Source organism: Paraburkholderia sp. CI3 (assembly GCF_050436505.1).
GTDB lineage: Bacteria > Pseudomonadota > Gammaproteobacteria > Burkholderiales > Burkholderiaceae > Paraburkholderia > Paraburkholderia tuberum.
On the sequence record NZ_JBNDMI010000004.1, the window covers coordinates 3,219,333 to 3,450,018 of the forward strand.

General features: G+C 63.7%; 192 protein-coding genes, 1 tRNA gene and 7 pseudogenes (2 of these 200 only partly in view). 104 read left to right on the forward strand and 96 right to left on the reverse strand.

Annotated elements, in window-relative coordinates:
- Positions 1-1,103, forward strand: partial view of a cation diffusion facilitator family transporter gene (locus OKW29_RS36340; RefSeq protein WP_429294321.1) — the 3' portion only. It extends 181 nt beyond the left edge of the window; the window shows 1,103 of its 1,284 coding nt (coding positions 182-1,284); its start codon lies beyond the left edge, outside the window; it ends in the stop codon at positions 1,101-1,103.
- Between the two features lie 63 nt (positions 1,104-1,166).
- On the opposite strand, the gene OKW29_RS36345 is transcribed toward OKW29_RS36340, so the two are convergent.
- From OKW29_RS36345 to OKW29_RS36355, 3 genes are all read right to left on the reverse strand, one after another.
- Positions 1,167-1,625: an Lrp/AsnC family transcriptional regulator gene (locus tag OKW29_RS36345; protein ID WP_012431468.1), complete on the reverse strand. Its 459-nt coding sequence runs from the start codon at positions 1,623-1,625 to the stop codon at positions 1,167-1,169.
- Positions 1,626-1,715: 90 nt separating this feature from the next.
- On the reverse strand, positions 1,716-2,348 hold the full coding sequence (locus tag OKW29_RS36350; RefSeq protein WP_090802665.1) for an exonuclease: 633 nt from the start codon (positions 2,346-2,348) through the stop codon (positions 1,716-1,718).
- Positions 2,345-2,989 carry an MBL fold metallo-hydrolase gene (locus OKW29_RS36355; RefSeq protein WP_429294322.1) on the reverse strand — a complete coding sequence of 215 codons (645 nt, stop codon included), beginning with the start codon at positions 2,987-2,989 and terminating at the stop codon, positions 2,345-2,347. Before OKW29_RS36355 ends, OKW29_RS36350 begins: the two co-directional genes overlap by 4 nt.
- Before the next feature lie 649 nt (positions 2,990-3,638).
- Here OKW29_RS36355 and OKW29_RS36360 point away from each other — a divergent pair.
- Positions 3,639-4,244 carry a septal ring lytic transglycosylase RlpA family protein gene (locus OKW29_RS36360; protein ID WP_429294323.1) on the forward strand — a complete coding sequence of 202 codons (606 nt, stop codon included), beginning with the start codon at positions 3,639-3,641 and terminating at the stop codon, positions 4,242-4,244.
- A 120-nt stretch (positions 4,245-4,364) separates the two neighbouring features.
- On the opposite strand, the gene rsmI is transcribed toward OKW29_RS36360, so the two are convergent.
- Positions 4,365-5,249, reverse strand: coding sequence for a 16S rRNA (cytidine(1402)-2'-O)-methyltransferase (gene rsmI, locus OKW29_RS36365; protein ID WP_429294324.1), 885 nt, complete (start codon positions 5,247-5,249; stop codon positions 4,365-4,367).
- A gap of 88 nt (positions 5,250-5,337) precedes the next feature.
- Here rsmI and OKW29_RS36370 point away from each other — a divergent pair, with 88 nt between their 5' ends.
- From OKW29_RS36370 to OKW29_RS36405, 8 genes are all read left to right on the forward strand, one after another.
- On the forward strand, positions 5,338-5,760 hold the full coding sequence (locus tag OKW29_RS36370; protein WP_429294325.1) for a YraN family protein: 423 nt from the start codon (positions 5,338-5,340) through the stop codon (positions 5,758-5,760).
- A gap of 142 nt (positions 5,761-5,902) precedes the next feature.
- Positions 5,903-6,490, forward strand: coding sequence for a phosphoheptose isomerase (locus OKW29_RS36375; protein WP_184068788.1), 588 nt, complete (start codon positions 5,903-5,905; stop codon positions 6,488-6,490).
- Between the two features lie 26 nt (positions 6,491-6,516).
- Positions 6,517-7,308, forward strand: a complete 792-nt coding sequence (locus OKW29_RS36380) for a BON domain-containing protein (protein ID WP_187628372.1) — start codon at positions 6,517-6,519, stop codon at positions 7,306-7,308.
- Entirely contained in the window at positions 7,308-7,661 is a 354-nt protein-coding gene (locus OKW29_RS36385) for a c-type cytochrome (RefSeq protein WP_429294326.1), read from the forward strand. Before OKW29_RS36380 ends, OKW29_RS36385 begins: the two co-directional genes overlap by 1 nt.
- 64 nt (positions 7,662-7,725) lie before the next feature.
- Positions 7,726-7,801: transfer RNA gene (locus tag OKW29_RS36390), tRNA-Ala, on the forward strand.
- A gap of 208 nt (positions 7,802-8,009) precedes the next feature.
- Positions 8,010-9,230: a tyrosine-type recombinase/integrase gene (locus tag OKW29_RS36395; protein ID WP_429294327.1), complete on the forward strand. Its 1,221-nt coding sequence runs from the start codon at positions 8,010-8,012 to the stop codon at positions 9,228-9,230.
- 274 nt (positions 9,231-9,504) lie between these two features.
- Positions 9,505-10,770, forward strand: coding sequence for a tyrosine-type recombinase/integrase (locus tag OKW29_RS36400; protein ID WP_429294999.1), 1,266 nt, complete (start codon positions 9,505-9,507; stop codon positions 10,768-10,770).
- A gap of 145 nt (positions 10,771-10,915) precedes the next feature.
- Positions 10,916-11,110: a helix-turn-helix transcriptional regulator gene (locus tag OKW29_RS36405; protein WP_429294328.1), complete on the forward strand. Its 195-nt coding sequence runs from the start codon at positions 10,916-10,918 to the stop codon at positions 11,108-11,110.
- A 1,227-nt stretch (positions 11,111-12,337) separates the two neighbouring features.
- On the opposite strand, the gene OKW29_RS36410 is transcribed toward OKW29_RS36405, so the two are convergent.
- Together OKW29_RS36410 and OKW29_RS36415 are read right to left on the reverse strand one after the other, a co-directional pair.
- The gene (locus OKW29_RS36410; protein ID WP_429294329.1) at positions 12,338-13,162 is read right to left on the reverse strand and encodes a hypothetical protein; all 825 of its coding nucleotides are present in this window, start codon (positions 13,160-13,162) and stop codon (positions 12,338-12,340) included.
- Between the two features lie 28 nt (positions 13,163-13,190).
- The gene (locus tag OKW29_RS36415; RefSeq protein ID WP_429294330.1) at positions 13,191-17,552 is read right to left on the reverse strand and encodes a hypothetical protein; all 4,362 of its coding nucleotides are present in this window, start codon (positions 17,550-17,552) and stop codon (positions 13,191-13,193) included.
- Between the two features lie 436 nt (positions 17,553-17,988).
- Here OKW29_RS36415 and OKW29_RS36420 point away from each other — a divergent pair, with 436 nt between their 5' ends.
- Positions 17,989-18,507 carry a hypothetical protein gene (locus tag OKW29_RS36420; protein ID WP_429294331.1) on the forward strand — a complete coding sequence of 173 codons (519 nt, stop codon included), beginning with the start codon at positions 17,989-17,991 and terminating at the stop codon, positions 18,505-18,507.
- A gap of 231 nt (positions 18,508-18,738) precedes the next feature.
- Here OKW29_RS36420 and OKW29_RS36425 read toward each other — a convergent pair whose 3' ends face one another.
- Positions 18,739-22,488, reverse strand: a complete 3,750-nt coding sequence (locus OKW29_RS36425) for an AAA family ATPase (protein ID WP_429294332.1) — start codon at positions 22,486-22,488, stop codon at positions 18,739-18,741.
- 329 nt (positions 22,489-22,817) lie between these two features.
- Here OKW29_RS36425 and OKW29_RS36430 point away from each other — a divergent pair.
- Positions 22,818-23,099 (forward strand): annotated as a pseudogene (locus tag OKW29_RS36430) (hypothetical protein); the annotation flags it as partial.
- A 177-nt stretch (positions 23,100-23,276) separates the two neighbouring features.
- Here the strand turns inward: OKW29_RS36430 and OKW29_RS36435 are convergent.
- Entirely contained in the window at positions 23,277-23,657 is a 381-nt protein-coding gene (locus tag OKW29_RS36435; RefSeq protein ID WP_429295029.1) for a hypothetical protein, read from the reverse strand.
- A gap of 3 nt (positions 23,658-23,660) precedes the next feature.
- On the opposite strand from OKW29_RS36435, the gene OKW29_RS36440 reads away from it, so the two are divergent.
- The 3 genes and pseudogenes from OKW29_RS36440 to OKW29_RS36450 form a co-directional block, all read left to right on the forward strand.
- Positions 23,661-30,347, forward strand: coding sequence for a hypothetical protein (locus OKW29_RS36440; RefSeq protein WP_429295030.1), 6,687 nt, complete (start codon positions 23,661-23,663; stop codon positions 30,345-30,347).
- On the forward strand, positions 30,344-33,007 hold the full coding sequence (locus OKW29_RS36445) for a DEAD/DEAH box helicase (RefSeq protein WP_429294333.1): 2,664 nt from the start codon (positions 30,344-30,346) through the stop codon (positions 33,005-33,007). Before OKW29_RS36440 ends, OKW29_RS36445 begins: the two co-directional genes overlap by 4 nt.
- Positions 33,008-33,084: 77 nt before the next feature.
- A pseudogene (locus tag OKW29_RS36450) lies at positions 33,085-33,291 on the forward strand (transposase); the annotation flags it as partial.
- A 50-nt stretch (positions 33,292-33,341) separates the two neighbouring features.
- Here the strand turns inward: OKW29_RS36450 and OKW29_RS36455 are convergent.
- Both OKW29_RS36455 and OKW29_RS36460 read right to left on the reverse strand, forming a co-directional pair.
- Positions 33,342-34,664 (reverse strand): protein rep, encoded by a 1,323-nt coding sequence (locus OKW29_RS36455; RefSeq protein ID WP_429294334.1) that lies wholly within the window; start codon positions 34,662-34,664, stop codon positions 33,342-33,344.
- A gap of 982 nt (positions 34,665-35,646) precedes the next feature.
- A complete protein-coding gene (locus OKW29_RS36460; protein WP_429294335.1) occupies positions 35,647-37,533 on the reverse strand; it encodes a hypothetical protein in 1,887 nt (628 codons plus the stop codon).
- 598 nt (positions 37,534-38,131) lie between these two features.
- Between OKW29_RS36460 and OKW29_RS36465 the strand changes: the two genes are divergently transcribed.
- From OKW29_RS36465 to OKW29_RS36505, 9 genes are all read left to right on the forward strand, one after another.
- A complete protein-coding gene (locus OKW29_RS36465) occupies positions 38,132-38,353 on the forward strand; it encodes a helix-turn-helix domain-containing protein (RefSeq protein ID WP_429294336.1) in 222 nt (73 codons plus the stop codon).
- Complete coding sequence (gene pglW, locus OKW29_RS36470; protein WP_429294337.1) at positions 38,350-42,603, forward strand: BREX system serine/threonine kinase PglW; 4,254 nt, start codon at positions 38,350-38,352, stop codon at positions 42,601-42,603. The genes OKW29_RS36465 and pglW overlap by 4 nt, the downstream gene beginning before the upstream one ends.
- Positions 42,563-46,321 carry a BREX-2 system adenine-specific DNA-methyltransferase PglX gene (pglX, locus tag OKW29_RS36475; protein WP_429294338.1) on the forward strand — a complete coding sequence of 1,253 codons (3,759 nt, stop codon included), beginning with the start codon at positions 42,563-42,565 and terminating at the stop codon, positions 46,319-46,321. The genes pglW and pglX overlap by 41 nt, the downstream gene beginning before the upstream one ends.
- 34 nt (positions 46,322-46,355) lie before the next feature.
- Entirely contained in the window at positions 46,356-50,054 is a 3,699-nt protein-coding gene (locus OKW29_RS36480) for a phage resistance protein (RefSeq protein WP_429294339.1), read from the forward strand.
- Between the two features lie 11 nt (positions 50,055-50,065).
- A complete protein-coding gene (gene pglZ, locus OKW29_RS36485; RefSeq protein ID WP_429294340.1) occupies positions 50,066-52,765 on the forward strand; it encodes a BREX-2 system phosphatase PglZ in 2,700 nt (899 codons plus the stop codon).
- Positions 52,762-54,075 carry a BREX system ATP-binding protein BrxD gene (gene brxD / locus OKW29_RS36490; protein ID WP_429294341.1) on the forward strand — a complete coding sequence of 438 codons (1,314 nt, stop codon included), beginning with the start codon at positions 52,762-52,764 and terminating at the stop codon, positions 54,073-54,075. The genes pglZ and brxD overlap by 4 nt, the downstream gene beginning before the upstream one ends.
- Positions 54,072-56,105 carry a DEAD/DEAH box helicase gene (locus OKW29_RS36495; RefSeq protein ID WP_429294342.1) on the forward strand — a complete coding sequence of 678 codons (2,034 nt, stop codon included), beginning with the start codon at positions 54,072-54,074 and terminating at the stop codon, positions 56,103-56,105. The genes brxD and OKW29_RS36495 overlap by 4 nt, the downstream gene beginning before the upstream one ends.
- A 687-nt stretch (positions 56,106-56,792) precedes the next feature.
- Complete coding sequence (locus OKW29_RS36500; RefSeq protein ID WP_429294343.1) at positions 56,793-57,308, forward strand: transposase; 516 nt, start codon at positions 56,793-56,795, stop codon at positions 57,306-57,308.
- 205 nt (positions 57,309-57,513) lie between these two features.
- Complete coding sequence (locus tag OKW29_RS36505; RefSeq protein ID WP_429294344.1) at positions 57,514-57,636, forward strand: hypothetical protein; 123 nt, start codon at positions 57,514-57,516, stop codon at positions 57,634-57,636.
- Positions 57,637-57,664: 28 nt separating this feature from the next.
- On the opposite strand, the gene OKW29_RS36510 is transcribed toward OKW29_RS36505, so the two are convergent.
- The 7 genes from OKW29_RS36510 to OKW29_RS36540 all read right to left on the reverse strand — a co-directional run bounded on the left by OKW29_RS36510 (position 57,665) and on the right by OKW29_RS36540 (position 65,468).
- Positions 57,665-60,214 carry a hypothetical protein gene (locus OKW29_RS36510; protein ID WP_429294345.1) on the reverse strand — a complete coding sequence of 850 codons (2,550 nt, stop codon included), beginning with the start codon at positions 60,212-60,214 and terminating at the stop codon, positions 57,665-57,667.
- Positions 60,207-61,304, reverse strand: a complete 1,098-nt coding sequence (locus tag OKW29_RS36515) for a hypothetical protein (RefSeq protein ID WP_429294346.1) — start codon at positions 61,302-61,304, stop codon at positions 60,207-60,209. The genes OKW29_RS36510 and OKW29_RS36515 overlap by 8 nt, the downstream gene beginning before the upstream one ends.
- Positions 61,264-61,854, reverse strand: a complete 591-nt coding sequence (locus OKW29_RS36520; protein WP_429294347.1) for a hypothetical protein — start codon at positions 61,852-61,854, stop codon at positions 61,264-61,266. The genes OKW29_RS36515 and OKW29_RS36520 overlap by 41 nt, the downstream gene beginning before the upstream one ends.
- 847 nt (positions 61,855-62,701) lie before the next feature.
- On the reverse strand, positions 62,702-63,178 hold the full coding sequence (locus OKW29_RS36525) for a hypothetical protein (protein WP_429294348.1): 477 nt from the start codon (positions 63,176-63,178) through the stop codon (positions 62,702-62,704).
- A gap of 393 nt (positions 63,179-63,571) precedes the next feature.
- Positions 63,572-64,267 carry a hypothetical protein gene (locus OKW29_RS36530; RefSeq protein WP_429294349.1) on the reverse strand — a complete coding sequence of 232 codons (696 nt, stop codon included), beginning with the start codon at positions 64,265-64,267 and terminating at the stop codon, positions 63,572-63,574.
- A 17-nt stretch (positions 64,268-64,284) separates the two neighbouring features.
- Positions 64,285-64,443 (reverse strand): hypothetical protein, encoded by a 159-nt coding sequence (locus OKW29_RS36535; protein WP_429294350.1) that lies wholly within the window; start codon positions 64,441-64,443, stop codon positions 64,285-64,287.
- A gap of 116 nt (positions 64,444-64,559) precedes the next feature.
- Positions 64,560-65,468, reverse strand: coding sequence for an HNH endonuclease (locus tag OKW29_RS36540; RefSeq protein WP_429294351.1), 909 nt, complete (start codon positions 65,466-65,468; stop codon positions 64,560-64,562).
- Positions 65,469-65,831: 363 nt separating this feature from the next.
- Between OKW29_RS36540 and OKW29_RS36545 the strand changes: the two genes are divergently transcribed.
- Both OKW29_RS36545 and OKW29_RS36550 read left to right on the forward strand, forming a co-directional pair.
- Positions 65,832-66,194 carry a hypothetical protein gene (locus OKW29_RS36545; RefSeq protein WP_429294352.1) on the forward strand — a complete coding sequence of 121 codons (363 nt, stop codon included), beginning with the start codon at positions 65,832-65,834 and terminating at the stop codon, positions 66,192-66,194.
- Positions 66,195-66,258: 64 nt separating this feature from the next.
- Positions 66,259-66,615 carry a hypothetical protein gene (locus tag OKW29_RS36550; RefSeq protein WP_429294353.1) on the forward strand — a complete coding sequence of 119 codons (357 nt, stop codon included), beginning with the start codon at positions 66,259-66,261 and terminating at the stop codon, positions 66,613-66,615.
- A gap of 610 nt (positions 66,616-67,225) precedes the next feature.
- Here the strand turns inward: OKW29_RS36550 and OKW29_RS36555 are convergent.
- The 3 genes from OKW29_RS36555 to OKW29_RS36565 all read right to left on the reverse strand — a co-directional run bounded on the left by OKW29_RS36555 (position 67,226) and on the right by OKW29_RS36565 (position 70,014).
- Positions 67,226-68,026, reverse strand: coding sequence for a hypothetical protein (locus tag OKW29_RS36555; protein WP_429294354.1), 801 nt, complete (start codon positions 68,024-68,026; stop codon positions 67,226-67,228).
- Positions 68,027-68,217: 191 nt separating this feature from the next.
- A complete protein-coding gene (locus OKW29_RS36560) occupies positions 68,218-68,661 on the reverse strand; it encodes a hypothetical protein (protein WP_429294355.1) in 444 nt (147 codons plus the stop codon).
- A 360-nt stretch (positions 68,662-69,021) separates the two neighbouring features.
- Positions 69,022-70,014, reverse strand: coding sequence for an IS5 family transposase (locus OKW29_RS36565; RefSeq protein WP_429294356.1), 993 nt, complete (start codon positions 70,012-70,014; stop codon positions 69,022-69,024).
- Positions 70,015-70,347: 333 nt separating this feature from the next.
- On the opposite strand from OKW29_RS36565, the gene OKW29_RS36570 reads away from it, so the two are divergent.
- The 3 genes from OKW29_RS36570 (at position 70,348) to OKW29_RS36580 (ending at position 73,083) form a co-directional block, all read left to right on the forward strand.
- Positions 70,348-70,737 (forward strand): HIT family protein, encoded by a 390-nt coding sequence (locus OKW29_RS36570; protein ID WP_429295000.1) that lies wholly within the window; start codon positions 70,348-70,350, stop codon positions 70,735-70,737.
- Positions 70,734-71,747 (forward strand): HNH endonuclease, encoded by a 1,014-nt coding sequence (locus OKW29_RS36575; RefSeq protein WP_429294357.1) that lies wholly within the window; start codon positions 70,734-70,736, stop codon positions 71,745-71,747. Before OKW29_RS36570 ends, OKW29_RS36575 begins: the two co-directional genes overlap by 4 nt.
- A 70-nt stretch (positions 71,748-71,817) precedes the next feature.
- The gene (locus OKW29_RS36580) at positions 71,818-73,083 is read left to right on the forward strand and encodes an IS256 family transposase (RefSeq protein ID WP_429294358.1); all 1,266 of its coding nucleotides are present in this window, start codon (positions 71,818-71,820) and stop codon (positions 73,081-73,083) included.
- Between the two features lie 594 nt (positions 73,084-73,677).
- On the opposite strand, the gene OKW29_RS36585 is transcribed toward OKW29_RS36580, so the two are convergent.
- The 4 genes from OKW29_RS36585 to OKW29_RS36600 form a co-directional block, all read right to left on the reverse strand.
- Entirely contained in the window at positions 73,678-74,076 is a 399-nt protein-coding gene (locus OKW29_RS36585; protein ID WP_429294359.1) for a hypothetical protein, read from the reverse strand.
- Positions 74,077-74,300: 224 nt separating this feature from the next.
- Positions 74,301-74,990, reverse strand: a complete 690-nt coding sequence (locus OKW29_RS36590) for an antitoxin Xre/MbcA/ParS toxin-binding domain-containing protein (protein ID WP_429294360.1) — start codon at positions 74,988-74,990, stop codon at positions 74,301-74,303.
- 190 nt (positions 74,991-75,180) lie between these two features.
- On the reverse strand, positions 75,181-75,429 hold the full coding sequence (locus OKW29_RS36595) for a hypothetical protein (protein WP_429294361.1): 249 nt from the start codon (positions 75,427-75,429) through the stop codon (positions 75,181-75,183).
- Positions 75,430-75,525: 96 nt separating this feature from the next.
- Positions 75,526-75,921 carry a hypothetical protein gene (locus tag OKW29_RS36600; protein WP_429294362.1) on the reverse strand — a complete coding sequence of 132 codons (396 nt, stop codon included), beginning with the start codon at positions 75,919-75,921 and terminating at the stop codon, positions 75,526-75,528.
- Positions 75,922-76,161: 240 nt separating this feature from the next.
- Here OKW29_RS36600 and parS point away from each other — a divergent pair, with 240 nt between their 5' ends.
- Positions 76,162-76,677 carry a type II RES/Xre toxin-antitoxin system antitoxin gene (gene parS / locus OKW29_RS36605; protein WP_429294363.1) on the forward strand — a complete coding sequence of 172 codons (516 nt, stop codon included), beginning with the start codon at positions 76,162-76,164 and terminating at the stop codon, positions 76,675-76,677.
- Positions 76,678-77,705: 1,028 nt separating this feature from the next.
- Here parS and OKW29_RS36610 read toward each other — a convergent pair.
- A pseudogene (locus OKW29_RS36610) lies at positions 77,706-78,125 on the reverse strand (methyl-accepting chemotaxis protein); the annotation flags it as partial.
- Positions 78,126-78,427: 302 nt separating this feature from the next.
- Here OKW29_RS36610 and OKW29_RS36615 point away from each other — a divergent pair.
- On the forward strand, positions 78,428-79,351 hold the full coding sequence (locus OKW29_RS36615) for an AraC family transcriptional regulator (protein ID WP_429294364.1): 924 nt from the start codon (positions 78,428-78,430) through the stop codon (positions 79,349-79,351).
- Between the two features lie 6 nt (positions 79,352-79,357).
- On the opposite strand, the gene antC is transcribed toward OKW29_RS36615, so the two are convergent.
- Genes antC through antA form a run of 3 tightly spaced genes read right to left on the reverse strand, consistent with a single transcriptional unit; the run spans position 79,358 to position 82,278 of the window.
- On the reverse strand, positions 79,358-80,386 hold the full coding sequence (antC, locus tag OKW29_RS36620) for an anthranilate 1,2-dioxygenase electron transfer component AntC (protein WP_429294365.1): 1,029 nt from the start codon (positions 80,384-80,386) through the stop codon (positions 79,358-79,360).
- Between the two features lie 15 nt (positions 80,387-80,401).
- Entirely contained in the window at positions 80,402-80,890 is a 489-nt protein-coding gene (gene antB / locus OKW29_RS36625; protein WP_184026235.1) for an anthranilate 1,2-dioxygenase small subunit, read from the reverse strand.
- Positions 80,887-82,278 carry an anthranilate 1,2-dioxygenase large subunit gene (antA, locus tag OKW29_RS36630; RefSeq protein WP_429294366.1) on the reverse strand — a complete coding sequence of 464 codons (1,392 nt, stop codon included), beginning with the start codon at positions 82,276-82,278 and terminating at the stop codon, positions 80,887-80,889. Before antA ends, antB begins: the two co-directional genes overlap by 4 nt.
- A 334-nt stretch (positions 82,279-82,612) precedes the next feature.
- On the opposite strand from antA, the gene OKW29_RS36635 reads away from it, so the two are divergent.
- Both OKW29_RS36635 and OKW29_RS36640 read left to right on the forward strand, forming a co-directional pair.
- Entirely contained in the window at positions 82,613-84,145 is a 1,533-nt protein-coding gene (locus tag OKW29_RS36635; RefSeq protein WP_429294367.1) for a sensor domain-containing diguanylate cyclase, read from the forward strand.
- A 149-nt stretch (positions 84,146-84,294) separates the two neighbouring features.
- Positions 84,295-85,602 carry a solute carrier family 23 protein gene (locus OKW29_RS36640; protein WP_429294368.1) on the forward strand — a complete coding sequence of 436 codons (1,308 nt, stop codon included), beginning with the start codon at positions 84,295-84,297 and terminating at the stop codon, positions 85,600-85,602.
- Positions 85,603-85,664: 62 nt separating this feature from the next.
- Here OKW29_RS36640 and OKW29_RS36645 read toward each other — a convergent pair whose 3' ends face one another.
- On the reverse strand, positions 85,665-87,320 hold the full coding sequence (locus OKW29_RS36645; protein ID WP_429294369.1) for a Na+/H+ antiporter: 1,656 nt from the start codon (positions 87,318-87,320) through the stop codon (positions 85,665-85,667).
- 313 nt (positions 87,321-87,633) lie between these two features.
- Here OKW29_RS36645 and OKW29_RS36650 point away from each other — a divergent pair, with 313 nt between their 5' ends.
- Together OKW29_RS36650 and OKW29_RS36655 are read left to right on the forward strand one after the other, a co-directional pair.
- The gene (locus OKW29_RS36650; protein ID WP_429294370.1) at positions 87,634-88,920 is read left to right on the forward strand and encodes a sensor domain-containing phosphodiesterase; all 1,287 of its coding nucleotides are present in this window, start codon (positions 87,634-87,636) and stop codon (positions 88,918-88,920) included.
- 35 nt (positions 88,921-88,955) lie between these two features.
- On the forward strand, positions 88,956-89,672 hold the full coding sequence (locus OKW29_RS36655; RefSeq protein WP_429294371.1) for a copper homeostasis protein CutC: 717 nt from the start codon (positions 88,956-88,958) through the stop codon (positions 89,670-89,672).
- Positions 89,673-89,689: 17 nt separating this feature from the next.
- Here OKW29_RS36655 and OKW29_RS36660 read toward each other — a convergent pair whose 3' ends face one another.
- From OKW29_RS36660 to OKW29_RS36695, 8 genes are all read right to left on the reverse strand, one after another.
- Complete coding sequence (locus OKW29_RS36660; RefSeq protein WP_429294372.1) at positions 89,690-93,277, reverse strand: indolepyruvate ferredoxin oxidoreductase family protein; 3,588 nt, start codon at positions 93,275-93,277, stop codon at positions 89,690-89,692.
- Between the two features lie 242 nt (positions 93,278-93,519).
- Positions 93,520-94,497, reverse strand: coding sequence for an ion channel (locus tag OKW29_RS36665; protein WP_429294373.1), 978 nt, complete (start codon positions 94,495-94,497; stop codon positions 93,520-93,522).
- Between the two features lie 234 nt (positions 94,498-94,731).
- Complete coding sequence (locus tag OKW29_RS36670) at positions 94,732-94,977, reverse strand: hypothetical protein (RefSeq protein ID WP_090802738.1); 246 nt, start codon at positions 94,975-94,977, stop codon at positions 94,732-94,734.
- Between the two features lie 76 nt (positions 94,978-95,053).
- A complete protein-coding gene (locus OKW29_RS36675; RefSeq protein ID WP_018419210.1) occupies positions 95,054-95,284 on the reverse strand; it encodes a hypothetical protein in 231 nt (76 codons plus the stop codon).
- A 153-nt stretch (positions 95,285-95,437) separates the two neighbouring features.
- Positions 95,438-96,346 carry a carbohydrate kinase family protein gene (locus OKW29_RS36680; RefSeq protein ID WP_429294374.1) on the reverse strand — a complete coding sequence of 303 codons (909 nt, stop codon included), beginning with the start codon at positions 96,344-96,346 and terminating at the stop codon, positions 95,438-95,440.
- Positions 96,343-97,644, reverse strand: coding sequence for an AGE family epimerase/isomerase (locus OKW29_RS36685; RefSeq protein ID WP_429294375.1), 1,302 nt, complete (start codon positions 97,642-97,644; stop codon positions 96,343-96,345). The genes OKW29_RS36680 and OKW29_RS36685 overlap by 4 nt, the downstream gene beginning before the upstream one ends.
- A complete protein-coding gene (locus OKW29_RS36690; protein WP_429294376.1) occupies positions 97,641-98,627 on the reverse strand; it encodes a LacI family DNA-binding transcriptional regulator in 987 nt (328 codons plus the stop codon). Before OKW29_RS36690 ends, OKW29_RS36685 begins: the two co-directional genes overlap by 4 nt.
- Before the next feature lie 370 nt (positions 98,628-98,997).
- Positions 98,998-100,023 (reverse strand): bile acid:sodium symporter family protein, encoded by a 1,026-nt coding sequence (locus OKW29_RS36695; RefSeq protein WP_429294377.1) that lies wholly within the window; start codon positions 100,021-100,023, stop codon positions 98,998-99,000.
- 557 nt (positions 100,024-100,580) lie between these two features.
- Between OKW29_RS36695 and OKW29_RS36700 the strand changes: the two genes are divergently transcribed.
- From OKW29_RS36700 to icmF, 4 genes are all read left to right on the forward strand, one after another.
- Positions 100,581-101,099, forward strand: a complete 519-nt coding sequence (locus tag OKW29_RS36700) for a hypothetical protein (protein WP_429294378.1) — start codon at positions 100,581-100,583, stop codon at positions 101,097-101,099.
- A gap of 505 nt (positions 101,100-101,604) precedes the next feature.
- Complete coding sequence (locus OKW29_RS36705) at positions 101,605-102,690, forward strand: porin (protein ID WP_429294379.1); 1,086 nt, start codon at positions 101,605-101,607, stop codon at positions 102,688-102,690.
- 151 nt (positions 102,691-102,841) lie between these two features.
- Entirely contained in the window at positions 102,842-103,774 is a 933-nt protein-coding gene (locus tag OKW29_RS36710; protein WP_429294380.1) for a LysR family transcriptional regulator, read from the forward strand.
- A gap of 118 nt (positions 103,775-103,892) precedes the next feature.
- Positions 103,893-107,285, forward strand: a complete 3,393-nt coding sequence (gene icmF, locus OKW29_RS36715; protein ID WP_429294381.1) for a fused isobutyryl-CoA mutase/GTPase IcmF — start codon at positions 103,893-103,895, stop codon at positions 107,283-107,285.
- Between the two features lie 42 nt (positions 107,286-107,327).
- Here the strand turns inward: icmF and OKW29_RS36720 are convergent, their stop codons facing one another.
- Positions 107,328-108,287 (reverse strand): NAD(P)H-dependent flavin oxidoreductase, encoded by a 960-nt coding sequence (locus OKW29_RS36720; RefSeq protein ID WP_184051266.1) that lies wholly within the window; start codon positions 108,285-108,287, stop codon positions 107,328-107,330.
- A 313-nt stretch (positions 108,288-108,600) separates the two neighbouring features.
- Between OKW29_RS36720 and OKW29_RS36725 the strand changes: the two genes are divergently transcribed.
- Positions 108,601-109,491 carry an alpha/beta fold hydrolase gene (locus tag OKW29_RS36725; RefSeq protein WP_429294382.1) on the forward strand — a complete coding sequence of 297 codons (891 nt, stop codon included), beginning with the start codon at positions 108,601-108,603 and terminating at the stop codon, positions 109,489-109,491.
- Between the two features lie 49 nt (positions 109,492-109,540).
- Here OKW29_RS36725 and OKW29_RS36730 read toward each other — a convergent pair whose 3' ends face one another.
- Positions 109,541-110,011: an Lrp/AsnC family transcriptional regulator gene (locus tag OKW29_RS36730; protein WP_184062678.1), complete on the reverse strand. Its 471-nt coding sequence runs from the start codon at positions 110,009-110,011 to the stop codon at positions 109,541-109,543.
- 112 nt (positions 110,012-110,123) lie between these two features.
- Here OKW29_RS36730 and OKW29_RS36735 point away from each other — a divergent pair, with 112 nt between their 5' ends.
- The gene (locus tag OKW29_RS36735) at positions 110,124-111,062 is read left to right on the forward strand and encodes a DMT family transporter (RefSeq protein WP_429294383.1); all 939 of its coding nucleotides are present in this window, start codon (positions 110,124-110,126) and stop codon (positions 111,060-111,062) included.
- A gap of 299 nt (positions 111,063-111,361) precedes the next feature.
- Here the strand turns inward: OKW29_RS36735 and OKW29_RS36740 are convergent, their stop codons facing one another.
- The 6 genes from OKW29_RS36740 to OKW29_RS36765 form a co-directional block, all read right to left on the reverse strand.
- The gene (locus OKW29_RS36740) at positions 111,362-112,279 is read right to left on the reverse strand and encodes an MBL fold metallo-hydrolase (RefSeq protein ID WP_429294384.1); all 918 of its coding nucleotides are present in this window, start codon (positions 112,277-112,279) and stop codon (positions 111,362-111,364) included.
- Positions 112,276-112,749: a MaoC family dehydratase gene (locus tag OKW29_RS36745; protein WP_184068702.1), complete on the reverse strand. Its 474-nt coding sequence runs from the start codon at positions 112,747-112,749 to the stop codon at positions 112,276-112,278. Before OKW29_RS36745 ends, OKW29_RS36740 begins: the two co-directional genes overlap by 4 nt.
- The gene (locus OKW29_RS36750) at positions 112,746-112,991 is read right to left on the reverse strand and encodes a DUF1289 domain-containing protein (RefSeq protein WP_429294385.1); all 246 of its coding nucleotides are present in this window, start codon (positions 112,989-112,991) and stop codon (positions 112,746-112,748) included. The genes OKW29_RS36745 and OKW29_RS36750 overlap by 4 nt, the downstream gene beginning before the upstream one ends.
- 5 nt (positions 112,992-112,996) lie before the next feature.
- Positions 112,997-113,518 (reverse strand): YbaK/EbsC family protein, encoded by a 522-nt coding sequence (locus tag OKW29_RS36755; RefSeq protein ID WP_429294386.1) that lies wholly within the window; start codon positions 113,516-113,518, stop codon positions 112,997-112,999.
- Between the two features lie 34 nt (positions 113,519-113,552).
- Entirely contained in the window at positions 113,553-114,479 is a 927-nt protein-coding gene (locus OKW29_RS36760; RefSeq protein ID WP_429294387.1) for a hydroxymethylglutaryl-CoA lyase, read from the reverse strand.
- Positions 114,480-114,595: 116 nt separating this feature from the next.
- Positions 114,596-115,537 (reverse strand): 2-hydroxyacid dehydrogenase, encoded by a 942-nt coding sequence (locus tag OKW29_RS36765; RefSeq protein WP_429294388.1) that lies wholly within the window; start codon positions 115,535-115,537, stop codon positions 114,596-114,598.
- 313 nt (positions 115,538-115,850) lie between these two features.
- Between OKW29_RS36765 and OKW29_RS36770 the strand changes: the two are divergent.
- Both OKW29_RS36770 and OKW29_RS36775 read left to right on the forward strand, forming a co-directional pair.
- Positions 115,851-116,436: pseudogene (locus OKW29_RS36770) on the forward strand (RBBP9/YdeN family alpha/beta hydrolase).
- A gap of 21 nt (positions 116,437-116,457) precedes the next feature.
- Positions 116,458-116,724: pseudogene (locus tag OKW29_RS36775) on the forward strand (sulfate ABC transporter substrate-binding protein); the annotation flags it as partial.
- A gap of 325 nt (positions 116,725-117,049) precedes the next feature.
- Here OKW29_RS36775 and OKW29_RS36780 read toward each other — a convergent pair.
- The 13 genes from OKW29_RS36780 to OKW29_RS36840 all read right to left on the reverse strand — a co-directional run bounded on the left by OKW29_RS36780 (position 117,050) and on the right by OKW29_RS36840 (position 131,039).
- Complete coding sequence (locus OKW29_RS36780; protein WP_429294389.1) at positions 117,050-117,637, reverse strand: type VI secretion system amidase effector protein Tae4; 588 nt, start codon at positions 117,635-117,637, stop codon at positions 117,050-117,052.
- A 52-nt stretch (positions 117,638-117,689) separates the two neighbouring features.
- Entirely contained in the window at positions 117,690-118,190 is a 501-nt protein-coding gene (locus tag OKW29_RS36785) for a PAAR domain-containing protein (RefSeq protein ID WP_429294390.1), read from the reverse strand.
- A gap of 259 nt (positions 118,191-118,449) precedes the next feature.
- Positions 118,450-119,550 (reverse strand): biotin synthase BioB, encoded by a 1,101-nt coding sequence (gene bioB, locus OKW29_RS36790; RefSeq protein WP_429294391.1) that lies wholly within the window; start codon positions 119,548-119,550, stop codon positions 118,450-118,452.
- A gap of 52 nt (positions 119,551-119,602) precedes the next feature.
- Positions 119,603-120,343, reverse strand: a complete 741-nt coding sequence (gene bioD, locus OKW29_RS36795; protein WP_429294392.1) for a dethiobiotin synthase — start codon at positions 120,341-120,343, stop codon at positions 119,603-119,605.
- Complete coding sequence (gene bioF / locus OKW29_RS36800) at positions 120,340-121,524, reverse strand: 8-amino-7-oxononanoate synthase (RefSeq protein ID WP_429294393.1); 1,185 nt, start codon at positions 121,522-121,524, stop codon at positions 120,340-120,342. The genes bioD and bioF overlap by 4 nt, the downstream gene beginning before the upstream one ends.
- Positions 121,524-122,885, reverse strand: coding sequence for an adenosylmethionine--8-amino-7-oxononanoate transaminase (gene bioA / locus OKW29_RS36805; RefSeq protein ID WP_429294394.1), 1,362 nt, complete (start codon positions 122,883-122,885; stop codon positions 121,524-121,526). The genes bioF and bioA overlap by 1 nt, the downstream gene beginning before the upstream one ends.
- A gap of 352 nt (positions 122,886-123,237) precedes the next feature.
- Positions 123,238-124,545, reverse strand: a complete 1,308-nt coding sequence (locus tag OKW29_RS36810; protein WP_429294395.1) for a dienelactone hydrolase family protein — start codon at positions 124,543-124,545, stop codon at positions 123,238-123,240.
- 618 nt (positions 124,546-125,163) lie between these two features.
- Entirely contained in the window at positions 125,164-125,619 is a 456-nt protein-coding gene (locus OKW29_RS36815; RefSeq protein WP_429294396.1) for a YchJ family protein, read from the reverse strand.
- A gap of 7 nt (positions 125,620-125,626) precedes the next feature.
- Positions 125,627-126,757, reverse strand: a complete 1,131-nt coding sequence (locus OKW29_RS36820) for an acyl-CoA dehydrogenase family protein (RefSeq protein ID WP_429294397.1) — start codon at positions 126,755-126,757, stop codon at positions 125,627-125,629.
- A gap of 33 nt (positions 126,758-126,790) precedes the next feature.
- On the reverse strand, positions 126,791-127,468 hold the full coding sequence (locus tag OKW29_RS36825; protein WP_429294398.1) for an SDR family oxidoreductase: 678 nt from the start codon (positions 127,466-127,468) through the stop codon (positions 126,791-126,793).
- A gap of 28 nt (positions 127,469-127,496) precedes the next feature.
- Positions 127,497-128,705 carry an acetyl-CoA C-acetyltransferase gene (locus OKW29_RS36830; RefSeq protein ID WP_429294399.1) on the reverse strand — a complete coding sequence of 403 codons (1,209 nt, stop codon included), beginning with the start codon at positions 128,703-128,705 and terminating at the stop codon, positions 127,497-127,499.
- Between the two features lie 72 nt (positions 128,706-128,777).
- On the reverse strand, positions 128,778-130,595 hold the full coding sequence (aceK, locus tag OKW29_RS36835) for a bifunctional isocitrate dehydrogenase kinase/phosphatase (RefSeq protein ID WP_429294400.1): 1,818 nt from the start codon (positions 130,593-130,595) through the stop codon (positions 128,778-128,780).
- Between the two features lie 39 nt (positions 130,596-130,634).
- Positions 130,635-131,039 (reverse strand): MerR family transcriptional regulator, encoded by a 405-nt coding sequence (locus OKW29_RS36840; protein WP_184026376.1) that lies wholly within the window; start codon positions 131,037-131,039, stop codon positions 130,635-130,637.
- 153 nt (positions 131,040-131,192) lie between these two features.
- On the opposite strand from OKW29_RS36840, the gene OKW29_RS36845 reads away from it, so the two are divergent.
- On the forward strand, positions 131,193-132,266 hold the full coding sequence (locus tag OKW29_RS36845; protein ID WP_429294401.1) for an MBL fold metallo-hydrolase: 1,074 nt from the start codon (positions 131,193-131,195) through the stop codon (positions 132,264-132,266).
- A 68-nt stretch (positions 132,267-132,334) separates the two neighbouring features.
- Here OKW29_RS36845 and OKW29_RS36850 read toward each other — a convergent pair whose 3' ends face one another.
- The 8 genes from OKW29_RS36850 to argS form a co-directional block, all read right to left on the reverse strand.
- Positions 132,335-132,778 carry a lysozyme inhibitor LprI family protein gene (locus OKW29_RS36850; protein WP_429294402.1) on the reverse strand — a complete coding sequence of 148 codons (444 nt, stop codon included), beginning with the start codon at positions 132,776-132,778 and terminating at the stop codon, positions 132,335-132,337.
- Positions 132,779-132,869: 91 nt separating this feature from the next.
- A complete protein-coding gene (locus OKW29_RS36855; RefSeq protein ID WP_429294403.1) occupies positions 132,870-133,580 on the reverse strand; it encodes a LysM peptidoglycan-binding domain-containing protein in 711 nt (236 codons plus the stop codon).
- Positions 133,581-133,735: 155 nt separating this feature from the next.
- Positions 133,736-135,322, reverse strand: a complete 1,587-nt coding sequence (locus OKW29_RS36860; RefSeq protein WP_429294404.1) for an ABC transporter substrate-binding protein — start codon at positions 135,320-135,322, stop codon at positions 133,736-133,738.
- Positions 135,323-135,603: 281 nt separating this feature from the next.
- Positions 135,604-136,422, reverse strand: coding sequence for a helical backbone metal receptor (locus tag OKW29_RS36865; RefSeq protein ID WP_429294405.1), 819 nt, complete (start codon positions 136,420-136,422; stop codon positions 135,604-135,606).
- A 3-nt stretch (positions 136,423-136,425) separates the two neighbouring features.
- Positions 136,426-137,199 (reverse strand): SDR family oxidoreductase, encoded by a 774-nt coding sequence (locus OKW29_RS36870; RefSeq protein WP_429294406.1) that lies wholly within the window; start codon positions 137,197-137,199, stop codon positions 136,426-136,428.
- Positions 137,200-137,214: 15 nt separating this feature from the next.
- Entirely contained in the window at positions 137,215-137,853 is a 639-nt protein-coding gene (locus tag OKW29_RS36875) for a thiol:disulfide interchange protein DsbA/DsbL (RefSeq protein ID WP_187628331.1), read from the reverse strand.
- 176 nt (positions 137,854-138,029) lie between these two features.
- Positions 138,030-138,851 (reverse strand): SPOR domain-containing protein, encoded by an 822-nt coding sequence (locus OKW29_RS36880; RefSeq protein ID WP_429294407.1) that lies wholly within the window; start codon positions 138,849-138,851, stop codon positions 138,030-138,032.
- A gap of 61 nt (positions 138,852-138,912) precedes the next feature.
- Positions 138,913-140,703, reverse strand: a complete 1,791-nt coding sequence (gene argS, locus OKW29_RS36885; protein ID WP_429294408.1) for an arginine--tRNA ligase — start codon at positions 140,701-140,703, stop codon at positions 138,913-138,915.
- A gap of 459 nt (positions 140,704-141,162) precedes the next feature.
- Here argS and OKW29_RS36890 point away from each other — a divergent pair, with 459 nt between their 5' ends.
- Positions 141,163-141,489, forward strand: a complete 327-nt coding sequence (locus tag OKW29_RS36890) for a DUF1840 domain-containing protein (RefSeq protein ID WP_018419249.1) — start codon at positions 141,163-141,165, stop codon at positions 141,487-141,489.
- Between the two features lie 131 nt (positions 141,490-141,620).
- Here OKW29_RS36890 and OKW29_RS36895 read toward each other — a convergent pair whose 3' ends face one another.
- The 7 genes and pseudogenes from OKW29_RS36895 to OKW29_RS36925 all read right to left on the reverse strand — a co-directional run bounded on the left by OKW29_RS36895 (position 141,621) and on the right by OKW29_RS36925 (position 149,773).
- On the reverse strand, positions 141,621-141,818 hold the full coding sequence (locus OKW29_RS36895; protein ID WP_018419250.1) for a hypothetical protein: 198 nt from the start codon (positions 141,816-141,818) through the stop codon (positions 141,621-141,623).
- A gap of 189 nt (positions 141,819-142,007) precedes the next feature.
- Positions 142,008-144,737, reverse strand: a pseudogene (metH, locus tag OKW29_RS36900) (methionine synthase); the annotation flags it as partial.
- A 68-nt stretch (positions 144,738-144,805) separates the two neighbouring features.
- Entirely contained in the window at positions 144,806-145,876 is a 1,071-nt protein-coding gene (locus OKW29_RS36905) for a homocysteine S-methyltransferase family protein (RefSeq protein ID WP_429294409.1), read from the reverse strand.
- A gap of 293 nt (positions 145,877-146,169) precedes the next feature.
- A complete protein-coding gene (locus OKW29_RS36910; protein WP_062125693.1) occupies positions 146,170-146,427 on the reverse strand; it encodes a BTH_I0359 family protein in 258 nt (85 codons plus the stop codon).
- A gap of 118 nt (positions 146,428-146,545) precedes the next feature.
- Positions 146,546-147,334, reverse strand: coding sequence for an alpha/beta fold hydrolase (locus tag OKW29_RS36915; protein ID WP_429294410.1), 789 nt, complete (start codon positions 147,332-147,334; stop codon positions 146,546-146,548).
- Positions 147,335-147,484: 150 nt separating this feature from the next.
- Positions 147,485-148,804, reverse strand: coding sequence for a DUF3108 domain-containing protein (locus OKW29_RS36920; protein WP_429294411.1), 1,320 nt, complete (start codon positions 148,802-148,804; stop codon positions 147,485-147,487).
- 42 nt (positions 148,805-148,846) lie between these two features.
- Positions 148,847-149,773, reverse strand: a complete 927-nt coding sequence (locus OKW29_RS36925) for an IclR family transcriptional regulator (protein WP_184026476.1) — start codon at positions 149,771-149,773, stop codon at positions 148,847-148,849.
- 147 nt (positions 149,774-149,920) lie between these two features.
- Here OKW29_RS36925 and OKW29_RS36930 point away from each other — a divergent pair, with 147 nt between their 5' ends.
- From OKW29_RS36930 to rfaE2, 6 genes are all read left to right on the forward strand, one after another.
- Positions 149,921-150,904: a fumarylacetoacetate hydrolase family protein gene (locus tag OKW29_RS36930; protein WP_429294412.1), complete on the forward strand. Its 984-nt coding sequence runs from the start codon at positions 149,921-149,923 to the stop codon at positions 150,902-150,904.
- Between the two features lie 130 nt (positions 150,905-151,034).
- A complete protein-coding gene (locus tag OKW29_RS36935) occupies positions 151,035-152,288 on the forward strand; it encodes an ABC transporter substrate-binding protein (protein ID WP_429294413.1) in 1,254 nt (417 codons plus the stop codon).
- Between the two features lie 54 nt (positions 152,289-152,342).
- A complete protein-coding gene (locus tag OKW29_RS36940; RefSeq protein ID WP_429294414.1) occupies positions 152,343-153,200 on the forward strand; it encodes an enoyl-CoA hydratase/isomerase family protein in 858 nt (285 codons plus the stop codon).
- Between the two features lie 82 nt (positions 153,201-153,282).
- Complete coding sequence (locus OKW29_RS36945) at positions 153,283-154,074, forward strand: PhaM family polyhydroxyalkanoate granule multifunctional regulatory protein (protein WP_429294415.1); 792 nt, start codon at positions 153,283-153,285, stop codon at positions 154,072-154,074.
- 539 nt (positions 154,075-154,613) lie between these two features.
- Positions 154,614-155,492, forward strand: coding sequence for a ferritin-like domain-containing protein (locus OKW29_RS36950; protein ID WP_184026492.1), 879 nt, complete (start codon positions 154,614-154,616; stop codon positions 155,490-155,492).
- 160 nt (positions 155,493-155,652) lie between these two features.
- A complete protein-coding gene (gene rfaE2, locus OKW29_RS36955; protein ID WP_429294416.1) occupies positions 155,653-156,135 on the forward strand; it encodes a D-glycero-beta-D-manno-heptose 1-phosphate adenylyltransferase in 483 nt (160 codons plus the stop codon).
- A 67-nt stretch (positions 156,136-156,202) separates the two neighbouring features.
- Here the strand turns inward: rfaE2 and OKW29_RS36960 are convergent, their stop codons facing one another.
- From OKW29_RS36960 to OKW29_RS36970, 3 genes are all read right to left on the reverse strand, one after another.
- Positions 156,203-156,442: a hypothetical protein gene (locus OKW29_RS36960; RefSeq protein ID WP_090802818.1), complete on the reverse strand. Its 240-nt coding sequence runs from the start codon at positions 156,440-156,442 to the stop codon at positions 156,203-156,205.
- 159 nt (positions 156,443-156,601) lie between these two features.
- Positions 156,602-157,441, reverse strand: a complete 840-nt coding sequence (locus OKW29_RS36965) for a type III pantothenate kinase (RefSeq protein WP_429294417.1) — start codon at positions 157,439-157,441, stop codon at positions 156,602-156,604.
- On the reverse strand, positions 157,438-158,376 hold the full coding sequence (locus OKW29_RS36970) for a biotin--[acetyl-CoA-carboxylase] ligase (protein ID WP_090802821.1): 939 nt from the start codon (positions 158,374-158,376) through the stop codon (positions 157,438-157,440). The genes OKW29_RS36965 and OKW29_RS36970 overlap by 4 nt, the downstream gene beginning before the upstream one ends.
- A 146-nt stretch (positions 158,377-158,522) precedes the next feature.
- Between OKW29_RS36970 and OKW29_RS36975 the strand changes: the two genes are divergently transcribed.
- The 10 genes from OKW29_RS36975 (at position 158,523) to OKW29_RS37020 (ending at position 167,256) form a co-directional block, all read left to right on the forward strand.
- On the forward strand, positions 158,523-159,656 hold the full coding sequence (locus OKW29_RS36975; protein ID WP_429294418.1) for an MlaE family ABC transporter permease: 1,134 nt from the start codon (positions 158,523-158,525) through the stop codon (positions 159,654-159,656).
- Positions 159,653-160,531 (forward strand): ABC transporter ATP-binding protein, encoded by an 879-nt coding sequence (locus OKW29_RS36980; RefSeq protein WP_184002655.1) that lies wholly within the window; start codon positions 159,653-159,655, stop codon positions 160,529-160,531. Before OKW29_RS36975 ends, OKW29_RS36980 begins: the two co-directional genes overlap by 4 nt.
- A 46-nt stretch (positions 160,532-160,577) precedes the next feature.
- Complete coding sequence (locus tag OKW29_RS36985; protein ID WP_429294419.1) at positions 160,578-161,546, forward strand: MlaD family protein; 969 nt, start codon at positions 160,578-160,580, stop codon at positions 161,544-161,546.
- Between the two features lie 30 nt (positions 161,547-161,576).
- Positions 161,577-162,203 carry an ABC-type transport auxiliary lipoprotein family protein gene (locus OKW29_RS36990; protein ID WP_429294420.1) on the forward strand — a complete coding sequence of 209 codons (627 nt, stop codon included), beginning with the start codon at positions 161,577-161,579 and terminating at the stop codon, positions 162,201-162,203.
- A gap of 31 nt (positions 162,204-162,234) precedes the next feature.
- Positions 162,235-163,392: a VanZ family protein gene (locus tag OKW29_RS36995; RefSeq protein WP_429294421.1), complete on the forward strand. Its 1,158-nt coding sequence runs from the start codon at positions 162,235-162,237 to the stop codon at positions 163,390-163,392.
- A 104-nt stretch (positions 163,393-163,496) separates the two neighbouring features.
- Positions 163,497-163,820, forward strand: a complete 324-nt coding sequence (locus OKW29_RS37000; RefSeq protein WP_090802831.1) for a (2Fe-2S) ferredoxin domain-containing protein — start codon at positions 163,497-163,499, stop codon at positions 163,818-163,820.
- Between the two features lie 26 nt (positions 163,821-163,846).
- Positions 163,847-164,491: an alpha/beta hydrolase gene (locus OKW29_RS37005; protein ID WP_090802833.1), complete on the forward strand. Its 645-nt coding sequence runs from the start codon at positions 163,847-163,849 to the stop codon at positions 164,489-164,491.
- 321 nt (positions 164,492-164,812) lie between these two features.
- Positions 164,813-166,042 carry a D-alanyl-D-alanine carboxypeptidase family protein gene (locus OKW29_RS37010; protein ID WP_429294422.1) on the forward strand — a complete coding sequence of 410 codons (1,230 nt, stop codon included), beginning with the start codon at positions 164,813-164,815 and terminating at the stop codon, positions 166,040-166,042.
- A gap of 13 nt (positions 166,043-166,055) precedes the next feature.
- Positions 166,056-167,015, forward strand: a complete 960-nt coding sequence (locus OKW29_RS37015) for a D-amino acid aminotransferase (protein ID WP_429294423.1) — start codon at positions 166,056-166,058, stop codon at positions 167,013-167,015.
- A complete protein-coding gene (locus OKW29_RS37020; RefSeq protein ID WP_129960330.1) occupies positions 166,987-167,256 on the forward strand; it encodes a DUF493 family protein in 270 nt (89 codons plus the stop codon). The genes OKW29_RS37015 and OKW29_RS37020 overlap by 29 nt, the downstream gene beginning before the upstream one ends.
- 19 nt (positions 167,257-167,275) lie before the next feature.
- On the opposite strand, the gene OKW29_RS37025 is transcribed toward OKW29_RS37020, so the two are convergent.
- Positions 167,276-168,259, reverse strand: coding sequence for a transcriptional regulator GcvA (locus OKW29_RS37025; protein ID WP_184068593.1), 984 nt, complete (start codon positions 168,257-168,259; stop codon positions 167,276-167,278).
- A gap of 98 nt (positions 168,260-168,357) precedes the next feature.
- Here OKW29_RS37025 and OKW29_RS37030 point away from each other — a divergent pair, with 98 nt between their 5' ends.
- The 7 genes from OKW29_RS37030 to OKW29_RS37060 all read left to right on the forward strand — a co-directional run bounded on the left by OKW29_RS37030 (position 168,358) and on the right by OKW29_RS37060 (position 176,516).
- Positions 168,358-168,684 carry a DUF2917 domain-containing protein gene (locus OKW29_RS37030; protein WP_184002639.1) on the forward strand — a complete coding sequence of 109 codons (327 nt, stop codon included), beginning with the start codon at positions 168,358-168,360 and terminating at the stop codon, positions 168,682-168,684.
- A 119-nt stretch (positions 168,685-168,803) separates the two neighbouring features.
- The gene (gene lipB / locus OKW29_RS37035) at positions 168,804-169,529 is read left to right on the forward strand and encodes a lipoyl(octanoyl) transferase LipB (RefSeq protein ID WP_429294424.1); all 726 of its coding nucleotides are present in this window, start codon (positions 168,804-168,806) and stop codon (positions 169,527-169,529) included.
- Between the two features lie 13 nt (positions 169,530-169,542).
- Entirely contained in the window at positions 169,543-170,550 is a 1,008-nt protein-coding gene (gene lipA / locus OKW29_RS37040) for a lipoyl synthase (protein ID WP_429294425.1), read from the forward strand.
- Positions 170,551-170,661: 111 nt separating this feature from the next.
- Positions 170,662-171,414: a glycerophosphodiester phosphodiesterase gene (gene ugpQ, locus OKW29_RS37045; RefSeq protein WP_429294426.1), complete on the forward strand. Its 753-nt coding sequence runs from the start codon at positions 170,662-170,664 to the stop codon at positions 171,412-171,414.
- A gap of 376 nt (positions 171,415-171,790) precedes the next feature.
- The gene (locus tag OKW29_RS37050) at positions 171,791-173,071 is read left to right on the forward strand and encodes a dicarboxylate/amino acid:cation symporter (RefSeq protein WP_184068582.1); all 1,281 of its coding nucleotides are present in this window, start codon (positions 171,791-171,793) and stop codon (positions 173,069-173,071) included.
- 45 nt (positions 173,072-173,116) lie between these two features.
- Positions 173,117-175,135 carry a sensor histidine kinase gene (locus OKW29_RS37055; protein ID WP_429294427.1) on the forward strand — a complete coding sequence of 673 codons (2,019 nt, stop codon included), beginning with the start codon at positions 173,117-173,119 and terminating at the stop codon, positions 175,133-175,135.
- Positions 175,136-175,166: 31 nt separating this feature from the next.
- Positions 175,167-176,516, forward strand: a complete 1,350-nt coding sequence (locus tag OKW29_RS37060; protein WP_018419283.1) for a sigma-54-dependent transcriptional regulator — start codon at positions 175,167-175,169, stop codon at positions 176,514-176,516.
- Positions 176,517-176,575: 59 nt separating this feature from the next.
- Here the strand turns inward: OKW29_RS37060 and OKW29_RS37065 are convergent, their stop codons facing one another.
- The gene (locus tag OKW29_RS37065; protein ID WP_184026536.1) at positions 176,576-177,112 is read right to left on the reverse strand and encodes a TlpA disulfide reductase family protein; all 537 of its coding nucleotides are present in this window, start codon (positions 177,110-177,112) and stop codon (positions 176,576-176,578) included.
- A gap of 203 nt (positions 177,113-177,315) precedes the next feature.
- Between OKW29_RS37065 and OKW29_RS37070 the strand changes: the two genes are divergently transcribed.
- Positions 177,316-177,999, forward strand: coding sequence for a hypothetical protein (locus OKW29_RS37070; RefSeq protein WP_429294428.1), 684 nt, complete (start codon positions 177,316-177,318; stop codon positions 177,997-177,999).
- Between the two features lie 332 nt (positions 178,000-178,331).
- On the opposite strand, the gene OKW29_RS37075 is transcribed toward OKW29_RS37070, so the two are convergent.
- Complete coding sequence (locus OKW29_RS37075) at positions 178,332-179,942, reverse strand: YifB family Mg chelatase-like AAA ATPase (RefSeq protein WP_429294429.1); 1,611 nt, start codon at positions 179,940-179,942, stop codon at positions 178,332-178,334.
- A gap of 120 nt (positions 179,943-180,062) precedes the next feature.
- Positions 180,063-180,317 carry an accessory factor UbiK family protein gene (locus tag OKW29_RS37080; RefSeq protein ID WP_429294430.1) on the reverse strand — a complete coding sequence of 85 codons (255 nt, stop codon included), beginning with the start codon at positions 180,315-180,317 and terminating at the stop codon, positions 180,063-180,065.
- A 389-nt stretch (positions 180,318-180,706) separates the two neighbouring features.
- On the opposite strand from OKW29_RS37080, the gene OKW29_RS37085 reads away from it, so the two are divergent.
- The 7 genes from OKW29_RS37085 (at position 180,707) to ptsP (OKW29_RS37115) (ending at position 188,479) form a co-directional block, all read left to right on the forward strand.
- Complete coding sequence (locus OKW29_RS37085; RefSeq protein ID WP_013088261.1) at positions 180,707-181,045, forward strand: P-II family nitrogen regulator; 339 nt, start codon at positions 180,707-180,709, stop codon at positions 181,043-181,045.
- Positions 181,046-181,091: 46 nt separating this feature from the next.
- Positions 181,092-182,600, forward strand: a complete 1,509-nt coding sequence (locus tag OKW29_RS37090; protein ID WP_429294431.1) for an ammonium transporter — start codon at positions 181,092-181,094, stop codon at positions 182,598-182,600.
- Positions 182,601-182,851: 251 nt separating this feature from the next.
- Entirely contained in the window at positions 182,852-184,141 is a 1,290-nt protein-coding gene (gene gshA, locus OKW29_RS37095) for a glutamate--cysteine ligase (protein WP_429294432.1), read from the forward strand.
- 103 nt (positions 184,142-184,244) lie between these two features.
- Positions 184,245-185,201, forward strand: a complete 957-nt coding sequence (gene gshB, locus OKW29_RS37100) for a glutathione synthase (protein WP_187619174.1) — start codon at positions 184,245-184,247, stop codon at positions 185,199-185,201.
- A 243-nt stretch (positions 185,202-185,444) separates the two neighbouring features.
- Positions 185,445-185,972, forward strand: a complete 528-nt coding sequence (locus tag OKW29_RS37105; protein WP_429294433.1) for a PTS sugar transporter subunit IIA — start codon at positions 185,445-185,447, stop codon at positions 185,970-185,972.
- Positions 185,973-186,096: 124 nt separating this feature from the next.
- Positions 186,097-186,366: an HPr family phosphocarrier protein gene (locus OKW29_RS37110; RefSeq protein WP_018419292.1), complete on the forward strand. Its 270-nt coding sequence runs from the start codon at positions 186,097-186,099 to the stop codon at positions 186,364-186,366.
- 370 nt (positions 186,367-186,736) lie between these two features.
- Complete coding sequence (gene ptsP, locus OKW29_RS37115) at positions 186,737-188,479, forward strand: phosphoenolpyruvate--protein phosphotransferase (RefSeq protein WP_429294434.1); 1,743 nt, start codon at positions 186,737-186,739, stop codon at positions 188,477-188,479.
- A gap of 100 nt (positions 188,480-188,579) precedes the next feature.
- Here the strand turns inward: ptsP (OKW29_RS37115) and OKW29_RS37120 are convergent, their stop codons facing one another.
- The 3 genes from OKW29_RS37120 to gpmA all read right to left on the reverse strand — a co-directional run bounded on the left by OKW29_RS37120 (position 188,580) and on the right by gpmA (position 192,252).
- Positions 188,580-189,338, reverse strand: coding sequence for a HesA/MoeB/ThiF family protein (locus OKW29_RS37120; protein ID WP_184054036.1), 759 nt, complete (start codon positions 189,336-189,338; stop codon positions 188,580-188,582).
- Positions 189,339-189,573: 235 nt separating this feature from the next.
- On the reverse strand, positions 189,574-191,151 hold the full coding sequence (locus OKW29_RS37125; protein ID WP_187612635.1) for a S41 family peptidase: 1,578 nt from the start codon (positions 191,149-191,151) through the stop codon (positions 189,574-189,576).
- Between the two features lie 354 nt (positions 191,152-191,505).
- Complete coding sequence (gene gpmA, locus OKW29_RS37130; RefSeq protein WP_184066970.1) at positions 191,506-192,252, reverse strand: 2,3-diphosphoglycerate-dependent phosphoglycerate mutase; 747 nt, start codon at positions 192,250-192,252, stop codon at positions 191,506-191,508.
- Positions 192,253-192,389: 137 nt separating this feature from the next.
- Between gpmA and OKW29_RS37135 the strand changes: the two genes are divergently transcribed.
- The 5 genes from OKW29_RS37135 (at position 192,390) to OKW29_RS37155 (ending at position 195,389) form a co-directional block, all read left to right on the forward strand.
- The gene (locus tag OKW29_RS37135; RefSeq protein ID WP_013088271.1) at positions 192,390-192,815 is read left to right on the forward strand and encodes a rhodanese-like domain-containing protein; all 426 of its coding nucleotides are present in this window, start codon (positions 192,390-192,392) and stop codon (positions 192,813-192,815) included.
- Positions 192,812-193,072 carry a glutaredoxin 3 gene (gene grxC / locus OKW29_RS37140; RefSeq protein WP_090802871.1) on the forward strand — a complete coding sequence of 87 codons (261 nt, stop codon included), beginning with the start codon at positions 192,812-192,814 and terminating at the stop codon, positions 193,070-193,072. Before OKW29_RS37135 ends, grxC begins: the two co-directional genes overlap by 4 nt.
- A 147-nt stretch (positions 193,073-193,219) precedes the next feature.
- Positions 193,220-193,696, forward strand: a complete 477-nt coding sequence (secB, locus tag OKW29_RS37145; protein ID WP_018419299.1) for a protein-export chaperone SecB — start codon at positions 193,220-193,222, stop codon at positions 193,694-193,696.
- Between the two features lie 22 nt (positions 193,697-193,718).
- A complete protein-coding gene (locus OKW29_RS37150) occupies positions 193,719-194,717 on the forward strand; it encodes an NAD(P)H-dependent glycerol-3-phosphate dehydrogenase (protein WP_090802873.1) in 999 nt (332 codons plus the stop codon).
- Between the two features lie 111 nt (positions 194,718-194,828).
- Positions 194,829-195,389 carry an O-acetyl-ADP-ribose deacetylase gene (locus OKW29_RS37155; RefSeq protein WP_184062548.1) on the forward strand — a complete coding sequence of 187 codons (561 nt, stop codon included), beginning with the start codon at positions 194,829-194,831 and terminating at the stop codon, positions 195,387-195,389.
- Here the strand turns inward: OKW29_RS37155 and trmL are convergent.
- Positions 195,362-195,832: a tRNA (uridine(34)/cytosine(34)/5-carboxymethylaminomethyluridine(34)-2'-O)-methyltransferase TrmL gene (trmL, locus tag OKW29_RS37160; protein WP_090802877.1), complete on the reverse strand. Its 471-nt coding sequence runs from the start codon at positions 195,830-195,832 to the stop codon at positions 195,362-195,364. The genes OKW29_RS37155 and trmL overlap by 28 nt on opposite strands.
- Before the next feature lie 18 nt (positions 195,833-195,850).
- The gene (locus OKW29_RS37165) at positions 195,851-196,597 is read right to left on the reverse strand and encodes a phosphoribosyltransferase family protein (RefSeq protein WP_429294435.1); all 747 of its coding nucleotides are present in this window, start codon (positions 196,595-196,597) and stop codon (positions 195,851-195,853) included.
- 121 nt (positions 196,598-196,718) lie between these two features.
- Between OKW29_RS37165 and OKW29_RS37170 the strand changes: the two genes are divergently transcribed.
- From OKW29_RS37170 to OKW29_RS37205, 8 genes are all read left to right on the forward strand, one after another.
- Positions 196,719-197,684, forward strand: coding sequence for a methyltransferase domain-containing protein (locus OKW29_RS37170; protein WP_090802880.1), 966 nt, complete (start codon positions 196,719-196,721; stop codon positions 197,682-197,684).
- A gap of 395 nt (positions 197,685-198,079) precedes the next feature.
- A complete protein-coding gene (locus OKW29_RS37175) occupies positions 198,080-198,556 on the forward strand; it encodes a DUF2244 domain-containing protein (RefSeq protein ID WP_184026596.1) in 477 nt (158 codons plus the stop codon).
- A 64-nt stretch (positions 198,557-198,620) separates the two neighbouring features.
- Positions 198,621-200,273: a cytochrome c oxidase subunit II gene (gene coxB / locus OKW29_RS37180; RefSeq protein ID WP_429294436.1), complete on the forward strand. Its 1,653-nt coding sequence runs from the start codon at positions 198,621-198,623 to the stop codon at positions 200,271-200,273.
- Positions 200,274-200,317: 44 nt separating this feature from the next.
- Positions 200,318-201,931, forward strand: a complete 1,614-nt coding sequence (gene ctaD / locus OKW29_RS37185; RefSeq protein WP_184026602.1) for a cytochrome c oxidase subunit I — start codon at positions 200,318-200,320, stop codon at positions 201,929-201,931.
- A 109-nt stretch (positions 201,932-202,040) separates the two neighbouring features.
- Complete coding sequence (locus OKW29_RS37190; protein ID WP_429294437.1) at positions 202,041-202,175, forward strand: cytochrome oxidase small assembly protein; 135 nt, start codon at positions 202,041-202,043, stop codon at positions 202,173-202,175.
- Positions 202,176-202,217: 42 nt separating this feature from the next.
- On the forward strand, positions 202,218-202,856 hold the full coding sequence (locus OKW29_RS37195; RefSeq protein ID WP_429294438.1) for a cytochrome c oxidase assembly protein: 639 nt from the start codon (positions 202,218-202,220) through the stop codon (positions 202,854-202,856).
- Between the two features lie 50 nt (positions 202,857-202,906).
- Positions 202,907-203,116, forward strand: coding sequence for a DUF2970 domain-containing protein (locus tag OKW29_RS37200; protein ID WP_018419310.1), 210 nt, complete (start codon positions 202,907-202,909; stop codon positions 203,114-203,116).
- Positions 203,117-203,241: 125 nt separating this feature from the next.
- The gene (locus OKW29_RS37205) at positions 203,242-204,099 is read left to right on the forward strand and encodes a cytochrome c oxidase subunit 3 (protein WP_429294439.1); all 858 of its coding nucleotides are present in this window, start codon (positions 203,242-203,244) and stop codon (positions 204,097-204,099) included.
- A gap of 159 nt (positions 204,100-204,258) precedes the next feature.
- On the opposite strand, the gene OKW29_RS37210 is transcribed toward OKW29_RS37205, so the two are convergent.
- Positions 204,259-204,468: a twin transmembrane helix small protein gene (locus OKW29_RS37210; RefSeq protein ID WP_008921867.1), complete on the reverse strand. Its 210-nt coding sequence runs from the start codon at positions 204,466-204,468 to the stop codon at positions 204,259-204,261.
- 111 nt (positions 204,469-204,579) lie between these two features.
- Between OKW29_RS37210 and OKW29_RS37215 the strand changes: the two genes are divergently transcribed.
- From OKW29_RS37215 to OKW29_RS37235, 5 genes are read left to right on the forward strand one after another with little or no spacing between them, the layout of a single operon-like run.
- Positions 204,580-205,296, forward strand: a complete 717-nt coding sequence (locus OKW29_RS37215) for an SURF1 family protein (protein WP_429294440.1) — start codon at positions 204,580-204,582, stop codon at positions 205,294-205,296.
- A 50-nt stretch (positions 205,297-205,346) separates the two neighbouring features.
- Entirely contained in the window at positions 205,347-206,021 is a 675-nt protein-coding gene (locus tag OKW29_RS37220) for an SCO family protein (protein WP_429294441.1), read from the forward strand.
- A gap of 22 nt (positions 206,022-206,043) precedes the next feature.
- Positions 206,044-207,153 (forward strand): COX15/CtaA family protein, encoded by a 1,110-nt coding sequence (locus OKW29_RS37225; RefSeq protein WP_429294442.1) that lies wholly within the window; start codon positions 206,044-206,046, stop codon positions 207,151-207,153.
- Between the two features lie 5 nt (positions 207,154-207,158).
- Positions 207,159-208,064 (forward strand): heme o synthase, encoded by a 906-nt coding sequence (gene cyoE, locus OKW29_RS37230; RefSeq protein WP_184054007.1) that lies wholly within the window; start codon positions 207,159-207,161, stop codon positions 208,062-208,064.
- A gap of 4 nt (positions 208,065-208,068) precedes the next feature.
- On the forward strand, positions 208,069-208,686 hold the full coding sequence (locus tag OKW29_RS37235) for an SCO family protein (RefSeq protein WP_184066999.1): 618 nt from the start codon (positions 208,069-208,071) through the stop codon (positions 208,684-208,686).
- A 75-nt stretch (positions 208,687-208,761) separates the two neighbouring features.
- Here the strand turns inward: OKW29_RS37235 and OKW29_RS37240 are convergent, their stop codons facing one another.
- Positions 208,762-209,052: a YciI family protein gene (locus OKW29_RS37240; RefSeq protein ID WP_018419317.1), complete on the reverse strand. Its 291-nt coding sequence runs from the start codon at positions 209,050-209,052 to the stop codon at positions 208,762-208,764.
- A 270-nt stretch (positions 209,053-209,322) separates the two neighbouring features.
- Here OKW29_RS37240 and OKW29_RS37245 point away from each other — a divergent pair, with 270 nt between their 5' ends.
- Positions 209,323-210,135 carry a MetQ/NlpA family ABC transporter substrate-binding protein gene (locus OKW29_RS37245; protein WP_187628745.1) on the forward strand — a complete coding sequence of 271 codons (813 nt, stop codon included), beginning with the start codon at positions 209,323-209,325 and terminating at the stop codon, positions 210,133-210,135.
- Between the two features lie 76 nt (positions 210,136-210,211).
- On the opposite strand, the gene OKW29_RS37250 is transcribed toward OKW29_RS37245, so the two are convergent.
- A complete protein-coding gene (locus OKW29_RS37250; protein ID WP_429294443.1) occupies positions 210,212-211,138 on the reverse strand; it encodes a bifunctional helix-turn-helix transcriptional regulator/GNAT family N-acetyltransferase in 927 nt (308 codons plus the stop codon).
- 366 nt (positions 211,139-211,504) lie between these two features.
- On the opposite strand from OKW29_RS37250, the gene OKW29_RS37255 reads away from it, so the two are divergent.
- The 5 genes from OKW29_RS37255 (at position 211,505) to nagE (ending at position 218,982) form a co-directional block, all read left to right on the forward strand.
- Complete coding sequence (locus OKW29_RS37255) at positions 211,505-212,239, forward strand: GntR family transcriptional regulator (protein ID WP_184067009.1); 735 nt, start codon at positions 211,505-211,507, stop codon at positions 212,237-212,239.
- A gap of 74 nt (positions 212,240-212,313) precedes the next feature.
- Positions 212,314-213,417: an N-acetylglucosamine-6-phosphate deacetylase gene (gene nagA, locus OKW29_RS37260; RefSeq protein ID WP_090802908.1), complete on the forward strand. Its 1,104-nt coding sequence runs from the start codon at positions 212,314-212,316 to the stop codon at positions 213,415-213,417.
- Entirely contained in the window at positions 213,401-214,417 is a 1,017-nt protein-coding gene (locus OKW29_RS37265) for an SIS domain-containing protein (protein ID WP_429294444.1), read from the forward strand. The genes nagA and OKW29_RS37265 overlap by 17 nt, the downstream gene beginning before the upstream one ends.
- A gap of 38 nt (positions 214,418-214,455) precedes the next feature.
- The gene (ptsP, locus tag OKW29_RS37270; RefSeq protein ID WP_429295001.1) at positions 214,456-217,035 is read left to right on the forward strand and encodes a phosphoenolpyruvate--protein phosphotransferase; all 2,580 of its coding nucleotides are present in this window, start codon (positions 214,456-214,458) and stop codon (positions 217,033-217,035) included.
- A gap of 132 nt (positions 217,036-217,167) precedes the next feature.
- The gene (nagE, locus tag OKW29_RS37275; protein WP_429294445.1) at positions 217,168-218,982 is read left to right on the forward strand and encodes an N-acetylglucosamine-specific PTS transporter subunit IIBC; all 1,815 of its coding nucleotides are present in this window, start codon (positions 217,168-217,170) and stop codon (positions 218,980-218,982) included.
- Between the two features lie 469 nt (positions 218,983-219,451).
- On the opposite strand, the gene OKW29_RS37280 is transcribed toward nagE, so the two are convergent.
- The 6 genes from OKW29_RS37280 to rpoH form a co-directional block, all read right to left on the reverse strand.
- A complete protein-coding gene (locus tag OKW29_RS37280) occupies positions 219,452-220,603 on the reverse strand; it encodes an IS110 family transposase (protein WP_429290624.1) in 1,152 nt (383 codons plus the stop codon).
- A 180-nt stretch (positions 220,604-220,783) separates the two neighbouring features.
- Positions 220,784-220,900: a cytochrome bd-I oxidase subunit CydX gene (cydX, locus tag OKW29_RS37285; protein WP_429294446.1), complete on the reverse strand. Its 117-nt coding sequence runs from the start codon at positions 220,898-220,900 to the stop codon at positions 220,784-220,786.
- A gap of 36 nt (positions 220,901-220,936) precedes the next feature.
- Positions 220,937-222,073, reverse strand: coding sequence for a cytochrome d ubiquinol oxidase subunit II (gene cydB / locus OKW29_RS37290; RefSeq protein WP_187628740.1), 1,137 nt, complete (start codon positions 222,071-222,073; stop codon positions 220,937-220,939).
- A 34-nt stretch (positions 222,074-222,107) separates the two neighbouring features.
- Positions 222,108-223,700: a cytochrome ubiquinol oxidase subunit I gene (locus tag OKW29_RS37295; protein WP_429294447.1), complete on the reverse strand. Its 1,593-nt coding sequence runs from the start codon at positions 223,698-223,700 to the stop codon at positions 222,108-222,110.
- Positions 223,690-223,950, reverse strand: coding sequence for a cytochrome oxidase putative small subunit CydP (cydP, locus tag OKW29_RS37300; protein WP_018419327.1), 261 nt, complete (start codon positions 223,948-223,950; stop codon positions 223,690-223,692). The genes OKW29_RS37295 and cydP overlap by 11 nt, the downstream gene beginning before the upstream one ends.
- Before the next feature lie 417 nt (positions 223,951-224,367).
- Positions 224,368-225,303 (reverse strand): RNA polymerase sigma factor RpoH, encoded by a 936-nt coding sequence (gene rpoH / locus OKW29_RS37305; protein WP_090802918.1) that lies wholly within the window; start codon positions 225,301-225,303, stop codon positions 224,368-224,370.
- A gap of 355 nt (positions 225,304-225,658) precedes the next feature.
- On the opposite strand from rpoH, the gene OKW29_RS37310 reads away from it, so the two are divergent.
- A complete protein-coding gene (locus OKW29_RS37310; protein WP_429294448.1) occupies positions 225,659-226,231 on the forward strand; it encodes an acyloxyacyl hydrolase in 573 nt (190 codons plus the stop codon).
- Between the two features lie 41 nt (positions 226,232-226,272).
- A complete protein-coding gene (locus OKW29_RS37315; protein ID WP_008921685.1) occupies positions 226,273-226,656 on the forward strand; it encodes a nuclear transport factor 2 family protein in 384 nt (127 codons plus the stop codon).
- 197 nt (positions 226,657-226,853) lie between these two features.
- Here OKW29_RS37315 and OKW29_RS37320 read toward each other — a convergent pair.
- Positions 226,854-227,840: pseudogene (locus OKW29_RS37320) on the reverse strand (2-isopropylmalate synthase); the annotation flags it as partial.
- A gap of 381 nt (positions 227,841-228,221) precedes the next feature.
- Positions 228,222-229,193 carry a DNA-binding protein YbiB gene (gene ybiB / locus OKW29_RS37325; protein ID WP_429294449.1) on the reverse strand — a complete coding sequence of 324 codons (972 nt, stop codon included), beginning with the start codon at positions 229,191-229,193 and terminating at the stop codon, positions 228,222-228,224.
- Positions 229,194-229,415: 222 nt separating this feature from the next.
- Between ybiB and OKW29_RS37330 the strand changes: the two genes are divergently transcribed.
- Both OKW29_RS37330 and maiA read left to right on the forward strand, forming a co-directional pair.
- Positions 229,416-230,114, forward strand: a complete 699-nt coding sequence (locus tag OKW29_RS37330) for a fumarylacetoacetate hydrolase family protein (RefSeq protein WP_090802924.1) — start codon at positions 229,416-229,418, stop codon at positions 230,112-230,114.
- Positions 230,115-230,148: 34 nt separating this feature from the next.
- A protein-coding gene (maiA, locus tag OKW29_RS37335; RefSeq protein WP_429294450.1) for a maleylacetoacetate isomerase crosses the window boundary here: on the forward strand, positions 230,149-230,686 show its 5' portion. Its footprint extends 107 nt past the window's final position; the window shows 538 of its 645 coding nt (coding positions 1-538); it begins with the start codon at positions 230,149-230,151; its stop codon lies beyond the right edge, outside the window.

Here is a 230,686-nt window from a genome sequence, read left to right on the forward strand (position 1 = left end):
TTGTCGTGCTGATTGCCAATCGGCACAGCGGGGCCAAGCCCGACGCGGATCACAATTACGGGCATAGCCGTTATGAGACGGTGGCGTCGTTATTTCTCGGCGCGCTGCTGATCTCGGTCGGCGTTGGCATGTTGTGGCGCGCCGGTACGCGGCTCGCCGACCTGCAAAATATTCCCGCCGTGCACATGAGCGCGCTCGCGGTCGCGGCGCTCGTGCTGGTCTGCAAGGAAGCGCTGTTTCGCTACATGCTGCGCGAGGCGAAGCGCGTGCGTTCCGCGATGCTGATCGCGAACGCCTGGCACGCGCGCTCGGACGCGGCGTCGTCGCTGGTGGTTGGAATCGGCGTGATCGGCAGTCTCGCCGGCTTGCGGTTGCTCGACCCGATCGCAGCGGCCATCGTCGGTTTCATGGTCGCGCGCATGGGCTGGACCTTCGGTTGGGACGCGCTGCAGGATCTGTCGGACCGCGCGCTCGACGAAACCGCCGCGGCCGACATGCGGGCATTGCTGATGGCCACCCCCGGCGTGCGTGACGTGCACGAAATGCGTACGCGCAAGATGGGCGATTTCGCGCTCGTCGACGCGCACATTCTGGTCGATCCGATGATTTCGGTATCGGAAGGGCATTACATCGCGGAGTCGGCGCGTCTGCGCGTGCTGACCGACAAGCGCGTGCTCGACGCGCTGATCCACGTCGATCCGGAAAACGATGCGCTCGCGCATCCACCGGTCGATCTGCCGCCGCGGGAGCGCGTGACCGCCGAGGTCGACGCGGCGCTGGCGGCCTGGGGCTTGCAGGCCGCTGGGATAAATCTGCACTACCTGAGCACCGGGCTCGACGTGGAGGTGGTGTTACCGGCGGCGGCGTCCGTTGAAGGGCGCGCTGCGGACGGCCCAGAGGCCGCGCGTCTGCTGGAAAGCGAGGCGCAGTCGCTTGGGCGCGTCGATCTGGAGGCGCTCAAGCGTCGTCTCGGCGCGCGCAAGCTAGACGTGCTGCTGCAACGGGATATCTCGGCCGCGCAAGGCGGTCCGGCGGCGGAACTCAAGACTGGCGTCGCCCCCGGCGGTCGGTCAATCGCCGCGGAGCCTCACAACGCCGCCTGAGTCCGATGAGTTTCGGACACCCGATGCCACGAACCTTCATGCCGCCCGCAGCGGCGGCATCCGTCACAACGGCAACTGCGTATCGAACTTGATTTCGCGCAGCACGACGCTCGTCCGCACCTGGGCGACGGCTGGAATCTTGAAAATGCGTTCGTGCAGGAAGCTGTCGTACGCCTTGATGTCCGGCGCGACGATCTTCAGGATGTAATCGGATTCACCGGTCGTGCTGTAGCACTCGGTCACTTCGGGGCAGGTGGCGATTTCCCGCTCGAACTGCTCGACGCCGCCTTCGGTGTGGCGCGTCAGATGGATATGCGCGAGCGCGCACACATGCAAGCCGAGTTTTTCGCGATCGAGCAGCGCCGTGTAGCGCTGGATCACGCCCGACTGTTCCATGTCCTTGATGCGCCGCCAGCACGGCGTGCTCGACAGCCCGACCTGGTCGGAGATTTCCTGCACGGAACGACGTGCGTCGAGCTGCAGTAGGCGCAGGATCTTCTGTGAGAACGTATCGAGTGTCAACTGCGCCTCCGTTAGCGTCGCCGTATCAACGCATGGTAGAGGGCGCGAAAACGAAACGCAATGTAAAACGGCTCTCGCGAGCGAGATTGCCTAATTTACCGGGTCGGGAGCGGCGTTTTGCCCTGAGCCGTCCCCATCATCCTTGCCGTCCCCCGGCAACTCGGGCTGACGCGCGCGCAAGTCCTTCAGCATGTTGCAAAAGAGGGCACCCTGCTCGATCGCGTCGTCGAGCGCGACGTGCGTGTGCGGATGCTCGTCGAACCAGTGCTTCGGAAAGCGCGGCTTGATGTTCTTGCGGTACGGCAGGCCAGTCATCGCGAACGCGAGCGTCTTGATGTCGAGCGCCGACCACGAAAACGGGCAGCGGCCGACGAAGCGCATCATGTACCAGAACATATAGGTGAAGTCGAAGCCGGCCGGCATCGCGACGAACACCGGCTTGCCCGGCAGCGCCTCGACCCATTCGACATAGGCGGTCAGGGCGGCCTCGGGTTTCTGCAAGTCCTGGCGGCAGGCCGCCCATGCCTCCGGCTGCGTCTTCCACCACGCTTCCTGAACCGGATGCGGCGCTGCACCTTCGAGCAGTTCGAGATTCGCCGAGAACGTCGCGATCAGCTGCTTGTCTTCGGTGTATGCGGCGGATGCGAAGCTCAGCATCGAATGCGGGCCGGGGATCGGGCCGTCCGCTTCGACGTCGGTACTGACATAGATTTCGCTGCTCATACGCCCACTCCGTCGGCGACGTAGGGATTCGTGCGGCGCTCGGCGCCGAACGTCGAGGTCGGGCCGTGGCCAGGCACGAACGTGACGTCGTCGCCGAGCGGCCAGAGTTTGTCGCGGATCGAGCGGATCAGGTCCGCATGATTGCCACGCGGGAAATCCGTGCGGCCGATCGAGCCGGCGAACAGCACGTCGCCAACTAGTGCAAGCCGGTGCGCGCGGCTGAAGAAGACCACGTGGCCCGGCGTGTGGCCGGGGCAGTGGTAGACCTCGAGGGTTTCGTCGCCGAATTGCACGGTGTCGCCATCTTGTAGCCAGCGGTCCGGCTCGAAGGCGTCGGCGGCCGGGAAGCCGAAGCGCGTGCTCTGGTCCGGTAACTTGTCGAGCCAGAAGCGCTCGTCGGGATGCGGACCTTCAATCGGTACGCCGTGGTGGCTGGCGAGTGTCTTCGCGCCGGCGCAATGATCGATGTGGCCGTGGGTCAGCAAGACCTTGTCGACGGTCACGTTCTGCCGCGCGATCTCGCGCTGGATCGTGTCGAGGTCGCCGCCCGGATCGACGACGGCAGCGCGCCCGGTGGCCTCGCAAACGAGCAGCGAGCAGTTCTGCTGGAACGGCGTGACGGGGATCAGGGTGACTTTCATGGCTGGACGACGCGCTGGAAAAACGTTGATTGTACCGGGCCTCGCGACAGCCTCCGCCGCCCATGCGACGGGGCCGGCTCCCGGCCCGTCTCAGCCTTTCGTATGTCCATTTTTGCGATAAATGTGAAGATTGATCAAGTTTTTGAGCAGCCCGCCATCCCAAAAAAAAGTTTTGGGTATAATGGACTCCATGCACTAGGAATTGTGCTGCCACAAGGCGATGCGTTCCCACAAAAAGGGAATGCCGCTCGCCGTTCAAGTAAGGGCTGTCGGAATGCCGACGGCCATCCAGTATCGATGCGTTCGATGCACACGTCTTGCCCAGCCAGGCGCCGCGCGCCTGCTACGGAATTAATCTCCGTGACGCTGGGTGGGGCCTACGCCGCCGTTCCTGCGCGCTGAGTTGCGCGCGCAAGAACGTGTCATTGCCACGTTCAGTTGGCGGCATGTGGGGTCTGGTCAGGCTGCCGGGGACAGGTTGCGCCAGACGTGAAAATTAACCGTGCGGTAGCGGCTGAGTGAGCCGTATCCGGGCTTTGACGTACTGCGCATTTTCGCGCGGCGCGTTGTCGTCCCTACCGCCGGAGCCGCAAGCAACCTACCCAGCAGTTTGCGGGTGACGCGGCTCGACAATGTGATTGCACGTCTTATGAAAACTCGGCTAACCCGTGGTCTAGGGACTCTTTTTGCCTTTTTTGTACTGGCCGGCTGTGCCACGCCTCCGGGCGCGCGCGATACGGCCGCGAACGACACGCCGCCAAGTACAAAGAACACGCACCTGAGCTCTTTCGGACCGCAATCGTTCGGTAGCGCGCCGGCCTCGAGCCCGAGCGCGTCGAACGCGCCCGCGTCGCCGCTGGCTGACGCGCAGCCGCTCACCGACGACGGCGTCGACGTCGCGGACTTCCATCAGATCGGACGCGCGTCGTGGTACGGACGCTTCTTCCACGGCCGCCGCACTGCCAATGGCGAGCGTTACGACATGCATGCCCTGACGGCCGCGCATCGCACCTTGCCGCTCGGCTCGTACGTGCGCGTGACCAATCCGGCCAATTCGCGCTCGGTGATCGTACGGATCAACGACCGCGGCCCGTACGCCCGCGGCCGGGTGATCGACCTGTCGATGGCGGCCGCCGCCATGCTCGACATGCGCCACACCGGCACCGCGCGGGTCAAGATCGAAGGGCTCACGCAGCAGGAAGCGCGCGCCGAGCTGAACGAGACGCTCGCGTCGAACTCGGATTCGAACAAGTGATGTGACGTTACGTGGCGATGATGCCGCGTCGGCTGAACCAACCGTCTGTAGAAAATCGAAGGGCCGCGACATGCGGCCCGTTTCCTTTGCCTTCCGCCGTTTACCCGCCCCGCTTCGCTCTCAGGCGTCGGGCTTGTCTTCCTTCAGCGCCAGCGCGCGCGCGTACAACATGTTGCGCGATGCGCCCGTGAGCGCCGCCGCGACCTTCGCCGCGCTGCTCACCGTCAATTCTTCCAGCAGGATGCCGAGCAGCGCGTCGTGATCGTGCTCGCCGGCCGCTTCGGGCGCCGCGCCTTCGACCACCAGCACGAATTCGCCACGCTGCCGGTTCGCGTCGGCAGCGAGCCACGTTGGCCCTTCGGCCAGGGTGCCCTGGTGCAGGGCTTCGTGTAACTTCGTCAGTTCCCGCGCGATCAGCAGACGGCGTGTGCCGCCGAACGCATCGGCGAGCGCCTGCACCGTCTCGACGATCCGGTGCGGCGCTTCGTAGAACACCATCGCGTGAGGATGTTGCGCGAGCGCCTGCAAGGCGGCGGCGCGCGCCTTCGGCTTCGGCGGCAGGAAGCCGAGGAACGAGAACGTCGCGACCCAGTCGCCGGTTGCGCTGAGCGCGGTGGCGAGCGCAGTCGCGCCGGGCAGCGGGACCACCACGAAGCCGGCCTCGCGCACGGCATCGACGAGCTTGGCGCCGGGGTCCGAGATGCCCGGCGTGCCCGCGTCGGACACGTAGGCCACGCGCTCGCCGGCCTGCAGATACTCGATCACGCGCTGCGCGGCGGTGCGCTCGTTGTGCTGATGCACGGCGACGAGCGGCTTCGAGATGCCGTAGCGCGCGAGCAGCTGACCGGTGTTGCGGGTGTCCTCGGCGGCGATGCGATCCGCGAGTCCGAGCACGTGCAGCGCGCGCAGCGTGATGTCGGCGATGTTGCCGATCGGCGTGGCCACCACATACAGCGCGGCGGCGGGGTACTGCTGCCCTTGCGCGAGTTCGGAGAGAGGAGTCATGACACGGAAGACACAAACAGACGGAACGAGGCCGACATTGTGCCATGTGGGCTTGCGCGAGCAGGCCGCGCCGAACACTGCGCAAAAGATGCCCACAAACGCCGGTCCAAAAACCGCCCACAACTTTTCCTGCGCTCACCAGTCCAAATCCGTCGGCGCGGCTTTCGAAGCACGCGCGCGAGAATATTTGCAGCGCCAGCGTCTGCGCTTCGTGGCGCGCAACGTCACCTGTCGGGGCGGCGAGATCGATCTCGTGATGAGCGATCGTGACGGCGCGCTGGTGTTCGTCGAAGTTCGCGCGCGTGCGCAGCGGCATTATGGCGGTGCGGCTGCGAGCATCGGTTGGCAGAAGAGACAGCGCATCGTGCGAGCGGCGCGGCACTATCTCGCGACGCGCGCCACGACGAACCGCGGCGCGCGCGACGAACCCGCGTGCCGTTTCGACGTCGTCGCGTTCGAGAGCGGCAGGCTCGTGTGGTTGCGCGATGCGTTTCGCGCCGACGAAGTCTGACCGACAGCGCAGACAACGCGCGTGAGTGCGATAAACTTGCGCTCGCGTGCCGCGCGAACTGATCGGCGGCCACAGCCTGGCAGTATGACTTCACAACACGGCCGCGCAGTGCGGTCCATTCGCGGTACAAGATAGAGACTCGATGTCAGTCGAACGCATCCAACAACACTTCCGCGACAGCGCGGCAGTCAAACTCGAAGCCCTCGAAACCCTGTCGATGCCGATCGCCGCCGCGATCGACACGATGTTCGCCGCACTCGCCAACGGCAATCGCATCCTCGCGTGCGGCAACGGCGGTTCGGCCGCCGACGCGCAGCATTTCGCGGCCGAGCTGATCGGCCGCTTCGAGCGTGAGCGGCCAGGTCTGCCGGCCATTGCGCTCAGCACCGACACCTCCGTGCTCACCGCGATCGCCAATGACTATTCGTTCGAACAGATCTACGCGAAACAGGTCTGGGCGCTCGGTCAGCCCGGCGACGTGTTGCTCGCAATCACCACATCCGGCAATTCCGCGAACGTGCTGGCCGCGATCGAAGCCGCGCATGAGCGCGAAATGATCGTCGTTGCGCTGACCGGCAAGGGCGGCGGACGCGCGCAGCAGGTGCTGAGTGACACCGACATCCACGTATGCGTGCCGTCCGACCGCACGGCACGCATCCAGGAAGTGCACCTGCTGACCATCCATTGCCTGTGCGACGGCATCGATGCCATGTTGCTCGGCGAAGACTGAGACTGATTTCGAAGGAGAGCTAGTTGATGAGCGTTTTCCGCATCAAGAAGACACTGGTGAGAACCGTGCTCGTGGTCGGGTTCGCGGCGGGCCTGTCGGCCACGCTGCAAGGCTGCTTTCTCGCTGTCGGGGCCGCGGCGGGCGGCGGCGCGCTGATGGCGACCGACCGCCGCACGCTCGGCGCGCAGACCGAGGATCGCGAGATTCAGGTGAAGGCGCTGTCGCAGATCAGCCAGAATCTGCCGGACTCCGCGCACGTCAACGTCACGGTGTTCAACCGCCGCGTGCTGCTGACCGGCGAGGTCGCGGGCGAGGCGTCGAAGCAGCGTGCCGAGAGCATCGTGCGGAACATGAACAACGTGAATACGATCGTCAATGAACTGGCGATCGCGCCGGCGAGCTCGTTCTCGTCGCGCACCAACGACACCTACCTCGAAACGCGCGTGAAGACCGCTCTGATCGCCGAGAAGAACATTTCGGCGAACAATTTCAAGGTCGTCGCCGAGCGAGGCAACGTCTATCTGATGGGCCTCGTCACGATGAATGAGGGCAATATCGGCGCCGACGTCACGAGCCGCGTGCCGGGGGTCGTGCAGGTGGTCAAGGTGTTCCAGTACATCCAGCCGCAGGAAGCCGAAGCTGCTGCGGCCGCCGGTGCGACGGCGCCGGTGGCCGCCTCGCAGCCCGAGGTCAGCGAGCCGACGGTCGGCGCGATTCCCGATTCGTCGGTGAGCGCGCGGCCGCTCGATCAGCAGGCGCCTGCGCCGGTCAACTCGTCGACGTCGGTGCGGCCGGGTAATCCGAAGGCGGTGCCTTGATGCGCGGTATGACGCGTGGGGGTGTCGTGTTCGCGTTGGTGGTGGGCGCGCTCGCCGGCACGATGACGTCGGGTGCTCGCGCGGCCGAGGCGCCGCGCGGCCAGCAGGTCGCCGCCGCGAATGCGTGCATGGGCTGTCACGCGGTCGATCGCAAGCTGGTTGGTCCGTCGTTCCAGCAAATCGCCGCGAAGTACAAGGGCGACGCGCAGGCGCCGGCCAAACTCGCGCGCAAGGTGAAGGACGGCGGCTCCGGCGTATGGGGCATGATTCCGATGCCGGCCCATCAATCGATGAGCGATGCGGATATCCGCGCGGTGGTCGACTGGGTGCTCGCGGGCGCGCCGTCCAGATGAGGTTTTCCCGGGGCTGGAGGCTTGGCAAAAGGGAAAATGGCTGTGCTAGAATTATTTTCGTGTTGGGGGGGTAGCTCAGCTGGGAGAGCGTCGCGTTCGCAATGCGAAGGTCGGGAGTTCGATCCTCCTCCTCTCCACCAAACTCAAGTCTGGATGCGACCGCCGAAAGGTCTGACGTCGTCCAGCGAAAGCCGGGAAAGTCTTGTGGCACAAGGCTTCCGGCTTTTTTTACGTCCGGACTTCCTGCCCGTTTCGTCCAGGGTCGTCCAGCACCAGCTACTGGCATCCGGGCGTTCCTGGTAGCACCATTGGGGGCAATGGCCTCAGCCGCCGCTTCAGCGTGCCCCCATGTCCCTCACCGACCTTACCATCAGGCATGCCCGGCCGGGCGAACGGACCCAGCGCCTCTGGGACGGCGGCGGACTGTATCTGGAAATTACGCCCGCCGGGTCGAAGCTCTGGCGCCTGAAGTACCGCTACGACCGGAAAGAGAAGCGCCTCTCGTTTGGTCATTACCCGGAGGTCAGCCTCAGGGATGCGCGGGAGAAGCGTGATGAGGCGCGCAGACTGCTCGCCAACGACATCGACCCGAGCGCGCACCGGAAAGCGGCCAGGGCCGCGAGGCTCGAGCGGGCCGCCAACACCTTCGAGGACGTGGCGCGCGACTGGTTCGCGCGGATGATGTCCGACAAAGCAAAATCGCACAAAGACAAGGTCCTTGCCCGCGTGGAGAACGACCTGCTCCCCTGGCTCGGCAAGCGCCCGATCGCCGATATCACCGCACCCGAGATACTCGCCTGTCTGCGCCGCATTGAAGAGCGGGGCGCGCGCGATACCGCACACCGTGCGATGCAAAACTGCGCGGCGATCTTCCGGTACGCCGTCATCATCGGCAAGACCCAGAACAATCCTGCTGCCCACCTCCGGGGCGCGCTGCCCCCCGCCCGGCCGGGTCACTTTGCCGCCGTCACGGAGCCGGACAAGATCGGACCGCTGCTGCGCAAGATGCACGAGGTGAATGCCACCTTTGCGGTCAAATGCGCGCTCAGGCTCGCACCGTATCTGTTCTGTCGTCCTGTCGAACTCCGGACCATGCGATGGGATGAGGTGCATCTTGACGCGGCCGAGTGGCGCTATGTCGTCGGCAAGACACAAACGCCTCATCTGGTCCCGCTGGCGGCGCAAGCGGTCGCCATCCTGCGTGAGTTGCAGCCGGTGACGGGGCGGTGGGACTACGTGTTTCCCGGCAGGCACGACAAGAAGCAGCCGATGTCGGGCAACACGATCAACGTCGCATTGAGGCGTGCGGGCATCAGCACGCGTGACGAGCAGACCGGGCACGGCTTTCGCGCCATGGCTCGCACCATCCTGCACGAGCGGCTTGGCATCAAGCCGGAGATCATCGAGCATCAACTTGCGCATAGCGTCCCCGATCCCCTGGGCACCGCCTATAACCGGACCAGATTTCTCGAGGACCGGAGAAAAATGATGCAGGAATGGGCGGACTTTCTGGATGCGCTGCGCGAAAACTCGCTTCAAGTTGGTGATAAAAGCGAGAAAAATCTCTGAAAATCGCACAAAAACCACTTGACGGTGCGTAGGGTGGCCGGCAATACTTCTTCGGTCGTCATGAGACGACACGCTGTGGGTCAGCCCTGCACCGGCAGCGTCAAGGAAAATTTTTGGCAGTATCGGCACGGCCTGTCCGTGCATTAAGGACATATCTCCAAGGGTTTGTTTGGGAGACAGTCACATGCAGACACTGCATGACTCCATGGTGTGCACTCCTCATGAACTGGAGTTCCCCACGTCCGTACGTGAGTCGCGCGGTCGCCGGGCCTCCGTGCTGCTCACGGAGGTCGCGATCCGCAACGTCAAGCCTGCCGGGAAGACCCAGCGCGTGTGGGACTCCGGCGGTCTGTACCTCGAAGTGACCCCGGGCGGGTCGAAGCTCTGGCGACTGAAATACCGGTTTGACGGGAAGGAGAACCGCCTCTCGTTTGGCCGGTACCCCGAGGTCGGGCTGAAGGATGCGCGGGCCAGGCGGGACGAGGCGCGCAAACTGCTGGCCGACGACGTCGACCCGAGCGCGTACCGGAAAGCGGCCAAGGCCGCGCGGCTGGCGAATGCCGCGAACACCTTTGAGGCTGTCGCCCGCGAGTGGTTCGAGCGGATGATGTCCACGAAGGCGACGTCGCACCGCGAGCGGGTCATCGCGCGCCTGCAGAACGACATTTTCCCGTGGCTGGGCAAGCGGCCCATTGCGGACATCTCCGCACCCGAGGTGCTGGCGTGTCTGCGACGCATCGAGGACCGCGGCGCCAGGGACACCGCACACCGGGCGAAACAGAACTGCTCGCAGGTGTTCAACTATGCTGTCGCCTGCGGTCGTGCGCAAACCAACCCGACCACGTTCCTGAGCGGCGCGCTGGCACCGGCGACGCCGGGTCACTTTGCTGCCGTCACCAATCCGGCAGAGGTCGGGCCTTTGCTACGCGCAATGGATGCGGTCCGGGTGACCTTCCCGGTCCGATGCGCCCTGACGATTGCTCCATACGTCTTTTGTCGTCCGGGCGAACTGCGGACGATGCGCTGGCAGGACATCGACCTGAACAAGGGCGAGTGGAACTACATCCCGGAAAAACGGGAACGGGATTCGGTCACGTCCAGTAGTAGTCTTCACATGGTTCCTCTGGCGACGCAGGTCATCGCCATCCTGCGTGAACTGCAACCGCTCACCGGACGGTATGGGTACGTCTTCCCCGGGGTGGCTGACAAGACGAAGCCGATGTCTGGCGGTACGGTGAATGCCGCCCTACGCCGGGCGGGATACAGCACCCGTGCGCAACACACCGGGCATGGTTTCCGTGCCATGGCCCGGACCATACTGCACGAAGCGCTGGGGTTTGCACCTCATGTGATCGAGCATCAGCTGGCGCACCGCGTTCCGGACCCGCTGGGGGTCGCCTACAACCGCACCAGGTTTCTTCCAGACAGGCTGCGGATGATGCAGCAATGGGCGGACTATCTGGACCGGTTGCGCGACGGCGGCGAGATCGGGGCGTCGGTTTCGCCCGCGGTATTCGTGGGCTCTCGCGAAGGTCGGTAAACACCTCGCCCGACCGCCACCCGACGGCAGCCGCCGGCAAGCCCTGCCCGGCGGCCCACAGGATACTGTTCAGGCCGCATTGTCCATGAACCCTTCATGGATTCAGGCAATATCCACAAGGGCGTTTTTCTCCTGAGATTGCATCATGCAGATTCAGCAGGACTCTCTTTTGCGCCTTCCGGAAGTGCTGGCGCTGATCCCGGTTTCGCGCGCAACCTGGTATGCGGGAGTGAAGAATGGGCGGTTTCCGCGCCCCGTCTCTCTGGGGCCTCGCTGCGTTGCGTGGCGCGCCAGCGAGATTCAGCGCGTCGTCGCTGAAGGTGTGCCCGGTGTGCTCTGAAACGGCGAACCCGGAAGGTTCCGGATCCCAGCAGCCTGCTCGCAGCAATAGTTTCGCAGGCAGGCATGTTGACCTTTGACGGTATGGTGCCGAAGACCTTGGATGTGTGTCAGGCCACTGCTACCGCGGTGGCCCGCAGGCAATGTTCATGGAGGTGAACCATAGCTGGAGCACCGGCAGCAAAGGTGGGCAAGCAGCGGGCGGCCGGGTCGCGGGAAGCGGCTCGAAGGGGGGCGGTTCCGGCCGCGGCCAGCAGGCAATGGATTCGTCGGCGGAAACTGGCCGAGCACGACTGGCGCCAAGTCCGGAGGTAACAGGGGTAACGCGGCACCCTCCGGCGGAAAGAAGTGGACGTTCCGGCGAGGCTTAGCGCGAGACTATAAGGCTGCTCAAAACCAAGGACCTTCAGAAAATTAGCCTCGACCATGACCTCCGCGACGACGTGAGTTCTCAGCACGATCTTCACTGGCCCAAAGAGGCAAGAACCCGCTAGCGGACTGGCTTCGGCCAGGAAGCGACATACGATGTCGCCCCGACCGCGCCATTCAAACGACCGCTTCGCCCGGGAAACTGCCGTTGGAAAAGCGGCATGTTCGAGCGACCACAGTGGGTCGGGAAGAGCCTTAGTAGCTCCGGCAAACGCTTGGCTTTACGGACGCCAAGTAGGAGCCGGTGGCGAACTCCATGCGCATCACCACAACGCGACCGAGCCGGCCCACGCCTGGTCGGCGGCGCCCGAAGCATCGGTGCCCTTCACAGGCCGGCGAGGTCGGACTCTAGTGCTCGCAGGTTTGGGGAACCAGGAATGCGGTAGCGGTAGGCGGTCAGCGTCGGCTAACGCAGATGCAGCTATCCGCCGTTCGGCTACCGCTTCTCCGCCGGACCAGAGTCCCTCTTTTCAGAGCGCACAGGCGGCCCTGGCGGCGGTGGCGCGTCGGGTTGGCGAGCGTGTGCGTTCCTGCTGGTTCTCTTTCAGTTACTTCGACTTGCTAGGCTTCGCAGGTGGCTGCTGGCGAATTTCTCGCTGTGGTCGTAGGCAAAGCGCACCGGCGGTCCCGGCGGTGGGGACTTCTGCTGCTTCGGTCCTGACGAACTCATGCTTTCGTTTTCTTTCCCTTCTGTTCCGCCAGGTCATCATATTCCTGGTTGAATGTGCCGGGCCGCCATTGCTCTCAGCTTTCCGCGCCCCGCCATTTCTCGACACCGGTTGTGAGAAAGCCTCGCCACCTAGCTTTGAACACCATCCCGTCGTACCGAAATCTTCTCGTCAAGGATCCGCGCCAGTGGCGTGCCCGTTTGGATCAGCGTATCCACGATGGACGTCAGTTCCGCGCTATCCAGAACCTCCCGGGGTACCGGCGCGTTTAGGATGGCCTTCTCGACCCAGTCGCATACCCGACGCCCGATGCCGTAGCCGTTCCAGAATTCCGTGTTGGCGCCCTGTGCCCTCCACCAGGCGCTGACCACTTGCGCAAGGAACGTCAGTCGATGCACTTGCGGCTGCACCTCAAGCAGGCGAAGTATGGCGAGGGCGACGAAGGTGGACGGCGCGGCTTCTACGGCCAGTCGCGTGAGCATCGGCAACAGGACGTCCGCTCCCTTGGCCCCACGCGGCACGACATAGCAGCGCGGTCCCTTCCCGATCTCGTATTCGCCCATGAACAGCGCGGCAAGTGCGCCCGTGAGATGCACTTCCGCGCTAGTGGAGCATTCAGAGGTGAGTCGCTTCCACGCCCAGAATTCCCTGATACGCGACGCCAGTGTCTCCCTTGCCATTAACACTGTGGAATCCAGCACGAGCTCATCGTTCAGCCAACGTCTGTCGAGCTCATGCAGGACTGCGGTGGTGGCATCGAGGAAGCGATCTTGCGGCAACTGGGCGACGCGCTGGAGGACCAGTTCGCTCACGAGGGAACTGCCAAGCGTGGCAGCCGCAGCGGTCGCTGCGGCGAAATACGCATCGTTCCATTCATGCGGGCGCTCGCCAGGCTCTTCATCCTTTTTGCACCCGACACCGTTCGCGCTTGCCGTCCATGCCCAGGAGTGATTCACCAGGCCGCGCAACCGCTCGGGAGCGGCCCTATGCCAAAGGTCTTTCGCGAGCGATACCCAATGTGCCGCCGCGCTCGAGTCCAGCGCGTACTCGCGTGGCGGGGGGGGGCTTTACTCGCTGTCGTCGCGGCACGCCCAACGAGATCCCGGCACGCACTTTCGGGGACAACGGCTCCGGAAGATCCGGCCAGCCAGGCTCATCCCCTTTGCCCGACAGCCATCGCAGTTCCGCCACGACCGCAGCTTGCAGCCGGTCACGTTCTGCATCCTGTCGGGCATGTTCCTGCGCCTCGCGAAGGGCACGATAGTCCTCGACGCTCTCCCAATCCACTGCATCATGGTTTGGCAAAGCGTAGATCGTCGAGTTCAGGCCCAAGCGCATCAGCGACCGTAGCAATGCCGGCGGCACGGATCGCTGCGCCGCCACCTCGGCGCGTAGTACCGCCGGCATGCCCGTATCGTGCTGGACAGCCACGTGAAGCAGGCGTTCCAGTATCGTCGACTGAGGATCGGCACGGTAGGCCGCCAACAGGCCGACAGCCGCGAGCGCTCGCCGGTTGTACTGCAGCTGGTGGACCATTCCTCCGACGTCTGTTTGCCCTTGCGCCTCCTCCAGCAACGCCTGTGCCCACTCGCCGTGCTGAGTTCTCAATGCCGGCGTGCCATCGCGCAACACCAGGGCTGCGACGATGAGTCGTGTCTGACCGTTCCATTTCTGATCGTCGTCATCCCCAGCGACCGTATCAACCTGTTGGAGCATGGCCCATTCCACGCCCTCCCCTAGGAGTTCGGAGGAACAGGGTGGCTCAGTGAGCGCGCGCATCATTCTTCCGCGCATCGCCAGGTCGGCGTTGCCACGGTTGGCCCTCTCCTGCAAACCGACGCGTAGCTGCGCTTCCTGCGCGGGGAAGTGATAGGTGATCCTCGTGCCGTTCTCACCTTCGGTGCGGGAATAGTTGGCGGGGTCCAACAGATTCAACGCACTCATGGCAGCGAATGCGGGGTCAGTCGGGTCGCTCCCGCTCTCCGGCGGACCAAGCCGTTCCGCCGCTTCACGCAGGCGCTGGCACATGCTTTCTCGTGTCTCCGCAGGGCCGTTGACGCCAAAATGCGCCAGCATGTCGTCAAGCGCCATTTGGCGAGAGCGGCGGGCGCGCAGATCCTGCAACCTCACCGGGCCCGCCGGTTCCGGTCGCACCCACGCGTTAAGCCCCATGTCGCCCATGAGGTCGTGCGCGTACCGCTCCCTATCAAGCGCCAGCAACTCGGCCGATGCGGCGAACGGTGCCAGGCAGTCACGCGTCGTGGGCCAGTGCGACAGCATCACGTCGACCGCGACGAGAAGATTCGCCGCCGGGGAGCCCTCCGGTCCGAGTATGTCGTCAATGACGGCTTGTGGATCCTCTCCGGCTTCGATGCGCCGGTGCGCCCAGGCCTCCAGCGCCATCAGGGCCGACGCCACAATCTGGCTATCGTGCGCGCGCGACCACGCGTACGACCGCTGCCATGGGAACGAACGTGGACCGGCGGCCAGCACGACGTCAATCCGATCGTCGGCACGCGGACGACCGCGGGTCCGGTACTGGATGGCATGCGCGACGAGGGCCCGGATCAGGCGGAGTCCTTCCTCCGGGTTCGCCTCCAGCAGGCCGAGAAACGGCGCTCGTGCCGGCGAGGCCGGGAAAAAATCCGCGCTCCAGTAAGAAAACGGCTCTCTCGGAAGATCGCGGTCGCGATCGTCGTCCCCTTCGGGCAAGGCTGCCAGAAAGAGGTCTGCCACGGCGCGGGGCGCCGCCTGGGGTGCGGTGCCTAGGAACGAAATCAGTTGGCGGAATATGACGTGGCGATGTGGATGGGCCTGCCATCCCTGTAGATAGGCGGCCGCGTCGTCCGGACGCAGCTTGCACCACAGCAGGAAGGCCGTTCGCAGGTCCTCCTCCTGAGCAGCAGTCATGGACAAGCCGGGCGCATCCATGGCGGCCATGCGGGCCCTGATATTTGTGACGGCCGGATGATTCCTCGACTCGACGTCGGTGAGCCACGCATACAGTCGCCCAACCAAGTACGGCGATATCGGATCGAGGCCAAAGGTCACGCTGCACCACCGGTTGTAGAGATCGACCAACGGCGGCACCGCACCGTGGGGAATCCTGCCCCCGAGCTTGAGCGACCAAAAAAGCAGATTGAGCCAGGACGGTCCCCGTGGCGCGACGAAATCGGCCGGTAGCTTTGTCACGTCCACGCCAGCTGCCGCCCACAATGGAGCGGCCGGCAGCGAGTCCTCCGTGATCACGGCACGAATGAGATCCCCGAACAATGCCGCGTTGTCGGCCGAAAGCGCTGGTAGACAGCCCTCCAGCGTGTCGTGTGCGCGCTCCGAGCGCGCAAGTGCCAGCAGGACGGCACGCTTCCACGAGCCGTGGGCTTGGGGCTTACTAACCCGGTCCAGCAGGACTTTCCACCCCGCCATGCCGTTCGCAGTTTCCGCGTGCAGCCGTGCCGCGAGTTCTACGCCGCGCACCAGTCGCATCGGCGCCGCTCTCGCAATATCTAGTGCATTGGCGCGCTCCGGCTCCTCGAACAGCAGGCAGCCGATCGCCCAGTCGCGCAAGACGTCGTGTGCAGGCTCGACCAGAATCGCGTTGACTGCCCGGAGGGAGTCTGTTTCGATCAAGCCCGTCACAGCCTGGGCGGATGCCGCGCTGGCGTCCATCGGGTCGGACGAGGCGATGGAATGGATCGCCAAGGCCCGCAACAGGCGTCTGCGCTCGAGGCGTTCTGCGCCGCGACTCGCCGCGTCGCCCGTCTCCCACCATTGCCAGGCCATCTGCGCCTCGCTGAAAGGCGTCGCAGCATCCGCTTGCACGCTGCGCGCGAGACGGTTGAGGCGGTACAAGTTCCTCACGATGGCCTTGGCGGAATGCCCGGGTGCCAGCAGCGCGGCGAGGGCTGCGTCCGCCTGCCGCAAGTCCACCACCTCGTCGTCGGTCAATTCGGGAATCAGGTACGGCGGTGCCACGCCCAGTCTCTGAAGGGCCGCAGGCGGCAGCCAGGCGGCGGCATCCGCGTCAAAGTCGGGGCGCGCCGTGGCGACCACGCGGAATCCGCTAGCCTCTGCGGCCGCGCTGATCAGGTCCACGACGGTCTGCTGTTCGTCGAGCCTGTCGAAGCGGTCGAGGCCGTCGATAAATAGCGTCCCACCACCGTCGCCAGCGAGGTCGGTGAGCAGCTCCCGGGCGGTGGCGTCGCAGCCAAGTTGGGCCCTTAACGCCGCCCATCCACCTCCGGGAATACGATTGGGAGCCACCACGATGACGCGCGATTCGGCTTGGACACGCTCGACCATCTGCACCAGGACGCCGGACTTACCAACCCCGCCCGCGCCTTGGATGACGAGGTAGCGGCCATGTTCAAGTGCGGACAGGGCCGCATCCACGTGTCCCGTGCGGTCGATCGTCGTTTTGCCAACTCGCGTACTGATCGTCGCAAGCGCGTTACGCGCATTTTCGGCGAGTTGCTCGCGCGCGCCGTGCAAACGGCGATCCCCGGCGAACCGGTAGTTCCGCTCGCTGGTCAAGCGATCTACCAGCGTTGCACGGTCCAGATCGCCGCCCTTGGCGTCCGTTTCCAACGCTATCAGTTGCAACGTGTCCCATAGCTCTGCCGCGCGGCTAGCCTCCTGCGGGGCCAACAGCATCGCACAACGCTCGCGGGCCAGTTGTCCACAGGCCGATTCCGTCTGTTCGCAGTCGAAAGCCAGCACCTGAAACCGGGACAACAGCAGCCACACGTCGGCGTCCTCGTGCTGGGCTCCCGTCTTCGCCATGTGGCCACGCAATGCCGAGGCGAAATCGCGCATTCCTTGGTGCGCGACCTTTTGCTGATTCAGTCGGGCAAAGAAGGTCACCGGGTCCTGATACTCGCGGGCCCAGCGGAGCGTTTCCTGGACGTAGTGCTCGATGGCTGTCGAGGTGCGTGCAATCGCCACGGCCAACTCGTAGCGCGACGCCTGGAAGTCCGGTTTGCGCATGGCTCGACAGGCCAACGCGACGACGTCCGCAAAAACCGCGTCGCTCGCCGTGAAGGCGACCGTGCGTTTGGCCTGCATCTCCAGCGTCGCCGGCTCTCCGCGCCGGTCGTGGCCGGTGACAATCACGTCATCCATCGAGTGGCCCAGACTCGCCCGCTGGAAGGCAACCCCCGTGACCACGACGCCAGGCAGGCCGCGTGCCTCGCCGCCCGACAAAAGCGGCAACAGGTACTGGGCGCCAACGTGCCCCTCCAGCAAAGCGCCAGCCGGACCGGCGGCGGCGGGACTGGCCTGTGGCGGCGTGCCATCGAAGCGTCGCGGCGACAGCGCTTGCTTGGGATTTGATAAGGTCTCAGACATTTCGCGATGCAAGGATGAACCAGTCACCATCTTAACGGTTGTCAAATGTGCCGGCAGCCTTCAGCTACGACTGCTACTTCCAACTTGCTGTTCCTTGCGGCTGGCTGGCGGTCGTGAAGCTTGTCTGCCAGGAACGCTACTGCGAAAGGCCGCATTAAGGCCGCGGATTGCGGCCGTTGCATCTACGATTTCCGAATGACTCAGAAGGGTCGAACTGAGCCGGACGCTGTCGGACTCAGTTCGGCCACAACCTGCCGTTCTGAGAGCGGCAAAACTTGCGGTTGCAACGGCCGCAACACTCTAGAAGCTGACGGATGCGTTGGGCCACAAAATAGTCGTGTCGGAAAGCCGTTGCTGTCGCAGGCCGCAGAGCACCGCTGTAGACTTAGAGTTCGCTCTCCCCTATTCGCTTGCAACGACAATTATTCCGACTGCGATGCGCACTCCCTTTATAAAAGAAATCGCACTATCGCCATATCTCAGCGATCCCAACAGGCTGGCCGATGTCATCGCTGCCATCCAGGTGATGGCCACTTACGGTTACTATAAATTGAGCTTTGCAGAATGGGCGGATCGTATATCCGCCGATTTGGAACAGGCGGAAAGATGGAGGAAGGTGTTCTTGGAACACCCTGAGTTCTTTAGGTTGGACTCTGCTCGCGAACAGGCGTCACTCGTCTGGCGGCGGCAGTTTCGAAAGCGATACGATCCTCGCGCCGGAGGGGAAATCTCGGGAGACGAATTTTACGCCCTGGACGCCCTTCGCCGAAGTGAAATCTCACGTCTGCCATTGACAGCATCCGACATCAAAATGTTGATCGACACCGCTGTTAATCTGCACTCGCGTGCCCTTGAGCACCAGAAGGACAAACGCTGGTGGATTCCACTCGCCAGTGCAGTAGGCGCGCTTATCGGGTCAATAGTCGGAGCTGTTGTCCCTCATTTATTCCCCTGAACCGCGCGGAGAATGGAATCGACAGAGCCTCGCCCGACAGTCCGCTCGAAGGCAGTGAGATGGTCGCGTAACCGGTGAGATTAGGTGCACCATCTCACGATCCTGACTGTGCAGCATCATTTGCGACTTTAGTGAATATCGCGAGAGGTGAGGGATCTCGCGTTGAACGGGCTGGGGAGCGAAGCCGTTCAACGCGATGGTGCTCTCGTCATCAACGAGAACAGGGCGGATTCACTTCAGGAACGCGCGGCGCGCAAGCGCGTCGATGTGCACGGAATCGAGACCTTCTTCGGGGCCATCGCGCGTGACGATCAGACGTCCTCCCGGATTCGTCTCTGAATACTCCGAGAAGCCGTTGGCCGCATAGAGGGCCAGCTTGCGCTGCCAACGCTTCCGATAGTTGTCATCGCTCAGCAAACCGCAGTGTTCCCAATACCAGATATCTCCCTGCGACTCTATCCGGAAGTCTGCCCAGCGGCCGCGTCCTTCGCTGAATGGAAGCATTGGTTCCACTTCGTAGCGCAGCAACCCGTCCTTCTCGAATCCGTGAAGGATGTTGGCGATGACCACCTCATTCTTCGCACTCACCATATCCCCCCGCAACGTGCGATGAATCAGCTTGTCGGTGAGAAAACGGCGTTGAGCGGACTTGAGGCCAGGTGGAACGTTCGCCGGAGGCGTGGCGGCGCGGAAGTCGAAGGCGCTCAGCAGATTCGTGAAACGGCCGCTGATATCGGAAAATACGTGATGACGCAGAGCAAGGAAATTTTCGAACGGGCCCTGATGAAGAATCCAGATCCGCTTGCTCTGACGAGTCAGCGCCGTGTATAGCATTTCGCGCGAAACGAGTCGGCTGTGAGCCGGTAGCACCAGGATCACGGTGTCGAATTCGCTGCCTTGCGCCTTGTGGACCGTGATCGCGTAGGCCAGTTCAAGCTTGGGTTGCCCGTCCTCGGAAAAGTCGCGCCCTGAGAAAGAGAAGTTGCGGTCGCCACGGTCTTCGAATTCCACATGAATAAAACGAGAAGCGCGCTTGCCCCAGCTTCGTTGCCCCGTGACGAGTCCGATCTCTCCATTCGCGAGCAATTCCGCACTCGCATTGGTGGAGCCGCCATAGACGTACGACTTGCGCCTGTGATTGCGCACGCAGATGACCTTGTCACCGTAGACGATCTGCTCTGAACCACCCGGCTTGGGATAACGCCACCATTCCTTGAAGTAAGGCGTCTTTCGGGAGTTGAGCGTATCGCTCAGCCGCCCGGCACGCAGCCCTTCCTTGATTCGCCTGTTCAGAAAAAGAGCGCCGCCGGGACCGTTGCGGTTGACGCTCAGGATCTGCCAACCTGCGACGCCCTTCGAGCATCCCGCATCGAAATTGAGATAGCCCTTCTGGTCGCGCGTCGCGCCCATCGAGAGTTCGAGCGCGGCGGTCAAATTGGCCCGGCTGCATTGGAGATCTTCCGTCAGCACCGACTCGATCAGCTCCGGCAGCTCGCTCATGCCTTCGAAGCGACGGAATCTGACGTGTTCGTCGTCCTTTCCCTCGAGAACGCCCGACACGATTTCATCTTCTCCGGGCGGCAAATTGCGGCCGGAAAAGATGGCAGCGAGCTGGACGTCGGACCGGGACAGGACAGGCACGTTCGTACCGTCCTGCCTCGTTCGACGCGGTGTCTGCAATTCGGCAACCGCTTCGCCGTATCCGCTGCGTCGCAGGAATTCGATGATATCGACGAAAGGGCATCCGGCGCCGATGGGCGGCAACTGGTAGGGATCGCCGACCAGAATGAGACGGCAGTTGCCGGGCAAGGCGTCGACGATGGCCGCGAGCATATCTTCGGTCAACATCGACGACTCGTCGACGACGCAGGTCGTCGCGGTGACCTTGGGTGCATCCTTGTTGATGAAGTATCGTCCGGTATCGGCGTCGTATCTGCTTTCCAGCAAGAACTGAGCGACCGTCTGCACGGTTCCAAGTTGCTGCGTTTCCTTGCCCAGCCGCACACGGGCTTTGCCCGTTGGCGCGAGAAGCTGAACCCGTGATCCGACGATGTCCGCACGGCTCAGGAGGAATTTGAGCACGGTCGTCTTCCCAGTACCAGCAGGCCCGATCAAGACTGAGAGCCGATTCGCCGCGATTCGTTCGAGTGCGAGCGCTTTCTCGGTCCGAGCTTGGTGCTCATCGACATTATCTGGGGCCGCGGCGCCGAACGTCTTATCGACGAGACCGCGCCAGTCGACCTCGATTGTCTGGGGCTTGTTCTGCAGCCGCTCGCGCACGGCGGTCGAAAGCAACGCGCCGGTGGCGACGTAGCGCTCCAGTTGCACTGACGCGTTCTTTCCCTGGCCTGACACCTTCACCACGGGTTCGAAACTCCCGCTGCATATTTCAATTGTTTCCGCATCCAGTGGGACCGGCTGCACGACATCCAGTTCATCCGCGTAGTGGGCGAGTTCTGAGGCGGGAAGCAGTGTGTGCCCGCGCGCCGTGCTTGTTTCGAGAAGCTCGACGCAGGCGGCGCGGAGCCGGTGCTCGTTGTCATACTCGCCCAAATCCGGATTGCAGCAAGCCGGAAGCGGATGAGCCGCCGCTACTTCCTTGCCCGGTAGCAAGCCCCGATCGATTGTCGCGTACGCGATGGGATCGCCCTCCGTCCGGTCCCGTTCGAACAAAAGATACGGATTGTGGACGATTTCTTCGGCGTCTTTTTCGAGCGCGCGTTTCGCCTGTTCCCTAGTCAGTTCGAATCGGGAAAGCAGCTTGAGAAGATCAAGCCGGAAGTGTTTCGACTTCTCGTGCGTCCAGCGCTTTCGAAGCATGCCGGTGACGGCAGGCGATCCCGCGGGCGCCTGGCGCGAACCTGAGAAAATTTCATCGATGGCAGGCCAAGGGTCTGCATTGACCGGCAGTTCGTCGGAAAGCGCAATGGCGAAGAGCGTGCCGCTGAAGCCGTTATGAAAGGCCGACAACACGGGGCCGAGTCCGGGAGCCGGGCCGTTCATTTTCCACAGTTCGCTCAGGCGGGCATCGATCCATTCGATGTAGGTTTCCCACGGCCCTTCGAGCAGGTCGGCGATGCGCTCAAGCGCGTGGCGTGCCGACATCAGCGCCGCGGCGGCCGCGCCGTGCGTGACATGCTCGCTGCCATACGAGAACTGAATCCGCACATCGTCCGGGGCGTAGGCGACGAAATCGGCGGGATCGATCTCGGGATGGTCTGCGCAGTGACGAAGGAGTGCGTGATAAGGCATCACGAAGCCGCCGCTGAAATGACCGTCGCGTCCCTGCCGCAGGGTGTGCTGGACGGGGCGCTCCCACACCATCGTCCGCAGCGCGTCGGGGCCCGCTCCGGCGTAGCTGTACTCCTGAAGTTGATGTTTCTTAGACAAGAGCGCCGCGCCTAGTAGGACACGGCGTTCGCTGTCGCTCAAAGGCGTCCGGGTCGCATAGAACAGCACGAGGCTCTCGTTTTCGACGAGCGGATTCGCGAATGCTTCGAGCATCGCCGTCTGATTGTCCAAACCTTGAATCCAGCTCGTGTTCTCCAGCCAATCCGGTTTGCCGGGTTCCTGCTCGCGGCTGCAATCCAGGCCCAGCTCTTCTGCTAAAGAGAAGCCGCTTTCCTTTAGCATCCAGCGATAGGGAATGGTCAGCGCGCCCCATGCGGGCACGTGAATCGAACGGGGCTTGATGTGTTTGTGGTCCTGACTCCATCTCGAATACGACATGACACTTTCGAAGACGTGCGCGTGCGGGCTGAGAAACGATCCGCTCGAGCGGAGGCAGGGAGGAAGGGTGTCCGGCGCGAGCGAATTGAACGACTCGCCGGCCGCTTGCGCTTCAAATGCGTCCTTGCGTCCGTCGGCCACGACCTTGACCGCGATGCAGGAGCTATTGCCCAGCGGGTCCCTGCAAACGTTTCCGTTCCAAGCATCGTCATGCCAGGGAACGCGGATGGAAAGATTACGCACGGTGCCCATCGGATTCTCCCTTTTTTTGGTCCAAGAATTTTATCAGCCGATAGTCGTTGCCGACCGCTGATCAGGCGTGCTTTTTAAGCTCAATTCGATCAAAAATGCGGTCTAAACAAGACTGCCGGAAGCGTCGTCCGGTCCGCTTTCAGATGCGAGTCGGGAAAGCGCAAAAACATGTTCGCTGCTCCACACATTAATCGCGATGTCGCGCTAGAGTGTCACATATTATCGGGAGCGGAAATGCCCGGTCGACGACGCATGAGAGAAGCTGCGTTCGACCATGGAATGCGGCGGCGAGAACCATCAATTAGAAAACTGAATCACCGGGGGAACACGTGGCGGGATTCACGACAGACTATGTCAACCTGATTTCCAATAACCTGCGGGACCGATACAAGTCGGGCTTTCCAATCCTCAAGGAACTGGTCCAGAACGCCGACGACGCCGGCGCGACGTCGCTGATATTCGGTTATCACGATGGTCTGGCCGCAACGGCCGATCATCCGCTTCTTCAAGGGCCAGCGCTGTGGGTGTTGAACAACGGTCGCTTCAAAGCCGAGGACCGGCGCGCGATCACCAAGTTCGGCGTCAACAGCAAGGCGGCGGAGACCGGCGCGATTGGCAAGTTCGGGCTTGGCATGAAGAGCGTTTTCCATCTTTGCGAAGCGTTTTTCTACGTCGCGAGCGATGGTGAGCGCGGTTATCAGGAAATCCTGAACCCGTGGTTCGATGAGGAACATTCCCTGCCCATGCACGCGGCATGGGAAAACTGCACCGAGCGCGACGTGCGGGCGCTAAACGACATCGCACGGACGAGCCCACTCGCGCAGCCGGGGCAGAGCTGGTTCATGCTGTGGGTGCCGTTGCGTAGCGTCAATCATGTGCCGAAGGTCGACGGAACGTTCACGGCGCCCATCATCGACCGCTATCCCGGCGACGATCCCGGACGGGATCTGGATTTCATCACCCAGGCCGATGTGGACCGGCGCATCGGCGGCCTGTTGCCGATGCTTCGATGTCTGCGCTCGGTCGAATTCGCAGGAACGGCATCGCGCCCGCCCTTCGGTCTGCGGATCGATCTCGCCGACGGCGCGCGGCGTCTCGATCACAGCACGGATGGCCTGACGATCTCCGGCACGGTCGATGACGGCGGTCCGAAGGAGCAGCGCCTGCACTTCATGGCGAGGCAGGCGGTACTTATCGGCGAGCCACCATTCGCAGGAATCCAGAAATTGAGGGGCTGGCCCAAGACGAATGCCATCGTCGAACAGGGACGCAGAACATCGGTGCGAGACAAGGGCGAGCCGGAGGGCGCGGTGGCGTTTGCGCATGCAGATGGCCGCAAGGGAAAGCTGTCCTTGCAGTGGGCCGTCTTCCTGCCTACCGATGAAGAGCGATTCTGCTATCAGGCGGCGATTCCAGGCGGCTCGCGCGAATACAGCATCGCGCTTCATGGTCAGTTCTTCGTGGATGCGGGCCGGCGGGGTATCGAGGGTATTGAACAGATCACCGCCCCGGTCGTCGAGACGAACGACGTGAGCACGGAGTCTGCGGTTCAACTGGCCTGGAATCAGTCCCTGGCGCAACGCGTCGTCTTGCCGATGCTCCTGCCCGCGCTCGACGAATACGTCCGTACCGAATGTTTCGACGACGCCACGATCGAAGATCTGACTTACGCGCTGACGCGTTGCGCCCCCAACGGAGCTGGGGCGCACGGCGAGGGATTCATCGCCACTTTCGGCTCGCACGTGTGTCGCGAACGCGCTTGGGCGCGCGTGCTACGTCCCCGTGGTCCGGAGTGGAAGCTTCTTGTCGCAGGGGCAGACAGGCTGCTTCCGCTGCCAAGGCCGCTCAACAATGATCATGGGCGTCCGTGGCGCGCGCTTCCCGGTTTGAATGCTCTCGGCGGCGCGGTCTTTCCGGACGCGACGGCGCCATGCATCAGTGATTCCGTTCCGCAATGGGACGAGGACTCGGTGTGCCGCGTCATTGACGAAATTCCGGCCGCGACGCTCGCCGGGGAGGTCGAACTCCGGTACCTGCTTGAGTTTCTGCGCATGCATGAAAGCGTGGCGCTCGCGATGGAGCATGTGCAGGTTCGTCTCGTCGTGGCGTTGCGTCGCGCGCTGAGCGGTTTGCACTTAGCCGAGCTGCGAAATAACCGCGCGTTATTTCAGGAAGTGACCGGGCTTCTGCGGCCGTCGCTGCGCTTTGGTATCGGCGCGCGCGACAAGGATGCCCGGCGCGCGTTGCCGGAAGAGATCTATCGGCGCCTGCTCGACACCCGGACGGATGCGTTGCTCATTCCTGCCGATCTCGCACCGGAGGGCGGCGCGCCGTCGGCATCCGATGTCCAGCAGTGGCTGGAATGCCTGGGCGCGCTGATCGAGGAAGGCGTCAACATGGCGTCCTGCCTCGACGCGGCGGACGCGTTCATCCGAGCCGGCGGACCGAACGAGGAAGCGCAGCATGATTTGCTGCGTCGCAGGCCTCGCCTGCGCATTCTACGCGCGACGAATGCAGCCGACGCCGCCGAAGTTGCCTGCTCGCTCAATGCGTTGCTGGATCTTCATCGCCATCATCTGCTGTTCCGGACGGCGGACGGCATCGACAAGCTCGGCCTGACCTCGACGCTCGCACGTGCGGTGCCGGGTCTCGGCCCGATGGTCGTCGGCCGGTTCGTCGGGGAACTCGTCCGGTCCGCACATGATTCGGGCAAACGGGAAGTGCCGCGGACCAATGAGGCGACGGAGATATTCCGCGCCATCGGGATGCAAGCAGTGGCGCCCGCTCTTGGTAAGCCCGCCGAACGCACGCCGCTGCTCAGGCGAGTCGCGGACGCGGACGCCGATTTGACGATCGCGCCCGTGCGCGAGGGCGTGCGTTATCTGCTGCACGGCTCGGCTGCGCAGTTCCGATCGGACGAATCGCTCTGGAAAGACCCGTCCGGAGAGGACGGTCCCTGGGTGCGGCTTTGGCGCATGGTGGAAACCGATAGCTGGAAAGTGCTCGACGTCACGCTCAGCCGCCACCTGACCGACCACAGTTGCTTCGCTCTTAAGGTGAGGCCGGTGGATCAGCAGACGGTCACCGAGCATCTCAGGCGTCTCGACCACTTCGACGACGTCGATGCGAAGCAGTTCTCCGATTCCGACCTGGACATGTTGCTCGGCGCCATCAAGGACGAAGCTGTCTGGGTGAACCTGCCGTTGCATCGTGATGAGCGGCGTGAATTCGGCACCGCACACAACTGTTTTCTCGGACGTGAACCGTTGCTGCCGCCCGGTTTCGAGCACGGCCTTCGATTCATCGTCGAGTCGGAGGATGAAGCGCACAAGCGCCGCCAGCATGCGTGCATTCCCTCCTGGTCAGCCGCCGAGGCCGGGCGCGTACTGCTGAACTCGAAGGCACCGGCAGCTTTCTGGTCCGAATTGATGGAGCTGCTGCCGCTACTCGGCAAAGGCGAGATCTCGGGCGCGTGGACAGATGTGTCCTGGCTGCCGCTCGCGTCCGGTGGAACGATTGCGCATTCCAGTCTCGTGCGCATCGACACCATGCGCATGGACTTGAGCGCGCTCGCCGCGGAATGCGAGTACGCCTATGCAAGTCTTGACGATCTGCAGTGCGCGGTGCGCGATCATCCTTGTTTCGACCAGCTGAAGGAACACGTGCCGTCGGGCGTCAAGGCGCTCGACGTGCTGGCGCAAATGATGGGAAATGCTGGCTATTTCGTCGGCCGCGCGGGAAGGCTCGATGCTGGCGCGCTCGATCGGTTGCGCGGCGTGCTGCCATCGCTCCAGTCCTTGCCTGCGTGGTCCGTCCTGTACAAGGCCGCGAGTGCGACCAGTATCACGGATGCCGCGACGCTGCTTGGCGAGATTGCCCAGTCGCTTCCTGTCGCGCGGGTGGAGGCGGTGCTGGCCGAACTCGCGGATCAGGTGCAAAGCCCGCAGGTGCTGGAGGCGGGGTTGATTTATCTCCGGGAATGGGCGAGGAGCGCTTCTCCCGACGAACTGAGGAGCCGGTTGCCGGCGGTGCGCCTGCCTGCCGCAGACGGCACCTGGCGGGCGGCATCGGAACTCGTGGCCGGTGCGTTCGGCATCAATGCATCCAGCCAGCTGCACAAGGAAGCGCTGCCGATTCTGTCTGACCTCGTCATCAAGAACGATGGCACGCTCGCGACGCCGATCGCGTCTGCCACGACCGGCGGCAACTCGAACGCTGACCTCGGAGCCGCACTGGAACGATGGTGCGAGCCGCTTGCGGAATCGAACGTCGGACAGGCCATCGGTGCATTGCTCGGCTTGTTTGGCAGTGCCGCGCGGCCGCTGTGCGAGCGCTGGATCGGAAGCATTTCCTACAGCGACTATCTCTTGCGCCTGAACTGGAAAGATCCGGGCTTTGACAAAGCGCTCAACCGGAAGGAATGGATGGGCGGGCATATTTCGCCGCAACAGCCTTTCGCGATCCTGAAACCGGAATTCGTCGAGTCCTCCGGCTCTGAAGTGCACGTTCTCGCGCTGACCGGTGACGAGCTTGTCTTGCCGCTGACCGAGATCGATTCGATGTCGACCCTGCTAGCCGGCAAGCTAAACTGGCTCGGCGGCTATGGTGTGGAAGTGCGCATGCGCCCGATGGAATGCCTGCGCCGCTTCGACGAAGCGCAGCAGAAGCAGATTCTCCAGCGTACGGCGGAGGAACTCTTCGAGCATCTCTACAACCAGAAGCGCGTGGACCTGACAGAGTTGTGGGGCCTGTTCGAAAAATCGGATCAAATCGAGCTGGAGGTCGCCCGCAGTCTAATTCTCGAGGGCCTGCCGACTCTGGTGCACCAATGGCCTGCCGTCAAGAAGCATCCGTCGATCGACGAGGCGATCAAGCTGCTGGACAAAGCGAGGCGCGAACGTCAGAGCGCCTTGAGCGCGCGCACCGACTCGCGTGACTGCGAAGATCGGCTCGTTCGGGCGCTCAACGAACTGGCGAGACGAGTCGAGACCGATGAATCGGCGCAGCACGCCATCCTGACGGCCATTCGCAGAAAGCTGCAGCACTTTCACTACGAGGCATCGAGCGTTCCGTTCGAATTGCTGCAGAACGCAGACGATGCCGTCCTCGAACTCCAGACCATGCAGGACGACGAAGGGCGCGAGCGATACGCCGAATCCGAAGTCGGCCGCTTCGTGGTGGCGTGTACTGCGACGAGCGTGCTGTTCATGCACTGGGGCCGGCCGATTAACACATCGGGCAAGCGCGGCGGATATCGCGAGGATCATGCGAAGGACTTGGAGCGCATGCTAGTGCTGAACGCATCCGGCAAAGATGAAGACGACGGCCTGACCGGCAAGTTCGGGCTTGGCTTCAAGAGTGTTTTTCTCGTGTCAGACGAGCCGGTCATCGAAAGCGGCGGTCTGCACTTTGAGATCGTCGCGGGCTGTCTGCCGCAGCGAGCCGAGCTGAGCGAGGGGGGAAGATTGGTCACCGCGCCCTATCGCCAGACGCAAGGGAGTCTGCGCTCGACCGTCGTCGAGTTGCCGCTGCGTCTGGAGTCTGCGAATGGATTGCTGGAGCGATTCGCTGCGTTGGCAGGCGTCTGTGCCGCGTTCACCCAGGAGATTCGGCATGTCGAAGTGGATGGCGAGACGTATGATTGGCGTCCCAAGCGTCTGCTCGAAGCGCCCGGCGCCCAGTGTGAAGTCGGCGACGCGTTACTACCCCATGCGCGCGGGCTGTCGCGCGGCAGCCTACTCGTGTTGCGTTGCCCGTTCGGCGCGATGGCCATGCGTCTGGACGGCCAGCCTGTTCCTTTCGAGGGTAACGCCGCGCATCCCGCGCCCGCCATCTGGGTCAATTCGCCGACGCGCGGCATGCCGGCCGCCGGCCTGATCCTCAACGCACGGTTCGACATCGACACGGGGCGTGGAAGCTTGCCTCAGGGCGCCGGCGCGAAAACAAATCTGGAGATTGCTACGCGCCTGGCGGATGCCCTGGCGCCGCTCGTCACCGAATTGCTGACGCAGACAAGGGAGAACTGGCCGTCATGGTCGCGCGAGCTGGCCGTGCCGCCGCAGACGAGCCCGGCGGAATTCTGGTACGGGTTCTGGTCGCAGGCTTTCGGGGACGCACCGTCGGACGATGCATCGCAGGATGCGCGGGTGACTGAAACCTTTGCGTCGACGCTTTTCTCGCGCGTAGTCGCTCGCAGCGGGGTCGTGCCGAACGGCCTCAAGGCCGGCCTGGCCGCCTTCGTGCGGGTCGAGCAGCTGCGGCTGTCGATCGCGTACGACCGGTTCAACACGCTGCTGCCGACGCTGCTCGGCTGGCCGCCGTTCACCGCCGCGTTTCCTCCAGTTTCGTGGTGCGTGCGCGAAGTGCGCGACTGGCTGCAACGCCGCCCGGGCGCCGACGATGATGCCTCGGTCGACGAGTTGTCGCGGGTGATTGTCGCGCAGGCGCTGGGCTCGTCCGGCAAAGTGAGTCCGGAGGAGTTCGTCAGGCTGGCGGCCGTGGTCAAGGCGTGGCCGCTGACCAATGTCATGGAACTCGGATGGCGCACTGCTCTGTCTTCGATACAGTTACGCGCGCAATCGGGCGCCTGGAAAACCGCTGCCAATCTGTTCACGCGCATGAGTGAAGACGATCCCCTCAGGCGGCTGGCATCGCCGGACTTTCTCCCAGATACGGCTTATGAGACCGACGCAGAAGCATGGGAAACAATGCAGGAATACCTGGACGGGCGCACGTGGCTCGCACAAGAGATCGCGCGGTGGTGCGTCGGGGCCGAGACGGTCGAGCGGCAGAAGGCAGCGATCGCCTGGCTAGCGGCCAATCTCAATTCGGACTTCGTATGGCGGGCAATCAGATCCTCGCCGCTCAAAAACGAGTGGATTACCGGACTACATGCCGAACACGCGTTGCTGGCCGATCTGCCGGACCGGACACGAAGCTTCATGCTTTCATCGCTCGGCCTCTCGCAAGACGGCGCGGACGACGATGAGATCGAGCTTGACGACCCGGCGGCGCAACTCGATTTCAATATCATCCATGACTGGTGGGAGGCGCATCGCGATGAACACTTGCCGAAATACGAGCGCGAACTCTGGCCGCAAAGGATCGACAGGCAGCGTCTCGCAGATGATCCCACTCATCGCGAAACCTGGATGACCCTGTTCAGCTTGGGCGTGTTCCGGCGCTTTGGCCGTGTGCGCGATGCACAGAACCGCGGCTTCCTCGATTTTCTGGAGCAGCGAGGCTGGTGGTACACGATCAGCCAGCTCGATCCGGACTCGGCAGCCGAAGAGTGGATGGCGATACTGCGCGAATATGCGGAAACGACACACGTGAGCAACGAATTCGAACTGTGGATGGACTGTTTTCCGCGGTTGTATCGCGTGGCGCGGTGGTTCGAGACCTATGTCGAACTCTTCCGCGGTCTGCAGTATCGCGATGCGCGGGAGGCAGCGCATCTTCTCACGCCTGCCACCGATGCATCGCTCAGCGGTTCGGGCATCGACGCGGCGACGCTGAGCGGCACGCTGCGTGTCGGCCACCATCTCGTGATCCGGGAACTGCTGCGCGCGGGCGTGCTGGATACGGAGGTTGCGCAAAGCATGGCATTCATGCCCGGAAAATCCGTCTGCGCCCTGCTCGATGCGATGGGGCACATTGGGTTGGACACTAGCGCCAAGATTCATGAAGCATTGGTGGACGAGCTTGGCGACGTCGATCGTGCTAGCTTCTGCGGTGATTTTGACATTCCGCTCATCCTGCTCGCGCACGACGCGGGGCTGCAGCGCGATGTCGTGCGATGGAGCACGACTCGCGACGAACGGGGCGCATGGGAAACGGAAGAAGGGGAATTGCTATGAGCACGCCACTCAGAACCGGCGACACGCACACGGCCATCGCCGCCGGCATGGCCGTGATGCATCCCGGCCTCGGCCAAGGCAGCGTTCTTATGATCGACGGCGACACCGCGGTCGTCCGCTTCGCACAGCGCATCGAACAGGTGTTCTGCCGGGAGCTTGACCCCATCGCATCGGTTTCGGACGTCACGCCGGCTGCCGCGTTGTCGTCGTCCCTCGAGGTGGGCCTCAAGGTTCAGGCCGCCGCCATCGAATCAGTAAACAACGCATGGGGTGTATTCACACGCTCACGCATCTCGCTGTTGCCCCATCAGCTGTGGGTCTGCCACCGTGCCTTGCGCAATTGGCCGATCCGCCTGCTCATCGCCGATGACGTGGGCATGGGTAAGACTATCGAGGCCGGCCTGATCCTGTGGCCGCTTCGCGCCAGCCGCAAGGCGCAGCGCATTCTCATTCTGACCCCTGCCAATCTCGTCGCGCAGTGGCAGGTGCGCCTGAAATCGATGTTCGACATCCGCGCCGGCATCTATCGACCGGATCTGGATACACAACGCACGGATTTCTGGGGAGTGCACGATGCGGTCATTGCGTCACTGCCGACGATGCGCGCGGACAATCGAGGCCGTCACGAACGGCTGCTTGAGGCGCCAGCCTGGGACATGGTGATAGTCGACGAGGCGCATCATCTCAATGTCGACGACAGCGGAAAGCGCACGCTCGGCTTCGAATTGCTCGAAAAGTTGCAACTGGCGGCCAAGGTGGAGTCGTGCGTGTTGTTCAGTGGCACGCCTCATCGCGGCAAGAATCGCGGCTTCTGGTCGCTGATGAGTCTGGTGGATCGCGAAGTGTTCGGCCCCAGTCGTGACGAAGCAGCGATGCTCGCCGCGCTGCCGCGCTATCTGATTCGAAACGCCAAGCAGAAAGCCACCGACATGCATGGCGAGCGCCTCTTCAAACCCGTCGAACAGTATCCGGAGACGTTCAGGTACACGCCCGCGGAAGAAGCCTTCTACAAGCTGATGTCCGAGTTCATCATGGAAGGGCGCGCCTACGCATCCTCATTGAATCGGACGGAAGGAGGCCGGGTCATGCTGGTGCTGATCGCGCTGCAGAAGCTGGCGTCAAGTTCGATTGCCGCAGTGCTGGCGGCGCTGGAGACGCGTCAGAAGCGGCTAAGGAACGAAGCCATCCGGTCTCGCAACGAACTCGACCTGCAGCCGGAGACGGAGGGAGATGAGACGTTCGATGCGCTCGAGGCCTGGGTACGCGAAACAAAGCGCGCCCAGCTTCAGCTGATGGAGGACGAGGGCCGCTATCTCGACGATCTGATCGCAGCAGGGCGCCTGGTCAGGGAAGAAACCCGCGTCCGGAAGGTCATTGAAGTCATCCGGCGCCGTTTTGACGGCGAGTCGGTATTGCTCTTTACCGAATACAAGCAGACGCAGGCACAGGTAGTATCAGCGCTGATGGCAGAATTCGGGCAGAACACGGTCGGCATTTTGAACGGTGAAGATCGGCTCGCACAGGTGACGCTTCCCGATGGCAGAACAACGGCCCTGCAAAGCCGCCGCGACGATACGTGTGAGGCGTTCAACAAGGGACGCATCCGTTTTCTCGTGTCGACCGAAGCGGGCGGCGAGGGCATCGATCTTCAGGAGCGATGCAGCGCACTGATTCACGTCGACCTGCCCTGGAACCCAATGCGGCTGCATCAGCGGGTCGGACGTCTGAATCGCTATGGCCAGAAGTGTGCCGTTTCAGTCGTGTCGCTGCGCAATCCCGACACCGTCGAATCGATGATCTGGCAAAAGCTCGAGAGCAAACTCGCCAGCATCATGCGCGCGGTTGGCTCCGCAATGGACGAACCGGAAGACCTGCTGCAACTGGTGCTTGGCATGAGCAGCCCAGAAATTTTCGACCAGCTGTTCTCGCGCGCGGCGACGGTTCCGGCCGAACGCCTCAACGCGTGGTTCGACGAGCAGACAGGAACGCTTGGCGGTGCTCCCGCGCTCGAGGCCGTGCGGGATCTTTTTGGACGCGCAGACGGATTCGACTTGTCCGCGCTCAAGGACGTGCCACCCGTTGATCTGCCGGATCTGCTTCCCTTCGTTCAAGGCTCGCTGACGTTCAACCGGCGCCGTCCCAAAGTCGAGGGTCTGCGCATGTGGGCCAAAACGCCTGACGAGTGGGCGAAGAATCACCGGATGCGCCGCAGCTACGAGAATCTGCACTTCGACCGCAAGGCCACGACGGGGACTGAAGACCTGATGGGCGTGGGGCACGCGCTGATGGAGAAGGCGCTGCAAGAGGCCGCTCTGCTTCACGGCGTTTTCTGTCTCGTTGACGGTTTGCCGGAGCCGGTGCGTGTGATCGCTGTATCCAGCAAGGTCACCGGCGGCTCGAAGGCGAGCGGGCGGGTCGTATTCGGAATCACTGGAAGGCCGGCCGCGTACAAGCTGTTGAAGGACTGGGAAGTGCTGCGGCTCGTGAACGGCTGCGCGCTCAAGCCTGAGCCTGCCAGCGCGCCCGAAGGCTGGGCCGAGGAAGCGCGGGACTGGGTTGCGCAGTCATCGTCGGTCATGGGTTCACTGTTCGAAGGCAATGAGTCGTCGTTCGACATGCTACACATTGAGGAACTGGCAATGCTGTGGACTGGTGCCTAAATTGGCCGCCACTGCGGGACCGCGAAGTCCCTTGCAGACCGAAAGTGTGGGTTCGCTGATGCAGGATGAAGCGGTAACGCGGCACCTGCGAGAACACCAACGGGTTGCTGCGTCAGTACCTGCCCAAAGGTACGGATCTGTCCGTGTGCAGCCAGGATGAACTTGACGCCATCGCTGACAGCATGAATAGCAGGCCACGTGCTACGCACGCATTTCACTCGCCTCTGGAGGTCTTCGCACGCATGCTCGAAGCCGCTTCACTGCCTCCGCCTGCGTTTCATTAACCCCGTTGCGCTTCACCCTTGAAACCGCCAAGCGATGTACTTCGGAAGTCTCACCCGATGCTTCCCACAGACCGCCGCACCTTGTCTGGCAGGGCTGAAAGTCTCACATTTTGGCTCCCGCTACCGTTGCGTATCAAGATGGGCAGGGTCGCGCCTACGAATACTGTCTGCGGTTGCTGGCGCGTTCCTGCTTGACATCCACTACGGATTGACTCCGCGCCACCAGAAAATCTGCCTGTTTTTAACGTCAACCATCCATCCGGCAATTTCGGGTGTCCGGCGAGTTGCGCGGCCCTTTTCACCACGTCGATCAGCCCTTCACGTGACGTGACCGACGCGAGCGCCGCACGGAGGTGACCGTCCCGTGCGTCGGGGTGCTTGGTGATCACGTCATATGCTTCGGCTGACACGGTGCCGAGCACTTCGGGCTCTTCCTTGTCATCGGCGTCCAATCCGGTGAGAGTCCGGGCCACGCCCCCAAGCATTACCGCGCGCTTGCTGCGGATCGCGTCCGCGTACTCACGAAAGAGTCGTGCGGCCTCGAGGCGCTCCACTGATTTCGGATCGCTGTCGCGTGCGATCCGCAGGAGGTCTATCGGCGTCAAGCTGCCGTCCTTGTCATGGGAGTAGCCCATGTTTTTCATCGTGTATTGAATGATTCGCTCCACTTCTATCGCGCCATTCACCGTGGCGGAAAAGAAAGCCTGACGGCGGGAGGCTGCACCGGCCTTGGCCGTCGCAATTCGCCATGCGGACCAAAGTACCGCAAAAGCACCATCGAGTGCTTTTTGGCGGCTCCCGCGAGCAAGGACATTGTCTCTAGGTGCGACCGCCGGATCGCAGAGAAAGGAGACGTGAAGGTGCGGATGCCATCCGTTCGGCCCGACAGTGACTTCGAGCCGGCGTACGAATCCGACAACTCCAAGATCCCGAACAAGTTCCCGCCATACGGGTTCGGAGCGGAATGTTTTCCAGCTATCGTCCAGTTTCTTGAGCACGGTGGTCAACTTCTGGTGCGCGTGATGTTGAACAGTGAGAACGGCGTCAACAACCGAGCCACCTGCCCGGACATGGGCGGCGACTACACGCGACAGCTCGGCCTTTTGCGCTGCCAGCTTCCGGGAGTGGCAGACAGGGCAGATGTGGTGGGCACCGCAGATCATCACCCCGCCGAGCCGCGTTGCGCCAGAGGCGGTCTTGCTAACCGTGATGCGCGTGCCGAGCCGATGGCGCATACAAGCCGCGGCACGATGGCGAGGTAAGATGGAACGCACCGCGTCCTGAAGGGAAAGCTGTGCAGCCCGGTCGAACTTCCGATCCAGCCTTTGATTGGAAGCGTACTCCAGGACGGTCTTGAATGATTTGGAAGCCATATTGCGCGTTGAGTTTGCCACGTTTGTCCCTCGGCACAACTGGCTGCATTTCAGACCAGTTATTCGCATGCCTAAGGGACGAAGCGATCTCTTTTAACTGCGCTCGACTGACCCAATGAATTCCAGTCCAGCGCTCCACTGGCTCCGCGCCACGATTGCTGCCATGGCTTGCCTTGGGGCCTCAGCGAGTATATCCGGGCGCAAATCAGGACTTTTCCGCGCGATTTCGGGAGAACTGCCATATCGACATGCGAGATTTCGTCGACAAACATCGTGTCGAGCGGATTACATCGACTTCAGCAACAGTCGGTTGCTCAATTGCAACAATTGACCAGCGGGAAGGACCTCCGCTTTTTATCTAGTGGGCCACCGGCGACTGAGCTGCTGTCGCAACTGTAGTTGGGCATCTGTGACGCCTCGACTGGGTAGCGCAGGCGGAATGTTAGCGCTGCTGTCCCAATGGCCGCGGCGTATGCGCCTTGGGACGACAACAGTTCGGAGGACAGTTCCAGCGCATTGCCGGCGCAAGTCCGCCAGTCACTGGAACTGCCGTCAGACTGGTTACTCGAGGTCATTCAGGTCCTCGGTGCAGGTCTGCCGGGCCCTGTCACCGAGTCCACGTGCCCTCTCGCCTCACCTCATCGAGCGACATCTGAACAGATGTTAGCGACGGCTGGGCAACCCCGGGTCTGGACCTCTCTTCGATGCAGACACCTTCGGCACTGGATCTTCGTCTCCTGCCACCGTCAAGACCTTGATGGTTGCGGGGTACAAGCGCTTTTGCCTTCCCAACCTGCATGCGAAGATTGTCGTGGTACCCGAACGGTTCACGAGTATCGGGAGCCAGAGCCTGATGCAGGCAGACACGCGAAGTTCAGGAATCACCGCGACATTCACGGCCGCCCGCGCCTCCGCTTCCGACTGATCCGCGACAGCCGACAGAGACCGCATGTCGAGTGCGACGCACGGCCGTGCATTCGGGTCACATCCGCGCGAAGGCAGAGTCCAGCAGCGTGTGCACGAAGGTGCCACCATCGGAGGGGCGCAGATGGGCGTAGTGGGCTTTTACCGTGTCAACCTCATCATGGAGAACGGCGGCAGCTGCATCCCAGGCCCCGGGTGCCTTTTTCAGCGTGGCGGTGCCTATGATGTAGCGAAAGCCATGTGTTCCGATGCCCGGGCAGTCCCACAAATAGCGACGCGTCAGGTAGAAAACCCGTCGATTCAAGGATTTCCATACGCCGACGTAGCCCTCTGACTGTTCATCCGTTGAAGACAGGAAGACGAAGTCCACCTTGTCGGCGTCCGGCAGCATAGGGCGATAGACATTCAGATAGCGTTCGATGTCTGCCCAAGCCACGTGGTTGACGGGCATGTCATAGTCTCGGCTCTTTGCAGCTCCCTTGGCATTCTTGAACGCACGTTTCTCGATCCGGATGAACCAGCGCCCATCTGGGCGACGATAGAGGTTGCCTGTGTTGTCAGCGCGATAGGTGAGCAACTTCATGTTCTTGGCGCGCAATGGATTCGACGCCATCAGCTTGATGAGGAGCAGGTCCCGCGCCCAAATAGCCTCGTGCGCACCACCAGTGATTGGTCGGCAACTCTTCATTCGAGAAATCATGTCCGCGACAGCCTCGAGCGGGTCGTCGAGTTCCAGCACGGTCTTGATGGGGGCCATCGGCTCCCTCGAAAGCTCAACTCCAGCCACCTGTAGATTCTTCTTCGTCTCAGCGGCCCAAGTGTAGGCTTCTTGGCATGCGTCTTTCCAAACTTGCGGCCGGTGGCCTTCCGGTAGCCTCTCCCGGAGTTCGGGCATCTGGGTGAGATAGCCGTGCTGGGGGTGGTTGAGCGATGCAACTAAGCTTGCGAATTCGAGCACACCGCCATGCACTTTCTCTTCAGCTCGCTCAATCCTCCATTTCAAGTAGCGATGAACCATCCGCTTGCTCGAAAACCACGCGAGCGTCTGCACCTCGTCACTGCTGAGCCCTGCGCCGCCTCGCTCTCGTGTGCGGTTAAGCCACCCAAGGAAACACGTTACATGTACCCAGACAATCCGCGCCGTGGGAACGTATTTACCTTTCGTGAAGCAGTACCGGTTGCGGTCGGTTTCCGCCTCCGTGACGAGGTCCGTCGTGACCCAAACGCCGCGCGAATATCGTTGTAGCTCAGGCAGCTTCTCCGTTTTGTGGGTAACGAGGTCTGACCATTCTCGTGCCAACGAATCGGAGACGCACTTCAGACGGTACATGTCCTGAGTAGCCGCAGCTAATCTAGCCCGATATGGGATTTTTATGGCCGACGCGGTCTCGACCGGTCTGAAATACTGGCGCTCGTATGCCAAGCTTAGGAGGGTATTTGAATCCAGCGCAAAGAATCGCTCGAGCCGTTTCAACGAAGGGACCGCGCGGGGATTCGGCAATGCTCCTTTGAGCCAGCCCCCTAGGGTGCTCTTGGAAATACCTGCCGCTCGCGCCAGGCCTGCCACGGTCGTCCTGCTTCGCGTGAGCAGCTCACTTAGCGCCGACTGAAACGGGGACATGCAGTTCGCTCCGGCTGCGTCGACGCGATCGAGATGCGTTACCAGTGAGCACCATTTGCCCATCAGGCTTTTGCGATTTGCAATATAGCTTTTATCGCGACCCTCGGCTTGCAGTTTCTCTACGTGGAGGCGAAGGTTTCGGTAGTACGAGCTGCGCAGCAACGAGCCAACAGTGCTTTCTTCTGAAACGTCGAAGTTAGCCAGGAACGCCCGAAGGGCGGATTTCAAGTTGGGCAGTGCTGAAGCAGGGATATCCCCGTTGTCCACACGCTGTTGCATCTTTTCCGAGAGTTCCCGGAAGGTTAGAGTTGAAACTGCAGGCATACGACTCTTCCGTTTACCTGCCCGAACTGTCCGGATTGGTCGCCTCTGCGAGCTATTAAGAGTGACCGGTATGAGTAAATTATCCATCGTCGTAAATCATTGATGGAAAAGGACAATGCGGACATTCTATCGTGCGCTTGTATGGCATGAAGTGTCCCCTGTCGTTCATTATTTTTTCCTATTCATACCGATAAACCGTAGTTGGGCAATGTCGCCTCGCCTTCGGTATAGCTTGGATCACAGGTTTGCGACTATTGCAGCGCTGACCAGCTTAAAAGAGCCTGATGCAGTGGGCAAAACTCGACGGAAGATCGTGAGCCTAGGAAGAGGTTCGACATCCATTGGCGACCCGGTCCCTCGCGCTGAGAAAGAAGCGCAGCGTCTCGCTTCCACATGCGTTGATGGTCAGCGAGTCAAGGCTGTAGTGTTTCTGCTCATTTCTGGTCCGTCCGGTCCGGATAGGGCTGGCGGCATCAGCGTGTCCGTGATGCACCAGGGACTGCGCCAGAGAAAGAACTGCAGCCGAGCATGGCATTCTTCGTGTATTGCCCAAAGAAAAATGTTATTCTGCGCAGCACTCCGCCCTCCGTATTCCGCTATGATCCGCTGCCATCTGTCGACCCTGATGGGCCGCCACAAGCTGCGCGTTTCCGACGTCGCCCGCATAACAGGCTTGAACCGCAGTACGGTGACGTCTCTTTGTAACGAGACGGCCACGCGCGTCGAATTACCGGCGATCAGCAAACTCTGCGAGCTGTTCCGGTGCGGAACCGCAGAACTTTTTGAATATGTTCCAGACGAGGCGGAGCGCCACATATGAGCCTGAGCGCCAACCGATGGCATGTCATCGCTGAATCCAGCTTCCCGTGGGAGCGCGAAGCGCTTGAGTGGCTACGCGCGCAGTTGCCTGATCGCGACCCGTGGCACGTCTGGACGAATTTCGAGTTCATCGACGACGAAGGGAAGGTCAACGAAGTCGATGCGCTTGCGCTGACGCCTGCCGGCCTTTTCATCATCGAGATCAAGTCGCGGCCGGGGACCGTCTCCGGCGACGCTCACACGTGGACATGGTCCACAGATGGCCGCGAACGCTCGGTGGACAACCCACTGCTGCTCACGGACCGGAAATCGAAACGCCTAGCTAGCCTGCTGCGACGGCAGCGGTCGGTGGTGAAGGCCAAGGTCCGGCTGCCGTTCATTGAGCCGCTGGTGTTCCTGTCGTCCACGACGCTTCATTGCAAGCTGCAGGGACACGCACGCTCCGGCGTATTCCTTCGAGGCCGCCCGGGCGACATCGAAGACACCGGAATCCTGGGCGCACTCTCCCGTGGCGTTCGCCCCAGCCAGCATCCGCCGGTGGACAGCCAGCAGGTTCGTGCCGTCGCGCACGGGTTGACGGAAGCGGGAATCCGTCCGTCGAACAAGCATCGGCAGGTTGGCGACTACCAACTGGGCAAGATGATCGTGGACGGCCCCAGCTATCAGGAGTGGGTAGCCCAACACGTCAGCGTCGACGTGCAGCGTCGCGTGCGCATCTACAATCTCGCGAACGCCACCAGCCCGGAAGAGCGTCAGGCGCGGGTCACCCAGGCCCAGCGCGAATTCAAGATCCTCGAAGGCATTGAGCACAGCGGCATCCTGCGCTGCCGCGACTACAAGGACACCGAGCTCGGGCCGGCCCTCATCTTCGATCACGATCCGAAGGCGGTCCGCCTCGATCACCTGATTCGCGACCACGGCCAGCGAATGCACGCGGGCCACCGGCTGGCGCTCGTGCGCCAGATCGCGGAAGTGCTCAAGTTCGCCCATTCGCGTCGCCTGTTCCATCGCGCATTGGGTCCGCAAAGCGTGCTCGTTCGTGGCGTCGAAAGCGGGGAGCTGAGCGTACAGTTGATGAACTGGCAAACGGCTGCGCGCGAGGCGGCCTCCCCCGGCGGCAGCGTCAATTACACCACCGGTACGCAGCATGTCGAGGCCTACGTCGACGATCCTGGCCTCGTCTACCTCGCGCCGGAAACAACACGTGCCGATCCAGCTCATGGAGCGGAGCTGGATATCTTTTCGCTTGGATGCCTCACCTACTTGATCTTTAGTGGGCAGGCTCCCGCCACCTCGACCCTGGAGCTTGCGGACAAGTTGCGGCTCGGGCCCGGCCTGCGTCTTTCGGACGTCCTCGATGGCTGTAGCGCGTGGCTGCACGAACTCGTTCAATTCGCCACCAATCCGGAAGTCGTGACGCGATATGACACGGTCCAAGGCTTCCTCGACGACCTCGATAAAGTCGAAGACGAGCTCACCGCACCCGATCCGGAGCGCACCGTCGATCCGAGCCGTGCCGGCCCTGGTGACCGGGTCGACGGTGGTTTCACCGTCCTCAAGCGACTGGGCAGGGGCTCGTCCAGCGACGCATTGCTCGTGCGCCCGGACGGTAGCGACGAAGAACTTGTTCTGAAGGTTGCCGTCAATCCGTCCCGGAGCGAAAACCTCGAAGCAGAAGCTGATGCGCTTGGCAAGCTGCAACACGCGAACATCGTCGCGCTGCGGGAAAAGCGCACTGTCGCGGGCCGCACCGCATTGCTGCTCAAGCGAGCCGGCGAAGAAACGCTCGCGCAGAAGCTCAAGCGCGAAGGGCGGCTTTCGCTCGACATGTTGCAGCGCTTCGGCGAAGAACTGATCGATGCCGTGCGGCACATCGAGGACGCGGCCGTCATCCACCGCGACATCAAGTCCGACAACATCGGCATCACGGAATCGCGCACGAAGCGGCTCAAGCTCGTGCTGTTCGATTTTTCGTTGACGCGTACGCCTGCTGAGAATCTCACGGCAGGCACGCCACCCTACCTCGACCCCTTCCTCTCGCTTCGTCCTCACCGACGATGGGATCTGTCGGCTGAACGCTTCGCCGCGGCAGTCACGCTCTACGAAATGGCAGTGGGCAAGCCGCCGCGTTGGGGCGATGGCCGGACAGCGCCGGCCATGCTCGATGTCGAGGCGACCATCGAGTCGGATGTCTTCGATCCCGTGGTGCGGCAGCCCCTTGCAGAGTTCTTTTCGAAGGCATTGCGGCGCGACTTCCGCGAACGTCACGATAACGCCGAGGACATGCTTCGAGCCTGGCGCCACGTCTTCGAACGCGCGTCCACGACGCATCCGCCCGCGACCGACAGCTTCGAAGCCATCGCGCTGACCACCACGATCCAGACCACGATGGCCGAACTCGGCTACAGCCTGGAAGCGCAGGACGTGCTTGAGCGCATGGGTATCCACAACGCGCGCGAGCTGCTCGCCGTCGACCGCATCAGGTTCCGGTATCTGCGAGGCGTCGGGGACAAGATCCGCAAGGAGATCCGGAACAAGGCAAAGGAGCTGGCGTATTTGAGGCCCGACCTCACCCAGGGGCGTGGCAGTCTGCACACGAGCGGCGATGACGACGGCGAGGACGCCAAGGGTGCAATAACCGTCAACGAGCTGGCCGAAATCCTGCTTCCGCGTCGACCCGCCGGCGACGACCGCCCGGAAGAAGCCGCGCTTGCATACTACTTGGGCCTGGATGACGAAGTCCAGGATGGCTACTGGCCGACGTTGGGAGACGCGTCTCTGGCGTCCGGTCTGGACCGTGGCACGCTGACAACAGCCTTGATCAAGGCCCGCGAGCGCTGGCTGAAGCACAAGGCGTTCACCGAGCTCCGCACGCAGCTCGATGCGCTGCTTACGTCTCAGGGGCAGGTCATGACCGCTCACGAAGTTGCGTTCGCGCTCCTGGCGCTGCGTGGGTGTGCGATCCAGGAGGATACCGAGCGCCTGCGACTTGCCTGCGCCGTTACTCGGGCGGCACTGGAAGCCGAATCGCACCTCGACAAGCCCCGCTTCGAAATCTTCGAGCACAGCCCGGTCGCGCTCGTCGCGACATCCCAGCCATGGGCCGATTACGCGCGCCACTTGGGCACGGTGGCGGACACCTGTGCGTTAGCGGAACCTCTAATGCCACCGGGTCGCGTGCTCGAAGCGCTCGAAGCGGTGTCGCCGCCGTCTCCGTACGGCGTCGATCTGGACGCTGACGACGCAATGGCCATTCCGCCTGTCGCTTCCGCTCGCCTGCTTCGCCTCGCGACGATGGCGTCGCGCCAGGCGGCGCTCTCCAGTCGGCAAGAGATCTATCCGCGTGGTATGTCGGCGTTGATGGCGCTGAAACAATCGATGGGCGCGCTGATCGGTGCCGTGGAGCTGAAGGTTCGTGAATTGCAGGATCGGGTGCATGGCCGCTATCCCGAGGCGGACCCGTTGCCGAAGCGACCTGACCTCGATCGTCTGCTGGAAGAAGCCGGTGCGCCACTGCAATGGGATCCGTCCTGCGATCACGGCGCCGGTGCCTACCGGCGACAGAGTTTGGGAGCCAACGCAACGGTCGGCACAACCACCCGACTCGTCAATTATTCGACTACCGGTAACGGTGCGTCGCCGCGTATGGCTGCCGCCGTAGTCGACGCAAAAGCAATAGAAGACCGCTTACAGCACAGCCTCAAGCAAGGTGGCCTGCTGGTTTTGACGACGGAGCCGCGCGTTGCGCGGCGGGCAGAGGCAACGCTGCTGCAGCGGTTCGGTACAACCGAACTGCGACCGCAAGGGCTGGAGCGATTAAGCGTTGACGCGTTGTTGCTGCGTGAACTGCGCGCCCAAGCCGCGGTGCTGGGCGTCGACTGGTCTGTAGTATTGCGTGCAGACGGCGCCGAACCAGGCTCACGCGACTGGCGCAATCTGCTTGGTCTCGTGAAGCGCACTGTCCCGGCGCTGATGAAGGCCTTGCTGGACAGCCTGGCCCCGCTGTTGGTCGTCAATGCGGGATTGCTGGCTCGCTACGACCTGATGAACGTAATCAGCGAACTGGAGGCGACCGCGGGCCGCCCTGGACGCACACCTGCCGTATGGCTGCTGCTGCCCTGCCACGAGCCCGGTGTTGCCTTTATCGATTCAACGCCAGTTCCCCTCGTCAATGCGAGTGCCGTGAGTGCGCTCACCCGGCCTTGGGTCGATGAAGCGCATCGCGCAGCGGCTGCTGCACAGGCGCACTGACAATCACACGCTACAACCGACAAGAAACGAGAAGATCTTGATTAACGCCACGCAACTTCTCGCCGATCTCGCACGCCAGCTCAAGCGGCTGGAAGACGATCTGCGCCAACGTATCACCGACGTATCCGAGCTCAAGACCGGGTTGACCACTGAATGGCAAGCTGCGCGCGACGCGGAACGGACCGCCGAGACCTTCGAAAGCTGGGCGGATCAGGTCATTACCCAAGCCGGCGTGCATTGGTTGCTTTCGTGCGTGTTCATCCGCTTCATCGAGGACAACAGTCTCGTGGATCGTCCGTGGCTGGGCGGCACGCCCGAGTCAGGCCGGCTAGCGCTAGCACGCGATCGGCACGAGGCGTATTTCCAGGCGCATCCGACGCATAGCGACCGTGAATATCTGCTGGGCGCATTCCGCGAAGCGGGTGCGCTGCCCGGCCTGCATACGTTCTTCGATGAGGTGCACAACCCGGTTTTCCGACTGGGCATCAGCGGCGATGCCGCGATGGAACTGCGTCAGTGCTGGCAGAAGGTGGACCCGAGCACCGGCACGCTGTTCCACGATTTCACTGACCCCGACTGGAACACGCGCTTCCTTGGCGATCTGTATCAGGACCTCTCTGAGGCCACCCGCAAGCGTTATGCGCTGCTGCAAACGCCGGAGTTCGTCGAGGAATTCATTCTCGACCGCACGCTGACACCGGCGATCCGCGAATTCGGGTTCCGAGAAGTGCGGATGATCGATCCGACCTGTGGCAGCGGGCACTTTCTGCTGGGCGGCTTTTACCGGCTCGTGGATGAATGGGCGCGTAACGAACCCGCGCGCAATCGGCGTGATGTCGCGCAGAAAGCATTGGACGCCGTGGCGGGCGTCGATCTGAATCCGTTTGCCGTGGCTATTGCGCGCTTCCGGTTGTTCGTCGCTGCACTCAAGGTTAGCGACGTGCATCGTCTTTCTGAAGCGCCGAACTTCAAACTGAATGTGGCTATTGGCGACAGTCTGCTGCATGGTAGGCGCTTTGGTCTTTCAGCCACTGATGACATGTTTGGAGCCGCTGAAGCTTATGCTGGGACTGAGCTTGCGCATGCGTACGCCAGTGAGGACCTAGAAGAGGTTAATCGCATCCTGGGGCGGCAGTACCACGCGGTGGTGGGCAATCCGCCGTACATCATTGTCAGGGATACGGCGCTGAATGCAGCGTACCGGCAGCGCTACGCCAGTTGCCATATGAAGTATTCGTTGGGTGCGCCGTTTACCGAGCGCTTCTTCGAACTTGCGCTGACGGGTAACGGTCGGCCCTCGGGCTTTGTTGGGCTGATCACGTCCAACTCGTTCATGAAGCGCGAGTTTGGCAGCAAGCTGATCGAGAAGGTACTGCCTCGACTGGACCTCACGCATGTGGTGGATACATCGGGCGCCTACATACCGGGGCACGGCACGCCGACTGTGATCCTGTTCGGCCGCCATCGAGCACCGGTGGGTGATGCGGTGCGAACATTGATGGGTATTAAGGGCGAGCCAACTAGGCCGGATGATCCGGCTTGCGGACTCGTCTGGTCGGCCATCATCAGGCAAATCGATGAAGTGGACTCTCAGTCAGACTTTCTCAGCGTCAGCGACATGGCACGCGCGACTTTCGCAAAACATCCTTGGAGCATTAGCGGCGGGGGAGCTGTTGAGCTTCTTGAAAAAATTGAAGAACGGGCCGTGTCTCGGCTGGAGTCTGCTATTGGACGTCGAAGATTTTCTGTTCAGGTTGGAGGGCGAGTTATCACTCGAGAGACGCTCGAAATTGGCTTCGCAAGCTTCTCTGGAGCGGACGATCATTTCATCTCCGATCGGGCAGCATTACAACGGGCTGGCGTACCGACCGAGTTCACTCGTCGAATGATTCTGGGTGATGGCGTAAGGGATTGGGCGACTGATACGCCGGATACCGCGTTCGTGCCCTATACGACTCACCAAACACTGGCACCTCTTGATCTCAAAACTGGTTGGTATCGCTGGTTATGGCCTAGCCGTGCCGTACTAGAAGGAATCGTCTCGTTTGGCGGCGAGACTCAAAAGGATCTAGGTGCTCCATGGTGGGGCTGGTACAGATGGATCGGCGAACGTTACTCAATCCCGTTGAGTATTGTCTTCGCCGAGGTTGCCACTCATAACCACTTCGTCCTTGAACGCGGCGGTAAGGTCTTCAAGCAGACGGCACCCGTGATCAAACTGCCTGCCGGTAGCAGCGAGGACGAGCATCTGGGATTGCTCGGACTGCTCAATTCGTCAGTGGCATGCTTTTGGTTGAAGCAGGTGTGCCACAACAAAGGGGAAGGTGGAGGGACTCGCGTTGAAGCCGGTAATTCCGCTCTCGGAGACGAAGCATGGAAAAGCCATTTTGCGTTCAATTCAACCAAAGTCGCCGAGTTTCCTCTTTGTGATCATCGTCCCCAGGATTTAGCGCGCCCGCTGAATAGATTGGTCGACGAGGTCGAGGCTCACCTACCGAAGGCGCACCTCTGTTCGTCTGCAAAGGACTTGAATCCTCTGCCTACGCGTCGGTCTCTCGATGAGCTACGCAACCACGTTACTACGCTGCGGCGCCAAGCAATTGCGTGGCAGGAAGAACTCGACTGGGCGTGCTACGGTTTTTACGGCCTGCTGCCTGCCAATGTTCAGCTCCGCGCAGACAACGGTCCACCCGAGGTTCGCCTAGGAGAGCGCGCGTTCGAAATCGTACTAGCCCGCCGCATCGAGGCTCGCCGGGAAAGCACGACCTGGTTCGAACGCCACGGCTCCACCCCGATCACCGAGATCCCAACACACTGGCCCGAGGACTACCGGCAGGTCGTCCAGCGTCGCATCGACTTCATAGAGCGCGACTGTAGCATCGGCCTCATTGAGCGGCCCGAGTACAAGCGCCGCTGGAATACCCCCGCCTGGGAGGATCTGGAGCGCGCCGCACTGCGAGACTGGCTACTCGACCATCTTGAAGCACCACACCTGTGGCCAGCCAGCGCCGACCAGCCGCCGCAACCCACCACCGTCGGCCGCCTCGCCGACGCCGTGCGCACCAGCGCCGACTTCATGCAGATCGCCGAACTGTACGCCGGCCATTCGGACTTCGACGTCGGACAGATCGTTGCCGAACTTGTGACAAGCGAATCGGTACCTTTTCTGCCCGTGCTGCGTTACACCGAAAGTGGCCTGCGCAAGCGAGCCCAGTGGGAAGACACCTGGACGCAGCAACGTCGCGAGGACGCAGGCGAGGGCGTCGGCAGGATCCCCGTGCCGCCGAAGTATCAGAATAAGGACTTCCTGAAAGCCGACTTCTGGCGCCTGCGGGGCGGTCTGGACGTCCCGAAGGAACGCTGGATCAGCTATCCGCACTGCGAACGCGGTGTAGACACTAGCCTAGTCATCGCATGGGCCGGGTGGAACCACCTGCAACAAGCCACAGCAATAGCCGCCTGCTACCTCGAAATGAAGGACAACGAGGGGTGGCCGCGCGAACGCCTGCAACCGCTGCTGTCCGGCCTGCTCGAACTCGTGCCGTGGCTCAAGCAGTGGCACAACGAAATCGATCCGACCTTCGGCGAGCGCATGGGCGACTACTACGCTGGCTTCCTCGCGGACCAGGCCCGGGAGCTCGGCTATACCCTCGACGACCTGCGCGCGTGGAAACCGGCCGCCGCGGCGGCCCGTCGTGGACGCCGGAAACTGGCCTAAAGTACAAAGCAAAGCGAACCTGAGAAGCCTTACCATGCCATTGATCAAAGAGCTTATTTCGATCCCCGAGCGGGTTCACCAGGGCGACTTCGTGCTGAAGCTGTCCGAAGGTGTCACGCACCCCGAGCAGACACTGCGCGATTACGTCGTCACGCCGCAGCTCGCGGACGCGTTCAGGAATGCGCTTGGGTTCGTCCAGCAGGCGGTACTTTCAGGCGCCAGCAAGGCGGCTTACCTGCACGGCTCGTTCGGCTCGGGCAAGAGCCACTTCATGGCCGTGTTGAATCTGCTGCTCGCAGGAAACACGCAGGCACGCGCGATCGCCGAACTCGCCGACGCAGTCGCGCAAACCACCTGGACGCAGGGCAAACGCTTCTTGATGGTGCCGTATCACATGATCGGCGCCAAGGACATGGAGTCCGGCATTCTCGGCCAGTACGCCGAATATGTCCGGCATTTGCATCCCGAAGCACCGATTCCGGGCTTCTATCTGGCCGAGGAACTGTTTCGCGACGCGGAGGCATTCCGGACCCGTCTGGGAGACGAGGCATTTTTCAGCAAGCTCAATGAAGGCAGGGCTACCGGCGGCAGCGGCTGGGGCGCGCTGGACTCCGGATGGGACACGACGAGCTTTGAAGCCGCGATGCTGGAGCCGCCCAATGGCCCCGAGCGCGCCCGCCTCGTAGGCGATCTGATTGCGCAGTTCTTCTCCGCATATCGCACGCTGGCCAGCGACAGCGAATCGTTCGTGTCTCTGGACGACGGTCTTGCGATCATGAGCCGGCATGCTCAGGATCTTGGTTACGACGCGGTCATTCTGTTCCTCGACGAACTGGTGTTGTGGCTCGCCAGTCACGCCTCAGATGTCAACTTCGTCAGCCGTGAGGGTACCAAGCTGGTCAAGCTCGTCGAGGCGACCAACGCCGACAGGCCGGTCCCGTTGATCAGCTTCGTCGCGCGCCAGCGCGACCTGCGCGAACTGGTGGGCGACAACCTGCCCGGTGCTATTGGCGTGCAATTCACCGACGTGCTGCGCCATTGGGAAGCCCGCTTTCACCGGATCACACTTGAAGACCGCAACCTGCCGGCCATCGCCGAGAAGCGGGTGCTGCGCCCGATCAACGAGGCGGCAAAGGCAACGCTGACGGCGGCCTTCGACGAAGTGCTGCGGTTGCGGCGCGACGTGCTGGACACGCTGCTTACGACGGAAGCGGATCGGGAGATGTTCCGGAAGGTCTATCCGTTCAGCCCGGCACTCGTGCAGACGCTCATCGCAGTGTCGGCCGCGTTGCAGCGCGAGCGCACCGCGTTGAAGCTCATGCTGCAACTGCTGGTGGACCGGCGCGACGACCTGGAACTCGGTCAACTGATCCCGGTTGGCGATCTGTGGGACGTGATCGCAGAGGGCGACGAGCCGTTCGAGGCCATGCGCATGCAATTCGAAAACGCGAAACGGCTTTACAACCAACGACTGTTGCCGATGCTCGAGACCAAACATGGTGTGACGTGGGAGGCCTGCAAACTGGGTCAGGCCGATCCCGCCCTCGCGAAGAATCTCCGCAACGATGCGCGATTGCTCAAAACCTTGCTGTTGTCCTCACTGGTGCCGAACGTCGAAGCGCTGAAGGCGCTCACGCCGTCGCGGCTGGCCGCGTTGAACCACGGCACCTTCAGGTCGCCCATTCCGGGGCAGGAGGTGCAGCTTGTGACGCGCAAGTTGCGCGACTGGGCCGGCGAAATTGGCGAAATCAAGGTCACCGAAGATCTCAACCCGCTGGTGTCGATCCAGATCACCGGCGTCGATCTCGAGCGGGTGCTGGATCAGGCCAAGATCATCGACAACCCGGGCAACCGTCGTAAGAAGGTGCGTGAGCTCCTTTTCGACCAGTTAGGCGTGCAGGACAACGGCGGGCTCTTTCTGACCTATGACTTTTCATGGCGCGGGACGAAGCGTGACGTCGAAGTGTTTTACGCGAACGTGCGTGAAATGCGGGACGAGGAACTCAAGGGCCGCTCCGGCGCTTGGAGCGTCATCCTTGACTTTCCGTTCGACGAGCCCAACCGGACGCCCAACGACGATCTGGCCCGGCTGGGCGATTACCGTGGCGGGAGCACCCGGACCCTCGTATGGCTGCCGTCTTTCCTGAGTCAGAAGGCACTGAACGATCTCGGACGATATGTCATTCTTGACTACATCCTCCAGGGTGAACGCTTCGATCAGTACGCAGCTCATCTGTCCATCGTCGATCGCGCGCAGGCTCGGGTTCTGGCAAGAAACCAATGCGATTCGCTACGGGCAAAGCTCCGTGGTGCGCTTGAGGTCGCATACGGCATCTCCACGCAACCGGAAGAAGCGGTGTCTCATGTCCTCTCGGCCGAGCAACAGTTCCGCTCACTCGATCAGACTTTGGCACCAAGGCCCCCCGTCGGCGCCGATTTCAAGGCTGCCTTCGAGGATCTGCTGGATCAGCTTTTCGCCCATCAGTACCCGGCACATCCGCAGTTCGACACCGAGATCAAACCATCCGCGGTGAAGAAAGTCTGGGCCGAAGTCCGGGCCGCCATTGATGCGCCGCAACAGCGAAGCCTCGTGACGGATCAGGCTTCGCGAAGAATCGTCCGCTCCATCGTCAACCCGTTGAAGCTCGGCCAGATGGCCGAGACGCACTTGCTGATCGAGACTTACTGGCAGTCCCACTTCACGCAACGCATTGCGCTCGAAGGCGGTGGGCCTTTGACTGCTGGAAAGCTACGCGAATGGATCGATCAGCCCAGGCCGATGGGCCTGCCGCCGGAGCTGCAAAACCTGCTGATCCTGGCTTTTGCGGCGCAAACCAACCGTCGTTTCCTGCAACACGGTGGCCCTTTCGAGCCTGACATCGACCGGCTGCCGGACGATGTGGAACTTCGCGAAGAGCAGTTGCCGTCGGCCGCGCACTGGCAGACCGCGCTTCAACGCGCGTCCAGCCTGTTCGGGATCGTCCCGGCGCAGTCATTGAACGCGGCCAACGTGGGCAAGCTGGTGTCGGACGTCAAGCAGAAGGCCAACGCGCAACGCGTCGCGGTCGCGGGCTTGGTGTCTGCCGTCGCTGACCGCGCGGCCCGCTATGCGCCGGGCGAACCGGGCGCACGTCAACGCACAGCGGAGTCTGCGCAGGCGCTGCTCGCCACGCTGGCGAATGCCAGCGACTCCGCGCTGGTGACAACCCTCGCCACCGCGTCGCTCGAAACCTCCGAAACCGCGGTCGGCATCGCGATCGCTCAGGCACAGGGCGCGGTAGACGCACTGCTCCGGGGTAACTGGCAACTCTTCGACGCCGTCCGCAATCTGTCCGACCACCGGCAGGCTGCGGGTCAACGGCTCGCTGCGCAGCTAGCCGAATTGCTGCGCAACGACGAGCACGTCATTGGGCTAAAGATCAAGCTGGACGAGTTGGTTCGCGATGCGGTTGGCCTGTTGTCCGAGCCGGCTAAAGCGGAAGCATCGTCTTCGGCAACGGGCAGGTCAGCAGACACGCAACCGGAGTCCCCCAAACCGCCGCCGCCTTTTCAGCCGCCAGAGGCCACCAACGGCGCGTCCACGATAGTCGTTGAAGAAAGCCAGCGTGCGGATCTGGATGCCCAGTCAGCGTCGGCGCTCCTTCAGCAACTCAAGGCGAAGGTGGACAACGACAGCGAGCTGGAGTTGACCTTGCACTGGCGTTTGCAGCGCAGAGGGGGAACGCAACATTGAGCTCAACGCAGATGGTTTCGATCGCACAGATCGGAGCCCAACTCGACTCGGTCCTGCAACGCGACGCCAACGCCTCTGTCGTGGCGATTCGAGCGTCGACAAAAGGGACGTGGCCGGAATTCCTGCAACGGGCCGGCCGGCGTTACAACGTACGCTGGTGCGAAAGCCGGCTCGCGTTGCGCGAGGCGTTGACGGACCTCGAAACCGCCGGTGCAGGCACGGACGGCCTCATCCTGATGACGCCGCTACGGGACACTGACGTTCCAGACGATGTGGCTTCGCGGCTGGCTCGCGCGCGCATTTTTCAGCCAAGAGGATGGGAGATCCTGCGCGGAATGTTCGGGGCGAAGGAAACGGATGCCCGTCTGGGCCGCTATGACTGGATGCCCGACATGCTGATCGACAGCGCAGACGGCAAGCCATTCACGCCGGTACCGGGAGACTTTCTGGATCTGGAGACCGCATGGCGGGAAGTATTTCGCCTTTGCCTCGGTCTCGATGCTACACAATCCGATGCCGCCGCACTGATGCGCTGGGCGCAACGCCCCGACTTGACGGTGCTGCTGGACAAGCTGGCGCCCAAGGCCCGTCGCGACATCCTCCAGCGGATGAGCAGCCACGCGGGGCCTGCTGGCTTGTTGATCGTGCGCTGTATCGAAGCAGGACGGGGATTCGATGCCGCGTCGCTTGGTCTCGTTTGCGAAGTCGTATTCAGTGCTGACAGCGAAGGTATATCCGAGCTTGCACAAGCCGCCGTTCGCATGGAGCGGTATGTCACCGACCAGCATATTACGGTGGCAGAGGGCAGGGAATGGGCCAAGCAGGCCACGCGCCTGCTTGAACATACGTCACCTGAAGATGCAATGGCGACGCTCGAACGCGCCGACGCGATCATGCGGGAACTGCGCGTAGCGAACTTTGCATACCGGAGTGACTGGCTGCCAGGCGGCTTCGAGCAACGCCTCGCACAGTTCGCCGAGGTATTGAGCAAGCATGTCTCGACGCCGACCGATGTACATGCGGCTCAACTGGAGGACGCGGCCAACGCCGTGACCGACCATCATCTCGCGCCTCAGCAACCGCTACGTGTCGAACGGGTCCGCATGGCCCGGCGGCTGGCGCGTTGGCTGCTGCGTGCGCCATCGGCTGGCGCGAATCTCGCGCAGCACATCGCAACCTATGCAGACGACGGTGCATTCGTCGACTGGGCTCGCTTCAAGTTGTTGGGAGGCGATGAATTGCCGGAGTTGTCTGAGGCCTACGCGTCGTTGCGGCTTGAGGTTTCCCAGCGCCGGGACCAGTTGAACAGTAGGTTCGCCACGACACTCGCGACCAGCCTCCGCGAATCGGCGCCTGCCGGCGAGCGTGTACTCCCGGTTGAGTCTGTATTGCAAGAGCTGGTAGGGCGACTCGCATCGTCGTACCCCGTGTTACTGCTCGTTGTTGACGGGCTCAGCGTGTCGATCTTCCGCGAGCTGTTCGAGCGGCCGGAACGCCACGGATGGGTTGAGCTTGCGCCCGAGGCCGGCGGCAAGCCACTGCTCGGACTGGCGGCGTTCCCGACGGTCACCACGGTGAGCCGCACGAGTCTGCTTTGCGGTCGAATCGCCGTTGGGGCCGCAAGTAACGAAAAGTCCGCATTTCGCACCTATCCAGCGCTGTTGTCTCATGGCGGCGGGAGACATGCACCGAAACTGTTTCACAAGGGGGACCTGAGCACGGGTGGCAATCTTGCCGCCGACGTGCGCGAGGCGCTTGCTGATGCATCGCAAAAGGTGGTTGGCGTGGTCTACAACGCGGTCGACGACCATCTGAGCGGGCCCGACCAACTGCACCAGAGATGGAGCCTGGAAGAACTCCGGCTACTGTTGCCGCTGTTGCGTGAGGCACGGGATTCACGGCGCATCGTGATCGTCACTGCAGATCACGGGCACGTGCTCGACGAAAACAGCAGCCAGATTGCTGGCGGAATCAATGACCGTTGGCGAGCCGGTTCGAAGACCGCGGATGCTCGCGAAATCATGCTGTCTGGCGATCGCGTCCTGACGCCGGAGGGGAGCAATGAGGCGATTTGCATCTGGAGTGAATCTGCCCGCTACACCGGCCGCAAGAATGGCTATCACGGTGGAGCGTCGCTTGCTGAAGCCATCGTGCCAATGAGTGTCTTCGCGCCATTCGGCGTCAATGTCGGCGGCTGGATGCCTGCTCCGCCGCCGCAGCCCGTATGGTGGGACCTGCCGGAGCCGACATTCACGCCGGCAGCGCAACCCGCCCCCGTCGCGAAGACACCGGCCAAACGGGCTCCGGCTGCGCCAGCTGCGCAGGTCGGATTGTTTGGCGACGAAAATCTGCCGGTGGTGCAACGCAAATCTGCACTGGAAGTGTCTGATTGGGTCACTGTGGTCCTGACCTCAGCGCTCTACGCTTCACAGCGTCAGCTCGCTGCGCGCGTTGCGATACCGGACGAGCAGATGCGCAAGCTCCTCCACTCGCTCGACGAGCGAGGCGGCAAGCTGACCCGTGCAGCTCTGGCGCAGCGACTGGGTCTCCCCGAGCTACGGCTGGGCGGCATGTTAAGCGCCGCACGCAGAATGCTGAACGTGGATCAGGCTCAGGTGCTAACTGTGGACGACGCATCAGACACGGTGGAAATGAACCGCGCATTGCTGATGCAGCAATTCAGTGCTCCGTCAGAGGGAGACTCGCGATGATTGGTGCGGCCCGAAGGGAAGAGATCATTTCGGCGTTGCGCCGAGGCACAGTTCCGAATGCCGGGCTGGATGCACTGGCGGTGGGGCTCGGAGGGCTGGCTCCCGCGCTGGATGCGGAACTCGACGCAGTGGCGACAGGTCGCGCCGGTTTCAAGGCAATACGCGGCGAATACGGCAGCGGCAAGACTTTTTTTGGACGCTGGTTGCAGGAGCGCGCGCGCGCCCGGGGATTTGCCACGAGCGAAGTCCAGATTAACGAAACCGAGACGCCGTTGCACCGGCTCGAAACCGTCTATCGACGTCTGGTCGAGCGGCTGGGCACGAGCGACACGCCCGGCGGCGCGTTCCGCAGCATTATCGACGGCTGGTTCTTCGCACTCGAGCAGGATGTACTGGCGGACGGCCGGACTGACGCCAGCGACATGGCGGCTCTGCTTGAGCGCACCAATGAGCTGATGGAGGCACGCCTCGCATTGATCAGCCGATCTGCGCCGGCGTTTTCGGCGGTGCTGCGCGCATATCGCAAGGCCCTCTCGGAGGGAAACGTCCAGTTGGCCGATGGCCTGATCAGCTGGCTGGCCGGCCAACCCAATGTCGCCGCTGGCGTCAAGCGAGCCGCTGGCGTCAAGGGAGACCTTGACCACTTCACTGCGACGAATTTCCTCATGGGGCTGCTCACGATCATGCGTGACAGCGGCTTTGCGGGACTGCTGCTGGTATTGGACGAAGTGGAAACGCTGCAACGGATGAGGGCGGACACGCGCGAGAAAGGTCTGAATGCTCTTCGACAGTGGATTGATGAGATCGACGCTGGACGCTTTCCGGGGCTTTATCTTGTCATTACCGGCACACCCGCATTTTATGATGGCCCGCAAGGCGTTCAACGTCTCGCGCCACTGGCTCAGCGGCTCCACGTGGACTTCGCGACCGACAGTCAGTTTGACAACCCCCGTGCAGTGCAGATTCGGCTCCAGCCTTTCAGTCATTCGGCGCTGGTCGAGGTGGGCCATCGTGTTCGCGACATATACGCTACAGGACAATCCAACGAGATGCGATTGCGTCGGCTGGCGGATGACGCTTACGTGGACACGCTTGCCTCGGCTGTGGCCGGCGGCCTTGGCGGAAAGGTGGGTGTCGCACCGCGCCTCTTCCTCAAAAAGCTCGTTGGCGACGTATTGGATCGTGTGGACCTGTACGAAAACTTCGACCCTCGTCAAAACTATAAGCTGACCCTTGCCGACACCGAGATGACCGTGAATGAACGGGCTGCCTCCGGCGCGAACTCGATTGACGACATCGAGCTGCCATGACGGCATTCGAGCGCCTGCACCCAGCTGTCCAGTACCATGTTGTGAATTCTCTGGGCTGGAGCACGCTACGGCCCACGCAACTCCAGGCGATCGATCCGGTCCACTCAGGCCGCCACTGCCTTCTGCTTGCCCCCACCGCCGGCGGCAAGACTGAAGCGGCAATCATCCCGGTTTTATCGCGGATGACGGCCGAAGCGTGGCGTGGGCTCAGTGTCCTGTATGTCTGCCCGATCAAGGCGCTGCTCAATAATCTCGAGCCGCGGCTCGCCCGATACGCCAGTCTGCTCGGCCGCACCGTGGAGGTGTGGCACGGCGATGTCGCTGACAGTCGAAAACGCCGCCTACTCCGGGAGCCGCCAGATATCCTATTGACTACGCCCGAGTCGCTCGAAGGCATGCTGATCTCGCCGAGGCTGGAGCGGCAGTCGTGGTTTGGCAACGTGCAAACGGTCATCGCCGACGAGCTGCATGCGATTGCCGCAGACGACCGCGGTTGGCATTTGCGATCGGTGCTCGCACGAATCGACAAGTACACGCCGCAGCCGATCCAGCGAATAGGCCTGTCGGCCACCGTGAGCAACCCGGAAGACATACTCGCGTGGTTCGCTCCTACCGGTGACAGGTCGGTTGTCGGGTCTTCAACGGTGTCGACCGATGCGGACGTGACCATTGACGCGGTGGGCAATCTGGAAAACGCTGCAATGGTCGTCTCGCGCATGTACCGTGGCGAAAAGCGCCTTGTGTTCTGCGACTCCCGGTCGAGTGCGGAAAAGCTCGGGGCGTCGTTGAACCGGCTTGGCGTGCGCACTTTCGTCAGTCACGCGTCGCTCAGTGCCAGCGAACGACGACATGCCGAGGCGGCGTTCGCTGAAGAGCGCGATTGCGTCATCGTGGCGACGTCGACGCTTGAACTAGGCATCGACGTAGGCGACCTGGACCGAGTGATCCAGATCGATTCGCCGGCCTCAGTTGGATCTTTTTTGCAACGAATGGGCCGCAGCGGTCGCCGGGCGGGGACTCGTCGCAGTTGCCTGTTCCTGACAACCAGTGAGCAAGGTCTTCTGACTGCGCTCGGTGTCTGTCAGCTGTGGTCAATGGGATGGGTGGAGGCGGCCATCCCACCGCCCGAACCGTGGAATGTGGTCGCTCAGCAGATGCTTCTGCTCACGCTGGAGCTTGGTCAGGTGCCAATGCGCAGTCTGCGCGACGCGTTGCTTCGCTCATTTCCCGAACTCACCCTCGTCGACATCGAGCGACTAATCGACGGGCTCGCTGCCGGCCAATATCTGTTTGTCGATCCGGACGATGTTGTGCAGATTGGCCCCGCCGCGGAGCGGGCCTTTGGCGCTGGTCACTACCGTGACCTGATGGCGACCTTCAGTGGCCCCGAACTGCTTTCGGCCCGGCACGGGAGCACGGAACTGGGGTTTCTGGATCCGTCTGTGTTTGCCGCTCAGGAGGGGCCGCACTTTGTGCTGCTCTCGGGGCGCAGCTGGAAGGTCAAGGAGATTGACTGGAAAAAGCGCGTTGTCTGGCTGGAACCAGCCAAAGAAGGAGGCAAGGCTCGCTGGACGGGAGGAGGGCGCGAATTCGGTGCGGAGCTCGCGCAGGCGATCCGTGTGGTGCTGGAAAATGGCGGGATCGACCACGCGACGCTTTCAAAGCGTGCGACGGCTGCGCTCGATGACCTCCGCAATGCTACGCCCGCCACTGCAGGTACTGTGCAAACGCTTGCGGCTGCCCGCTTCAAGTTATGGACTTTCGCCGGCACCGTGGCCAATCGCACGCGGATGTTGCGCGAGGCCGCGCGAGGCGCATATCGGTTCGACGGTCTTTCAATCGACTTTCGCAGGGACCCCCGCATCAAGCCGGAAGCATCGTCTTTGGAGTGCATTGACGACAATGCGCTAATAGAACTCGCGAAGTTGATCAAATTTAATGAGATGCTGCCGCATGAGCTGGCACTACGGATAGCCAGGCGGCGCAGGCTTGTCACGATGCCCGATGACTCACTACCGGTAGGTGAATAGAGGCCCATCGCACCCTCTCGCGAAGAAAATTTGCGCGTCTATACCAGTAAATGCGCATTTGTCAAGGTGTCCTTATTGACTGGCGCGCCAGCCATTGATAACGTGATCATCCCCAGCGTTCGACGGTCCGCATGAATCCGCAACCCCTTCCAGATTACTTTCCACGACGTTCCCAGCAGGGTGGGGGAACGGATGCAAGTTCAAAGTCCTCGCTGTGCGGGATGGCAGCAAGTACCGCGCACACCGTAGCCACGACGAGATGTACGCACATGCTCTGCGACGTACTATACGAACAACTCGCGGCGCATACATCTCGAAAATGATTGAGATCACTTGCTGCTTGCCGCCGGCGGCCGAGCGCTGAGTTGCTCGCGAGTCGTCAAAAAAAGTTCCCAGAGGAATATGCGATTTCTCTGGCGCCGAGATAATTTGGTCCATCGGACCTACGCAGCAGAGCCGCTGTCAGACGCCGTGGCCGGCGACAAATTTCGCGAACCATATCGAACATCTTGGGCCGCGGCCCGGGCAACAATCGTGTTGAATCAGAAAAAGCGCGCAGAGCTCGCGCTGGATCCGCCCACACCGACGCTCTTCGTCGACTACGAAGGCACTTTACATCGAGGGCACTCGCAATGGGATAACGAAATAGTTATCTCAATTCGGGTTGTTAGTTGATAGGAAATTAAAATGAATTTGCTGATTGGCAATGTGATTTCGGATGTGCCCCCGCCAACGCCCTCTAAAAAGAGCGCAATATGCCGCACTCCAGACGAGTTGCTTAAACATCGAGCCAATTATGGAAATGCAACCTATGCGGTCACTATTCTCGAAGAAACAGGCGACGAAACGTGGTATTTTTCAAACGACCTGCAAGAGGCTGTGGCCATCGGCTTACGGTGGCACGACCGCAACTGTGCTTTGCAACAATATCCTCTCGAGCAGGATGGCCAGATTGTATATGGGTATAGAGTTCAAGGAAGTTGCGATTCGTGGGACATCGAGGAGATGTTAGACCATTGTGGATTATTTGAATCGGCTGGCGCCGACATAAATGAAGGGGCGACTCCTGAAATCATGGCTCGGGTTCGCATCGAATTGTTCAAATTTTTGTCTGTGCATTCCCCATCCTTCCTCATGCTTGACTTTTCTCAACCAGATGGGGCATCAACATTCTTGCAAGATTGGGCAGATGAGCTTGAGTGAGAGTGTAGTTACATTTACGTGCTCGGCGCGGTAAGGACGATGAACTGGAATAACCGTCTGACTGGTTCTCCTAGGACACGAGCAGTCCAGTTTCGCCATCGTGGATACTAAGGCGACACTGCGGCCCCGATCCGAGAGGGTATCGGTTATATCTTCGAGATGCACGGGCGACGGTAAGAGTGCGCGAAGCGCAAGAGTAGCCGGGGTGGCGGCTGTGCGCGATTTGCCCGATGCGAAGTTGCACGTGCTCTACACCGGGCATTTCGCGCTGGAATACAAGCTCGTCGGACCGCTGTTGCTCAATTTCCTCGATCGGAAGACAGTTTGAGGTCGATGACCGATTCTGCGGCGGAGTGTCAGGACACCGCTTCCGGCTGAACCGCCATAACGAAGTCTTGTTTGAACGACCGGATGGACCCGAAGTCCCAGAAACCGACCAGTTCACCTTGGACTTCAGCGACGACGCGAGGATAGCTGCCGTCTCCCACGATACAGCAACCGCCCACCTCGATTCGCGGCGCATCGGACAAGTTCCTGCTCCAGAACCGGCCAAACTCGTTGGTGAGCCGAATCCATCTGTCCGCGCGTGCGGCGTCCAAAGGATTGGGACGAAGCGTCGCCGCGGTGTAGCGCCTGAGTTCGTCGCTTGCGTCGTCGTCGTCGGCAACAGGGGGCGCGAGGGCGAGGAACATCGCCTTTGCGCGCAACTGTTCGTTCTGACCGTTCGGGTCGAACGCGTCTACTGACGATTCCGGAACCTTGTCGCCGATATTCCATGCCAGCCACAACAGCAACACACGAAGCTGAATCGCTTCCTCGGTTTCTGCGTGGGTGTCATCCGTCAGCGTGTCGATGAGCCGCATTCTGGAATTGAACAAACACCGCACGGATTCGTCTAGCAAGCGACGGCGATCGGCCTCGGGAACGAGGAACTCGCGCGCCATTCGCCAACGGGGCAAGCGCTCGATACGCACCAGCTCTTTCAGGAGCGAAAGTACGGCGATGAGTTGAACGAGCGCGCGTGTCTTGGTGTCGGGTTGGTCGGCCTTCGTCAGCTTGAGGAGCATCCGGTTAATGAGGTTCGTCACTTTTCTGGCGACCCGCCGAGCGATCTCGGCGTCTCGAAGGGCCTCAGCCTGAGCGTCGACGTACGGCGTGTCGTCCAATTGCTCCGGGTCGTCGTCCTGATTGACCTGTTCTTCCTCGGTTCGGCCTGAGCTGTCAACAGGCACGGTCGCCTGCGTCTGTAGCTCTTCGCCGATTTTGCGGGTCAGCAGGTCGATCAGCGTGACAATATCGGCGGATTCGACCAGACGGCGGCGTTTCCCGGCCTTACGAAGCTCGCTGACGCTGATTTCGAACGTGTCGGGGCGGCCGCCACTCGCTGTGTCGGCTTGCGCCGATCCACGCCGCGATCGCACTTCGTTTTGCACGTCTTCTTCGGCGGCTGGTTCGAAGATCGCATCTTCGACCGCCTTGAGCATCTCCGAAATCGTCTCACCGGACGGGTCCAATGCACCGAGCGCATCACGAACTTGACGATGCGACGATTGCGTCGCCGCCGTCAGCAAATGCGGGTGCGCGATCATCGCCCTTGCCACGCGCTCGTTACCCAGGAACAAGTCGCACGCGCGGGCCAGCTTCATGTCGACCGACACGGGCACGCTCAGAACGGCTCCCGTCCGAGTGACGGCGATATTCGCTTGGATTACGTCCAGACTGTCGCTCAACAGACTGGCACTGCCAAGCTCGATGGCCGGGCAAGGCGTCGCGATTCGCAGTTCGTTGGGGCTTGCCGCCACACCTATCCAGAAGCGCTCGGCGGACTCGGTCGCGCGTATTTCGGCGACACTTCGTGCAGCCGTGGCCTCGAGCTCGCTGGCCGAAAGCGCTGGCAGCGCGAACATGCCGCACAAACCCAGCGCTACCGCCGTGGCCTGCGCGTCGGGGCCCATGCGCATCACCACGGCTTCGACATTCGCGCTGTTTCGATTGCCCATCCACGCGGGACGGCTGGGGTTGGCGCTTCCGGAGATGAGTGCGTTCCCATCGTCATGCGTCTGCTCGATGTAAAGCGCCTTCGCGTGCAGGTACTTGTCGCCGCGATTGCCAGCGGTCGTCCAGAGAAGTCTCGCGTCCACGAAACGCGCCTGCACTTCACGCATGCTTGGCAAATGCACGGTTTCCGGATCGATCGCGACGACCACGTCGGCCTGCGGCCAGCGTTCGTGCAGATGTGCGACGAAAGCCAGGTCGCTATCAAAGAACGCGCCGGTTACTCCGATCCTGCGAACTTCGCCTTTAACGCGCGCGCCGACCTGCTCGATGAGCGAGGCTCCTCCCGGGCGTTGATGTAACGCGACGGTCGTCGTTGCCGCGCCCGGCGACGACAGCGGCGCCACGCTTTTGGAGAAGGAAAGCACAGCTTCGATCAAGGAGGGCGGCACAAGCTCGCGTCCGAGTTCGATCCATTCGCGCACCATTTGCCACACCGAGTCCAGCAACGCGGTGCCGTCCAGATCCTTACGGTCGGTCACGTGTACCCAGTTCGTGATCTCCCGGTTGTAGCCAAAGCCCGACAGCGTCAGATTGTGGCTGCCGACGAGAACCGCCGCCTTCTTTTTGCCGGCCAGAATGCAGACCTTCGGATGGAACGCCCCGGTCACGCTTACCGGCACGAGCGAATACGCCGTGCCTGCAAGCCTCGGTCGGGTCGCTTCGGATTGCCAGCTCAAACTGCATTGCGCGTGATCCATCAAGACGATGTTCTGCTGGCAGCCGGCCGCAACCAGACGACGCAGCACGACCTCCTCGTAGAAGGGCAGACTCGCGTTGAACGTGGTGATCAGCGATGCGTCGAAGCCGCCTTGCTTGATGACATTCAAAAGGGAAATCGAATCAGGCACTGACGGCCTCCATCAACTGCTTGCCTTCCGCGCTCAACGACGTCTGTTTGTCGTCATTGCGCACGATCGCGCCTATGTCCATCAAAATCTGGAACGCCTGACGAAAGCGCGGCGTGGTATTGGACGGCGCGGGTATGTTTCCATCCGTCAGTTGCAAACCGCGCTCGGAAGGGCGGAAGCGAAACGTCGCCGAACTCGTGCGATGAAGTTTGCGCAGCGACACGCGCAAATGCGTATTCATGCACCACGAAACGACGTCGTAGACTACGTCACCCGGTGGCATCTCGCGCCACGCCGCGGCTTTGCGCCGGAACGTGTAGAGATTGATGGGGTAATCCTGTAGCGCTTGTGGTGTGATCGCGAGCCCCTCATAGGGCACGCGATTCAAATCGTCGCGAATGGCGAGGATCGCGAGCACCCGCATGGCCGACGCAAGCAACGCAGCGTCGCTTGCGCGCCCCCAGGACGACACCATGTTTTGAGCCAGCGGCATCTCGTGACCCTCCGCGGACCACTCGCCCAGCGCTGGCAATGCCGATTCGATGTTTGAGAGCCACGCTCCAAACGTCGCACAGCCCGTGTCGGCAATGAAGCCGGCCACGTGGTCCGATTCCTCGAATTCCTTCGCGAAAGCCTCGACCGTGTCGCACACGTAGCGCTCGCCCGCGGTCTGCGGGGACAACTTGTTCAAGGCGAGCGCGAAGATCGTCTGAACCGCGACCGATAGCAGATCGTTGCGGACGTAGACGGCCCAGTTCTCACGCGTGGACGCTAGATCGGCCGGGATGTTCCAGCCCGTCGCGCCAGGCAGCGCGTTGCCATACACGGCGGCGCGGAATACGTTTTCGGAAAACTCGATACCGGGCGGCAGATTGTCGATGAGACGCTGGATCAGTGCCAACGAACGCTTGCGCTGAGTGCCTTCTTCGCCGTACTCGCGCTGCCGGTCGAAATAGATGTCGGTAAGCTGCTCGCGCTCGCGCGATCCCGCGTTTCGAAGATGACACGGGCAAAAGGCATGGAGCTGCCGGAGGCAGGCGTCAGCGACCTCACCACGCTCGAGGATGTTCCAGAAAAGGTCTGCCGGCACCGACGCATCGAACGCTTCGGCAATTGGCTTGCCGACTTTCCTTGGTGAATCGAAACCACGGCTTTCTGCCGCCGTCCAGCATGCGCAAGTCGGCGAGCGTTCCCGCGTAATACTGCGAAAGTCCACCCATGCGATTCATGAAGTAACGGTCTTCGGAGTCGTTGGCGGTGAACCTGACGAGCTTCAGTGTCTCACCGTCGAGCGCTCGTTGAACCGCGCTGACCAGCTTCTGTCGACCGACCATCGCTGCGCCGTGGCGCTCGCTGATCTTGTCGGTGCATTGCGCGTGGTGTTCGGCGATCAGCGTGAACAGGCAGTCGGCCCGCCGAAAACGTTCGACGAACGATGTCTCGTCCTCGTCATTCGGAAAGCGTTGAGCGAGCGACCATATGAGCCACGGATAGAAGGAGTAATAGCGCGCCCGGTCAGTAACGTTCGTGATACCCGGCAATAGCTGGCCGTAAATAAGGACGCACGGCGCCTGTGCGCCGAGGTGATCCAATCCGCCGATGGAGTACGGAGGTTCAATCCACGCGGTGTCGACTTTCAATTCTCTCTCGCTTGGTGGCCATTTTTTATTTGGGGGGCGCAATGGCGTGGCATGCACAGCGGCTCGATTCTGTTTGCGTAATCGTCGAGTCGCCGGATTCTTCTACGCTATCGGCAGACCTTGTGAATTCTAAAGGACGGATGGGCGCACACGAAGCTGCGGGTTGAGCGTTACGAGACTCGGCGTCTCGGACGGAGGATGTCTGTATTTAGCTCGCGGGGAGGCGGGCGCCACGATCTAAACGATCATGCTTCTAAAGAGCGTTATGCGTCGCGATGGTGAGTAACCACGATGGGCACATCTCCTGCTCCGTTCTGTCCCGGGGCAGACTTGGCGAAGCATCGCTGTGCGCGGACCAGGTCCCGATTGTAAGACCTAGGCCTCGCGACAAGTATCTTGCCGCTCGTCTGACCGAGATCTGGCCCTGCTACGAGCTTGCGCTAAAGGGAAGTCGGAAATTGCAAGGCTGGCGCCACGCTTACGTTTCATCTGGCGTATCGCGAGCTGCACCATGTGCATGAGCAGGCGTCGCCGGTACTGGCGCGGCGCCTGCGGTGGGCAGTAATCGGCCAGAAGGCGACCTTCGTTTTCTGCGTCGCCATGACGTTCAGGCGGCAGTTCCAAATCGCAAGCGGTCGTTGAAATGCGAGATTCAGCATCGTGTCATCGATATTTTGCAAACACTGGCACGGGATGCGCTCGACGTCAGGAGTTTGGCGGTTGACGATCAAGAGGTGACAATACGTGATATAGGCGTGCTCAGTGGTCCGCCGGCTTGACTGGCCCCAGATCGAAAAGACGGCAGTGTTTTCGGATAACTCCAGCTAGAAGGCATAAGGACCGTTCGTTAGATTCGGCGTTTCGGTGGCCGGGCAAGCTCATGAAGTTTGAGCAAACGATCTTGGTTAGAAATTTCTTTCGAGAGTGAAATCAGTTCGGCTGTCCTAATCCTTAGCTCATTAAGGTGGATGTCGGCGGAAGTAGCACCCGTGACCATGATGCATCCCGGTTGGTAGTCCAATCCAGCGTGCTTATCAAGTCTGACCCAATTGAACACTGGATTGTGTACAACGTCGTTGCGGAATTGGGCCAGCCTTCTGGCATTTATTAAGGCATCGATCAGAGGATGAGCTTGCTCGGAAAACTGTCTTCTCAGAAAGCCGATCGCCTTGTCCACCCTCTTTGAAAAAGTGAGGTTTTTTATTTCTTCAAGTTCCATGAAGCACACGCAGATCAGAAATAACTGCGCCTCCAAGTGCGCAAATGTGTAAATGAACTTTCCGAGGCTGTTCTTCCAAAGCCTTTCTGGCATACCTTTCTTCATGACTAATTCTTTTAGGATGGCACAGGGGGTGATTGTTTACAGCCCAACTTGGCCCATATCCAGATGGTGAGTTATTGTGCCACGGGTGCGGGATGATGACGGCTGTGCTTCGGAACTTGACGCTCGGCACGTGGTTCGCTAACCGGCCGATAACGGTCGAACTGAGCCGGACGCTGTCGGACTCAGCACGGCCACGAACAGACATACGCCTGCCTCGAAATGTCGACGTCTGGGCGGCCGTTTCGCCTTCGGAGCGGCCTTCTGCGAAGTCGTAGAGCCCTTGGGATGCTCGCTATGGTGGCGCCACGATGGACAGGGTGTCGAATGTGATCAACTCACATACGGGCCTGAATTGGGGGAAAGTTATCACGCGTCAGCACTCCCATGCCGCATCTATGCTTTGTGCCGCCACGCCTTCTCCGCTCGGTCTTGTTCCCAAGGCACCGACGGCCGTTGAGATATGACATTTAGAGATAGTCCGTGTTTGAATCCGTCCACGTGCCTAGCGCGTGTTACGAAGTCGGGATCTGTGTCTCCTTTCGAACACCGAGGCATCCATTTGCCCAAGTATGTTCCCAGCGTAATTAGGCGATGCTCCTGAGACAGGGGCGCCTTAGAAGTTGCACTGCCGCTGTAATCCTTCGCATCGACCACGTAGATATTTTTGTGCGTATAGAAGATCGCTACGGCATCGTCAGTGTGGCGCAACATATCTTGCGATTGGTCCTGCAACCGCTTCGCCTCGGACATTGACATCGTAAGTCTGCGGACGTCGCCAAAGCCTCCGATCAATTTGGCTTGAAAGAGCGCTGCTTTCTCCACGGTCCCGTTTGGAGTCACCACGCGCACAAGAAAGCCGCCGTCTGCTCCGGAGTGCCCCTCCTCCGTGTATTTGTTATGTTGCCGATATTTAAGATCAACTCGCAAATCCGATTCTCGGATATGCTGCTTCATTAGCGAATGCCCCAGCGCAGTTGTCATTCCCTCTTCATTTCCGTGGCTCGCAATTTCGCCAAGGACCTGCTCCACAGCGCTATCGATTAGCTTTGCGATTCGCGTTTGCGCTTCCTGATCGATAAGGTATGTCAAGATTTTTCTGCATCACGTTAATGGATTCCGGAAAAACGAGCGAAGACCATCTGCCGTTTAGTCGGTGTTTGCAATCTTCTTTGCTGCGATGTCACCGCCTCTACAGTTTCAACTCCTCCAATTGATTTCCAAAGGGCTTCCATGGCAACGGCGATTTCACTGACATCGGTACTCATCAACAAGCGCGTGGATTCGGTACGTATAGTAGCCCGCGGAGAGGCGAAGGCGAAAGCCCGCTTCAGGGAGACGGGCCGGCTTCAGCGAGAACCTTCCGAGGTGGATCTGCCGTATCTCAGTCCGCAGTGCCCGCATACCGCCGGCGTTCGCGCTCCAGCTTCTCGAACGCCTCGTTGTGCCGCCGTAGATAACCCGCGCGGAGCTCAGATGGCGGTACCAGAAGATTTCCGATGGGACCGAGATTTCGTTTGTCGTGACCGTTCAGGAACGAGGAGTACATCACTTCGCCGTCTGGCCGGAAAGAAATCAGGTATCGGTCGAACAGTGCGTCGACGTTGGCAGACAACAGTAGCCCGTTATTGGGATCGCGCCGCTCATCATGGTTCGCCGTTCGCCACGGCACGATATGGGAGGCTCGAAGCACCGGCGCGACGGTCAATCCGGTCACGGCGCACGTGGTGCCGAATTCCTGCTCGAGGTCGGTCCTAAATTTGCCTTGGCCCAGCCGGACAGCCACTTCAGCGAGGCGCTCTGTCGGGGACTTCGATTCGTCCTGCAGGATCGAGCGTACGTCGTTCTCGAGTTGTTGCTCGCCAACGTCGTCCGTATGCCCGAAAAAAGTCTCGTCAATGGTCCGGGCCCAGTCACGCATTAAGCCGAGCGCCGTCGTCTTGTCGCGCACCCAAAGGTACGACCCACTGCCGTCGCCATGGACTTCGAGCATCCCCGGATCACAATGATGCTCGCGGGCAAAAACGTTCTTGTCGAAGCCTACTGGAGCCTTTGCAACCGATCGGCGCGTCGGATGTGGAAACCGGTTAAGGCAGGCAAAATCGTTTTCCCAAAGGTCTTCTCTCATCTGCCCGACGTAAATGCCACGCCAGGTGATTCGGACCGTCATCGACTTGCCATATGTCTTTCTGGGTGTTGGCTCTACTTCGAAGCCTTCCGCTCTGAGTGCAGCAATGACGTCTTTCGCGAACTCGTTGGGTTCTTTGCCCGAGTAATCCAACCAATCTGACATAAGGCGCGTGCGGTGATTCGAGATCCCGCAGTATATGCAGGGATTGTTTCACTATGCAAACTCGGGTCGATGGAGGGATGTTAGCCGTGCGTCCAGTCGTGATCGAGACTCCATGAAAGAAACCGTGCAGACGCGAGGGTTCGAGTGAGACAGTGTGTGCTTCCTAACCTCCACTGCGTCCTCCTGGTTGGACATTTCGCATTGGCAAAGTTTGAACCGGTCAATCTTTTTGGAGTGGGGCTTGGGTCCTGCGAGATAAGCAACCTAAGGTGTCGCTCCGGCACGTCGGGCGGTTTGCTACCGTCGCCTTCACGAGGGTAATTGGGTAGGATCGTCGCTTTCATTCAATCCAGAGACGCCTACATGGCCAATCAGCATTACCCCACCGACGGCGGGACGCCGGTCCAGACCCTGACCTTCCACTACGAGGTCGGCGGCGCCATCTACTTCTACCTGTATCCGCAGCCGGACGCAAAGCGCGAGCGCGTCGCCACAGTGGACATTACCTATGAGATGCCCGGTTGGCCGACCGTGATCGAACTGGACAAGGGCAGTCCCCATTCGCTAATCGAGGCGGGCGTGCTTGCCTACAACCAAGCGCAGACCGAAGGGCAGACCAACAAGAAGGGCAAGATCACGCAAGCCTGGATCGACGGGTGCGAGTTCCTGACGCCCGAGGATCTGAAGGACATCGTGGGCAACGCCTTCCCGGTACTGATGAAGTAAGTCTGTGGCAATTTCGACTTTCCGGTGACAGCCCGGTAGCATCAACGATTTAAAGGAGATTTGAATGATTCGAACAACATATCCGGGAGGCACCAAAGAGTTGCATCAGCCCATCATCTTCATCTACGTGCAGGGCCACGCGCGGCACGCGATGCTGCACCCGCACCAGCAGCAGGCGAACCAGACCATCACGGACGTGACCATCGAGTACGAGCGCCACGGCGAGGTCAGCTCCTCGCTGGTGGTCAACGGGCCGACACCGGTCATCGCGAGCGCGGCGCTGGAAGCCGTCAAGTTCGCCGAGCAGGAAGCCCTGTCCTCCAACACCAGGATCCTGCGGATCTTCCTGCCGACTGTACAGTTCTTGGACGTGCCCGACATGGCAGGTCTTGTCAGCTACAAATACCCGGTGATCAGGTAAGCGCGATTCGCCAGAAGAAGAGAGCCGGCGCGAGCCGGCCTTTCTCTTGCGCGCAGCAAAGAGCGTCCCCGCACGGACGGACTGCCTTTCTCCTGGGGACATCGGGCAGGGACGGGCCACTATGCGCCGCACACTCATTCAACGGGCCGCCTACTGACAGCTACCCAGTTCATGAATGACGGTTTGTGCAAAGACACCGGACGATGGCAGTCCGCCCGCTGGCCGGCGCCTTCGGGTCGGGAGTGCGCGTTGACGACCGGCCGCTTTCGGGAAGCGAAATACCAATGACCGCTTTGCGGCGATGAGTTCGAAGCGCGGATGGACTCAGCCCGACCCACTGCGGTCAGACGATCCTCTCCAAAGCAGTCAGTCGAATCAGGGATTTGCGAACCGGAGCACCTTAAAGCGGCCGTTGGCGACCTCACCCAATCGGCCAGAAGCCGTCGATCAACGCATTGTGTTGATTGACCGCCTTAAGACTGGTTGCGGATGGTTCCCTATCGTCTCCGAATGACCGTTTGTTCTGGGGAAGCCACCAATGGCAGGTGGACCTCGTCGACAGGGAAGACCCATTTGTCGCGGTTCGCTGGCGTGTCTCGATCGAAGACCTTCATGCGAGGGCAGCTTCTCCGTTCGACGCGTCAGGGTGCTTGCTCAACACCTCAATGATTTCGGCGCCCATGCGAACCGCCTCATCCGCCTGTTGCGGAGGCACCGGCTGCGCATGCAACGCTGCATTGCAGATGCTATTCACGTATCTGAATGGCTCTTCGAGGTACGCGTAGTTGTCGTCGGAATTGACAAGTCTCTCGAAGAGCTGGCGCGCGGTCGCGAACTTGATCGGGTCCTTCGTCGCAACCTGTGATGCAGTCAGCCTTGCGCCAACAATCTTCCGTAGGAGCCGCTCGATGTCGATGCGCACCTTGGCGAGCATTAGCGGCGTGTCACCATTCTGCGACGCACGGACCGCGTTTTCGTAGCTCTCGACAGTCGATCGATCATTCGCATCGAGCTTCTCGGCGATCTTCGCTTGAGCGTCGCGAAGCTTCTCGGGATCAAAGGAACCGTAGATATTGAGCTGTGTCGACATCCGCTGCGTGTTGAGGTTGGTCGACACGAGGGCCAGGGTGTTCCGTACCTCGGTCTTGAACTCGCGGAGCTGCTCCTTTGCGTCGAATGCTTCCTTCTTGGCTTCCTCGACCTTGCGTTCAAGTTCGATCCATGAGCCGATCTTGATCTTGTCGAAGAATGGCAGGAACAAGAAGAAGAGCGTAAGACCGACGAATAAGGCATCGCCGATAAGCAACTCGGTCCTCGGAGGGAACGCTGCCTTCGCGATGAAGCCAACACCGAAATACAGAGCAACGAGCCACGACAGGACCCACAGTAAACCGCCTTTGGTGATCTTCATAGGGCTCCCTTCACGCCAACGGTAAGGAGCATCTTGAAGCATGTTGCCGTGTGCCCGCCTGGCACCGGAGCCACGATCTCTACGATTTCTTTGACTTCTTCTTTGAGGCTCGTCATAGAGGCACTTCCATTTTTTGCGCGGCAGGTATGGTGCGCCTGTCGCGGGTCTTGCGGATCAGTGGTTCGGAGCAGTTAGGCCTTGGGCCGGAGCGCGTCGATGAATTCAGCGCGCCCATCCTTCTTGAACATCCAGAATTTCCAGCCGTTGGTTGACGCCGCTGTATTGGTCGCGCCGCAATCCTTCTTCGCCTTAAACGCAGAAGGAGAGACTTCGTAGGCCTTTCCCTTGTATTCGATGCCGCTGCGGGTCACCTTAGCGGTCAGGTGCTTGCCATTGTAGTCGGCGAAGAGTTCCAGCCCGATGGGCAACTCGAACCCGCGGGAGGTCTTGAAAGTTCCTTGTTCAGCGAGTGGAGGGATGGGTGCTGCCTTTGGCGTTGCGTTTGGGTATGCCTTGTCGTGCTCGTCGAGAACGCGTTTCACGATACCTTCGAGGCCCTCGACGGCGGGAAGGGCCGACTTTTCCTGCAGGCGGCGAATCGTGTCAAGGCTCAGCTGTACGGTGACGATTTCCATGAGGTGCTCCACAGTTACTATAGAGTGGACTGTAAAGTAACTTTTCAGAATCTGCAAGAGGCTAAGCACGGGCGGAAGCCCGGTCTGGTTCCTCAGCCTCTTCGTCCGCGTCGTCCGGGCTCATTTGCACGGGTCGTGCCGCAATCACAGCCACCAGGCCTGCGGGCACTAAAGATCGCGTGGTTCACCGACCGAGGCGCCAACGCTGCGGAGAAGCGAGGCGGACCTAGGGAAACGCTGATTAATGAACTGTCGGATCGGCTTGCAGATCAAGACGCGTCAAATTTTCTGGATAACGAATCGAATCGACGCTCATTTCGGTGAATCTGGCTCGCAAACGAGCCCCTCTTCTCTCATTTTTCATACGCATGACGGATTGCTCCCATGAACCGATCGCAACAGATTTCGCGCAGTCACCAGATTCGCCAGAGCGAACAAGCTGAACAGTTGCGCCGTGTTCTTGGCCAAGCCCTTGTATCGGGTTTTGCGATGGTGAAACAGGTTCTTGACGATATGGAACGGATGCTCAACGCGCGAACGGATTTGCGCCTTGGTTCGCTCAAGCGCAGTCACCAGGTCCTTCAGCGGCCCGTCCTGCATCGCCTTGATCTTTCCGCGCTTGGCAGCGACGTGCCAATTTACTGCCTTGCCTTTCATTTCATCACGCTTGTCTACACCAATGTAGCCTGCGTCGGCGAACGCTTCCTCTTCATGGCCGTGCAGCAGCAAATGGGCTTGCGACACATCCGACACGTTGGCCGCCGTGCCAACCACACTGTGGACCAAGCCCGAATCGGCGTCCACGCCAACGTGGGCTTTCATCCCAAAGTGCCATTCGTTTCCCTTCTTCGTTTGATGCATCTCCGGGTCACGGCTCTTCCCGGCGTTCTTGGTCGACGGTGGCGCTTCGATGATCGTCGCATCAACCAGCGTGCCTTCCTTCATCATCAGTCCACGCTCACACAGCGAGATACCGATCTCGTCGAACAGCTTCCGTGTCAGTTCGTGCTCGATCAACAGGCGCCGGAATTTCAGCAGCGTGGTCGCATCCGGAACGTTCTCGACTGCCAGATCGATGCCGGCGAAGGCGCGCAGCGCAATGCTGTCATACAGCGCGTCTTCCAGCCCTTCGTCCGACAGCCCGTACCACTGTTGCAGGAAATAGATCCGCAGCATTCGCTCCAGGCCAATCGGCGGACGGCCTCGCGTGCCCTTCGGGTAATCCGGTTCGATTGCAGACAGCAAACGCTGCCACGGCACAATCTGCTCCATCTCCGCCAGGAAGCGTTGGCGCCTCGTCACGCGCTTCTTGCCTGCAATTTCCGCTTCCGCGAAGCCGATCTGCCTCTTCATCCTCGTGAGTCCGTTCTGTGAGCTGCCTTCTATAACGCCTTCGGCTACGTGAGCGATGACCGCCGAGCTCCATTAATCAGCGTTTCCCTAGTGCTCAATTAACACGAACGTCCGAAACACGGCCGTGACCCGAAGTTCGCCAGTCGGTGCCGGCGACGCTACCGCTGCCAAGTGGTCATTCGACTTAGCGCATTGAATGGCGGCTCCGGGTTGTACTGAGCCGGACATGGGGGCCCAGGATCGGCGACTATCGGCCGCCGCGTAGCTGCGCAAAAACTGCCAGATGCTATTGACGTGAGAGAATCCCAGTACGCACCATCCTCTAAGCTCAACATGCCATCTCAGTGCCCGTTTTGTGAACTGCCGGTTGAAAGGATCGTGGACCATAACGAGGCGGGGTCCGCGGTGCGCGACGCGTACCCTGTGTCACCGGGGCATACTCTGATTGTGTCCAGCCGGCACGTGAGTTCCTTGTTTGAATTGTCGACGTCGGAGCGCGAACAGCTTTTCTCTCTAATTGACCGCGCAAAAGGCCTACTGGACAGGGAATATCGGCCTGATGCGTACAACATTGGCATTAATGATGGTGTTGCCGCGGGCCAGACAGTGCCCCACCTTCACATTCACCTGATACCTCGTTTCAAGGGCGACCTCCCAGACCCGCGTGGCGGCGTGCGATGGGTCATCCCTGAAAAGGCTGACTACTGGAGCAAGCGACGTTGAGCGGGGCTGCTCCTCCGCCATCCGCCGAAGCGCAGTTGTCATTCCTAGCCAAGCTGCAACGGCTCTTTGCCGAAGGCGACTTTACTGCGACCTACAAGTTCGCGCTGCTCATCTCGCTCGCCGACCTCGCTGTCGAGGGCGGACCGGATGAAGGCGCGGAGCTGACCCTGACCAATCGGCAGATTGCGGATCGCTTTATTCAACTTTACTGGCGGCACTCCACTCCCTATGGAACTGGTCGCACGGATACGCAGCCTGGAGTGCTCGTTCAGAATCTCGGGGACCAAGCAGCGGTGTTGACTGCTATCTGCCAGTACCGGGCGTCGACGCCCGGAATTACCATCCAGCAGGCTCGTACGGACCCAGGCTATGCCGCATTGCTGACTAAGGTGGCTGCCGTTGTCTCCGCACAGCCATTGAACTATCTGCAAAACTTCGGCGGAGTCACCGACACGTTCCTTTACGAGCGGTCAGGCCACGGTGGGATCGTGCTGAAACCCGGCGTTGCCTACTGCCTTCGGCGCTTTTATACGCTGGTACAACAGCTTTCTCGCACGCATTGGGTGGATCACATCAAGAGTAACCGGCGGAACCACTCGATCCTCGGCGACGCTGGTGATCTGGAAGACTTTCTGTTTTCAGCTTCGCGACAGTCTCTGGCCATCGTCGGTGCGGAGCTGCGCAAGCTCGACGGTCACCGGTGCTTCTACTGTGGGGGCAACCTTGCCGGCGCAGACGTCGATCATTTTGTCCCGTTCTCGCTTTATCCGAGGGACCATGCGCACAATCTCGTGCTTGCACATCCCGCATGCAATCGAAGTAAGTCCGACACACTCGCGGCGAAGTCTCACCTTGAAAAGTGGCTTAAAAGGCTGACCACTAAATCTGATGATCTCAGCGAAATCGGGGCTTTGGCGGGCATGGCCAACGATAGGGTCACGGCAAATCGAGTCGCAGCCTGGGGAGCTAAGCTCGATTCTGGTGTACGGGGAGTTGACGCGGGAGATTGAAGGCGGTGGAGGTTTTAGCTGAGAATCTGATTGTCGAAGTCGGAACCCAGCAAACAACAAACCATCCACCATGAAGAAGTTTACGGAAAAAGCGGTTGTAGGTCTATCGGAAGTCGGTCTGGGACTGGACGAGTTGGTGCGTCATGGAGCGCGGCAGGTGATCCAGCAGGCGATCGAAGCGGAGCTCGCGTCGCTGCTGGAGCGGTTCGAGAACGTCAAGACCCTGCATGGGCAGCGCGCCGTGGTGCGCAACGGCTATTTGCCGGAGCGCGAGGTGTTGACGGCGGCCGGCCCGATTGCCGTGAAGGTGCCGAAGGTTCGCGATCGCTCAGGATCAGGTGTGAAGTTCAATTCGTCGATTGTGCCGCCGTATGTGAGGAAGTCGCCGCGCGTGAGTGCCGCGCTGCCATGGCTTTATCTGAAAGGCATCTCCACGGGCGACATGAGCGAAGCGCTGAGCGTGTTGCTCGGTGACGACGCCAAAGGCCTGTCGGCCAATGTGGTGAGCCGTCTGAAGGCGCAGTGGGCCGACGAGCATGCGAGCTGGAGCCGACGCGATCTGTCGAAATCGCGCTACGTATATTGGTGGGTCGACGGCATTCACACCGGGCTGCGCAGCGAGAACTCGGACGGTCAATGTCTGCTGGTGATCATCGGCGTGAGGCCGGATGGACGCAAGGAGCGTGTGGCGATCGGTGACGGGTATCGCGAGTCGAAGGCGTCATGGCAGGAGTTGCTGCTCGACCTGAAATCGAGAGGCCTGCAGGCTGGGCCGCTGCTTGCCGTCGGCGATGGCGCGATGGGCTTCTGGGCCGCACTGGAGGAAGTGTTTCCTGCAACGCGCGGCCAGCGCTGCTGGTTCCACAAGATGGGCAACGTCCTGAACATGCTGCCGAAGTCGCAGCAAGGCAGAGCTAAGGCAGATCTGCAGGCGATCTGGATGGCCGCCACGCGCGCCGACGCGTATGCCGCGTTTGATCGTTTCGTGACGGTCTACGCGGCGAAATATCCGAAGGCAACGGCAACGTTGAAGAAGGACCGGGAAAGCCTGCTGGCGTTTTACGACTTCCCGGCTGAGCACTGGCAGCATTTGCGGACCACGAATGCGATTGAGTCGACGTTCGCGACGGTGCGACACCGTACGACGCGCACGCGCAACTGTGTGTCGCGACCAACCTTCCTTGGTCTGGCATTCAAGCTGATCGAGGAAGCCGAGAAAACCTGGCGCCGCGTCAACGGGCCCGAAAAGATCAAGCTGTTGCTGGAAGGCATTGCCTTCAGGGATGGCGAACCGGTGAAAGACGATCAACCGGTTCAGCAGAAACTCGCCGCCTGAAGTCCCTGCTCATCAAATTGCCTATACACCAGTCTTGACGCTAGCTCCAGCCTGGGGCTATACGGCCGCTAATACCGCAGGAGGTCGAGCTTGGCTGTCCGCCACGAGCTACGAGCCGGTAACTCAGGACTATCTTGTCCTTTTGAACGCCTAGTTATTTAGGATCGGGTAGCGAAAACAGGGGCTGCGGGCTCTTTATCCTGGAAAGTGAGGGGGACGCGGCTGGCGACGAATGAGCCATGAAGAGACTTTCGGACACGCACCGGCGCTCGGACATTCCGACATCGGACGCTTCGTACTGCTATCTCGCGTGGTATGTACGTTAGTAAGCCATTTCGCAATAAGGCAGAGGGCGTTCTCCGTCGGCAATTCCAATGGATGAATCGAGAAGCAGGAAGTGGTCAGTCAGCTCTCTCTCCCGGCTCGCGTCCGAATTGCTCTGCACCGAACACGGCGTCGTCAATTGCCAGCCAATGCTTCCGCCGTCTTCCGTATATGTAGCTGCAGATGACATGGGTACGCTCTGTGCCGTCGAGCAAGTAGCTACGTTGGGGCTTGATGTGGCTGGTCGTGCCAACGACGCGCGGCTGCAGTTCAGGCGGCAGGTAAGGATGACGCGCTCCGCCGGTAACCTGCCGCATAGGGCGCGAGCAACTCAACGAGCAGGGGCGCGAATTCGAGAAGTGTGCGGCCAGTGTCGAGCGTTACCCGATCCTGTTCGTCGATATAGGCATGGCCAACGTGCAGGGTTCCATCGAAGTCGACGAAGAGCGTCGGCGTAGTGTTGTCCATGACCAATGGGGCGGGCGAAAGCTGCTTCCGCCGGGGCGAGCGCCGATCCATTACTTCGTACCAGTCGACGGAATGGCCCGCAGCCTCAAGAGCTTGACCAGCGTCATCTCGCTTCATAACAAGAACTTCCAGTCCGAACCCCATGAGCACCTTAAATAGCGCCTCAGTCCCGACGGACGCTCCATCTTCGATGCGGCTCAACTCGGCGACGTCTCCGTAAGAAAGTCAGTTTCTCCGCATCAGCTCGCGACAGTGCAAACGCTTGGCGTGTGACATCCTTCGGGAGGTATGTACAGCTTGCCGACACAGTTCTGGAATCGCTGCGTCATGGCTCCTCTGGCCCCTTTGGTCGGCGATGCGCCGAGGGCGGTCGAGAACATAGCACGCGGGCCAGCCACGAAGTGCGTGATTGCGATGGCTGCTGCTCATATCGGGATCCCATGCACGAGGCGTCCCAAGATAGCTTCCACCAACTCGGCGCCTGCGGCGTCAGTCGCCGCAGCCTCATATGGCGTCTTGCCGCCGAGTTCGGGATGCGGATGGCGCATCCATTCGTCGGCATCGGCCGCATCATCCCAGACATAGGTTGCGAGGCGCAGGAGCCGCCACGCCTGGCTCGAGGTTTCACGCCAGGCTTTCATGTCGTCCACAGGCACACCACTGACCGAAGACGCCAAGGAGCTTCCCAGATCCGTGATTGACCTAGTTTTCTTCGTGCTCTTACCACCTTCGAGAGACAATCCGCTTTTTTCAACGAACTCGTTGGCGGCCTCGATAAATGCACGAAGGGAATCGAAGTAGGCAGCATCGACGGCGGACGTGGGCGATGACGCGGCTCCGGCCACCACCGAGCCGCGCAGATCGGAGAGGTCGTCGGTCAGGTCGCGGTGTGTGATCCGGATCCACTCGCCCAGGGTGGCCTTCAGGCAGTGCTGGCACAGGTCGAGTCGCAGTTCAGCGCGATCGCCGAACGTCGAGTAGGCCCCCCCACGCCAGGCGAGCGAAAGCTTCTCATGCCATTCGCCATCTGCGTCCCTAGGGGTCATCCGGCGACCACAGCGGTCGCAGGTGCAGGCGGATGCCTCACGGACAGTCGTTTCACGATATTCGAGCATCTCTATCTGCCTCTAGCCGCGCGTCCGCGCAGGTTAGCCCACTCAATCCACGGGCCTCCGGCCAAGAGGGCGGCCACGGCGACGCGCACCCGTGTGCGCTCGATCTTCATGGTTCCTCTGACGCATCCTCGTCAGTCTTCTGCGGCAATCGCCGTAGGCGCTCAAGACTGCCCTCGTGCCGGGCCGTGGACTATGAGTTGTCGTGTTTCCAGTCCGCGGGTACTAGGCCGACCTGTCGGGTTGTGACCGTGGGCAGCCGCAGCAGGACGGTGCCGGCACGCGACCACACGCCCTCGATCATCGTGACATCGGCTTTAACACCATCGAGCTCAAGATAGACAACGTCATCGGCGTCCGGTAATTCTTCGTACAGACGCCAGCCCGGAAGCTTGCCTTCCGGGTCCTGATTACGGATCGTGGCCTTCGTGCCGGTGCTCATCTCCTTGCCCGGAGCCAGAGCGCAAAGCCCGTGAGGCCGAACCCTGTGGCGACCACGATGCCAAGTGCGTAGAAGATTCCAGTTTCCAAGCCCATTTCAGTCTCCACCTTCGTGTTCGGAACAGCGAGTCCTGACCCAGTTGGTTTGAATCAGCTTACCGCGATTTCCACATATTTCACAAAGTCGGGCGCTCATGGTTTCGGCGAGTTCGATCATGCCGATCTGTTCCTCGCTCGGTGCGCTGACATAGAAGCGCAGCCCGCCGAATTTTTCCTTCACCTGACTGGCAACGACCTGAGGTCCGCCGTTCTTCGTCGCTTGCTGCAGGTTCCAGCACAGCGCGTCGATAAGGTCATACCAGCCATCCCCGCATTCGAAACCCCAAGCTGCAAAGGACGACAGCAGTGCCGGCGCGTCGGGATCATCCGCGGCCGTGATGTCAAAGATCAGCGGGTAGTCGGCGCGCAGCTTGGCATCCAGTTCAGGACTCAATTGTTTTCTCCTTTTGTCGTTTCACCCATGCGCGCTAGCCGTATCAGGTAGGCATCGGAATCGGCCAGCGCATTGTGTACGCGATTATGTGCTTCATGCAGTCGCGTCCGGTCGCTTGGTCTTTCGTGCCGAAGCCACGCCCCAAAAGATGGCGGGGGAGGGAGATGGCGCAGAGCGCCATCTGGCGGGCGCGCGCCATCTGGCGTATGTTAGCGACACGCGGCGCAATGGGAGTCTGAAATGAACCAAACCCGAGAGGCCAAGGAGCTGCGCGGGCCGTTCGCCGGCCTGCTAATCGCGATCAAGTTGACGATTGCAGCGCATGGCGAGTTGCGTCCCGAGGAACCGTTCGCTGAAGCCATCTCGAAACTTGCGGACATAGCTCCACTGCAGACGCACGACATTGTAATCAAGGGGCTTCCGGTCGCACTGCTCCGCGACGTCACGGCAACCTACCAGATCGTCCGTCGTAGGGAGGTGCTCCAGACCGTCGGTGTGAGCGAGCGAACGCTGCAACGTGGCAAGAACTCTGACCTGACGCTCGATAGCAACGCAAGTGACCGGCTCATCCGGCTCGCAGCGGCGACCGAGCACGCAATCGACGTTTTTGGTTCTCAGCGCGCGGCAGAACGGTGGCTCGTCAGCCCGGCCCTCGGACTCGCTGGCAGAAGGCCGCTGGACCTGCTTCAAACCTCAGAAGGTGCCAAACTCGTCAAGTCGTTTCTGACGCGCATCGACTACGGGGTCTACTGTTGACGGAACACTTGGGCAGGGCGAGGGGAAACCCAGAATATTGTTGCGCGTGGCCGCACTCGGAAGGTGTCCGTATACGGACACTCGCCGTGTAGGCGCCAACACGAATGGTGAGCGGAGAAGTTGAAGTCGAACGTTCGATGGACTGTGCGCGGCGCGTTTGGGGAAGTGTCCGTACACGGTCACTCGCCGTGTAGACGCCGACACGACTGGAGAGCGGGAAAGTTGAAGTTAAAGGTTCGTTGGACTGCGCACGCCACGTTTGGATAAGCGTCCAAATTCGGACAGTCGCCGTGAAGCCGTCATTACCAACGGAGCGCGGAAGTTGGTTGTTGAATGTGCCTTTTCCTGCCCGGCGGCACCGGTTCGCAACGGCTCATCCTCCGGTACCACAGACCTGGACCGCGCGGCGAAATTCGTGCGTGAACATTTTGGATGCTTCAGATATTTATTTTTTAAAATCCCCCTACCGCATTCCATTCGGTTCCCTGAATCGAAGCCCGTAGCGTCTACTAGTCGAGACCGACTCCGTTCGCGAAGGTTTTGACATCGAAGAGGGTGTGGATCCGGCTTTGCCCGGCCACCTCCAGCACCTTGTCTGCGATGAGGGATGTGAGGTAAGGCGACAGGATGATCAGGCCGCCTCCGGCGACAACCACGCACCTGCTAATACTCAGCAGCAGAGCCAGCAGATTGGATGATAATTGATGAGGCAGTAGTGCCCTTGCCAGACGTGTTGCAGTTTCAGTGGTCGGACTTTAAGGCCGGATTTGCAGCCGCACCGGCTTCGGGGCAAATTTCGGGGCACGCGCAAAAGCCGCAGCGGGGAATTCCGGCTATTCGTTTTGCGTTTTTACAACGTTTTTGTAGCCCTCCTCTCAAAGCCGGCCTCCCGCCGATTTTTGTTTTTCTACATCGACAAACGCACATCGTCATTGCCCTCGACGCACGAGTTGACCGCATGCCGTGCCTTCGGGAACAGCAGGCGCGACGCGTAGGCGAAAAAGCACCGGTCAGAACCTATCCCACCCCTCCGCGATCAAGTCGGTCGCGCGTGCGACGGCGTGCATGACCTCGTTCATCGTCCTCCCCGCTTCGCCAGCGAGCGCCGAGCCGTCGCGGATCCGGTCGACCGACGTCGCGATCGGGTCCTTGATCTCCTGGCCGCGCTCGACGAGCGTTTCGCGAGGCTGCGCACCTCGCTCGCAACCACCGCGAAGCTGCGTCCCTGCTCGCGGGCGCGCGCCGTTTCGACGGCCGCGTTCAGCGCGAGCATGTTGGTCTGAAACGCAACGGCTCGATGATCGCTGTGATGTCCGCGATCTTCGTCGAGCTGTCGCTGATGTGCCGCGTCGTGTTGACGACCTAGGGCCGGCCACCGCGCTGCCCTTCTGCGCAACAGACAACGCAATGACCGAAAAATTAGAGGCTTGCACGGTTTTGCGCGTATTTAAAATGCGTGATGAATGCATTGCCTTTCGTTTGAATTTCGGTCTCTTTTCCATATGGCAGCAATTCTCCATGCCAGCACAGCGGTGCTTTACCGGAGGACAATGTTTTATTCATCCACCCGGAGCGGTCACGGTTGAGGTAGGCTTAGCCAAACCCATCATGTCCCCGTTTGCGCCTTGATGGACTGTCTGCCCTCGGGGGCACGCACCTCAATAGCTCGTCTCCACGTATGTCAACACCGGACCCCAACAACCGCGATCTCCGCGCCGCCTTAAGCGACCTAGACGGCGCCCGCAACTGGATGGCGTCCATCTGCGGCCCCCACGGGCTCCAGGTCAGTCACCCGAAGCGCTTGCGCTTCCACCAGTCCGGCACCGTACTTCGTTCGATGGCGACGACGATAGGCTACGTCGAATACGGCACCGACGTGACGGTCGCGGTGAGCGAGAGCAGTCCGCTGAACTGCTACAGCGTGAGCCTGCCGATGGTCGGTCAACAGGAGCTCGCAGCACACGGCAAGAGGTGGTTGTCGGATCAGGATTGCGGTCTGATCGTCAGTCCGCAGGAATCGCAGGATCTCGCGATCACCGGCAATTGCCGCAAGCTGCACGTCGCGATTCCTCGCTCCGCGCTCCAACAGGTGCTGCAGACGATGCTGCAACGCCCCGTCGAAGCGCCGCTCGTGTTCCAGCCCGACATGGATGCGGCCGCCGGCGACCAGGCATCGTGGTGGCGCATGGTCAAGTTCCTGGCCGGCGAGATGGAGCGCTCGGGACCGTCGCTGGGGCAGCTTTACATGTCCAGCGAATTCGAACTGACGTTGCTGAAGGGACTGCTGCTGTCGCAGCCGCATAACTATTCGGAACAGTTGGCCAACGCGACCGCGCCGACGCCACCGCATTATCTGACCCGCGCGCGCCAGTTCATTCACGACAACGCGCGCGAGCCGATCACGCTCGAAGACATCGAGCGCGCTTCGGGTGTGTCGCGCTTCAAGCTGTTCGACGGCTTCCGTCAATATTTTGGCTGCGCGCCGATCGCGTATCTGAAACGCTACCGGCTCGAATCGGCGCGGCGCGATATTCTCGACGACCGCTCGGTGCGCAATATCTCGTCGGTGGCGCTGGGCTGGGGGATGTCGCATCTCGGCCGTTTTTCGATCGAGTACAAGGCATTGTTCGGCGAGTCGCCATCCGAGACGCTGAAGCGCGCAGCGCGGCGTTAGAACGTCCTATCGCGCGTTGCTTTCGCCGAACTTCTCGTAAAACAGCCGGTAATCCTGAATACCCTGTTCGGTGAGCCAGGTCTTGATCGCTTCGATCATCGGCGGCGGTCCGCACACGTACATGTCGAAGCCATTCGATTCGAGAAACGAGCGGTCGAAATGCTCGGGAATCAGCCCGGTCTTGCCCGACCATTCCGGCGCCGGATTCATCACGACCGTCTCGACCGCGAATCCTTCGATGCTCGCCTTGTAGCCGTTGATGCGCCCGGTCTCGCACAGATCGGCTGCATTCGTGACGCCGTAGTACAGATGCACCGGATGCGCGACATTGCGTTTCGCCGAGATGCCGTCGAGCATGCCGAGGAAGGCAGAGAGTCCCGTGCCGCCCGCCACCATCACGAGCGGACGCTCGACCTGGCGCAGATAGAACGCGCCGAGCGGCGCCTCGAACTCGACCGTATCACCGGCCTTGCAACGTTCGCGCAGATAGTTGCTCATCATGCCGTCGGGCAGCAGACGGATCAGGAATTGCAACTCGTTGCGCGCGTTCGGATGATTCGCGAACGAGTACGAACGCCATTCTTCGGTGCCGGGCACCTTCACGCGCGCATACTGGCCCGGCAGAAAATCGAGCTGACGCTCATGCGCGCTCGCATCGACACGCAGAATCGCGGTCGTCGCCGACACCAGCTCGACGCCGACCACGCTCGCGCACACGGTGCTCGTGCCGGCGCCTTCGCACAGCGTCGAGTCGAAGTCGAAATAGAACGACGCATCCGACTTCACGCGCGTCTGGCACGAGAGGATCTTGCGCTGCGCGAGGTCCTCTTCGCTGAGCGTTTCCTCGTCGACGTAATCGAGCGTGTAGTCGCCCGATTCGCAGCGCCCCTGGCAGGTGCCGCACACGCCTTCGCGGCAGTCGAGCGGAATGTTCACGCCGTTCTTCAGCGCCGCGTCGAGCAGCAACTCGTTCGGACTCACATCGAAGAACGCGGTTTTGCCATCGGCAAAGCTCAACGCGACCTTATGTTTCATCGTCGTGCCCCCGGCTCACAGATGATAGAAATCCAGCACCGCGTTGATGTGGTCGTTCAGCAGCAGCACGTGCTTGCGCTTGATCTTCCAGCTATCGCCCGACGCTTGCAGGTCGTACACCGCGCGGCCGTAGAAGTAGTCGGTCGAGCCGTGACGCGTGTACAGCGTCGACCAGTTCACGTTCGCTTCGACGCTTGAATCTTCGCGCTCGCTCAGGCGCACGTTACTGATCTGATGCATCGTGCGCGGCAGCGGTGTCGACGCGGCCGACTTGCCGGTGCGCAGCCGGAACACGCGGTCTTCGAGACCGGCGCGATCCGAGTAGTAAATCAGCGACATGCCCTGCTTCGGATCGGTCGTGTACACGTGCTCGGAATCCCACTGCGGCACATGAAACACGCTCTGCGGATCGAATAGATCGAGGTATTCGTCCCATTGCTGCTTGTCGCACAGATCGGCCTTCAGATACAGAAACTGCTCGACGGAGTGTTGGAGTTGGCTCATGCCTGCTCTCCCTGCGATTCGATGGATTTGTCGAGACCCTTGAGGATCGCGTCGCGCCAGGTGCCGTGCTGGTTCACGTAAAGCCCTTCGTGGGTCAGCTCGGTGCCGGTCAGATTCGGCTCGATGCCGAGCAGCGTGGTGTTCGCGGTCGCGCCGCGGGCCCACTTGTGATGCCCGCGCGAGATGTCGCTCCAGCGTTCGAGGCGCGCCTGGAAGCCGCGCTGCTGCTCGCGGAACTCGACGAGATCGTCGGGCGTGCCCATGCCGGACACGTTGAAGAAGTCTTCGAACTGACGGATGCGGTTCTCGCGATCCTTCGCCGATTCGCCCTTCACGCCGATGCACTGGCTGATGACCTCGGTCTTGTTCCACGCGACCGGCCGCACGATGCGCAGCTGCGAGCTGATCTGGTCCATGAAGAACAGGCTCGGGTAGACATTCAGATTGCGCAGCCGGTGCATCATCCATTCGGCCTTGTCCTGGCCATAGGCTTCGACGAGCCGCGGCATCACGCTCTCGTAGCCGGGACGCACTTGCGGATTCGGCATGTCGCTGAACAGGACGCTGTGGCCATTCCTGAACGCGAACCAGCCGTCGTCGGTTTCGCTGTCGCCGGCGCCGAGCTTGCTGTAGTCGAGCGTGCCGCTTGGGTTATCCCCTTTCTTCGCATTCGATTCGATGCGGTGCTGCACGGTCGCCACGTAGTTGTAGTGCACGGTGCTCACGTGATACCCGTCGAGACCGTTCTCGTTCTGCAGCTTCCAGTTGCCGTCGAACGTGTAGGTCGACTTGCCGGGCAGCACTTCGAGCTCGCCGGTCGGCGACTGCGCGACCATCATGTCGAAGAAGATGCGCGCGTCGCCGAGATAGTCTTCGAGCGTGTCGATGCCGTCGACGTCGAGGCTCACGAACACGAAGCCCTTGTAGCTCGCGATGCGCGCTTTCTTCAGGCCGCGCACCGACTTGTCGAAGTCGTCGCAGTATTCGCCCGGCGCCTTCACCTTCACGAGGCGGCCGTCGTTCTTGTAGCACCAAGCATGGAACGGGCACGTGAAGGTCGACTGGTTGCCCTTGGTCATACGCGTGAGCGTCGCACCGCGGTGCTGGCACGCATTGATCATCGCGTTCAGGTTGCCGGCGCCGTCGCGCGAGATGATCAGAGGCTGGCGGCCCGCGCGCATCGTCAGGAAATCGTTCTTGTTGGGGATCTCGCTTTCGTGGCACGCATAGATCCAGGCCTTCTCGAAGATGTGCTCCATTTCGAGCGAGAACAGCTCGGGCTCCGTGAACATTTCGCGGGCAATCCGGTACACGCCTTCCGCGGGGCGGAAGTCCAGACAGCCGCTGACGAATTCGCGCCATTCCGAGGCGCTGCGCTTCTCGCTCATGATGTGTCGCTCTCCTTGTGTTCAATCGTTTGAACGTGACAGGCTCGATTGAATACCCAAGTGGCGAGGCCAACTATCCAGCCAATTCGCATTTGCTATCCGAATAATTGGACGGCACCCGGATAATCTGGCGATCGGGCGCAACCCCCGCCGGACGGGACTTCTGGCGTGCCGTTCTGGCGCGTGCGGGCAAACACCCGGATACGCAAACGTTTGCCTGTACGCCATGTCTGCTACGCTAACGTTTTTCGTAGGTCGCGTTTTTGACGGTGATTGCCGAGACGCGGCCGCTTCTTCACGCGCGACGTTCAGCGCATGTCAGAACCAAAAACGCATGGTGACGCGCCGACCGAACAACGTGATTGCGATCAGTGTCTTGCTGGCTGGCGCGATCCTCGCGATCGCCGTGTCGCTGCTCGCACAGATGCGCGAAGATGCGTTGCGGCGCGCGCAGGACTCCGTCGCCAACATATCCCTGCTGGTCCAGCGCGACGTGTCGCGCAATCTCGAGATCTACGACCTGTCGCTGCGCGCGGCGATCGACGGACTGAAGCAGCCGGGCGTGCTCGATCTGCCGCCGGAGATCCGCCAGATGGTGCTGTTCGACGGCTCGATCAGCGCAAAGGACATGGGCTCGGTATTCGTGCTCGACGAGAACGGCAACGTGCGCTTCGATTCACGCGCGTGGCCGCCGCGCGCAAGTAACCATGCGGACCGCGATTACTTCAAGGCGCAGCGCGCTTCACCCGACGTCGGCCTGTACATCAGCCATCCGTTCAGCCCGAGCGGCACCGACGACGACCTGCGCATCGCGCTGAGCCGGCGCATCTCGAGGCCGGACGGCAGCTTCGGCGGCGTGGTGGTCGGCACGCTGCGCCTCACGTATTTCCATCGCCTGTTCGACGGCATGAAGCTCGGGCCGAGCGGCTCGATGGCATTGATGCTCAGCGACGGCACGATGTTGATGCGCCGTCCTTACGATTCGAAAACGATCGGCATCAACCTGACCGGCACGGCCAACTTCTCGCGCTTCATCAAGGGGCCGAGCGGCGACTTCTTCGGCACGGCGGCGATCGATCGCGTCGAGCGCTGGTATGCGTTCCGCCATATCGACGGCTTTCCGCTGATCCTCGACGTCGCGCTCTCGACGCGCGACATCTACGTCGAGTGGCGGCGGCGCGCATGGATCATCGGCATGCTGATCGGCGCGCTCGACGTGACGATCATCGCGCTCGCGATCCTGTTCTCACGCCAGTTGCGTCTGCGCCGCGCGGCCGAGGAAGAGTTGCGCGAACTGGCGCGCACGGACGGGCTGACCGGCCTGAACAACCGCCGCGCCTTCGAGGAGCACGCGAACGACGAATGGCGACGCGCGCAGCGCACCGGCCGGCCGCTGTCGCTGCTACTGATCGATGTCGACAACTTCAAGGGCTTCAACGACCTTTACGGCCATTCGGCCGGCGACGAAGCGCTGATTGGCGTCGCGCGCTGTATCGCGCAGAACGCGCGACGTCCGGGCGATACGGCCGCGCGCTTCGGCGGCGAGGAGTTCGCGGTGCTGCTGCCGGACACCGACGCGACGGGCGCGCAGCGGATCGCCGAGCAGATCCGCGCGGCGGTGCAGGCGCTGCAATGCCGCCATGTGGCCAGCACGCATCACGTGCTGACGGTTAGCGCAGGCGCTGCGACCGCGCAGGGCGCGGCGCTCGCGACGAGCCGCGCGCTCGTCGACGCCGCCGACGAAGCGCTGTATCGCGCGAAGGATGCCGGCCGCAATCGGGTGATGCTGTACGGCGCGCCGACGGACCACTCTTCGCGGGACGGCGCCGCGGTGACGCCGGACCCCGACCCGCGCCGCGCGAATTGACCCGCTTCCAGGGCTCGTTTCCCGAGCCACTTGTCGGCCCGCTTGCCAGCCCTTATTGCTCTCCGTAAACTCGCGCGTAACTTTTGCCGGACCCACGCCAAAGCGTGTGATCGGCACACACCACGCCGACCCAGAGGAGAATCCCCGCGATGGCCTCATCCTATTTCCCCCGCTGGCGCCGCCAGCCTGCCGGCGCCGAAGGCGGCATCGTCGGCATCGACGAACGGGTCGGGTGGCCGCAGATGTTCGCGATGGGCGTCCAGCACGTCGTCGCGATGTTCGGCTCGACCGTGCTTGCGCCGCTGCTGATGGGCTTCGATCCGAACTTGGCCATCTTCATGTCGGGGATCGGCACGCTGCTGTTCTTCGTGCTCGTCGGCGGGCGCGTGCCGAGCTATCTCGGTTCGAGCTTTGCGTTCATCGGCCTCGTGATCGCGGTGACCGGCTACGGCGGACACGGCGCGAACCCGAATATTGCGGTCGCGTTGGGCGGCATCATCGCGTGTGGCGTCGCGTACGGGGTGATCGGCCTGATCGTGGCGGCGGTCGGCACGGGCTGGATCGAAACGCTGATGCCGCCGGTCGTGACCGGCGCGATCGTCTGCGTGATCGGTCTGAACCTCGCGCCGATCGCCGTGCATGGCGTGAGCGGCAGCAATTTCGAGTCGTGGATGGCGCTCGTCACGGTGCTGTGCGTCGGCGCGGTCGCGGTGTTCACGCGCGGCATGCTCCAGCGTCTGCTGATCCTGGTCGGCCTGCTGCTCGCCTACGCCATTTACGCGATCGTCACGAACGGCCTCGGCATGGGCAAGCCGATCGATTTCTCGATCGTCGCGAACGCCGCGTGGTTCGGCATGCCGCACTTCATGTCGCCGGTGTTCGACCCGCACGCGATGACGCTGCTCGCGCCGATCGCGGTGATCCTCGTCGCCGAAAACCTCGGCCACATCAAGGCCGTCAGCGCGATGACGGGCCAGAACCTCGACCGCTATATCGGCCGCGCGTTTCTCGGCGATGCGCTCGCGACGATCGTGTCCGGCTTCGCGGGCGGTACCGGCGTGACCACGTACGCGGAGAACATCGGCGTGATGGCGGTCACGAAGATCTATTCGACGCTGGTGTTCGTGATCGCCGCGTTGATCGCCCTCGTGCTCGGCTTCTCGCCGAAGTTCGGCGCGGTGATCCAGACGATCCCGGGACCGGTGCTGGGCGGCGTGTCGATCGTCGTGTTCGGGCTGATCGCGGTGACGGGCGCGCGCATCTGGGTCGTCAACAAGGTCGACTTCTCCGACAACCGCAACCTGATCGTCGCGGCCGTCACGCTCGTGCTCGGCGCCGGCGACTTCTCGCTGAAGCTCGGCGGCTTCGGGCTCGGCGGCATCGGCACCGCGACGTTCGGCGCGATCATCCTGTACGCGCTGCTGAGAAGAAAGCCGACGCAAGGGCCGGTGGCCTGAGCGTCTTTTATCGGCACTGGCATTTCAAGCGCCGGTGCCGATGCCGATGCGGCAGCCAATTCCTACCTTTTGCGCGCGGTCAGCGCCGTCTCCGACAGATCCACCTCGCGCATCAGCTTGTTCAGCGTCTCGTCGTTGATGCGCTGGGTGTCGCGCAGGTCGAGCAGCGTCTTGCGCTCGGCGCGCATCGCCGCGAGCTTCATGCGGAATTCGAGCGCGTCGGCGCGGCGCGCGAGTTCGCGTGGCGCCTGTTCGTCGTCGAGCGTCGCGAGGCGGCGGCGGTACAGGTCCATCACCCGCGCGGTTACATCGGTCGCATACGCCTGAGCCGATTCCTCGAGGTCCGCGCATTCCGTGTCGTGCACATGATCGACCGCGCGAATCGCCGACTGCGCGGCGAGCGTACGCGCGAGTGCTTCCTCGGCGGCATGCGGGTCCTTGCCGCGCCGCCAGCCGCGCAGCAGCAGCGGCAACGCGGCCACCGCCACCAGCAGCGACAGCAGGATCACGCCCGACGCGATGAAGATCGCGAGATCGCGTCCCGGCAGCGGCGTGCCGTTCGGCAGCACCTCCGGCAGCGACAGCACGCCCGCGAGCGTCACCGCGCCGCGCACGCCGGCCACCGTCGTCACCGACACCATGCGCAACCCGGGCACTGCGTTCGCGACGCCGTGCTTCGTCGCGTCGCGGCTCGCGAACCAGCGCAGCAGCCACACCCACGCGAAGCGCATCGCGTACAGCGCGAGCGCCACCGCAACGATATAGCCGATCAGCAGCGCGACCTGCGCGTCGTTGGTTTCGTGCGCGACGAGCAGCGCGCGGCCGAGGATGTGCGGAAACTGCAGGCCGAGCATGATGAACACCATGCCGTTGAACACGAACTCGATCATCGTCCACGTGCTCGAGGCCCGCACGCGCGAGGCGACCTGCCATTTTTCCGTGATGCTCGCGTAGTTCATCATCATGCCGGCGGAGACCGCGGCAAGAACGCCCGACAGCTCGAAGCGCTCGGCGGTCAGATAGGCGGCGAACGGGATCAGCAGGGTCATCACGACGCCCGGCGCGGGATCGCCTTCTTCGGTGAGATTCAGGAAGCGCGCGGACACGAAGCTGAACACCGCGCTCACCGCCGCGCCGACCGCGAGGCCGCCCACCGCGATGATCACGAAGCTCACCGACGCTTCACGCAGCGAGAACGCGCCGGTCAGCGCGGCGGCGATCGCGAACTTCAGCGCGACGAGGCCTGACGCGTCGTTCATCAGCGCCTCGCCTTCGAGGATATGCATCAACTGGACCGGAATCTTGCCCTTACCGGCGATGCCGGACAGCGCGACCGCGTCGGTCGGCGACAACACGGCGGCGAGCGCGAATGCGACCGGCAGCGAGATCTGCGGCACCAGCACGTGCACGAAGTGACCGACCACCAGCACCGTCATGAACACGAGGCCTAGCGCGAGCATCAGGATCGCGCGGCGCGCCATGAAGAACTCACGCTTCGGGATGCGCCAGCCGTCCGCGAACAGCAGTGGCGGAATGAACAGCAGCATGAAGATTTCCGGATCGAACGCGACGTGCAATTCGAGGCGCGGCCACGCGAGCATCGCGCCGATCGCGATCTGCACGAGCGGCAGCGGCAGCTTGAACGGCAGCGCGCGGGTCAGCATGCCGGACGCGGCGACGGCGAGTAGCAGGATCAGGACGGTAAAGACAATTTCCATCGTGTGTTTCGGGGGATGAATGGGTTGTCCCGGGAGAAGGCGCGATGCGCAGGGTCGAGTGTAGCCCGGCGGCGCGCGCAGTTGCCGCGAGCTTCGCCGCGACGCGGCCTGCGAATTCGTGCACCGCAATGGTGCGCGCGACGCCCGCGGGCGGCGCACGAGCGCTGTCGCCGGTGCAATGTTTCGGCCGAGTTACAGCGCAGTGTGCGCCAGCGTGCGCATGGACCTTGCTTAACCGGTAACGATGACGCACATTTTGAGAGCTCGTTGCCGGTCGCGTTCGGACCGGCCGGCTCTCGCGTGAGAGGATTGCATGACGATTGCGCAACAGGAAAGGGCGGCGAGCATGCCGCACGGCTTCGAGGTCGAGGTGAGCTCGGGCCTTCAACGCTATTCGGTGCAGCACGGCGAACTGACGCTTACCAGCGTGTTCCAGCCGATTTTCAGTCTGTCGCACCTGCGCGCGGTCGGCTATGAGGGCTTGCTGCGCGCGCACGACGCGCTCGATCGCCCGGTGTCGCCGCTCGATGTGTTCGGCGAGGCCGCGCGCCTCGGCGACGCGCTGCAGATCGACCGGCTGGCGCAGACGCTGCATCTGGAGAACTTCAATGTGCTCGGCGCCGAGCGCGAATGGTTGTTCCTGAACGTGCACCCGGGCGTGCTGACCGACCCGTATCTCGCGGCCGCTTTGCTCGCCAATCTTCGGCGGCTCGATCTGTCGCCGCGGCGCGTCGTGCTCGAAGTGCTCGAGCAGAGCGCCGAAGATCTCGATCGACTCGCCGATGCGGTGCGCGAGTTTCGCGAGCGCGGCTTCCTGATCGCGCTCGATGATTTCGGCGCCGGCCATTCGAACATCGAGCGGATCTGGCAACTGAATCCCGACATCGTGAAGCTCGACCGCGTCATGCTGTCGCATGCCGCGCATCGCGCCGACATGGCGACGATCCTGCCGGGGCTCGTGGCGATGCTGCATGAAGCGGGCAAGCTCGTGCTGATCGAGGGCATCGAAACCGAGCACGAAGCGCAGATGGCGCTCGCCTGCAATGCCGACTTCGTGCAGGGCTTTTTCTTTGGCCGGCCGAATCCGGGTGTTGCCGATCCGATCCACGCTGCGGTTTGCATCGGCGAAGTCACCGAGCGTTATCGCGAGCAGGCCGAGGCACGCGAGCGGCGCAGCGCGAGTCGGCTCGCGCCGTATCTGCGCGCGTTCGAGCGCGCCGCGGAGCGTCTCGCCGCCGGTGAGCCGCTCGACGAGGTGTGCTGGAATTTCCTCGCGCTCGATCACGTGGCGCGCTGTTTTCTGCTCGACGCGAAGGGGCGCCAGGCCGGCCGCAACGTCGTGCTGCGCGCCGATCGCGCGGCGCATGAAACGCGCTTTCTGCCGCTCGCTGACGCGCAGGGCGCGAACTGGTTGCGTCGGCCGTACTTCAGCGTCGCGATCAATGCGCCGGAGCGGGTGCACGTGACGCGGCCGTATCTGTCGATCAACGAGGCCTTGCCGTGCGTGACGCTGTCGGTGGCAACGCGCGTCGGCAGCGAGACCTGTGTGCTGTGCGGCGATATCGACTGGGTCGAAGACGAACGCGACGCGCGCATCTGACATGATGCCGTTTTCAACGACACCAGGTTGCGCTCATGTCCGTGCTGCTCGAAGTGATTGCCACGACCGTCGCCGATGCGCGCGCTGCCGCGCAGGCCGGTGCCGACCGTCTCGAACTCGTGACCGCGATGGGCGAGGGCGGACTGACGCCGAGTGTGGGGTTGATCGAGGCGGTGGTTTCAGCGGTCGGCGTCCGGGCAGCCGGCGTACCCGTGAACGTGATCGTGCGGCCGCATAGCCGCGCATTCGTCTACGACGCCGACGACTACGCGGTGATGCTGCGCGACATCCGGGCCGTCAAGGCGGCCGGCGCGAACGGCATCGTGATCGGCATGCTCGATGCGGAGCGGGCGATCGACCGCGAAGGTCTCGCGCGCGCGTGCGAAGCTGCCGATGGACTCGCGATCACGTTCCATCGCGCGTTCGACGAGGCGCGCGATCTGCGCGAAGCGCTCGACGTATTGCTCGGTTTCGAGGCGGTGACGAATGTGCTGACGTCGGGCGGACAGCCGTCGGTGCTGTGGGCGCAAGCGACGATCGGCGCACTGCTGCGGCAGGCTGCGGGCTCGCATTGCACGGTGCTCGCCGGTGCCGGCTTGACGGTCGATGCGGTCGCGGAGTTCGTGAGCAAAACGCACGTCGAGGCCGTGCATTTCGGCTCCGGCGTGCGCGTGAACGGCAACGGACTCGCGCCAGTCGATCCGGCGAAGGTGATGCAGGTGAGGGCGCTGCTCGACGCAATGCAACGGTGAGCAGCGCAACGAACCACTTACTTCGCGACCACCACCGGAATGCCGCGCAACTGCCCGGCGCCCTTCATCTCCTCGAGCGACTTCTTCACCGCGACACCCGTCGCCGCATCGATGCCGAGGCGCGCGGCGAGGTCACGCTCACCACGCTTGACCCCCGCCAGATTCGCCAGCTTCACGTGCCCATACCCGCGCACGCGCGCATGCAGTTCAGCGAGCTTCGCGACGTCGTCGAAATGGCCCGCGTCGAGTTTCGCTAGCGCACGGTGCAGCGTGGCTTCGTAATCGCCCGCGAGCTCGCGCTCCATCTTGCGCTCGAGCGTGCGGCCGAACGGATCGAGCGCAGAGCCACGCAGACCGCGCCATTTCGCGAGCAGGCCGAGCACGGACCACATCCACTGACCATAGGTTTTCTTCGTCGGCACGGCGCCGGGCTGCGCACGCGTGAGCGTCGGCGGCGCGAGGTTGAAGCGGATCGTGAAGTCCTTGCCGGCGACGCCCTCGAACTGCGCTTCGAGCGCGTCGCGGAACGCGGCATCGGTATGCAGACGCGCAACTTCGTATTCATCCTTCACCGCCAGCAGCCGGTAGAACGTGGTCGCGACCGCGCGCGTCACGCGCTCGCTCGCCGCATCGACGGCGGTTTCCGCGCGCCGTGCCGCATCGACGAGCGAGCGATACCGCTTCACATAAGCCGCGCCGCCATACGCGAGCAGCCGTGCTTCGCGGTGGGCGATCAGCTCGTCGAGCGTATCGACCCGCACGCTCGGCTTCGGTGCATGACGCGACTGCCACAGCGATTCGAGCGCGGCGGGATCAGCCGCGGCCATGCGCCCGATCGAGAACGCGAGCTGGTTCATCTGCACGGCGACGTTGTTCAGTTCGATCGCGCGCATCATCGCGGCGAACGACACCGGCACCAGACCGAGTTGCCACGCGAAGCCGAGCATCAGAATGTTCGCGCCGATCGTATCGCCGAGAAGACGCGTTGCGAGCGCTTGCGCGTCGCACGTGGACATACGCTCTTCCCCGGCCGCGTGACGCATCTTGTCGATCAGCGCGTCGGCATGCAGCGTCGCATCCGGGTTCTGCACGAAGCTCGCGTTCGGAATCGCATGCGTGTTGACGACGATGCGCGTGCGGCCATGTCGCACCGTCTGCAGTGCATCGGCACTCGCGCCGACCACCATGTCACAGGCGAGCAGCACGTCGGCCTGCTGCGTGTCGATGCGGACCTGGTTCAGCCATTCGTCGCGGGCGGCAAAGCGCACGAACGACAGCACCGCGCCGCCCTTCTGCGCGAAGCCCATGAAGTCGAGCACCGACGCGCTCTTGCCTTCGAGGTGCGCGGCCATGCTGATCAAGGCGCCGACCGTCACGACGCCGGTACCGCCGACACCCGTGATGAGGATGTCGTACGGCGCGGCATCGAGTTGCGTCGCGGGAATCGGCAACGCGTCGACGTGCGTGGCGAGCGCCTGCGGATCGAACGCGTCGCCCGCGGCTTTTTTCAGCGTACCACCTTCGATGGTGACGAAGCTCGGGCAAAAGCCGTTCACGCACGAGTAGTCCTTGTTGCACGATGACTGATCGATGCGGCGCTTGCGACCGAGCGCGGTTTCCACCGGTTCCACCGACAAACAGTTCGACTGCACGCCGCAATCGCCGCAGCCTTCGCAGACTTCCTCGTTGATGAAGAGCCGTTTGTTCGGGTCGGGGAATTCGCCCTTCTTGCGGCGCCGGCGTTTTTCGGCCGCGCAGGTCTGGTCGTAGATCAGCACGGTCACGCCGTCGATGTCGCGCAACTGGCGCTGCACCGCGTCCATCTCGCTGCGATGGTGAAACGTCGTGCCCTGCGGAAACTGGCCGTGATGGCCGTCGTATTTCTCCGGCTCGTCGCTGACCACGACGAAGCGCGACACGCCCTCGGCTTCGACCTGCCGCGCGATCTGCGGCACCGAGATGCTGCCGTCGACTGGCTGGCCGCCCGTCATCGCGACCGCGTCGTTGTAGAGGATCTTGTAGGTGATCGTCGCGTTCGCGGCGACCGCCTGGCGGATCGCGAGAATGCCGGAGTGAAAGTAGGTGCCGTCGCCGAGATTCTGGAATACGTGGCGGGTTTTCGTGAACATCGAATGCGCGGCCCAGTCGACGCCTTCGCCGCCCATCTGAATCAGCCCGGTCGTGTCGCGCTCCATCCACGACGCCATGAAATGACAGCCGATGCCCGCCTGCGCGATCGAGCCGTCCGGCACTTTCGTCGACGTGTTGTGCGGGCAGCCGGAGCAGAAGTACGGCGTGCGCTTCACGCTGTCCGCCGCATTCGACAGGATCTGCGGCGCGACCAGATCGACGACGCGTTCACGGCGATCGAGCGCCGGCTTGTGCTTCGCGAGCCAGTTCGCGAACACCGGGAGAATGCGCGACGGCCGCAATTCGCCGAGCGACGACAGCAGCAACGTGCCATCTTCGGCGTGCTTGCCGATCACGACCGGCCGTGTGCCTTGTGTGCGGTTGTACAGATAGTCCTTGATCTGTTGCTCGATGACCGGGCCTTTCTCTTCGATCACGAGCAATTCGGACAGACCCGACACGAACGCGTCGATGCGCGTCATCTCCAGCGGAAACGACAGCCCGACCTTGTAGATGCGCACGCCGGCCGCGTCGAGATCGGCGACCGTCAGATCGAGCCGGCGCAGCGCTTCCATCAGATCGAGATGCGCCTTGCCGCAGGTGACGATGCCGACATTGGCGTGCGGGCTCGGCGCGATCCATTTGTCGATGCTGTTCATGCGCGCAAACTGGCGCACCGCGTCGAGCTTCGCGTGCAGACGCGCTTCGATCGTCAGGCTCGGCAGATCGGGCCAGCGGTTGTGCAGACCGCCGGCTGGTGCTTCGAATTCCGATGGCGGTGTCCATTCGGTTTGCAGCGTGTCGAGATCGACGGTCGAGCCCGATTCGACGGTCTCCGAAATGGCCTTGTAGCCGACCCACGCGCCGGAGAAGCGCGATAACGCCCAGCCATACAGGCCGAATTCGAGCATGTCCGCGATGTTCGACGGATTCACGACCGGCATGTGCCAGCCGATCAACGCGAAGTCGCTCTGATGCGGCATCGACGACGACACGCAGCCGTGATCGTCGCCCGCGACCACCAGCACGCCGCCGTGCGGCGACGAGCCGTACGCGTTGCCGTGCTTCAAGGCATCGCCCGCGCGGTCGACGCCCGGGCCTTTGCCGTACCACATCGCGAATACGCCCTCGACGGTGCGCTCGGGATCGGCTTCGACGCGCTGCGTGCCGAGCACGGCGGTGCCGCCGAGTTCTTCGTTGATCGCGGGCAGAAAGCGGATGTCGCTCGCGGCGAGCAGTTTTTTCGCCTTCCACAACTGCTGATCGACCATGCCGAGCGGCGAGCCGCGATAGCCGCTGATGAAACCGGCCGTGTTCAGGTTGCGGGTCTTGTCGAGCGCGCGCTGCATCAGCGCGAGGCGCACGAGCGCCTGCGTGCCGGTCAGAAAGATCCGTCCGCGCGTCGCGGTGAGATTGTCGGAAAGCTTGTAGTCGGCGAGTGCGGGCGTGCCGTCGATGGGCAGGCGAGCGGTCATGGGGGAGTCTCCAATGTTCTGGCTTCGCGCGCGGGCGGTGGGGTCACGGATGCCGCGCAGCGAAAGAGACTCTATTTTTTAGCGCTCGTGAGAGTGAATTATTTCTTCTTTAATCGGCCGTGCGCGAATGGGCGCGACGAGTCGCGCGTTTCGGCCCGCTTTTGAGCCGGATTTGCCACGCGGCGGCGCGCTTCGGGTATGCCCTGGGTGTCGTGAGGCGGCGAATGGGACGATGGCTATTGCTATTGCGCCGTGTTCGCCGCGATGTCCGGTTGGAGCGGTGCCGCATCGAGCGGCACGATTTCGTCGAAGTGCACGTAGTCGATGTGGCTCACGCCGTCGCGCTCACTCATGATGTCGACGAACCGGTGCTGCCAGACGATCTGGTCGCAGGTCCACATGTGGCGCGCCTGCATGGTTTGCGACGTCGATTCGTCGATGCCTTCGAGCGTGAGCAGCAGCGACACGTCGCGGCCTTTCAACGATTCGGCGTTTTCGCCGAACAGCGGACTCGCTTCGTCGATGATGTGCATCAGCGTCCAGCCGAGCTTGAAGACCGGGTGCTGGTCGCGCACCAGCGCGAGGTCGTAGAGCTTGCGCAGCGTAAAGCCTTCGATCGAGGTCTCCAGGCGCATGATGCGCAGCCGCGCGCGTGCCTCGGCGATCACGTTTTGTCGCGCGTTGGCCGAACGCACCATCAACGTCATGCGGCCGTCGATCGGCCGGATCACCGCGTAGCGCGCGAACATGATCTTCGCGTGCGGCCGCGAAAAGCGCGCGAAGATCAGCCCGGTCGCCAACGCGATGCTCGACATGCCGATGAAGATTTCGAGCGTCGCGATCCAGTGCGCGTAGACGGTTTGCGGATGCATGTCGCCGTAGCCGACCGTCGCGAGGGTTTCGACGCTAAAGAAGAACGCGCCGGCGAAGCCCTTCGGAAACTGATTCGCGATCGGGGCGTCGCCGAGCATGTAGAGCATGGCGAACACGGTGTTGAGCAGCAGGAACAGCAGCGCGAGCGACACGAAGAACCCCGGCCAGCGCACGCCGAGCGCGCGGTGATACAGGTCTTGCCACAGCGGCGTCGGCATGCCGTGCGCGATCACCACGCGATCGTCGAGACGCATTTCGCGACTGCCGCGCGCGCGGCGCCTCGGTGCGCTTGCGTCGGTGTCGGTGTCGCCGAGCGTGGAAAAACGGTCTGACGGTTCGCTTGCCATCACGCGCTCGTGGGGATGAAGACGTGCACAGCGTAGCATGGCGCGTTGTGCGCGCTGCGCGAGTTTCGCGCGGTGCGAAGGCGGCGCGGCGCGATGTATCGCCAGGGTGCGAGGTTGCGCGATGCCGTCGTTGAAATGCTTCCGGGCGCGTCCCGGAATTCAGGCTGGGTCAGGTCGCATCACGCGCGGCGAGCGGGTCGGGCGCAGCCGCGCGCCACACGCACCCAACCGCCGTCACGGAAACACGCGCGGCTTCGGAATTCCCGCGCCATGCTCGATATCGTCGACCGCCTGCCGATGCGCACTTTCCACCGCTTCGGCCTGCTCGGCATAACCCGCGTCGCCGCCGACCGTGGTCCACGCCTTGACGGCCTTCTCGCGATGACGGATTTCGTATTCCGCGTCCCAGCGCGCGCCACTGAGTTCGAGCGGACGAACGTGAATCGAATACACGCCGTATTGGAACAGCTGTTCAGCCATGATCGCCTCCAGCCGGCCGATCCGCCAGCGGCGCGCCGATGCGCGAGGACGCGCGGCGCGCAGCCCCTGGTTCGGCCTACAGTTCGATTTCCCCGAGGATACGATGTGCGAGCGCTTTGGCTTCTTCGAGCGCTTCTCCCGGCGTCGACGACGTCGAGTCGACTTCGTAGAGCGTGGTTTCCTGATCGGCGCTCGGTTCGCCTTCGTCGCGTGCGAGGGTGACGACACCTTGCCAGGCGTCATGTGCGACTTCTCTTATCGACGCGGTGGCCGTGTAGAGCCCTTTAGTGTAGGTGACGTCCTCCATGGCCTCGCTCCTTTTCGCAAAGGTTTCGATGTTTTCATCCTAGCACGGCGAGGCGGGATCGGTTCCCGCCCGGGGCAGCTTCGCGCCGCGCGACGTGCTCGACATCCGTTACGCTACGCGCGCCCCAGGGCAGCAGAATTACAGCGCCGCGTTTTATAGCAGCGCGACCACCTCGTCGAGCGTCGGTGCATGCGCGCCGGCGTGGCCGCAAGCCGCCGCGCCGGCCGCGAGCGCGAACGCGAGATGCTCGGGCCACCCGCGTTGCGGCGCGCTCATCAGGCTGAACAGCAGACCGCCGATCGACGCATCGCCCGCGCCGACCGTATCGACCACTTCGACGCGCGGCGGCTTCGCCTCGATCACCGCGGCGCCGTCGAGCAGCATCGCCGCTTCGGGACCGCGCGTGACGAGCACGGTGGCGGCGGGATTCATCGCGCGCAATTGCGCGAGCGCGGCGGTTTCGTCGCTGGTCTTGAAGATCATGCGCAGGTCTTCGTCCGATACCTTGATCAGATCCGCGAGCGCGGCCATCTTGCGCAGCGTCGGCTCGTAGCCGTGCTCCATCAGGTTGCGATAGTTCGGATCGAAGCTGATCTTCACGCCGTGCGAACGCAACTGGGCGGCGAGCTTCGCCAGTGTGTCGCCGAGCGGCTGACGCACGAGGCTGATGCAGCCGAAGTGCGCCCACTTCACCGCGTTCATCCAACCGGCGGGCAGCTTCGCCGGATCGAACGCGAGGTCGGCGCCGTTCTCGCCCATGAAGAAGTACGCGGGCGGATGCGTCTGATGCACGATCGCGAGCAGCGGCGGACGCTCGACGCGCTGCAGGAAGCGCATGTCGAGGCCGGCCGCGACGCTCGCGTCCCACAGCTCGTCGGAAAAGTTATCGACGCCGAGCGAGCCCGCGCACGCGGTCGGCAGGCCGAGCCGCGCGACGCAGCGCGCGGCGTTCCAGCCCGCGCCGCCCGGACGCGACAGCCAGTGCGATGCGCCGGTGCGCACGAGATCGGTCAGGATGTCGCCGGCGGATACGAAAACGGGGAGGTTGGTCGTCGCGCTCATTGTGCTTTCTCCGCGGAAGTCGCTGCGGCGGGAGCGGCTGATTCAGCCGCAGCGTTTTCGCCGAGCGCATGGGCGAGCACTTCGTAGCACGCGCCCATCGTGTGATAGTCGGTCTTGCCGGCCGGGCTCTTTTCGTCGCTGTACTTGCGGTTGTCGCAGGTGAGGATGCGATACCACGCGCCGTACTTGTGGTCCACGAAGTGCGTCCAGCTATAGCGCCAGATCTCGTCGTACCAGTCCCAGAAGCGCTCGTTGCCGGTGCGCTTGCCGAGCAGCGCGGCGGTCGCGAACGTTTCGGCCTGCACCCAGAAGTACTTGTCGTGATCGCACACGGTGCCATCGGGGCCGAAGCCGTAGTAGAGGCCGCCGTGATCTTCGTCCCACGCGTACGTCATCGCGGCGTCGAACAGTTCGATCGCGCGCGGCAGCAGCCACGGCAGCGGACGGAAGCGTTCGAGAATCAGCAGCAGCTTCGCCCATTCGGTCTGATGACCGGGCTGGAAGCCCCACGGACGGAAGATGTTCGAGCTGTCCTCTTCGTTGTAGTGCCAGTCGACCGACCAGTCCGCGTGAAAGTGCTCCCACACGAGTCCTTGCGACAGCTTCGCCTGGCGCAGCGTGAGATTCGACGCCACGCGCTCGGCGCGATCGAGATACACCAGATGACCGGTCGCTTCGTGCGCGGCGAGCAGCGCCTCGGTGGTATGCATGTTCGCGTTCTGCCCGCGATACGTGCTGACATGCCAGTCGGCCGACGCGTCGTCGGCATAGAGGCCGGCGGCGGCGTCCCAGAAGCGGTGCTCCATCAGCTCGAAGGTCGCGCCGATCATCGGCTTCGCTTCCTCGATGCCGGCCATCGCCGCGTGCGAGTACGCGAGCAGCACGAACGCGAGGCCGTAGCAGTGGCGCGTCGCGTCGAGCGTGCGCTGTTTGCCGTCGCGCCATTCGATTTCCCAGTCGTAGCCCTCGTGCTGCGAGTCCCAGTGCGCGTCGCGCAGAAAGCGCAGGCCGTGGCGCGTGTATTCGAGGTGCTTCGGGTCGCCGAACTGCCGGTACGCCATCGCGTAGTTGAACACGTAGCGGCAACTGCTGACCAGGTGGCGCGTGGTGCGGTTGTAGATCGAACCGTCGTCGCGCAAGAAGTGGTAGAAGCCGCCGCTCGGGTCGAGCACATTCGGCGCGTAGAAGCGCAGCGTGTCTTCGATGTGCGTGAGCAGAAACTCGCGCTTGCGGAAGCTGGCGACCGGCGGCGCCTTCGCGGCGTCGCTGGAAAGTTGAAGCGGATCGGTTAGCGTCATGGCGTTTTCACCAAAGTACTGGCACGGGCAACGAGTTGAACGGGCAAGCGGACTTCGAGTTCGGCGGGCGAGTCTTCGAGCAGCAGTTCGACGCCGCGCCGGCCGAGCGCTTCCTTGTCGACCGCGATCGTCGATAGCGGCGGGGTAGCGTGGGCGGCGGCGGGGATGTCGTCGAAACCGATGATCGCGATGTCGTCGGGCACGCTGAGGCCGCGCGCGAGGCACACGCGTAGCGCGGCGAGCGCGGCGGCGTCGTTGAACGCGAATACGGCGTCGGGGCGCGTGCCCGGCGCGTCGAGCAGGCGCTGCATCGCGCGCGCGGCGCCGGTGTCGGGATCGAGCCCGGCGTCGATGTTCACTTCGAGCGACGGATCGAACAGCAGCCCCGCTTCGAAGAACGCGCGCCGGTAGCCGAGCGCGCGCTCGGCGATGCTGAAGTGCGCGAGCGAGCCGCCGATGAACGCGACGCGCTTGCGCTGCTGCGCGAACAGATGGCGCATTGCGAGCGTGGCGCCGCCGGCGTTGTCGAGATTGACCGAGCGCAAGCCCGGCGACCATAGATCGATCAGCACCAGCGGGCGTTGCATCGCGACCAGCGTGGCGAGCGTTTCGGGCTCGACGAAGCCGGCGATCGCGACGGCGTCGGGCGCGTGCAGGCGCATCTGGTGAATCACGTCCTCGGTCGGCCCGGCAGTCAGCACCGACGGCACGATGCCGCGCTCGCGGCACGCGTCTTCGACACCGTGCAGCACGTGCGAGAAGAACGGGCTCGCGGCGAAGTTGTTGTGCTGACGATGCAGCAGGAAAGTTAGCCGGCGGATGCGCGGACGCAGCTGCGCCGAGTCGTAGCCGAGCTGGCGCGCCGCTTCGACGACGCGTTCGCGCGTGGCCTCGGAAAGGCCCGGCTGATTCTTGAGCGCGCGCGACACGGTGCCGATCGAAACGCTGGCGGCGCGGGCGACGTCGCGGATGGTTGTGGCCATCGAATGAAGCTGCCACGCGAGGCGAGGCAGCACGGGTTCAGGTCGGGCGATTGTATAGTAAAACGCAGCTAAAGCCGCCCGCAAAACGCCAGCATGACACAGGTAAATACCCGTATCGTATGGAGTTGTCGGGAATTAATGCGTTTAGTAAAACAGACTAAACAACCGGCTGGCCGCCGTTTTCGAGACGGTCCGAGAATCGTCCTATGCCATCCGGCCGAGGCGACAGCGAGAGCGTTTGCGCGTGAAATAACGACAAAGGCCCGTGAAGAGCCAAAAGAAAAGCCGCCCGAAGGCGGCTTGCTTCACACGATCAAAACGACGCTCAGGGAGGGCGCTTATGAATGTCCTGTTTGCATTGCGTGTGTTTTCAACGGCGCGCGACGGCGGCGGCGGGTCGCCGCGCCGCGGCATTGCTCTCGCCGCTGAGGTCGCGGGCGCCCCAGCGTTGCGCGAGCGCGGCACAGACCATCAGCTGAATCTGGTGGAACAGCATCAGCGGCAGCACCACGGCGCCGACCGCATGCGACGCGAAGATCACCTTGGCCATCGGCACGCCGGCGGCGAGGCTCTTCTTCGAGCCGCAGAAGATGATCGTGATCTGGTCCGCGCGGTTGAAGCCGAGCCGCTTGCTCGCGAAGATCGTCACGGCCAGCGCGAGCGCGAGCAGCACGGCGTTTACCACGACGAGGCCGCCGAGCGCCGACAGCGGAATCGTGTGCCACAGGCCTTCGGTGACGGCCTCGCTGAACGCGCCGTAGACGACGAGCAGGATCGAGCCCTGGTCGACGAACTTCAGCACGCCGCGATTCTTCTCGATCCACTTGCCGATCAGCGGGCGCAGCAGCTGGCCGGCAACGAACGGCACGAGCAGTTGCAGCACGATGTTGCCGATCGTATGCCACGGCGACGCACCGCCGCTCGCGGCCTGACTCGTCACGATGACGCTGACGAGTGCTGGAGTGACGAAGATGCCGAGCAGGCTCGAGGCGGACGCGCTGCATACCGCGGCCGGCACGTTGCCCTTGGCAATGGACGTGAACGCGATCGACGACTGGACCGTCGACGGCAGCGTGCAGAGGAAGAGGACGCCGGCGTAGAGCGACGGCGTGACCAGCGGCGAAAGGACCGGTTTAAGCGCGAGGCCGAGCAGCGGAAACAGCGCGAACGTGCTCAGCAGCACCACGAGGTGAAGGCGCCAGTGCGTCGCGCCCGCAATGATCGCCTCGCGTGACAGCTTGGCGCCGTGCAGGAAGAACAGCAGGCCGACCGCGATGTTCGTCACCCAGTTGAACCCCACGGCGGCCTGTCCATGAACGGGCAGAAAGCTGGCGAGGATCACGGTGCCGACGAGGCACAGGGTGAAGTTATCGGGCAGGAATTTCGGGCGGGCCATGTCGCAATCTCGATTCAATGACGCGGTGTAAGCATGGGACGGGTCTGTCAGGGCGTGGTCCATGCCAATGGAAAGCGGCTATTGTTGTCGAAAGCCGATTGAAAACGCAAATTCATTTGCCGAATCGATTAATGAAGTTTGCGCATTGACTCCCCAATCAGGCCGAGCCCATTCGTGCGACGCGCCCAGGTTTCAGTATTGGCGAGGTGCTTTCTCGCGACAAACCGTTTAACCATTGACGTTGCAAGCGGCGTTCATTTGCAACAAACGGCGCCCGCGCGGACCAGGCGAAAACGCCGGCCAGCAAGCCGCCGAGGCGCGTCCGCACGAGGGCTCCGGCGCGAAAAAACGCCGCAGTAACAGGGTGTTACATCCACCGACGAGACCTAACACTTTTTGGCTCGACACCCTCTGCCCCCGACCATAAATTACTCGTTCAAAGGCCGCAGGGATGCCCTGCGCCGCGACAGGAACGCGGCGCTTTTCTCCTCCCGCAACAGGTCCATCGCAGCTCGAACGGTGGATTTCAGGCAAGTCTTCGGGCGTGAGAGTCACAGGTGGACGGGTTGTCGAGAACGAGGCACTGGGCGTGGGGCGCGGTCATCGCCGTGCTGTGCTCGTTCGCCTATGCGAAGGAGCCGGGTGGGCCGCATGGCGGCGCTTATTCGCGCGACACTGCCGGGCGCGCGCCGCGCATGGAGATGCGTGGCGACGGCCGTTATGCCGGTGCGGGCGGCGCACCTGCTCCGCGCGGCTCGCGCAATGCGATGGCTTCTCGTGACGCACGCGCGCAGCGCGGCAACCCGAATATCGCGGACGCCAATTTCGGTTATGGCTTCGGCAGCTACAAGTCCGGCATGCGCCGTGTCGGCGATCCGTCCGGCTATGCGGGCGCGATCACGCCGGTCAGCGCGGAGTCGCGTCCGGTGCCGCATCCCCCGTCCAACATGCCGATGCGCAACGGCTCGATCCGCGCCGACGTGGCCCGCTACAACGAAGAGCGTGGCGCAGCGCGCCCGCTGCAACGCCCAGCCGACGATCCGCGTCAGCCGGGCGGTTCACCGTACCGGAATTAACTGAGCGCGATTTCGCAAACCACCGCAGCGCCCCCACCGCAGTCCCGAAACCCGTCTTCCACATCCTTCCCGCGATCCCTCGCGCGGCTTCGCGCGCCTTCCTCCCCGCTGTAGCCCCGAATCTGACGTTTCGACGCCACACTTTTTTGAAAACACCCGGCATCGAAGTACCCGTCAGCGTCAAATCCTTGGCATTCTGCCGCGTCGCGTCATCGGCCTGTCATTTAAGGCGTTCACGCACGCTGTGGCGCGCCGTTCGCCGCATGCCGCATTGCCTCCAGGGGGCGGCGCCAGTCCGCTCTGAAGCGTCGTATCAGGCCGATAACCGACCAAACTAATCAGACCGATATACCCGCAATAAGCAGCGATATTTTTGTTTATAAAAATGGTCCGCAAAGATGGGACCCGCCCAGATTGACTCGACGATCGAACGGATAACAACAACGTTTCGCGCGAGCGCCCCCTTTCGCACAGCCACACCCTTTTGACAAAAATTGGAGAACCCATGAACACAAGCCTCAGCAGCGCGCTGAAGACTACTCTCAAGGCCACCGCATGCGTCGCCGCGCTGGCGAGCGCGTCGTCGGCGTTCGCGCAATCGAGCGTGCAGCTCTACGGCCAGGTCGACGAATGGGTCGGCTCGCAGAAGTTTCCGGGCGGCCAGACCGCGGTGGTCGTGTCGGGCGGCGGCATGTCGACGTCGTACTGGGGCTTCAAGGGGACCGAGGATCTGGGCAACGGCTACAAGGCGATCTTCACTATCGAAGGCTTCTTCCGCGCGCAAACCGGCGAGTACGGCCGCTTCACCGGCGACACGACGTTCTCGCGCAACGCGTACGTCGGCATCGAATCGCCGTACGGCACGGTGACCGCCGGCCGCCTGACGACGCCGCTGTTCGTGTCGACGATCCTGTTCAACCCGTTCGTCGATTCGTACGTGTTCTCGCCGATGGTCTATCACGTGTACCTCGGCCTCGGCACCTTCCCGACCTACACGACCGACCAGGGCGTGACCGGCGACTCCGGCTGGAACAATGCGGTGTCGTATGCGACGCCGAACTTCAGCGGTCTGTCGGCGACGGCGATGTACGCGCTAGGCAACACGACCCAGAACGGCGCGAAGAAGTGGAGCGGCCAGGTGCTGTACTTCCACGGGCCGTTCGCGGCGACGGCGGTGTACCAGTACGTGAACTTCAACAACGTGCCGGGCGACCTCGGCAGCTTCGAAACGTCGGGCGTGCCGGGTCTGCGCAGCCAGAGCGTCGCGCAGGCGGGCGTGTCGTACGACCTGAAGTTCGTCAAGCTGTACGGCCAGTACATGTACACGTACAACGACCAGCAGGTCACGAGCTGGCACGTCAACACGGGCCAGGGCGGCGTCACGGTGCCGTTCGGGCCCGGCACGGTGATGGCGTCGTATGCGTACTCGCGTAACGGCGGCGGTTCGAACCAGACGCGCCAGACGGCGGCGGTCGGCTATGACTATCCGCTGTCCAAGCGCACCGATGTCTATGCCGCGTACCTGTATGACCACATCACCGGTCAGTCGAGCGGCAATACATATGGCGCGGGGTTGCGCGCGAAGTTCTGAGCTCGGCCCACGGTGTCACCGCAAAGCCCGCGTTCCGCCCGGAACGCGGGCTTTGTCGTTTTCGGGCGCCGCCGAATACGAGCGTTTGCTGCCGTCCTTTTGATAAACCCGGCAAAATGACGTCGATTGATTCCTGAAGCGAGCGACTGAGATGGACACCCTCGTCAGCATGAAAGTGTTTCGCCACGTGGTCGAAGCCGGCAGTTTCGTCGGCGCAGCGGAGAAGATGGAGATGTCGGCGGCAATGGCGAGCAAGCATGTGATGCATCTGGAGCAGCAGCTCGGCGCGCGGCTCCTGAACCGCACCACGCGCCGCGTCGCGCCGACCGAGGCAGGCCGCGAGTACTACGAGCGGCTGAGTCAGGCGCTCACCGAGCTCGACGAAGCCGGCCAGGCGGTCGGCGCGGCAAGCGTCGTGCCGCACGGGCGGCTGCGGGTGTCGTCGCTGTCGGCGTTCGGCCTGAATCACGTGATGGCCGCGGTCGCGGACTACGCCGCGCAGTATCCGCAGGTCACCGTCGATATGACACTGTCCGACCGCGTCGTCGAGCTGATCGACGAGGGTTTCGACGTCGCGATCCGCGCGTCGCCGGGCGGGCTCAAGTCGTCGTCGCTGATCGCGCGGCAGATCGCGACCGCGCATCTGGTGCTGTGCGCATCGCCCGCCTATCTGCGCAAGCATGGCACGCCGAAGAGCGTCGACGATCTCGCGCGCCACAACTATCTGCAGTACGCGGGCGTATCGGCGCTCGAAGTCGCGACCGGCGACGCGGGCTCGCGTGTGCGCCTGTCGGGCAACCTGATCGTCAATCAGCTCGAGGCCCAGCGCGTGGTCGTGCTGCATGGCGCGGGCATCGCGATGCTCGGCACCGAGGTGATCGGCAGCGATCTCGCCGAAGGGCGGCTCGTGCCGCTGCTCGTCGACCAGGTGCCGCCGCGGGAGCTGCCGATCCACGTCGTCTACACGAGCCGGCGGCATCTATCGGCCAAGGTGCGCTCGTTCGTCGATTTCCTGGCGGCGCGGTTCGCAAACGAATCGCTGTGGCCGTCGCTCGACGAGATCAAGGCGTTGGCGGTGCGATAGCGTTTCGCGAAGCACCGAGCATACGTCGCCAATCGCCCGCCCCGCGCCCCGGCGCCGTGTTACCCCGTTTCTATATACTGATTGTGAACACCCATCAGTTAAATGATCTGGGGGAGACATGACCGATCTGTCCACGCCGCAGCGTGCCGGCAGCCACGAGCTGCCCGCGGGCCGGCGCTTGCGCTTCGTCACCGCCGCCGCGTTGTTCGACGGCCACGACGCGTCGATCAACATCATGCGGCGCATCCTGCAGGCAAGCGGCGTCGAGGTGATCCACCTCGGCCACAACCGCTCCGTCGCTGAAGTCGCGACCGCCGCGCTCAACGAGGACGCCGACGGCGTCGCCGTGTCGAGCTATCAGGGCGGCCACAACGAATACTTCCGCTACCTGGTGGATTTGCTGCGTGCAAGCGGCGGCGAGCGCATCAAGGTGTTCGGCGGCGGCGGGGGCGTGATCGTCCCCGAGGAAATTGCCGCGCTCGAACGCGACGGCGTCGAAAAAATCTACTCGCCGCACGACGGTCAGCGGCTCGGTCTGCAAGGCATGATCGACGACATGATCGCGCGCTGCGTCGAAGGGGCGCGCGCGGCCGACGCGGCGCGGCCGACGCCGGTGCGCGAATGGCTCGCCGAGCTGGCCGGGCGGCCGTTGCCGCGTTGCGGTGAGGCCCATGCCCCGCACGCTGGCACTGCTGCTGGCTCGCACCCCGCCGATCCCGCCGGGCCGATCTTCCGCCGCCTCGCGCAACTGATCAGCGCGTTCGAAACGAACAGCGTCGACGCCGCCGCGCGCGACCAGCTGGCGACGCTCGCGCAAGCGCCACGCATCCCGGTGCTCGGCATCACCGGCACCGGCGGCGCGGGCAAGTCGTCGCTGACCGACGAGCTGATCCGCCGCTTCCGGCTCGACTACGGCGACACGCTGAACATCGCCGTGCTCGCGATCGATCCGTCGCGCCGAAAATCCGGCGGCGCGCTACTCGGCGACCGCATCCGCATGAATGCGATCGGCGATTGGGGCGGCGGCGCCCGCGGCGACGCCCGTATCTATATGCGCTCGATGGCGACGCGCGAGGCATCGACCGAACTCTCCGATTCGCTACCCGCCGCGCTGATGCTGTGCAAGGTGGCGGGCTTCGATCTGATCATCGTCGAGACGTCGGGGATCGGTCAGGGCGATGCGGCGATCGTGCCGTTCGTCGACGAATCGCTGTACGTGATGACGCCGGAGTTCGGCGCCGCGAGCCAGCTCGAGAAGATCGACATGCTCGACTTCGCGAGCTTCGTCGCGATCAACAAGTTCGATCGCAAGGGTGCGCAGGATGCGCTGCGCGACGTCGCGAAGCAGGTGCAGCGCAATCGCGGGGACTTCGCGACATCGCCCGACGCGATGCCGGTGTTCGGCACGATCGCGTCGCGCTTCAACGACGACGGCGTGACCGCGCTGTACCGGCGCATCGCTAATGCGCTGCGCACGCACGGCCTGCGCGAGGGCGGCGCACGGCTCGGCGCGACCGAAGGCCTGCGCTTTTCGAGCAACCTGCATGCAATCGTGCCGCCCGCGCGCGTGCGCTATCTGGCCGACATCGCGCAGACGGTACGCGGCTATCGAGCGCGGGCCGACGCGCAGGCGCAAATCGCGCGGGAACGCTGGCAGATCGTCGAGACGCGCCGCATGCTCGGCGAGGCGGGCAGCGACGCCTCGTCGCTCGATGCGCTGATCGACCAACGCGGCGCCGCGCTCGGCGAGCGCGAACGCAAGCTGCTCGACGCGTGGCCGCAAACGGTGGCCGCCTATTCCGGCGACGAACATGTGGTGCGCATCCGCGAGCGCAAAATCCGCACCGCGCTGACGGTCACGACGCTGTCCGGCTCCGAAATCCGCAAAGTGTCGCTGCCGAAATTCGTCGATCACGGCGAGATCCTGCGCTGGCTGATGCTCGACAATCTGCCCGGCTATTTCCCATTCACCGCTGGCGTGTTTCCGTTTCGTCGCGAGAACGAGGACCCGACGCGCATGTTCGCGGGCGAGGGCGATCCGCAGCGCACGAATCGTCGCTTCAAGCTGCTGTCGGAAGGCATGCCCGCCAAACGGCTATCCACCGCGTTCGACTCGGTGACGCTTTACGGTGAGGAGCCGCACGAGCGCCCGGACATTTACGGCAAGGTCGGCAATTCGGGTGTATCGGTCGCGACGCTCGACGACATGAAGACGCTGTACGACGGCTTCGATCTGTGCTCGCCGGATACGTCGGTCTCGATGACGATCAACGGCCCCGCGCCGACGATCCTCGCGATGTTCTTCAACGTCGCGATCGACCAGCGGATCGCGCTGGGCGAGCAACAGCAAGGCCGCCCGTTGACCGAAGCCGAACTCGCCGCAACGCGCCGCGCCGCGCTCGAAAACGTGCGCGGCACCGTGCAGGCCGACATCCTGAAAGAAGACCAGGGGCAGAACACCTGCATCTTCTCGACCGAATTCAGCCTGAAGGTGATGGGTGACATTCAGGCGTATTTCGTCGAACACGGCGTGCGCAATTTCTATTCGGTGTCGATTTCCGGCTATCACATCGCCGAGGCCGGCGCGAACCCCATCTCGCAGCTCGCGTACACGCTCGCGAACGGCTTCACCTACGTCGAGGCGTATCTCGCACGCGGCATGTCGATCGACGACTTCGCGCCGAATCTGTCGTTCTTCTTCTCGAACGGCATGGACCCGGAGTACACGGTGCTCGGCCGCGTCGCGCGACGCATCTGGGCGATCGCGATGCGCGAGCGCTATGGCGCGAACGAGCGTAGTCAGAAGCTCAAGTATCACGTGCAGACGTCGGGCCGCAGCCTGCACGCGCAGGAGATCGATTTCAACGACATCCGCACGACGCTGCAGGCGCTGATCGCGATCTACGACAACTGCAACTCGCTGCACACCAATGCGTTCGACGAAGCGATCACGACGCCGACCGAGGAATCGGTGCGCCGCGCAGTTGCGATCCAGCTGATCATCAATCGCGAATGGGGGCTCGCGAAGAACCAGAATCCGAATCAGGGCAGTTTCGTGATCGACGAGCTGACCGACCTGGTCGAGGAAGCGGTGCTCGCCGAGTTCGAGCGGCTCACCGAGCGCGGCGGCGTGCTCGGCGCGATGGAAACCGGCTATCAGCGCGGACGGATTCAGGACGAGTCGATGCTGTACGAGCATCGCAAGCATGACGGCTCGTATCCGATCGTTGGCGTCAATACGTTCCTGAGCGCGCATCCGCATGAAGCGCCGCGGCCGCTGGTGCTCGCGCGTTCCACCGACGCGGAAAAGCAGAGTCAGCTGCGGCGGTTGCGCGACTTCCAGACGCGCCACCGCGACGCCGCGCCCGAGGCGCTCGAACGCCTCAAACGCGCGGTGATCGACGATGGCAACGTGTTCGCGGTGCTGATGGACGTGGTGCGCGTCTGTTCGCTCGGGCAGATCACCCACGCGCTGTTCGAGGTGGGCGGGCAGTATCGGCGGAATATGTAGGCCGCGAGCGAGCGGGCGGCCCGGCTCGCCCCGTTCTTCACCTCAGCGCGCGATGCCGAGCCGCGCCTTCGCGTCGTTGTATTCCTTCTTCAGGCGCCGCACGAGCTCGGCGACGTCCGGCACGTCGTCCATCAGGCCGACGCCCTGGCCCGCGCCCCAGATGTCCTTCCACGCCTTCGCCTTGTCGCCGCCGAAGTTCATCTTGGTCTTGTCCGATTCGGGCAGCGCGTCGGGATCGAGCCCCGCGTTCGCAATGCTTTCGCGGATGTAGTTGCCGTGCACGCCGGTGAACAGGTTCGTGTAGATGATGTCCGACGCCTTCGCGTTGATGATCGCCTGCTTGTAGCTGTCGACCGCGTGCGCTTCTTTGGTGGCGATGAAGCGTGTGCCCATGTACGCGAGGTCCGCGCCCATCGCCTGCGCGGCGAGAATCGAGCCGCCGTTCGCGATCGAGCCCGACAGCACGATCGGGCCGTCGAAAATGCGCCGCACCTCGCCGACCAGCGCGAACGGCGAGGTGGTGCCCGCGTGGCCGCCCGCGCCCGATGCGACCAGAATCAGCCCGTCGACGCCGGCTTCCAGCGCTTTCTGCGCATGACGCAGATTGATCACGTCGTGCAGCACGATGCCGCCGTAGCTATGCACCGCATCGACGATCTCGCGTGCCGGCGCGCGCAGGCTGGTGATGAAGATCGGCACCTTGTGCTCGACGCAGACGCGCACGTCGTGCTCGAGCCGCGCATTCGACTGATGAACGATCTGATTGACCGCGATCGGGCCGATCACCGCATCCGGGTTCGCGGCCTTGTGCCCGGCGAGTTGCGCCTGGATCTGCGTCAGCCATTCGTCGAGCAGCTCGGCCGGGCGCGCGTTGAGGGCAGGGAACGAGCCGACGATACCGGCCTTGCACTGCGCCAGCACGAGTTCGGGATAGCTGACGATGAACATCGGCGAAGCGACGACGGGTAGCGCGAGGTTTTGCAGAACGGCGGGCAATGCCATGGTGCGAGTCTCCAGATGGGGCCAACCGGTGCGACGTGCGGCCGGCGAATAGATGAGTTTAGCGGCACACGGCTTGCGACGTGTTGACCGGCGAATGCGTGTGGCAATCGAACGAAACCGGCATGCCGAAGTCGCGCCAAACATTTAAGAACGGTCGTTCGATTATAGGCGAAGTGGACGACCCGCGCGCGGTAGGCCCGTTTGGAACGGTTCGAAGGAGTATTCAGGTTCCATGTCTGCGTGGGCTATCCCACCGCGCACGGACCTGTTGGCCTTCTACAATGCACGGACCTCAAACGATCAACGAGACGTCATGGCCTTCGAAAATTTCACGTCTTTTCGCGTCGCCGTGGGCGATGTCGACATTTTCGGAGTGAAGGGCGGCGCCGGGCCGCCTCTGCTTCTGCTGCACGGCCATCCGCAATCGCATCTGATCTGGGAACGCTGCGCCGCGCCGCTCGCGCAGCACTTCACGGTGATCGCAACTGATCTGCGCGGCTATGGCGCGTCGGGCAAACCGCCGAGCGATGCCGCGCACGCACCGTATTCGAAACGCGTGATGGCCGCCGACCAGGTCGCGGTGATGCGCCACTTCGGCTTCGAGCGCTTCCTCGTCTGCGCGCACGATCGCGGCGCGCGCGTCGCGCACCGGATGGCGCTCGATCACGCCGACGCGGTCGAGCGTTTGATGCTGCTCGATATCGCGCCGACACTCGCGATGTACGAAGCCACCGACCGCGCGTTCGCAACGCACTACTTCCACTGGTTCTTCCTGATCCAGCCCGAGCCGCTGCCCGAAACGTTGATCGGCGCAAATCCGGCCGCCTATGTCGACGCGGTGATGGGCGGACGTCACGCGGGTCTCGCACCGTTCGATCCCGCCGCGCTCGACGCGTATCGGGCGGCGCTCGCGCAACCGGGCGCGGTGCACGCGATGTGCGAAGACTATCGCGCGTCGGCGAGCATCGACCTCGAACATGATCGCGCCGATATCGAGCGCGGCAACAAGATCGGCTGTCCGCTGCGGGTGCTGTGGGGCGACAAGGGCGTGATCGAAAAATGCTTCGATGCGCTCGACGAATGGCGGCATGTCGCGCGCGACGTGAGCGGCCGCGCGCTATCGTGCGGGCACTATCTGCCCGAGGAAGCGCCGGACGAACTGGTCGCCGAGATGCTGTCGTTTTTCGAGACGCTCGAACAATAAGCGCCGGGCTGCTTCGCGCGACCTTCGTTTGACCTGCGATGGACCTTCGTTAGCCGAGCGGCGGCAGCCGTCGCGCGACCGGCGTCGACTTGACGATCGCCGTACTGGTCTCCGCGCGCTCGGTCACTTTCGACAGGATCTCGTCGAGCTGCTCGATCGAATGCAGGTACAGGCGGCAGATGAAACAGTCGTCGCCGGTCACCTTGTCGCATTCGACGAACTCCGGAATGCGCCGGATCACTTCCTCCACCAGATGCAACTGCCCGGGCAGCGGCTTCACGCGCACTACCGCCTGCAGCGTGAAGCCGAGCGCGCGCGGATCGATCTGCACGGTGAAGCGCTCGATCACGCCCTGCGCTTCGAGCCGCCGCACGCGTTCGGCCGTGCTGGGCGCCGATAAGCCGACGACGCGCGCGAGTTCGCTGACCGGCTGGCGCGCGTCCTGCGCGAGCGCGGCGAGCAGTGCGCGGTCGGTGTCGTCGAGTGCGACCGGCGCGATCGATGCAAGGCGTTTGCTCATGATGGCCTTCGTTTATGAGGTGAAAATGCGGTAACGCTTAAGTTTAGCCATGTATTCGCGCGGGTGGATTAATTAGACTGCCAGTTATGCAGTCACAATCCGGGATCGAATCATGGCTTCAAACAAGGCTTCCGTCACGACCTCGAGCAGTTCGCCCAGCGACATCCGCCGTGGCGCGGCGGAGATGAGCATCGCGATGCTGATGTCGGGCACGATCGGCTGGCTCGTCGTGTCGTCGCAGCAAAGCCCGTTCAACGTGGTGTTTTTCCGCTGCATTTTCGGCGGCGCGACGCTCGCGCTCGTGTGTGCCGTACTCGGCCTGTTCCGCCGCGAGCTGTTTTCGTGGAAGATGCTCGGCCTCGCGTTGCTCGGCGGCGCGGCGATCGTCGTGAACTGGGTATTGCTGTTCGCCGCGTATTCACGCGCGTCGATCTCAATGGCGACGGCCGTCTACAACACGCAGCCGTTCATGTTGGTCGGGCTCGGCGCGCTGGTGTTTCGCGAGCGCATCAGCGCATCGACGATCGCGTGGCTCGTGGTCGCGTTCGTCGGGCTCGTGTTCGTCGTGAAGGTCGAGCCGGCCGTGCTCGCGGTGCCGGGGCAGTATCTGGTCGGCGTCGCCTATGCGGTCGGCGCGGCGGCGATGTACGCGGTGTCGTCGATCATCACGAAGCGGCTGAAGGGCACGCCGCCGCATCTGCTCGCGCTGATCCAGGTATCGCTCGGCGTGCTGTTGCTCGCGCCGTTCGTACGCTTCGACGCGTTGCCGGCAAACGGCGCGCAGTGGCTCGAACTGATCGTGCTCGGCGTCGTCCATACCGGTCTCATGTACGTGCTGCTGTATGGCGCGATCCAGAAGCTGCCGACGTCGATGACGGGCGCGTTGTCGTTCATCTATCCGGTGGTCGCGATCATCGTCGACCGGCTCGCGTTCGGACAGACGCTTGCATGGATTCAGGTGCTCGGCGCCGCGCTGATTCTGCTGGCGGCGGCGGGCGTCAATCTCGGGTGGCGGATCGTGCCGCAGAGAAAGCGCTTATCGTCCACGTGATGCCGATTCGACATTCAATCGGATATTGCTACGGATCCAGGAATAACGCGCAAGCGTTCAAGCGCCTAACGCCGTTTGATGACAGATCATGTATGCATTCGTAAAACGTGGCGTCTAATTTCTGTAGGGAAATCACCGATGCGATGCAAAAACCCACACGCGTATCATCGACAGCGACGCTGATCACGTCCAACAGATGTTCCGCCGCTCGCTTCGTCGAGCGGTTTTCTTTTTGGGAGCACGGTTTTGCGTTCCGGTGCGCTTTTCCGCCGCGCCGGTCGAACCGGTCACATCACAGTTCAATGCCGCGCGAGAATGCGCGTGCCGTCCACTTCGAGCGGTCCATCGTTCGCCGCTAGCTCCCCGATCATTCCCTTCAGCAACGCGGGCCATTCGCCGCGCGGCTTCAGCATCGACGCGGCGGCGCGCATCACGGCCGCGTCGTCGAGCATGCGCAGCAGCGTGTCCACACTCATCTCGCGGACTTCGAGCAGCTTGAATACGATCAGCACCTTCAGCGCGTTCCTTGCGTTGCGCGCGGGATCGGCGCGCAACCAGGCGACGCGCGACATCGCGCGTTCGAGCGCCAGCTCGACTTGTGTGAACGGCGCGCCGTGGCCTGGGATGACGACGCGCACGTCGAGCGTTGCGATCAGGTCGAGCACGGCTTGCTGCTCGGTGAAGCCGCTTTCGCCTTCGAGTTCGGGAAAGATCACGCCGAAGCCGTTTTCCCACAGCGCATCCGCGCTGATCAGCAAGCGTTCGTCCGAGCAATAGAGCATCAGCGAATGCGGATCATGGCCGGGCGCGCCGAGCACCTCCCAGTCGAGCGCGCCCAGCCGCAAGCGTGCGCCGGGTGCCAGCGTGCCGGTGAAGCCGAAGCGCTCGCAGGTTTGACCAGTCGCGCGAAAGCTGAGGCGCGTTTCGTCCCAGCCGCGCACGGCATCGGCTTCGGATGACGGAATCAGCGTGCGGCACGACCACGTAGCCTGCAGCAGCGCGTTGCCGCCGCAGTGATCCGAATGCAGATGCGTGTTGATGATCAGATCGAGCGGCCGCGCGCGCAACGCGTTGCGTACCAGCGCGACCGTCTGCGATGCGTGAGTCGCATAGCCGGTATCGAGGAGCGCCGCGCATCTGTCGTCGATGAGCAGCACGTTGTTCGACGACAGCCAGCCGCGCTCGAATACCTGAATCGATGCGGGCAGTGCGATCATGGTGCGACCGTTCTCGCTTGCGCGTCCACGAGCGCGTCGGGCTTCGGCATCACGAGGATCGTCGAGGTACCCGTCAACATCAGCTCGCCGCGCTGATTGACCACCGAACCTTCGAGATAGGTCAGATCGCCGTTCAGGCTCGGCTTCCAGTGAGCGTCGCGCACACGCCACGTGATCGTCAGCGTGTCGTGCGCCTGCACTGCCTTCTTCAGCTTGATATCGAATTCGAGGCCGAGCGGTTGCGCGTAAGTAGAGAAATGCGTGGCGAGCAGCGCCATGAAATACGCGGTGGGTTGCGTGCCCGACGCGATCAAGCCTCCAAAGCGGCTTTGCGCGGCATAAGCTTCATCGTGATGCAACGGGTTCAGATCGACGACGAGCGTCGCGAACGATTTGATCGAATCCACTGACAACTCGAGCGTCGAACTGAACGTCTCACCGGGCGTCACGATGCGCGGCGCGGCGTTCATTGCTTCTCCTTCGTCGTCGATGTCGTGCGCAGCGCCATCAACGTCGCGTGGCGCACTTCGATCGCGTCCCACACCGCGCGCTTCGCGTCGTTGTCGAGCGTCGACCAGCTGGCGATTTCGTCGATTGTGCGCAGGCATCCTTCGCACCAGCCCGTCGATGCATCCATCCTGCACACGCTGATGCACGGCGACGGCACGCAACCGCCGTCGCCCGTGTCGTCGTAATCGTTGCCGCTCGCCATCGTGTTCAGGCCGGCTCGCGCAACGCAACATCGACGACCGGCGCGCCTGTGAGCGAGATCAGCTCCTGCGCGGTCAGATTGAACACTGCGTGCGGATGACCGGCGGCCGCCCACAGGCTCTCCAGTTCGAGCAGATCCGCATCGATCAACGTGACCGGCTCGGTCGCGTGACCGACCGGGCACACGCCACCGATCGCATAGCCGGTTTTTTCGCGCACGAACTTCGCGTCCGCGCGGCCGATCTCGCCGACCTGCGCGGCCACTTTCTTTTCGTCGACACGATTCGCGCCGCTCGCGATCACGAGCACCGGCGCGTTGTCTTCGCGGCGCCGGAACAGGATCGACTTCGCGATCTGCGCGACCGAGCAGCCGAGTCCGGCGGCCGCTTCGGCGGAAGTCTTGCCGGTTTCCGGCAGCATCACGATTCGCCCTGCGTGACCGCGTTCGCGCAGCAGCAGCGCGACGCGGCGTGCCGAGTCGGGCAGCGCGGCGAGATCGTCGGAGTCGAAGGACGCGAGGTCGTTCATTGTTTGGGACCTTGAATGAAAATGGATGCCGCGGTTATACGCAGGTGTTTGCTTCGCTGCGCGCCTTCGCGAGCAGCGCTTTGCCGGCGCGCGACACGTTGGACCGGCCGATCGCGTTTGAAATGAAGTCACCGATTTCGACCACTTGCGCGAGGTCGATGCCGGTCTCGATGCCGAGGCCGTTCATCAGATACAGCACGTCTTCGGTCGCGACGTTGCCGGTCGCGCCCTTCGCATACGGACAGCCGCCGAGCCCCGCGACCGACGCGTGAAAAATCTCGACGCCTTCGAGCAGCGCCGCGTAGATGTTCGCGAGCGCCTGGCCATAGGTGTCGTGGAAGTGTCCCGACAGATGCTCGCGCGGAAACACGTCGGTCACGGCCTCGAACACTTCGCGGGTGCGCTTCGGCGTGCCGACGCCGATCGTGTCGGCGATATCGATCTCGTCGCAGCCGAGCGCCGCGAAGCGCTTGACGACGTCGACGACCGACGCGACCGGCACTTCGCCCTGGTACGGACAGCCGAGCGCGCACGACACGCTGCCGCGAATTCGCAGCTTATGTTGTTTCGCCGCCGCGGCGACTGGCGCGAATCGCTCGATGCTCTCCGCGATGCTGCAGTTGATGTTCTTCTGCGAGAACGCCTCGCTCGCCGCGCCGAAGATGACGATCTCGTCGGCGCGCGCGGCGAGCGCGCCTTCGAAACCGCGCAGGTTCGGCGTCAGCACCGAGTAAATCGTGCCCTCGCGGCGCTCGATGCCGGCCATCACGTCGGCGCCGTCGGCCATCTGCGGCACCCATTTCGGCGACACGAACGACGCCGCTTCGACGTTGCGGAAGCCCGCCGCCGACAGACGGTTGATCAGCTCGATCTTGGTCGCGGTCGACACGAATTCCTTCTCGTTCTGCAGCCCGTCGCGCGGACCCACTTCGACGATTTTCACTTGCTTCGGTAAGGCCATGATGTGTCTCCGATCCGATGCGGTTTGATCGCTGTCCCATCCGGGATGGGTGCTGCCGCGTTGCTGCAATTCAAGTCGGCCCGCACGCCTGCGACGCGTGCGGGCGCGGGTTTCACTCAGTAGCCGCGTTCCAGTTGCACTGCGCCGCTCACCTGCTCGCCGCGCATCATCGCGCCGATCTTGTCCGCGACCTGCGCGACGCTGTCCTCGCGCAACGTCAGCGCCGACGTGTGCGGCGTGATCGTGACGCGCGGCTCGCGCCAGAAAGGATGATCGGCGGGCAGCGGTTCCTCGCGGAACACGTCGAGCGTCGCGGCGGCGAGCTGGCCGCTCGCGAGCGCAGCGAGCAGATCCGCTTCGACGAGATGCGCGCCGCGCGCGACGTTGATCAGATATGCGCCGCGCGCGAGCTTCGCGAAGACTCGCGCATTCAGCACGCTTTCCGTGTCGGGTGTATGCGGCAGCAGATTGACGAGCACCTTCGCGCCGTCGAGGAAGCTTTCGAATTGCGCGTCGCCGGCGAACGTCGCGATGCCATCGATCTGCTTCTCGCCGCGAGTAAAGCCGCGCACCGGCAGGCCGAACGAAGCGAGCGTTTGCGCGACCTGCGTGCCGAGCACGCCGAGCCCGAGCACACCCACCGTGAACGTTGCGCGCGGGTGCGGCTCAAGCACTTTCCAGCGGCGCTCGCCTTGCAGCACCTGATATTCGTCGAAGCGGCGCAGATAGCGCAGCACCGCATGCGTCACGTACTCGGCCATCTGCGCGCCCATGCCGGTATCTTCAAGGCGAATCAACGGCACCTCGGGCGGCAACGTGCCCGGATGCGCGCGTTCGAGCGCGAGAATCGCATCGACGCCAGCGCCGAGATTGAAGATCGCGCGCAGCGTATTGCGTCCGGCCAGCATCTCGCGCGGCGGACGCCAGGCCACCGCGAAATCGGCTGGGCCGGTGTCGCCGGGCTTCCATTCGCGCAGCTCGGCGGCGGGCAGAGCGCGCGCAAAGTCGTGCAGCCACGCGGCGGCTTCGGTGTGCGGTGCGTAGAAGAGTATTTTCATGCGGTCCGGAATGCGTCGGCGTCGATGTGGGCATGAGCGGGACGGACCCGGAGCGCGCGACGGCAATCGGACGACGCGTGCGGGATCGGGTCTCCTCCCGGTATGAACAGGCTTCATTCTACTTTTTCGACGCAAATCGCGCGCGTTTGCGCACGCACGTGCGCTTCGAGATGCATGCCGTGGTGGGTGTCGAGTTCGCGCGTACCCGTGCATTTCTTCGTTTGCCCGATAACGAAAGCACAAAAACCTGGTTCATCGATGCGCGACCGAGCGGGACAATGATTGCCTGGATTCCTTGCGCAGAGGCACGCACATGCTTTCATGCACCCGATCGAGCTGGCCGCCACGGCTCGTCACCGTTCCCGGCTTGCACGGCAGCGAAGGCGCGCATTGGCAAACATGGCTGGAGCGGCAGTTCGCGCGCTCGTTGCGCGTCGAGCCGGCGAACTGGGACGCGCCCGATCTCGCGCTATGGGCGAAGTCGTTGTGCGATCTGCTCGCGCGCGAACGCGGTCCATTCGTGCTGGCCGCGCATAGCTTTGGCTGCCTTGCGACCGCGCATGCGTTGCAGCAGGGCGCGCTCGCCAGCGACGTGGTCGGCGTGCTGTTCGTCGCGCCCGCGAGTTCGCACAAGTTCGAATTCGCGGGACCGTTCGACGCGCGATGTCTGGGCGTGCCGTCGATTTTGATCGGCAGCGAAACCGATCCGTGGATGACGCTCGCCGATGCGTTTCGGCAGCGCTTTGGTCAATCTCGGCGATGCGGGGCATATCAACACGGCGGCGGGCTTCGGTCCCTGGCCGCGCGCGAAGTACTTCATCGATACGCTCGTGCATTGCGCGGCACCGCTGCGCTTTCGCGAAGAGGCGATCGAAACCGCACAGCATGCGCTCGTGTGAGCGGTGTCGATCGTCGACAAGGTCGTCGACAAGGTCGTCGACAAGCGTGGCACGCGCAAGCAAGCGCAGGCGTATCTCGACTATCTGTGGTCGCCGGCCGTGCAGCAGATCATCGCGCATCATCATCTGCGTCCGCGCGACAAGGGCGTCCTCGCGAAGCACGCGGCCGAGTTCAAGCCGATCAAGACGTTCACGGTGGAGGATATGTTCGGCAACTGGCAAAAGGCGCAGGACACGCACTTCTCCGATGGGGGGACGTTCGATCAGGTTATTGTTGATCGGAAGTAAAGCCGACGTTTCGCTTCGGGAGCAGGTTCGTTGTGTTGCGGGGGCATGGCTTTGCTCATGCCGGCCCGTCCGGTCATGCCGCTGACGTGCCCTCATCACTGCTGGTGGCGTTTGCCCGAATAGCCGATATAACCGCCGACTATCGAGCTCACGCATGCCAGCACGAACCACAGAATCAGAAAGATGTTTTCTGCTGTGCGAGAGGTATCGAAGATACTTCCTTTGCCGTGCAGCAGAAAAACACCGTACAGGTAGAGCCCGACCCACGACAGTAGGCTGGCGCAAACTGCGCCCAGGGTAACGCCGACGAGAGTCCTTGAAAATCTCATTTCACTGGAAAGAACAGAATCGTTTTCGAGTTTCGAAAGTCGGACCAGATACCCGGAATGACAATGTTCCAGCTGACTCTGAGTCCGGTGCCGAAGCCCGTCAACCTGTTGCCGTTCCAAAGATCGATGTGACCGCCGCTTGTACTACCCGTCGAATCGGTGTCGCGACTCCAGTACCGGTCAAACATTAAGATGCCGGTACGGCCTTTGACTTTCGTAACCCAATCGGCTCCGGTGACGTTCTCCGGTTTGCCAATGCCGGCAAAGGGCTGAAGTTTGAGCCACTCGCCAAGTTCATTGGCTCGTGTAGCCGCTGCGTTTCCGTCGAGCATGATACGTCCAATGCTGGGCTGTCCATCAAGCGGCGTGATTAGCTTGGAGGAAAACGACTTCATCGGGATCCCGACATGATGAAAGGTCACACTCATGCGAATCGCGCACTGGTCAGGATAGTCCGGATTGTCGTACGGATCGTGCGATGGATAGTTATTCCAAAGTTGCTGGAATGTGACGGCGTTCAACTGAATTGACTTTTGGGAGCCGGGCGTCGAATTGGTCCTGACTACCGTTTTTCGGTTGGGCATTAGTCGGAAACTCCGACCATTCTCGCTAGCGCTTCGTCGCCCCAATATACGTTTACTCGGCGGCAATCGCGCCGCTCGAGATGCGTGGCAATTGACCGCTCGTGTCGAGACGGCCGAACTGTATGCGTTCATCTGCGGTTTCAATGTAATACGGGTAGCCCGGAAGCAGGGCACCCGCCACGCCGGCACGGACCTGCTCGTCATATACGAGCGCCGTCCGCGACGATGTAGCCGCCGCGAGTGCAGCACTAACCTGGCTATGCGCCAGGCCGTCATCAGTTTCAATGAAGACGCGCGGATTACTGCCCACTATCACCCGGTTTTTGCCCCAGGGACACAGCACGCGATCGCCATCGAGAACGACATGCCGGCCTTTTTCGGACATGCCTTTGCCGGTGCCGAATAGCTTGAACGTGCCCTTGCAGTTGCCGCATGTCGCTTCGTCTCCGCTCAGGGCAATCTTTTTGCCGTTATCGGAGATGCTTGACGAATAGGCCATGACGAATCCGCGTGTCGTGGTGGAGTCACCGTGTCGTACTGCTGCCTTACGCATTCATGCCCTCCTGAAGTGCTCAGGAGCATCACCCTACATGTGCGAGGTTATTTTTGAAATCAGACCGATCGCGACAATTCCAAATTTGACGCAATTTGTATATTGATTAGGTTTCTTGAATTGGTGATCAAAGCTTCGCCATGAAAAACACCCCGAAGATTGGATCAACGTCCAACTTTCGGGGTGAATTTCGCCACTATGCGGCGACGCAGACCATTGGTTCGCGCACGCAGCGCATGCGGCTCAGCGGTTCCGCGACTCAATTCGCCACGCCGTGATCCCCATGCCCTTGCGCACACCCATGCTCGCACCCACTCTGCTCGGCCGGCATCTGCTGCGCAGCCTCAGCGCGAATCCCCAGGCGCGCGAGCAGCTTGCGATCCGCTTCCGCCTGCGGGTTGGTCGTGGTCAGCAACTGATCGCCGTAGAAAATCGAATTCGCGCCTGCGAGGAAGCACATTGCCTGCAACGACTCATCCATCTGCTCGCGGCCGGCTGACAGACGCACCATCGCGCGCGGCATCGTGATGCGCGCAATCGCGATCGTGCGCACGAATTCGAACGGATCGATCGCTTCGGTCCCGGTCAGCGGCGTGCCTTGCACCTGCACCAGATTGTTGATCGGCACCGATTCCGGATACGGCTCCATGTTCGCGAGCTGCGCGATCAGCCCCGCGCGTTCGCGGCGCGATTCGCCCATACCGACGATGCCGCCGCAGCACACGTTGATGCCCGCGTCGCGCACGCGTTCGAGCGTGTCGAGGCGATCCTGGTACGTGCGCGTCGAAATGATCTGGCCGTAGAACTCCGGCGACGTATCGAGATTGTGGTTGTAGTAGTCGAGGCCCGCATCGCGCAGCGCCTGTGCCTGGTGCGTTTCGAGCATGCCGAGCGTCACGCAGGTTTCGAGGCCCATCGCCTTCACGCCGCGGATCATGTCCTTGATCGGCTCCAGATGGCGGTCCTTCGGATTGCGCCACGCGGCGCCCATGCAGAAGCGCGTTGCGCCGTTCTGCTTTGCGACCTGCGCGGCGGCCAGCACTTCGTCGACCGGCATCAGCTTGTCGGCGACGAGACCCGTGTCGTGATGCACCGATTGCGGACAGTATGCGCAATCCTCTTCGCAGCCGCCGGTCTTGATCGACAGCAGCGTCGACAGTTGCACCGCATTGGCGTCGAAATGCTCGCGATGCGTTTGCTGCGCGCGAAACAGCAGGTCGTTGAACGGCAGTTCGTACAACGCGACGATATCGGCGACGCGCCAACGCGCGAGCGGCTTCGCTTCAGTGGCGGCGGCAGTCGGATTGCTGTTGGTGGCGCTCGTGTCGGCGGTGCCTGCTGCGATGTTCAGTTGTGTCATGTGATCGATCCTCGTAAACGGATGAATTTGGGTTCGGCGCTGCGGGGCAGCGCTATGCCGCGCGCAATTGGCGCAGCGTTTGCAGAAGCCGTCGAATGTCGAGCTGTTGCGCTGCAAGCTCCGGCGACGGCGGGCTGATATGCGGCACGACGCCGAGCAACGGCGCGTCGTACGCTTGCGCGAAATGCACGCGAATCGACGCGATGTTTTCGTCGGGAAAGGTCATGTCCGGGTCGATGCGATTCGCGACCCAGCCCGCGAGCGTTAGACCGCGCGCGGCGATCGCTTCGGCAGTCAGCAGCGCGTGGCTGATGCAGCCGAGCCGCATGCCGACCACCAGCACCACCGGCAGCTTCAGCGCGACGGCGAGATCGGCGGTGTCCTGCGTCGCGGTCAACGGCACACGAAAGCCGCCGACACCTTCGACAACGACCACCTCGGCGAGCTTCAACGCCTCGCGATGGCACGCGACGATGTGCTCGAGATCGAACGAGACGTTTTCCAGCGCCGCCGCGATGTGCGGCGCGGCCGGTTCCTTCAGCAGATACGGCGTGCGCATGGCGGGCGGCAGCAGCACGCTCGACGCGGCATCGAGCTGATCCGCGTCCTCGTTGTGCAGTACGCCGTTCACTTCGAACGCGCCCGCCGCGATCGGCTTCATCGCGGCTGCCTGCAGGCCTTCGCGCACGAAGCCGCGCAATAGCGCCGACGACACGAAGGTCTTGCCGATTTCCGTATCGGTGCCGGTGACGAACAGCGACAGCGCGCCGTCATCGTTATTCAAGTTGCTCATGCCGCGCGCGCTCCGACCTGTTGCAGGCCGGCCGCGAGCCGGTCGAGATCCGCATGCGAGTGCGCGGCCGACAGCGAGATGCGCAGACGCGACGTGCCGGTCGGCACGGTCGGCGGACGGATCGCGGGCACCCACAGCCCCGCGCGATCGAGCGACGCGGCGATGTCGAGCGTCGCATCGTTCGCGCCGATGATCAGCGGTTGCACGGCCGTATGCGAATCGACGGGCAGCCACGGCGTCGCCTTCAGCATCGCGCGCGTGCGTTCGATCAGTTGCTGGAGATGCGCGCGGCGCGCATCGCCTTCCACGCCACCGATGATGCGCAGACTCGCCGACACCGCATGCGCGGCCGCCGGCACCGACGCGGTCGTGAAGATATACGGACGCGCGCGCTGCACGAGCCATTCGATCACGGTCGCATGCGCGACGACGAACGCGCCGGAGACACCCGCCGCCTTGCCGAGCGTGCCGATCGAGATCAGATGCGGCGAGCGCAGCGCGGCCTGCGCGATCGCGCCACGGCCTTGCGGACCCAGTACGCCGAAGCCGTGCGCATCGTCGACGATCAGCCATGCGCCGTGCCGCTCGGCGAGTTCGAGCAAACGCGGCAGCGGCGCGATGTCGCCGTCCATGCTGAACACCGTGTCGGACACGATCGCCTTGACGTCCGCCTCCGACGCTTCGAGCATCGCGCTCAATGCATCCACGTCGCAGTGCGGATAGATCTGCACATCCGCGCGCGACAGCCGCGCGCCGTCGATCAGCGAAGCGTGATTGAGCGCATCGGAGAACAGCGTCGTGCCGCGGCCCGCGAGCGCGGTCAGCGTCGCGAGATTCGCCATATAGCCGGTGCTGAAATACAACGCGCGGGCATCGTCGAGAAAGCCTCCGGCAAATTCGGCGAGATCGTCTTCGAGTTGCGCATGCGCACGCGAATGGCCGCCAAGCAGATGCGAGCCGCCGCTGCCCGCGCCATACAGGCGCGCGCCTTCGGCGATCGCGTCGATCAATTGCGGATGCGCGGCAAGGCCCAGATAGTCGTTGCTCGCGAAGCCGATGATTTCACGGCCGTCGACCGTCATGTGCGCGGCGCATGGTGTGTCGGCGGTGCGCCGGCGTCGGCGCAGGCCGCGCGCGTCGATTTCCTTCAGGCCTTCGGCGAGTGTGTCGAGCAGATGCATCAGCGGGCCTCCGCGAGCGTGGCGTCGAAGGTGTCGCGCGTGCGCGTGGCGAGCAGCGCGAGTTCTTCGTCGTCGAGGATGTACGGCGGCATCAGGTACACGGTGGTGCCGATCGGGCGCAACAACAGCTCGCGTTGCAGCGCGTTTTCGAAGAAGCGGCGCGAGAACGTTTTGGCTTGCTGAGGATCGTCGATCATTGCGTCGAACGCGAAGATCGTGCCGCGCTGACGCAGATTGCGCACCTGCGCGTGCTCGACGAGCGGCGCGAGCGCGGCCGCGAGGGTCGCCGATTTGCGTGCGTTGGCGGCGAGCACGTCGTCGCTCGTGAACAGATCGAGCGTCGCGAGCGCGGCGCGGCACGCGAGCGGATTGCCGGTGTACGAGTGCGAGTGCAGGAAGCCGCGCGCGGTGTCGTCGTGATAGAAGGCCGCGAAGATCTCGTCGCGCGACAGCACGATCGACAGCGGCAGATAGCCGCCGCTGATGCCTTTGGACAGACACAGGAAGTCCGGCCACACGCCCGCCTGTTCGCACGCGAAGAACGTGCCGGTGCGGCCGCAGCCGACTGCGATTTCGTCGGCGATCAGATGCACGCCGTACCGGTCGCACAACGCGCGCAATCCGGCGACGTACGACGCGTCGTGCATCGCCATGCCGGCCGCGCATTGCACGAGCGGCTCGACGATCAGTGCGGCGATGCGGTTCGCGCGCGCCTCGAACAGCGCGCGCACATGGTCGAGCGCGCGGCGCGCGACGTCGGCGGCGGTTTCGCCCGCTTGCGCGAGCCGCGCATCGGGCGAGGCGACGACGTGGGCGTGACAAATCAGCGGATCGTACGCGTCCTTGAACAGCGCGACGTCGGTCACGCCGAGCGCGCCGATCGTCTCGCCGTGGTAGCTGTTGGCGATGCAGACGAATTCCTGCTTGTCGGCGTAGCCCCGGTTGCGCCAGCTGTGAAAGCTCATCTTCAGCGCGATCTCGACCGCCGACGCGCCATCCGACGCGAAGAACGCGTGGCCGAGCGTGTTGCCGGTCAACGCGTGCAGACGTTCCGCGAGTTCGACGGCGGGCTCGTGCGTGCAGCCGGCGAGCATCGCGTGTTCAAGCGTATCGAGCTGATCTTTCAGCGCCGCGTTGATGCGCGGGTTCGCGTGACCGAACAGATTGACCCACCACGAACTGATCGCGTCGAGATAGCGATGACCGGCGCGATCGTACAGCCACGCGCCTTGACCGCGCGCGACGGGGATCAGCGGCAGACGTTCGTGGTGCTTCATCTGCGTGCACGGATGCCACACCGCGCGCAGGCTGCGGGCGACCCAATCTTCAGGGGCGACCGGGGGGACTGCTGACTTTTCCAAAGAGGTACTCCAGGGTGCTTTTTTGCCACGCACGCAAGCCTCGGTGAGTGCGCGGGGTCGAGATTAGCGGTTTATCTGGTCGCGCGCATCAACCGCGAAATGCTCGTTTTTCGCGGTGGCGTCGAGGTTTAGCATCGTTCGATGCAGCTCGTTCGATTTCGTGAGGGAAGCTCGCCAATCGACGGAGATAGCGACGTCAAAGTAATGGGCTGTTACTGGCCAGAATTTGGGGTGACGAGGTGTTTTTTGCGGGGGAACGGAGCGCACAAGAAAAAGCCCGCCGATACGGCGGGCTTGCGGCACATCAGAATCAGGCGCGATTTACGGCTCGACTCACGCCTCTATTCGTACTTCACTCCCGGCTCGCAATCGCTTTGCGCCCATTGGCATCGGCATCGCTTGCATCCGCCGTCTGCGAGTTCTGATCGCCCCACACGACCGCGTTATCGACCGCATACAACCGGCACGGATCGGAGCTCTGCTTCTGGCAATTCTTCACCGCCACCGACATCGGATCGTCGCCGCCCTCGGCCCACGACCACGCGCCCGAATCCGACACCGCGAACGCGCGGCTCGGATATTGATGCAGGAAGTTGCGATAGCCATTGCGGCCCTCGTTGTCGAGGTACGGCACCGAGTCGACCGCATCGAGCGCGGCGAATCCGGTTGCCTTCGGCGCGGCCGGATCGGCGACGTGATACTGCACGGCGGTCGGCATACCGGCGCGCGCGAGGAACGCTTCGACGGCCGGCCACCATACGTGCACGCCGTCGCGGTCGCCGACCAGCCGATGCGCGTCGTTCTTGTAGTGGCCGAAGTCGACCATCTTCACGCTGGCGCCATGCGCGCCATACGCGGCATACATGCCCGCGACGAGTGGCGCGTTCCACACCGAATCGTTATCGCCATAGAGCCACAGCGACGGCACCGCAGTCTTCTCGCCGTACGCGCCGAATGCGCGCGTCAGATTGCCTTGCCAGTCTTCGCAGGCGTCCTGGCGCAGGCCGCCCGAGAAATTGATCAGCGCGCGCACGCCGGGCGCCGCTTCGGTGCCGTATGCGATCGTCGCAAGACCGCCATGCGAGGTGCCGGCCACCGCGATGTGCGTCGCGTCGACGTAAGGTTGCTTCGACATGTAATCGATCGTCGCTGCGACGTCGCCGGCCTGGCCAAGGCCGTTGCGCTCGACATCGCAGCCGTCCTGCTCGTACACGCCGTCCGAGTGACCGAAGCCCTGGCGGTTCGGCGCGACGACGACGTAGCCGCGGCGCACGAATTCGCGCGCGAACGGCAGCGGGTCGCTGCGTTCCTGCGTGCGCGGGTCGCCCGGAATCTTGCCGTGGTTGAAGACGATCATCGGGAACGGGCCGGGGCCGTCCGGCTTGTAGATCGTGGTTTCAAGCGTGACCGTGCCGGCGGCGTCGACCGGCACGCGGATGATCTTTTCGTTCAGGTGAGCGGTGGGCAGGTAGACGTCGTCGTCCAGCGCGAGGCGCGGCACGCGGGCGCGCGACAGCGGTCCCTGGAAGTCGCTCGACGGCGTCGCGTCGTGTGCGGAAAGGGACGAGTAGGCGAGCGGATCGGCATGCGCGATCGTGACAGCACACGTGGCCGCGGCGCAGATCGCCGCACACTTCGTCAGAACCTTGCTCAACACCATTGACGCACCTGCTTTAAAGACGTGTCCTGAACTCCGTGCTGTCTGGTTGCGCAAAACGCGGCTGACATTCAGCTTTCGTTCGCGATTTCGACACAAACAGATTCACTCGCGAGCGTTGCGGGAAGCGCACGCTCGCAAATCGAGATTGCACGGGATGAACCCAACGGCCGACGCGACCCCACGCGCCGAGGATGAACGTCACTTGATGCTGTCGGAGTCCGCGCGGCTCGCGTTCGATCAGCGGCCGGTCAGCCTTCCTTTGCATGTTGCGGAGCCGGTATGACCCGCTCTCGCAATGTGACGTCATGAAACTACGGACTCATCCTGGCACGACAATTTTGTTTTGTGCAATCAAGGAGAACCCGCGACGAAAAAATTGCTGCATGTGCGAACGACGCTTCAAAGCCTTGCCGGGCAAGGGCCGGGGACATATGGCGGGAAGCGGCGAGTAAATATCGTGTAAGTGCTGTGGTGCGAGACCAACGAAGAAGCCCGCGTGAAAGGAACGAAAAAAGGCCTATGCAAAGGCCTTTATAAAGTTTGTCGAGGGCAAGTGAAAGACACGAGAAAGCTTCGACGCGTAATGCAGCGATTACTTAATCGGCGCGTGCTCTTCATTTACTCATTGACGTCGCCATCGACATAACGCCAGCGGCCATCATCGCCGCGCACGAATCGACCCGATTCATGCAACCGATAAGCACGTCCCCCCACTTTGTAGCGGGCGATGAATTCGACGGTCGCGCGATCGGCATCGCTTTCGGCGAAGCCTTTGATCTGCAGTCCGAGCCAACGGGGCGCGTCGGGCGCGGTGGGATCGACGTCGAGATCGGCGGGGCAGGTGCTGGGGTCCCACGTCGCGCGCAGGTAGTCGGTTGCACCGAGCACGTACGCGCTATAGCGCGAGCGCATCAGTTCGAGCGCGCGCGGCGCCGCTTCGCCGCCGTCGATATAGCGGCCGCAGCATTGCGCGAAACGCGGGGCTTGGGTCGCGGTGCCCCCGCGTACGTCGGGCGCGGCGCCGCCGCACGGACAGTCGACAGGTCTTTGCAGTGACAATAATGGCTTGTTCATTGAAATTTCAGTTGAGCCCGCGAGCGATCAGGATCTTCTGGATGTCGCTCGTGCCTTCGTAGATCTGGCACACGCGCACGTCGCGGTAAATCCGCTCGACCGGGAAGTCGCTCAGATAACCGTAGCCGCCGTGAGTCTGCAAGGCGGCCGAGCAGATGCGCTCGGCCGCTTCGGAGGCAAACAGTTTTGCCATCGCGGCTTCGGTCAGACACGGCTGGCCCGCGTCCTTCAGCGCCGCCGCGTGCCAGATCAATTGACGCGCGGCTTCGAGTTGGGTCGCCATGTCGGCAAGGCGAAACTGCACCGCCTGGTGCGAGAACAGCGGCGCGCCGAAGCTCTCGCGTTCTTTTGCGTAAGTCAGCGCCGCCTCGAACGCGGCGCGTGCCATGCCGACGCTTTGCGCGGCGATACCGATGCGCCCGCCTTCGAGACCCGACAACGCGATCCGGTAGCCTTCGCCTTGCGCGCCGATCAGGTTCGCGGCCGGCACGCGGCACGCCTCGAATACGATTTGCGCGGTATCCGACGAATGCTGGCCGAGCTTGTCTTCGACCCGCGCGACCACGTAGCCCGGCGTGCCGGTGGGCACGATGAACGCGCTGATGCCGCGCTTGCCAGCGGCCTTGTCGGTGACGGCCATCACGATCGCGACGTCGCCGTTCTTGCCGCTCGTGATGAACTGTTTGACGCCATTCAGCACGTACGCGTCGCCGTCGCGCGTCGCGGTGGTGCGCAGCGCCGACGCATCCGAGCCCGCTTGCGGCTCGGTCAGACAGAATGCGCCGAGCATCTCGCCGCGCGCGAGCGGCGTGAGCCAGTCGCGCTTCTGCGCCTCGTTGCCATAAGTGAGCAGGATGCTGCACACAGGGCAGTTGTTCACCGAGATCGCGGTCGACGTGCCGCCGTCGCCGGCCGCGATTTCTTCGAGGATCAACGCGAGCGCGAGCGCGTCCATGCCGGCGCCGCCGTACGCTTCGGGCACCAGCACGCCATAAGCACCGAGCTCGGCGAGCTGCCGGTGCACGTCGCGCGGGAAGGTGCGCTCGCGGTCCCATTGCGCCGCGTACGGCGTGATCGCTTCGCGCACGAAGGTGCGCAGCGCGTCGCGCACCATCAGGTGATCCTGATCAAGCACCATGAGCGTGTCTCCGGTCCCATGCAACGTAGTTGTCTACCAGTCGAGCTGCGTGCCGTCGTGCTGAAAGAAGCGGCCGTGGAACGCGTCGCGCGATGCCGCAGCCTGCGCCAGCACCTCGCGCATGCCAGCGACGCTGCGCTCGGGATCGAGCGCGGCCTGCGCGCCGCCCATGTCGGTGCGCACCCAGCCGGGATGCAGCGACACGCAGGTCGCGCGCTGCGCGTCGAGCGACGCGAGCTTCAGCACGGCGTTCAGCGCCGCCTTGCTCGCGCGATACAGCCAGCCGGTCGTGCCGCTTGCATCGGCGATGCTGCCCATGCGACTCGAAATCACCGCGAGCACGCCGTCCGTTTCCTCGACGAGCGGCAGCAGGATTGGCAGCAACTGCATCGGGCCGCGCACGTTCGTGTGCATCACGTGATCGAAGTCCTCGGCGGTGATCGTTTCGATGCCTTCGGTGCGCGGACCGTACACGCCCGACACCAGGATCGCGGCATCGAGCCGTTCGCCGTCGAGCTTCCAGCCGAGCGCCGCGATGTCTTCGGGCGCGGTGACGTCGAGCGCGAAGGTTTCGGCGCCGAGTTCGTTGAGCGCGTCGAGCGCGGCGCCGTCGCGCGCGGTCGCGAGCACGCGCCAGCCGCTCTTTCTGTACTGCCGGACGAATTCCTGGCCGATGCCACGCGATGCACCGACGATCAACACTGTTTTCATCGTATTCCTCGAAGATTTTGTGGATGCGTCAGATCAGTTCGACACCCATCGCGGTCGCCTCGCCGCCGCCGATACACAGCGTCGCGACACCGCGCTTCAGACCGCGATTCTTCAGCGCGCCGATCAGCGTGACGAGAATGCGCGCGCCCGAGGCGCCGATCGGATGGCCTAACGCGCACGCGCCGCCGTTCACGTTGACCTTGTTGTGCGGTAAATCGTGCTCTTTCATCGCGGCCATCGTGACGACCGCGAACGCTTCGTTGATTTCGTACAGATCGACGTCGCCGGCGCGCCAGCCGTTCTTCCCGAGCAGCTTGCGGATCGCGCCGACCGGCGCGGTGGTGAACTTCGCGGGCGCCTGCGCGAACGTCGAATGACCGACGACGCGCGCGAGCGGCGCCACGCCGAGCCGTTTCGCGGTCGACTCGCGCATCATCACGAGCGCGGCCGCGCCGTCCGAGATCGACGACGAGTTCGCCGCCGTCACGGTGCCGGTCTTGCTGAACGCGGGCTTCAGCGTGGGGATCTTGTCGAGGTTGGCCTTGAACGGCTGCTCGTCGCGCGCGATCGTGACGTCGCCTTTGCGGCCCGCTACGGTGACTGGCGCGATTTCCCAGTCGAACGAGCCGTCCTCGTTCGCGCGCTTCGCGCGGTTCAGCGACTCGACCGCGAACGCGTCCTGCGCCTCGCGCGTGAAGTCGAACGACGCCGCGCATTCCTCGGCGAACGTGCCCATCAGACGGCCTTTGTCGTAGGCGTCTTCGAGGCCGTCGTAGAACATGTGGTCGAGCACCTGGCCGTGGCCCATGCGCATGCCGCCGCGCGCTTTCGGCAGCAGATACGGCGCGTTCGTCATGCTCTCCATGCCGCCCGCGACGATCACGTCGAGCGAGCCCGCGGCCAGCATGTCGTGTGCGAACATCGCCGCGCGCATGCCGGAGCCGCACATCTTGTTGACCGTCGTGCAGCCGGTGGCGAGCGGCAGACCCGCGCCGAGCGCGGCCTGGCGCGCGGGCGCCTGGCCGAGGCCGGCGGGCAGCACGCAACCGATCACCGCCTCGTCGATCTGCTCGGGCTTCAGACCCGCTCGTTCTACGGCCGCCTTGATCGCGACCGCGCCGAGTTGCGGCGCGCTCAGCGACGCGAAGTCGCCCTGAAAGCCGGCCATCGGCGTGCGCGCCGCGCTGACGATTACGATTGGATCGGCGTTGATACTACTGTGGTTTGCGTCACTCATGTTCGAGCTCCTTGGTCATACCTTGGATGGCTACCGCCGCGCGTTGCCCGCTGCGAACCCTTGTGGGATTCATTAAGCCACGCGCACATTTGGCTCGTTCGCCTGCGCATCGGTTGCTTCGGCGAACCGCTCCGGATAGCGCACGCAGAAGCGCACGCTCCGGTCGTACGGGAAAAAATCGGGCAGATCGCCCTTCAACAGAAAATCTTTGTATCGCTGCCACAGCTCGGGCTCGAAGAAATCCGCGTGATGCCGCATGAACGAGCGCCGCACGCGTGGATCGCCGAGCAGGAACGTGCCGTACGTCTCCGGGAAAATATCGTGCGGGCCTACCGCGTACCACGGCTCGTCCGACATTTCGTCTTCCTCGTTGCGCGGCGCCGGCACCGCACGCACGTTGCAGTCGGTCAGGTATTCGATCTCGTCGTAGTCGTAGAACACGACGCGGCCATGTCGCGTGACACCGAAGTTCTTGTACAGCAAGTCGCCGGGGAAGATGTTCGCCTGGATCAGCTCCTTCACCGCGTCGCCGTATTCCTTGATGCCGTGCTCGACGTCGTCGTCGTTACCGTTCTGCAGGAACAGATTGAGCGGCACCATGCGTCGTTCGAGGTACAGATGGCGAATCACGAGGTTGGCGCCGTCGTACTCGATCAGCGACGGCACTTCCTTTTCGAGTTCGCGCAACAGCGTTTCGTCGAGCCGCGCGAGCGGCAGCGCGACGCTCGAATATTCGAGCGTGTCGGCCATCCGGCCGAGCCGGTCATGACGTTTGACGAGCAGATACTTCTGCTGGATCTGCGCGCGCGTGGTTTCCTTCGGCGGCGGAAAGTTGTCCTTGATCAGCTTGAACACGTAGGGGAACGACGGCAACGTGAACACCAGCATCACGAGCCCCTTGATGCCGGGCGCGACGATGAAGCGGTCGCTCGAATGCTTCAGGTGATGCAGCAGATCGCGATAGAACAGATTCTTGCCCTGCTTCTGCAGACCCACCGATGTATAGATTTCCGCCTTCGGCTTGCCCGGCATGACTGTGCGCAGAAATTCGACATACGCGGACGGCACTTCCATGTCGACCAGAAAATACGAGTGCGAGAAGCTGAAGATGATCAGCAACTGCTCGCGCTTGAGCAGCACGGTGTCGAGCGCGAGCACGCCCGGTTTCACGTGACGCAGCGGCACCGCGAACGGCAGCAGCACCTCGCCGTTGATGATGCGCCCGACGATATATGCAGCCTTGTTGCGATAAAACAGCGACGACAACACGTGAATCTGGAAGTTCGGCGCTTCGTCGAACACGCCGAACGCTTCGTGAATCGACTGCATCACGCAGGCGACGTCGCGCGTCAGATCCTCGAACGGCGGATCGAGCTGGAAGTTCGTGACGACCCGTTCGAGCGTTGCGGCAAGTCCATCAGTACCGGGGTAATACGCGCGATAAGTCGGCTTCGCGGCCGGTTCGTCGTTCTCGATGTATTCGGTCGAGATCGCCGGGCGCACGAAAATGAAATCGTTGTTGAAGTACGAGCGATGCAGAATCTTGCAGGAAACCGAATTAAAGAAGGTTTCCGCGCATTCCGGCTGACGGTGCGTGGTCAGGAGGCCGATGTAGTGCAGCTTGATCTGCTGCCACACTTCGCTGTCGATGTTTTCCGCGTCGTACTCGTCTTCGAGCAACTGCACGCATTCCTGCACGCGATCGTCGTACGACGTGATGCGGTCGCGCGCGAGCTTTTGCAGGCCGTGCCAGTCGCCGGCTTCGAACAGCGTTTTCGCGTGGATCGCCGCGTCGCGAAAGATCCGGTAGTGACGGTCGAACCCTTCGAGCATCGTCTGCGCGACGTCGAAACCGATTTGCGACGATAACAGCTTGGGGAAGTGATTCATCACGCGCGCTCCGCAAACGCCGGTCAGAGTCAGGCAGCTTCAGGCAGGCTTCGCTTCGTGCCTCGCGCCATCGAGCAGCGCGCGCGCCTGCGCTTCATACTGCGCGAGATCTTCGAGCGTCGCGTCGAGATCTTCTCGCTGACGTTCGAGCACTTCGCGATGACGCGCGACCGTCGCGAGGAACGCGTGCAACTGCGGCACGGTATCGGTCGGCGATTCGTAGACGTCGAGCAGGTCCCGGATCTCCGAAAGCGTGAAGCCGAGCCGCTTGCCGCGCAAGGTGAGCTTCAGACGCGTGCGGTCGCGGCCCGAATAGACGCGCCGCAAGCCGCTCGAACCCTCGCGGCTCGGTGAGAGTAAACCCTGGTCTTCGTAGAAACGGATCGCGCGTGGCGTGACGTCGAATTCGCGCGCGAGCTCGGTGATCGTGTATTGCGTATTCATCGGGACATCTCGTGGCCCTTGGTCGGCACAAAACCGGATTGGACGATAGAATCGACGTTTACGTTATCGTCAACCTGAGCGGAAAGCAACCACAACCCGGCCGACCGGCATCTCACACCTCGCCCGGAGGGTCGTCGGAGGAAGACAGTCCCCATGAATGCACTCGAACACCAGCTCGAATACCCCTTCAACGACACGATGCCCGACGCGGGCCGCACGATGGAAGTCGCGCCCGGCGTGCTTTGGCTGCGCATGCCGCTGCCATTCGCGCTCGACCATATCAACCTGTGGCTGCTGCGCGATGAGATCGACGGCCAGCAAGGCTGGACCTTGGTCGATTGCGGCATCACGTCGGACACGATCAAGGCGAATTGGGAGAGCGTGTTCGAATCGGTGCTCGACGGCCTGCCGGTGCTGCGCGTGATCGTCACGCATTGCCATCCGGATCACATCGGCCTCGCGCATTGGGTGTGCGGCGGTGGCGATAAAAAGCGTTGGGACGCGCGACTGTGGATGACGCTCGGCGAATACATGCAGGCGCGCGTGATGGCGACCGGCGACGGCTCGAACGCGGGTGGCGAGGCCGCGGCGCGGCACTTCGCGCGGCACGGTCTGACCGACGCCGAATCGCTCGAAAAACTGCGCAATCGCAATAGCTACTACGCGAGCCTCGTGCCGGCGATTCCGGGGCAATACCGCCGTTTGCGCGAATCCGAGGATGTCAGGATTGGCGGTAGGACGTGGCGCGTGGTGACGGGTTTCGGCCATTCGCCTGAGCACTGCGCGCTGTACTGCGCGGAAGCCGGCACGCTGATTTCCGGCGATATGGTGCTGCCGCGCATTTCGACCAACGTGTCGGTGTTCGATATCGAGCCTGAGGGTTCACCGCTCGAACTGTATCTGGAGTCGCTCGGCCGCTACGAGACGATGCCTGAAGCTACGCTCGTGCTGCCGTCGCATGGCAAGCCGTTTCGCGGCGTGCGCACGCGCATTCAGCAACTGCGCGAGCATCACGACGCGCGGCTCGCCGAAGTGCGCGAAGCATGTGCGGAAAAGCCGCGCAGCGCCGCCGATATCGTGCCGCTGATGTTCAAGCGCCAGCTCGATATCCATCAGATGACGTTCGCGATGGGTGAGGCGCTCGCGCATTTGCATCTGCTGTGGCGGGCGGGGGATTTGAAGCGGACGCACGATGCGGATGGGGTGATTCGGTTTGCGGCGGTGTGATCTTTTCGATTCGATGCGCTATATGAGCGCACTCAGCGGCGCAACGGTGCTGGGTGTGTTCATTCGAACTATTTCAACGGCAAGTCAGATGCAGCGTCGCGAAGTTGCTGGGCACGCCGGTTGTTGAGTTCCGCAACGCAAGCCAAACTGCGCACTTCGCGTGCACTGCCGGCTCCACCACCGCTTAGCGAAGCTGCGAACTGGCATTGAGTCTCGCGGTACTTAGCGAATTTGCTGTTTGATGCGACGAGTCTTGCCTTGGCCTGGTTCACGTACTTGTTGTCTTCATCCCATTTGGAGAGGGTGCCAGCCATCTTCTCCTCGGCTCGTCTGAGGGCCTTCTGACTGGCCTCTGCTTTTTCTGCCAGACAGTCCCGCATTCCCGCTTGCGAGAATGCACTGCATTCTTCGCGTAAAGCCCGCTCGCTTGCAACGAGAGCAGTTGAGGCCGCAAGGACCAACGTTGGCAGGCAGGCGGCGAGGCCTAAACAGATCAGCTTTATCGCGCGCATAGGGCCACCTTTCCTTTACGCACCATTGACAAAGCGTAATCAAGCTTTCTGGCGTAGTTGAGGTCACCGCCTCCGTTATAACGCTCCGCTATCAATGCCGCGGAGAAGGGGCGCCAGCTCGTAATAGCCTTTGAACTGAAGCCTTCCGGTACTTCAACACTTGTCCGGGTCGCAGAACGGTGGCGGTGGGATTCAGCTCTTTTAACGTGTCGATCGTCGTGCCCTGAGCCTTCGCCATCTTGTCGAGGCTGTCTCCTGGCCTGACGGCGATTTCGTAAACCTCAGGGTCAGCACGAAGTACGCTTCGGTACTTAAAATGTGCCATGCGCATCAGCAAATATCCAATACCAGCACGGATGTTATACGCCGGTATCGTTCTGACTGAGGCCATTGTCAGCCGTCCTATCCAGGCTGGCGGCACAATCAAATCGCCGCCTTCATTACCTGAAAGCAGCGATGCTAATCCAGGATCGCCTGCAACCCCAATTCGCATCGGCTTGGCGTTCCACTCAGGATCGTGGGCACCTGTTTCGACCCACAACATCGCCTTGATAAGCTGCCAGTCCAGGGACACGTACCCGGAAGTGCCGCAGAGATGGCGGTGGTACTCATGGACTGCCATCTGGATCTCGCAGTCCCAGGAATTCCATTTGGCATCGCTTACAGCCTTGCTAACGCCATCCTGCCACCGTTCAAAACCTGTCCTCGTTGGAGCTTGCATTGCCATAACCATTCCTTCTGTCAAAGTGTGGGCGGCTACTTTGCAAGCAATTATCAGCTTCTTGCCTGAGGAAAATTGCATAAGGAATCGGTCTGGCGGGCGAAGGCCCGAGATCACGTCGAAAAAAGGTTACGCAGTGTCAGATGCAACCAGCCAATTCGCGCGTTGAATAAAAAAAGCCCGGTTCAAGAACCGGGCTTTCTTGCACGGCCGGCTGCGTCAACCGCAGCGCAGAATCACTGCACCACCACCGCCCCAAAATTCTGCCGACCAAACGGACTCACGTGATACCCGCTCACGTTCGTGCGCGTGATCGCGGCAGCGGTCGGATAGCCGAGCGGAATCCACAGCGCTTCGTCGTGGATGATCTGCTGCGCGGCTTCATACGCTTTCGTGCGCTTGGCGATATCGGACGTCGCTCTGCCGTCGGCGATCAGCTTGTCGAGGTCCTGATCGCAGAAGCGCGCGAAGTTGATGCCCGACTTCACCGCGTTGCAACTGAAGAGCGGCGACAGATAGTTGTCCGGATCGCCGTTGTCGCCGGCCCAGCCCATGAACAGCGTGTCATGCTGACCCTGCTTCGCCTGCTTGATCAGCTCGCCCCATTCGATCACCTTTACGTCCGCCTTCACGCCGATCTTCGCGAAGTCGGCCTGCAGCAGTTCGGCACCGGCCTTCGGATTCGGATTGAGCACGCTGCCATTCGGACGCACCCAGATCGTCGTTTCAAAACCGTTCGGATAGCCCGAGTCGGCGAGCAGCTTCTTCGCCTTCGCCGGGTCGTACGGCCAGCCCTTGATCGAATGGTTGTAGCTCCACGTATTCGGCGGAAACGGGTTCACGGCCGGCGTCGCGGTGTTGTCGAACACGGTCTTCAGATATGTCGTGCGGTCGAACGCCATGTTCAGCGCGGCGCGCACCTTCTGGTTTTCAAGTGGCTTCTGCTGCGTGTTCAGCGCGACGAAGGCCGTCATGAACGCGGGCGTCTGCACGATCGCGAGCGACTTGTCGTTCTTCGCGTCGGCGAGATCCTGCGGCTTCGGCGACAGCGCGATCTCGCATTCGCCAGCCTTCACCTTCTGCGCGCGCACGGTCGCGTCCGGCGTGATCGCGTAGATCAGGCGCTCGATCTTCGGCTTCGGTCCCCAGTAGGTCGGGTTCGCGTCATAACGGATCACCGCGTCTTTCGTATAGCTTTTCAGCACGAACGGGCCGGTGCCGATCGGCTTCGCATTCAGATCGACCTGCTTGCCGGCCTTCAGCAACTGATCCGCGTACTCGGCCGAATAGATCGACGCGAAGCCCATCGTCAGGATCGACAGGAACGTCGCGTTCGGCTCGTTCAGCTCGAACTTGACCGTGTTGTCGTCGACCTTGGTAATCGACTTGATCAGCTTCGGCAGCCCCATCGATTGCGCATGCGGGAAGCCGCTCGCGCCCGCCACCTTGTGCCACGGATTGCTGTCGTTGAGCATGCGGTCGAACGTGAAGATCACGTCGTCGGCATTGAGCGCGCGGGTGGGCTTGAAGTAGTCGGTGGTTTGGAACTGCACGTTGGGGCGCAGGTGGAACGTGTACGTCAGGCCGTCGGGGCTCACTTCCCACTTGTCGGCGAGCGCGGGCACGACCTTCTTCGCGGCTTCGTCGAACGACACCAGCGAGTTGAAGATCACGTCGGCCGATGCATTCGTCGTGACGAGCGAATTGAACTGCACGACGTCGAAGCCGTCGGGGCTCGATTCGGTACAGACGGTCAACGGTTTGGCGAGCACGAGCGCGGGCGCAGTGAGCAGGATGGCGGCTGCGAGCAGTTTGAAGCGCATAAGATCTCCGGTAACGAGCGCAGTCAGGCAGTGCGTCTGGTTGTGTTTATGGCGGCGATGCGTGAGCGGGCAGGTCAGCGGTCCCGGCGCGCGCGTCGCCACGATTGTGATACGTTCCCGGCGCCGTCGTACAGGTCGGGCGATCCCGGCCTGAGGCCTGGGGGCCGGCCTTCGAGGCCTGGCCGGCGGCGCGCCTTCGCGAAAGCTTATCGAAGGGCCATTTTGGCGACAACAATTTAATCGACATATCCATATGGGGGCGGCGCGGCCATGCTGCCGCCTCAGGCTGCGGCGGCCTGACGCAGCAGGTAGCCGATGCCACTTATTGCGCGCACGCCGTACCACGACGTCATTTCCCCATCGATCAGATCGATGCGCTTGCCGGTGAGACGCGGATCGCGCGCGAGCGCATCGCGATGCGCGGCCGTGAAGCGGTACGGCTCGCTCGACAGCAGCACGCGCTCGACCTGCGCGAGCCACGGCGCGTCGTCGAAGTCGAGCGTGGGGTAACGCGCGGCGCCCGCGCTGCCGCCGCGCACGTCGGGCAGCGTATGCCAGTTCACGAGGCGCAGCATCGCGGCGATATAGGTGTCGCGTGCGACGCTCATCCACGGTTCGCGCCAGATCAGGTACAGCACGCTCTGCGCGGCGAAGGCGTGAGCGCCGGCTTCGCGCAGACGCGCTTCGAGCGAGTTGCTCAAGCGCCGCGCTTCTTCTTCACGCCCGAAGATCGCGCCGAGCAGCGCGAACAGCGCGAGGTTGTCGTGCGGCGTCTGCGGATGGGTGACGACGATGTGTGGCACGAACGCGCGCAGTTGCTCGACGGTGTCGCGTTCGTTCTCGTCGACATTGACGATCAGATGGGTGGGGCGCAGCGCGCGGATCGCGTCCAGTTTGACGGCCTTCGTGCCGCCGACCTTCGGCACCGCCCGGACCTTGTCGCGCGGATGCACGCAAAAGCCGGTGCGCCCGACGATCTGCCGCTCGAGGCCGAGCGCGAACAGCGTTTCGGTGAGGCTCGGCACCAGCGACACGATGCGCGCGTCGGTGCCCGCGGATTGGTGCGCGACGCCGGCTGCATCGACCGCACGGGACTGCATGGCTTACTCGGTGGTGGCGCGCGGCTTGCGCGGCGCGCGTTCGAACACGCGGTCGTAGAGCCAGCGCGGCAGCACATGCAGCAGCATCGCGGCCACGCGCATCTGCCACGGAAACACCGCGAACGACGTCTGCCGTTCGACCGCCCGCGCGACCTTCGCCGCGAAACGGTCGGGGTCCATCAGGAACGACATGTTGTACGGATTGTGCTCGGTCATCGGCGTGCGGATATAGCCGGGCGCGATCGTGACGACCCCGACGCCGAACGGCCGCATCTCGACGCGCAACGCCTCGAGATACTTCAGGGCCGCCGATTTCGACGCGCTGTACGCGCCCGAACCGGGCAAGCCGCGCACGCCCGCGACGCTCGCAATGCCGACCAGCGTGCCGCGCTTCGATGCGGCCATCGCGGCGGCATATGGCTCGAACGTCGCGACCATGCCGAAGTAATTGATGTCCATCACCTCGCGGAACGTGCGCAGATCGCCGTGACCCGTTAGCGTGCCGCGGCTGATGCCGGCGTTGGCGATCACGACGTCCGGCAGGCCGTGCGCGGCGATGAAGCGCGCGGCCGCATCGGCGAGCGCTTCCGCGTCGCGCACGTCGAGCGCGTAGATCGAGACGGTGTTCTGGGGATGGGACCGCTGGAACGCGGCGAGCGCGTCGCCGCGGCGGGCGACGAGGCCGAGAATCGCGCCGCGCCGTGCGTATTCGCCGGCGAGCGCGAGGCCGATGCCGCTCGAAGCGCCGGTAATGAAAACCTTCAGCGGAGAGGTCATACCGGCGCCTCGTGATTACATCTTCTTGGCGCGGACTTGCGAGACGAGGTAGTCGAGCACCTGGACCGTGCCCGGCAGGGTGCCGGTCGCGGCCGGGCCGGTTTCATACTTGCCCTGCACGGCGAGCGTCGGCACGCCGTCGATCTTGTAGTCGTCGAGCAGCTTCTTGTCCTTCTGCAGCGCGCTTTGCGTCGAGAACGAGTTGTACGCTTCCATGTACTTCTTCGGATCGACGCCGAGCGTCGCAAGGTATTTGCTCTGGTCTTCCGGCGTCAGCAGATAGTTCTTGTTGACATGGATTTCGTTGAACACCTTCGGCGTCAGTTCGTTCGCGACGCCGAGCGCGTCGAGCGCGTGGTACATCTTCGAGTGCGGGATGAAGTCGTCGCGGAAGGCGACCGGCACGCGGCGGAATACGACGTCCGGGCCCTGCTTCTTGACCCAGGCTTCGAGGAACGGGTCGAATTCATTGCAATGCGGGCAGCCGTACCAGAAGAATTCGATGACTTCGATCTTGCCGGCCGGCACGTCGGTCGGTTGCGGCGAGGCCAGCACGGTGTAGTCCTTGCCGGCAACCGGCGCGGTCGGCGACGCATGCGCGCTGGCGGCGATCAGGCCTAGCGAGAGAAACAGGATGCTCAGCAGCTTTTTCATGTTGTGTAGACCCAGATAAGGCGGTAGCGCGGCGACGCCATGCTAAGGGCCCGTCGCCGCTGGTCGGATTCGGTGTGGCCGCCCGCCACAATACAGGTCGAAGCGGCCATCGTGCTTGTGACCCGCGCGCCGCGCCGATGGTTCGACGCGCCGTGCGGGCCGGCATTACCGTTTATTTATTGTTTGGTGAAGCGGATCACCGCGGTATCGACACCCGCGTCCGACAGACGCTGACGGCTCGAATTCATGTCCTCGAACTTCGAGAACGGCCCGATGCGCACGCGGTAGTACGTGACGCCGCCGGCATCGCGCTGCGTGACCTTCGATTCGAAGCCCTGGAACGCGAGGCGCGCGCGCTGCTGTTCGGCATCGGCGGAGGTCTTGTACGCGCCGACCTGCAGGAAATAGCCGGTGTTCGCCTCGCCCGGCGCCGGAGCGGCGGCCGAGCCCGGCTTGGCGTTGGCGACCGTGGTCGCGCTCGTGCTCTTAGGCACGGAGCCTGCCGCGGTGGCGGCCGGCGCGCTCGAGGTCTGCGGCTTCTTCGCCGGCGCCGGCGCGACGATGCCGCCGGTGCCGTTCTCCTGCGCGGGATTCGGCGCGACCGCCGTGCCGTTGTTATTCGCGTTGCCGCCCGACGGCGGCACTTCGACGATCTGCGGTTCTTCGAGCATGCCCGACTGGGTCTGGGCGTTGGTCTGGCCCGGCGCGGTGTTCGGCGGAGCCGGTTGCGCGGCCTGCGGCACCGGCTGGCCCGGCGTCTTGCCTTGCAGCGGACGGTTCGGATCGTATTGCGCCTGGCTCGCACCGTTGTCGGTCGCCGCTGGCGGCGCGACCTTCGACACGAACGGCGTAGGCGCACGGGTGATATACAGTGCCACCACTACCGCGATCGCCAGGCCGACGATCAGGCCCAGCACGATGCCGAGAAAAGTGCCCCCGGTTTGCTTCGATTGCTTTGTTGTGCGGCGTGGTTTTGCCATCGTACGAATCACCTGCAAAAAGAATCCAGGAACGGCCGCCGATTATAACGACGGCCGCGCGCATATTACGCTGGAGGAGTTACATCTTGACGGGAGCGGAGACGCCGATCGTCGCGAGACCGTTGGCCAGCACCTGGCGCGTGGCCGCGAGCAGCGCGACGCGAGCGTTGCGTTCGGCCGCGTCGTCGACCAGCACGCGCTCGGCACGGTCATTGTAGAACGAGTGAAATTCGCCGGCGAGTTCGCGCAAGTAGAAGGCGACCGCGTGCGGCGCGAGTTCGTCGGCGGCGTGCTGCAGCATGTCCGGGAATTCGGCGAGCTTGTTGAGCAGCGCCATCGAGCGCTCGCTTGTCAGCGGCGCGAAGTCCACGCTTGCGAGCGCGTTCTCGTCCAGGCCGTAGCGCGCGTTGCACTCGGCGATCACCGAGCAGATGCGCGCGTGCGCATACTGCACATAGTGCACCGGATTCTCGTCGTTCTGCTTCAGCGCGAGGTCGATGTCGAACACGAACTCGGTGTCCGCCTTGCGCGAGATCAGGAAAAAGCGCACCGCGTCGCGGCCGCGGCGAATGGTTTCCTCGTCGATCAGATCGACGGCCGCTTCCGAGCCCGGCGTCGCGCCGCCCGACCATTCGATCAGGTCGCGCACCGTCACGTAGCTGCCCGCGCGCTTCGAGATCTTCACCTCCTCGCCGTTGCGCATGACCGTGACCATCTTGTGCAGGATGTAGTCGGGGTAGCCCTTCGGAATGCCGATGCCGAGACCCTGCAGACCTGCGCGCACGCGCGCGATCGTGCCGTGGTGATCCGAGCCCTGCACATTGATGACCTTGGTGAAGCCGCGCTCCCACTTCGCGACGTGATAGGCGACGTCCGGCACGAAGTACGTGTAGGTGCCGTCGGTCTTGCGCATCACGCGGTCTTTGTCGTCGCCGTGGTCGGTGGTGCGCAGCCACAGCGCACCTTCCTGCTCGTAGGTCTTGCCCGCGGCGATCAGCGCGTCGACCGTTTTCTCGACGCGGCCTTCCGTGTACAGCGACGATTCCAGGTAGTACTGGTCGAACTTCACGCCGAACGCCTGCAGGTCCATGTCCTGCTCGCGACGCAGATACGTGACCGCGAAGCGGCGGATCGCCTCGAGGTCCTCGACGTCGCGCGCGCCGGTGACGGGCTCGCCGTCGCTCGCCTCGACCGTGATGCCGTTCAGATAGTCTTTCGCGATGTCGGCGATGTACTCGCCGTTATAGGCCGACGCGGGCCAGCCTTCGTCGCCGGGGGCGAGGCCGCGTGCGCGTGCCTGGGTCGACAGGGCGAGCGTGTGGATCTGCACGCCGGCGTCGTTGTAGTAGAACTCGCGGTGCACGTCCCAGCCCTGCGACGCGAGCACGTTCGCGAGCGCGTCGCCGAGCGCGGCCTGGCGGCCGTGGCCGACGTGCAGCGGGCCGGTGGGGTTGGCCGACACGAACTCGATCAGCACGTGCTTGCCGGCGTCGCGCCGTGAGCGGCCGTACGCGTCCTTCTCGGCGAACACGGCGGCGATCACGCCTTGCTTGGCTGCGGCCGTGAGCCGCAGGTTGATGAAGCCGGGGCCCGCCACTTCGGCGGTGTCGATCAGGCCTTTGGCCTGCGGATTGACGAGCAGCGCATCGACGATCTGTTGCGCGAGCTGGCGCGGATTGGCGCGCAGCGGCTTGGCGAGCTGCATCGCGACGTTGCACGCGACGTCGCCGTGCGCGGCGACTTTCGGGCGCTCCAGCGCGATGGCGGGCGAGACGAAGGCGGCTTCCGTCGCGCCTTGGGTGGCGGTCGCGACCTGCTTCACCGTCTCGGCGAGCAGTGTTTCGAGTGTGTGTTTGTGTGCGGGCAGCATGCTTGTTGCGAGTCCAGTGAGGCAATCCGGTAAGGCGGAAGAGGCGCCGGCCGAGGCCGGTGTCGCAAGCGTTGAACGCGGCAGCGCTTTGCGGCGCCGATGGCTGCGCCGCCGGCAGACTGTCCCCCCAGGCGATGCGACGAGACGCAAGCAGCGCAACGCGGTGGACTCCGCTCGGCGGCCCGCCGGCACGCAGGCTCGCGCGGCATGCGGATCGCGGCCGATGGTTCGACGCCCCCGCTTGGCCCACGTGTGCGATGCTCGTCGAGCCTTGCCATACGTGGCGCTGGGCGGCGCGCTTTTCCGTTCAGACGGATTTTAGCAGGTGCTAATATGTTCAATGAGTTGCCCACGAGGGGCTGGGGCCGCCGCGGCTTGCCGGCGCCACGTCAGGCGCACGCTGTTGCAGCCCTTGGGACGCTCATGCGTTAACCCGACATAACGAAAAAGGGAACAGTCATGCTGATTACTTTCAAGTGCCACGCCTGCCCGGACGTGATGATGCTGGAGAATCTGGCGCAGTATCTGGTCGGCATTGTCGGCAAACGCCTTGGGCAGCGGGGCGTCATTACTCACGACGAACTGGGCCCGGCCATCGAGAAGCTCGAAGCGGCGATCACCTCCGACAAGCAGGAGCGCGCCGAGCACGAGGGCCATTTCCACGAGGGCGAAGACGGCCGCGATCGTCACGAGATTCCGCCCGGTCTCGCGCAGCGCGCGTATCCGTTCCTCGACATGCTGCGCGCGGCGCAGAAGGAAAACGCGGATATCGTCTGGGGGCTTTGATTTCTGCTGGGTCCCGAGCGCCGCGGCCCGGTCTCAGAAGGCCTTCATAAGCGCTTTTGGGGCGCACTCAAAGAAAGGAGCCCGCTTGACGCGGGCTCTTTGTCATTCAGAGGGCTTGTCCGCCTCGCCGCTCACTGGCTCGCGGGGGCCGCCGACGCTGCCGCGCCTTTCTTCATCTTTTGCTTCTTCGCCTTTTTGACATGCGCCTCGGTGGGGGGCGAGTAGGAGCTGACCGCGCTCGATCCGCCCGGCGCGGCGGGTTGTGCGAGCGCCACGGAAGCGCCCGCGGCCAGCGAAACAGCGGTCAATAACAGTGTCAGCTTCTTCATACGATTTTTCTCCGTTGACGGTTGCAATTTCGGTGAGCCGGCGCGTTGTGCTCGCGCCTGACGGGATGAAAGCCGACTCAGTCTACAAAGCCGAAATTGCCGTGGCGCCAAATATTCAGTCTTTCGGACTCGATATAGTCGCGCACGCGCGGCTCGGGCCGCACGGCCCGGCCACGTATCGCTTCACGCTCAAAGCAACGGCGCCAACGCGCGCTCGGCGTCCGCTTTCGTGAGCGACATCCGCTGCGCGTAGTCGTCGAGCTGATCCGCGCCGATCTTGCCGACCGAGAAATAGGTGCTGTCCGGATGCGCGAGGTAGAAGCCCGACACGCTCGCCGCCGGCAGCATCGCCAGCGATTCGGTCAGGCTCATGTTGATTTCGTTCGCCTGCAGCACGTCGAACATGTCGCGCTTGACGAGGTGGTCGGGGCAGGCCGGATAGCCTGGCGCCGGGCGGATGCCTCGGTATTTTTCGGCGATCAGCTCGTCGCTGGAGAGGTTTTCGCTGTTCGCGTAGCCCCACAGGTCGCGCCGCACACGCGCGTGCAACGCTTCGGCGAATGCTTCGGCGAGCCGGTCCGCGAGCGCCTTCAGCATGATCGCGCTGTAGTCGTCGAGATCCTTCTCGAACTGCCTCTCCTTCACGTCGACGCCAAGACCCGCCGTCACCGCGAACATGCCGATGTAGTCGGCGACGCCCGAGTCCTTCGGCGCGATGAAGTCGGCCAGCGAGCGGTTCGGCCGCATCACCCCGTCGACCACCGGCCGCACGCTCTGTTGACGCAGATTGCGCCACGTCAGCGCGACTTCGGTGCGCGATTCGTCCGTGTAGATTTCGATGTCGTCGTCGTTCACCGTGTTGGCCGGCAACAGCGTGATCACGCCGTTGGCCTGCAGCCAGCGGCCCTGAATCAGGCGCGCGAGCATCGACTTGCCGTCGGAGAACACGCGCCGCGCCGATTCGCCGACGATCTCGTCATTGAGAATCGCCGGATATGGGCCGGCGAGATCCCACGTCTGGAAGAACGGACCCCAGTCGATATAGTTCGCGAGCTCGTTCAGATCGAAGTTCTTGAACACGCGCCGGCCGATGAACTTCGGCTTGACCGGCTGATAGCCTGCCCAGTCGATCTTCGTCTTATTGGCGCGCGCTTGCGCGAGCGTGACCATCGGCTGTGCTTTTTTGTTCGCATGCTGATCGCGGATGCGGTTGTAGTCGGCGTTCAGTTCGTCGATGTACTTCGCGGCGCCCTCGTCGGACAGCAGGCTCGAGGCGACCGATACCGAGCGCGACGCGTCCGGGACGTAGACCACCGGCCCGTCGTAGTGCGGAGAGATCTTCACCGCCGTGTGCACACGCGAGGTCGTCGCGCCGCCGATCAGGAGCGGAATCTTCTTGACGCGGAAGTAGTCGTCGCGCTGCATTTCCGATGCGACGTAGGCCATTTCTTCGAGACTCGGCGTAATCAGGCCCGACAGCCCGATGATGTCCGCGCCCTCGACCTTCGCCTTCGCGAGGATCTCGCTGCACGGGACCATCACGCCCATGTTGACCACTTCGAAGTTGTTGCACTGGAGCACGACCGACACGATGTTCTTGCCGATGTCGTGCACGTCGCCCTTCACGGTCGCGATGACGATCTTGCCCTTGGCGCGCACGTCGCCGCCGGCCGCCGCGAGCTGGCGCTTTTCTTCCTCGATGAACGGGATCAGATGCGCGACCGCCTGCTTCATTACGCGCGCCGACTTCACGACCTGCGGCAGGAACATCTTGCCCTGGCCGAACAGGTCGCCGACGATGTTCATGCCGTCCATCAGCGGACCTTCGATCACGTTGATCGGACGGCCGCCTGCAGCGGCGATCTTCGCGCGCACTTCCTCGGTGTCTTCGACGATGAACGTGGTGATGCCGCTCACGAGCGCATGCGCGAGACGCTTCTCGACCGGCTGCTTGCGCCACTCGAGGTTCTCTTCCTTCTTCGCGGCGCCGCTTTTGAACTTGTCGGCGATTTCGAGCAGGCGGTCGGTGCCGTCTTGACGGCGATTCAGCACGACGTCTTCGACGAGCTCGCGCAGTTCGGGATCGAGTTCGGCATACACGCCGAGCTGGCCCGCGTTGACGATGCCCATGTCCATCCCCGCCTGGATCGCGTGATAGAGGAACACGGTGTGAATCGCCTCGCGCACCGGATCGTTGCCGCGGAACGAGAACGACACGTTCGACACGCCGCCGCTCACCTTCGCGTACGGCAGGTTCTGCTTGATCCAGCGGGTCGCCTCGATGAAGTCGACCGCATAGTTGTTGTGTTCCTCGATGCCGGTCGCGATCGCAAAGATGTTCGGATCGAAGATGATGTCCTCGGGCGGAAAGCCGACTTCGTTGACGAGCACGTCGTACGAGCGCTTGCAAATCCCGGTCTTGCGCTGGAACGTATCGGCCTGGCCCTGTTCGTCGAACGCCATCACGACCGCAGCCGCGCCATAGCGGCGAATCAGCTTCGCATGATGAACGAACGCTTCCTTGCCTTCCTTCAGCGAGATCGAGTTGACGATCGCCTTGCCCTGCACGCACTTGAGACCCGCCTCGATCACGTCCCACTTCGACGAGTCGATCATGATCGGCACGCGCGCGATGTCCGGCTCCGACGCGATCAGATTCATGAAGCGGACCATTGCCGCTTTCGAATCGAGCATCGCCTCGTCCATGTTGATGTCGATTACCTGCGCGCCGTTCTCGACCTGGTGGCGCGCGACGGCCAATGCTTCGTCGAACTGATTGTTCAGGATCATTCGCGCGAACGCTTTCGAGCCGGTCACATTGGTGCGTTCGCCAACGTTGATGAAGAGCGTCCCGGACGTGACGTTGAACGGCTCGAGGCCGGCAAGGCGCATGGTGTGATCGGTCATGGCGTGTGTGCGAGTCGGGTGCGTGCGTTAAGGGACGTGCAGGACGTGCAGGGCGTCGGGGCGAAGTGTTGCAGGCGGGCTCAGGCGGCGTCGCGATACTGGCTCGGCCACTTGCGCGGCTTCAGCTCGGCCAGCGCCTTCGCGATCGCCGCGATGTGCTCGGGCGTCGTGCCGCAGCAGCCGCCGGCGATGTTCACGAGCCCCGCTTCGGCGAATTCCTTCAGCAGGCCAGAGGTATCCGCGGGCAATTCGTCGAAGCCGGTGTCGCTCATCGGGTTCGGCAGGCCGGCGTTCGGATAGCACGACACGTAGGTGTCGCACAGCTTCGCGAGCTCGGCGATGTACGGACGCATCAGCGCCGCGCCGAGCGCGCAGTTCAGGCCGAACGTGAGCGGCTTCGCGTGACGCAGCGAGTTCCAGAAGGCCTCGACGGTCTGGCCCGACAGAATGCGGCCCGACGCATCGGTGACGGTGCCCGAGATCATGATCGGCAGACGCTCGCCGGTGTTTTCGAACAGCTCGTCGAGCGCGAACAGTGCGGCCTTCGCATTCAGCGTGTCGAAGATCGTTTCGACGAGGAACAGGTCCGCGCCGCCGTCGAGCAGCGCTTTCGCCTGCTCGTAGTACGCGGCGCGCAGTTCGTCGAAGGTCACGTTGCGCGCGCCCGGATCGTTGACGTCCGGCGAAATGCTGGCGGTTTTCGGCGTCGGGCCGATCGCGCCGGCGACGAAGCGCGGCTTGTCCGGCGTTGCGTATTTGTCGCACGCGGCGCGCGCGAGCTTCGCCGATTCGATGTTCATCTCGACGGCGAGCGATTCCATGCCGTAGTCGGCCTGCGCGACCGTGGTCGCGCCGAACGTGTTGGTCTCGATGATGTCCGCGCCCGCCGCGAGATACTGCTCGTGAATCTCGGCGATGATCTGCGGCTGGGTGATCGACAGCAGTTCGTTGTTGCCCTTGATGTCGCGCGTGTAGTCCTTGAAGCGCTCGCCGCGATAGCTGGCTTCGTCGAGCTTGTAGCGCTGGATCATCGTGCCCATCGCGCCGTCCAGAATCAGGATGCGCGAGTTCAGCAGCGCGGGCAGCGCTGCGCCGCGGGTGTAGGCGGGCTCCGAACGGACTGGCGTGATGGATTGAGCAGGCTGGGTCATGGCGGACGAGGGCTTGCGCCGGCGTTGGCGGAAAGCCTGTCATTGTAGCCGCAGCCGGGCGGATGCGCCCGCCGCGGAGGAGAGTGCGAGGCGCGGCCGGCAAAATCGACCGATACGAACGCGCCGCGCCGGGAATTCAGAAACGCGCTAACAAACGATGCAATAAAAAACGGCCCGGCAAGCCAAAGCCTGCCGGGCCGTTTCGCTGCCGCCGACCGCTTGATGGAACCCGCCGGCAAAGCCGCGCGGTGCGGTCGATCGATGTCGCCAGAGCGCCAGCTGAACACCTCCGGTCAATGCAGGACCACTGGTTGATGCATCAGACTGTCGAATTGACCGAGGAATTCATCAACCTCGTCGAGCGTCGGCTCGCCTTCGATCAGCTTTTGCACATGCTCGCGAAAACGCGCCGCCATTGCCCCGTCGATGTAGATTTCGCGCTGCATGTTCTTGTCGACAATCTCGTAGCCGCCCGACTTCATGGCAAGCAGACCTTCCTGCGGAGGAAACTCGACGACACAGTAGTTAGGGCTGTTATAGATCATTTGCATGGCGACACTCCTTATTTCCGTTGGGCTCCTGCCCTTTTCTGCACCGTAGGTGGAGCATGTGGGATGGAATTCAAGGGGTGGGTCCGGACGACGCAAGTAAAAACTCCGGACCTGATGGTTAGACTCGCCGCTCCAGAAACGATTCAAGCAAGGCGGCAAAACGGTGTGATTGCTCGATTGGCGCGAGATGCGCGGCGTCCAGCAACTCGAAGCGGGCGTCCTCGATCGCCTCCGCTATTGCCTGCGTAGCAGCAGGGGGCGTGCCAGTGTCGTGACGTCCGGCCACCGTCAGCGTCGGCGAGCGGATTGCGCCGTGCTGGCCGCGAAGGTCGAAATCGCGCAGTGCCTCGCAGGCCATCGCAAAACCTTCCGGCGAGGTGCGCGCAAATGTCTCACGGATCGGCTCGACCGCTTCGGGATGGCCGGCCTGAAAGTCGGGCGTGAGCCAACGCGCGATCGTCGACGGTAACAGCGCCTCCATGCCGTCGCTGCGCGCGGTGTGGGCGCGCTGATTCCACAACTCACGGTTCTCGGGCGGAGTGCCGCCGGTGCTGTCCGCAATCGTCAGCGTGTCGATGCGCGATGGATGGTCGAGCGCGAACTGCTGCGCAATCATGCCGCCGAGCGACAGGCCGACCAGGTGCGTCGTCCGCGCGCCGAGGGCATCGAGCAGTTTGGCGAGATCGTCGGCCAGATCGCGCATGGCGAACGGCTCGCGCGCAACCGCGCTGTGGCCGTGGCCGCGCACGTCGTAGCGCAGCACCGTGTAATCGTCGCGGAAATAGCCTGCCATCTGATCCCAGATGGAAAGATCGCCGCCCAACTGATGGATGAACGTGAGCCACGGGCCGCCGCCTTCGTTGCTCAGCACGTAGCGTGTGTCGATACCGTTGATGTTCACTTGCATGTGGACTCCTTTGAAGGAAACGCAGTGAAAAAGCGCGGTGGGTCGCCTCGTTCGCGCGAACGGGGCTCCATTGACGTGCGAGTCAGCGTTCCAAAGGAAGTTTCGCCGATCTCGTGCGGATTTGCTCGTGACACTCTGTCACGAAACCTGTCACGGTTTGATGATGGTCGGAGCGGTCGAATCGACCGGTGCAGTTGGGGCGGCCTCGGGTGTTACTGCCGATGCGTGGGCCGGAGCTGGCGCCGGCGTTGCAGGGCCCGTGGCAGCGGGGGCTGCGGGTGCAGCAGGCGTGGCCGGCGCGCCACCATTGCCGCGGTGATCCGGCGACGTGCCATCGACATTCAGCGTGCCGCGCCACACCAGTTCGAACTGGGTACCGTTCGGCTCCGTCTGCAGGATGCGCGCCGGCAGCCAGCCAAGGGACGGGGCGAGCCACACATCGACGCGGCGCTGGTCGCCATCGTGGCGCGGCAGACGTTTGAAGTGACGCGTCTCCAGATAGCCTTGCGCGGCGCGGATCGTTTCGTCGCCGATCGTCTCGATCGGCCAATTCTCCCCGCTATCGGTATCGACGACGAAAAACTGTCGCGTCACGCCAGGCTTATAGGCGTCAGGATCGCCGCGCACGAGGCTCGCGAGCTGCATCACGACACTGAAGCGATCCTGCGCGCCGTCGGGCAACGGCAACGAGGCGGGCGTGCGCGTAAAGCCAACCTTCTTGTCGTTGCGATTGAAGATCGCGATGTCTTCGGCGCGACGGCCACGCTTTTCGCTGTACTGCGCCGGCGCGAGGCCAAAGGCATCGATGCCGCCGTGGCTCGAAAACACGAACGGACCGACGAACGGCAGCGGCACTGATACGACCATTTCGTAGCCCTGCCCGTCGCTCGCCCAATGGATCGTGCCGGGCGCGTTGCGCACGCCGTTGTAGAACGTGTCGTAGTCGAGTTCGGCCGACGGCGGTACCGAAAACTTCACGCCCTGCGACGCTTGCGGCGCGCTGTCCGCGGCAGGGGCGCTCGCGACGGCGCCACTGGCATTCGCATGGGCCGATGCATTCGCGTTCGCGATGGCGGGTGGCGCGCTAGCCGCCACCTCCGATGCCGACGTGGCCGCGGGCTCGTTCGGTTTGGCCGGTTGCAACGCGGTCATCACATGCTGCTCGCGCGGCGGCCTCGCCGCGGGCTTGCGTGCAGGCGCGGGCGGATGCGGCGCCGGCACGGCGGGCTGTGGCGCGGGTTGACGCTCGACCCTTTCGGGCGTCAGCAGCACGACCTGCACCGGCACATGCTCGCGATTCGCCGGATTCAGATCCACGCGATTGCGCTCGAACCATTGCGCCGCGATCCAGTGCACAACCGCGACGGCCGCGAGGACGGCGATCCAGCGCCACGCGCGTGCGCCGCGTCCCGGCCCGCTACCAAAAGCGGGCAGGCGATCATGACGGCGGTTGGCGGAAGCAAAATCCATCGGCGCTTGAATCGGTGAGAGCGTGAAAGGATACGGTGCGTATCAACCGTTGTCACCACGCGGCGTCGCGCTATAGCCGAGTTCGTATGACAGCTTGCGCGCGCATTCGCGCAGCGCGGTATCGATCTCGCCGCCCCAGCGGATATCGAACGCGCCTTCATGGCCGAGCGCGACGAGACCGAGCGCGAGTTCGCCGGTCGAATCGAACACCGGCAACGAAAACGCGTGGATCGTCGGCAGCAGCATGCCTTCGACGCGCGCCGCCTCGTGCTCGCGCACCTCGGCGAGCACCTGGTCGACCTCTTCGCGGGTGCGTGGCGCGCCGCTATACGACGAGCGCCGCGAGTCGGCCAGCTCGCGCTCGAGCATCGCGGCGGTCTTGCCGGACGGCAGGTAGGCGGCGAACAGCAGACCGGTCGCCGAACTGAGCAAGGGCATCACGTCGCCGAGCTTCAGCGACGCCTTGGCCGGATAGCTCGACTCCATCCAGTGCACCATCGTCGGTCCCTGATTGCCCCACACCGCGATGCCGACGGTCAGGTCGAGCCGGTCGCGCAGTTCGGCGAGCGCGATGCGCGCGAGCTTCACACCGTCGACGCGAGCAAGCCGCGCGAGCCCCAGCTGCAAAGCGAAGCCGCCGAGTTCGTAGCGGCCCGACAGCGGGTCCTGCGCGACTACGCCGAGACGCAGAAAGCTGACCAGATAGCGATGCGCCTTCGCCGGACTCATGCCCGCGCGCTGCGCGAGATCGCGCAGCATCATCGCGCGCGGCTCGTGGGTCAGCACGTCGAGCAGCCTGAAACCGACCTCGATCGACTGGATGCCCGAGCGCAGTTTTTCTTCGCCGGGTTCGCCGGGTTCGTCGTCGGCGCCGGTTGCGTCGGTTGCATGGGCGGGATCGAGCAGATCGTCGGCGGACGCGGCGTCGGTGCGGGTGCGGATCGTGCCGGAGCGGGCGTTGGCGGACATGTGCAAAAGGCGCGGGCAGCGCGTTCGGTGATCGTAATGGAGACGGCTACGGTGACACGACGACGAACACGCAGATATTGGGCCGCGCCGATTCACCATCGTAGAATACATTCCTTCCATCGTCACTAATACACGGTTCACAGCTCTATGAAACTTGCCTCGCTGAAGGACGGCACGCGCGACGGTCAACTGATCGTCGTGTCCCGCGACCTGCACACGGCGGCCATCGCCGACGCGATCGCGCCCACGCTGCAGCGCGTGCTCGACGACTGGGCCTTCTACGCGCCGCAACTGCACGACCTTTACGATGCGCTGAACCAGGGCCGTGCGCGCAACAGCTTTTCATTCGACGCCAAAGAGTGCATGGCGCCGCTGCCGCGTGCGTTCCAGTGGGCCGACGGCTCGTCGTACGTGAACCACGTCGAGCTCGTGCGGCGCGCGCGCGGCGCGCAAATGCCGCCCGAATTCTGGACCGACCCACTGATGTACCAGGGCGGTAGCGACGACTTCATCGGCCCGCGCGACGACGTGGCGTGCGCATCGGAAGAGTACGGCATCGACTTCGAGGCCGAAGTCGCGGTCGTCACCGGCGATGTGCGGATGGGCGCGACGCCCGAGCAGGCCCTGCGCGGCGTGCGGCTGGTCATGCTCGTCAACGACGTGTCGCTGCGCAACCTGATCCCCGCCGAACTCGCGAAGGGCTTCGGCTTTTTCCAGAGCAAGCCGGCCACCTCATTCGCGCCGGTCGCCGTGACGCCCGACGAGCTCGGCGAACACTGGCGCGAAGGCCGCGTGCATCGGCCGATGATCGTCCACTGGAACGGCAGGAAGGTCGGCCAGGCCGACGCGGGCACCGATATGGTGTTTCACTTCGGTCAGCTGATCGCGCATGCCGCGAAAACGCGCAATCTGCGTGCTGGTGCCATCGTCGGTTCGGGCACGGTGTCGAACAAGGACGCGAAACGCGGCTACTGCTGTATCGCCGAGAAGCGCTGCCTCGAAACGATCGAGCACGGCGCGCCGCAAACGGAGTTCATGAAATACGGCGACACCGTGAGGATCGAAATGTTCGACGATGCGGGCAAGTCGATTTTCGGTGCGATCGAGCAGAGCATCGCGCCGCTCGAATGAAGCGCGGCGCTCACGCGGCAATGCTTTGACTCGGGCGGCACGCGCGAAAGGGTTTCGCCCGATGCCGCCACTTGCGCGCGCGGCTACACTGCGGCAAACATCACAACGAAAACCCCGACGTGAGGACAGCATGCCGCGATTGGACTTCTCCGCAGCTGGACGTCGGCGCGCTTGCGCGTCGCCCATTGAAGCGCGCACGAGCGCGCGTGGCTTGCCTCAACGTGGTCGGCGCTTCGCGCGGCGCGCCGCGACGCTGTGGGCCGCGCTTGCCTGCGCGTTGCCGCTGACATCGTTCGCGCAGGTGAAGATCGGTCTCGTGCTGTCGCTGACCGGGCCGGCCGCGTCGCTCGGCATTCCCGCGCGCGACACGGTCGCGCTGCTACCCAAACAGATCGGCGGGCAGAACGTCGAATACATCGTGCTCGACGATGCATCGGACACGACCCACGCCGTGCAGGACACCAGGAAGCTCATCAGCGAGAATCACGTCGACGCGATCATCGGCTCGTCGATCACGCCGAATTCGCTCGCGATGATCGACGTGGTCGCCGAGGGCGAAACGCCGATGATCTCGCTGGCGTCGTCCGCGAAAATCATCGAACCGGTCGACGCGAAACGTCGCTGGGTCTTCAAGACGCCGCAGACCGACGCGATGATGGCCTCGGCGATCGCCGAGCATGCGAGCGGACACGGCGTGAAGACGATCGCGTTCATCGGCCAGGCCGACGCGCTCGGCGAGACGTTCTACGCCGAGGTCGCGAAGTTCGCGCAGCTGCATCACATCGATGTGGTCGCGAGCGAGCGTTTCAATCGCACCGATCCGAGCGTGACCGGCCAGGTGCTGAAGATTCTCGCGACCCACCCCGACGCGGTAGTGGTCGGCGCGGCCGGCACGCCTGCCGCGTTGCCGCCGAAAATGCTGCGCGAGCGCGGCTACAAGGGCGTCATCTATCACAACCACGGCGTCGGCAATAACGACTTCCTGCGCGTGTGCGGCGCCGATTGCAACGGCACCTTCCTGCCCGCGAGCCCAGTGTTGGTCGCCGCGCAATTGCCGGCCGATCATCCGGCGAAGGGTCTCGCCCTCGATTACATCGCGCGCTTCGAGGCGCAGCACGGGGCGGGCAGCGTGTCGGCATTCGGTTCGTACACGTCGGACGCGGGCGCGTTGCTCGAGCATGCGATTCCGCTCGCGCTGAAAGCCGGCGCGCCCGGCACGCCGCCGTTTCGCCGCGCGCTGCGCGACGCGCTCGAAGGAACACGCGGTCTCGCGGACACCAATGGCGTCGTCAACATGAGCGCGGCCGATCATCTCGGGCTCGATCAGCGCGCCCGCGTGATGGTCGAAATCACCAATGGCAAGTGGCTTTATCAGCCGCATTGAACGGGTCGCGGCGTTCCGCGCGCGACTGAACGAATCTCCTCCGGACTGCTCACCATGCCTCAGCCATCGCAACCGAACGACGCGTACTACGCGCACTACCAGTCGCTGCGTTTGCAGCGTCATCCGCATGGCGTGCTCGAAGTCGTGATGAGCGGCGAGGGCGCGAATAAAAGCGGCCTCGCGACCGCGAACGCACGCATGCATTACGAGCTCGCGGAAATCTGGCGCGATATCGATCGCGATCCCGATACGCGCGTCGCGATCATTCGCGGCGAGGGTAAAGGCTTTTCGGCCGGCGGCGATCTGCAGCTCGTCGAGGACATGGCGAACGATTTTGAGGTGCGCACGCGTGTGTGGCGCGAAGCGCGCGATCTCGTCTACAACGTGATCAACTGCGGCAAGCCGATCGTGTCGGCGATGCACGGGCCGGCGGTCGGCGCGGGGCTCGTCGCGGGGCTGCTCGCCGATATCTCGATCGCGGCGAAGACGGCCCGCATCATCGACGGACACACGCGCCTCGGCGTCGCCGCGGGCGATCATGCAGCGATCGTCTGGCCGCTCCTGTGCGGCATGGCGAAGGCGAAGTACTACCTGCTGCTGTGCGAGCCGGTGAGCGGCGAGGAGGCGGAGCGCATCGGGCTCGTGTCGCTGGCCCTCGACGAAAGCGATCTGCTGCCGAAGGCGTTCGAAGTCGCGCGCAAGCTGGCCGACGGTTCGCAGACCGCCATCCGCTGGACCAAGTACGCGTTGAACAACTGGCTGCGCACGGCGGGGCCGGCGTTCGATACGTCGCTCGCGCTGGAATTCATGGGCTTCGCGGGACCCGACGTGCGCGAGGGCCTGAGCTCGTTGCGCGAGCGGCGCGCGCCCGATTTTGGCGCGGGCGGTCCACGTAACGACCAACGATCGTGATGTCATACCCCACACGGTATGATCGAATCGACGCGCGCGGCATCGCGCGCTCCACCTATCATCCAGCACCGAGGCGACAACCATGACCGACACCACTGGCTCCGCGCCGCCCTTTCCCGGCTTCCCCGGTTTTCCGCCCGCTGAAATGCTCGATCGCATGTGGAGCATGATTCGGCTGTCGCCGTTCGGCGCCGCCATGACGGGCGCGCAGCCGGGTGGGGGCACGAGTCCGTCGCTGTCGATGATGTCCGACATGATGGCGCCGCTCACGAGCGTCGAGGAGCTCGACAAGCGCATCACCGACATGCGCGCGGTCGAGCAATGGCTGAAGCTGAATCTGAGCATGCTGCAGTCGGCGATCCAGGCGCTCGAAGTGCAACGTGCGACGCTCGCGACGCTGCGCGCGTTCGGCGCGTTCGCGCAATCGTCGATGTCGCAGGCGGCGGCTGCTGCGTCGGGTGCCGCCGCGAGTGGCGCGCCGAACACCGCCCCGAGCCCCGCCCCGGCGCCGCGCTGGACGAAGCCGGCCGAGCCCAGGCCCGAAAGCGCCACGCAGGCCGACAGCGACGAAGAGGAAGCGCCTGCGGCGCCCGGCTTCGATGCGTCCGCGTGGTGGAATCTGCTGCAATCGCAGTTCAACCAGATCGCGCAGTTCGCGATGACGCAGCCGTCCGTCGCGGTCGCCGCGGCGGGCGGGGGCACGCAGGGCAAGCCGGAACCGTCGAAGGCCGCGGATGCGTCGGGCGCCGATGCGTCGGGCGCCGCCGCCCAAAACGCGAAGCCCGCCGTCAAACGGCCGGCGGCGAAGCGCGCCGCGCCGTCGGCCAAACGCGCGGCCGGAACGAGCGCGGCAACGCCGAAAAAGTCGACGTGAGCCGGACGGCGCGCCGGGAATCAGTGGCCGATGATGAAGGCGACTGATCGGCTGCGTTTCTCCCTATTCCAGCGCCCGCGGTTTCCGCCCGCGCGAATCGCCGACTTTATTGAGAGAAGTCAATACCACAGTGCGCTCGCGCCGCTTCTGTCACGGGTTTCGTGGGAGGCGCGTGCTATCATTGTGTAAGCTTGATCTGGCTTTGGGGCGTGCGCCGAAAACGACCAATCCCGCCGCCCTCGCGTCATGCGCCGCCGGCGCTACCGGGGCAGGGCGGGACGGTGCGGTTGTCGACCCAGACTGGCTCGACCTCAGGCAAAGGGTATCCCTCCCCCACGGTTGGCCGCGGCGCCTGATTCACGCTTCAGGCGCCAATACAAAAGCCCGGACTTCTTTGCTGCCTGATGCTTCTGGGCGGCTGATTAACGCGTAAAATTGAATGCTTGGCCGATAAACGGCACGTCCGCTCGTCGTAGGTAAAAACGGCTACACGTAGCAGCAACAGACACACACAGTATGTGCAGAACAGGGGTGGGACTATGAACACCATGCTTTACCCGGAACTTTATAAATCGCTCGAATCCGTTCGATGGGACATGGAGAAGGACATTCCCTGGGACAAATTCGATGCATCGCTGTTGACCGACGAGCAGGCGGCGACGATCAAGATGAACGCGATTACCGAATGGTCGGCGTTGCCCGCCACGGAAATGTTTCTGCGTGACAATCATCACGACAGCGATTTCTCCGCATTCATGAGCGTGTGGTTCTTCGAGGAGCAGAAGCACTCGCTGGTGCTGATGGAATACCTGCGCCGCTTCAAGCCGGAACTGGTCCCGACCGAAGAGGAACTGCACGCAGTGCGCTTCGAGTTCGATCCCGCACCGCCGCTGGAAACGCTGATGTTGCACTTCTGCGGCGAAATCCGCCTGAATCACTGGTATCGCCGCGCCGCCGAATGGCATACCGAGCCAGTCATCAAGCACATCTACGAAACTATCTCGCGAGACGAAGCGCGCCACGGCGGCGCGTATCTGCGCTACATGAAGAAGGCGATGGCGCAAACCGGCGACATCGCGCGTGCCGCGTTCGCGAAGATCGGCGTGCTGATGGCGTCGGCGCGTCGCACCGAAAAGCCGCTGCACCCCACCAACCTGCACGTGAACCAGGCGCTGTTCCCGCGCGACACGATCCAGTCGCGTCTGCCGGATCCGGAATGGCTCGAGCGCTGGCTCGACGAGCAGATCCGTTTCGACGACGGCTGGGAAAAGAAGGTCATCGAGCGCATTCTGCACAACCTGTCGCTGCTGTTCGAACGCACGTTCAACACCGCGCAGGAACTGAACCGTTATCGCAAGGAAGTGGTCGCGCGTCTGCAAGCTGCTGAACAAAACCCGGCGCAGCAGCAGCCGGCGTAACGACTCAGGCGTTTCAGCACCGTATCAAACGGCGGTCCGGCAAGCGTGAGCTTGCCGGACCGTTTTGCTTCGGGCCGACCAGCGTGTATCGTGACGGCACCTGGCATTCCTGTTCCCGTCACGCCCCAACTCCCTAATTCCCCAACTCTGTGACCGTGCGATGACCGCCATCTTTGAACGCAAGATTCTGACGCGCGATGCCCTGGTGAAGCTTCGTCCTTCGCTGCGCGCGCCCGTCGTGTTGACGAACGGCGTGTTCGATATCCTGCATCGTGGTCACGTGACCTATCTGGCCGACGCAAAGGCGCTGGGCGCGTGCCTGATCGTTGGTGTCAATAGCGACGCGTCGGTGCGGATGCTCGGCAAAGGCGACGACCGGCCGATCAACAACGAGGCCGACCGCATGGCCTTGCTAGCGGCGCTGGAAAGCGTCGATTACGTGGTGGGCTTCGGCGAGAAGACGCCGGTCGAGCTGATTTCCGCGCTGCGCCCGGACGTGCTCGTGAAGGGCGGCGACTACGACATGGACGCGCTGCCCGAATCGGCGCTCGTGCGCGGTTGGGGCGGCAAGGCGCTCGCGATTGCGTTCGAGCACGATCGCTCGACGACCGCGCTGTTGAAGAAGGTGCGGACGCAGGGTTGATGCCGCCCGTTGCCGCAAAAGGCGCGGCGCACTGCTGAACTTCTAACCGAACGCGTCGCTCACCTGATTACTGCGGCAACTCCGATGTCGAAATCGGCGCCTGCGGCGCGGGTCCGCCGACCACCGCCTGGTCGGCCGCATCGGCGGCGCTGACCGGCCGCACCTTCAGCCAGTCCGGATGAATCTGGCGGTTCAGATGATTCGGCTCGCGTCCGCTCGCGGTGGGTGTGGGGCCGAAGGCGCCAAGCAGCGCGACGAAAGCCAGCACGTTGACAACAATCAGAATGGCGATCGGCCAGCGAAGCATTGTGGGTGTTTCCAATTCAGAAAGAAGTTGAGCCTGGGGCGTGCGGGAAAAACTCGGGTTCGGAAAATGGGCGGCGAATTGCGCGCAACTCAGGCGCAGGTTCTACACGTACATCACGCGCCGCCCGGTCGTGAATCGAACGCTAGCCACGGCAGGCAATCAGCCGCTTTGCCGCGCCGTATCCTCGGCTGCGATCAGCGCAAGCCCTGACAGCACCAGCGAATCGTGGCGAGTATGCGGCACTTTCAGGGCGCTCGCCACTTCGTCGGCGGCGCCGCCGCTGACTACGAGACGCACCGGCACCTGCCACTCATCCTGCAGGTCCCGCCACATCCGCTCGATCAATCCGGCCTGCGCCAGCGTGCAGCCCGCCGACAGCGAGCGCGGCGTATCCGTTGCGAAGAACGGCCCGCGACGGCCCGCGCCGGTGGTATCGGCGGCGTCGAGCAGGCCGCGCGCGCGCGCGGCGTCGAGCGTCGGCAGTTGCGCGGTGTGCTCACCGAGCGAGCGCATCATCAGCGTCCAGCCCGGCGCAATCAATCCGCCGATAAACGCGCCATCGGCGCGCAAGGCCTCGAGCGTCGTCGCGGTGCCGAAGGTCGCGAGCAGCAGATGCTCGCCGGGAAAGGTCGCGTGCGCGCCGATCATGCCAGCCCAGCGGTCGCTGCCGAGCGAGTCCGGTGTCGTGTAGCAATTGGTCACGCCGCATCGACGGGCACTTGCGCGGATCGTCGCGAGCGGCAGTCGCGGCCAGTGCGCGTCGACGAGCGCCGCGATGTGCGTCGCGACCTCCGCGCCCGCGACGTTGGAGAGCCACGCGCCGCATGGCGCCGGCCAGTCAGTCCAACCGGCTTGCGCACCCGACCGCGCGCGTGGCCCGGCAAGGTCGTCATGCGCGAGCGCGCCGCTCGCCAACTGCGTCCCATCGGGCTGCACCAGCGCCCACTTGATCCGGCTATTGCCCGCGTCGATCAGCAGATATGGCGCGCGCTGACTCATGCGACACCGTGGGCGAGGCGCAGCGACACGTCGCCGGTCGCGATGCTCTGGCGGCCCTCAGCCGTATCGAGCAGCAACTGGCCACGCTCGTCAACGCCCGCCGCCACGCCGCGCGCGAGCTCCTGGCCTTGTTCGAGCAGCACGACGTCGCGGCCCGCGTAAGCATGCACCGCGTTCCAGCGCGGCTGGAACGGCGCGAAGCCTTCGGCGCCGAAGCGCTGCAGCATCGGTTCGAGCGCGTTCAATTCGGCTGCCAGCGTATCGGTCAGATTCGCGTTCGGCAGCGCGCGTTGCAACGCGGTCGGCACGGTGCCGAGCGCCTGCGGCGGTACCTCGGCGTTCAGCGCGCCCACCTTCGCCGCGAGTTCGTCGGCGCCTTTCACGTTGGTGCCGATGCCGATCACGACCGCGCTCGCGTCGTCGGTGCTCCACGCGGTTTCGATCAGGATGCCGGCGAGCTTGTCGCCTTCGAGCAGCACGTCGTTCGGCCACTTCAGCGCGATCTGTCCGGGACCCGCGACCGGCAGCGAGCGCAGCCCGTCGACGAGCGCGACGCCCACCGCGAGACTCAAGCCCCCGAGCCCTTCGAGCGGTCGCGGCAAGACGCACGCGACCGAAAACAGCAGCGCGTTGCCGGGCTCCGCGTACCACGGCCGCCCACGGCGGCCGCGCCCGGCGGTCTGCAGATACGCGACGCGCACGATCGGCCGCGGCAGCGCGTTCGCGCGGCGCGGCAGGGCTTTCACGTGGGTCATCAAGTCGGCGTTGGTCGAGCCGGTTTCTTCGACGATTTCGATCGGCCAGTCATGCGCATGCGCGCCGAACAGCTTGACCGCGCGTTCGCGATCGATGCGCCAGTCGGTCGAAGCCGACGACGAGGCTGGTGCCGCGCTTGTCGCTGCGGACGGGGAGGCGGGAGTCTTGGAGGCATTCATGTCCCATATTGTAGCCACAGCGACTCCGCCCGGGACTCGAATGCGCAGCGGTGAACGGCGACGCCGATCGATGTGCATCAGTGCGGACCGGCGGCCGAGCCTTCGTTACAATGGCCGCTAATCCGATAACCAGATTCACGCGATCCTTGAACAATGACACTCCGCCCGGCCTTGAAGTCGCGGCCGGCAGCCAAGGCAAGATCGTCCGTCTCTCGGGCCAGTGGACGGCGCTCGCGCTCGCGCGCGATCGCGACACCGGGCACGTGATTCCGCAACTGGTTTCGCTGACCGGCGCGCAGGGCATCGGCGAGTGGGACCTGTCGCGCGTCGACAGGATGGACCACGTCGGCGGCCAGGCGCTGTGGCGCGTGTGGGGCCGCAAGATGCCGCCCGGCACCGCGCTCACCGACACGCAGCGCGACATCTTCGAGCGCATCGCGCTGCTCGACACGGTGCGCGAGAGCGCAGAGCCGGTCACGCGCCTCGATCCGTTCACGCGGCTCGGCCTCAGCCTCTTCTCGTTCGTCGAGCATATGCAGGGCGGCGTCACGATGCTCGGGCGCGTGGTGCTCGATCTGCTCGCGATCGTGCGCAAGCCGAAACTCACGCCGTGGACCGAAATCTCCGCGAACATTTACAACGCCGGCGCTCGCGCGCTGCCGATCACCGCGCTGGTCGCGTTCCTGATCGGCATCGTGTTGAGCTATCTGTCGGCACAGCAATTGCGCGTGTTTGGCGCGAACCAGTTCATCGTCAATATTCTCGGCCTCGCGGTGATTCGTGAACTCGGCCCGGTGCTGTCGGCGATTCTGGTGGCGGGCCGCTCGGGCTCGGCGATCACCGCGCAGATCGGCGTGATGCGCGTGACCGAGGAGCTCGACGCGATGCGCGTAATGGGCATCCCGCACGGCCTGCGGCTGATCCTGCCGCGCGTGATCGCACTGGCCGTCGCGATGCCGCTGCTCGTGATGTGGACCAACGTGGTCTCGTTGACGGGCGGCGCGCTCGCCGCGAAGCTCGTGCTCGGCATCGACATGAGCTTCTTCGCGCGCCAGCTGCCGAACGTCGTGCCGATCGCGAACCTGTGGATCGGGCTTGGCAAGGGCGCGGTATTCGGCATGCTGATCGCGATCGCCGGCTGTCATTTCGGCTTCCGTATCAAAGCCAATTCGCAGAGTCTCGGCGAAGGCACGACGACCTCGGTGGTCACGTCGATCACCATCGTGATTCTCGCGGACGCGGTGTTCGCGATCCTCTTTCAGAATGTGGGGCTAGGATGATCGCGCCACTCACCGAAGCCGTACGCGGCCAACCCGTACCGTCGATCGCCGAGCCGGTGATCGAGGTGATCGACATCACCAAGCGCTACGGCCGCAACATCGTGCATCAGCATCTGAGCCTCGACGTGCGGCGCGGCGAGATCGTGTCGATCGTCGGCGGCTCGGGCTCGGGCAAAACCACGCTGGTGCGGCAGATTCTCGGCCTCGAGCGCCCGTCGAGGGGCACGATCAAGCTGTTCGGCGAAGACCTCGCAACGATCTCGCCCGACACCGCGCTGCTGATGCGCAGCCGCTCCGGCATGCTGTTCCAGCGCGGCGCGCTGTTCTCGTCGCTGTCGGTGTTCGACAACGTCGCGCAACCGGTGCGCGAGCTCGGCAAGGTGCCCGAAGACCTGCTGCGCGACATCGTGATGCTGAAGCTCGAAATGGTCGGGCTGCCGTGCAAGCACGCGTCGAAGATGCCATCGGCGCTGTCGGGCGGCATGATCAAGCGGGTTGGCATCGCGCGCGCGATCGCGCTCGAACCCGAACTGCTGTTCCTCGACGAACCGACCGCCGGCCTCGACCCGGAGGCGTCCGACGAATTCGTCGAGCTGATCTCGGGGCTGCATCGCGCGCTCGGTCTGACGGTCGTGATGATCACGCACGATCTCGATACGATGGTCGCACTGTCGACACGCGTGGCCGTGCTGGCCGATCGCAAAGTGCTCGTCAACGCGCCGGTCGAGGAGGCCGCGGGCGTCGACCATCCGTTCATCCACGAATATTTCCTCGGCCTGCGCGGGCGCCGCGCGCTGCAGGCGCTGCCGCCGGAGCGCCGCGCGAAGCTGCCGCCGGCGGCGCTCGAGCCGGCGTCGTCCGAGTTGCCGCTATGAGGCCGGCCGCCATGAACCAGGCCGCTATGAACCAGGGAAACTGACAATGGAAAACAAAGCGCATGCGTTCTGGGCCGGGCTCTTCACGGTCGTGCTGACGGCGGCGATCGCGCTGGCGGCGTATCTGTTCAACGTCGACCGCACCGTGCGGGTGCCGTACGACCTGATCGCGCGCACCAGCGTGAACGGCCTCTTTGCGGACGCGGCGGTGCGCTTTCGCGGGCTCGACGTCGGCCGTGTGCAGTCGATCAAGTTCGATCCGACACATCCGGGGGAGATCCTGATCCGCATCATGGTCGACGAGCACGCGCCGATCACGCATTCGACGTTCGGCAGCCTCGGCTTGCAGGGCGTGACCGGCATCGCGTTCATCCAGCTCGACGATACCGGGCGCGATCTGACCCCGCTGCCGTCGTCAGCCCAAAAGGTCGCACAATTGCCGATGCGCCCGGGTCTGTTCGACCAGTTGCAGCGACGCGGCGACGTGCTGCTGCGCAAGCTCGAAAAAGTCACCGACAACTTGAACAACATGCTGTCGCCGGAAATGGTCGCGCAGCTGCACGACACGGCGGCGAGCATCGCGCAGGCGGCCTCGGGCGTCGCGACGCTGACTCGTGAGATGGCGCCCGTCGCCAGCAAGCTGCCCGGCACGGTCGACCAACTGAACCACACGCTCGCGTCGACCAACCAGATGATCACGAACCTGAACCGTCCGGACGGGCCCCTCGAGCGCAATCTGAACAAGGTCGGCACGGCCGCGCAGCAGGCGGGCGATGCGCTCACGCAGATGAACACGTCGCTACAGGACCTGTCCGCGCAGGTCGGCTTCGAGACGCTGCCGCGCGTCGATTCGCTGACCGAGGACGCGCGCGCGGCGGCGCAATCGATCGACCGCGCCGCCGACACCTTCAACACCAATCCGCGCAGCGTGCTGTTCGGCGCGCCGCGCCCGGCGCCGGGTCCGGGCGAGGCCGGCTTCGCGTGGCCCGCCGCCGCCGCGCCGGCAGCTCACTAAATCCGCAGGCTAGAACAGAGGAAGATGCCCATGTCACGCTCGATTCACCGACTGTTGTCCTCGCGCGCCGCGTTCGCGGCGCTGCTCGCGTTCGGCGTGCTGGCGGCGGGCTGCGCGGGCACGTCCGCGGTGGTGTCGGACGTCCGCTACGACTTCGGACCACCGCCGCAGGCCGCCGCGGCGAGCCGGCTGCCGGCCGTCAAGGTGCTGCAGGTCAGCGCGCCGTCCGTGCTCGAATCCGACCGGATGACTTATCGGCTGAGCTACGCCGACGCGCAGCAGACGGCCGCCTACGCCAACAGCCACTGGACGATGATGCCGTCGCAACTGCTGACGCAGCGCCTGCGCAACGCGCTGAGCGAGCGCGGCACCGTGCTGACGGGCGCGGACGGCGTGAGCGCGCCGGTGCTGCGGGTCGATCTGACCGAGTTCGAGCAGGTGTTCGACAGCCAGACGGACAGCCACGGCGCGATCATCGCGCGCGCGACGCTGATGCAGGGCGGCAAGGTGATCGGCCAGCAGACCTTCGTCGCGCACGCGCCCGCGCATTCGGCGGATGCGGCCGGCGGCGCGCGGGCGCTCGCCGCGGCCAGCGACGACCTCGTCGCGCAGATCACCACGTGGCTCGGCTCGCAGGCGCTGGTCGCCGCGCAATGACGGGCGGGCAGCGCACGCAACGGAGCGCTGCATGAGCGAACGCCCCTGGCTGCGCCGCCCGTCGACGCTGGCCCGTCAGGCGCTGCTGCTTTACACGGCGCTGATCGTCTACGGGTCGTGGTATCCGTTCTCGGGCTGGCGCTCGCTCGGCATCACGCCGTTCGCCTATCTGTTCGATCCGATGCCGCAGTACCTGACGGCGTTCGACGTCGTCACCAACGTGCTCGGCTATATGCCGTTCGGCGCGCTGGTGGTGCTCGCGGTGTACCCGCGTTGGCGCGGCACGCTGGCCGTCGCGCTCGCGTTCGTGTTGGGCGGTCTGCTGTCAGGCACGATGGAAGCCGTGCAGACCTATCTGCCGATACGCGTCGCCTCCAATCTCGATCTCGCCGCCAACACGCTGGGCGCGCTCGTCGGCGCGGCGGTGATGTCGCCGTTGACCGGCGCGCTGCTCGACCGCGGCCTGCTCAGGCGTTTGCGGTTGCTGTGGTTCGAGCGCGGCCATGCGACGCTCGCGTGCCTCGTCGCCGCGTGGCCGTTTGCGACGATGTATCCGTCGCCGCGTCTGTTCGGTCTCGGCAACTGGCCGCGCGCGCTGTGGCTGAGCGTCGATCCGGCTACCCAGGACGCGCTGCTCGCGTGGACGCCGTCCGCGTGGCATGTCGGCGCATGGCCGGCGGCGGCCGCCGCGTGGCTGGACGACGACACATGGGAAGCGCTGATTACGGCGCTGAACCTGTTCGCGGCGCTCGCGCTTGCATCGCTGCCGGCGCGCCGTCATGCGCCACGCGTGCGCCTGCTGTTCGTGTTCATCGTCGCGACCTTGTGCGTGAAGGCCGGCGCGACGTTCCTGCAATCGCAATCGGGCCTCGCGTTCGACTGGGCGACGCCCGGCGCGCTAATCGGACTCGTGTGCGGCACCGTCGCGGCGCTCGTCGCGCTGCCGCTGCGGCGGCGGTTGCGTGCGACGCTCGCCGGGGTCGCGCTGGTCGTCGCACTCGTGTTCGTCAATCTGCTGCCGGTGAACCCGTATTTCGACGCCGTGCTCGCCGACTGGCGGCAGGGACGCTATCTGCATTTCAACGGGCTCGCGCGCTGGCTCGCATGGATATGGCCCTATGCGGCGCTGGTGTGGCTCGCTTTCGCGGTCGAGCGGGCGTGGCTCAAGCGGCGCGCGAGGCGGGCGTGACGTGCTTGCGCGCCGGCCGCCAGACCCCGACGCCTGCACAGCCCGGCCGCTATAATCGTCCGCACCGCCATTGCACTTCCTTTCAGGCTCGCCTCCCGAACATCATGGATTCCTTCTACAAGCACCACGTTTTCTTCTGTCTGAATCAACGCGACCCCGGCGCCGAGCGTCCGAGCTGCGCGAACTGCAACGCACAGGCGATGCAGGAATACGCGAAACAACGCGTGAAGCAACTCGGCCTCGCCGGGCCCGGCCAGGTGCGCATCAACAAGGCCGGCTGCCTCGATCGCTGCGAACTGGGCCCGACGCTCGTCGTGTATCCCGAGGCGGTCTGGTACACCTACGTCGACGAGAGCGACATCGACGAGATCGTCGAATCGCATCTTGCGAACGGCAAGATCGTCGAGCGTCTGAAGATCGATCAATAACGCGAACCACAAAACGATCCATCGCGATGAACGTCAACACGAAGAAGTATCTGATCGACGGCCCGGTCGGCAAGATCGAGGTCGCGCTGGACCTGCCCGACGGCGTGCGCGAAAAAGGCGCCGCGCCACGCGGCATCGCGCTCGTCGCGCATCCGCATCCGCTGTTTGGCGGCACGATGGACAACAAGGTCGCGCAGACCCTCGCGCGCACGCTCGTGCAGCTGAACTACGTCACTTACCGGTCGAATTTCCGCGGCGTCGGCCAGACCCAGGGCGAGCACGACGCGGGCGTCGGCGAGCGCGACGATCTGCGCGCGGTGCTCGAGCACATGCGCGCAGATCCGGACTACGGCGATCTGCCGCTCGTATTGGCGGGCTTTTCGTTCGGCACTGTGGTGCTGTCGCACGTCGCGGCGAAGCTGCGCGATGAAGGCCGGGAAATCGAGCGCATCGTGTTCGTCGGTACCGCGGCGAGCCGCTGGGACGTCGCACCCGTGCCCGAAAGCACACTCGTGATCCACGGCGAAGTCGACGAGACCGTTCCCGTCCAGTCCGTATTCGACTGGGCGCGGCCGCAGGAACTGCCGGTCGTCGTGATTCCGGGCGCCGAGCACTTTCTGCATCGCAAGCTTCACATCCTGAAGCGGATCATCGTCGACGCCTGGCGCTGAAAACGCGCGACGCGCATTTTGCGGGGGACAGGTGCGCGCAAACGTGTGCAAATCGACGACACGCGCGCGAAGCTGACCAGGTAGCGCGCGTATAATGGGCGCTCTTTTTTTGGGCACAGCGCCGCCCAGCCGGCAGAATCGCGCGCCGCGGAATCATTTCGCGGGAGGGCGCGGCCGGGTGCGCAGCGCTGCGCTCGCGAACCGATTGCGTCGCCATCAGTCCAACGGGCGCCCGCCGTTTTACGGTCAGATGCCCCGCCGACCGGCTCCCCCAACTCCGCGCGCTGTCGCGCAACGTATTTTTCTGCACGAATCGATCCTATGCGTTTCTCCTCCTCTGGCCGCACGTCATTCCCGTCACTCGCTTCTTTCATTCCCGCTTCGCTCAATCGCGCCGTCGCCGTCGGCCTCGTGCTGCCGGCCACGCTCGTCGCCAGCACCGCGTTCGCGCAGGTGCCGCCGCCGGGCGTCAACGCGCGCTCGTGGGTGCTCGTCGACGCGACCAGCAACCAGGTGCTCGCGTCCGCCAATGCCGACGAGCGTGTCGAGCCGGCGTCGCTGACCAAGCTGATGACCGCGTATCTCGTGTTCGAGGCGCTCGACACGAAGAAGATCACGATGGATCAGAGCATCGAGCCGAGCGAAGCCGTGCGGCGCGTGCGCAACGACGAATCGCGCATGTTCATCGAGGCGCTCAAGCCGGTGACCGTGCACGACCTCGTGTACGGCATGATCGTGCAGTCGGGCAACGACGCGGCAATTGCGCTCGCCGAACTGGTGGGCGGCAGCGAGGCGCAGTTCGTCGACATGATGAACAAGGAGGCGCAAAAGCTCGGCATGACGCACACGCATTTCGCCGACGTGAACGGCATGCCCGACCCGCAGCACTACACGACCGCGGGCGATCTCGCGATCCTGTCGGCCCGCCTGATTCGCGACTATCCCGAGTACTACAACATCTTCTCGGTCAAGGAATTCACGTACAACAAGATCAAGCAGCCGAACCGCAACCGTCTGCTGTGGATCGACCCGACCGTCGACGGTCTGAAGACCGGTCACACGCAAGCGGCCGGCTACTGCCTGATCGCGAGCGCGAAGCGTCCGCTGCCGGGCACGACCGACGCGTCGCGCCGTCTCGTCTCGGTGATGATGGGCGAGACCAAGGAGCACGACCGCGTGCAGGACAGCCTGAAGATGCTGAACTACGGCTACACCGCCTACGACACGACGCGTCTGTACAAGGCGAACCAGGTCGTGGCCACGCCGCGCGTCTACAAGGGTTCGCAGGACAGCGTGCAGGTTGGCGTGAAAAGCGACCAGTACATCACGCTGCCGAAGGGCGCCGCCGACAAGGCGAAGCCGCAGATCGAACTCAACGATCCGCTCGTCGCGCCGATCGCCAACGGCCAGCAGATCGGCACCGCCAAGCTCGTCGCCGACGGCAAGGTGCTCGCGCAATTCCCGGTGGTCGCGCTGCAGCCGGTGCAGCAAGCCGGTGTGGTGGGCCGCGTGTGGGATTCGCTGATGCTGATGTTCAACAAGAAAAAGTAAGGGCTACGTCGCAATGACCGTTGTCTCCGAGGTTTCGCCGGACCCGATCGTTCATCTGAACGGCGACCTGGTGCCGTTGTCCGAAGCGCGCGTGCCGGTGCTCGACCGCGGCTTCATTTTCGGCGACGGCATTTACGAAGTGGCGCCGTTGTACGCGCACGCGAGCGGACGGCGCACCGCGTTTCGTCTGAAGCAGCATCTGGCGCGTCTCGCGCGCTCGGTCGGCAAGATCGGCATCGCCAATCCGCTCGACGACGCTGGCTGGCGCGCGCTGATCGGACGCGTGGCCGAGGCCAACGAAACGGACGGCGGCTTGCGTGCCGATCAGGACGCGATCGCATACATCCAGGTCACGCGTGGCGTCGCGAAGCGCGCTCACGCATTTCCGGCCGGCGTGAAGCCGACCGTGTTCGTGATGGTCACCGCGCTGAACCTGCCCGCCGCCGCGCAGCGCGCAAGCGGTGTCCCGTGCGTGAGCGCCGAGGATCGTCGCTGGCTCAATTGCGACATCAAGTCGGTGTCGCTGCTCGGCAACGTGCTGATGGCGCAATACGCGGCCGAAAACGACGCCTTTGAGACGCTGCAGTTCCGCGATGGTTTGCTGACCGAAGGGTCGTCGTCGAACGTGTGGATCGTGAAGGATGGCGTGCTGGCCGCGCCGCCGCGCAGCAACAGGATTCTCGAAGGGATCCGCTATGGGCTCATCGAGGAGCTGACGGCCGAATGCGGTATCCGCTTCGAAGCGCGCGACATCACCGAAGCTGAAGTGCGCGCGGCCGATGAAATCATCGTCAGCTCGGCGACCAGGGAAGTGCTGCCGGTCACGCGGCTCGATGACGCGCCGGTCGGCGCGGGCCGCCCGGGCGCGGTGTTTGGGCAGCTGTATGCGGCGTATCAGCGAGCCAAGGCGGCTGAAGCCGCTGCGGCGGAAGAAGGAGTAGAGAATGAATCCCGAGAACGACTCACTGTTTGAATTCCCCTGCGATTTCCCGATCAAGATCATGGGCAAATCGCACCCCGAGTTTGCCGCGACGATCGTCGAAGTGGTGCGCGTGTTCGATAGCGAGGTCGATGCGTCGCGCGTCGAGACGCGGCCGTCGAGCAGCGGCACCTACACGGGGCTGACCGTCCACGTGCGGGCGACGAGCCGCGCGCATCTCGACGACATCTATCGCGCGCTGACCGGCCATCCGATGGTCAAGGTCGTGCTGTAACACCGCGCGGTTTTTCAACTTACGGCGCGACGCGCAACGCGTCCGCCGTCACTCCCTGCGCCGCCAGGCGCGCGCTTGCCGCGGGACCCGCCTCGCAGGCGAGATCGAACAGCAGCCTGAAGCGCGCCACCTCGTCGAACAACCAGTCGCGAAACGCCTTGACCCGCGCGGTCCCCAGCATCTGCGGCAGGCAGACCAAATAGTATTGCCACGGGCTCGGCCCATCCACATCAAAGAGCCGCACGAGCCGGCCCGCCGCGATTTCGTGCATCGCGAGCGAGCGGCGCGTCAGCGCGACCCCCTGGCCGTCGACGGCCGCCTGCAACAGATTCGACGAATCCTGATACAGCACGCCGCGCTTCGGCTCCGGCCAGTCGGTGAGGCCGGCGGCGTCGAACCATGGGCGCCATAGCTCGTCGTCGGAGCGCAGCAGCGGGACTTTGGCGAGATCGGCCGGGGTTTGCGGCAGCTTGCCGCCGTTGAAGTTGGGCGAGCAGGCGGGGAAGAAAATCTCGTCGAGCAGCAGCTCGGCGTGCAGCCCCGGATATTTGCCGAAGCCGAAACGGATCGCGACGTCGACGTCGTCGCGCGCGAAGTCCGTCAGCGCATTGGTGGTCAGCAACTCGAGATCCCACTGCGGATTTGCCTCGATAAAGCTGCCGATGCGCGGCGTCACCCAGCGTGCCGCGAACGACGACAGCATCGATATCACGAGGCGCCGCTCGCGGTCGCCGGCACGGATCGCGCGAGTCGCGTCGGCGAGCTCCATCAACGCGGCGCGCACCTGGGTGGCGTAGCGACGGCCGGTTTCGGTGAGGCGCACGCGCTTGCCGTCGCGCGCGAACAGCGACACGCCGAGCTCGGCCTCGAGCGCGCGGATCTGGTGGCTGACCGCGCCGTGCGTGACGAACAGCTCGTCGGCGGCGCGCGAAAAGCTTTCGTGGCGGGCGGCGGCTTCGAACGCCTTGATCGCGTTCAGGGCGGGGAGTTGACGCAGGTCCATCGCAATATTTCTCACATAGACGTGAAAATTGATCGTTTTGCCCAAGTCCTTGCTGCACCTAGGATTCTAGTCATGAAACGATTTTTGGCGAGGGCTTCATGCGAGAAATTTCCTCTAGCATTGCATATGAAATCCGCACTGGCGACACGCTGCCGCTGAAGGTCGCGCGCAGCACGAAGTTGCGCGTGCATGGCGGCGCAGTGTGGGTCACGCGCAGCGACGACACGAAGGACTACTGGCTGCAGCCTGGGCAGACGCTGCATCTGCGGCGCGGCGAGCGGCTCTGGCTCAGCGCCGAGGGCGCCACGTTTGCGAAGGTCACGTTCTCGGTGCCGACGCGCTGCGACGAGCGCGCGCTGAACTGGCTCGCTCGCATCGGCGAGCGCTGGATGATGCGTGTGCGCGGCGGCTGGCGCACCGTTTGACGGTGGCGCGGCGCAAAAGCCGTGCATGACGCCGGGGCCGGCAGGGTACCGGCCCCGGCTGTGCAGGTTCCCGGTGGCCGCGGGCGCGGTTTCCGAGATTTCGGTAAACTCCCGGAATCATGTGCGCCACCCCGGTCTCTCCGTCTCCTCTACCTGCCATCGAGCCGCCCATGCTGCGCTGGCTCGGCCGCGAACCCTACGAAGCCAGTTTCGACGCGATGCGCGCCTTCACCGACGCACGCACCGCCGACACCGCCGACGAAATCTGGCTCGTCGAACATCCGCCCGTCTTCACGCTCGGCCAGGCCGGCGATCCGGCGCACCTGCTCACGGCAGACAGCAACATTCCGCTCGTCAAGGTCGACCGCGGCGGGCAGATCACGTATCACGGGCCCGGCCAGGTGGTCGCCTATCTGCTGCTCGACCTGCGCCGGCGCAAGCTGATGGTGCGCGAGCTGGTCACCCGGATCGAGCAGGCCGTGATCGACACCCTCGCGGCGTATAATCTCGCCGGAGAACGCAAGGCGGGCGCCCCCGGCATCTACGTGGCGCCTGGGCCCGACGCCGGGCTCCATGCCGGCGCCAAGATCGCGGCGCTTGGCCTGAAAATCCGCAACGGCTGCAGCTATCACGGCGTGAGTCTGAACGTGAACATGGACCTGCGGCCGTTTCTCGCGATCAATCCATGCGGCTACGCGGGGCTCGAAACAGTCGACATGGCGACGCTCGGCATCGCCGCCGGCTGGGACGACGTGGCCCGTACCCTCGCAGCAAGTCTCACCGCAAACCTCGACGGCAATCCCGCGGCCGTCGCCCAACCGCAGGCCGGTGCGCTCACCGCCTGACTGGATCGAACGAATGACTGACGTAACCGCGAATTCCGCAGCAGCCACCCCCGCGCCCGAAGGCGTGCCGGCCCCCGCCGCCTACGACGCTACCGCGAAGCAGAAAGCGCAAGCCAAGACCGCGCGCATCCCGATCAAGGTCGTTCCGATCGAAAAGCTGAAGAAACCGGACTGGATCCGCGTCAAGGCGGCCACCGGCAATTCGCGCTTCTACGAGATCAAACAGATCCTGCGCGAGCACAATCTTCACACGGTGTGTGAAGAGGCGAGCTGCCCGAACATCGGCGAATGTTTCGGCAAGGGCACCGCGACCTTCATGATCATGGGCGACAAGTGCACGCGCCGCTGCCCGTTCTGCGACGTCGGCCACGGCCGTCCCGATCCGCTCGACGCCGACGAACCGGCCAACCTCGCGCGCACCATCGCTGCGCTGAAGTTGAAGTACGTGGTGATCACCAGCGTCGACCGTGATGATCTGCGCGACGGTGGCGCGGCGCACTTCGTCGAATGTATCCGTCAGACGCGCGAGTTGTCGCCGCAAACGCGTATCGAAATCCTGACGCCGGACTTCCGTGGCCGCCTCGACCGTGCGCTCGGCATCCTGAATGCGGCGCCGCCCGACGTGATGAACCACAACCTCGAAACGGTGCCGCGTCTGTACAAGGAAGCGCGCCCGGGGTCGGATTACGCGCATTCGCTGAAGCTGCTGAAGGACTTCAAGGCGCTGCATCCCCACGTCGCGACCAAGTCCGGCCTGATGGTCGGCCTCGGCGAAAACGAAGAGGAAATCCTGCAGGTAATGCGCGATCTGCGCGAGCACGACGTCGACATGCTGACGATCGGCCAGTACCTGCAGCCGTCGGAGCACCATCTGCCGGTCCGCGCTTACGTGCATCCGGACACCTTCAAGATGTACGAGGAAGAGGCGTACAAGATGGGCTTCACGCACGCCGCGGTGGGCGCGATGGTTCGTTCGAGCTATCACGCCGACGTGCAGGCGCATGGAGCCGGCGTGGTCTGACGCGCTCGCGCCTCGCCGCTGTTGCCTCGCTTCGCGCCCGCAGAAACGAAAAGCCCGCCGATGTGCGGGCTTTTTTCATAGACCGCTCTTCTATCAGCAAGGAAACGACACGTGGCAACCCCGATGGATCGCGGGACCTCCGCACAATGGCCTTATCCGCGGCTGATCGCGCACCGCTGCGGCGGTACGCTCGCGCCGGAAAACACCTTGGCCGGTTTCGACGCCTGCGTGCGCTATGGCTATCGCATGGTCGAATTCGACGCGAAGCTGTCCGCCGACAACGCGCTGTTCCTGCTGCATGACGACACGCTCGATCGCACGACCAACGGCCACGGGCCGGCGGCCACGCACACATGGCAGCAACTCGCCGCTCTGGATGCCGGCGCGTGGCGCGGCGCGGAGTTCGCCGGCACGCGGCTGCCGACGCTGGCCGACGCGGCCGAGCGTTGCGCGCGCGACGGCATCGCGGCGAACATCGAGATCAAGCCGTGTCCGGGCCGCGAAGTCATCACCGGCGCACTGGTCGCCCGGGGCGCGCTCGAGCTTTGGCAAGGACAGACGCCGCCGCTGGTGTCGTCGTTTTCGTTCGACGCGCTCGCCGCCGCGCGCGATGCCGCGCCGTCGCTGCCGCGCGGCATGCTGTTCGAGCGGGTGCCGGCGGACTGGCTGCGCATCGCGCGCGAACTCGACTGCGTCTCGCTGCACGCGAGTCACCGCTATCTGAGCGAACCGCTGGTCGCGCAGATCCGCGCGGCCGGGCTGCGCGTGCTCGCCTACACGGTGAACGATCCGGCGCGCGCGCGGTTGCTCGAAGAATGGGGCGTCGACATGATCTGCACGGACCGGATCGATCTGTTGACGTGACGTTGCGCTCGCAAGCTCTGCACAAACCCCTGCGGGTTTCCCCGCAAACGCGCGCGCACCGAATTCCGGATTCCCCGACGGCGCTGGTCCGGATTTCCGGAAACCCGGACGGCGCGCGCCGAGCTGTGCAGGAAAACCCATAAAAATCAAGGCTTCCAGTCTGAAATCAAACTGGCATCGACCTTGCGAAAGAAAGCGCGTGGCCGCCACGGCCCGACAAAAAAGCAAGGAGACAAAATGTCCGATTTCCCTTCCCGGTATTTCTGAATTCGTCGTCTTTGCAGCGGTCCGCCAACGTGTGCCCGCGCGACGACGTTTCGTTCGCGTGTCGCGCCTCGCGGCGGGTCATCAGCTCATATCCCTCGCAGGAACCATCGTGAAGAAACCTATCCATAAAGTGCTGTACGTCCAGGTGATCGTGGCGATCATCATCGGCATCGTACTCGGGCATTTCTACCCGAACCTCGCCATCGACATGAAGCCGCTCGGCGATGGCTTCATCAAGTTGATCAAGATGGTGATCGGGCCGATCATCTTCTGCACGGTCGTGACGGGCATCGCCGGCATGGAGGACATGAAGAAGGTTGGACGCGTCGGCGGCAAGGCGCTGTTGTACTTCGAAATCGTCTCGACCTTCGCGCTGGTGCTCGGCCTCGCCGCCACGCACCTGCTGCGACCCGGCGCCGGCTTCAACGTCGATCCGGCCTCGCTCGACGGCCGCGCGGTTGCGTCGTATGCCGCGAAGGCGCACGGCCAGTCGACGGTCGACTTCTTCATGCACATCATTCCGGACACGCTGTTGTCGGCGTTCGCGCAGGGTGAGATCCTGCAGATCCTGCTGATCGCGCTGCTGTTCGGCGCCGTGCTCGCGACGGCCGGTGAGAAGGGCAAGCCGGTGACCAACTTCATCGAAGGGCTCTCGCACATCCTGTTCGGCATGGTGCGCATCATCACGAAGCTCGCGCCGATCGGCGCGTTCGGCGCGATGGCCTTCACGATCGGCAAGTACGGCATCGGCTCGCTGCTGCCGATGCTCAAGCTGGTCGGCACGTTCTATCTGACCTCGATCGTGTTCGTGGTGGTCGTGCTCGGCGCGATCGCGCGGGCGGTGGGCTTCAACATCCTGCGTTTCGTCGCATACATCAAGGAAGAGATGCTGATCGTGCTCGGCACGAGCTCGTCCGAAGCCGCGTTGCCGCAGCTGATGCTGAAACTCGAAAAGCTCGGCTGCTCGCGCTCGGTGGTGGGCCTCGTGGTGCCGACCGGCTACTCGTTCAACCTCGACGGCACCAACATCTACATGACGATGGCGGTGCTGTTCATCGCTCAGGCGACCAACACCGACCTCACGTGGGGCCAGCAGCTGACGCTGCTCGCGGTGACGATGCTGACCTCGAAGGGTGCGAGCGGCGTGACCGGCGCGGGCTTCATCACGCTCGCGGCGACGCTGGCCGTGGTGCCGACGATTCCGCTGTCGGGCATGGTGCTGATCCTTGGCATCGACCGGTTCATGAGCGAGTGCCGCGCGCTGACGAACATCGTCGGCAACGGTGTCGCGACGGTCGTCGTGTCGGCCTGGGAAAAGGAGCTCGATCGCAGCAAGCTGAACAAGGTGCTGCGCGGCGAGGTGGCGGTCAAAGAGCCGGCCGGCGTTTGAGTCGCGCCTCGCCAACCCTGTCGTGACCAGCGCGGACGCTTAAGCATGAAACCGGCGTCCGCGCGACCTTCCGAGGCGTCTGCCGGCGACGCCTTGCCGCCCTATGCCACAATGTCCGATGCACATCGATCGGACTTTGCCAAGGTGACCCGCCGCCTGCTGATTCTCTTCGCGCTCGCAGCCGGGCTCGCGGCGGCATGCTGGCTCACCTACAACCTTGCGTGGAAAAGCGGTGTCGACACGCTGCGGCGCAACGCCGCCGTGCGCGCCGAGCGCACCGCGAGCGCGCTCAAGAGCACGCTCGAACGCTACGAATCGCTGCCGTATCTGCTCGCCGAGCATCCGATCGTGCAGGACGTGCTGATCGATCCGAATCCCGCCAACGTCAAGCGCGCGAATCTCTATCTCGAAGACTTGAACCGCCACGCGCGCGCGACGGTCACCTACATCATTTCGCTCGACGGCTACTGCATCGCCGCCAGCAACTGGCGCGGGCCGGGCAGCTTCGTCGGCGCGGGCTATCAGTTCCGGCCGTATTTCGTCGATGCGATGAAAGGCGGCGTCGGCCGCTTCTTCGGCATCGGCACGATTTCGCAGGCGCCCGGCTACTACATCTCGCAGCCGGTGCGGCGCGACGGCAAGATCGTCGGTGTGGCGGTCGTCAAGCTCGATCTCGAATGGTTTCAGGGCGTGGACGCGTCCGAGCCGCTCGTCGTCACCGACGATCATGGCGTGATCTTCCTGTCGTCGGTGCCGGCATGGAAGTACCACACGATTCGGCCGCTGCCCGGCCAGATCGCCAATTCGATCTACCAGGCTCGCCAGTACGCGCAGCAGCCGATCGAGCCGCTACCGGTGACGGTCGAGCGCATGCTCGAAGGCAATGCGCAGATCCTGCGTATCGGCGGCGGGCGCTCCGCGCCGCGCTTCCTCGCGTCGCGTCACGCCATGGGCGAGCCGGACTGGCATCTGATCACGATGTCGCCGGTCGATCCGGTCGATGCCGACGCGCGCAAGGCGACCATCGTCACCGGCTTCGGCTATGTGTCGCTGGTGCTGCTCGCGTTCTACTGGCGCATGCGGCGCGCGCGTGTGCGCGAAATGATGCGCAGCCGCGCGCTGCTGCAGAAGGCCTATGCCGAGCTGAACCAGCGCGTCGCCGAGCGCACCGCCGATCTGTCCGAGGCGAACGAGCAGTTGCACAAGGAAGTCGCCGAGCGTACACGCGCCGAGCAGGAACTGCGCGCCGCGCAAGACGAACTGATCCAGGCGAGCAAGCTGGCCGCGCTCGGTCAGATGGCGGCCGGCATCACGCACGAGCTGAACCAACCGCTCGCCGCGCTGCGCAGTTTTTCCGATAACACGCGCGTGCTGCTCGAACGCGGCGATCAGGCATCGGCGCGCGAGAATCTCGAAGCGATCGCGGCGCTCACCGAGCGCATGGGCAAGATCACGAACCAGCTGAAGCTGTTCGTCGGCCGCGCGCGGCCGCGCAGCGCGCGCGCGTCGATCGTGCGGGCCCTGCGCAACGTCGTCGCGCTGCTGCAAAAGCGCCTGCAGGGCGTCGAACTCGAGTTCGTGCTGATCGATATCGCGGCCGACACCGACACCGACGCCGCCGCTGCGGCAGGCAGCGCGCGTACGCCGCTGAATCTCGCCGACGATCATCCGGAGCTGGTCGCGAATTGCGACGATCTGCGGCTCGAACAGGTGCTGATCAACCTGCTCGGCAACGCGCTCGACGCAACCGCCGGCATGAACCCGCCGCGTATCACGGTCGAGGTGGAGGCCGGCGTCGCAAACCTGTCGATCGCGGTCGGCGACAACGGCCCCGGCATTCCCGACGACGTGTTGCCGCACCTGTTCGAACCGTTTTTCACGACGAAGGAAATGGGCCAGGGGCTCGGCCTTGGCCTCGCGATTTCATCGTCGATCGCGCGCGATTGCGGCGGCTCGCTCGTCGCGCGCAACGCGCCGCACGGTGGCGCATCATTCGTGTTGACGCTGCGTCGCGCGCGTGTGCAGACCAGCCCCTCGCAGGATTCGCTGACCGCGGGCTCCTGATTTCACCCCGAAGCATCACCCGGAACACGCAATGAACGACGGCCTGCAAGTGCTGTATATCGAAGACGACGAACTGGTGCGCCGCGCGAGCGTGCAGAGCCTGCAACTGGCGGGCTTCGACGTGGTCGGCCATGCGTCGGTCGAGGCCGCGGCGAAGCTGATCAGCGCGGACTTCTCCGGCGTGATCGTCAGCGATATCCGGCTGCCCGGCGCGAGCGGTCTCGACCTGCTCGCGCAGTGCCACGAGCGCGCGCCCGACGTGCCGGTGATTCTGGTCACCGGCCACGGCGATATCTCGATGGCCGTGCAGGCGATGCGCGACGGCGCCTACGACTTCATCGAAAAGCCGTTCGCGTCCGAGCGGCTGATCGAAACCGTGCGGCGCGCGCTGGAGCGCCGCAAGCTCGTGCTCGAAAACCTCGCGCTGCGCCGTGAGCTGGCCGGGCAGAACGCGGTCGCGCCGCGCATCATCGGCCGCAGTCCGGCGATCGAGCAGGTGCGGCGGCTGATCGCCAACGTCGCGCCGACCGATGCGTCCGTCCTGATCAACGGTGATACCGGCGCGGGCAAGGAGCTGATCGCGCGCAGCCTGCACGAGCTGTCGCCGCGGCGTGACAAGCCGTTCATCGCGGTGAACTGCGGCGCGCTGCCCGAGCCGATGTTCGAATCGGAGATGTTCGGCTACGAGCCGGGCGCGTTCACCGGCGCGGCCAAACGGCGGATCGGCAAGCTCGAACATGCGTCGGGCGGCACGCTGTTTCTCGACGAGATCGAGAGCATGCCGCTCGCGCTGCAGGTCAAGCTGCTGCGCGTGCTGCAGGACGGCGTGCTGGAACGGCTCGGCTCGAATCAGCCGATTCGCGTCAATTGCCGCGTGGTCGCGGCTGCAAAAGGCGACATGGCCGAGCACGTCGCGGATGGCTCGTTCCGGCGCGATCTGCTGTACCGGCTCAACGTGGTGACGATCGCGCTGCCGCCTTTGAGCGAGCGTCGCGAGGACATCGTGCCGCTGTTCGAGCATTTCCTGCTGGATGCTGCCGTCCGTTATCAGCGGCCGGCGCCGATGCTCACCGATCGCCAACGTGCGAGTCTGATGCAGCGAGACTGGCCGGGCAACGTGCGCGAGCTGCGTAATGCCGCCGACCGCTTCGTGCTCGGCATCGCCGACGAACCAGTGCTGTCGTTCGGCGAAGACGGCGGGGCCACCCATCCGCTGAAGGAGCGTGTCGAGCAGTTCGAGCGCGCGATGATCGCCGAGGCGTTGGAGCAGGCGGGCGGCGTGGTCGCGGTCGCGGCGGACCGGCTGCAGCTCGGCAAGGCGACGCTCTACGAGAAGATCAAGCGATATGGCCTTGCGGCCAAAGGGGAAGGGGAGCGGTGAGGAGGCGGACGCCGGCGGCGGGAGGTTGCGCCGGCGCGTGGGGATCTGGTTGCGCCGGCTTAAGCCGCGCCAGCCTTCAGCGCTTTCGCGAGCAACTGGTCGAGTTCCGCGAACTGCGGCTCGCCGACATAGCGCTTCAGGATCTTGCCGTCTTTATCGACGACGAAGGTGGTCGGCGTGAGCTGCACGTTGCCGAACCGCTTGGCGGCCGAGCCGTCGTCCATCGCGACCTTGAACGGCAGCTGACGCGTTTGCGTGTAATTGGTCACGTACATCGGCGCGTCGTAGTTCATTGCCACCGCGACGAATTCGAGGCCCTGGCCCTTGAAGCGGTTATAGGTCTCGACCATCTGCGGCATTTCCTTCATGCAGGTGTCGCAACTCGTTGCCCAGAAGTTGACCAGATAAACCTTGCCTTTGAGGTCCGCAGTCGTGAGCTTCTGTCCCGATAGCAGCGTGAAGGTCGCATCGGGTACGCGCTGCTGGCCGGCAAACGCGAAGTAACCGGCGACGGCGAGCGCAATGGCCACGGCCACCGCAATCAGATAGCGAAGCGGGTTCGTGCGCCGGACGGCGGTCGGTGAATTGGAACTCATGGACGGAACCTCGTGAGTCGCGCGCGGCGCGGAACAATGGGGCGGTGTGGTGGCCCGCGGGCCGGTACTGAACAACTTTTCTATTCTAGCTCCAATGGGTTCGGCTGCGCCGAAATGGCGGGACGGCTGCGCTCCGCGTCGGCCCGGCAGTCGATCAGCGGATAATGGCGCTTTACGCTCCGAGAAGCCCGCTCTTCCGTCCCATGCTCCGAACCGTTCTTCGCGTCTGCTCTTTAGTTGCCCGCGTTTCTTGCCGTTTTCCGTTGATCAGCCGATTGTCCGCCCGCCGTGCGGGCGTCTTCCAACCGGCGGGCCTATTTCTCCGCGCATTCACGCGATCCGGTCACGCTCGAACCGTGATCGGCGCGGCGACGGCCGCGTTGGCGCTCGGCGTCGCGCTCAGCGCCTGCTCACCGACCTTCGACTGGCGCACCGTGACGAACAACGACAAGGGCTACACGGTCGACTTCCCAGCCAAGCCGGGCAACGATCAGCGCGCGGTGCAGATCGGCGGCACACCGATGCAGATGGCAATGCAGACCGCCGAAGCGGGCAATGCGGTCTTTGCGGTCGGCACCGTGATGCTGCCCGACGACAGCGACGCGACCCAGCGTGCCGCGCTCGATTTCCTGCGCGCGGGACTGGCGCGCAATGTCGGCGCGACGCCCGATGCTCACCCAGCGCAAATCCCGCTGGCGGCGGGCGGCAAGATACCGGGGCTGGAAATGACGGTGAGCGGCGCGGCGGGCGCCAAACACGAGACGCGCACGGTGTATGCGCGGCTCGTCGCGCGCGGCCGGCACGTGTACCAGGCGGCGATCATCGCCGATCAACCGTTGCCGCAAGACCAGGTCGACCAGTTTTTTTCGTCGTTCCAGCTGTACTAAATGCGGTATTTTTGGCCGGTCGGGCGCACCTCAGAGTGCCGAACGCAGTGAAAGTTCCTTCGCAGGTTTGTACGCTAATTGCCGGTTTACGTTGAGATTTTTGAGTTGCGCGCACAGCCTGTGGATAACTCTGTTGAGAAGTCGGCCTCAATGGCCGCAAAAGCCCATCAGGCGGGCCTTCCGGCAAAATCCACAGGCGTAGGGAATTTAGAAAAATACAATGAAATCAATTGCTTGGCGAGATGCTCGTCTGCGCGCTTTTGAGTTGTATCAAAATCTAACAGGATCGCGCGTGTGTGAATAAGTCAAGTCTTGACAGTCGTTTTTTCTCCTCATAACGAGCCAAAAGCGCGGCGGTATTGGATTGCCTCGGCGACCTGCGCGGCGCTCGGCATCGCCGTGCCAGCCAGGTCCGCGACGGTGCGCGCGACCTTCAACACCCGGTAGTACGCCCGCGCCGACCAGCCAAAGCGCTCGCCGGCTTCGCGCAGCAGCGCCTCGCCCGCTGCGTCCGGGCGGCATACATCGTCGACTTCGCGTCCGTCCAGCTCGCGGTTGGTTTTGCCTTGCCGGGCCAGTTGCCGCTCGCGCGCAGCGCTCACGCGCTGTGCGATCGCCACGCTTGCTTCGCCGGTGGTGGCGGCGCGTGCCGCGAGTTCGGTGGCGGTCAGTGCTGGAATTTCGAGCTGGATGTCGATGCGGTCGAGCAGCGGTCCCGACAATTTCCGCAAATAGCGCGCCGCAACTTCAGGCGTACAGCGGCAGCGCCCGCCCGGATCGCCGCGCCAGCCGCACGGGCACGGGTTCATTGCGGCGATCAGTTGGCAGGCGGCGGGGAAATCCGCTTGCCAGGCGGCGCGCGAGATCGTGATGCGGCCAGCTTCGAGCGGCTCGCGCAGCGTTTCGAGTACCACGCGATCGAATTCGGGAAGCTCGTCCAGAAAGAGCACGCCCAGATGCGCGAGCGTGATCTCGCCAGGCTGCGGCGGATTGCGCCCGCCGACCAGCGCGGCCGCGCTCGACGAATGGTGCGGCGCGCGAAACGGCCGCTGGCGCCACTGCGACGGCTTGAAGCCGATGCGGCTCGCGGACAGTAGCGCGGCGGAGGCGAGCGCTTCGTTGTCGGTCATGGGCGGCAGCAAACTGGGCAGGCGTGCCGCGAGCATCGACTTGCCGGCGCCGGGCGGTCCGATCAGCAGCACGTGATGGCCGCCGGCCGCCGCGACTTCGAGGGCGCGCCGAGCGGCGCGCTGGCCAATCACGTCGGCCATGTCCGGCGCCGGGGCAGCGGCGTGCTCGTTGAGCTCGGGCGCGGCGACAGGACTAAGACGCGCGTCCGGCGAGCCTGCGAGATGCGCGCATAGCGACGGCAGATCGGCGGCGCCGAACACGTCGACGCCGGGCACGAGCGCCGCTTCCGCCGCGCTCGCGGCCGGCAGGTAAAGCTGTGGGGTATGGAAGGCCGGTGCGGCTAGTTGATCGAGGAGGGCGGGCAACGCAGAACGCGCTTCAGATGAAGCGTCAGCGTCGCCGGCGTTCGCCAGCGCGCCGCGCGCGGTGCCGCAGGCCATCGCGAACGCGCCGCGCATCGGCCGCAGCGCGCCGGTCAGCGACAGCTCGCCGGCAAACTCGCGATGGAGCAGCGATGCGGCGGGAATCTGCCCGCTTGCGGCGAGGATGCCGAGCGCGATCGGCAGATCGAAACGACCGGATTCTTTCGGTAGATCGGCCGGCGCGAGGTTGACGGTGATGCGGCGGACTGGAAAATCGAAACCGCAGTTCTGGAGCGCCGCGCGCACGCGTTCACGGCTCTCGCGCACTTCCAGGTCGGGCAGGCCGACGATCGAAAAGGACGGCAGTCCATTGGCAAGGTGAACCTCGACGGTCACTTCGGGCGCACGGCCAGCGGCCGGCGCGCGGCTGCGCACCACGGCAAGCGACATATTCTCTCCCGTCGGACGGCGCGCTCACATCGCGCGCAAATCCCCTAAAACGCTGATGACGTCACGGCTCGCTTGCCTGTGATGTGCGGCACTGCGCAGCGCGAAGGCTGCGAGCAGCGCTTACGGCGTCTGCGTGAGCGGCAATTTCTGTTCGAGCCCGGCGACGCGGCGTTCGAGTTCTTCGAGGCGCGCGCGCGTACGCACGAGCACCTGGGTCTGCGTATCGAATTCCTCGCGCGTGACCAGATCGAGCTTCGAGAAGCCCTGCGACAGCATTGCCTTGACGTTGCGTTCGACATCCTTGGCCGGCGAATTCTTGAACAGATCACTGACGCGAGCCTGGAAGTCGTTAAAAACGTCGTTCGGTTGTTTCATCGTGTTCCCCTTGGTGCACAAAAAATGTGCATGTTTCATTGCGCCCGTGCCCCGTTACGGCGAACGGGCGATCCTGGTGCGCGCGACGTATTGGTTGCCGCGGCCGCGTGAGCGTGTTTGGTGCGCGCCCTCGCGTTCAGAACGTTCGAACACTCTAGCAACGATCCCCCCGCCGCGCCACCGCCCGCCGCGCCGCTGGCCGTTCGGACAAGGCCGCTCGGGCGCGCTGCGCCACGCGCGCGAGGCGCGCGCCGACACAACTTGGCATAGGAGTTGCTGTTACTGCCCCGCGCGCGCACTGCCAGGCGCTTTTCCCGGTAGCGCAGGAGACCGCCGTCACGGGTACGCCACGGGGGCCCAACGGATCAGCAATAACTAGCGAGGATTTCATGAAACTCATTACCGCAATCATCAAGCCGTTCAAGCTGGATGAAGCGCGCGAAGCCCTGTCGGCGATCGGCGTGTCGGGCATCACGGTGACTGAAGTCAAAGGCTTCGGACGGCAGAAGGGCCACACCGAGCTGTATCGGGGCGCCGAATACGTCGTCGACTTTCTGCCGAAGGTGAAGATCGAAGCGGCGGTATCGGACGACATCGTCGATCAGGCGATCGAGGCGCTCGAGCGCGCCGCGCGTACCGGCAAGATCGGCGACGGCAAGATCTTCGTCACGCCGATCGAGCAGGTGGTTCGGATCCGCACCGGCGAGACCGGCGCGGACGCACTGTAAAAGACCAGAACATAGCGACACGGATAGCGACAAGAGGAAAACCAAGATGCGCAAACTAATGATGTCCCTGTTGATGGCCGGCTCGCTGCTCGCGGGCGGTGTCGGCACCGCCCTCGCGGACGATGCGTCCGCTCCCGCAGCCGCCTCCGCTCCCGATACGACGGCGAGCGCGCCCGCACCGGACGCCTCCGCCGCAGCCGCTGCCCCGGCGGCCTCGGCTCCCGCCGCCGATGCGTCCGCCGCGCCGGCCGCAAGCGCACCGGCCGCCGCCGATGCATCGGCCGCCGCCGCGGCCGCGCCGGCCACCCCGACCGCGCCGTTCTCGGTCGATTCATCGAAGATCAACTCCGGCGACACCGCGTGGATGCTGACCTCCACCGCGCTGGTGCTGTTCATGACGATCCCGGGTCTCGCGCTGTTCTACGGCGGCATGGTCCGCAAGAAGAACGTGCTCGCGACGCTGATGCAAAGCTTCGCGATCACCTGTGTCGTGACGATCGTCTGGACCGTGGTGGGCTACAGCCTCGCGTTCACGCCGGGCAGCTCGTTCATCGGCGGCTTCTCGCGCGTGTTCATGACGGGCATGAACTACATCAAGGGCGACAAGGCCACGACGCTGACCGTCAGCCACCTCGCGCCGACGATCCCCGAGACGGTCTACTTCGTCTATCAGATGACCTTCGCGATCATCACGCCGGCGCTGATCACCGGTGCGTTCGCGGACCGCATGAAGTTCTCGGCGATGCTGGTGTTCATGACGCTGTGGTCGATCATCGTCTACTCGCCGATCGCACACATGGTATGGGAGCCGAGCGGCTGGCTGGCTAGCGCGGGCATCCTCGACTTCGCGGGCGGCACGGTGGTGCACATCAACGCCGGTATCGCGGGTCTGGTCTGCTGTCTGGTGCTCGGCAAGCGCGTCGGCTATGGCAAGGAAGCGATGGCGCCGCACAACCTGACGCTCACGCTGATCGGTGGCGCGATGCTGTGGGTCGGCTGGTTCGGCTTCAACGCGGGTTCGGCCGTGGCAGCGGATGGCCGCGCCGGCTTCGCGATGTTCGCGACGCAGGTGGCGACCGCCGCGGCGGCGCTCGCGTGGATGTTCGCCGAATGGGCAGCCAAGGGCAAGCCGTCGGTGCTCGGTATCGTGTCGGGCGCGGTCGCGGGTCTGGTGGCGATTACGCCGGCGTCGGGCTTCGTCGGCACGGTCGGCGCGCTCGTGATCGGTATCGTCGCGGGTGTGGTCTGCTTCTGGGCGGCCACGTGGCTCAAGCACAAGTTCGGGTACGACGATTCGCTCGACGCGTTCGGCGTGCACTGCATCGGCGGGATCATCGGTGCGCTGCTGACCGGCGTGTTCGCGGTCAAGGACATCAGCGGCTCGGACGGCAGCGTGATCCTGCAGGCGAAGGGCGTGCTGACGACGCTGATCTACAGCGGCGTGGTGAGCTTCGTGCTGCTGAAGATCATCGACCTGGTGATGGGCATCCGCGTGACCGAAGAGCAGGAGCGCGAAGGCCTCGACGTGAGCCTGCACGGCGAGAAAGTCGAATAACGGAGAACCTGTCCCGGTTCGGCCCGCGCTCGCGGGCCCGTCAGTAAGAAAAATGGTTAAGCAAGCGCAGCAATTTCGCCCGCCTTCATGGCGGGCTTTTTTCTTGCTGATCGGGTTGCGAACGGCGATTTTCCGCGCCTATCATCGAGATAGGGAGAATGCATTCGAGTCTGCTTGCGAATGGAGAAACCGTCCCCAAATGGACAAAGCATTTGCTCTACAATCTTTTTTCTCCAGTCTGCGAGTGATCAATGGTTCCGCACCTAGTTACGGCGTTAAACGGCCCGCTGCTCGACCTCGAGCGGAAGATCCTCGACGCCACGCCCGCTATCGAACGCTGGTTCCGGCTCGAATGGCAGGAGCACACGCCACCGTTCTACTGTTCCGTCGATCTGCGTAACGCGGGCTTCAAGCTCGCGCCGGTCGACACCAATCTGTTTCCCGGCGCGTTCAACAATCTGCCGCAGGAAGTGCTGCCGCTCGCGGTGCAGGCCGCGATGGCCTCGATCGAAAAGATCTGCCCGGACGCGAAGAATCTGCTTGTCATTCCCGAGCGTCACACCCGCAACGCGTTCTACCTCGAAAACGTCGCCCGGCTTGCGTCGATCATGCGCCAGGCGGGTCTGAACGTACGCTTCGGCACGCTCGACGAAACCATCAACGGCCCGGTCACGATTGCGCTGTCGGACGGCCAGAAGCTGGTGCTCGAACCGCTCGAGCGCTCGCAGCGGCGCCTTGGTCTGAAGAACTTCGACCCGTGCTCGATCCTGCTGAACAACGATCTGTCCGGCGGTATTCCGCCCGTGCTCGAAAACCTGCACGAGCAGTACCTGCTGCCGCCGCTGCATGCGGGCTGGGCGGTGCGTCGCAAGTCGACGCATTTCTCGTGCTATGACGACGTCGCGAAGAAGTTCGCGAAGATGGTCGAGATCGATCCGTGGATGATCAATCCGTATTTCGCGCACGTCGAGGGCGTCGACTTCCAGCAGCGCACCGGCGAGGAAGCCCTTGCCGATGCGATCGACGGCGTGCTGAAGAAGATCGCGCGCAAGTATCGCGAGTACGGCATCTCCGAAAAACCGTATGTCGTGATCAAGTCCGATGCGGGCACCTACGGCATGGGCGTGATGACCGTGCACGACGCGTCGGAAGTCGCCGCGCTGACGAAGCGCGAACGCACGCGCATGGCCGCGACCAAAGACGGCCTCGAAGTGCACGACGTGATCGTGCAGGAAGGCGTCTACACGTTCGAGCGCATCGGCGAGGAAGTCGCCGAGCCGGTCGTCTACATGATCGACCGCTATGTGGTGGGCGGCTTCTATCGCGTGCACGGCAGCCGCGAGCGCGACCAGAACCTGAACGCGCCGGGCATGCACTTCGTGCCTCTCGGCTTTGAACACACGGCGCTGCCCGATGCGCACGCGAAGCCCGGCGCGGCGCCGCCGAACCGCTTCTATATGTATGGCGTCGTGGCGCGGCTCGGGTTGCTGGCCGCAGCGGTCGAACTCGAAAAGACCGATCCTGAAGCGATCCAGGTCTAAGCCGCCTCGCGCGGCAGGATGGCGGCATGCGTGCCGCCATCGCCGTCTTCAAAGACTATATTGACGAACAATGTCACGCCCCTCAGGGCGCACCGGGACTTTCATGGACATTCTTTTCATCGCCGATCCGCTCAGCCATTTCAAGATCTACAAAGACACGACCTACGCGATGATGGCCGAAGCGGCGCGGCGCGGTCACACGGTGTACACCTGCGAGCCGAAGCATCTGGCGTGGACGGGCGGCGATGTCGAGGCGAACGTGCAGCGCATTGCGATCGTCGGCGATACCACGGATCTGCATCGTGATGTCTGGTTTGCCGCCGATGCCGCCACGCCGCGCGCGCTCGCGAGCTTCGGCGCGGTCGTGATGCGCAAGGACCCGCCGTTCGACATGGAATACGTGACGTCGACCTGGCTGCTCGAACTGGCCGAGCGTGGCGGCGCGCGCATCTTCAACAAACCGCAGGCGATCCGCGATCATTCGGAGAAGCTCGCAATCGGCGAGTTCGCGCAGTTCGTCGCGCCGACGCTGGTCACTCGCGACCCGGCGCGTCTGCGCGCGTTCCACGAACAGCACGGCGACGTGATCCTGAAGCCGCTCGACGGCATGGGCGGCATGGGCGTATTCCGCGTGAAGGCGGACGGCATGAACCTCGGCTCGATCGTCGAAATGCTGAGCCACGACGGCGCGCGCTCGGTGATGGCGCAGAAATTCATCCCCGAGATCAAGGAAGGTGACAAGCGCATCCTGCTGATCGGCGGCGAGGCGGTGCCTTACTCGCTCGCTCGCATTCCTCAGGGTAATGAGGTGCGCGGCAATCTGGCGGCCGGCGGACTGGGCGTCGCGCGGCCGCTCAGCGAGCAGGATCGCAAGATCGCCGATACGCTCGCGCCGGTGCTGGCGGCGCGCGGCCTGCTGCTGGTCGGACTCGATGCGATCGGCGACTGGCTCACCGAAGTCAACGTCACGAGCCCGACGTGTTTCCGCGAGATCATGGACCAGACCGGCTTCGACGTCGCCGCGATGTTCGTCGACGCGCTGGAGCGCGCGGTCGGCTGACGCGTGGCGCTCGCGTGGCGCGCCGACGCAGTGGCCTTGATTGCCCGGCTGCACCCCCAATCTGTGTAGTAAATCCGCATCAGGCGTGGCGTCGGGATTGGCGCGAAAATGAGGCTGCTACAATGCCCGCTCGCCCGACGATGCATTCCCGCCCTCGCGACCCACGGCCGGTCCGGGGCGATGGCGAACCGGGCTCGAGTCCCGCTCCACGGTTTGGGGCCGTTCTTTTGCAGTAAGGCTGACATGGCAGGCATTCTGATCATTGCGCACGCTCCATTCGCCACCGCGTTGCGCGATTGCATTTCCCACATCTATGGCGGTTTGCCGGCGCGTATCGGCGTGATCGACGTGTCGCCGGATTGCGATCCTGCGCAGGTCGTCGCGTTCGCGAATTCGGAAGTCGTGCGGCTGAAGGAAGAGAACGGCGCGCTCGTGCTGACCGACATGTTCGGCGCGACGCCGGCCAACATTGCGGGCCGGCTCGCCACCGTGCCGGACGTGCGTGTGCTGTGCGGCGTCAATCTGCCGATGCTGGTGCGCGCGGTCTGCTATCGCGCGACGCCGCTCGACACGCTCGTCGACAAGGCGCTCGCCGGCGCGACCAAGGGCGTGCACGCGATCGGACCGGCGATGCCGACAGCGGTCACGCCGCCAGCGAGCGCTGCCGAGTGCCTGCCGGCGCTGCCGCCTGACGCGGCGGCCGCCGACTGTGTTCCCGCTTTGCCGGCCGATGCCGATCTGACGCAAAAGACGGACGCGCCCGGCCTTTAAGCCGGGCTGGTTAGCAGGCAAGCTTCGACGGATTCAAGCGGTTTCGCAACGGTGCCGATCGCATTGAAGCCGCTTTGCAGTAACACTTTTCACCATTTCATTCACCCGCGCTTCGGACCATCACATGCTGCAACAGGAAACGACAATTGTGAACAAGCTGGGGCTGCACGCGCGCGCGTCGGCCAAGTTGACGCAACTCGCGGGCAACTACCAGGCGGAAATCTGGATGAGCCGCAATGGCCGTCGTATCAACGCGAAGAGCATCATGGGCGTGATGATGCTGGCCGCGGGCATCGGCAGTACCGTGCTGATCGAAACGGAAGGCACCGACGAACAGGACGCGATGGACGCGCTCTTGAAACTGATCGCCGATAAATTTGGCGAAGGTCAATAAAGGCGCGCGCTTTGCGTTCGACAAACCCGAAAATGCCGCGGCTCAGTCCGCGGTTTTTTTTCGCCGCCGACGTCTGAATATCAGAAGAGGCGCGCTGTTAATCGAGATTAAAGGGATCTAGAAGCGGCGCGAAAGCCATCGGGAAGAGTGCGTAAGGCGACATGCGTTTTCAATGTTTAAACCATATGTTTTGCGCGACGTGTATAAAGCGAAGCTTCGCCGGGTACGAGGGCACCTCATTGCGATAATCCGTGCTGCGCTGCACACATCGCTGACACACTTCAAAAAGGCGCGGAATTTATAATGCCCAGTACAGTCTGAGAGCATTGCAGCGGTTTGCCGCGGCATTACACAACTAGAGGAGGTGCGCGTGTCATTCACGCTGCATGGAATTCCCGTGTCACGCGGTATCGCTATCGGGCGGGCCTATCTGATCGCCCCGGCAGCACTCGACGTAGACCACTATCTGATCGAACCGCCCCAGATCGAAGGGGAGGTGGGGCGTTTTCGCGCGGCTCAGCAACGCGTGCATGAAGAACTCAACGTATTGCGCGCCGATCTTGCCGCGGATGCCCCGAGCGAAATGGGCGCGTTCATCGACGTTCACACGATGATCCTGAATGACGTCATGCTCGTTCAGGAAACCATCGACCTGATCCGCACGCGCCGCTACAACGTGGAATGGGCGCTGACCGAACAGCTCGAAAGACTGTCGCGCCATTTCGACGCTATCGAAGACGAATACCTGCGCGAGCGCAAGGCCGATATCGAGCAGGTCGTCGAGCGCGTGCTGAAGGCGCTCGCGGGCGCGCCGGGCATCGTCGGCAACGTGCATGGCGCGTGCGACGAGATGATCGTGGTCGCGCACGACATCGCGCCGGCCGACATGATGCAGTTCAAGACGCAGACGTTCCAGGGCTTCGTCACCGATCTGGGCGGGCGCACGTCGCACACCGCGATCGTCGCGCGCAGCCTCGGCATTCCGGCCGCGGTCGGCGTGCAGCATGCGAGCGCGCTGATCCGCCAGGACGATCTGATCATCGTCGATGGCGACCACGGCATCGTGATCGTCGATCCCGCGCCGATCGTGCTCGAGGAATACTCGTACCGGCAAAGCGAGAAGGAGCTCGAGCAGCGCAAGCTGCAACGGCTCAAGTTCTCGCCGACGCAAACGCTGTGCGGCACGCGCATCGAACTGTGCGCGAACATCGAGTTGCCGGACGACGCGCGCGCGGCGGTCGAATCGGGCGCGACCGGCGTGGGTCTGTTCCGCACCGAGTTTCTGTTCATGAATCACAAGCACCGGATGCCCGAAGAGGAGGCGCAGTTCAGCGCGTATCGTCGCGCGGTCGAACTGATGAACGGCTTGCCGGTCACGATCCGCACGATCGACGTCGGCGCCGACAAGCCGCTCGATTCGATGGGCGGCGACGGCTACGAGACCGCCGCGAATCCGGCGCTCGGTTTGCGCGCGATTCGCTGGAGCCTGTCCGAGCCGCAGATGTTCCTCACGCAGTTGCGCGCGATCCTGCGCGCGTCGGCGTTCGGCAGGGTGAAGATCCTGATCCCGATGCTCGCGCACGCGCAGGAAATCGACCAGACGCTCGATCTGATCCGCGAAGCGAAGCGTCAACTCGACGACGCGGGTATCGCTTACGATCCGAACGTGCAGGTGGGCGCGATGATCGAGATCCCGGCCGCCGCGATCGCGTTGCCGCTGTTTCTGAAGCGGCTCGATTTCCTGTCGATCGGCACCAACGATCTGATTCAGTACACGCTGGCGATCGATCGCGCGGACAACGCGGTCGCGCATCTGTACGACCCGCTGCATCCGGCCGTGCTGCATCTGATCGCGTTCACGCTGCGCGAGGCGAAGCGCGCGGGCGTGCCCGTGTCGGTGTGCGGTGAGATGGCGGGCGATCCGGCGTTGACGCGTCTGCTGCTCGGCATGGGTCTGACCGAGTTTTCGATGCATCCGAGCCAACTCCTCGAGGTCAAGCAGGAGGTGCTGCGCTCGCATCTGAAGACGCTCGAAAAGCCCGTTGCCGACGTGCTGGCTTCGTTCGAGCCGGAGGAGGTGCAGGCGGCGCTCAAGCGGGTCGCGCTGGTTTGAATCTGACGCGCATCGTCGTGCCTCGTTGAACGAAAAAACGCCGCACATGTGCGGCGTTCTGCTATTTCGGCGTCACGCGAACGGGCAGTGCAGAACCGCCTCAAGACCCGTGCGCGTGGCCGCACACCGGACAATCCGGCTGACGTCCGATGCGCATCGTGTTCCATTCCATCCGCAGCGAATCGAGCATCGTCAGGCGGCCCACGAGCGGCGTGCCGATTGCGCCGATCACCTTCAGCGCTTCGGCAGCCTGCATCGAACCGATGATGCCGACCGTCGGCGCGAACACGCCCATCGTCGAGCATGCGACTTCTTCGAAGGGCTGGTCTTCGGGAAACACGCACGCGTAGCACGGCGACGCTTCATCGCGGAAATCGAAAGTGCTGATCTGGCCGTCGAAGCGCAGCGCCGCGCCCGACACGAGCGGCACGCGATGCTTGACGCACGCGCGGTTGATCGCGTGACGCGTCGCGAAGTTGTCGGTGCAATCGAGCACGACACTCGCGTGCGGCACCTCGCGGTCGAGCCACGCATCGTCGACGCGCTCGGCCACCGCGTTGACGACGACCTCGGGATTGATCCGCGCGAGCATGTCGCGCCCGGACTCGACCTTCCTACGTCCAACCGACGCGCTCACGTGCAGGATCTGTCGTTGTAGATTAGTCAGGTCGACGGTATCGGCATCGACGAGCGTCAGACGGCCGACGCCCGCCGCCGCGAGATACAGCGCGGCTGGCGAACCGAGCCCGCCCGCGCCGACGATGATCGCGTGGGCGTCGATAAAACGCTGCTGCGCCTCGATGCCGATTTCATCGACGAGGATGTGGCGGGAGTAGCGAAGGAGTTGATCGTCATTCATGGCGGGGCGCGTGGGGTGTGTCGCTATGTCGCTGTGTCGCGCAAGGAGAGGCAGGCCGAGGGGCCGCGGCGCGCATTCGTGGCTGTTATTTTAATCGCGCGGGGAGGGTGGCGGTTGCGGCTTGCCGTGATGCGCCACCGGTTAGACGGCGGCTTTTGCTGAAACTGTTGCGGCGTGTCTTCGCAGACTATCGTGCTGCGAAGACACGCGCGGGGTTCGCTGCCTGTTGGTCAGCTTACTTGCCAGCGGGAGCCGGTGCCGAAGCCGGCGCCGGTCCCGATGCGCCCGGTACCGGTTGCGTCGGCTTCACCGCGACCGGCGCGGAGGCCGACGTGCCCGGCTTGTTCTGCGCGAGACGGCGTTCCATCAACGACTTCGATTCCTGAACCGGCTTGCCTTCGAGTTTGTCGACTGCCTGTTGCAGCATGAAGTCGTCAGCCGAACCGAACTCGACCGGCTTGCGTTCGCGCTCCTTCTGGCGCTGTTCCGGCGTCTTCTTGTCGTTCTGCTCTTCGAGCTGACGCAGTTGCTCCATGCGCTCCTGCTCGCGCTGCTCCGCTTCCTTCTTCTCGTTCGGGTCCTGCGTGTTCGCGAGGTGATTCGAGTAGTCGACTTCGCGGGTCACGAGCGCGTCGTCCGGATCGCCGTCCGCGTACTGATCGACCGGAATGTCGGGGCGGATGCCCTTGTTCTGGATCGAACGGCCGCTCGGCGTGTAGTAATACGCGGTGGTGAGGCGCAGTGCGGTGTCGGCCGTCAAGGGGCGCACGGTTTGTACCGACCCCTTGCCGAACGTGGTCTTGCCGAGAATCAGCGCGCGGTGCTGATCCTGCAGCGCGCCCGCGACGATTTCCGACGCCGACGCCGAGTACGCGTTGGTCAGCACGATCATGGGCACGGTCTTGAAGATGGCCGGGACGTCCTTGAGCGGATCGCTGTCGAACGATTGCAGACGGTAGTTATCGTAGGTGTCGCGATAGATCTGCTTCGAATCCGGAATCTGGCCGTTGGTCGACACCACCACCGAATTCGGCGGCAGGAACGCACCCGCGACGCCGACCGCGCTTTGCAGCAGACCACCGCCGTTGTTGCGCAGGTCGAGGATGAGGCCCTTCAGGTTCGGCTCCTGGCGCGCGAGATCCTGCAGCTTGGCCGCGAGGTCGGGCGTGGTGCGTTCCTGGAAGCTCGTGATGCGCACGTACGCGAAGCCCGGCGCGACGATCTTGCCCTTCACCGACTGCACCTTGATGATCGCGCGCGTGACGGTGAGCGGGAACGTGCGGTCGTCGGTCTTGCGGAAGATGGTCAGCGTGACCTTGGTGCCCGGATCGCCGCGCATCTGCTTGACCGCCTGGTCGAGCGTCATGCCGCGCACGGGCTTGTCGTTGATGCGTGTGATCAGGTCGCCCGGACGGATGCCGGCGCGGAACGCGGGCGTGTCTTCGATTGGCGAAATCACCTTGATCAGGCCGTCTTCCGACGAAATTTCGATGCCGAGGCCCGCGAAGCGGCCCTTGGTCTGCTCCTGCAGCTCTTCGTAGTCGGTCTTGTCGAGGTACGACGAGTGCGGGTCGAGGCTGGACACCATGCCCTTGATCGCGGCGGTGAGCAGCTTCTTGTCGTCGACCGGTTCGACGTATTCGTGCTTGATCTGCCCGAACACTTCGGCGAAAAGCCTGAGCTGGTCTAGCGGCAGCGGGGCGACCGCGGCGCTAGCGGGTTGCTGGGCCGAGGCGGAGTATTGCAGGGTGGCAAAGACACCGGTAGCAAGGCCCGCGGCAATCAGGCCGATATTTTTCAGGTTCTTTCGCATAGAGTCTGTTGCGGTCGGAAGCGCGTGGCAGCGTCGATAAAGATTGGACGGACAAGTATAACTGCACACCCGCCTGCTCAGGGCGCGGTGCAGGCAATCGTGCTTCGACAGTACGGGAAGGTCCTGGTTCTTGCGACCCGAGCCGCGGATGACGAGCCGTACGACATGGCACTCGGCGGGTCGGAACTGAGAGTTGCCGCGCAAGGCCAGCGGATGCGGTCGCCGCTACGGTGAACCCTGCAGCGGGCCTCTGAATCTGACCGCCGGGCGCAATACAGAATTTCTTGTCGGCCCGGTTGTCTGCGTGCGGCCCCGCGCGTTTTCGTGGCGTGGGCCGCGCCCGGAAATGCCGGATCAGCCCGCCTTGCCCTGGCTCGCGACCGCGGCTTGCGCCTTGGCGATCGCGTCCTGGTCGCCGAGATAGTAGTGCTTGATCGGCTTCAGGTTGTCGTCGAGTTCATAGACGAGCGGCACGCCGTTCGGGATGTTGAGACCGACGATGTCGCTGTCCGAGATGTTGTCGAGATACTTGACCAGCGCGCGGATCGAGTTGCCGTGCGCGGCGATCAGGATGCTGCGCCCCGACTTGATGGCCGGCGCAATCGACTCGTTCCACAGCGGCAACACGCGCGCGACCGTGTCTTTCAGGCACTCGGTCAGCGGCAGTTGCTCGCGCGGCACCTTGGCGTAGCGCGGATCGGTGTACGGCGCGCGCTCGTCGGTGGGCTCGAGCGCGGGCGGCGGCGTGTCGTAGCTGCGGCGCCAGACCAGCACCTGCTCGTCGCCGAACTTCGCGGCGGTTTCGGCCTTGTTCAGACCCGACAGCGCGCCGTAGTGGCGTTCGTTCAGGCGCCACGAATGTACGACGGGCAGGTACATCAGATCCATCTGGTCCTGCACATGCCACAGCGTGCGGATCGCGCGCTTGAGCACCGACGTGTAGGCGATGTCGAACGTATAGCCCGATTCCTTGAGCAGCCCGCCCGCCTGCTGCGCCTCGAGGTTGCCCTGCTCGGTGAGGTCGACGTCGACCCAGCCGGTGAAGCGGTTTTCCTTGTTCCAAGTCGATTCGCCGTGGCGGATGAGAACGAGTTTGTACATGAGAGTTGCCGGTCGGTAGTGAGGAAGCGGTCTCGCTCTGTGCGGCGCCTCGGGCGGCGCATCGCCATCGCGTCGAACGGTTATTTTATAATGCTCGGGTTGACCTTTTCGATTTCTCTCTTTCCGGCGGATCTTCCGTGAAGTTTTTCACCGAATACACAAACCTTGTCCTGATCGCAATCGTCCTTATCTCTGGTGGGTTGCTGCTGTGGCCGACCATCAGTCGGCGTGGACGTGGCGGCCTGTCGGCCGCTGAAGCCACGCAACTGATCAACCGGCGCAACGCGGCGGTCATCGATCTGCGGCCGTCCGCCGATTACGCCAAGGGGCACCTGCCCTCGGCACGGCATTTCGAATTCGCAGAGTTGCAGGCGAAAGTCACGCAACTCGCGAAGAACAAGAGCAACCCGGTGCTGCTGGTGTGCCAGACCGGCCAGCAGTCGAACAAGGCCGCGCGTATCGTGCAGGAAGCGGGATACGCGGAAGTCCATGTTCTCGAGGGCGGCGTCGATGCCTGGCAGAAAGCCGGTATGCCGGTTGTGAAACAAGGAGCAGCCAAGTGAACAAAGTGATCATGTACAGCACCCAGGTGTGCCCGTATTGCCAGATGGCCGAACGTCTTTTAAAGTCGCGCGGCGTCGAGCACGTTGAGAAAGTACTGATCGACAAGGACCCGGGCCGTCGTGAGGAGATGATGACCCGGACCGGTCGTCGCACGGTGCCGCAGGTGTTCATCGGCGAGACGCATGTGGGCGGCTATGATGACCTTTCCGCGCTCGATCGCGCGGGCGGTCTGACGCCGCTGCTCGAAGCAGCCTGAGTTCGCGCGTTTCGCGCCGCGCGAGCGGGCGGACCACTCGATAAGCCGGCGCACGCGCTCCTCGTGGAGCCGGCGAGCCGGCGCAATAATCTGGCGGCCCATGCGTGCATCGGCCGCCGCCACGCACACCTATCAGGAATCACCATCATGTCCGACGAGAATAACCAGCCGTTCTTCAACATCCAGCGCATCTATCTGAAGGACATGTCGCTCGAGCAGCCGAATTCGCCGGGTATCTTCCTCGAGCAGGAAATGCCGTCGGTCGAAGTCGAAGTCGACGTGAAGGCCGAGCGCCTCGCCGAATCCGTGTTTGAAATTCTCGTGACGGGCACGGTCACGGCCAAGGTGTCGGACAAGGTCGCGTTCCTGATCGAAGCGAAACAGGCCGGCATTTTTGACATTCGCAACATTCCTGCCGAGCAGATCGATCCGCTCGTCGGCATTGCCTGCCCGACCATCCTGTTCCCGTACCTGCGCTCGAACATCGCCGATGCGATCACCCGCGCCGGCTTCCCGCCGATCCACCTCGCCGAGATCAACTTCCAGGCGCTGTACGAGCAGCGTCTCGCCCAGATGAGCGCGGCCCAGCAGGACGGCGCGGCGCAAAAAGGCGTCACGCATTAAGGCGCCGCGCGCAGTGCCGGCTATGAAAGTCGCCGTTCTCGGCGCTGGCGCCTGGGGCACCGCCCTCGCCGGCCATCTGGCCTTAAGGCACCACACGGTGTTGTGGGCGCGCGAGTCCGCGCTCATCGCCGAGCTTTCCACTTCGCATGAAAACGCCCGCTATCTGGCGGGCGTCGCGTTGCCGCCCGCGCTTCGCTTTGAAGCGGATCTCGGAGTGGCGCTCGATCACGCGCTCGACGATGATGCGCTGTGCGTGGTCGCGACGCCCGTGGCTGGCCTGCGCGGCCTGTTGCGCGCGATGCGCGATGCGGGCAAGGTGCCCGCGCATATCGTGTGGCTGTGCAAGGGGTTCGAAGCGGATTCGCAGTTGTTGCCGCATCAGGCGGTCGCGGCGGAATTACCCGAGCATGCGAGCAACGGCGTGTTGTCCGGACCGAGCTTCGCGCGCGAAGTCGGGCAGGGGCTGCCGGTTGCGTTGACGATCGCGAGCCCGTCGGCGGCGTGCCGCGAACGCACGGTCGCGGCATTCCATCACGGCGCGATGCGCATTTATACCGGCGACGACGTCGTCGGCGTCGAAGTGGGCGGCGCGGTGAAAAACGTGCTCGCCATCGCCACGGGCATCGCCGATGGCCTCGGCCTCGGCCTCAATGCACGCGCGGCGCTGATCACCCGCGGCCTCGCCGAAATGTCGCGCCTTGGCGTGACGCTCGGTGGGCGCGCGGAAACCTTTACCGGGTTGACCGGCCTCGGTGATCTGATTCTGACTGCTACCGGCGATCTGTCGCGCAACCGCACCGTGGGCCTGCAACTCGCCACGGGCCGCACGCTCGACGACATCCTCGGCGGTCTCGGTCACGTGGCCGAAGGCGTGCGCTGCGCGCGGGCGGTACTCTCGATCGCACGTGCTCATGCAATCGAGATGCCGATCACGCAGGCGGTCTGCGCGGTGCTGTTCGACGGCGTGGCGCCGCGCGATGCGGTTAGCGCGCTCCTGCGGCGCGATTCGAAGGCGGAATGAAGCCTTTTCTGTCAGCCGTTTAGCGGAAATTCGCGTTGAACGGCTGCCTCGCCTGGTTGTCCACTTCGGGTTATCCACTTCGTGAGCGAGACTCGGGTCAGCGAGGTTCCCATGCCCACCTTCAATCTCAGGCTTGGCACGTGCACGCTCGAAGCGCGCGTGGTCGATATCACGACGCTCGCCGTCGATGCGATCGTCAATGCCGCGAATACTTCGCTGCTCGGTGGCGGGGGTGTGGATGGCGCGATTCATCGCGCGGCCGGCAAGGAGTTGCTGCGCGAATGCGAAACGCTCGGCGGCTGCGCGACCGGCGACGCCAAAATCACCGCCGGCTATCGTCTGCCCGCGAAGCATGTTATTCACGCGGTCGGTCCAGTGTGGCGTGGCGGCGCGCATGGCGAAGCCGACCTGCTCGCATCGTGCTATCAGCGCTCACTCGAAGTCGCGCGCGAAACTCAGTGCACGAGCATCGCGTTTCCAGCGATCAGCTGCGGTATCTACCGTTTCCCCGCCGACGATGCGGTCAGCATCGCGGTCGCGACCGTACTCGACACGTTGCCGCGCACACCACACATGAAGCACGTGACGTTCGCGTGCTTCGACGACGCGATGTTCGCACGCTACGAGGCCGAGCTCGAACGCCGTCAGGCGCCGCCTTCGAAGCCGGCCTGACGCCACGCTTCGAACACCACGATCGCCACCGTATTCGACAGATTCAGACTGCGATTGCCGGGACGCATCGGCAGACGCACGCGCTGTTCGTTCGCAAAGCGCTCGAGCACCGTGCCGGGCAGGCCGCGCGTTTCGGCGCCGAACACGAACCAGTCGCCCGGTTGAAACGCGTGGTCGTGAAAGCGCCCCGAGCCGCGCGTCGTAAATGCAAACATGCGCGACGCGTCGGGCGTTTCTTTCGCGATGAACGCGTCCCAATCGGCATGCACATTCATTTCCGCGTACTCGTGATAGTCGAGGCCGGCGCGCCGCATCTTGGTGTCGTCGAGAGGGAAGCCGAGCGGCTCGATCAGGTGCAGCCGGGCGCCGGTGTTCGCGCACAGGCGAATCACGTTGCCGGTGTTGGGCGGAATTTCGGGTTCTACGAGAACGACGTTGAACATAGGAAGACCACGTAAAAGCTAGTTTTTCGGAGTGCGCAACGCGACGAAGTTCGTAACCCGCCGCGCGCCGGCGGCCTTCAGCGTATGCGCGAGCGCTTCGAGCGTCGCGCCGCTCGTCATGACATCGTCGACGATGCCGACGTGCAGGCCGCGCACTGGGCGCGCGACGCGAAACGCGCGGCCGACGTTCTGCCGGCGCGCATCGAGATCGAGGCGCGATTGCGGCGCGGTGTCGAGCGTTCGTTCGAGCAGCGTGGGGTCGCCGCGCACGCCGAGCGCCCGGGCGAGCGGCCGCGCGATCTGCCAGGCCTGGTTGTAGCCGCGCTCGACCAGACGGCGACCGGCGAGCGGCACAGGCGCGATCACGTCGGGCCGCTCGGCCGCGTCGTGCCAACTGGCTTCAGCGAGCCGCGCGAGGCGTTGCGCGAAGTCTCGCGCGAGCATCAGCCGGGCGCGAAACTTCAGGCCGACCGCGAGCGTATCGAGCGGCGCGCGATAGTCGGCGAGCGCGAAGCTCGCGTCGAACGGCGGCGGCTCGGCCACGCAATCCGCGCAGCGATACCGCGCCTGAGCGACCCAGCGTGACGCCGGCAACGGCACCGCGCAAACGGTGCAGCGCAGCCGGCTCTCGTTCCAGTAGGCCGCGTCGCAACCGTCGCACAACGTCTTATGCGACAAATTGCCGCACAACGCGCACAGGTTCGGCAGCGCGGCGTTCAAGGCCCGCGGCCATGCCGAATGCAGACCGCGCGCAAAACGCGCCACCTGATTTCGACACGACGAAGAAAATGACTGGAATCGCACGAGTGAGCGCCGGTGAAAGCCGTTCTCGCTGAATGGAGGGGAACGACCGAGTATACTTCGAGCTCACGCCAGCACGACACACATGTCCCCAACATCCGCTCAATCTGGCCGTCCGGCCTACGATTCACGGCGCCTCAGGCGTATTTTCGACCGTCGCGCTGCCACCTTCGACGAGGTTGCGTTCCTGCCGCGAGAGATTGCGCAGCGCATGCGCGAGCGCCTCGATTACATCAAGGTGGCGCCCTCGAGCGTGCTCGACGCCGGTTGCGGCGCGGGCGAAGACCTCCCCGCATTGCGCGAACGCTTTCCCGAGGCGCCGGTGTTCGGCGCTGATCTGTCGCACGGCATGCTCCGCCGCGCGCTGCGTCACGATGCCGGCGACACCAGTTGGCGGCGCTTTCTTCCCGCCTCGCTCGGCAAGGCGCTCGGCGCGCGTGGCCCGCGCTTCGCGCAAACCGATTTCTCCGCGCTGCCGTTCACGTCCGGCGCATTCGAATTCATCTGGTCCAACCTCGCGCTGCACTGGCACTCGCGGCCCGATCTGGTCTTTCCCGAATGGCAGCGCGTGCTGAAGGTCAACGGCCTGCTAATGTTCAGCACGCTCGGCCCCGATACGCTGAAGGAGTTGCGCGGTGCCTACGCCGAGATCGAGGCCGCGCACGGCGTCGCGTCTCGCAAGCATGTGATCGACTTCGTCGACATGCACGACCTCGGCGACATGCTCGTCGAGGCTGGCTTCGAGATTCCGGTGATGGACCAGGAGACGCTGACGATCACCTATAAGTCGCCCGAGTCGCTGCTCGCGGACGTGCGTCGCTGGGGCGCGTACCCGTTCGAGCGCGATGCGCATGACGGCGTGCTCACGCGTCGGTTGCACAAAGCCCTGCTCGCCGCGCTCGAAGCGCGCCGGCGCGCCGACGGCACGATCGCGCTGACCTTCGAGGTGATCTACGGCCACGCATGGAAAGCCGTGCCGCGCACCACGGCGGAAGGACATGGCATCGTGCGGCTCGAGGACATCGGACGAGGTCCGGGCAAGCGTGGATAGCAGATTGCGGTGCTGTCATCAACTGCTTGCCGACGGTGCGGTTGACGTGTTGCAAAAGCGGTAAAGAGGACATCCGTTATGCCTGGGATTTGCCCTTCAAAAGAGCCGCAAAATGCTGGGCAAAATGGCGCGAAGGCTTGTCGCGCCTGGCTTGTGGGCCGATTGGGGCTTGCTTGTCGATGCTATGGATCACGCCTATAATGCGTCAGTTTGTCACCCGAGGTTCCCACATTTGGGGTGGCAAGCCTGAGGCGCGGGGCTGCAAAATGAAGTGATGCGGTAGGGGTTGGCGCGCTCGCGAGTGATGCTGGAAACAGTGACTCGAACGGCGGCCGCGAGATGCATCCGGAAGTAAAAGAAGGCAGGCGGGACTCGACGATTCGCAGGAGGCAGCGATGGGCGCATCAGATCATCTGCTGGCGGATTCAGAACCGGTCCTCAGGGACTGGACCATGAAGCGTAACTGCTCGATATCGCCGCGGCAGTTTGTCTGTCTGTACGTGTCGCTTGCGTTGTTTTCGTTGGCAATTGCATTCATGCTGGTTCTGGTCGGCGCCTGGCTGGTGTTGCCGTTCACCGGAATCGAATTGCTGGCCGTAGGTATCGCGTTTGCAATATATGCGCGTCATGCTGTCGATTACGAGCGCATCCGGTTGTTTCCGAACCGGCTCGTGATCGAGCAGGTCAGCGCCGAGCAGATTACGCAGTTCGAATTCAATCCGCGCTGGGTGCGGATAGAGCCGGGCGCAACGCCACGCGATCAGATCAAGCTGGTCTCGCGCGGGCAGACGATCATGATCGGGCAACACCTCGCGCAGAATCGGCGCGCGCAGTTCGCAGGCGAACTACGTATGTGGCTGGCACGTTGTTAGATGGTGCCGGACGCGCGGCGTTCAAGGGGGCGCGACACGCTGCCAGCGGGGTCGAGGGGTTTGAATGGAAAATTTGGGTAAGGAAGCTATGAAAACAATCAAGCGAGCGCTCATGAGCGTGCTGGCGACGAGCGGACTGCTTTTCGCCGGTGCCGCCCTGGCAGTGGGCGATGCTCCGGGCGGCCCTGCCGTCAACGCGATCAATCTCCAGCCGCCTGCAACGAGAATCGCTGAGGAGCTGTTCAGCCTCCACATGTTCATGCTGGGACTTTGCACCGTGATCTTCATCGGTGTGTTCGGCGTGATGTTCTATTCGATCTTCGCGCACCGCAAATCGAAAGGCCACAACGCAGCCAATTTCCACGAAAGCACCACCGTCGAAATCATCTGGACGATCGTGCCGTTCATCATCGTCGTGCTGATGGCGCTGCCCGCCACCAAGGCCGTCGTCGCGATGAAGGACACCTCGAACGCCGACCTCACGATCAAGGTCACTGGCTACCAGTGGAAGTGGGGCTACGACTACGTGAAGGGGCCGGGCGAGGGCATCGGCTTCCTGTCCACGCTCGCCACGCCGCGCGCGCAAACCGACGGCCGCGAGCCGATCTCCACGCTGTATCTGCAGGAAGTCGACAACCCGCTCGTGGTGCCGGTCGACAAGAAAATCCGCATCATCACCACCGCGAACGACGTGGTCCACTCCTGGTACGTGCCGGCCTTCGGCGTGAAGCAGGACGCGATTCCCGGCTTCGTGCGCGACACGTGGTTCAAGGCCAACCGCACCGGCACGTTCCGCGGCTTCTGTACCGAACTGTGCGGCAAGGAACACGCGTTCATGCCGGTCGTCGTCGAGGTGCTGTCTGCCGACGACTACGCGAAGTGGGTCGACGAGGAGAAGAAGAAAATGGCCGCCGGCCAGGACGATCCGAACAAGACCTACACGATGGCCGAGCTGATGGAACGCGGCGGCAAGGTCTACGCGTCGAACTGCGCGGTCTGCCACCAGCCGACCGGCAAGGGCGCGGGCGCATTCCCGGCGCTCGACGGCAGCAAGATCGCCAACGGTCCGATCGGGCAGCACGTGAGCCTCGTGTTGAAGGGCAAGAACGCGATGCCTTCGTGGGCGCCGACGCTGAACGACGTCGAAATCGCCTCGGTGATCACGTACGAACGTAACTCGTGGGGCAACCACACGGGCGACATCCTGCAGCCGAAGCAGGTCGCCGACGCGCGCAACGGCAAGCTGCCGGAAGGCGGCGATCATCTGGCCAACGCCGGTGCTGCCGCGAGCGGCACCGTTGCGGCATCGGGCGCGGAAGCAGCCTCGGGCGCAGAAGCGGCGTCCGCACCGGCCGCATCGGGCAACGAGGCTGGCGCGGCTGCTTCGAACAACGCAGAGGCCGCGCTGCCGGCGAGCATCTACTTCGAGACCGGCAAGAGCACGCTGCCGGCCGACGCGAAAGCGGCGGTCGACGCGGCCGCGGCCTACGCGAAGGCGCATCCGGACGCGAAATTCACGCTGTCGGGCTTCACCGACGCAACCGGCTCCGCCGACGTCAACGCGAAGCTCGCGAAGAGTCGCGCCGAAGCCGTTCGCGACGCGCTGAAAGCAGCCGGCATTGCCGACGATCATATTATTTTGAAGAAGCCGGAAACGATCACCGGCGGCACCGACGCGAAGGAAGCCCGGCGCGTTCAGATCAGCCCGGCAGCCTGACGTGTTCATGGTCAGCACCGCAGAATTCGCTTTAGGAGATTGTCATGTCTAGCATCGGACACGATGTAGTCGCGGGCCACGAGCACGTGCACGGCGACCATGCCCACGAAACGCCGCATGGCTGGCGCCGTTGGCTGTTCGCAACCAACCACAAGGACATCGGTACGCTGTATCTGATCTTCTCGTTCACCATGTTCCTGTCCGGGGGCGTGATGGCGCTGATGATCCGTGCCGAACTGTTCGAGCCGGGTCTGCAGATCATGCGTCCCGAGTTCTTCAACCAGTTGACCACCATGCACGGGCTGATCATGGTGTTCGGCGCGATCATGCCGGCGTTCGTCGGCTTCGCGAACTGGATGGTGCCGCTGCAGATCGGCGCATCGGACATGGCTTTCGCGCGGATGAACAACTTCAGCTTCTGGCTGCTGCCGGTCGCGGCCGTCCTGCTGGTCGGCTCGTTCTTCGCACCGGGCGGCGCGACCGCCGCGGGCTGGACGCTGTACGCGCCGCTCTCCACGCAGATGGGCCCGGGCATGGACTTCGCGATTTTCGCGATCCACCTGATGGGTGCGTCGTCGATCATGGGCGGTATCAACATCGTCGTGACGATCCTGAACATGCGCGCACCCGGCCTCACGCTGATGAAGATGCCGATGTTCGTCTGGACCTGGCTGATCACCGCGTACCTGCTGATCGCCGTGATGCCAGTTCTGGCGGGCGCGATCACGATGGTGCTGTTCGACCGTCACTTCGGCACGTCGTTCTTCAATGCGGCAGGCGGCGGCGACCCGGTCATGTACCAGCACATCTTCTGGTTCTTCGGGCACCCCGAGGTGTACATCATGATCTTGCCGGCGTTCGGGATCGTCTCGCAGGTGATCCCGGCGTTCTCGCGCAAGCCGCTGTTCGGCTATAGCTCGATGGTGTACGCAACCGCGTCGATCGCGATCCTGTCGTTCATGGTCTGGGCGCATCACATGTTCGTGACCGGCATGCCGGTCACGGGGCAGCTGTTCTTCATGTACGCGACGATGCTGATCGCGGTGCCGACCGGCGTGAAGGTGTTCAACTGGGTCGCGACGATGTGGCGCGGTTCGCTGTCCTTCGAAACGCCGATGCTGTTCGCGGTCGGCTTCCTGATCGTGTTCACGTTCGGTGGCCTGTCGGGTCTGATGCTCGCCATGGCGCCGCTCGACATCCAGTATCACGGCACTTATTTCGTGGTCGCGCACTTCCACTACGTGCTGGTGGCGGGGTCGCTGTTCGCGCTGTTCGCCGGCTGGTACTACTGGTCGCCGAAGTGGACCGGCTGGATGTACAACGAAACGCGCGGCAAGATCCACTTCTGGGCGTCGATGTTCTTCTTCAACCTCGCGTTCCTGCCGATGCACTTCGTCGGTCTCGCGGGCATGCCGCGTCGTTATGCCGACTACCCGGCGCAGTTCACCGACTGGAACCAGGTGATCTCGATCGGCGCGTTCGGCTTTGGTCTGTCACAGGTGTACTTCTTGTTCGCGGTGGCGCTGCCGGCCTACCGTGGCGGTGGCGAGCTCGTAGAAGCGGGCGACAAGCCGTGGGACGGCGCAACGGGCCTCGAGTGGACCGTACCGAGCCCGGCTCCGTTCCACACGTTCGAGCATCCGCCGACCGTCGAGTAAGCCCATCCCGGCGAGGTGCCGGGTTCCGGCGGCGCGACATGCCGCCACCGGACTCGGACGCTTCGCGCGGCGGCCTCGCCAGTCAAGAACCGTACTCAGAAAGTCGAGCATGACGCGCAATCCACAGGAAAGACGTACGCCGGAGCAGATTCGCGCGGGCAACAGGCGGATAGGGTGGGTGATGTTCGCGATCGCCGCGGTGTTTTTCGCGAGCGCGATTCTGAAGCAGTGCTGGTTCAGCTAACGCCGCCTTCGCAGTCTGTTTGCAGGTTTGTTGAGGATTCAGATGTCGACGCAACCGCCGGCCGAGGCCGACCGCTCTTTCAACCGTTCGATGCTGATCAAGCTGTTCGTCGTCGCGTTGATGATGTTCGGTTTCGGTTTCGCGCTGGTGCCGATGTATCGCGCGATCTGCCAGATCACCGGCGTGAACAACCTCGTGCAGCGCGACGTTTCAGCGCGCGAGGCGAAGAATACGCAGGTCGACACGAGCCGCACGATTTCGATCGAATTCGATGCGAACGCGCGGGGCCTGTTGGGTTTCAAGCCGGAGCAGCGCAGTCTCGACGTGCATCCGGGCGAAGTAACGACGGTCATGTACGACGTCAGCAACGAGCAGTCGCGCACGATCCGTGCGCAGGCCATTCCGAGCTACGCGCCGAAGCAGGCGACCGAGTACTTCAGGAAGATCGAGTGTTTCTGCTTCACGCAGCAGACGTTGAACGCGAACGAGACGAAGCGGATGCCGGTGGTGTTCGTCGTCGACCCGAAGTTGCCGAAGGACGTGAAGACGATCACGCTGTCGTACACGTTTTTCGAGTTGAACACGCCGGCGGCGCCTGGCGCGGATGATGCGGCGCCGAAGGCGAATGCAGTGAACGATGCAGTGACCAGCGCGGCAGCCACTCCCGCGAAGCCGGCCTGAAGCAGATTTGACGACGCGAGCCGCGGACGAACGAAGGAAAACGAAGCGACATGAACGATAACGGCGGCAGTCCGCGCAAGAGCAGTTTCGGTCAATCGATGCGCGCGGTGTTCTGGTCGTTTTTCGGCGTGCGCAAGCGCCGCGATCTCGAGGCGGACGCGACGCAACTGAACCCGCTGCATGTGATCGTGGCGGCGCTGATCGGCGCGGCGGTTCTGATCGGGGTGCTGATTCTGGTCGTGCGCCTCGTGGTCGGTTGAGGCAGTAGCAGGGCGCAGCAGCAGAGAAGAGCCCACGAATTAGAGAGAAGCGGTGCGGTATCGACGCGCCGCCGAAGATACAGCCGGAGATTCCGGAACAACTGGACTGAAGTGGAGAATCAAGAATGAGCGGTCAAAACGAGAGCCCGTACTATTTCGTACCGCATCCGTCGCGGCATCCGATCAGCGCCGCTACGGGGTTGCTGGTCATGCTCGGATCGCTTGCGGCCTGGATCAACGACCATACCTGGGCGCCGCTTGGCGTGCTCATCGGTCTGCTGTGGCTGCTCTTTACGCTGTGGCATTGGTTCGGCGACGCGATCGCCGAGTCGGAAGGCGGCATGTACGGCAAGAACGTCGACCGGTCGTACCGCTGGAGCATGAGCTGGTTCATATTCTCCGAAGTGATGTTCTTCGGCGCATTCTTCGGCGCGCTGTTCTATGCCCGCGAAATCGCGCTGCATCAACTCGGCAGCCTCGACTACAAACTGATCTGGCCGGATTTCACGGCGGTGTGGCCGAACAACGGCCCGGCCGAACTCGTGAGCACCTACAAGTCGATGCAGCCGTGGCCGGTGCCGACCATCAACACGGCGCTGCTGCTGTCGTCGGGTGCGACGCTGACGGTGTCGCACCACGCGCTGCGCGACAACCATCGCAAGAAGGCGATTGCGTGGCTCGCGGCGACAATCGTGCTGGGCGTGAGCTTCCTGTTCCTGCAGGGCTTCGAATACTTCCACGCGTACAACGAGCTGAACCTGACGCTGGCTTCGGGCATCTACGGTTCGACGTTCTTCCTGCTGACTGGCTTCCACGGCTTTCACGTGTTCCTCGGCGGCACGATGCTCGCCGTTGTGCTGGTGCGCCTGATTCGCGGCCACTTCACGCCGGAACATCACTTCGCGTTCGAAGGCGCGGCCTGGTACTGGCACTTCGTCGACGTCGTGTGGCTCGGGCTGTACGTCGTGGTGTACTGGCTGTAATGCGGCCAGATCCGTGCGCGCAATGCCGTTCAGGCGGCGCGCACGAGCAGTATGCAAGGCTGAATGCAGCGCCGCCCTCGACCTCTCAGGGCGGCGTTTTGTTTGGCGGCGAGGAAAATTTGCCGCTGAAGGGATGCCGCGGCGACCTATCCGCGAGCGTCACCGCCCGTACGGAATCCCGGTCGACTGAATCCAGCCCATCCAGTGTGCGAACAGGATGAACAGGAACAGCGAGATCGACAGGCCCACCCGCGTGGCGAGTGACCAGACCATCCGCTTGGTCTTGCCTTTGTCGTGCATCATGAAATACAGCGCCGACACCATGCTGGCGATGATGAGAGCAAAGGCGATGGGAACGATAATGTGCATGGAACCAACTGAAACCGGAAAGCGCAGTGGCAAGACATTCATTATCGCACCGCGAGCGGGCGTCTGCCGCGGGTTCCCGGCGGCCCTGAGCGCGATGCCGGAGCGCCCGCAATGAAGTTTCGCCTGATTCCCGCGCTGCTGATCCTGCTGGTCGTCGTCGTGACGATGCGGCTCGGTTTCTGGCAGCGCGATCGCGCGCATCAGAAGGAAGCGCTCGAGGCGCGCATCACGCAGTTCGAGAACGCGCCCGCGTTGCCGGTCAGCGCGGCGCCGCTCGCGCTGAAGGACGTCGAGTTTCATCGCGTGAAAGCGCGCGGCAGTTTCGTCACGGACAAGGTCGTGTACCTCGATAATCGTCCGTATAACGATCAGCCGGGCTTTTACGTCGTGATGCCTTTTAAACTCGCCGACGGCGGTTACGTGCTCGTCAATCGCGGCTGGCTGCCGCGCAACCTGAGCAATCGCGAGACCATCGCGCCGTACACGACGCCACCGGGCGAGGTCGAGATCGAAGGGATTGCGCGTGCCGACGCGTCGCGCGCGTTCGAGCTCGGCGAGGGTGGATCGGCCGCGCATCACCTGATCCGGCAGAATCTCGATGTCGGCTCGTACGCCGCGGAGACCGGGCTGCCGCTGCAATCGTTCGTGATCCAGCAGACCGGCGATGCCGGCGACGGCCTGGTGCGCGACTGGCCCGCACCGACCACCGGCGTCGAGCGCAACTACGGCTACATGCTGCAGTGGTGGGGCATGGCCGCCGCCGCGCTCGTCTTCGGTCTGTATGCGGCGCGCCGCGCGGGCAAAAAAGAGCACGCGCCGGGCGCGTGAGGAACGCAAGCACGGCTCGCCGCCGTCCAAACATTGAAAGAGGTTCTGTAGTGTCGACTCAAACTCCCCGTTCGCCGGAAGCTGGCAAATCCAGCGGCAAACCCGCCGCGGCCAAAGCGATGCCCGGCCAACCGAACGGTCCGGGCTCGTGGCGGCGCGGCCGCTGGGTGCTGCTGCTGCTCGCGGTGATCTGCGCGGCGCCGATCGCGATCTCGTACTTCATGTACTTCGTCGTGAAGCCGACCGGCGGCAGCACGAACTACGGCGCGCTGATCGAGCCGCAACGGCCGATCCCGGACTCGCTCATGGTCACCGGCGCGGACGGCAAGCCGCTGAAGCTCGCCTCGCTGCATGGCCGCTGGCTCATGATCTCGGTGGACAACAGCGCGTGCGACCAAGCCTGCGTGACGAAGCTCTACTTCATGCGACAAATCCGCGCAGCTCAAGGCCCGGAACGCGAGCGCGTCATGGAAGTGTGGCTGCGCACCGATGCAGACAAGGTCGCGGACGTGATACAAACCGCCTACCCCAACACCGACATGCTGATCGCCGATCCGGCGCAGGTCGCCGCGTGGCTGCCCGCCGACACCGCCACGCGGATCACCGACCACATCTACCTGGTCGATCCGAACGGCAATCTGATGATGCGTTTTCCGAAAGACGCGAACCCGAGCAAGATCAAAGGCGACCTGACCAAGCTGCTCAAATGGTCGACCATCGGCTGACGCCGCAACCTGGGTAAATGAGATGTTCGTATTGCAACTGGGCCTGATCGGCTTGTGTATCGCGTTGCTGCCGTTGTCCTACGTGTGGGTCAAGGCCGACGACAACAAATTCCGCAAGCTGGTCTGGCTCACCACCTTCCTGACGCTCGATCTCGTGATGTTCGGCGGCTTCACGCGCCTCACCGATTCGGGCCTCGGCTGCCCGGATTGGCCCGGCTGCTACGGCACGTCGTCGCCGTTCATCGCGCGCGCGGCGATCTCCGCGGCTTATCAGGCGATGCCGAGCGGCCCCGTCAGCATGACGAAGGCGTGGATCGAAATGATCCATCGCTACTTCGCGATGGCGATCGGCGTGCTGATCATCGCGCAGACGATCATTGCCTGGACGGCGCGTATCAAGCGTCGTCCGCTGCATGTGTCGCCGTGGTGGCCGACTTCGCTGCTGCTGCTGATCGTCGTGCAGGGCGTGTTCGGCGCGTGGACCGTGACCATGAGGCTGCAGCCGATCATCGTGACCACGCATCTGCTGCTCGGCCTGGCGCTGCTCGGCACGCTCGGCTGGCTCGCGGCGCGCCTGACGCCGCTGCCGGCCTACGAGCCCGAGGCTGCGCGCTGGCGCGTGGCCGCGCTCGCGGGTCTCGCGCTGCTGGTACTGCAAATCGCGCTCGGTGGCTGGGTCAGCACGAACTACGCGGTGCTCGCGTGCACCGACTTCCCGACCTGCAACGGCCAATGGATTCCGCCGATGGACTTCGCGCACGGCTTCCACCTGTGGCGCGCGCTCGGCATGACCGGCGACGGAGACATGATTACGCAGGATGCGCTGGTCGCGATTCACTGGACGCATCGCACGTTCGCGTTCGCTGTGATCGCCTATCTGGTGTGGTTCGCGTTGAAGATGCGTCGCTTCGAGTCACTGCGGCGACCCGCCAACGGCGTGCTGCTGGTGGTGCTGATCCAGTTCGTCACCGGCTTGTCGAACATCGTGCTGCAATGGCCGTTACCGATTGCGGTCGCCCATAACGGCGGGGCCGCGATCCTGCTGCTGCTGCTCGTTATGTTAAACTTTCGGGTCGCTTATAGCCGTCCCGGCCGCGCCGCGCTCCCTGCGCGCGAAGCCGCGCCAGCGTGACTCACATGGACAGCACAACACTCTCCCAAACGCCCGGCAGCCGGGTCTCCCAATATCTCGCACTGACCAAGCCGCGTGTTACGCAGCTTGCGGTGTTCTGCGCGGTCATCGGCATGTTCCTGTCGACGCCGGGCATGGTGCCATGGACCGTACTGATCGGCGGCACCGTCGGCATCTGGCTGCTGGCCGGCGCCGCGTTCGCGATCAACTGCCTCGTCGAGCAGCAGATCGACGCCAAAATGCGCCGCACGTCGTGGCGTCCGTCCGCGCGCGGCGAAATCACCACCCCGCAGATCCTGCTGTTCTCGGCCGTGCTCGGCGGCCTCGGCATGTGGACGCTGTACACGTTCGCCAATGCGCTGACCATGTGGCTCACGCTCGCCACGTTCGTCGGTTATGCGGTCATCTATACGCTGCTGCTGAAGCCAGTCACGCCGCAGAACATCGTGATCGGCGGCGCGTCGGGCGCGATGCCGCCCGCGCTCGGCTGGGCCGCGGTAACGGGCCACGTGCCCGGCGACGCGTGGATCCTCGTGCTGATCATCTTCGTGTGGACACCGCCGCATTTCTGGTCGCTCGCGCTGTATCGCCGCAAGGACTACGAAAACGCCGGCCTGCCGATGCTGCCGAACACGCACGGCGAAAAGTACACGCGCCTGCATATCCTTCTCTACACGGTCATCCTGTTCGCGGTCACGCTGATGCCGTTCATCTCCGGCATGAGCGGCGTCGTGTATCTCGCGTCGGCGGTGCTGCTCGGCGCCGTGTTTCTCGCTTATGCGTGGAAGATCTACCGCGAGTATTCGGACGAGCTCGCGCGCAAAACTTTCCGTTTTTCGATCGTCTATCTGTCGCTGCTGTTCGCCGCGCTGCTGATCGACCACTACTCGCGCGTCGTGATAGGCGCGTAACACCATGCTCAACAATCGCTTTGCGCGCATCGCGCGCGCCGCTGTGATGGCTTGCGCGCTCGGCGGCACATTGCTGATGACGGGTTGCGGCAAGCAGCCGCCGGCTTTTACGAATCTCGACATCACCGGCAATACGCAATTCGCCGGCGATTTCTCGTTGCCCGACACGTCCGGCAAGATCCGCACGCTTGCCGACTACAAAGGCAAGGTCGTCGTGCTGTTCTTCGGCTATACGCATTGCCCGGACGTCTGCCCGACGACGATGGCCGAGCTGTCACAGGCGTTGCAGCAACTCGGTCCGGAGGACGCGAAGCGCGTGCAGGTGCTGTTCGTCACCGTCGACCCCGAGCGCGATACGCCGCAGTTGCTCGCGCAATACGTGCCGGCGTTCAATCCGAGCTTCGTGGGCTTGCGTCCCGCCAGCGAAGAACAGCTCGCGAAGGTCGCGAAAGACTTCCGCGTGTACTACGCGAAGGTCCCGGGCAAGACACCCGACAGCTACACGATGGACCACACGGCCGCGAGCTATGTGTTCGACACGGACGGCAAGCTGCGTCTGTTCGCGCGCGATGGCCAAGGCGCGACACCATGGGTCCATGACATCAAGCTGCTGCTTGATTGACGCGCATCGCAGGCGGCTTTTTAAAGCGGCGCCGCTCACGCCTCCCCGCATCCCTCCCCTCTTCGCAACTCGCGCTCAGACCGGAATCGGCAAATTCAGCCCCGGCGCGAGACGCGTCGTCTTGAACTCCGTCACCTCGTAGCGCGCGAGCTGTTGCAGGGCGAACGGATCGCTCGCGAGAATGCGATCCAGCCTGTCGCGCTCGATACGAACCGCGAGGATGATGCCGCCGTCGCGCGGCACTTTCGGCCCGGCCGCGACGAAGATGCCCGCGTCGAACTGCTCGGCGAGAAACGCGCGATGCGCGTCGAGCGCGTCGTCGATACGATCGAGCGGGGCGGTGTAGATCAGGTTGATCACGTACATGGTCGTTCTCAGGGGCGGGTGAGTGGGCCGTGCGCGGCAACGGCTCTGGATTATCGGTCAGCCGCGGGTTTTGCATTGCGCTGGCCATTGCGCTTGCGCTCCGCATAACCATATGCGGTAAGGGTATTTCCCAACTTGCCGCCCATATGAAACAATTTTGGGCTTGGCTGACGGCGCGCCAGCACGAACCGGAGCGCCGCCCATTTCATCCGACTCCGACATCGATCGGAGCCATCGACTCAAACGTCGAACCGCAACAGCGAGAATCACATGCAGCGCAGAAATATCCTCAAAGCCCTCACCGCAGTCGTCGCCGGGGCGGCGATCCTGACCAGCTTCGGCGCGCACGCCGACGACAAGGTCATCAAGGTCGGCACGATCGGCGGCCCGGACGCGCAGATCTGGGAAGTCGTCACCAGGGTCGCGAAGCGCGAAGGCCTGAACGTGAAGGTCGTCGAGTTCAACGACTACATTCAGCCGAACGCCGCGCTCGACGCGGGCGACCTCGACGCCAACAGCTTCCAGCACCAGCCGTACCTCGATAGCCAGATCAAGCAGCGCGGCTACAAGCTCGTCAACGCGGGCCTCACGTACATCTCGCCGCTCGGCGCGTACTCGAAGAAGCTGAAGTCGTTGAAGGACCTGCCGCAGGGCGCGAAGGTCGCGGTGCCGAACGATCCGTCGAACGAAAATCGCGCACTGCTGTTGCTGCAGGCGCAAGGGCTGATCAAGCTGAAGGCCGGCGCGGCCACGGGCGGCAACAACGCGACGCCGCTCGATGTCGTCGACAATCCGAAGAAGATCAGGTTCGTCGAGCTCGACGCCGCGCAACTGCCGCGTTCGCTCGCCGACGTCGACGCTGCCGTCATCAATACGAACTTCGCGCTGGCCGCCGGCCTGCAGCCGACCAAGGACGCGATCGCGCTCGAAGACATCCACAGCCCGTACGCGAACCTGATCGCCGTGCGCGCGAAGGACAAGGATCAGCCATGGGTGAAAAAGCTGGTCGCGGCATATCAGTCGGAAGACGTGCGCCAGTCCATCAAGACGCAGTTCAAGGGTTCGATGGTGCCGTCGTTCTAAGCGACGCGTTCAGCGCGATCGCAAGCGCAGCCGCATGGCATCAGGAAAGGCACGCGCCGTACAGGCGCGTGCTTTTTTATAGTTCCAGCTCCCATCTTTCGATCGTCAGATCTTGGCCGAAGCGGCGCTGCGCCGCGCTGCCGGCCAACTCGAACCCAGCGCGCTCGCAAAGCCGCCGTGGCTCCGCCAATGCGCTCGCGGTGGTCAGCGTGAGCTTCGTGTAGCCCGCGCGCCGCGCGAAGCGCACGCATTCGCTGAGCAACTGCGCGCCGATGCCGAGCTTCCGCACGTCCGGTTCGACCCACAGCAGGCGCACGCCCGCGACCGTCGTCGAGACCCCGACGAGGCAAACCGAGCCGACCACCAGACCCTCCTGTTCGGCGATCCAGCACTTCTCGCGCAGCGGATCGTTGCGCTGCGCGTACTCGGCGACGACGCGCGCGAGCAAGCCCTCGAACGTGTGATCCCAGCCGTACTGCGCGGCGAACCACTGCGCCTGACGATGCACGAGCCAGCCACATTCGCCGGCGCGCGGCTGACGCAGCACCACGAGCTCGTGCTTCGGCTTGTCGCCGAGCAGGCGCTCGATCAGCTTCATCGCGCCGATCAACTGCTCCTGCGATAGCGCGCTGAGTCTGTCGAGCAGGCCGAGTGCTTCATGGATGGCGGCGGCGTCGAGCGGCGCGTAGATCGCGCGGCCGTGCTCGGTGAGCGCGATCAGCGACTGGCGTGCGTCGGTGTCGGACGGACGGCGCGTGATCAGCTCGCGTCGCTCGAAACTGGTTAGCAGGCGGCTCAGATAGCCGCTATCGAGCCCGAGCGCGCGCCCGAGCACCGACGCGGTCTGCGCGCGGGCGCGCGATAGCTCGTGCAGCACGCGCACTTCCGTCAGCGAGAACTCGCTTCGAGCCAGATGCTCGTGCAGGGCACCGATGCATTGGGTATAGAAGCGATTGAAATGGCGGACGGCCTGAGCGCGCCGCAACGCCTCGGAATCTGTCAAGGGCGGCTCCCCGGGACTTTTTATGGTCGGTACAGCGCACTATATCGGCACGACCCTTATTTACAAAGCCACTCCACCGCCGCGAGACACCAACTGGTATTAAATAGGTATTGATTATTTGGGCTGTTGATACCACCAGGAGCCGATAACGACTCGCTGGTATCGTCAAATGCGTGCGATGCGGGAAAGTCCCTGGTCTGCAAATCGCTCCGACGGAGCTCTTGAATCCCGCTGTGATCCCCACTCAGCAAGGCTTTCCGGCGATCCGGACCGGCATGGAACCAGTCCGTTGACTGGTATTATGTTGGTTATATAATGGGCTCTCAATTTTCCGGGCTGTACTGCTCACGGCGTCCTTGGAGCCCCATGGAAACTCGCTGGTCCGCATTGATGCCTGACGTGCGCAACGTCACGCCGCTCTACCTGCAGCTCGCGCGCAACCTGGCGACGGCGATCCATTGCGGCGTCTGGTCGGCCGGCGAGGCGCTGCCTTCCGAGCGCACGCTGTCCGACGCGATCGGCGTGTCGCGCGTCACCGCGCGCAAGGCGATCGAACTGCTGGTCGAGCAGGGGCTGATCCGGCGCTCGCGCGGCGCGGGCAGCTTCATCACGCCGCGCGTCGAAGATCCGCTGTCGCGTCTCACCGGCTTCACGAAGAAGATGCAGCAGCGCGGTTTCCGGCCCGATTCGGTCTGGCTCGAACGCGACGTGCGCGCCGCCAATCGCGACGAGCTGCTGCGCCTCGGCTTGTCACCCGGCGCGGCCGTCACGAGCCTGCGGCGGCTGCGGCGCGCGGACGGCATCGTGATGGCGGTCGAACATTCGGCGCTGCCGGTCGCGATCGTGCCTGATCCGCTGGTGATCGGCGACTCGCTGTACAGCTATCTCGAGCAGCGCGGCGCGGCGGTCGTGCGCGCGTTGCAGCACTTCCGCGCGGTCAACGCGTCGAGCGAAATCGCCGCGCTGATGGACATCGAGCCACGCACCGCGCTGCTGGTCATCACCCGGATCGGCTACAGCGCGGATCAACGCGCGATCGAGCTGACCGACACCTATTGCCGCGACGACTACTACGACTTCGTCGCTGAATTGCGCACCTGAGCTGCGCGGCCCTCGCAGGCCGCAAGTCCGGCGGACGCCATTTGCCGCATACGTATCACGCACCAGAGAGACTCATGCTGACCGGAAACATACTCACCACCGAAGGGTGGATCCACGGCACGCTCGAATACGAAAACGGCCGCATCACGACGCTGTCCGGCGAGCGCGTCGATCCGACGACGAACGACGCACCGTACATCCTGCCCGGCTTCATCGATCTGCACGTGCATGGCGGCGGCGGCGCCGACGTGATGGAAGCTGGCGACGCGATCGAAACGATCACCCGCACGCATGCGCGCTACGGCACCACGAGCCTGCTCGCAACGACCATGACCGCGCCGCGCGACGAGCTGATGAACGTCGTCGCCGGGCTCGGCAACGTCACGCGGGTGCGCACGCCGGGTTGCGCGCGCGTGCTCGGCGTGCATCTGGAAGGACCGTACATCAACCCCGGCAAGCTCGGCGCGCAGCCCGACGCGGCGGTATCGGCGGTGTTGGACGAGGTGCTCAGGTATCTGTCGATCGCGCCGATCCGCGTCGTCACGCTGGCGCCCGAGATCGCCGGCCACATGGAGATCATCTCCGAGATGGCGGCGCGCGGCGTACGCGTGCAGCTCGGCCATTCGCTCGGCACCTACGACGACGCGGTCGCCGCGCTCAAGCACGGCGCGTGCGGCTTCACGCATCTGTTCAACGCGATGTCGCCGCTGCATCACCGCAACCCTGGCCTCGTCGGCGCTGCGCTTGCGCACGCCGAATACGCCGAAATCATTCCCGACCTGCTGCACGTGCATCCGGGGGCGATCCGCACCGCGCTGCGCGCGATTCCGCGCCTGTATGTGGTGACGGACAGCACGTCTGCTACCGGCATGCCCGACGGCGAATACCGCCTCGGCAGCCAGCACGTAACCAAGTGCCTCGGCGGCGTACGTCTGGCCGACGGCACGCTCGCGGGCAGCACGCTGACGATGGATCAGGCGCTGCGCAATCTCGTCTCGATCGGCCTGCCGATCGCCGATGTATCCCACCGTTTGTCACGCTACGCCGCCGACTATCTCGGCATCGAGGACCGCGGCCGCATCGCGCGCGGTGCGTGGGCCGACGTGGTCGTATTCGACCGCGAGCTGGCGCTGAGCGCGACCTACGTCGAAGGAGAAGCCATTGTCGAATATGCTTAAGGAAGCGCTCGCGTCCGCCGCAACAGTAGCCGAGCAGCTCAAGGACACCTCGCATGTCGCGGCGCTCGCCGCGAAGCTCGCGCAGCAGCCGCGCCATGTCGCGCTGACCGTCGCGCGCGGCAGCTCGGACCATGCCGCCAGCTACTTTGCATCCCTGACGATGAGCCGCCTCGGCGTGCCGGTCGCGTCGCTGCCGATGTCGGTCGCGACGCTGCAGCAGGCGCCGCTGCAGGTGCGCGACCAGCTTGCGCTCGCGTTTTCGCAATCGGGCAAGAGCCCCGACCTCGTCGGCACGATGAACGCGTTGCGCGCGGCCGGTGCATTGACGGTCGCCGCCGTGAACGCACCGAGCTCGCCGCTCGCCGACGCGTGCGAATGGCATCTGCCGCTCGTAGCCGGTCCCGAGCTGAGCGTCGCGGCGACCAAGAGCTATATCGCCATGCTGTCGATCTCCGCGCAGCTGGTTGCGCATTGGCAGAACGACGCCGAGTTGCTCGATGGACTGAACACGCTGCCCGACGCGCTGGAACGCGCGGGCCGGCTCGACTGGTCGATGGCCGTGAACGAGTTGCGCGGTATCGAACGGATGATCGTGATTGGCCGCGGTCTTGGCCTCGCGATCGCGCAGGAAGCCGCGCTGAAGCTGAAGGAAACTTCCGGCATCCAGGCCGAAGCGTTTTCGAGCGCGGAAGTGCGTCATGGTCCGATGGAGCTGATCGACCGCGACTATCCGCTGCTCGTGTTCGCGCCGCGTGGCCCGGAGCAGGCGGGTCTGCTGCAACTCGCGCACGACATGAGCGCGCGCGGCGCGCGCGTGCTGCTCGCGGCGCCCGATGACGTCGCGCAAGCCTCGCTGCCGCTCGTCGCCACCGCACACGCGGCGCTCGATCCGATCGCCGCCATCCTGTCCTTTTACGTGATGGCCGCGGATCTTGCCGCCGCGCGCGGGCGCAATCCCGACGCGCCTCGCCATCTCAACAAAGTCACCGAAACTCACTGACGAGAATGACGATGCGACGTGTCGAGAAGTCCAACCTGATGAGCCATTCCGAGAATCACATTGTTTTGCTTGCACCGCTGACCGGCCCGGTCGTGCCGCTCGCGAAGGTGCCGGACCCGGTGTTTTCGGGCGGCATGTTCGGCGACGGCATCGGCGTCGATCCGCTCGAGGGTCGGCTCGTCGCGCCATGCGACGGCGTCGTCACGCATCTCGCGCGCACCGGCCACGCGGTAACGCTCGAGAGCGCCGAGGGCGCGCAGATTCTGCTGCATATCGGTATCGACACCGTCGGACTGAACGGCAAGGGTTTTGCGCCGATGGTCGAGCAGGGCGCGCAGGTGCACGCCGGTGACGTGCTGATCGAGTTCGATCTGGACCAGATCGCGCTGAATGCGCCGAGCCTCGTCTCGGTGATCGCGATTGCGAATTCGGATGCGTTCGAGGTCATCGAGCGGGCGCCGAACGGGCATGTCAAGGCCGGCGAAACGACGCTGCTGGTACTGCGCGCGCGCGAGGGCGTCAGCCACGACGCGGTGCGCGAGGCGAGCGCCGCGTACGTGACGGACGAAGCACGCCGGCAGATCACGCTGACGCACGCGGGCGGCCTGCATGCGCGGCCCGCGGCGCGGGCGCGCGAAGCGGCGCGCGGCTTCGACGCACGGGTCGAGGTGCGCTACGACGGGCGCAAGGCGTCGATCGAAAGCGTGGTGGGTCTGCTTGGACTCGGTGCCGGCGAAGGCGCAAGCGTCGAGTTGCTCGGCGTCGGTCCGCACGCGCAGGCGGCGGTCGATGCAATCGCTGACGAACTGACGCGCGAAGCGCACGGCGAGGTCGAACCGAAGCGCGAACAGAAAGCGGCGCGGCCAGCGGCCGCACCGGCGGCAGTCGTTGCGGCGCCCGCCGCGGGCGAGCCGCTCGCGCCGAACACGCTCGCGGGCGTGTGCGCGGCACCGGGCATCGCGCTCGGCAAGCTCGTGCGCTGGGACGACGCGGATCTCGAGCCGCCGGAGCAGGCGAGCGGCACGTCGGCGGCGGAAAGCCGTCTGCTCGACAAGGCGATCGCGACCGTCGACGCCGATCTCGACACGATCGTGCGCGATGCGTCGCAACGCGGCTCGGTCGGCGAGGCGGGGATTTTCGCGGTGCATCGCGTGCTGCTCGAAGATCCGACACTGCTCGACGCCGCGCGCGATCTGATCAGCCTCGGCAAGAGCGCCGGTTTTGCATGGCGCGAAGCCATCCGCGCGCAAGTAGGCATCCTGAGTAATGTGGAGGACGCACTGCTCGCCGAGCGGGCCGCCGATCTGCGCGACATCGAAAAGCGCGTGCAGCGCGCGCTCGGCTGCACGAGCAGCGCCGCTCGCACGCTGCCGGACGAGGCGGTGCTCGCGGCCGACGAATTCACGCCGTCGGATCTGTCGTCGCTCGATCGCACGCGCGTGACCGCGCTCGTGATGGCACGCGGCGGCGCGACCTCGCACGCGGCGATTCTCGCGCGTCAGGCGGGCATTCCGGCGCTGGTCGCGCTCGGCGACGCGTTGCATGCGATACCCGAGGGCACTCAGGTGGTGGTGAACGCGAGCACCGGCCGGCTCGAATTCGCGCCGACCGAACTCGACGTCGAACGCGCGCGACGCGAACGCAGCCGCCTCGCCGACGTGCGCGAAGCGAATCGCCGCACGTCGCAGCAGGCAGCGGCGACCTCCGACGGCCGCGCGATCGAAGTGGCCGCCAACATCGCCACACTCGACGACGCGAACGCCGCGGTCGACAACGGCGCGGACGCGGTCGGCCTGCTGCGCACCGAGCTGCTGTTCATTCACCGCCCGGCCGCGCCGAGCGCGGACGAGCATCGCCACAGCTATCAGGCGATCGTCGATGCGTTGCGCGGCCGCGCCGCGATCATCCGCACGCTCGACGTCGGCGCGGACAAGGAAGTCGATTATCTGACGCTGCCGCCCGAGCCGAACCCCGCGCTCGGCCTGCGCGGCGTGCGCCTCGCGCAGGTGCGCCCCGATCTGCTCGACGACCAGCTGCGTGGCCTGCTCGCGGTGCGTCCGGTCGGCGCCGTGCGCATCCTGCTGCCGATGGTCACCGATGCGGGCGAACTGATCCGCATCCGCAAGCGTATCGACGAGCTTGCACGCGAGGCGGGTAGATCGGAGCCGGTCGAAGTTGGCGTGATGATCGAAGTGCCGTCGGCTGCATTGCTCGCCGATCAGCTCGCGCAGCACGCCGATTTCCTGTCGATCGGCACCAACGACCTGACCCAATACACGCTCGCGATGGACCGCTGCCAGCCCGATCTGGCGGCGCAGGCGGACGGCCTGCATCCGGCGGTGCTGCGCCTGATCGCGGCGACCGTCGAAGGTGCCGCGAAGCACGGCAAATGGGTCGGCGTGTGCGGCGCGCTCGCCGGCGACCCGCTCGCGATGCCGCTGCTGGTGGGCCTCGGTGTGACCGAGCTGTCGGTCGATCCGGTCTCCGTGCCGGGCATCAAGGCACGCGTGCGCACGCTCGACTATCAGCTGTGTCGCCAGCGCGCCCGCGATGCGCTAGCGCTCGACTCGGCGCAGGCGGTCAGAGCCGCAAGCCGCGCCACGTGGCCCCTCGATTGAAACACTAACGAATTTGAGAACCCGCACGCCGTGCGCCCGGCAGCACGTCTGCCTTCACGCGCGGCGCGATTCTCCGTATAGCTGCACCACTCAACCAAGACCTACCCCTACGAGACAAAATTGGAGATACCGATGGATGGAAATCCGTTTCTGAAGATTCAGCGCCTGGGACGCGCGCTGATGCTGCCGATCGCGGTGCTACCGGTGGCCGGCCTGTTGCTGCGGCTCGGCCAGCCCGACGTGTTCAACATCAAGATGATCGCCGATGCGGGCGGCGCGATCTTCGACAACCTGCCGCTCCTGTTCGCGATCGGCGTGGCGGTCGGCTTCGCGAAAGACAACAACGGCGTCGCGGGTCTGGCTGGCGCGATCGGCTATCTGGTGCAGATCGCGGTGATGAAGGACATCAACGACAAGCTCAACATGGGCGTGCTGTCGGGGATCATCGCGGGCATCGTCGCGGGGCTGCTGTACAACCGCTACAAGGACATCAAGCTGCCCGACTACCTGGCGTTCTTCGGCGGCAAACGCTTCGTGCCGATCGTGACAGGGGTGGTCTGCGTGGTGCTAGGCATCGTATTCGGGCATGTGTGGGAGCCGGTGCAGAACGCGATCGACGTGGCCGGCCACTGGCTCACGACCGCCGGCGCGCTCGGCGCCTTCGTGTTCGGCGTGCTGAACCGGCTGCTGCTCGTCACGGGCCTGCATCACATCCTCAACTCGCTGACGTGGTTCGTGTTCGGCTCCTTCACGCCGGTGGGCGGTGCGCCCGTCACGGGCGACCTGCACCGCTTCTTCGCTGGCGATCCGACCGCGGGCACCTTCATGACCGGCTTCTTCCCGGTGATGATGTTCGGCCTGCCGGCCGCATGTCTCGCGATGTATCACGAGGCGCCGAAAGAGCGTCGCGCGATGGTGTTCGGCCTGCTGTTCTCGATGGCGCTCACGTCGTTCCTGACCGGTGTGACCGAGCCGATCGAGTTCAGCTTCATGTTCCTCGCGCCGGTGCTGTATGCGATCCACGCGCTGCTGACGGGGCTGTCGCTCGCGATCTGCTCGGCGCTCGGGATTCACCTCGGCTTCACGTTCTCGGCGGGCTTCATCGACTACGTGCTGAACTTCGGTCTGTCGACGAAGGGCTGGTGGGCGATTCCGCTCGGCATCGTGTACTCGGTCGTGTACTACGGTCTGTTCCGCTTCTTCATCCGTAAGTTCAACATGGCGACGCCGGGCCGTGAGCCCGCCGCTGCCGACGAGCTGGTCGAGTCGTTCGCGGCGGGCGGTTTCGTCGCGCCGGCGGCTGGTGCGGCCGTACCGCGTGCGCAGCGCTATATCGCGGCGCTCGGTGGCGCGGCGAATCTGTCGGTCGTGGATGCGTGCACGACGCGTCTGCGTCTGTCTGTCGTCGATACGGACAAGGTCTCCGAAAGCGAACTGAAGTCGATCGGTGCGCGCGGTGTGCTCAAGCGCGGCACGAACAACGTGCAGGTGATCATCGGACCGGAGGCGGACATCATCGCCGATGAGATGCGTACGGCGATCGCGCAGGGTCAGGGCGACGCGGTGAAGGTGGCGGGTGCTGCTGTATCGGCGCCGGCTGCTGCCGCAGCGGCTACCGCTGCCGCGCCGGTCGCGCGAAACGCTGGGCACGCCGATGACGCGCAAGGCGGTCCGCTCGATCCCGATCCGCTGCGCTGGCTCGCCGTGCTCGGCGGCGCGGGCAACGTGGTATCGCTCGATGCGGTGGCGGCGACGCGTCTGCGGGTAGTCGTGCGCGATCCGTCGGCGGTCGATCGTCAGCGCCTCGCGACGCTCGATACCGCGTGGGTGTCGACCGACACGTTCCATATCGTCGTCGGCGAGGCCGCGCAGCGCTATGCGCAGAAGCTGGCCGAGCGCCTGTCGTCGCAAGGCGACAGCGCGGGCGCGGCGCCGGTGCCGGCGTGATCGGTTGATGGCTTCTATGAGCAGAAAGTTGTCAAGGCCATTTGCGAACTGGCTTACAAAGGATAGGTCAAGTCTCTTTCTCCTTGCTGCAAAGTGGTGACATGCTGGCGTATGGCGGCAAGCGCGGGTGATGGCGCTCGCCGCCATACAAGCCGCATTTTCGCGGCATAGTCGGGCGGATTCCCACCGCCCTCAACGTCAACCATTGGCTACAGTCCGGTCAACGTCGTTAGCCTGAAGCCGCTTATCGCGCGCGTAAGACAGCAACGTCTCACCAACTTCTATCCGCTGGCGTATGGCCAGCCTCATCCTTTATGCGCGTTACGCCGGAACCTGTTCCGGGAGCATGCCCCATCTGTTTAATCGGTCGCGTTAGCAACCCGCCATCAACACGGGCATGTTCACTGCAAACTCTCTATCGACAGGTATCGTTCCTCCCTTGATTGCGTTGTCGCGATACCTTTCGGACTCAGACTGACTTCAGTTGTGCGCCTTCGGGTATCACGCCGTCCTGCAAGTAGCGCCACAGCGCGATCGCGAGGCGTCGTGCTACTGCGACGATCGCAATGCGCCGCACGCGGCGATTCGGTCCCGTGCCTTGCGTGCGCTGGTTGAACCACTGCGTCAGTGCACTACCGGGCTGGTAACGGATCCAGCACCACGCCATCTCAATCAGCAGTGCGCGCACGCGACGGTTGCCCTGCCTGCTGATCCCCTGGTCCACCTGGCTCTCGCCACTGTCGTAGGGTTGTGGAACCAGCCCTACGCAGGCCCCAACTTCGCGCCGGTTATGGAAGTCCCGCCAGAACAGCTCGAGCGCCAGACGCGAGCCACCCACCGGGCCAATGCCATTTAGCTGCGTCAGAAGATCGATCCTTTCGCGTGCGGGTGCGGGCAGGCCAGCGTGTTGCGTTTTCTCGAGTGCCGCGAGTTGCTGCACGGCCAGCGCCAGCCGTTCGCACTCGCGCAGCAGCCGCTCCCGCAGCTCGCGCGGCAGTGGCGCACCGTCGTGACACCGCACCTGGTCACGGGCGAGGCGGGCGGCGAAGGCCTTGTGGTCAACCTCATCCCAGCAGCCGAGCGTGACAAGCAGTTTGCGCATCCGGTCACGATGCTGTAGCACCTCCTTCTGCAGTTCCCCTCGGTCGCGCATCAGATGGCGGGACGCTTCGTCCTGCGGTGACGGCACGTGCACCACGTGCATGCGGTCGCGCTCGCCGCGCAGCCACGCGCGCAGGCTGATCACCAGCCTGATTGCATCAAGCCGGTCAGTCTTGGCACGCCGCTTGTGGCGCTCGACCGGAATGCTCGCTGGATCGACCACATGACACTCGATACCGCGTGCCCGTAGCGCCCGATAGATCCAGAACGCGTCCTGGCCGGCTTCATAACTCACGACAAGGTGCACGCCCGCGGGCAGCGACCACTTCAGCTTCTGTTGTTCGATCACTTCCAGCACGGCCTGTAGGCGCGCGGGGGCTTGCGGTTGCGCTACGGTGTACACCGCCGGCTGCTCCCGCTGCCCGTCGTGCAACGCTACCTTCCACTTCGCCGCGGCGAGTTCGAGCGACACCGCCAGCGCCGGTTCCTCAGTACGCGTGTATCCCTGATCTGTACGCATGATGCTCTCCCGTGAGCAAACCTCGGTACGCCGATTTTAGGCGTTAGCCAGTCGACAACTTGGATGCGTCATAGGATCTGTCGAGCGCTGTTGAGTTGCACGGCGATCGCAGCACGCCAATAAAAAAGCGGCACCTGGTCCCAAGGTGCCGCTTTCGCGTTGACGACCAGAGCGTGGCGCCTAGCGAGTCCCCCGCTTTGCCGAGCGCGCCGCCTCGCGCGATTCGAGCCACATCACATTGATGACACCGAACGCCAGCGCGACGCCAACGCCGAGAATCCGGCTGAAATACCACATCGCCAACTCCTGTTTTCTGTTGCAGCGTCGTGCCGGTCAATACATCGAATGGTGGTTTTCCTTGATCGCCGCGGCGGTCACCTTGCCGCGCATCACGCGATACACCCAGCCCGTATAGAGCAGGATGATCGGCAGGAACACGATGACGACGAACAGCATGATCTCGAGCGTCATGCGGCTCGACGTGGAATCCCACATGGTCAGGCTGCTGCGGCCGTCGAGTGACGATGGCATGATGAACGGGAACATCGAGAAGCCCGCGGTCAAGATCAAGCCGACGATCATCAACGACGTCGACAGAAACGCCGTCGCCTCGAAGCGCGAACGCGCGAGCAGCACCGCGAGCACCCCGCCGAGGAGACCCGCGAGCGGCGCAATCGCCATCCACGGGTAGAGCGCGTAGTTGTTCAGCCACAAACCCGGCGCGCCGATCACGGTCTTCATCAACGGATTGGAGACGGCGTCGAGCGGCGGCGCGTCGACGATCTGATAGCCGCCGATCATCGTCGCGACGAGCGCGCCCGCGACGAGAAACAGCACCACCGTGCACAGCGCCGCGAGCCGCAGCGCCTTCGACGCGCGCTCGTGAACCACCCCATCGGTCTTCCACTTGACGAACGCGGCGCCGTGCGCGGCCAGCATAGACACGCTGACGAGTCCCGTCAGCAGCGCAAACGGATTGAGCAGGCCGAAGAAGCTGCCGTGATAGGTGACGCGCAGATCGGTATCGAACGAAAACGGCACGCCTTGCAGCAGATTGCCGAACGCGACACCGAACACCAGCGCCGGCACGAAGCCGCCGATAAAGAGGCCCCAGTCCCACGCGTTGCGCCAGCGCGGATCCTCGCGCTTGCCGCGATAGTCGAAGCCGACCGGACGGAAGAACAGCGCGAACAGCACGAGCAGCATCGCGAAGTAGAATCCCGAGAAGGATGCCGCGTAGGCGAGCGGCCACGCGGCGAACATCGCGGCGGCCGCGGTCACGAGCCAGACCTGGTTGCCTTCCCACGTCGCGCCGACCGTGTTCACGACGATGCGTCGCTCGGAGTCAGTGTTGGCGATGAACGGCAGCAGGATCGCCGCGCCCATGTCGAAGCCGTCGGTGAGCGCGAAGACGATCAGCAGTACACCTATCAACACCCACCAGATCAGTCTGAGAACTGCGTAGTCCATATGGGTTTCTCCTCCGGGGCGGTGCAGCGGTGCATCATGCGGCCGTGTTCGACAGTGGCTGCGTCACCGGCTGTCCGATCTCGTGGTGATAGCGGCCCGTATGCAGCGACGAAGGGCCGAGCCGCGCGTACTTGAACATCAGCATGATCTCGATGACGAACAGCCCCGTGTAGAACAGCACGAAGCCGCCGATGCTCAGATACAGATCGCGCGGCGTCAGCGTCGACGCGGCCAGGTTGGTCGGCAGAATGCCCGCGATGCTCCACGGCTGGCGGCCCATTTCCGCGACGATCCAGCCGAGCTCGGCGGCGAGCCACGGCAGCGGAATCGCGATGACCGCCCAGCGCAGAAACCAGCGGCGCCTTTCGAGCAGCAACGTGCGCTGCGCGCAGAACCAGAAGGCGAGCACGAAGGTCGCGAGGAACAGCAGGCCAAGGCCGACCATCATGCGGAACGAGAAGAACACTGGCAACACCGGCGGAACCGTGCTTCTTGCCGCCGCGGCGATCTGGTCTGGCGTCGCGTCGATGACGTTCGGCGTGAACCGCTTGAGCAGCAGGGCGTAGCCGAGATCGTCCTTGTACTTGTCAAACTCCGCATGCGCCTCGTCGCTGGAGTCGCCGCCCTTTAACCGCTGCAACGCCGAATAGGCGAGCATGCCGTCCTTGATGCGACCTTCGTTTCGGGCGATCAGGTCGCGCAGGCCGACCACGGGTTCGTCGAGCGAGCGGGTCGCGATAATGCCGAGCGCGTACGGCACACGGATCGCATAGTCGGTGCGTTGCTCTTTCTGATTGGGGATGCCAAATATCGTGAACGGTGCCGGCGCGGGCGCGGTCTCCCATTCGGATTCGATCGCGGCGAGCTTGATCTGCTGGACTTCACCGGTGCGATAGCCGGATTCGTCGCCCAGCACGATCACGCACAGCGCCGACGCGAGGCCGAAGCCGGCGGCGATCGCGAACGAGCGCAGCGCGAACTCGGTGTCGCGGCGCTTCAACAGATACCACGACGACACGCCGAGTACGAACATCGCCGCGGTCACGTATCCAGCTGATACCGTGTGCACGAACTTGACCTGTGCAACCGGGTTGAAGATCACCGAGCCGATGCTGTCGAGCTCCATGCGCATCGTCTGATAGTTGAACTTCGCGCCGACCGGATTGTTCATCCAGCCGTTGGCAATCAGAATCCACAGCGCCGACAGGTTCGAACCGAGCGCGACACAGAACGTGACGATCAGATGCTGGATTTTTGACAATCTGTTCCAGCCGAAAAAGAACAGACCGACGAACGTCGATTCGAGGAAGAACGCCATCAGCCCTTCGACGGCGAGCGGCACGCCGAAAATGTCGCCGACGTAATGCGAGTAATAAGCCCAGTTGGTGCCGAACTGAAACTCGAGCGTGAGGCCGGTCGCGACGCCCATTGCAAAGTTGATGCCGAACAGCTTGCCCCAGAACTGCGTCATGTCCTTGTAGATCTGCTTGCCGGTCATCACATAGACCGATTCCATGATGACGAGCAACCAGGCGAGACCGAGCGTGAGCGGCACGAACAGAAAGTGATAAAGCGCCGTGATGGCGAACTGGAACCGCGACAGTTCTACGACTTCGCTAACGGGCATGTTGATCACCTCGAGACGGATGCGGGGCGGGCACCGACAGCAGCGCCTGCGCGACCTGCTCAGGCGGCAGCATCATGTGCTGCGCCTGTGGATGATTGAAGAATGTGTACTTGAGCGCCATCAGTAGCACGAACTTGATGGCGAGGATGATGGCGATATCGCGCGCCAGCGTTGGACCGCGCACCCACCTGGTGAACCGGCCGCGCAAGCGCGACCGGACAGTGCTGCTGCGATTCAGGGCTATGGTCATGATCGGTCGAAGACGACTTCACGCCGGTGAGTCCGGCTGGATCCAGACCGCCCTGGCCGTCAGGCAGTCTGGCAGTCTGGCGAATGCATGCCGATTGTAGGAGGTGAACCTCGCGCGCTCAGGTTTAGCCATGCGGCAACACGTCGCGAAACTTGCCGCGTCTGTGCAGTATTGCTACCGGACTTGCGATACGTCAAGAAACGCTTACCGGCCTCGACAGGCCGGCTTGCGGATAGGCCGACGCGAATGCGCGGCCGCGGGGACGCAAGAAAGGGCGAAAAGAATGAAAAAGCCCCGCCGTCTTGCGAGGGCGGGGCTTGAGCGCGATGGTCGCTAAATGGCGCGACCGATTAACGCGTGTCGTTTTTACCTATGTCATGGGCGGGACACAATTGACGCGCGCATGGCTTCGACGCTTTACGCGTATTCGGTCAGCGCGCCGCGCATCTTCTTCATCGCGCTGGCTTCGATCTGGCGGATACGTTCGGCCGAGACACCGAACTCGTCGGCCAGCTCGTGCAACGTGGAGCCGCCTGAGCCGTCGTCGGCCACCTTCAGCCAGCGCGCTTCGATGATGCGGCGGCTGCGCGGATCGAGCGCGTCGAGCGCGCTTGCGATGCCGTCGCTTTGCAGCCGGTCGCGCTGACGCGAAGCCAGCACGGCAGTCGGCTCACTATGCGAGTCGGCCAGATAGGCGATCGGCGCGTACGACTCTTCACCGTCTTCGACCTGACCTTCGAGCGCGATATCGCCGCCTGACAGACGCGTCTCCATCTCCGCGACCTCTTCGCGCTTCACGTTCAGCTCCTTCGCGAGACCGTCGATCTCGTCCGGCGTGAACGCGCCAAGCCCCTGCTTGTGGCTGCGCAGGTTGAAGAACAGCTTACGCTGCGCCTTGGTGGTGGCGACCTTCACCATGCGCCAGTTGCGCAGGATGTACTCGTGGATCTCGGCCTTGATCCAGTGCATCGCGTACGACACGAGCCGCACGTTTTGCTCGGGATCGAAGCGCTTGACCGCTTTCATCAGGCCGATGTTGCCTTCCTGGATCAGGTCGGCGTGCGGCAACCCGTAACCGAGGTAGTTACGCGCGATAGACACGACGAGTCGCAGGTGCGACAGCACCAGGCGGCGCGCAGCCTCCAGATTGTCGTGTTCGCGCAATTCGGTGGCGAACTGGCGTTCTTCCGCCGGCGTCAGCATCGGGATCCGGTTGACCGCCTGGATGTAGGCGTCGATGTTGCCCAGGTGACCGGACAGCAGCGAGGAATGCGAGAGCGCCAGTGCACCTGCCGGAGCGGCCTTAGCCGACGACGGGCTCAAAGTACTCGGAAGGGTCATTGCATGGCTCACGTGTGAAGCTCCTTTGGAATCAGACAATAGCGTACTCAGTAAACGACTCCAGCGATGGATGTTAGCACTCAGATCTGCCGAGTGCTAATACTTAGAGGTCGCAGGAGCATCCGAGTTCCCGAAAATCCTATTGAGTTTCGGCTTCTGATAGCTATCATACGCTCTATTTGCCTTGCGCGTTGGACCTGTACAAAGTACCGCCGGGAGCGGTTGCAGGCTCATGTTTGACTGACATCGTCCCGTTTTTAAAGAGAATAATTGCTGGTCATGGGCATTATCTGGGAAATACTTGCTCCTGAATTCGTGCTTGGAATAAAGGGGGCGCTCGCTTAATACTCGGCAGTATGGGGGGCGGATGAACAGGCAGAATCTTGTGGTGCGTGGGCTTACTCTAAAAAGCACGTTTGCCGTTCTGCCCGTTCTGCTGTTGGGTGCGGCGGGCGCGTCCCAAGCTGAGCAGTTCGGCGTGCAGGTGGCCGCCGGCGTCGGCGACCATCACGTCAGGACGCTCGATCTCGGCGTGGTCTGGGATCCAAACCTGACCTGGTGGCAGATCGGCGACTGGCATTTCGCGCTGCTCGGCGAGGCGCATGTCGCGTGGTGGCACACCAATGAAGGAAACGTTCACGACAACATCGGCGAGATCGGCGTGACGCCGGTGATCCGCTTCATCAGGTCGTCGGGTTCGGTGCGGCCATTCATCGAGGTGGGTGCCGGCGTCCGGCTGCTGACCAGCCCGCGCATTTCTTCCGACTTCACGTTGGGCACCTGGTTCCAGTTCGCCGAGATGGTGGGCGTCGGGCTGCAGTTCGGCGCTCGTGAGCAGTATGTCGCCGGCTACCGCTTCCAGCATGTCTCCAATGGCGGTATCAAAGAGCCGAATCCTGGTATAAATTTCAGCCAGCTATATTTGCAATATCACTTCTGACCGTGGCCGCCTGCGGCTCGCGGTGTTCGAGGGGCTCTGCAATGGCGGCAAAGATGATCGAAGCGATTCGCGGGCTCGAGCGAGAGCGTTTTCGCGCGATGGTCGATGGCGATGGGCAGTCGCTCGACACGCTGCTCGCGGACAACGTGAGCTACGTCCATACGAATGGCAAGCGCGAGACGAAGCGGCAGTTCATCGACGGGATCACCGCGGGGCGCCGTCGTTATCGGCAAATCGAGGTGCAGTCGCAGGATGTCTTGCCGGCCGGGCGCGAGACCTACGTCGTCACGGGCCGCGCGCTGATCGAGATGGAGGCGAACAATGGCGCGCTCCTGTTTCCGATTGCCTATACCGCGATTCACACGCACGAAGACGGGCAGTGGCGACTGATCGCGTGGCAGGCGACCCGTTGCGCGCTCGAGTGAGATTCTGATCGGGCGGGCGCGCCTCGTGAGCGCGTCTCCAGTGGCAGCGGAATGCGGGTGTGCACTCCGCTGCAGCAGGCTCGAGGCCCAACGCGAATTCACGCGGTCGCGCATTCGCCAGCTTTGTCGCGGCTGTTTGCGCCATGCTCGTCTACATCGGCATCCGCGTCGCGCGCCTCGCGCATGCCGCGCATCGCTAGCTCTCCCGCATACGGATGCCGCGCCGCAACCGGAAGCCGCGTGCAGCGTTCCGCCACGCGCCTGGTCGTCGCGAGATCCGAGAAATCCAGACCGCTGTCGATACCCATCGCGTCGAGATTCATCGCGACTGTGACGAGATCGACGTTGCCGGTGCGCTCGCCATTGCCGAACAGACAGCCTTCGATGCGATCCGCGCCCGCCAGCAGCGCGAGCTGCGCCGCGGCCACGGCGGTGCCGCGATCGTTGTGCGGATGCACCGACAGCACGATGCTGTCGCGGTAACCGAGGTTGCGATGCATCCATTCGATCTGGTCGGCGAACACGTTCGGCGTGGCCGCTTCGACGCTTGCCGGCAGGTTGACGATCATCTTGTGATCGCGTGTAGGCCGCCACGTTTGCGCGAGCGCGTCGCACACCTCGCGCGCGAACGGCAGCTCGGTCGTGTTGAAGGTCTCGGGCGAGTACTGGAAGGTCCAGCGCGTGCCCGGCCGCGCCTGCGCGTGTTCCTTGATGAGGCCCGTGCCTTCGACGGCGAGCGCCTTGATCTCATCTTTCGACTGCTGGAACACGATGCGCCGGAACGACGGGCAGATCGCGTTGTGCAGATGCACGATCGCGCGCGGCGCGCCTTCGAGCGCGTCGAACGTGCGTGCGATCAGCTCCGCGCGCGACGGCACGAAGACTTCGATCGTGACGTCGTCGGGAATGCGCCGCTCGTCGATCAGCTTGCGCACGAAGTCGAAATCGGTCTGCGACGCCGACGGAAAGCCCACTTCGATTTCCTTGAAACCGATCGCGACCAGCATCTCGAAGTATTCGAACTTCTGCGCGGCGTTCATCGGTTCGATCAGCGCCTGATTGCCGTCGCGCAGGTCCGTGCTCATCCAGACGGGTGCGGCGTCGACCGTGCGACTCGGCCATTTGCGGCCGGTCAGCCGGACGGCGGGAAAAGGGCGGTACTTTTCAGCGGGATTGCGCAACATGGTGAGGTGCCTCATTCGTGGTGTCGTCGGCGGAGGGTGGGGACGTCGAGCGGTTGGCCGACTGTTCACGCATGCACGCTGCGGATGCTGCCCATGCAACGTACATGTGATCCTCTCGCATCGTCCGCGCGGTAAACGGACGAATGCAAACGACGACAGGTTGTGGAGAACTACGACGGGGGTGCAGCGAAACTGCGGGAACTACGGGGAGGACCGGCGACGACAACCGGAGCTGCCAGCGCGCGGCGCTACGCGAGACTTACGCCAGGCGTAGCGATAGGGGCCGCGCCAGGCGGCCGGAGATAATTCGGAGGGTGTTCGGAAGGGAACGCATGAGGCCAAATGTATGACGGCGTGCGTTGGCCTGTCAACCCGCGGCCGTCAGGCCGCCGTCTTCGCGATATCGACGATCAGCTCGACCTGCCGCTCGAGCGCGCCAGGCACCGGCGCTTTGCCGCGCAGCACGGCGTCGATCCAGGCGGCCGTGGTCGCCGCGTCGCGCGCTTCGGGCAGCTCGACTTCGGGAGCATCGGGCGACGAGCGCTCGTGCGGCAGCCGCGTCTCGCAGATGCCGTCATGCAGCCAGTCGACCTGCACCTGGCGGCGCGTATCGGCGACCGCCTCGCCTTCGGTGCCGCGCGCGAGCAGCGCACCGCCGACGGCCGCATCGGGATGCGTGACGAACAGCTGAGTGAGACTGTTGCGATACGGCGGATGCGTGTAGTTCACGAGCCGCAATCCCGCGGGCGCGAACGGCTGCAGCAGCTTCACGAGCGTATGCGTCGAATTGCGCACGCCCATGCGCCGGCGCAGCGCGAGCAGGCGCGCGAGCTTGGGCGCCAGTACGTCGATCGAGGCGAACGCGACGCGGCGCTCCGCAAGTCCAGCTTCGATCTGCGTGTGCGACTGCGCATGGGCGATGCGCAGATGTGTGAAGATTTCCGCGCTCGTCACCCGACCCGGATCCTCGGTGACGCCGTGTACCAGCACCGGCACGCCTTCGCGGGCGAGCAGCAGCGCGAGCAGCGGCACGAGGTTCGGCTGCTTGCGCGCGCCGTTGTACGACGGAATCGACACCGGCCGAAACGCGCCGTGCGGCAGCCGCACCGGCTCGAACGACTTATGCGCGGCGGCCAGCATCGCGGCGAGTTCGTCGGCGGTTTCGCCTTTCACGCGATACGCGAGCAGCACCGCGCCGAGTTCGAGATCGTCGACGCGGCCGTCGAGCATCGCGGTGTAGAGCGAGCGCGTGTCGTCGGCGGTCAGCGCGCGGGCGCCATTCGGGCCGCGGCCGATTTCCTTGATGAATCGGGCCCAGGGGAAGGGAGAAGTGGTATCGGTGGAGTCGGTCATCGTGCGCAAGAGGCGGGTGGCGTGCCGCGCCTGGCGGTTCGCTACGCCATTCGGGGAACAGTTCGGTGTGAGTATCGCATCTATGGCGAGCGGGCGAACAGCAACGAAGCGGGCACGCAGTGGCGCGCGACGGGCCGCCTGACACGCCCCCGCGCCGTGCCGCGCGTTACACTCGATGTTTCTCGCCGCCTCGGCGGCACACATCGGAAAACGGAGAACGGGATGAGTTACGTATTTGCACCCGCACCGCAGGTCGCGGTGCCGGTCGTGGGGTCGGGCGAGCAGTTCGCGGTGCGCCGCATCTACTGCGTGGGGCGCAACTACGAGGCGCACGCGCGTGAAATGGGCCACGACCCGGACCGCGAGCCGCCGTTCTTCTTCACGAAGCCGGCCGATGCGATCGTGTACGTCGCGCCGGGCACGACCGGCGAATTTCCGTATCCGTCGCAGACCAGGAACGTCCATTTCGAAATGGAAATGGTCGCGGCGATCGGCGAGGGCGGCAAAGACATCCCCGTCGACCGCGCGCTCGACCATGTCTACGGCTACGCGCTCGGTCTCGACATGACGCGCCGCGACCTGCAAGGCGAAGCGAAGAAAATGGGTCGTCCGTGGGATACCGCCAAGGGCTTCGATCACTCGGCGCCGCTCGGCCCGATCCATCCGGCTTCGACGGTTGGTCACATCGGCAAAGGCGAGATCTGGCTGTCGGTGAATGGCGAGGACAAGCAGCGCGCGGATGTGTCGCAGCTGATCTGGTCGGTGGCCGAGACGATCGCGTATCTGTCGACGCTGTTCGAACTGCGGCCTGGCGACCTGATTTTCACCGGCACGCCGGAAGGCGTCGGCGCGGTTGTGAAGGGTGACCTGATGAAGGGCGGCGTGGATGGGCTCGGCGAGTTCAGCGTGCGCGTCGTCTGAGACTGCTTGCGTGCAGGTGGAGGAGGCAGACAACATGAAGCTCTACAGCTATTTCCGTAGCTCGGCGTCGTATCGCGTGCGCATCGCGCTGAACGTGAAGAACCTGTCGTACGACTACGTACCCGTGCACCTCGTGCGCGAAGGCGGCGAGCAGCTGAAGCCCGAGTATCGCAAGATCAACCCCGACTGCATCGTGCCGACGCTCGCCGACGGCAGTCATTTGCTGCCGCAGTCGCTCGCGATCATCGAGTATCTCGAGGAGACGCATCCGGAGCCGCCGCTGCTACCGAAGGCACCGCTCGATCGCGCGTACGTGCGCTCGGTGGCGCTGCAGGTCGCGTGCGAGATTCATCCCCTGAACAATCTGCGCGTGCTGCGCTATCTGAAGCACACGCTGCGAGTCGACGACGACGCGAAGGACGCGTGGTACCGGCACTGGATCGACGCGGGCTTCGCGACGCTGGAGACGCATCTTGCCGGCGACGCGCGCACCGGCAAACTGTGTTTCGGCGACGCACCGACACTCGCCGACGCGTGCCTGATTCCGCAGGTATTCAACGCGCAGCGCTTCA

Coding starts and splice junctions, on each gene's coding strand:
- OKW29_RS36350 (WP_090802665.1), bottom strand. CDS start 2,348: ATGAGCAGCGAAATCTATGTCAGTACCGACGTCGAAGCGGACGGCCCG.
- OKW29_RS36355 (WP_429294322.1), bottom strand. CDS start 2,989: ATGAAAGTCACCCTGATCCCCGTCACGCCGTTCCAGCAGAACTGCTCG.
- OKW29_RS36360 (WP_429294323.1), top strand. CDS start 3,639: ATGAAAACTCGGCTAACCCGTGGTCTAGGGACTCTTTTTGCCTTTTTT.
- rsmI (WP_429294324.1), bottom strand. CDS start 5,249: ATGACTCCTCTCTCCGAACTCGCGCAAGGGCAGCAGTACCCCGCCGCC.
- OKW29_RS36370 (WP_429294325.1), top strand. CDS start 5,338: ATGCCCACAAACGCCGGTCCAAAAACCGCCCACAACTTTTCCTGCGCT.
- OKW29_RS36375 (WP_184068788.1), top strand. CDS start 5,903: ATGTCAGTCGAACGCATCCAACAACACTTCCGCGACAGCGCGGCAGTC.
- OKW29_RS36380 (WP_187628372.1), top strand. CDS start 6,517: ATGAGCGTTTTCCGCATCAAGAAGACACTGGTGAGAACCGTGCTCGTG.
- OKW29_RS36385 (WP_429294326.1), top strand. CDS start 7,308: ATGCGCGGTATGACGCGTGGGGGTGTCGTGTTCGCGTTGGTGGTGGGC.
- OKW29_RS36395 (WP_429294327.1), top strand. CDS start 8,010: ATGTCCCTCACCGACCTTACCATCAGGCATGCCCGGCCGGGCGAACGG.
- OKW29_RS36405 (WP_429294328.1), top strand. CDS start 10,916: ATGCAGATTCAGCAGGACTCTCTTTTGCGCCTTCCGGAAGTGCTGGCG.
- OKW29_RS36415 (WP_429294330.1), bottom strand. CDS start 17,552: ATGTCTGAGACCTTATCAAATCCCAAGCAAGCGCTGTCGCCGCGACGC.
- OKW29_RS36420 (WP_429294331.1), top strand. CDS start 17,989: ATGCGCACTCCCTTTATAAAAGAAATCGCACTATCGCCATATCTCAGC.
- OKW29_RS36425 (WP_429294332.1), bottom strand. CDS start 22,488: ATGGGCACCGTGCGTAATCTTTCCATCCGCGTTCCCTGGCATGACGAT.
- OKW29_RS36440 (WP_429295030.1), top strand. CDS start 23,661: ATGGCGAGGCAGGCGGTACTTATCGGCGAGCCACCATTCGCAGGAATC.
- OKW29_RS36445 (WP_429294333.1), top strand. CDS start 30,344: ATGAGCACGCCACTCAGAACCGGCGACACGCACACGGCCATCGCCGCC.
- OKW29_RS36455 (WP_429294334.1), bottom strand. CDS start 34,664: ATGGCTTCCAAATCATTCAAGACCGTCCTGGAGTACGCTTCCAATCAA.
- OKW29_RS36460 (WP_429294335.1), bottom strand. CDS start 37,533: ATGCCTGCAGTTTCAACTCTAACCTTCCGGGAACTCTCGGAAAAGATG.
- OKW29_RS36465 (WP_429294336.1), top strand. CDS start 38,132: ATGATCCGCTGCCATCTGTCGACCCTGATGGGCCGCCACAAGCTGCGC.
- pglW (WP_429294337.1), top strand. CDS start 38,350: ATGAGCCTGAGCGCCAACCGATGGCATGTCATCGCTGAATCCAGCTTC.
- pglX (WP_429294338.1), top strand. CDS start 42,563: ATGAAGCGCATCGCGCAGCGGCTGCTGCACAGGCGCACTGACAATCAC.
- OKW29_RS36480 (WP_429294339.1), top strand. CDS start 46,356: ATGCCATTGATCAAAGAGCTTATTTCGATCCCCGAGCGGGTTCACCAG.
- pglZ (WP_429294340.1), top strand. CDS start 50,066: ATGGTTTCGATCGCACAGATCGGAGCCCAACTCGACTCGGTCCTGCAA.
- brxD (WP_429294341.1), top strand. CDS start 52,762: ATGATTGGTGCGGCCCGAAGGGAAGAGATCATTTCGGCGTTGCGCCGA.
- OKW29_RS36495 (WP_429294342.1), top strand. CDS start 54,072: ATGACGGCATTCGAGCGCCTGCACCCAGCTGTCCAGTACCATGTTGTG.
- OKW29_RS36500 (WP_429294343.1), top strand. CDS start 56,793: ATGAATTTGCTGATTGGCAATGTGATTTCGGATGTGCCCCCGCCAACG.
- OKW29_RS36525 (WP_429294348.1), bottom strand. CDS start 63,178: ATGAAGAAAGGTATGCCAGAAAGGCTTTGGAAGAACAGCCTCGGAAAG.
- OKW29_RS36535 (WP_429294350.1), bottom strand. CDS start 64,443: ATGAGTACCGATGTCAGTGAAATCGCCGTTGCCATGGAAGCCCTTTGG.
- OKW29_RS36540 (WP_429294351.1), bottom strand. CDS start 65,468: ATGTCAGATTGGTTGGATTACTCGGGCAAAGAACCCAACGAGTTCGCG.
- OKW29_RS36545 (WP_429294352.1), top strand. CDS start 65,832: ATGGCCAATCAGCATTACCCCACCGACGGCGGGACGCCGGTCCAGACC.
- OKW29_RS36550 (WP_429294353.1), top strand. CDS start 66,259: ATGATTCGAACAACATATCCGGGAGGCACCAAAGAGTTGCATCAGCCC.
- OKW29_RS36555 (WP_429294354.1), bottom strand. CDS start 68,026: ATGAAGATCACCAAAGGCGGTTTACTGTGGGTCCTGTCGTGGCTCGTT.
- OKW29_RS36560 (WP_429294355.1), bottom strand. CDS start 68,661: ATGGAAATCGTCACCGTACAGCTGAGCCTTGACACGATTCGCCGCCTG.
- OKW29_RS36565 (WP_429294356.1), bottom strand. CDS start 70,014: ATGAAGAGGCAGATCGGCTTCGCGGAAGCGGAAATTGCAGGCAAGAAG.
- OKW29_RS36570 (WP_429295000.1), top strand. CDS start 70,348: ATGCCATCTCAGTGCCCGTTTTGTGAACTGCCGGTTGAAAGGATCGTG.
- OKW29_RS36580 (WP_429294358.1), top strand. CDS start 71,818: ATGAAGAAGTTTACGGAAAAAGCGGTTGTAGGTCTATCGGAAGTCGGT.
- OKW29_RS36590 (WP_429294360.1), bottom strand. CDS start 74,990: ATGCTCGAATATCGTGAAACGACTGTCCGTGAGGCATCCGCCTGCACC.
- OKW29_RS36595 (WP_429294361.1), bottom strand. CDS start 75,429: ATGAGCACCGGCACGAAGGCCACGATCCGTAATCAGGACCCGGAAGGC.
- parS (WP_429294363.1), top strand. CDS start 76,162: ATGAACCAAACCCGAGAGGCCAAGGAGCTGCGCGGGCCGTTCGCCGGC.
- OKW29_RS36615 (WP_429294364.1), top strand. CDS start 78,428: ATGGCGTCCATCTGCGGCCCCCACGGGCTCCAGGTCAGTCACCCGAAG.
- antC (WP_429294365.1), bottom strand. CDS start 80,386: ATGAAACATAAGGTCGCGTTGAGCTTTGCCGATGGCAAAACCGCGTTC.
- antB (WP_184026235.1), bottom strand. CDS start 80,890: ATGAGCCAACTCCAACACTCCGTCGAGCAGTTTCTGTATCTGAAGGCC.
- antA (WP_429294366.1), bottom strand. CDS start 82,278: ATGAGCGAGAAGCGCAGCGCCTCGGAATGGCGCGAATTCGTCAGCGGC.
- OKW29_RS36635 (WP_429294367.1), top strand. CDS start 82,613: ATGGTGACGCGCCGACCGAACAACGTGATTGCGATCAGTGTCTTGCTG.
- OKW29_RS36640 (WP_429294368.1), top strand. CDS start 84,295: ATGGCCTCATCCTATTTCCCCCGCTGGCGCCGCCAGCCTGCCGGCGCC.
- OKW29_RS36645 (WP_429294369.1), bottom strand. CDS start 87,320: ATGGAAATTGTCTTTACCGTCCTGATCCTGCTACTCGCCGTCGCCGCG.
- OKW29_RS36650 (WP_429294370.1), top strand. CDS start 87,634: ATGACGATTGCGCAACAGGAAAGGGCGGCGAGCATGCCGCACGGCTTC.
- OKW29_RS36655 (WP_429294371.1), top strand. CDS start 88,956: ATGTCCGTGCTGCTCGAAGTGATTGCCACGACCGTCGCCGATGCGCGC.
- OKW29_RS36660 (WP_429294372.1), bottom strand. CDS start 93,277: ATGACCGCTCGCCTGCCCATCGACGGCACGCCCGCACTCGCCGACTAC.
- OKW29_RS36665 (WP_429294373.1), bottom strand. CDS start 94,497: ATGGCAAGCGAACCGTCAGACCGTTTTTCCACGCTCGGCGACACCGAC.
- OKW29_RS36670 (WP_090802738.1), bottom strand. CDS start 94,977: ATGGCTGAACAGCTGTTCCAATACGGCGTGTATTCGATTCACGTTCGT.
- OKW29_RS36675 (WP_018419210.1), bottom strand. CDS start 95,284: ATGGAGGACGTCACCTACACTAAAGGGCTCTACACGGCCACCGCGTCG.
- OKW29_RS36680 (WP_429294374.1), bottom strand. CDS start 96,346: ATGAGCGCGACGACCAACCTCCCCGTTTTCGTATCCGCCGGCGACATC.
- OKW29_RS36685 (WP_429294375.1), bottom strand. CDS start 97,644: ATGACGCTAACCGATCCGCTTCAACTTTCCAGCGACGCCGCGAAGGCG.
- OKW29_RS36690 (WP_429294376.1), bottom strand. CDS start 98,627: ATGGCCACAACCATCCGCGACGTCGCCCGCGCCGCCAGCGTTTCGATC.
- OKW29_RS36695 (WP_429294377.1), bottom strand. CDS start 100,023: ATGGCCCGCCCGAAATTCCTGCCCGATAACTTCACCCTGTGCCTCGTC.
- OKW29_RS36705 (WP_429294379.1), top strand. CDS start 101,605: ATGAACACAAGCCTCAGCAGCGCGCTGAAGACTACTCTCAAGGCCACC.
- OKW29_RS36710 (WP_429294380.1), top strand. CDS start 102,842: ATGGACACCCTCGTCAGCATGAAAGTGTTTCGCCACGTGGTCGAAGCC.
- icmF (WP_429294381.1), top strand. CDS start 103,893: ATGACCGATCTGTCCACGCCGCAGCGTGCCGGCAGCCACGAGCTGCCC.
- OKW29_RS36720 (WP_184051266.1), bottom strand. CDS start 108,287: ATGGCATTGCCCGCCGTTCTGCAAAACCTCGCGCTACCCGTCGTCGCT.
- OKW29_RS36725 (WP_429294382.1), top strand. CDS start 108,601: ATGGCCTTCGAAAATTTCACGTCTTTTCGCGTCGCCGTGGGCGATGTC.
- OKW29_RS36730 (WP_184062678.1), bottom strand. CDS start 110,011: ATGAGCAAACGCCTTGCATCGATCGCGCCGGTCGCACTCGACGACACC.
- OKW29_RS36735 (WP_429294383.1), top strand. CDS start 110,124: ATGGCTTCAAACAAGGCTTCCGTCACGACCTCGAGCAGTTCGCCCAGC.
- OKW29_RS36740 (WP_429294384.1), bottom strand. CDS start 112,279: ATGATCGCACTGCCCGCATCGATTCAGGTATTCGAGCGCGGCTGGCTG.
- OKW29_RS36745 (WP_184068702.1), bottom strand. CDS start 112,749: ATGAACGCCGCGCCGCGCATCGTGACGCCCGGTGAGACGTTCAGTTCG.
- OKW29_RS36750 (WP_429294385.1), bottom strand. CDS start 112,991: ATGGCGAGCGGCAACGATTACGACGACACGGGCGACGGCGGTTGCGTG.
- OKW29_RS36755 (WP_429294386.1), bottom strand. CDS start 113,518: ATGAACGACCTCGCGTCCTTCGACTCCGACGATCTCGCCGCGCTGCCC.
- OKW29_RS36760 (WP_429294387.1), bottom strand. CDS start 114,479: ATGGCCTTACCGAAGCAAGTGAAAATCGTCGAAGTGGGTCCGCGCGAC.
- OKW29_RS36765 (WP_429294388.1), bottom strand. CDS start 115,537: ATGAAAATACTCTTCTACGCACCGCACACCGAAGCCGCCGCGTGGCTG.
- OKW29_RS36780 (WP_429294389.1), bottom strand. CDS start 117,637: ATGCCCAACCGAAAAACGGTAGTCAGGACCAATTCGACGCCCGGCTCC.
- OKW29_RS36785 (WP_429294390.1), bottom strand. CDS start 118,190: ATGCGTAAGGCAGCAGTACGACACGGTGACTCCACCACGACACGCGGA.
- bioB (WP_429294391.1), bottom strand. CDS start 119,550: ATGACACAACTGAACATCGCAGCAGGCACCGCCGACACGAGCGCCACC.
- bioD (WP_429294392.1), bottom strand. CDS start 120,343: ATGAGCAACTTGAATAACGATGACGGCGCGCTGTCGCTGTTCGTCACC.
- bioF (WP_429294393.1), bottom strand. CDS start 121,524: ATGCATCTGCTCGACACACTCGCCGAAGGCCTGAAGGAAATCGACGCG.
- OKW29_RS36810 (WP_429294395.1), bottom strand. CDS start 124,545: ATGGTGTTGAGCAAGGTTCTGACGAAGTGTGCGGCGATCTGCGCCGCG.
- OKW29_RS36815 (WP_429294396.1), bottom strand. CDS start 125,619: ATGAACAAGCCATTATTGTCACTGCAAAGACCTGTCGACTGTCCGTGC.
- OKW29_RS36820 (WP_429294397.1), bottom strand. CDS start 126,757: ATGGTGCTTGATCAGGATCACCTGATGGTGCGCGACGCGCTGCGCACC.
- OKW29_RS36825 (WP_429294398.1), bottom strand. CDS start 127,468: ATGAAAACAGTGTTGATCGTCGGTGCATCGCGTGGCATCGGCCAGGAA.
- OKW29_RS36830 (WP_429294399.1), bottom strand. CDS start 128,705: ATGAGTGACGCAAACCACAGTAGTATCAACGCCGATCCAATCGTAATC.
- aceK (WP_429294400.1), bottom strand. CDS start 130,595: ATGAATCACTTCCCCAAGCTGTTATCGTCGCAAATCGGTTTCGACGTC.
- OKW29_RS36840 (WP_184026376.1), bottom strand. CDS start 131,039: ATGAATACGCAATACACGATCACCGAGCTCGCGCGCGAATTCGACGTC.
- OKW29_RS36845 (WP_429294401.1), top strand. CDS start 131,193: ATGAATGCACTCGAACACCAGCTCGAATACCCCTTCAACGACACGATG.
- OKW29_RS36850 (WP_429294402.1), bottom strand. CDS start 132,778: ATGCGCGCGATAAAGCTGATCTGTTTAGGCCTCGCCGCCTGCCTGCCA.
- OKW29_RS36855 (WP_429294403.1), bottom strand. CDS start 133,580: ATGCAATTTTCCTCAGGCAAGAAGCTGATAATTGCTTGCAAAGTAGCC.
- OKW29_RS36860 (WP_429294404.1), bottom strand. CDS start 135,322: ATGCGCTTCAAACTGCTCGCAGCCGCCATCCTGCTCACTGCGCCCGCG.
- OKW29_RS36865 (WP_429294405.1), bottom strand. CDS start 136,422: ATGCAGTCCCGTGCGGTCGATGCAGCCGGCGTCGCGCACCAATCCGCG.
- OKW29_RS36870 (WP_429294406.1), bottom strand. CDS start 137,199: ATGACCTCTCCGCTGAAGGTTTTCATTACCGGCGCTTCGAGCGGCATC.
- OKW29_RS36875 (WP_187628331.1), bottom strand. CDS start 137,853: ATGAAAAAGCTGCTGAGCATCCTGTTTCTCTCGCTAGGCCTGATCGCC.
- argS (WP_429294408.1), bottom strand. CDS start 140,703: ATGCTGCCCGCACACAAACACACACTCGAAACACTGCTCGCCGAGACG.
- OKW29_RS36890 (WP_018419249.1), top strand. CDS start 141,163: ATGCTGATTACTTTCAAGTGCCACGCCTGCCCGGACGTGATGATGCTG.
- OKW29_RS36895 (WP_018419250.1), bottom strand. CDS start 141,818: ATGAAGAAGCTGACACTGTTATTGACCGCTGTTTCGCTGGCCGCGGGC.
- OKW29_RS36905 (WP_429294409.1), bottom strand. CDS start 145,876: ATGACCCAGCCTGCTCAATCCATCACGCCAGTCCGTTCGGAGCCCGCC.
- OKW29_RS36910 (WP_062125693.1), bottom strand. CDS start 146,427: ATGCAAATGATCTATAACAGCCCTAACTACTGTGTCGTCGAGTTTCCT.
- OKW29_RS36915 (WP_429294410.1), bottom strand. CDS start 147,334: ATGCAAGTGAACATCAACGGTATCGACACACGCTACGTGCTGAGCAAC.
- OKW29_RS36920 (WP_429294411.1), bottom strand. CDS start 148,804: ATGGATTTTGCTTCCGCCAACCGCCGTCATGATCGCCTGCCCGCTTTT.
- OKW29_RS36925 (WP_184026476.1), bottom strand. CDS start 149,773: ATGTCCGCCAACGCCCGCTCCGGCACGATCCGCACCCGCACCGACGCC.
- OKW29_RS36930 (WP_429294412.1), top strand. CDS start 149,921: ATGAAACTTGCCTCGCTGAAGGACGGCACGCGCGACGGTCAACTGATC.
- OKW29_RS36935 (WP_429294413.1), top strand. CDS start 151,035: ATGCCGCGATTGGACTTCTCCGCAGCTGGACGTCGGCGCGCTTGCGCG.
- OKW29_RS36940 (WP_429294414.1), top strand. CDS start 152,343: ATGCCTCAGCCATCGCAACCGAACGACGCGTACTACGCGCACTACCAG.
- OKW29_RS36945 (WP_429294415.1), top strand. CDS start 153,283: ATGACCGACACCACTGGCTCCGCGCCGCCCTTTCCCGGCTTCCCCGGT.
- OKW29_RS36950 (WP_184026492.1), top strand. CDS start 154,614: ATGAACACCATGCTTTACCCGGAACTTTATAAATCGCTCGAATCCGTT.
- rfaE2 (WP_429294416.1), top strand. CDS start 155,653: ATGACCGCCATCTTTGAACGCAAGATTCTGACGCGCGATGCCCTGGTG.
- OKW29_RS36960 (WP_090802818.1), bottom strand. CDS start 156,442: ATGCTTCGCTGGCCGATCGCCATTCTGATTGTTGTCAACGTGCTGGCT.
- OKW29_RS36965 (WP_429294417.1), bottom strand. CDS start 157,441: ATGAGTCAGCGCGCGCCATATCTGCTGATCGACGCGGGCAATAGCCGG.
- OKW29_RS36970 (WP_090802821.1), bottom strand. CDS start 158,376: ATGAATGCCTCCAAGACTCCCGCCTCCCCGTCCGCAGCGACAAGCGCG.
- OKW29_RS36980 (WP_184002655.1), top strand. CDS start 159,653: ATGATCGCGCCACTCACCGAAGCCGTACGCGGCCAACCCGTACCGTCG.
- OKW29_RS36985 (WP_429294419.1), top strand. CDS start 160,578: ATGGAAAACAAAGCGCATGCGTTCTGGGCCGGGCTCTTCACGGTCGTG.
- OKW29_RS36990 (WP_429294420.1), top strand. CDS start 161,577: ATGTCACGCTCGATTCACCGACTGTTGTCCTCGCGCGCCGCGTTCGCG.
- OKW29_RS36995 (WP_429294421.1), top strand. CDS start 162,235: ATGAGCGAACGCCCCTGGCTGCGCCGCCCGTCGACGCTGGCCCGTCAG.
- OKW29_RS37000 (WP_090802831.1), top strand. CDS start 163,497: ATGGATTCCTTCTACAAGCACCACGTTTTCTTCTGTCTGAATCAACGC.
- OKW29_RS37005 (WP_090802833.1), top strand. CDS start 163,847: ATGAACGTCAACACGAAGAAGTATCTGATCGACGGCCCGGTCGGCAAG.
- OKW29_RS37010 (WP_429294422.1), top strand. CDS start 164,813: ATGCGTTTCTCCTCCTCTGGCCGCACGTCATTCCCGTCACTCGCTTCT.
- OKW29_RS37015 (WP_429294423.1), top strand. CDS start 166,056: ATGACCGTTGTCTCCGAGGTTTCGCCGGACCCGATCGTTCATCTGAAC.
- OKW29_RS37020 (WP_129960330.1), top strand. CDS start 166,987: ATGAATCCCGAGAACGACTCACTGTTTGAATTCCCCTGCGATTTCCCG.
- OKW29_RS37025 (WP_184068593.1), bottom strand. CDS start 168,259: ATGGACCTGCGTCAACTCCCCGCCCTGAACGCGATCAAGGCGTTCGAA.
- OKW29_RS37030 (WP_184002639.1), top strand. CDS start 168,358: ATGCGAGAAATTTCCTCTAGCATTGCATATGAAATCCGCACTGGCGAC.
- lipB (WP_429294424.1), top strand. CDS start 168,804: ATGTGCGCCACCCCGGTCTCTCCGTCTCCTCTACCTGCCATCGAGCCG.
- lipA (WP_429294425.1), top strand. CDS start 169,543: ATGACTGACGTAACCGCGAATTCCGCAGCAGCCACCCCCGCGCCCGAA.
- OKW29_RS37055 (WP_429294427.1), top strand. CDS start 173,117: ATGAAACCGGCGTCCGCGCGACCTTCCGAGGCGTCTGCCGGCGACGCC.
- OKW29_RS37060 (WP_018419283.1), top strand. CDS start 175,167: ATGAACGACGGCCTGCAAGTGCTGTATATCGAAGACGACGAACTGGTG.
- OKW29_RS37065 (WP_184026536.1), bottom strand. CDS start 177,112: ATGAGTTCCAATTCACCGACCGCCGTCCGGCGCACGAACCCGCTTCGC.
- OKW29_RS37070 (WP_429294428.1), top strand. CDS start 177,316: ATGCTCCGAACCGTTCTTCGCGTCTGCTCTTTAGTTGCCCGCGTTTCT.
- OKW29_RS37075 (WP_429294429.1), bottom strand. CDS start 179,942: ATGTCGCTTGCCGTGGTGCGCAGCCGCGCGCCGGCCGCTGGCCGTGCG.
- OKW29_RS37080 (WP_429294430.1), bottom strand. CDS start 180,317: ATGAAACAACCGAACGACGTTTTTAACGACTTCCAGGCTCGCGTCAGT.
- OKW29_RS37085 (WP_013088261.1), top strand. CDS start 180,707: ATGAAACTCATTACCGCAATCATCAAGCCGTTCAAGCTGGATGAAGCG.
- OKW29_RS37090 (WP_429294431.1), top strand. CDS start 181,092: ATGCGCAAACTAATGATGTCCCTGTTGATGGCCGGCTCGCTGCTCGCG.
- gshA (WP_429294432.1), top strand. CDS start 182,852: ATGGTTCCGCACCTAGTTACGGCGTTAAACGGCCCGCTGCTCGACCTC.
- gshB (WP_187619174.1), top strand. CDS start 184,245: ATGGACATTCTTTTCATCGCCGATCCGCTCAGCCATTTCAAGATCTAC.
- OKW29_RS37105 (WP_429294433.1), top strand. CDS start 185,445: ATGGCAGGCATTCTGATCATTGCGCACGCTCCATTCGCCACCGCGTTG.
- OKW29_RS37110 (WP_018419292.1), top strand. CDS start 186,097: ATGCTGCAACAGGAAACGACAATTGTGAACAAGCTGGGGCTGCACGCG.
- OKW29_RS37120 (WP_184054036.1), bottom strand. CDS start 189,338: ATGAATGACGATCAACTCCTTCGCTACTCCCGCCACATCCTCGTCGAT.
- OKW29_RS37125 (WP_187612635.1), bottom strand. CDS start 191,151: ATGCGAAAGAACCTGAAAAATATCGGCCTGATTGCCGCGGGCCTTGCT.
- gpmA (WP_184066970.1), bottom strand. CDS start 192,252: ATGTACAAACTCGTTCTCATCCGCCACGGCGAATCGACTTGGAACAAG.
- secB (WP_018419299.1), top strand. CDS start 193,220: ATGTCCGACGAGAATAACCAGCCGTTCTTCAACATCCAGCGCATCTAT.
- OKW29_RS37150 (WP_090802873.1), top strand. CDS start 193,719: ATGAAAGTCGCCGTTCTCGGCGCTGGCGCCTGGGGCACCGCCCTCGCC.
- OKW29_RS37155 (WP_184062548.1), top strand. CDS start 194,829: ATGCCCACCTTCAATCTCAGGCTTGGCACGTGCACGCTCGAAGCGCGC.
- trmL (WP_090802877.1), bottom strand. CDS start 195,832: ATGTTCAACGTCGTTCTCGTAGAACCCGAAATTCCGCCCAACACCGGC.
- OKW29_RS37170 (WP_090802880.1), top strand. CDS start 196,719: ATGTCCCCAACATCCGCTCAATCTGGCCGTCCGGCCTACGATTCACGG.
- OKW29_RS37175 (WP_184026596.1), top strand. CDS start 198,080: ATGGGCGCATCAGATCATCTGCTGGCGGATTCAGAACCGGTCCTCAGG.
- coxB (WP_429294436.1), top strand. CDS start 198,621: ATGGAAAATTTGGGTAAGGAAGCTATGAAAACAATCAAGCGAGCGCTC.
- ctaD (WP_184026602.1), top strand. CDS start 200,318: ATGTCTAGCATCGGACACGATGTAGTCGCGGGCCACGAGCACGTGCAC.
- OKW29_RS37190 (WP_429294437.1), top strand. CDS start 202,041: ATGACGCGCAATCCACAGGAAAGACGTACGCCGGAGCAGATTCGCGCG.
- OKW29_RS37195 (WP_429294438.1), top strand. CDS start 202,218: ATGTCGACGCAACCGCCGGCCGAGGCCGACCGCTCTTTCAACCGTTCG.
- OKW29_RS37200 (WP_018419310.1), top strand. CDS start 202,907: ATGAACGATAACGGCGGCAGTCCGCGCAAGAGCAGTTTCGGTCAATCG.
- OKW29_RS37205 (WP_429294439.1), top strand. CDS start 203,242: ATGAGCGGTCAAAACGAGAGCCCGTACTATTTCGTACCGCATCCGTCG.
- OKW29_RS37210 (WP_008921867.1), bottom strand. CDS start 204,468: ATGCACATTATCGTTCCCATCGCCTTTGCTCTCATCATCGCCAGCATG.
- OKW29_RS37215 (WP_429294440.1), top strand. CDS start 204,580: ATGAAGTTTCGCCTGATTCCCGCGCTGCTGATCCTGCTGGTCGTCGTC.
- OKW29_RS37225 (WP_429294442.1), top strand. CDS start 206,044: ATGTTCGTATTGCAACTGGGCCTGATCGGCTTGTGTATCGCGTTGCTG.
- cyoE (WP_184054007.1), top strand. CDS start 207,159: ATGGACAGCACAACACTCTCCCAAACGCCCGGCAGCCGGGTCTCCCAA.
- OKW29_RS37235 (WP_184066999.1), top strand. CDS start 208,069: ATGCTCAACAATCGCTTTGCGCGCATCGCGCGCGCCGCTGTGATGGCT.
- OKW29_RS37240 (WP_018419317.1), bottom strand. CDS start 209,052: ATGTACGTGATCAACCTGATCTACACCGCCCCGCTCGATCGTATCGAC.
- OKW29_RS37245 (WP_187628745.1), top strand. CDS start 209,323: ATGCAGCGCAGAAATATCCTCAAAGCCCTCACCGCAGTCGTCGCCGGG.
- OKW29_RS37255 (WP_184067009.1), top strand. CDS start 211,505: ATGGAAACTCGCTGGTCCGCATTGATGCCTGACGTGCGCAACGTCACG.
- nagA (WP_090802908.1), top strand. CDS start 212,314: ATGCTGACCGGAAACATACTCACCACCGAAGGGTGGATCCACGGCACG.
- ptsP (WP_429295001.1), top strand. CDS start 214,456: ATGAGCCATTCCGAGAATCACATTGTTTTGCTTGCACCGCTGACCGGC.
- nagE (WP_429294445.1), top strand. CDS start 217,168: ATGGATGGAAATCCGTTTCTGAAGATTCAGCGCCTGGGACGCGCGCTG.
- OKW29_RS37280 (WP_429290624.1), bottom strand. CDS start 220,603: ATGCGTACAGATCAGGGATACACGCGTACTGAGGAACCGGCGCTGGCG.
- cydX (WP_429294446.1), bottom strand. CDS start 220,900: ATGTGGTATTTCAGCCGGATTCTCGGCGTTGGCGTCGCGCTGGCGTTC.
- cydB (WP_187628740.1), bottom strand. CDS start 222,073: ATGGACTACGCAGTTCTCAGACTGATCTGGTGGGTGTTGATAGGTGTA.
- OKW29_RS37295 (WP_429294447.1), bottom strand. CDS start 223,700: ATGCCCGTTAGCGAAGTCGTAGAACTGTCGCGGTTCCAGTTCGCCATC.
- cydP (WP_018419327.1), bottom strand. CDS start 223,950: ATGACCATAGCCCTGAATCGCAGCAGCACTGTCCGGTCGCGCTTGCGC.
- OKW29_RS37310 (WP_429294448.1), top strand. CDS start 225,659: ATGAACAGGCAGAATCTTGTGGTGCGTGGGCTTACTCTAAAAAGCACG.
- OKW29_RS37315 (WP_008921685.1), top strand. CDS start 226,273: ATGGCGGCAAAGATGATCGAAGCGATTCGCGGGCTCGAGCGAGAGCGT.
- ybiB (WP_429294449.1), bottom strand. CDS start 229,193: ATGACCGACTCCACCGATACCACTTCTCCCTTCCCCTGGGCCCGATTC.
- OKW29_RS37330 (WP_090802924.1), top strand. CDS start 229,416: ATGAGTTACGTATTTGCACCCGCACCGCAGGTCGCGGTGCCGGTCGTG.